Genomic DNA, 230686 nt, shown 5'->3' with positions numbered 1-230686 from the left:
TACCTTTTGATGGCGACGCTGTACCGAACAATCGCGCTCGTAAAGATGAATGATATTTCGTTGATGGTCTCCAAGAATCTGCACTTCAATATGCTTCGGATTTTGAACAAACTTCTCTACATACACTTCACTGTTGCCAAAAGCCGCTTTTGCTTCTGACTTTGCCCGCTCATAGGCTTCTCTCACTTCTTCAACGCTATGGACAATCCGCATACCACGCCCGCCACCGCCAAGCGCTGCTTTAATTATAATCGGAAAGCCGTGCTCTCTTCCAAAAGCTACTACCTCTTCAAGATCGGAGACAGGACCGTCTGTACCCGGGATCACAGGTATATCTGCCCGTTGAGCTTGAACTCTCGCTTTTACTTTATCACCAAACATATCTAAATGCTGGGATTTAGGGCCGATAAAAATAATTCCTTCTTCCTCGCAACGTCTAGCAAATTCTATATTTTCTGACAAAAAACCATAGCCTGGATGAATCGCATCCACTTCTGCCTGCTTGGCAATCTCGATAATATTTTCAATATCAAGATAGGCGTCAATCGGCTTTTTGCCTTTGCCGACAAGATAAGCCTCATCCGCTTTGTAACGATGGTAAGAACCTGAGTCTTCTTTTGAGTAAATAGCTACTGTACGAATGTGAAGTTCTGTACAAGCACGAAATACGCGAATAGCGATTTCTCCCCTGTTTGCCACCAGCACTTTACTGATTTTTCTCATTTTCCATCTCTCCCCTGTTGTGCGAGTAAAAATATATATAAAAAGGCTCATTTAACTGAACCTTTTTATCACATTATAAAGACCAAAACTACCCCTTATAAACCTGCTCATACTTGGCAAACATTGAAATATTAACAAGAATGCCAAGTGATCCAGCCAGCAAAATAAGCGAGGAACCTCCATAGCTAATAAAAGGCAGAGGTACGCCGGTAATTGGAATTAACCCCGTTACCCCACCGAGATTAATCAATGATTGAATGGCAATCATACTGGATATACCTACCGCCATCATAGAACCAAATGGATCGCGGCACTTAATTGATATATAAATTCCTTTTAATACAATAAAGCTAAGGCCCCCAATAACAACTATTACACCTAACACTCCTAATTCCTCAGCTATAACAGCCATAATGAAATCTGTATGCGGCTCAGGCAAATAACCAAGTTTTTGAATACTTTGGCCAAGCCCTGTACCAGTTACCCCGCCAGAACCAATAGCCAAATAAGAATTAACTAGATGGTAGCCATCTCCCTCTTGGTGTTCAAAGGGATCAAGATATCCAGTGATGCGGCTCATCTTTTCCTTTGTAAAGATTTGATCTTTTTTAAAAAGAATGAGCGGTGAGAGGATGAGTGCTGCCATCATACCAAGCACGATAAGTTTCCATATACTCTTAAACTTCATCCCTGAAGAGATAATAATCGTACAACCGATCATAAATATGATGAACGCTGTACCAAAATCCGGCTCACTGGCGATGAGCATGCATAAAAAGACTAACAAAATGACTGGTGGTGTAACCCCTTTGTTGAATGAGTTAATATATTTTTGTTTTTTAGCATAAATAGCTGACATATAAATGATGATAACAAGCTTGGCAAACTCAGAAGGCTGAAGTGAAAATCCTCCAAGACGGATCCAGCTTCTTGCATTGTTTGAGATTGTACCAAAAAAACCCAATATTCCTAGAAGCCCGACAATCCCCGCTATCATAAAGAATAAAAATTTACTGTTTTTATAAGCCTTATACGGAAAGAGAGCCGCTACCAAGAAGAAAAAAGAGGCAATGATAATATGAATCTTTTGCTTATTATAAAAGTAGTCGCTTGCCACTTCATAGCGCTGCACTGCTGTTACTGAACTGGCGCTATAAACCATCATCAGCCCAAACAAACAGAGAAGAAAAAACGCGACTATGAGTGAGTAATCATATGATCTAATTATTTTTTTCCACATATTAATCTTCCTATCTCTTAAATCTTGGAGCACGCTGGAATTGCATCCTTTTATGTAAAAAAACTCAAACATCGATATAAGGTGTTTGAGTTTTTTGCCGTTTATTTTCGAGTAGATGCTTCATGGAGAGCTGACAGTTCCCGTTCAAGTGAATCAATCAGTTCTTTCCCATCTTTCTCATCAACCAGACCTAAACGAATCGCAAAATCTATTTCACGGGATAAGCCAAACATCTGGGTATCCAGCACCTCTTCATAAAGAGGACACTGGGGCATCGTTAAGTTGTCCATTTGAACTTTTATGAGCCGCAAGATCTTTCCCGCATCTGCTTCTAATAGAGAGTAGGCCTTTTCCCTGTGATTGACTTTTAATTCAGATGCCACATCGAACTCCCCCTGTTCAGCACAATAATTGACTGTATCTTATAAAATTCTATCGTTAATTCGACTAATTTGCAAGGAATTTTGAATTTATCCCTGACAAGAAAGAATTCTAGCGTTATAATTTATTTAGAACGCTAATTTAAATAAGGGGGACCCCCTGTGAATACAATCATGAGCATTAAAGGCAAAGTTAAATTTCCAATCACTTTGGATTCAGGCGTATGGATCTTTGATGACCGGCGTATCGACTTGAATACATATTTCGACACTGAAGAAGACAGTCAGGCTCTTAAAGATGAAGAGTACACAAAGAATGTATCCAAGTTCTGGGATAAAGAAATCAGAGAGGGAGCTGTATTTCCGCCGACGATTAAATCCGAAAGAAAATATGAAAAGGAAAAGGTATTAACAGGCACATTTGCTATACCTTTCGAACCATTTTTAAAAAATGCCGAGCCCGAGCCGGGAGCCGAGTCTCTTATCATCGAAACAGATGATGAAGAAATCACCCTGCCGCTGGAACGAGCAGAGGAAATCATTCTGGCTTTCTCTAAAGAGGGCAAGCCGCTCCGCGAAGATGGTCCTGTCCATGTCCTTTTTAAGGATGGGTCAAATCGGGACAATCCTATTAGGAAAGTGACTGCCTTTCGGATCTCCTAACCTAAAGTATGGGTATACCAGAAAAGCCAGGCACCCTTCAGCATGCTGAAGGGTGCCTGGCTTTTTGTACGGCTAAAGAATATCAGCTGCCAGTTGTGCCAGACCTGACCGTTCCCCTTTCATTAATTTAATATGGCCTGAAACTGCCTGGTCTTTAAATTTTTCAATTACATATGTTAATCCATTGTTATATTCGTCTAAATAAGGGTGATCTATTTGAGCAGTATCACCCATTAAAACGATTTTGCTTCGTTCTCCGACCCTGGTTAATATTGTTTTCACTTCATGCTTCGTTAAATTTTGTGCCTCATCAATAATAATGTATTGCTCAGGGATGCTTCTCCCGCGTATATAAGTTAAAGCCTCCACTTCCACTGAATGGAGTCCTGCTAAAATTTGATCAATTTCTCCTGGTTTTTTCGTATTAAACAAATACTCCAGATTATCATAAATAGGCTGAACCCACGGACGCAGTTTTTCCTGCTTTTCACCAGGAAGGTAACCGAGATCTTTCCCGACAGGAACAATCGGCCGAGCGACAAGTAATTTTTTAAAAAGCTGTAAATCTTCCGTCTGTAGAAGTCCTGCCGCAAGGGCGATGAGTGTCTTTCCGGTTCCCGCTTTTCCTGCCATAGTAACCAATGGAACATCAGGCCTCATTAACAGTTCAATCGCCATCATTTGCTGGACGTTGCGCGGTTTAATTCCCCAGATGATATCTTCATCATGCACAAGTTTTTTTAGCATTCTTCCCTGGGCATCTACTATGCCAACAGCGGACGCTGAACTGCCAAGTGCATCTTTTAGTATAAGAAATTGATTAGGATAAAAAGGGTGATGGGCAATTTCAGAGAGAGGCAGCTCGCCCTTTTTATAGAACAAATCAAGCAACTCTTTGGGCACATATATTTCTAAAAAACCTTTATATATATCACTCATCTCGATGACACGGTCACTCAAGAAGTCCTCTGCTTGTAAACCAATTGCGTCTGCTTTTACCCTTACGAGCGTGTCTTTACTCACTAAAATTACAGATCGGCCGCCTTTTTTCTCTTCCTCTTCTATTGATAAGTTCTTTGCTACTGCCAGAATACGGTTATCATTTGTCTTCTCAACAAATACTTCTTGAAGCTTTTGAAAAGAGCGATGATTCAATTCAATTCTTAGGCTTCCGCCATTTTCTAATTCAATCCGTTCATGCAGCTTGCCGATCTCTCGCATTTTATCAATGAGCTTTGATACAAGTCTGGCGTTCCTTCCTATTTCATCCATATACCTTTTTTTGGAGTCTAATTCTTCTAATACCACTGCCGGGATGACAACTTCATTTTCTTCAAAGGCGAAAATAGCATGTGGGTCCTGTAACAAGACATTGGTATCCAGCACATAAATTTTACTCAACGATACGCCTCCTGCTTTGTTCATCTTTTTTTATTATATGAGAATAGATGGCACCAGGTTCAACGATAAGGCAAAGGCTGATAAAAATATATGTCTGTATGAATAAGAATAGAAGAGAATCACAAAATATAAAGAGCTGTCTTATTCATTAATTAAAGAGGTGACAAAATGAAATGGATTCTTCCCTTTCTGACAATTGCTCTTCTTTTCGGATGTACCGCCCAAAAAGATGCAGGGCTAAATATGGAGGAACAGGCAACTGATGAAACACGTTATAAAGCACAGGTCAATAATAGTGAAGCAAATAACAACGATCGTATTTCTATGGGTGAAGCGTCACGCCGATTGGCAGCAACCGCACGCACTATGCCAGGAGTAAATGACGCAACCGCGGTAGCTTGGGGACGATATGCCATTGTTGGAATTGACGTGGACGCTAATTTGGATCGCTCAGAAGTTGGTTCGATTAAATACACAGTTGCTGAAGGTCTGAAAAACCAGCCTTATGGGGCCGAGTCGGTTGTTGTCGCTGACCCTGACTTATATGCACGTTTAAAAGAAATCGGTCAAGATATCGAAGATGGCCGGCCTCTGCAAGGTCTTGCCAACGAGTTAGCTGACATTGCCGGACGAGCTATGCCTGAAGTGCCTGGAAATTTAGTAGATGATAGGGCCGACCAATCAACGGAACAACCGAAGAAAAAATTATCCCCTTCTGAGTCCCGTGAGTTAGAAAAGCAGCAGGAGGAACAATCGAATCACCACAAATAAAGAGTAGGCTATTTGATTTGCGCCTCTTACTTTTTTGTTATCTAATCTTGGAGCCCTAACACTCGCTGGCTTTCCTATCACTTTTTTAAAAAGAGCTGATTTATAAATCAGCTCTTTTTTGTAATGCCTCCAGCACCTGGTTATCTAACTTCTTTGCCGCTTGTTCGTCGTATGTTTTTTCATGTCTTGGTTCCGAGATAACTTTTGATCCATAAAACATTACATCCCGGATTTCCGATACGGAAATTTCAATTATCGCTGTTTGAACAGGTATGCCTGCTGCTTTTTCGGTAAGGATTTTTCCTGTTCCTGATATAGCATAGGCCGATTCATTTGCTAATAAATGAATCGCAACAGCAGGATGATGCTTAAGGTTTCTCACCATACGTGAGTGGCTGTGCACTGCAATGCGCAAAGTATGTTCATCTAATGCACGAATCCAGGAAATGGCGTGAACAGCTGGATGACCGGATTCCTCGTCAATAGTAGCAATAGTAACGAGCCGGTCTTCCTGCAACGCTTCAAATAAGGCCGGTATTAAATAAGTTTCTACTCGATTAGCCACATTCATCCCCTCCCTTTCTCTTTATTATACATGACCCGGTTCTCCCTGCCGAATTTATATCTCTCCTTTTCCGCCCCTGAAGAGACGCTCGGATGCCACTCATGATATAATGAACAAAAAAAGCTGGAGGTAGCTGAAGTGAGAGTTAAATGTATTTTATGCGAAAAAATTGAAACAATTGATGATCAGCTCCCCGTTGCCAAACGGTTAAGAAACCGGCCCATTCATACGTATATGTGTATTGAATGTAACGAACGGATCGCTGAGAGGACAAAAGCACGGATCGCTACCGGCAAGTTTCATATTTATCGTTCAGGCAAGGAGCAGGAAATTTTATAAGCAGGTTTTTCAGTCGCGACAAATAAAAAAAGGACCGCATCAGCTGGTCCTTTTAATTTTGGTTCTCTTCCTTATGCATCTTGAGTCTGAACTTATAGATACCGAGCACAAGGGCGGCAACAATTAGACTCTCTACAACAGGCAGCTGGTAAGACAGGATGAGCAACAGCAGCGACCCGATAATGAGCGATACATACACAACAATATTTTTTGCCAAGGATAATTTCTTAGCAAAACCGAGGTTATAGACAAGAACACAAAGCAATATAATAGCTAGCCAGTAAATTCTTACCGCCCAATAGGTTCCTCCAACCCCTTTAATCAAGGCTCCTAGCAGCGGGCTGACGTGTTCTAATCCTTCCACTCCCTATCTCTCCCTTACAAGTTAAATTTCTTCGTATTTTTTCTTTTTCTCTGCCCGCTCCCGTTCATTTTTATCCAGAATTTTTTTACGCAAACGAATAGATTGTGGCGTTAACTCGCAATATTCATCATCGTTTAAATACTCAAGTGCTTCTTCAAGCGACATAATGCGAGGCTTTTTCATTGTAGTTGTTTGATCTTTTGTGGCAGATCGCACGTTGGTTGCTTGTTTCACTTTTGTAATGTTTACAGTTAAGTCGTTTTCGCGCGTATGTTCGCCAACAATCATTCCGCCATAAATTTCTGTTCCAGGTTCTACGAAGATCGTTCCACGGTCTTCAACTTGCATAATTCCATACTGAGAAGCTTTTCCGGTTTCCATGGAGACAAGTACACCTTGACGGCGTCCGCCTACACGTCCCGGCTGCATTGGCTGATAACTGTCAAATGTATGGTTGATAATTCCATAACCGCGGGTCATTGTTAAAAATTCTGTAGTGTAGCCAATTAATCCACGGGCAGGAACCATGAAGATTAAACGAACTTGGCCATTTCCATTATTAATCATATCAAGCATTTCACCTTTGCGCGAGCCTAATGATTCAATAACAGCACCAGTATATTCTTCAGGCACATCAATTTGAACTCGTTCAACCGGCTCACAACGTACCCCGTCAACCTCTTTCACAATAACCTGTGGCTTAGAAACTTGAATTTCAAAGCCTTCCCGGCGCATGTTTTCCAACAAAATCGATAAATGCAGTTCTCCGCGTCCGGAAACGATCCAGGCGTCAGGTGAATCCGTGTCTTCCACCCGAAGACTTACATCTGTCTCCAATTGAGCTTCAAGTCGTTCTTGAATTTTCCGCGCAGTAACAAACTTTCCTTCACGGCCGGCAAACGGACTATTATTTACTAGGAAGGTCATTTGCAGCGTCGGCTCATCGATATGAAGGATAGGAAGAGCTTCCTGGTAATCAACCGGACATACTGTTTCACCCACATTAATATCTTCCATTCCTGAAACAGCAATTAAGTCACCAGCATTGGCTTCTTGAATTTCAATTCGCTTAAGCCCCATGAAGCCAAATAGCTTGGTTACACGAAATTGCTTGACTGTTCCGTCGGTTTTCATTAACGCTACTTGTTCGCCAACTTTAATCGTTCCTCGGAATACTCTTCCAATTCCAATACGGCCAACATAGTCATTATAATCGAGCAGAGCCACTTGAAATTGAAGCGGTTCACTGCTGTTGTCAATCGGTGCAGGAATGTGCTCAATAATAGCTTCGAATAAAGACTCCATATTTTCGTCTTGCTTATCCGGAGACGTGCTGGCTGTTCCATTAATACCCGAAGCATAAATAACCGGAAACTCAAGCTGTTCGTCGTTGGCATCAAGTTCAATAAACAGCTCAAGCACTTCATCAACTACTTCTTCTGGACGAGCAAAATCACGGTCAATTTTGTTCACTACAACAATCGGACGCAGATTTTGTTCAAGTGCTTTTTTCAACACAAAACGCGTTTGCGGCATGCACCCTTCATAAGCATCCACAACGAGCAAAACACCATCCACCATTTTCATAATACGCTCTACTTCGCCACCAAAATCGGCATGCCCAGGCGTATCTAATATATTAATTTTTGTATCTTTATATTGTATAGCTGTATTTTTTGCAAGGATTGTGATTCCGCGTTCTCTCTCAATATCACCTGAATCCATCGCGCGTTCCTCTACGTGCTCATTGCTTCTAAAACTACCCGATTGTTTAAGAAGCTGATCAACAAGAGTCGTTTTCCCATGGTCAACGTGGGCGATGATCGCAATATTTCTTAAATCATTTCTTGTATTCAAATTAGTTCCTCCTGACTAATAAAAAACCTTCAAATCATAAAAGTCGCTTTTGTAACTGGATTATTATATCACAAGTTGTATTAAAATCCTAATTGATATTAAAGGTTTCTCTCCCTCAAAAAATCTTGTACAATAAAGAAAAAGGAGGCTCCTGTTGTGAAAGAGATTAAATGGATTTTTGTATTCTTTGCCGTTGCTGCTGCAGCCTGCATGATCGGCATGGGAATTGCTATAGGAGAACAAAGTATACTAGGTCTGGCTTTATGCATAGTAGCTCTTGTTGCAGTTATGGGATTTGGCTTCTCCACAAAAGCAAAAATGAGAAGAGCCGGAAAACTATAGCCTTAATTAACTGGATGTCTATCATCCTCCTCATATATTCTATAAATCAAAAAGGATGCAGTCTCAGCTGCATCCTTTTTGATTCTCATTTTTTTAATAAAAACTCGTTTAGTATTCGTCCATGAAGTATCGGAGCTCCCGCAAAAACACTGTTTGTTCCCATCATATTCAACTTGTCTCCAGATAAATTCGTTACTATGCCCCCAACTTCTTCCACCAAGATTTTCCCGGCAGCGAAGTCCCAAGGAGATAACCTCATGGATAAATAACTATCTAGCCTCCCTGATGCAACATAAGCAAGCTCTAACGCAGCGGATCCATAGGAACGTGCTCCCCTCACCGTTGTCGCTAGCTCCACAAGCTTCTTTTCGTCAAAATACCTGTTCTTTACGAGCCAGGTAGCATTAACAGCGATAAGCGCTTTCTCGAGCGGCACCTCTTTTAGAGAAGGCAACCTTACTCCATTCATGTAAGCTCCATTTCCACGTTCCGCATAATACAACTCATCATGAGCCACATCATAAATATAGCCTAAACGCCCAATGCCGTCTTCATAGATGCCAATTGAAATGGCGAAATGACGCTGCTGATGCACAAAATTCATCGTTCCATCGATCGGATCAATCATCCAGACAATCCCTTGCAGGGAAGCAAGCTGATCCCCCTGCCCTTCCTCCCCTAGGATAGAATGGCCAGGATAGGCCTTGCGAATGTTGGAAATAAAAAACTGTTCTGTCTCTTCATCGATGTTTGTTACTAGATCGTTCGGATTCGATTTTGTGTGAATGCTTAAAGAATGTTTAAAAGATTCACGTATAGAAGCGCCTGCTTCCATAATCCACGTCTTTACCTGCTGATCCACTTCCGTCCAATTTACCATAACTATTCCTCCACCGTGGAAAATTATGTAACGTGCCTCTACCTACATAGAATTATAGTATATCTCTTTACTTTTGCAAAACAAAAACGGCCCCGCACAATATTTATAGCGAGTCCGTTCTTTATTTATCGTTATCAATTATCATTTCACCCATAAAACTACTTTTCATTACGCTTCCATTTTCAGCATTTGTTCACGAAGAATGTTCAGCTTCTCCTTTGATTTCTCCATTTGATCGTCATTCTTTGCTTTCATCGCCTCGTAAAGTACAGCCAGCTCATAGTCCAGCTCCAAGCGAATAACTGCTAATTTCTCCTTTGATTGCGTGTATGTTTGCATCCCATTCATTACTTGTTTCATTTGTAAGCACTCCTTTTATTTTTCTGTTATTTATACTTCAGTAAGTCCTTTCCCTCAACTAATAGGTCACTTTGCTTTATTTGTTTCTATTGCATAGTATTTCTATTTGCTTATTTTTTATGATAAAATATCTTCAACAAGCATTAGGAGGATATTTTATGAATTTCACTGGTTTTACTCAGGCCGATTTTGATGTTTTCCAAATCGCTGGCTTAGATGAAAGAATGACAGCCTTGAAAGCATTGATTCGGCCTAAACTAGAATTTTTAGGCGATCAGTTCTCCGGAGAACTAAGTGTCCTGGTGGGAAATGAGATGTTTCCACATGTCGCTAAGCATGCCCGTAGAACAGTAAATCCGCCAAATGATACATGGGTTGCATTTGCTGACAATAAACGCGGGTACAAGAAACACCCTCACTTTCAAATTGGATTGTGGCAATCACATTTATTTATTTGGTATGCTGTGATAGACGAGTCTCCGAATAAAGCAGATATCGGTGCTCTTCTTGAGGAGAAAATATCCTATTTGCGAAAACACATCCCCGGTGAATTTCTCTGGTCCGACGATCACAGAAAACCGGAAGCGACCAAGATGAAAGATTTGTCTGATGAGCAATTACTCCATTTGTTCCAGCGCCTCCAATCCATCAAGAAATCGGAAATTCTTTGTGGTGTCCACTTGCCAAGGGAAAAAGCCATTCAGTTGACCGGCCCCGAGTTAGTGGCTTTTATTCATGATGTATTTGTAAAATTAATACCCCTATATAAATTGTCTTAAACAAAAAAGGCCCTTCTAAAATACATTTTCAGAAGGGCCTTTTTTGCTACATATTCTTTAGATAAAATGTGTTTCTATCTCATTTTTATTTTTTGATCTGCAGAGGCAGACTTCACTTGCTGGATGGTGCGGTAAGAGGAATATCCACTTATTTCTTCAAATTCATTGCACAGCCGCTTTTCCTCTGACTTGCTCGGCACAATCTCTTTAAACCGACGGTAGACAGTCATCAGCTCTTCTCTATTAATTCCCGTTTCATACGCGCGCTCAATTGCTTCAAAAAATTTAATCACGTCAATCACTTCCTCTGTGGACCAATCTGGTGAAAATGGATATGAATATTCCATCGACGGCTCCCTCCTCGTTATTCTTTTTACTTCTTATTGCATATTCCCCCGGTCGCTAGGCAAAGCTTTATGAACATGCTATAATTTCTTGTGCTTTTAAAGCTCTTGCACAATTAGATACGTTATAATAAATGAGGTGAAAAGTAAATTGTCACAATTTGATACACCATTGTTCACCGGCTTAAAGGCTCATGCAGCAAAAAACCCGGTGCAGTTTCATATTCCAGGCCATAAGAAAGGCAGTGGAATGGACCCTGAATTTCGCCAATTTATTGGAGAGAATGCTCTTTCTATCGATTTGATTAATATATTACCCCTTGACGATCTTCATCATCCTCAAGGCATGATCCAGCAGGCTCAGGACTTGGCGGCAAAGGCATTTGGAGCGGATCATACGTTTTTCTCCGTCCAAGGTACAAGCGGAGCCATTATGACGATGGTGATGACCGTTTGCGGACCTGGAGATAAAATTATTGTCCCCCGAAACGTTCATAAATCTGTCATGACAGCTATTGTCTTTTCTGGCGCTGTACCAATTTTTATCCACCCGGAAGTTGACCCGGATCTCGGAATTTCCCACGGCATTACAACGGATGCAGTTCTCCGGGCATTAACCGAACACCCCGATGCTAAGGGATTGCTTGTGATCAATCCAACCTACTTTGGTATTTCTGGCGATTTAAAACAAATTGTTGAAATAGCTCATTCATTTAATGTACCTGTTCTTGTTGATGAGGCACATGGGGTTCATATTCATTTCCACGACGAACTGCCAATGTCTGCTATGCAAGCGGGAGCAGATATGGCAGCAACAAGCGTGCATAAGCTTGGCGGCTCTTTAACACAAAGCTCTGTTTTAAATGTAAAAGAAGGGCTTATCCCAACGAAGCGTGTTCAAACCATCTTAAGCATGTTAACAACAACTTCCACTTCTTACTTGCTGCTTGCTTCTCTTGATGCTGCACGGAGGCGTCTTGCCACTGAAGGAGAAAAATTGATTGATGAAGCTCTTTCACTTGCCCACTCGATTCGTGAGCAAATCAATGAAATCCCTAACTTATACTGTGTAGGGGCTGAAATACTCGGATCAAAAGCAACTTATGATTTTGACCCGACCAAATTGATCATTTATGTAAAACAACTAGGTATTACAGGACACGAAGCAGAGAATTGGCTAAGAGAGAATTATAACATTGAAGTAGAGCTTTCAGATCTATATAACATTCTTTGTATTGTGACACCGGGAGATACGGAAAAAGAAGCAAACCTTTTGCTTCGCGCTCTTACTCACATGGCTGATGTATTTGAAGGAACCGAAGAAAAGATGCGCACAAAAGTCCTTCTTCCTGATATTCCATTACTGGCATTATCGCCCAGGGATGCCTTTTATGCCGAAACTGAAGTAGTGCCGTTTGAGGAGTCAGCCGGCCGGATTATCGCTGAATTTGTGATGGTCTATCCGCCTGGAATCCCGATTTTTATTCCTGGGGAAATTATTACAGAAGAAAACCTCACGTACATTCAGAAAAACCAGGAGGCAGGTCTACCAGTCCAGGGACCCGAAGATTCTGAATTAAAGACATTAAGAGTCATCAAAGAGCGAAAAGCGATTATTTAATAATAGATGAAAAAACACCGAAAGCAGCTGCTTTCGGTGTTTTTTCATCTATTAAATGGGTCTGTCCGTCAATTAGTCCTCCAGCTCAGTTTCTTCATCACAACCGCAGTAAGAATAAGCAACAGAAACTTTTTCGTCTTCAAAATATTCTATTGTGCTCATACACGCTTTGCAAATAATTGTGCCCATGTTACACATCCCCTTCAAATATTTTGTATGCGCTTTTATAATTTAAATAAATAATAATATAACACATTTCATTTTTCAAGCCTAAATTGTATGGCACATTTGCCTTTTATATACTTTTATTAAACAGGCATAGCGTCACTGGGAATGGCAGGACGTTTATTCAAAAAAAACTTTGCTATTTATACATAATTAGCTCTCCCCTATAAAAATCAGCGCAGAAAAAATGGCAGACATATTAAAATAAAGCCTAAATACATTAGGTAATAGTATAAGTAAGAAGGAAATGGGGAAGGAGGGAGAGCATGATACAGTTATCAGGAATGCCATTTTACCAAAACACCATGTGGCCGGCTGATCGGATTGAAAGCATTATTTTTCAACGAATGAACGATGCTCCGGACGTTTATTCTTATCAATCTATTAGCGAGTTATTATTTGAAATCCGTTTACGAGAAAACATCATAGCTAGCGCACGAAAGATGAATGACGGCGATTCACAATTTGAGCCCTTTGAAAAATCTCGGTGCAATCCTCAGTACTGGTATTTGACAGCAGTCGGGGGTTTTCAGTTAAAGCGCGGCGCACTGCCCTCCGAAGCTATTCGGGACATTTATCGGAATAGTTCACTCTATGCATTTGAATGCGCTACAGCCAAGATGATTATCTATTATCATGCCGTTTTACATAGCATCGGAGACTATTCTTTTAACCGTTTCTTCCAAAACATTTATTTATACAGCTGGCATGCTAATCCTGCTCTTGGAATAGAAACAGTGAAGACAAACTATTTCCTGCCCGGAGATGTTGTGTATTTTAATAATCCTGACTTTGATCCAAACACCTCCTGGTGGAGAGGAGAAAATGCTGTCGTTCTTGAGGATGGCACATGCTTTGGACACGGCTTAGGGATAGAAACTCCCTCGCAAATCATTCATGCCCTAAACAAAAGAAGAAAACCAGGAAGCAGTCAATCCGCCTACCTCAAACAATCAGCTACAAGACCCTCTTTTAAACAGTTAGAAAAATTATCACTTCTGCCACGCGGCTATAATACTCATCCAAAACAGCTCATCATCTTTCACAATAAAAGCTCTATTTCAATGGAACGATATCTACTCTATTTAAATAAGGCCTATCAGCAAACGGCCCATATATATCCATTTATGTAATGGGGATAAATAAAGCTGTAACTGGTGAGCCACTGTCCGGCTGAAAATCTATTTTTTCCGCAGGCTAATCTGTTTCTGCGCAGAAACAGATTAGCCTGCGGAAGTCCGGGCAATAAAAGTCGAAAATGGCCCCCCGCCGCCATTTACTCTTGATTTTGCTCTGTTGCAATCATTTTAGGATCAATGATCTCATAGCCCTTTTCCTGCAGGCCCGTAACCATTACACTTAATGCTTCTTTGGTCCATTGCCTATCATGCATCAGGATATTTGCTCCGTTCGTTAACATTGGTGTATTCACCATCACATCTGATAAGCTTTCTTTGGTCATGTATTCCTTTTCCCAATCGTAGCCATATGTCCAATTCATAATACTCATCTTTTCTTTTCGGATTAGCTGTCTCGAAAAATCTGTGTTACTGCCAAATGGAGCGCGGAAAAAGACAGGGCGTTTGCCAATAGTTTTTTCAACCATTTCATTCACTTTTAAAATCTCCTCTTTCTGTTCTTCCTCTGACAAACTTTTTAAATCTTTATGAGAATAAGTATGATTGCCGATCATAAACCCCATTTGATCTATTTCCTTCAGCATTTTTTTATTTTCCTCGTTCTCCAAAAACTGTCCATTTACAAAAAAGATAGCAGAAACGTTTTCGCTTTTAAGTATTTTAGCCATTTCCAATGCGTATTTGTCTGGTGCATCGTCAATAGTAAGCAGCACAACTTTAGGATTGGCTGAGCCGATAGGTTCGATTGTCCAATTGTTCTGGTTGACCCGATAAAGTGGTGCCTCTTGTTTGGCTTTCATTTCCCTTTCATCTTTCTGCTTCTCGGCCGGTTGGCCCATCACTTTCTTTTCTACAAGTGGTGCCTCCTTCTGCTCTTTATCACTCTGTCCGCTGCATCCAGACAAAACTAAAAGAAGTATTAAAATGGTTAACTTTCTCATCTTTTCCCTTCTTTCCATTTGTTTCTTTCAGTGTAACAAAGTTTAAAAAGAAGCAGAAAAGATATGAAGCAGCTGATCAATAGTAAGTTTGCCTGTCCAATAACAAAGCAAAGTAGTAACCGTCATAAAAAACCCTTTTCGCTGGGAATGCAATATTTTTTGGGCGGCTGACATGCAAATATAGAAAAAAACAATGAACAACAGTCCTTGAAATGTTTTTGAATCTCCATTGGATAGCCAGGAAGCCAACGTATAAAAGCTCCAAATCATTAAATGGAAAATAAATATAATATAGTAATTCATAGTCCCTCCGCCTATCTCTTATTGTTTCCTAATACAGTTTATGGCTGCAGGGACAAATTCTTAACTAAATAGACATAAAAAATAGAACTGCCCACAGGCAGTTCTATTTTTTATCTTTATTTTACAATATGGATAGGTGTGCCAAGAGCAACCTCAGCTGCCTCCATAGAAATTTCCCCTAAAGTTGGGTGTGCATGAATTGTCATAGCGATATCTTCTGCTGTCATGCCTGCTTCAATAGCAAGTCCTAATTCAGCGATCATATCAGATGCGCCAGACCCAGCAATTTGAGCACCGACAATTAATCCGTCTTCCTTGCGTGTAACAAGCTTCACGAATCCGTCTGTGCTGTTAAGCGCCAATGCACGGCCGTTAGCTGCAAATGGGAACTTAGCTGCAATCACTTCTATTCCCTCTTCTTTCGCTTCTGCTTCTGTGTAGCCAACAGTCGCCAATTCAGGCTCAGTGAAGCACACAGCTGGAATAGCCATATAATCAATTTCAGAAGGCTCGCCTGAAATAGCTTCCGCTGCAACTTTTCCTTCATAAGAAGCTTTATGAGCTAATGGAGGACCTTGTACAATATCCCCGATCGCATAAATATTGGATACGCTTGTACGGCACTGCTTGTCAATTTCGATTAAACCGCGATCTGTGATTTTAACACCAGCTTGTTCAAGACCAAGTTCATCTGTGTTTGGCTTGCGGCCAACTGTAACCAGTACATAATCAGCTTCTACTTTTTCTTCTTTTCCGCCAACTTCGTAAGTAACGGTTACACCGTTTTCTGTTTCTTCGGCTGACTTAGCCATTGCTTTTGTAACAATCGTTACGCCTTTTTTCTTCAGGTTGCGTTTAACGAGAGCAGACATTTGCTTTTCAAAGCCGTTTAAGATCTCGTTAGCTCCTTCAAGAATAGTTATTTCCGTGCCGAGGTTTGCATAAGCTGTAGAAAGCTCAGCACCAATATATCCACCGCCGACAACAACCATCTTAGCCGGTACTTCTTTCAGTGCCAAAGCACCTGTTGAATTAATAACACGCTCAGAAAATTTGAAATTAGGGATCTCAATTGGATGAGAACCAGTTGCTACAATTGCATTTTTAAACTTATATGTTTGGGCAGAATTTTCATCCATTACACGGAGTGTATTCGCATCAACAAAATAAGCTTCCCCACGGACAATTTCTACTTTGTTGCCTTTTAAAAGTCCTTCTACTCCGCCAGTCAGTTTTTTAACGACACTGGCTTTCCATTCTTGAACTTTTTCAAAGTTAACTGTAACATTTTCAGCTACAATTCCCATGTCATCTGAATGTTTAGCCTGCTCAAAACGATGAGCTGCTGTGAGTAACGCTTTAGAAGGGATACAGCCGACGTTTAAGCAGACGCCGCCCAGTTCTCCTTTTTCAACGATGGTCACTTTCTGTCCAAGCTGTGCAGCACGAATAGCTGCCACGTATCCACCAGGGCCTGCTCCGACGACTATCGTATCAGTTTCGATTGCGAAATCTCCTACTACCATTGTATTACGCCTCCATTAATAAAAGTTCTGGATCATTTAATAAACGCTTGATATGATTAAGCGCATTTTGAGCTGTTGCGCCATCAATCATTCGGTGGTCAAAGCTCAATGATAATGCTAACACAGGTGCGGCTATAATTTCACCATTTTTTACGATCGGTTTTTCTGCAATTCGACCAATGCCTAAAATAGCTACTTCCGGATGGTTAATGACCGGCGTAAACCACTGCCCGCCAGCAGAGCCGATATTCGTAATTGTGCAGCTTGCGCCTTTCATTTCTGCTGGAGAGAGCTTTCCATCGCGTGCTTTATTTGCCAGCTCATTAATCTCATTTGAGATAGTAAACATTGATTTTCGATCCGCATTTTTTACAACTGGTACAAGAAGGCCTTTATCCGTATCAGCAGCAATACCAATATTGTAATAATGCTTATGAACGATTTCGTCTGTGCTATCATCAAGCGATGTGTTTAAAGCCGGGTACTCACGAAGTGCACTTGTTAAGGCTTTTACCACGTAAGGAAGGAAAGTCAGCTTAATGCCTTTTTCTTCAGCGATCGCTTTGAATTTCTTGCGGTGAGCCCAAAGCTTGGTCACCTCTACTTCATCCATTAATGTAACATGTGGTGCTGTATGTTTAGAATTCACCATCGCCTTGGCGATCGCTTTGCGAATACCACTCATTTTCTCACGTGTTTCTGGGAATTCACCTTCAGGAATAACAGGTGCAGCTGCGCTTTCCTGCTTATTCGTTTGCTGTTCTACATCTACCGCTTCCTGCTTAGCTGCCGGTTCTTCTGCAGATTTCTGGTCACCAGCAACAAAGCTATCGATATCTGCCTTCAATACGCGGCCATTTTTACCAGAGCCAGCTACTTGACGAATATCTACGCCATTGTCACGTGCATATTTACGAACAGACGGCATCGCTACGATACGGCGGTTCGGATCTACTTCTGCTGCAGCTGGCTGTGCTCCCGCTCCAGTAGCCTCTTCTTCTTTTTGCACAGGCACTTCTTCCTTCTTTACATCCTGGCCTGCTTCAGCTGTCGATTGCACTTGAGCTTCGGTCTTTTCTTCTCCGTCTCCGTGCCCTTTAAACTGCAAATCTTCATAGCCTGGAGCATCAATTCTGACAAGAACGTCCCCAACAACCGCTACTGTTCCTTCACTGACTAAAACCTCTTCTACTGTTCCTGTAACAGGAGAAGGAATTTCAACGACGGCTTTATCATTTTGCACTTCACAGAGGATGTCATCCTCTTCAATTTTGTCGCCCGCTTTTACGAACCATTTTACAATTTCGCCTTCGTGAATACCTTCACCGATATCAGGTAATCTAAATTCAAATGCCAAAGTCTTCACCCTCCTAATTAAGTTAATCCTCTCAACAATCGTTACATTAGGAGAGATCTCAGACCTGCCTCAAAGAGACCTGAGATCATCTGCCCTGTGCGATACCGATTATTAAAAATCAAGTACTTTCTTCGCTGTTTCAATAACGTCCTTAAAGTTTGGAAGCCAGACTGGCTCTGCTTGTGAAAATGGATAAACTGTGTCCGGAGCAGCTACACGTAGCACTGGTGCATCCAAGCTTAAAATAGCGCGCTCATTGATCTCCGCTACCACATTAGCTGCAATTCCTGCTTGTTTTTGAGCTTCCTGAACAACGATGGCACGTCCTGTTTTCTCAACAGAGGCTACAATCGTATCAATATCCAATGGTTGAATAGTGCGAAGATCAATCACCTCTACAGAATGTCCTTCTTTTTCCAGCTCTTCCGCCGCTTTGATTGATTCATGAACCATTGCTCCATAAGTAATGATCGAAAGGTCTGTTCCTTCACGTTTCACTTCCGCTTTTCCAAGAGGAATCGTATACTCTTCTTCCGGCACTTCTTGGCGGAAAGAACGATATAATTTCATGTGCTCAAGGAAAATAACCGGATCGTTGTCACGGATCGCAGAAATCAAGAGTCCTTTTGCATCGTAAGGTGAGGACGGAATTACAACTTTTAAACCTGGTTGTTGAGCAACAAGTCCTTCTAAGCTGTCCGCATGAAGCTCTGGTGTATACACGCCACCACCAAACGGAGAACGGATCGTAACTGGAGCAGAATAGCTGCCGCCTGAACGGTAACGAAGGCGGGCTAACTGACCGCTGATAGAATCCATTACTTCATAGACAAAACCAAAAAATTGGATTTCAGGTACTGGACGGAATCCTTCAAGAGCAAGTCCAACAGCAAGACCGCCGATCCCTGATTCAGCAAGCGGTGTATCAAATACACGATCTTCACCAAATTCTTTTTGAAGGCCTTCCGTTGCTCGGAAAACTCCTCCATTTACTCCAACGTCTTCCCCAAAGACCAACACATTTTCGTCGTTCTTTAGTTCTGTGCGCAGAGCGTCCGTAATAGCTTGGATCATTGTCATTTGCGCCATGGCTTACTTCGACTCCTTCTCTTTATAAATTTCATATTGTTCTTTTAAGTTTGCAGGCATTTCTTCGTACATATGAGCCATTAAGTCTGTTACTTTTTGTTTTGGTGTTTCATCCGCTTTTTTAATGGCTGCTTTAATTTCCTCTTTTGCCCGTTCAATTACAGCCGTTTCTTTTTCTTCATTCCACAGGCCTTTACCTTCCAGGTATTTACGGAAGCGAACAAGTGGATCTTTCTTCTCCCATTCAGTATCCATATCATTCGTACGATAGCGTGTTGGATCGTCCCCTGCCATCGTATGAGGACCGTAACGATAACAAATCGTTTCAATTAAAGTTGGTCCCTCTCCGTTTAAAGCTCGCTCCCGGGCTTCATGAGTAACAGCATAAACAGCTAACGGATCCATTCCGTCTACTTGCACGCTTGGAAGGCCTGCTGCAATCCCTTTTTGCGCGATTGTTTTGGCCGCTGTTTGTTTTTCACGTGGAGTTGAGATGGCAAACTGGTTATTTTGGACAATAAAAATCGCAGGAGCATTAAACGCACCAGCAAAGTTAATGCCTTCATAGAAGTCACCTTGTGAAGAGCCGCCATCTCCTGTATATGTAACCGCTACCGCTTTTTTGCCTCGTTTTTTCAAACCAAGTGCCACACCGGCATTTTGGATGTATTGAGCTCCGATAATGATTTGTGGAGCAAGTACATTAAGACCTTCAGGCATTTGATTTCCGTGGTAATGTCCGCGGGAGAACAAGAAGGCTTGATATAAAGGAAGGCCGTGCCAAACGATTTGCGGAACATCACGATATCCTGGTAAAATCCAGTCCTCTTTCTCTAAAGCGAAGTGAGAAGCAATTTGTGATGCTTCTTGTCCAGCAGTCGGTGCATAGAATCCAAGGCGCCCTTGACGGTTCAATGAAATAGAACGTTGATCAAGAATCCGCGTGTAGACCATACGCGTCATTAATTCTTCCAACTGCTCATCAGTTAATTTAGGCATCGCCTCTTCATTAACAATTTTCCCTTCTTCATTTAAAACCTGGACCATTTCAAATTGGTCTTCAATCATTTCAAGTGTCTTTTTTGCATCGAATTGTGCCTTCTTTTTAGCACTCATGAAAGCCACCTATCCTTTCTTTTTTATTGTGCATAGTTTTCTTGTTCAACAAGCCATCCTTCAATCTTCTGTATCGCACAAATGTTTCAGATGGGGTGATTTATGGTCAGCTCTGTACTAGTAGAAATCCAATGTACACTAGTACAACAACTTGTTTACAGACATAAGTCTATAATAACATTTAACTGAAAGTCAAACAAAATTACCTTTTTCAAAAGGAAGTTGTTGTTTTCCCCTAATCCCCCCTACCAAAACTGTATTACTGCACCAAATCATCTGTACTATAAAAAAACCCTTTTCTCCAAACTGTTATAGATTAGTTTTTACGGGATATCTTTTCCTTCGTTTATACATGTATATCCTTTCCCTTTGAAAAAGAAAAAAAACCGGGAAATTTACGTATCCCGGCTTGTTTCAATAATTGGATGGAAGTAGTAGCGGGCAGTATTCCCTTCCTTCTCCCCTCTCATTCTGTCACAGTTATTTACTCTCTATAGACTTCTCTAGTGCAGTTTTTTGTTTATTAAATGTACGAGTTAGTTTGTTAAACCGCTCATTGGACATTTTTAACTTATCATTTTCTTTATTAATTTTGTCAAGCTGTTCCTCCACATCTGATAATGTGGTTGTTTCTTTCCCGAGTATATAATAGAGCTTCTTGTCTAATCGCAAAACTTCATTATACCGTTTCGCTACATCCTGGTGCGCTTTATACCTTTCATTCATCGTTTTAATTAATCCGTCTAGCTCCCCTCTCACTTGTTTGTCTTCCAGTCTTTTCTTTAATTCATCCAATTTAGAAAATTCATCCGCTGCTTTTTTCATCGCTTCCTGTTCAGCAAAAACTTTTTCTTTACGGTCATTTAAATTCTTTTCTGCCTTTTCCTGCAGAGCTGACCACCGCTTTTTCTCTTTCCCGCTGCTAGTCATCATTTTTTTGTAAATGCTCATTTCTTTCTTCTCTAGCTCTTTTAATGGCTGCTGCTGCTTAACAAACTCTTCTTCTGCCTCTGCTGTTTTTTTTAAAACAGCAGAAATCTGTTTCTCGGTTGATCCCCCGCAGCCTGTTAACAAAATAATGGCTAGTCCATAGGAAATCATGCGCTGTTTTTTCATTTCAGCCTCCCCCATTCGATCACGTTCACACTTTTCTTCATATGTATCCAGAGCGCTCTTGCTGTTTTCCTTACATATCCTTTTTTTCTTCTGCCGAAACATCCAGCTGTTTCGTTAACAATCTGCTGTTTTTTTGATAAACTATTCCCTAAAGATCGCCCCACAGAAAGAAGGTACACATTATGATTACAATGAAAGACATTGTTCGGGAAGGACATCCAGTATTAAGAGAAAAAGCGGCTGATATAGCGTTGCCGCCAAGCGAGGAAGATAAAGAAATAGCTAAAAGCCTATTGGAGTACGTTCAAAACAGCCAAGATCCGGAAACAGCAAAAAAATTCGGTCTTCGGCCTGGTGTTGGGCTTGCTGCTCCACAAATTGGTCTATCCAAACGCATGATTGCTATTCAAGTAAACGATGATCATGGAGAATTAATTAGCCATGCTTTAATCAATCCAAAAATTGTGAGCCACTCTGTAGAAAAGGCTTACCTAGTTTCCGGAGAAGGTTGTTTATCAGTAGATCGAGATGTGCCCGGATATGTGCACAGATATGCACGGGTAACAGTAAAAGCTGTTGATCTCGATGGAAAAGAAATAAAATTACGCTTAAAAGGAATGCCTGCTATTGTGGTCCAGCATGAAATTGATCATTTAAACGGTGTCATGTTCTACGATCATATCGATCCAAACAATCCTTTTTCCGTTATTGAAGGATCGACTCCCATTGAACGCTAATAACCAAGCGGGTTGCCCCCGCTTAACAGCAAAAAACTAAGCCGTCCTCTTTAAAGGAACGGACCGTATAAGTACCATAAAAAATAGTCAGTCCGGCCTGAATTTTTTCAGGCCGGACTGACTATTTAACAATAAAGCTCCTCTTCAAAACCGCCGCTTTCCTGTCTGCTATATAAGCTCTAATTTTTTTAGAGCAAGATAAATGCCGTCTTCTGCTACATCGCTTGTCACCATGTCAGCAATTTCTTTTACAGGCGGAAGCGCATTCCCCATAGCTACCCCTGTGCCAACAAGCTTCAGCATTTCAATGTCATTTAATCCGTCACCAAAAGCATAGACATCCTCTATCTTAAAGTTTAACCGTTCCATCATTTTTTTGATCCCTTCAGCCTTCGATCCTCCTGCCGGCAGGATATCAAGAGAATGAGGATGCCAGCGAATGAAAGTAAATTCCGGGAACTGCTCCCGGTAACTCTCCTCCTCTTCTTTCCCACAGAAAATTAGCGTTTGATATAGGTCGCTGCCTTTATAAAAATCAGAATGGATTTCTGGATAAGGAAATTTTAAGCTAGCGAGGCTTTCCTCCACATACGCATCATGGGAGCGACTGGCCTTCATCATTTTTTCATTCATATAAACGAGTGAATGCCCCCGCTCACTCGCATACTTATTTAGCCTGTCCAGTGAGTCAGTCGCCAGAGGATTAACATAAATCACCTCATCTTCAAACACTACATATTGGCCGTTAAAGCTGACAAATGAATGAATATCAAGCTCTTTCCGCAAATCGGCGAACATAAACGGCGCCCGTCCTGTGGCGATCGCTGTGTACACGCCTTTATCTCTTAGTAATTGTAACGCTTCTTTTGTTTTTGCCGGCAACTGTTTATTATGATCCAGCAAGGTTCCATCTATATCAAAAAATACTAATTTCGTCACACAAACAGCCCCTTTTCCTTTTCACATCTTTTCCCTCTCAAAGCTACCTTAACTCCCTGTTAAAGTCAACGAACCATGCCCTTTGGCGTTTTTTACCACGCCTAATTAGACATAGCTTTATCCATACTAACTAACAGGTGACGGGCAGTATCTTTCCATTTTTCTTTTTATTTAAATCAACTTATGTTAAAATAACCCTAAGGAGTGATCCACTATGTTAAAGAAGCTAAAGAAGAAGCTTGCCAAACAGTGGAGAGACATGCTCAGAAGAAAATCAATCGCATAATAAAGAATGGTGTAGCCCTTCCTTTATGAAGGGCTGTCTTTGTGTATAAATACAAAAATTTCATCTATTTCTATTTAAACAAAAGCAAAAATATGAAAAACATGAAAAAAATTAAACATTCTTTATAATAAAGAAAAGCGAAAAGCGGACTGATTGCCAAAGGCAGTCATGATAACACGAGAGGAGCTGTCCCTGAAGCTTTTCAGGTGTGCAGTTTTGATATATTAATCGGACAAGGAGAGAAACAAATGATCTTTAAAGTGTACTATCAAGAAAACAGAAATGAAGTGACTATACGTGAAAATACAAAATCCCTCTATACAGAAGCGGCTTCGGAACGGGAAGTACGTCAGTCACTAAAAAACCGCCCTTATAATATTGAATACATCCAAGCGATTGAAGGACCATACTTAGCTTATGAACAACAATCGCCAAATTACCGATTGGAGAAGCTTTAATTTATGAAAGCCGTTAAAAATGATCAAACAGCTGTTTTTGCCCTTGGCGGTTTGGGTGAAATCGGAAAAAACACCTATGCGGTACAATTTCAAGATGAGATTATCTTGATTGATGCTGGAATTAAATTCCCGGAAGATGAGTTACTGGGTATTGATTACGTCATTCCCGATTACACATATTTAGAGAAAAATGCCGATAAAATTAAAGGGTTGTTTATTACCCACGGACACGAAGACCATATCGGCGGCATTCCCTATTTGCTTCGCCAAGTAAATGTACCGATCTATGGCGGCAAGCTAGCCCTTGGCTTAATCAAAAACAAGCTGGAAGAACATGGATTGCTGCGCCAAACGAGAATGCATGAAATCCATGAAGATGATGTGATTAAGTTCAGAAAAACGTCTGTGACTTTCTTCCGTACAACTCACAGTATTCCGGATTCCTATGGTATTGTAGTCAAGACTCCTCCAGGTAACATTGTACACACAGGTGATTTTAAGTTTGATTTTACACCAGTCGGTGAACCGGCTAACTTAACTAAAATGGCTGAGATCGGCAAAGAAGGTGTGCTTTGCCTCTTATCCGACAGTACAAATAGTGAAGTTCCAAATTTCACCATGTCTGAACGCCGGGTCGGCGAAAGCATTCAGGACATTTTCAGAAAAGTAGAGGGACGCATTATTTTTGCTACATTTGCTTCCAATATCCACCGTCTACAGCAGGTCGTAGAGGCAGCTGTAGAAAACGGCCGAAAAGTAGCTGTATTTGGCAGAAGCATGGAAGCAGCAATTAACATCGGCCAGGACTTAGGCTATATTCGTTGTCCAAAAGACACTTTTGTCGATAATCAGCAGCTTAACCGCCTGCCGGCTGATAAGGTAACGATCCTCTGTACCGGCAGCCAGGGAGAGCCAATGGCTGCTCTATCCAGAATCGCTAACGGCACCCATCGCCAAATTCAAATTCAGCCAGGCGATACAGTTGTTTTTTCCTCGTCACCTATTCCTGGCAACACGATCAGCGTGAATCGGACCATCAATGCTCTCTTCCGTGCAGGAGCGGAAGTTATTCACGGTTCATTAAGCAATATTCACACATCTGGTCACGGCAGCCAAGAAGAGCAGAAACTGATGCTGCGCCTGATTAAACCTAAATTCTTTATGCCGATTCATGGGGAGTACCGGATGCAAAAAATGCATGCTCAGCTAGCTGTTGACTGCGGGGTTCCTGAAGATCATTGCTTTATCATGGATAACGGGGAAGTCCTTGCCCTTAGCAAAGATTCTGCCCAGCTTGCTGGAAAAATCCCTTCAGGCTCTGTTTATATTGATGGAAGTGGAATTGGGGACATTGGCAATATCGTGTTGCGCGACCGCCGCATCCTCTCTGAAGAAGGGCTCGTTATTGTCGTGGTTAGTATCAATATGGAAACGTACAAGGTGGAAGCAGGCCCCGACATTATTTCGCGCGGATTCGTCTATATGCGCGAATCAGGTGATTTGATTTATGAAGCACAAAGCATGTTAAACAAACACATTCACCGCATGCTCAACCAGAAAACCACTCAATGGTCTGAGATCAAAAATGAAATTATCGATACGCTCGCTCCTTTCCTCTATGAGAAAACAAAACGGCGTCCGATGATACTTCCAATTATCATGGAAGTATAATGAAATAAAGCCCGCTTATAGGACTGGCTCCAAACGAATGCGCCGGAGCCAGTCCTTTTACTTTTTCTTATCAAACAAAAAGATGCAGCCAATAGCTGCATCTTTTTGTTTGATTTACTCTTTTATGTTTTTATGTTTGTAGTGGTTACGCGTTCATTACTTTCTGCTCAAAACGATTAATATCGGAATCAGCGCCAATGACAATCAGGATGTCCCCTTCCGCTATCTTCTCGTCAGCCTGGGGGGAAACGAGGATTTCTCTCCCTCTTTTAATAGCCACAATGTTGATGCCATATCTCGCTCGGATATCTAAATCAATCAATGAATTTCCTGACAAGACCTTATTTGCCACGATCTCCATGATGGAATGCTCATCAGATAATTCCAAGTAATCAAGCACATTATTAGAAATCATATTATGGGCGATTCTCCGGCCCATGTCCCTCTCCGGATGAACAACATGATCCGCTCCGATTTTTCTGAGCACTTTTTCATGATAGTCATTTTGCGCTTTTGCTGTCACTTTCTTGACGCCAATTTCCTTTAACATTAACGTCGTTAAAATGCTCGACTGAATGTCATCACCAATCGCTACAATAACATGATCAAAATTGCGAATGCCAAGACTTTTCAACACCGACTCATCCGTTGTATCCGCTACAACAGCGTGTGAGGCAATAGCAGCAAATTCATTGACGCGGTCCTCGTCAACATCGATCGCCATCACTTCCATTCCTTGTTCTGAAAGCGCCCGACAAATGCTGCCGCCAAAGCGACCAAGGCCTATTACCACAAACTCTTTTTTCACATGAATTCCCCCACTAGTTCATCGAAGTTTCATTACCTGATCATTCTATCACAGAAGATAGAGCGATACGATAGTGTACTTATTGTTTTTTCCCCTTTACATACTCCGCATCGAATAGGAATAGCTTCATTAACAAATAGAGAGAGGGAATTAACAGCAGCAGCCCTAGCACAAAAACAATAACCAGCGCAACAGCCATTGTTTCATTCGTTACACTTTCATGCAGGACAACGTGCGGATACAAAATATATGGTAAATGGGATGCTCCATAACCAAAGAAAGCAAAGAAGAATTGCAGCATAACTAAAATAAACGCCGCGCCGAAATTTCTCCTTATATAGATCAGACAAGAGGCAATGATAAAGCAGAGCAGCGATAACGCAAACATCCACCAGTACTCACTCACTGCCTTATGAAAATGTTCAGGGTTATGTTCCCGCAGCGAAACAAACACAAGGAAGCTGGCCACAATTGTCGGCGGGCTCCACAGCAAGGCAAATTTACGCAAGATCGTCCGTGCCCCTCTATCGTCTGCCCGGTCTGCATAATAAGTTAAAAAGGCAGCACTAATGAATAAAACAGAAACGATAGACAAGACTACTACACTCCAGGAATAGGGACTTGCAAACAATTCTTTTGCCAAAAAAGTAACCTTATCCCCTTCTACTTTTAAAAAGCCCCCTTCAGAAATGGTTAAAGCCGTTGAGAGTGAGGCAGGAATTAACAGCCCTGTCGCTCCGTATAAGAATAAATAAGCTGTACTGCTCCTGGAGCCATAATTATTGAATGCATAAAACGATCCACGGATTGCTAACAAAATAATCGCTATGCTGCCGGGGATCAGCAAGGCTGTTCCAAAATAATAAGCCGTGCTTGGGAAAAAACCTACGATCCCGACAAAGAAAAAGACAAAAAAGACATTCGTTACCTCCCATACGGGCGATAAGTATCTGGAAATTAAATCATTAATCAAGTGGTCTTTTTTCGTTATTTTTCCATAATAAGCGAAAAAGCCGGCACCGAAGTCGATGGACGCAACGATCAAATAACCGTATAAAAATGTCCATAGAACAGTAATACCAAGAAGTTCTAAATTCATGGCTCTCATCCTCCTCTAACTGATCAAAGGTTTGGGAAACGCTGTTCCAACTCGGCTTCTGCCGGTGTATGTTTAAACATACGAATTAACACAAAGACACAAATAACTCCGAGCACCAAATAAAGAAGAGCAAATAGGATAAACGTGAGCCCCACCCCATCGCCTGTCGTTGCAGCTTCTGACACCTTCATATATCCGTTTAATATCCATGGCTGGCGCCCTACCTCCGCGTAAATCCAGCCAAATTCAATTGCCAGCATAGAGAGTGGTCCACCGGCTGTAACCAACCATAACAGCGGTTTATTCAGTTCATTAAACCGTTTAATTCTATCCATCAAAATATATACGCCAGAAACCCCCAGGACAAAAAAGCCGATTGAAACCATAAGGTCAAACATATAGTGCACCCATAACGGCGGACGTTCATCTTCTGGAAACTCATTCAACCCGATTACTTTCGTGTCAAATGAGCTGCCGGCTAAAAAGCTTAAAAACCCCGGAAGGCGAATCTCATTCTTTATTTCGTTGTTTTCATCGAGTGTGCCAAACAAAATAAGATCGGCGCCTCTCTCTGTCTCAAAGTGCCATTCTGCAGCCGCCAGTTTCTCAGGTTGCTCTTCAGCTAAGAATTTCGCCGATACATCTCCAGCAAGCGCTGTAAGTATAGAAAAGATAAATGTACAAATAAGTGTTAAACGTAAAGCCTTTCTCTCATACTGTCCTCTTTTTCCTTTAATAATCGCAACAGCCGCGATAGCTGCCAGCACAGCAGCAGCCGTCATATAAGAAGTCGTTAATACGTGGAAGACCTTGGAAGGAGTAGCCGGGTTTAACATGGCAGCAATCGGATCAATATTAACGGCTTTTCCATCCTTAAGTTCAAATCCCTGAGGTGTGTTCATAAATGCATTAACGGTGGTAATAAACAAAGCTGAAGCGGAAGATCCAATCATAACTGGAATGGTTAATACCCAATGTGTCATTCTGTTTTTGAATCGATCCCATGTGTATAAGTAAATCCCTAAGAAGATAGCTTCAAAGAAAAAGGCAAATGTCTCCATAAATAAAGGCAGCGCAATCACTTGCCCGGCTACCTCCATAAAACTCGGCCAAAGAAGCGACAATTGTAATCCAATCGCTGTTCCTGTTACAACACCAACAGCCACTGTAATGGTAAATCCCCGAGCCCAACGTCTTGCCAACAGTAGATAATAGGGGTCATTTCTTTTAATTCCAATAAATTCGGCAATAGCAATCATTACAGGAACCCCTACGCCAATTGTGGCAAAAATAATATGAAATGCTAATGTCATTGAGGTCAGCATCCGGCTGAGCATGACACTATCCAGTTCCATAAAGAGACCTCCTTATTTTTACACTATTGAATTTATTTTACCTCTTCTTTTCATTCTAAACACCGGACACAAGAAAATGAAGGAATCTTACCGAAGATTTTGTGATTTTTTTCACAAATTTATATAAATAAAAACCAGCTCATCAGCTGGTTCGTTTTTTATTGTGCATTTTTCTCTGTTTCATCTAATACGCGATTCACACGCTTTTCCAGCATTTTCATGCCGCTTCCTCCGGCTTGGAAATGGCGGAGATTGCCGTCTTTATCAAACACATAATAAGCAGGAACATATTGGTTTTCAAATGCTTCTGTTAATTTATGCTCACTGTCTACAAAAATCGGCTGTGTAATTCCATGCTCTGCTGCTACAGATTTAATTTCTTCAAGATTAAGATCATCTTCAGAGCGGGGCATATGTACAGCCACGACATTCAGTTTGTCGCTGTATTCATCGCGGAATTCATTTACTTTTGGCATTGCTTCTTTACATAGATGACAACTGATAGACCAAAAGTGGATAAGTGTTGGTTTTTCACCAACCAATTCATCTTTTGTCACTTCGCCATTCAACCAAGCAGTTGCACCGTTTAATTCCGGCATTGGTTCTCTTAATTTCATTTAAATATCCTCCCTCTTATTTCTAAAAAAGACCTAACGAATAAGTTAGGCCTTTTTGTTTGTTACGCTCAGTTATTTCTCTGTAAAAGATCTTACAGAGTTTTTTGACCTGGCTTCCAGTTTGCAGGGCAGAGTCCGCCTGTTTGAAGCGCTTGAAGCACACGAAGAGTTTCATCTACATCGCGGCCGATGTTATTGTGGTTTACTACTTGGTATTGAAGTTCGCCTTCTGGATTGATGATGAATAATCCGCGAAGTGCTACGCCTTCTTCTTCAATTAATACGCCATATTCACGGGATACTGTGTGGTTTGTATCAGCAGCGAGTGGATATTTCAGATCGCCAAGACCATTGTCCTTACGGTCTGTATTAATCCATGCTAAGTGAGTATGAATTGTATCAGTAGAAACACCAATTACCTCTGCATCCAAATCTTCGAACTCATCATAGCGGTCAGATACAGCAGTGATTTCTGTTGGACATACGAAAGTAAAGTCCATTGGGTAGAAGAATAATACTGTCCACTTGTCATTTTTCATGTTTTCTTCAAGACTTACTTTTCCAAACTCCTTATTAGCCAATACTGCGTCCATTTCGAAACGTGGAGCTTGTTTTCCTACCATGCGTTCTGCCATTTCTAAAATCCCTCCAAAATAGAATTCAATTATAAATGAGAAAGTAAAAGATTATTCTCAATTACTTTCCTTATCACAGTTATTATAATAGATGCAAATATCGGCGTCAACAACTGTTTATAATAATTTTAAAAAAGAAATTAATATAAAAAAATTCTGCAGGCTTTCTAAAAAAACACCCTCTATTGTTGTTCCCTGTCACCCTTTTTTTAACCCTATCATTTATATCCAGTGTATCATGTTCTTTCCTTACAACCAAACAATAACCCCTCTACAGCTATCCTGGAGGCCTTATCGACAAGAGTAGGGAGAATGGAGTGGCTGTTAAGTAAGCGTTTTAAAATAATTCGTAAGCGCATCAATTCCAACTGTAATCGCTTTTTCATTCGGATTCAGCTTTGCGTGATGAAGTCCGTGTTCAGAGCCTACCCCAAGCCAAAACATTAATCCCGGAATCTCTTTCAGCATATAGCCGAAATCCTCGCCTGTCATCGCCTCTGTGCAAATAACGAGTTCAATGTCCTTCTGGCGTTCCATGAAGGAAATAAAACGTTCGGAGACATGAGAGTCATTATTTACTTGATAATAGTTACTGCCATAATCGATGGTAGCTGTGCATTCAAAGCCCATTTCGATCCCCTTTACAAGAGCTTCGATCCGTTTTTTTACTTTGAGCATTGACTCCGCGGACAAAGTGCGAATTGTTCCTTCGATGCGTGCGGTTTCCGCAATCACGTTTTGAACGGTTCCGCCAGTCAGCTTTCCGACTGTAACTACTGCACTGTCGAGTGGATTCACATTCCTCGACACAACCGTTTGCAGCTGGGTAATTAAATGGGCCGCTGCAACGACCATATCCTTTGTCTCATGTGGAAACGCCGCATGTCCTCCTTTTCCAGTTAAATCGATAAATAACTCAGAAGTGTTTGCGAATAATAAGCCCTCTTTCGTCGCGATTGTCCCTGCCGGGTATTCAGGAGCAATATGCAAGGCATATATTTCATCTGGCATCCACGCTTTCATCTCTTCACTTTTTATCATCGGCTCTGCTCCTCCGGGTCCTTCTTCAGCCGGCTGGAACACAAACAGCAGATCAGGGTCAATTTCATTATGAACAAAATAAGTAAGTACCCCTAAAGCAATGCTCATATGCACATCATGACCGCAAGCATGCATCATCCCCGGATGTAAGGAGCGAAATGAGAGGCCTGTCTGCTCTTCAATCGGCAGGCCATCCATATCCGCCCGGTAACCAATTATCCGGTGGCTCGTTTTGCCTTTGATTTTAACAAGGATGCCAGTTTTCCATGTCTTAACTTCTAATCGCTCTTGTGGAAGGGAGTTCAGATACTGAAGGATATAGCTTTGTGTCTTATACTCATTAAACCCTAACTCAGGAATTTGATGGAGGTCTCTTCGGATACTTATAAACGGGCTGTTTCCCACTTTCTTCACTCACTTTCTTTAATAAAGAAGCACGGGCTGCAGCCCGTGCTTCTCTTGAATTTCTCCTACATGCTGCTTACAGTTTGCGTAATTCCTGCATGATTTCTGTTTTTGACTTTGTTTTATCGTCAATTTGTTTAATGACTTTTGCCGGTGCCCCGACTGCCACTGAAAATGGCGGAATATCTTCTGTAACGATTGCTCCTGCCGCAACAACAGATCCTTGTCCGATTCTTACACCTTCTAATACTACTGCATTTGCACCGATTAACACATCGTCTTCCAGAACAACCGGTTGTGCAGAAGGCGGCTCAATAACTCCCGCCAGCACTGCCCCAGCGCCTACATGACAGTTTTTTCCAACAGTAGCACGTCCGCCAAGCACCGCATTCATATCAATCATCGTACCTTCACCAATAACTGAGCCGATGTTAATAGAAGCGCCCATCATAATTACGACATTGTCACCAATTTCTACTTGATCGCGAATGATTGCTCCCGGCTCAATACGCGCTTTAATCCCTTTTAAATCGAGCAAAGGAATCGCTGAGTTGCGGCGGTCATTCTCTACTACATACTCTTCGATTTTGCCTTCATTTTGTTGAATGGCTTCAGAAATTTCTGACCACTCACCGAATACTACACCTGAACGGCCTTCGATAAATGTTTTGGAAGAAGAACCAAAGTTAATGCCTTCGAGTTCACCTTTTACATATACTTTTACTGGCGTTGATTTTGTGCTATTGCTGATAAAAGAAATAATTTCATGTGCATCCATCATTTTCATGCTATGTATTCCTCCTACTAATCATATGTACTGCGAAAAATTTTAAAATTTTGCTTCGCATTTCTTCTTAATTTATCAGAGTAAAGAACATTTCACAAGAATATTTTTACACGCTGCCCCTTCATTTGCACTCTTCCACGATCTCAATAAACGCTTGTACCTGCTTCAATTCAAAAGCCGCATCATACCCGAGAAGCCATGTGTCTCGGCGAAGAGGCCGCTGTTCTTCATCAAGCAAAGGCAGTTTATATACATCTCCTTCAGCTTCATCCAACGTAATTGCCGGTAAAATCGCATAGCCAATTCCATTAAACGCCATCTGCTTGCACGTTTCTATCTGGTCAACAATGATCGATTGCTTCGGCGCCATTTGAAACTGACGATGCCACCATTCTTGAATTTCTTGGTAATAGGTGGAATCGCTTTTAAATTGAATAAAAGGCTTATCCGAGGTTAATATCTCCTCTACATTACGGATTTCTTTATCTACTAAGAACAGGCTATCCTCAAATAGATGAATTTTTCGCCCTTTCCACTCGGGCGTTCCTCTGATAATGCCAATATGTACTTCCCCTTCATAAAGAGCTTTGGAGATTTCACTGCTCCAGCCTGTCATTAAAGAAATTTTGGCATGGGGATATTTTTTTACGAAGCGTTTTAATACCTTTGGCAGCCACTTTTGACCAACAATGGACGCACAGGCAATCTTTAATGTACCGTGGACTTCCGATTCTAATGCGTGAATATTTTCAAGCACTTTCTCCCTTTTTTCTACGACTTCTGCAGCAAATTGAACAATGATTTCTCCAGCCGGTGTTAGAGACAAACCTTTCGTCGAGCGATTAAAAATTTTCACTCCCCACTCTTTTTCAATCGTTTGCAGCCGCTGGGACAGCGCCGGCTGTGAAACAAAAAGCCGTTGCGCTGCCTTTCTCATATTCATTTCCTCTGCTAAAACCTTTAATAATTGAAATTCCGAAAATAGCATATTGTCTCCCTCCGAACAACGAACGAATCATTCACCCTTTTTTAACAATAATAGGAAGAGAAAAGAAAATACAGCAAAGATACATACCACTACATAAACAGCATGCAACGAACCCGCCAATCCTTCCTGAAGCATGTGGAACATTTTATCTGAAAGCTGGCTTTCCTTGCCGCCCAGCAGTTCATTAATAGAATCAACGGAAAGGGACCTCATCTCTTCATCCGGCTGATTGTGCAAGAATGATTGCAGCCGACTGTTTAAAACACCACCGAGCAAGGCAGCCCCTACAGTATTTCCTAAGTTCCTCATAAACATATTGGCAGCAGTGGCTGCCCCACGCTGATCCCACTCTACGGAGTTTTGAATGGACACAATGAAAGCAGTTGATGTAAGTCCCATCCCTACCCCAACAAAGAAGGAAGAAACAGCCGCCCACCAAGGGCCGCTTTCGGCATTCATGAAGATAAACAAGACGCTGCCTAAAATAAGGGACAAGCCACCAATAATTGTTGTTTGGCGATAACCGATAGTCAAAAGCATCTTCCCTGAGAGCGTTGAAGCAATCGGCCACCCAATAGACATCGCCGTCAACGTAAAGCCAGCTACTGTGGCACTCTCCCCCATAACTCCCTGCACATAGGTAGGCAGAAAACTAGAAATGCCGATAAGCATCACACCGGTCGTTAAGGAGACAATATTAGCGATTAATATTGAACGGACCTTCCATAGGCTGAAAGGCATCATCGGGGAGGAAGCTCGTCTTTCCACCCAAATAAATAGGATAAAAGCTAGCGCTGAGATAGAAAACAATAGAACGCTCTTTCCTGAAACCCAAGGAAACTTGGAGCCGCCTTCTACTAATAAAAACATGAGGCTAGAAATTGAAATTAAAAATACGAAAGTACCAGCGTAATCAATTTCCGGCTTTTTCTTTTCCATGTTTTCATGTAAAAATAGCCATAAACCGGCAATCGCCAATACACCTAACGGTAGGTTAATCCAAAATACAAAGCGCCAGCTGATAAATTCCACGAGCAGCCCGCCAAGTGCAGGACCGGTCACTGCCGAAATTCCCCATACACTAGAAAGATAGCCTTGCACCTTCGCACGCTCTTCTTTCGTATAAATGTCGCCAACAATCGTTGTGGCAATTGGCATGACAGCCCCGGCTCCAATTCCTTGAACAAGACGAAAGAAAATAAGCTGTCCCATTGAATCGGCCAAGCCGCATAAAAAAGAGCCTATAAGAAAAATTAAAATACCGATAATCAGTACCGGCTTGCGCCCAAAAATATCAGACAGCTTCCCGTAAATAAGCACGGTAGCTGCGTTCATCAATAAATAGGAAGAAAACACCCAGCTATAGAGAGAAAAACCACCCAAATCCGCCACGATATCAGGCATAGCCGTAGAGACGATTGTCGCCTCAATCGCTCCCATGAACATAGCGAGTATAACTGCCGCTAACACCAAGGGCCGCTTTGTCAATTTTCTTTCTTTACGTAGTACATTATCCAACTTCCCTATCCTCCTTACAGACCTACAAAAAAACCGGGCCTTCACGAGAAAAAGCAGAGAAGCTTTCGCATTTCTCATGCTTCTCTGCCTGAAGGGAATCCGGTCAGAAATAAAGTTTTATTTATTTAAGCTGATCCACATGGTAATTCAGCTGCTTGAGAATCACTCTTCTGGTCAATATGCCTTGAAATTCCCCTTCCTCATTGGTTACACATAAAAAAGGGTGATTGATTAATAGTCCAAGCGCTTTTCGAAAATGATCATGAATAGTAAGCCATGGCTTATCTGTCGCCATCACTTCCTCCACTCTCATATGTTCCAGCTTCTCAAACTCAATTCTCTCCAACCCGAGGATCGCTTCGGTAATCATCGGTGAGCTAATTAGCCCTTGAAGCCTATATTTAGCATCTAGTACTGGAATAGCTGTATATCCGCTTTTTGTTAAGATCAACAAAGCATGCTCTAAATTATTCCCAGGTTGTACATGGGCAACTTTTTCGGCAGGAATAATATAATCCATAATGTTCGTATGAAGGACATCTTTACTTTCAAAAGAAATCATCTGATTACTACCCCTTTACACTTTTCTGAGAGATGTCTTTTTTATGGTCATGCTGATGGCACTCCCATTCGTTCAAGGCGCTTTCTTTAATTATAGCAAATTCTCCCCATACATTTCCATGATTGCCAAAAGCCCCGCTTAAATGTAAGCAGGGCTAGAGTATGACTATTACTGCTGTTTTTCTTCCTGGAGAAGTTCAAAAATTTCAATAGCAGTCATGTCAATGTCATCAAAAGGATACTTATTGCCCTTTCCGTCTTTATCATATACTTCCAGTTCAAATGTATCTTTTCCCGGGAAAAACTTAACCTGGCAAAGCGTCTTGCCGTTTACCTCGAACAAACGCTGTTGCACCTCTCCGTTTTCTCCGCCCTCTTGCAATGATTTTAATCTTTGAATAATGCCTGTTAATTGTGACATAAAATTGATCGGCCCCTTTCACCTTGTACTATTCGATATTTATTTTGGTTTTGACTGTCCCGTATCTGTTTGATATAAAATAAATAGGCAAAAGAAATATACCATACATCTATTTTATATCCAACTATTTTATTTTTAATATTGTATTCAAAAGAAACAAAGGAGAAACTGAATGAAGCCCATTATTTTATATACCCAGCCTGACTGTCCGCCATGTCAAATAATCAAACTATTTCTAAAGGATCGCGGAGTGGGCTATGAGGAGAAAAATATTTCTGAGGACCACCCGGCAAGGCAGGAGTGGGAAATTAGATGGAATGCTTCCTCCACCCCTACGGTAGTCGTTCACGACGAAGCAGTGACTGGCTTTGACCTTGAAAAGTTAACGAATTTGTTAGAAAAGCACGGAATGTAAGGACACTTCATAAAGGATGGCAGTGATAATTCTCTGTTTCATCCTTTTTTCTTGCAGTTATTTCACTGACAATCAAGGAATATAGTAAAGTGATAAACAGGGACAAACCAATCATGTAAAATAGCACTGTCTCCCTGTATGAAAGAACAAGCAATGAGCGAACAAAAGAACGGACATTGTTCAACCGCCTAATGCAAATTAATTTATTAAATCTCTTTTTTTCACTACTATAAAGAGGTCGAACTTCAGTTGAAAGAGTGAAACTATATGGCAAAAAAAATTTCTCGCCGGTCATTTTTAAAACAATCTCTTGCATTCTTACTCTCTCTATTCGGACTGGCAGGAGGCGGCTATTCCTATGCTAGATTTATTGAACCGAAACGTCTGCAAATCATTGAATTAGATATTTCCCACGAATTAATTCCACGAGCTTTTCATAATAAACGGATTGTACAATTCAGTGATACTCACCTAGGCTTCCAATATACGTTGCAACAATTAGAGGAGCACATCCAAACCATTCATTCACTCGACCCAGACTTTATCTTCTTTACTGGTGACCTGTTGGATAGACCGGATGACTATCAATCATCAAAGACAAAGGAAGTCATCTCTATTTTGCGCAAACTAAAAGCCCCTTTAGGCAAATTTGCTGTTTACGGGAATCATGATCATGGCGGATATGGAACTGATTTGTATAAGTCAATTATGGAGAAATCAGGATTTACACTTTTAAGAAATAACTCGGTGGAATTAAGACACCTTAATGAAACGATTTATCTACTTGGCATAGACGATGCTTCGCTGGGACAACCGAGCTTTAGTCAAACTACAAAGAAAGTCAAAAAAGACCAGTATCTTATTCTGCTTTCCCATGCACCAGACCTTGCCGATGAGGCGGCAGATGCCGGCATCCATTTGCAATTGAGCGGCCATTCCCACGGCGGGCAAATCCAACTGCCCTGGTATGGAGCGTTGTACACTCCTCCCTATGCGGAAATTTATAAAGAAGGACTATACAAGATAAAAGGTAATCCCCCCCTAACTCTCTATGTGAATCGCGGCTTAGGTACAACAAGGCTTCCTTTCCGTTTCTTATCTATTCCGGAGATTACCGTATTTACGTTAAAGTCTATAAGGTAACGGAGAAAGCTATTTCTACCGCTTTCTCCTCTTTTATATAACAAAATTAAAATTATTCAGATACTTTTCAATCAACTAAAAAAAGGTTATAATGGGTTAAAATTAGTCTGAAAGGAGTCTTTTCATTGAGTACTCATAGAGAATCTCCTGCCCATTCTCCATCTACTTCAAACCTCGCTAAAGCAATCTTTACTGTCAACCGGCATGCTAAGACAGCTATAAACCCTAAATATTTATATTTATTAAAGAAAAAAGCACTTTTGAAGATGATACAGGAAGGACGGGCGGAGAAAGCCGGCCTTCACTTTTCCAATAATCCCAAAAATAGTCAGCAGCAGTCCGATGTCCTTGTCGTATGCGGCGACTATACGTTTCACATTCCGCCTTGCAAAGAAGACTTTGCGACTCTTCCTCATTTCGGTAGTTTGGATAAGAAAAAGCGGAACCCGAAAACTTATATGAATTTAACAGAGGCAAAAAAACTCTTACAATTATATACCGGCTTTATAGAAAAAAATGAGCCCTCTGTTCCCCGCAAAAAACAATACCATAAACCGGTATTTAAACCGCTCGGTCAATCTTACTAGCATCGGGTCTAAGCTTCTCCATTCAGAGTTTTCAACTAACTCTTTCTTTTTTGGGAAACCCTGAATGGATGAGAATAGCCTCTATCCTAAAAGATGCCTGTGATTCCCCATTAGAAAAGCATGCTGCCAAAGAACTTTATATAGTGAATATAACAAAAAACACCGGGCGTGATAACCCTGGTGTTTTTTATGTTATATGTTTAGAGAACGAGTCGATCAATATGCTTGATGAGTTCTGCGATTTCTGGTTTGCTTACTTGGGCATCAGCCCCTACTTCGTCTCCTTTGTGGCGCAAGTCTTCAGTAATTAACGAAGAAAAAATCACAATTGGAAGATCTTTCAGCTGGGTATGTTCCTTTACCCGTTTAGTTAAATGGTGACCATCCATTTGCGGCATTTCGATGTCTGTAATTAAAAGCTGTGTCCCTTTTCCGGCAGCTACTTCATCTGCCTGACTCTCCAAGTATGACAAAGCTAGCTTGCCATTTTCAAAAAATTCTACAGCATCATATCCCGCTTCAGCAAGTGTATCACTGATCAGTTTTCTTAATAGCGGAGAATCTTCTGCTACAACCAGTCTTTTGCCCGAACGCTCCCTTTTATCAAGTTGCTTGATTTGCCCAACATGAATACCAGATTGCGGGTTAATGTCTACAATGACTTTCTCGAAGTCGAGCAGTAAGACCATTTCACCATTTATTTTAATAACGCCGATTACTTGGTTGCCGCCTCCCTGGTACATGTCAGATGGCTTTTCAATGTCTTCCCACGAGATTCGGTGAATTCGGGTGACATTCTGAACATGAAAAACGACTTTTTGCTTGTTAAATTCAGTAACAATATACTTATCCGTCTGCCCTGATTCCTGACCAGATAATCCCAAAACTTTTGCCATGTTTACTAGCGGCAGCACTTCCCCGCGCAGCTGGATAATTCCTTCAATATGCTCATGGGCATGTGGAATAAAAGTGACAGCTACCGGCTGAATAATCTCCTTTACCTTAATAACATTGATTCCATATTTATTGCCATGCACTTCAAATTCAACGATTTCCAGTTCGTTTGTTCCACTTTTTAATAGAATTCCATTTTCGCTATTCATTCATTTATCCCCTTATATTTCAATTTATCTTATCATTAATAATGTCGGTTTCTTTCGGGGAATATTTAGACAGATCCTATAGAACAATCACAAATCCTTATTTAAATCGCTTCTTTTTCTTTTATGCAACTGAAGCCATCCTGCTTTTACAAATGTAAAAAACATAGATACGGCAATTACACCCATAACGGCAAGAACAATAAAATACCCGTAAGAAGTGTGTAATTCAGGCATATGATCAAAATTCATGCCATAAATCCCCGCGATAAATGTTAAAGGCATAAAAATCGTTGTGATGACCGTCAATGTCATCATAATGTTATTCATTTTATCCGAGTTTACGGACAAATAGCTGTCACGAACGTCTGAAGAAAATTCGCGGTATGACTCCAGCATCTCCACCAATTTCATTAAATGATCATGAATATCACCAAAATAGATGTGCCGATCCTCTATATATTCGAGCCGGGTTGAGTTCAGCAGCCGATAAAGAAGGTCTCTCATTGGGATAATGGTCCGTCTCAGTTTTGACATATCATGTCGGATATCAAATAATTGGTCAATTAAATTATTCCCTGGATTGGTATCCAGCTCTTCATCTATGCTGTTTAAGGCATCCTCCACATGATAAATCAGCGGAAAGTACTCATCCACGAATCGGTCAATCAATCTATGCAAAATAGCGACTGGTCCCTGATGCAGTCTCTCATTTTCCAACAGGCTTTTCCACACTTCATTTATTTCGGCTATAGGCTGCAAATGAACAGTTACCATCATTTCTTTATTCATGAACACGCCAGTTTCTTTTCCCTCAAGCGTTTGCTGATCAAGAGCATGGATAAGAAAAAAAGCGTAATCCTTATAAAAGTCTAATTTAGGCCGGCCACTTTGATTGTCAAGGCAATCCTCTACCGCCAGAGGGTGAAAACGAAAAAAACGTTTTAGCACTTTTGCTTCCTCTTCATCTGGATTGAAGAAATCTACCCAATACCAAACTGTATCTTGCGCTTTCACCTCTTCTAGAGAGGAATCAAAGACAAGTTGACCGTCTGTTTTTAAGATACAAATTTTAATCATATTTTTCTCCATTGTTTTCTTCATTTTCACTGGTGTCTGTCTCGTTCAATGCTACAATATATTATATCCATACAGAAAGGCGGAAACCTCATTGGAACACCTTATTAATAAACAAGTAAAAAACATTCAGATTTCTGGAATCCGCAAGTTCTTTAATCTGGTCGGCGGTGTTGATGACATGGTCTCTCTTACAATTGGCCAGCCTGACTTCCTTACGCCAGAACACGTAAAAGTAGCGGGCAAAGAAGCAATCGCTGATAACTTTACAACCTACACTCATAATGCTGGCCTCCTTGAATTGCGAAAAGCGGCAGCCGATTATGTACATAGTAAATACCATTTATCGTATTCTCCCGAATCAGAAGTCATTGTGACCGTTGGAGCTAGCCAAGCAATCGATATTACCCTGCGCACGCTGTTGTCACCGGGTGATGAAGTAATTTTACCAGGTCCCGTTTACCCTGGCTATGAACCAATTATCCAGATGTGCCAAGCAACTGTACGCACAGTTGATACACGGGCAAGTGGATTTAAATTAACTGCAGGGTTGATAAAAGGAGCCCTAACAGATAAAACAAAAGCAGTGATTTTGCCCTATCCGTCTAATCCAACCGGTGTGAGTTTAACAGAAGCGGAATTAAAAGAGATCGCTGACCTTTTAAGAGGAAAAGATATTTTTGTTATCGCAGATGAAATATATAGCGAATTAACATTTGACGCTTCCCATGTGTCTATTGCTTCTTTTTTAAGAGAGCAAACCATCGTATTAAATGGGCTGTCTAAGTCACATGCAATGACAGGCTGGCGGATCGGCTTCTTATTTGCGCCTGAAGAGATCGCCAAGCATATGTTGAAAGTCCACCAATACAATGTATCCTGTGCTTCCTCTGTCTCACAAATGGCTGCGTTAGAAGCTGTGACAACTGGCATCAATGATGCTCTACCGATGCAAGCTGAGTATAAAAAGCGGCGGGATTATGTATTCGATAGGCTTTCCAATATGGGGTTGGACATTGTAAAGCCAGACGGGGCTTTTTATTTCTTTATTGCTATTCCTGATTGGGTGCAAGATTCTTCTTTCGACTTTTGTTACAAACTGGCAATGGAACAAAAAGTAGCTGTTGTTCCTGGCAGCGCCTTTTCCGAGTTCGGTGAAGGGTATTTCCGGCTTTCTTTTGCTTGCTCAATGGAAGAATTACGTAAAGGACTTGATCGCATCGAGGCATTTTTAAACAAAACAAAAAATTAAAAGCGCTTGGAGCCGGCCGGTCAAGCCGCCTCCGAGCACTTTTTTCACCTATCCCCAATATTTAAACAGTGCTTGTGTTCCGCTGGCTTCCTCCCCTCTTGAAGCCAGCTCTTCATACATCTTTTTAGCCAGCGATAGGCCCGGCAGCTCCAATCCCATTTTTTCTGATTCTTCGATCGCTATTCTCATATCCTTTATGAAGTGCTTTACATAAAAACCCGGTGCAAAGTCTCCCCGGATCATTCGCGGGGCCAGATTAGATAAAGACCAACTGCCTGCTGCCCCTGTAGAAATGCTCTTTAACACGCTATCCAAATCAAGTCCAGCCTTTTGTGCATAGAGGAGCGCTTCGCAAACACCAATCATATTTGTTGCAATAGCTATCTGATTGCTCATCTTTGTATGTTGCCCTGCTCCCGCTTCTCCTTGATAGATGATATTACTCCCGAGCGTTTGAAGGAGCGGCAACACTTTTTCAAATGCAGCTTTGTCCCCACCGACCATGATAGCAAGCGTTCCATTTCTTGCACCTGTATCTCCGCCCGAAACTGGTGCATCCAGAGCATCTATTCCTTTTGCTTTTGCTTGTTCATAGATTTTTCGAGCAAGGCTAGGCTGCGAAGTGGTCATGTCGATCACCACCTGGCCTTTCCTTCCTCCTGCCAGGATCCCCTCTGCTCCTAAATATACTTCCTCTACATCATGAGGCTCGCCGACAATCGTAAATACTGCATCTGTTTGACCGGACACTTCAGCTGGCGTTTGGCACCATACAGCCCCTTTAGTGAGCAATTCCTCCGCCTTCTCTTTTGTACGCGTATAAAGAAATAATTGGTGTCCTGCCTCTTGCAAATGGCGCGCCATGCTTTTTCCCATTACTCCTGTACCGATAAACCCAATTTTCATTGTCTGCATCATTTTCCCACCTTTATATTAAAAAACCAGCACCTACCTAATGTTAGGCAGGTAACTTTTACTAACGAATAATTATTTCAAACATATATGTTCTACGGATATACAACAAAAAAAGACCTGCCATTCAGCAGGTCCCAAGAAAAGGGGGTTGTGAGTGAGAATCTCCAATTGATCATGCTTGGTTATATACTTCCCACTATCCTGCCGAATTAAACCATAAAAAGAAATTTTTTTGTTGTTAAATGGATCGAATCATGCCGCCATCCACCAAGAAACTGCTGCCTGTCATGTAGGTGTTCGCATCAGAGGCTAAGAAAGCGACTACATTAGCAAACTCTTCCGGTTTTCCATACCGGCCAAGCGGTATTCTTTTCTTTATCTGCTCACCCAATTGCTCAACGGAAATTCCTTGCTTCTCAGCATTAATCTCATCTAGATATTTCAGACGATCTGTAGCAATGCGTCCTGGTGCCACTGTATTAACTAAAATTCCATAAGGAGCCAGCTCTTCTGCCAGCGTTTTAGAAAGGCCTACAATTCCTGTACGAAATGTGTTCGATAAAACCAATCCGGAAATCGGCTCTTTAATTGAAGAAGAAGCAATATTAATAATCTTGCCTCCTTGTTTTTTCAAGTAAGGCAACGCTTCTCGTATTGTCCGTATGTACGATAATAAATTCAACTCAAATGCCTGTTGCCATTGCTCATCTGTCATGTCGACAAATGATCCGGCTGGTGGTCCCCCTGCATTATTAACTAAAATATGAATCGTCCCAAATTTCTCAATCGTTTTGTTTACTAATGACTTAATTTCCTCTGGTTTTGTAATATCGCAAACACTATAATCAACCTGGCTCACATTCTCTCTCTGCAGCTGCCGTTTTACCTCTTCCAATTTACCGCCGTTTCTGCTGGCAAGCATAACATTTGCCCCTTCTTCCGCCAATTTTGTAGCAATGGCTTTCCCAAGCCCCTGGCTTGAGGCAAGAACTAATGCTGTTTTTCCTTGAAAAGATCCATCCATCTTAACAGCCTCCCTTCTTCTCTCTATTATTATAGTATATTTCGAATTTTCCTTCATTTGTTGTCTCCTAAGATAATCAGAAAAAGTGTAAATGAATCATGGGGGCAGTACGTTGTGCACTTATAAAAATGTAAAATGATCTACTTTCTCTAAGAAGATTCATGCACGTAAAAAAGGGGGTGTGAACAATAAAAAAATCCGGACAGTAATTTGTCCGGATTAAAATGGGGGGAAAAATGAGAATGAAAAGGCTTGAGTAAATCCTATCATGTACTGTTACTTATTATTACCCGTCTTCTTCGGTTTAAACATTTTTTTGATATTTTTATTTAATGAAAAGCGATTCATCAGCTTCTTGGCTCTTTCATATAATAATATATAACAGAACCCCCCGTTGTGCCACTCCCCTAAAGTGTTTAAAATCTTCTCTTTTTACCAGCTCTCGTTGAAAAATCAGAAAGTGCTCGTTGCTTACGTGACACTCATTAATTTCACCGTTTTTCAATTGATCCATCAGGTTTTTTGCATCAGTGGCCGTCATATTTTCCCTTCTTTCTGAATTTTTCATCTTATTGGGCAAAATACTTTACTCTTTTACAAAAATAAGGCAAACTGTAAAGTAATTCTTTTTACCATTTATTATAATGCAAAAATGATTGACATCTTTTCCTGTTAGGCCTTACTTTCAAAAGCTTAATATAAATACAACCGAGAAACAACAAGGAAAGCTTTTTAATTTAATCTGTGAAGGAGAGATAAAAATGACGAAAGCAGAAGTGGGGAATGTGATTAAATTTAAAAATGGGTTACAAGGAATTGTTGAAAAAGTAAATGAAAACTCAGTGATCGTTGATCTAACGATTATGGAGAACTTCAGAGAATTAGAAATGGAAGAAAAGACAGTGGTCAACCATAAAAACTATACAATTATCCAATCTTCTGTAAACGCTTAAAAAGCAGCCGTATATAAGTATACGGCTGCTTTTTTAAGCATCCTGCATTTTTCTTACACATTGTCAATCTTCTAGGCCCTGATTGTACAGCTATTCTCTTTTGGGCTCCATCCGCCCCTATCAATCTTCCTCTTTTCTTCATTTCAAGGGATTTTCATTCTATTTTTTACATCCTTTTGTTAAAATAAGTGCTGTATGAAAAGAAAGGAGTTCAGAAAGATGGCACTTATTAAGGATTGGCGGCTACTTTTGAGTATCATTCTTGCGCATGTGCTGCTCTACATGACATTCTCAGATCGTGATATATTTTGGTATTTATATACAGCTGCAAATCTTTTCTTCATTAGCTTTGCCATTATTAGCGAAAAGATAGATGATAAGCAAAAGACACGCAGTTATTTAAAATATGGTGTTTTATCCGGACTGCTGTTATATGCTCTCTTCTTTGTGGGGCATCTCCTTCTGCCGGTCCTTCCTTTTTCATGGGAAAAACAAGTAGCCAGTATGTACAAGTGGTACTCTCCCCAGTTCTCCTGGCATTATATTGTATTAATACTAGTTTTTATTCCCGGTGAAGAGCTGTTTTGGCGCGGATTTATTCAAAAACGCCTTTCAGTCTATTTCAATGATTTGACAGCAATCATTGCCGCTTCCATGCTGTATGCTTCCATTTTCCTCTACTCAGATAAATTCATTTGGGTTCTGGCAGCCTTTGTTGCTGGCTTGTTCTGGGGGTCTTTGTATGTGTGGAAACGCAGCATTCCAATGCTTATCATCTCTCATCTTGTGTTTGATGTGCTATTAATTGTGCTGTTTCCGCTTTTATAATAAATAGCCACATCAGCAGGCAATAAAGAAAACAGCTGCTTTCTGTGATAAAACGGACTGTAACAGTCCGTTTTATTTCTTCCAGAGCAATACAAGAAAAACTAAACTGATGAACCCAAATAATGGATATAAAAACCCAAGCAATGCACCATATGAAATTTGACTAAGCAAAAAGCCAGCAGAAAATATGATAACTAATAGAATAGCCGGCGGCCATGAAAGATGGACCTGTAACTGCTGTTTCAATCCATACACATTTCCGATTACAGATGTAAAAATTTCTCCGTAAATAAGAAAGGCATAAACAAAATGAAACGCTGGAATGAGCCATTCAACAATCTGTGCCATAGGTATCTCATAATTGGCAACGTTGACTAATTGAATTAAGCTCACATGGCTTGCGAGCATTAAGCAAGTTAATATTGCCCCTCCAAGAAACGCTCCTCTTTTGATCGTCTGCCTGTCCTTTATCTCAAAAGCTAGCGGCACAAGAACAGCTTGAGCCAAGGCTAAATTAAATGCAGCGTAGCTGAATGGAGAAGTCCACAGCTTCCACGAGTGATCGGCTGTTCCCTCCTTAAAAATGATTTGCCAGAAGTCCGGCTGCTCTACAGCTTTTCCAGCCGCATATATATGAAAAATTACCATAAGCGGGACAACGAATACATTGACAGCAAGCAATCCTGATATTCCCTTTTTCATAATCAAAAAACCGGCGGCTATGCTTAACAGGATGCCTATATTAGCCGGGATTTCGAATCTTTCCTCAAATAATGCTCCTGTTCCTGAAAGCATAACCCCTGTGACTCCAATCAGCATAAAGAATTGAACAAAAGTAGCCACTAATCCAAGCTTCTCACCAAAAAGATAAGCATTAAACTCTTCAAAGGACTTTGCCTGCACATCAATGGCTGCCAGCATAATTTTGGCTCCCAGAAAGATAAACAGACCACCGCTCACCATGATTCCAAGCAGTCCATAAAAACCAAATTGAGAAAAAAACTGAACGATCTCTTTTCCAGTCGCAAACCCCGCTCCAATGATGGTCCCTATGTAAACTGCCGCTATTTGGCAGGCTCCAATCCACGACTTCAAAAGCATCCCCCACTTTAAACGTGTTAGTTCACCTTATGCTTGTCTTCAGCTTTCAAGAAGAAAAAAATATTTTTTAACAAAATAGTTGAAAGTCAAAAAAGGTCAGAGTATAATAAAGTCATAAGGTCAAAGTTAGTCAAAGTCAAAAACTACTTCACTTATAAAAATAATAAACGGAAAGGAATGAAGTGCATGTTGTGTCAAAATTGTCATCAACATCAAGCTAATGTTCAATTCCGTATGAATATTAACGGAAAAACAAAACAACTTTATTTATGCTCAAACTGTTATCAAAAAAATAAACAACAAATGGGAGATGGTGCGATGAACTTTCAACAATTTGGAGGATTTCCCTTTGACGATTTAATGAAAGGTTTCGGTTTTTCTCAGATGAATGGTCAAGCAGCCCCTTCACCAAAAATGCCGACACAACAAACGGGTGGCAATGGCGGAAACGGCTTTCTGGACCAGTTTGGACGTAACCTAACAAACATGGCCAAGAGCGGTTTAATTGATCCAGTGATCGGTCGCGATAAAGAAATCAGCCGTATTATTGAAGTATTGAACCGCCGCAATAAAAATAACCCTGTATTGATCGGTGAACCAGGTACAGGGAAAACAGCCATTGCGGAAGGCCTAGCCGTCAAAATTGCAGAGGGCGATGTACCAGCTAAATTAAAAGAAAAAGAAGTGTACTTGCTAGATGTAGCTTCTCTTGTGGCTAACACAGGGATTCGCGGACAATTTGAAGAAAGAATGAAGCAATTAATTGCGGAGTTGCAGCAACGTAAAAATGTTTTGTTATTTATTGACGAGATCCACTTAATCGTCGGTGCCGGCTCTGCTGAAGGCTCGATGGATGCCGGCAATATTTTGAAACCCGCTCTTGCTCGCGGCGAATTGCAATTGATCGGCGCAACTACTCTGAAGGAGTATCGTCAAATTGAAAAAGACGCTGCGTTAGAACGCCGCTTCCAGCCAGTTCAAGTAAGTGAACCAACAGTAGAAGCAACGATCCAAATCTTGACTGGCTTGCAAAAACGCTATGAGGACTTCCATGAAGTCACCTTTGCAAAAGAAGCGCTGGAAGCTTGCGCAAAATTGTCCCATCGATATATTCAAGACCGCTTCTTGCCTGACAAAGCAATTGATTTGCTCGATGAGGCTGGCTCAAAACTGAATTTAACGATTGATACTCAAGATAAAGAATCAATCAATGAACGCCTTGCTCAAATTGGAAGAGAAAAAGAAGCGGCCTTACAACATGAAGACTACGAAAAGGCAGCAAAGCTGCGTGATGAAGAAACAAAATTAGAAGAAAAGCTGCAAGGCGCGGAAGAAACAGTTGAACGTCCAGTCGTAACAGTTGAACATATTCAACAATTAATTGAAGAAAAAACAGGTATCCCTGTCGGCAAGCTTCAAGAGGACGAACAACAAGCTATGAAACACTTAGAGAAAAACTTAGCAAAAAAAGTCATTGGACAAGCAGAAGCTGTTCAGAAAGTAGCCAAAGCGATCCGCCGCAGCCGTGCCGGCTTGAAATCACAAAACCGTCCCATCGGTTCCTTCTTATTCGTCGGTCCGACTGGTGTGGGGAAAACAGAACTAACAAAATCGCTCGCTGAAGAATTGTTTGGCTCTAAAGAGGCCATGGTCCGTCTTGATATGAGTGAATTTATGGAAAAACACAGCGTATCTAAATTAATTGGTTCCCCTCCAGGATATGTTGGCCATGAAGAAGCAGGACAGCTGACAGAGAAAGTGCGGCGCAATCCGTACAGCATCATCTTGTTGGATGAAATTGAAAAAGCTCATCCCGATGTACAACATATGTTCCTGCAAATCCTCGAAGACGGCCGGCTTACTGACAGCCAAGGACGTACAGTCAGCTTTAAAGACACGGTTATCATCATGACAAGCAATGCTGGAACAGCGCAAAAAACTATTACTGTCGGTTTTGAGAAAAATAATGCAGTAAAAGAAAGCTCTATTTTAGATTCACTTGGCAGCTTCTTTAAACCAGAATTTTTGAACCGTTTCGATAATATCATCGAATTTAAATCACTTGAAAAAGCCGATTTACGTCAAATTGTTAATTTGATGCTCGCTGAATTGAACGCTACTTTGGAGGAACAGTCTATTACACTCGAAGTCACAGAAGAGGTCAAAGAACGGCTAGGTGAATTAGGCTACCATCCAGAATTCGGAGCCCGCCCGCTTCGCCGTGTGATTCAAGAACAGCTTGAGGACGGAATTGCCGACTTTATCCTTGACCATCCAGAAACAAAACAATTAAAAGCTGTATTAAAAGACAATGATATTCATATCATCGCTGCTTAAAACTCAAAAAGCGTCTGAAGCTCCTTCAGACGCTTTTTTTATATTTATTTGTGATTAGCTATTAACTGTTCCCCTGCTTGGTGAAGCCACTTTTCAATCGGTTCAATGACTCTTTCAATACAGCCTTCTTCAAACGGAGAGATTAAGCCAGCTAGTTTGACTATCTCTGTGAAAGACAAGCTGCCTCCAACCCGGCAAATTTCCACGTAATCCTCCCACGCTTCCTTGCGGTCTTCTCTCATCCGCTTCCAAAATTGGAGAGCACACACTTGAGCAAGAGTATAATCAATATAATAAAACGGTACTTCATAAATGTGCCCCTGGCGCTGCCAGAAGCCCCCTTTCTCTAAATATGAAATGCCATCGTAGTCACGGTGTGGCAAGTATGCTTCCTCAATCTCTTTCCACACGGCTTTTCTCTCTTCAGGAGTCAAATCTGGCTCTTCGTATACTCGATGTTGAAATTCATCCACGGCTGCTCCATAAGGAAGAAACAAAATAGCTTCGCTTAAGTGAGCATATTGATACTTATCTGTGTCCTCCTTAAAAAACAATTCCATCCACGGCCAAGTGAAAAACTCCATGCTCATTGAGTGAATTTCACACGCTTCATAAGTTGGCCATAAATATTCTGGAACGGTAAAGTCCCGGCTCGAATAGACTTGAAAGGCATGCCCCGCTTCATGCGTCAATACATCAATATCCCCCGAAGTTCCATTAAAGTTAGAGAAAATAAATGGAGAGCTGTATCCGGGAATATATGTGCAATATCCTCCGCCTGCTTTTCCCTTTTTTGCTGTAAGATCCATCAACTCATGATCAAGCATAAACTGGAAAAATTCGTCCGTTTCCTGAGAAAGTTCCTGATACATCTTACGGCCATTTTCTACAATCCACTCTGCTGACCCCTTCGGCTTGGCATTTCCCGTCGTGAATTGATAGCCCTCATCGTAAAACTTTAATTCCTTTAAACCAATTCGGTCTGTTTGAGCCTTTCTTAGCCTTGTAGCAAGCGGAACAATATATTTCTTGATTTGCTCGCGGTAGCCTTTTACCATCTTTGCATCATAATCCACTCGATTTAAACGAAAATAGCCAAGCTCTACAAAATTTTGAAAGCCCAGCTTGCGGGCAATTTCTGTACGGATTTTTACTAATTCATCATAGATGGCATCAAATTGGGCTTCATGACGAGCAAAAAAATCAAAGCGAGCTTTTGTCGCCTCTTTTCGTACAGAACGATCCGCAGCTTCTGTAAAAGGTTCGATTTGAGCAAGAGTGAATGTTTTTCCCTGAAAATCAATTTGAGCAGAAGCAACAAGCTGTGTATATTGCGAAGACAGCTTGTTCTCCTTTTCAAGCAGCGGCAATACCTCTTGTGAAAAAGTTTTCACTTGTGCTTCAGCTAAGAGAAAAAGCTGTCTGCCAAAAATGTTCTCAAGTTCATCTCGAAAAGAGGAAGCCAAAAGGGCTTCATTTATCCGCGAGGAAATCCCTTCCATCCTTGGAGAGATTTCGTCCATATACTCTTGTTCCTGCTTGTAAAATGAATCATTCGTATCAATTGTATGTCTGATATGGCAAAGATCCATCATTGTGCTGAGATGGCTGCGGATCTCATTCATTTTATGTAAGGCATCTACTTGCTCTTCCACATCCTTTGCTTCCTTAAACTGTTCAAGACTTTGATCAATCTCTTTTTCCGCTCGTTCAATATCAGGACGTTCATACGTGTATTCACTAAATTTCATACTTGTTGCCTCCTTTTATTCTTTGCTCTTCTATATTTAATAAACGACTCTCCAATTGTGATTAGCCTCTGCTTTAATTGTTCCATGGCTTTTTATATAATTAGCGAGCAATTCTGCCATATCGTCTTGGATTTCTTTAATTACTTTTTTCCCTTTGAACATAAAGTAGTCACCACCCCCGCCTGCACGATAATTATTCATCACTACCCGGTAGAGACGGTCTGCCTCAACAGGTTCCCCATGGTAGGTCAATTTCTCAATTCGGCTGCCTGGGGCCTGATGGACATTAATCGTATAATTAATTCCTTCCCACATATCATAATTATAATGCTGCGGCTTAGGGTAAGAAAATTTCGAGCTCACCCCGGCTCTTCCGTCTGGCAGTATAGTAAAGTAAGAAGCAGAACGCTCCAACGCCCTCTTCATCTCCTCACCAGTAACCTCGATAACAGCTAATGAGTTAGGGTAAATATAGTTTGAGACAATGTCCCTCATTGTAGCCTTGGATGGAAGACCCTTGGCTTCATTATGGAAGAGCGCCGTACAAGAAATATCCGTCTGTGCCGCCTCCATCTGTACTCGATTAACCAGCTCAATAAGCGGATGTTCCTTCAATCTTGCTTGAAAAGGATCATCAATCTGCATGTCCCCCTCTATTGTGCCGATCACCTCATCGAGCCATTGCTGTGTTTGCTTTTCTTCTTCTTGGGCTAATTCAAGGATCGCTCGGTCAGCTTCAAAGCCCTTGGCTTCTATAATCTCAATCGAAACGTTCCCCAGTTCTATTTTTTCTTGCGATACATGAAACTCAGCGGTTACTTGGCCAATAGCTGTTCCGCTAAACCCAGGCTGAACGACAGCCACGCCATTTACGAACTCAGCAGCTATCCGATGTTGATGCCCGGTGAGCAGCACATCAATCCCCTCTACTTCTGTGCAAATACGATAAGCCTGATTTTCTCCCTTTTCTTTCATTTCAATTCTTTCTTTCTTCGAAAGATCTACTTCAAAGCCGCCATGATAAGAAACAATCATCATGTCCGGCTTTTCTACTTCTCGAATATAACGAACCCATTTATCGGCAGCAGCGACTGCATCGGTAAAAATCAATTCAGAAATATGTTCAGGCTTTTCCCAGTTAGGAATATATCCTGTTGTAATGCCAAGTACAGCAGCCTTGATGCCGCCAGCAAAGCTTTTTATAATATAAGGCTGTCCGAAATAAGGCTGATGTGTTTTTTTATGTAAAGTATTTGCACTTAAAAAGGGAAAACTGGCGTCTTGTGAAGCTTTATCTAAAATTTCCAATCCGTAATTAAATTCGTGGTTGCCTAATACCGCTGCGTCATATTGGAGAGCATTCATCGCCTTAATCATTGGATGAATACCGCGGCGCAATGAACGAAAATAAAAGCTAGCTAGTGGTGTTCCCTGAAGAAAATCTCCATTGTCTATTAAAAGCACAGCATCGCTTTCTTTCCGTACTTTTTTTATAGCAGTGGAGAGCCGCGCCAGACCGTGAGCAGCTGGCTCATTCGTTCCGTAATGAATGGGAAAAATCGCTCCGTGTACATCACTTGTCTCAAGGATCTTCAGCTGAATCTTTTTCATTCTTCTCCCCCTACAACCGTTATTTATTCTTTTATTCAACTTACACGTTTTTCTTCCATTTTAAAAGAGTCGCCTGATGAAAATTTTTCCTTCATGTAAAGAAGAGAAAATAATAATAGTTTGCTATAATGAAACAGCAATGACTTTCTTAAAAGGACGAAACCGAATGAATAAACGTGAACGATCGATATATTTCTTTATTGTGGTGCTCCCAGCGATTCTATCTATCATTGGCTGTTATCACTTTCTCGCTGAACGTGCTGTTGAACAGCAGCGGGAAAAACTAGAGTGGGCGGCCACCCTTCATCGGAATCAGCTGGACCAATTCATTAACGAAACAAAAGTCAGCATGGATATTCTCGCCGTCAGTACCGAAGAGGAAGTTCAAACTTTAGGTAAAAAAATACAAGCATCAGATAAAGTGCAAACCATATTAAAAAGAATGGTTGGAAAGGACCCGCGTTACGGAGGCATTTATATACTGGATTTTGAAGGTAATCTGCTCATCGGAACAAACGATTTACTAAAACAATACAACCTCAGAAACAAACCATACATCAAAGAAGCACTATTAACGAAAGACACAGCTGTTTCCGATGAAGCGGAAACATTGTCTAATAATCAGCCTGTGATTGCTATTGCCACACCAGTAATGAAAGATGAACATGTAGAGGCGATTCTCGTGTCTCATATCCGGCTCGATTATTTGAAAAATATTATAAGAATGCTAACACCCGAGTATTCCGTTTCTATCGAGAACGCAAAGCAAATACCTATTTTTGCTGTTAACGAAAGACTGAATTCCGAAGAGATCGAACAGACCGTCGAGTACCCTCTCGCCCAACTGCCTTGGAATTTAATAGTCAAGATTAATAAATCTGATGAAAATCATCTGCTTCCTCTTACTCTACTATTTGGTGTAGCCATTATTGTCCTTCTTCACATCATCTTTTTACTTGTAAAGTATATGATGTTAAAAAGACAAACAAAGTTTGAGAGAATGCAGCAGGAAGCACAAAAACTGGAGTTGATTGGAACGTTAGCCGCGAGTACAGCTCATGAAATACGCAATCCACTAACTGGAATTAAAGGGCTCGTCCAGCTGTTAAATGAAAAATACAACCATCCAGAAGATGAATTTTACTTTGATGTAATTAATAAAGAAATTGGACGCATCAACCAGATTGTCAGTGAATTTTTGATTTTAGGTAAGCCAACTGCCCAAAAAATCCAAACCGTTGATATGAGAGAAATTATTTTTGACCTAAACCCGCTAATTCGTTCCGAAGCTAATTTGTATTGTATTGAGTATGAATTAACGCTTCCCGAGCAAGAACTTTGGGTACGAGTGAACACCGATCAGATGAAGCAAGTCCTCCTGAATCTTACAAAAAATGCCTTTGAAGCGATGGAAGAGGGAGGAAAATTGAGCTTAAATGTCTTAAAAGGAGAAGAAAATTGTTACATTACTATTGCCGATACAGGGCCTGGTATTACAAAAGAAGATTTGGAATTAATTTTCAAACCATTTTTCACTTCAAAGGAGAATGGGACGGGACTTGGCCTTGTCGTTTGTAAGAGAATTATTGAATCATTTGACGGCGTCATTGAAGTAGAAAGCGAATTTGGTTTTGGTACTGTTGTAAACATTATTCTTCCTCTTCAATCTCCTTATCTTGCTGAATAAATGCTTTTTAATAAGAGACCATTGCAAGCTATACTTGCAATGGTCTCTTATTATTTATGTAATTTTTATGTTTATGTTCTCTCGAAACAGGTTATATAGCATAGGGATACCGCCTTCAGAAAAACAACTTAAGAGAAATAAAGGAGAAAGAGACATGACTAAGATAGGATGGAATGAAGCGGCATTGGAATGGCACAGTGATTTTTTGAAAATTTATGACCCGTCTATTCACACATATAGAAAAATTCGTTCTCTTGATGAAGCAAAACAATTGATTAAACAATCCTCAGAGCCTTTTATTCGTACAGCTGCTGCGATTTATGCCTTGTCTATGGCAGCAGTACGCGCAACCTATACAGAAACGCAGATTTTCATTGCAAAGCTTGAGAGAGAGTCTCGTCGATTAAAGAAAATGCTTTCCTATTCTCCATTTTCCAGAGAATTGCTTGATCATTTATTGGAAGCAGGAAAGAAATCTCAATCAATTAATGGGATAAAAACGGATATTTACCATGAAGCAATCCGCTTATCTATCAAAATTGAAGATTATTTTAATATAGGAGAAAGCTTAAAACGCCGGGCTTGATAGCCGGCGTTTTTTTAAAAGATTTATCACTTTTTCGTTTTATTCATTTGCCTTTTCCCATAGAGATGTCTATATTTGGCTGCCTGCTTCCTTTTTGCATCATGGCGATTTAAACAGTTTTCCTGTATAATGCTATGTTGTATTTAAAATGATGTGGCAGCCGATGGTTACATAATACTTTTAATTAGGTGGAATTTATGTCTAAAAGAGATTATTATTTTGATAACGCAAAATTTATTTTAATTGTTTTTGTCGTGTTCGGTCATTTTATTCGCTCGTATATCGGTGATAATCCTGTCATCTTCGCTTTGTATACAACCATCTACTTGTTTCATATGCCAGGGTTTATTTTAGTATCAGGTTTTTTTGCTAAAAGCTTTTACAAAAAGGGCTACGTGAAAAAAACGGCCCAGAAAATTCTATTGCCCTTTTTTATTTTCCAAATTATCTATTCCTTTTTTTATTTTTACTTATACGAGGATAAAGCGCTCCATCTCGACTTGCTCGTACCTCATTGGTCATTATGGTTCTTATTGAGCTTGTTCTTTTGGAACCTATTGCTCGTCATTTCGGTTAAATGGCTAAAAATAAAGCCCGCGGTTCTGATTACTGCCTCCTTCGTTGTTGGTATTGCTATCGGCTGCATTGACGGCCAGCTGGACGTGTTAAGCTTTGCCCGTACGTTTATTTTCTTCCCGTTCTTTTTAATCGGGTATTATTTGAAAAAGGAACATTTCAACCTTCTCGCTCATAAATCTGTTCGTGCTGTTTTATTTCTCGGAGCGCTTGCCGTCTTCTATATGGCTCTTCAATTCCCAGATTTTGACCAGAGATGGCTGCTTGGTTCTTTCTCCTTTGCAGATTTAGGTAGTTCCAATGCAACTGGAATGCTCTACCGGATCGGTATTTATGTGTTAAGCTTTATCATGATCGCTGCTTTTTTCACTTTTGTGCCAAAAAAGAAATTCTTTTTTACCGACTGGGGTAGAAATACACTGTATGTTTACTTATTGCACGGCTTTGTAATCAAAACCTTCCGTGAAAGTGAAGTGAAAGAATCAGCTGAATCCATCGTCCTGCTGTTAATCGCTTCTTTGTTTTTAACTATGCTGCTCTCTTCATCAGTAGTGACAACTGTGGCGCAACCATTTATAGAAACAAGATGGTCCAAGCTAAAAAAAGTATTTTCTAATCGATATGAGGAAAGTAATATATCAGAAAAGCTATAAGGAGAATTTTATTAATGAACGTCGTTCTCAGCACATTAAACGCGAAATATATTCATACGAATTTGGCCATCCGCTATTTAAAAGCTTTCGCAGAACCAGACTATCAGGTGGAGCTGGCTGAATACACAATCAAGGATCCTGCCATTAACATTGTCACAGATCTGTATAAGCGCCAACCCGACATATTAGGGTTCAGCTGCTATATTTGGAACATAGAAGAAACACTCACTGTCGTTAAAATGATCAAAAAGGTGCTTCCTGAAACAACGATTATTCTTGGAGGACCAGAAGTTACTTATGATGTGCCCTATTGGCTTGAGCGGATTCCTGAAGCCGACTTTATCGTCATTGGTGAAGGGGAAGAAACGTTCAAACAGCTGCTCAGTGAAATAGACGGGAAGCAAAATTGGAGTGGTGTCAGCGGAATCGGTTACCTGGAAAATGGACAACCGAAGATTAATCCACAACGAAATAAGTTAGATTTACGTGACTTGCCTTCGCCCTTTCGGTTTGAAGAAGACAAATCACAACTATCCAAGCGAATTACGTATATAGAAACAAGCCGCGGCTGTCCGTTCCGCTGCCAGTTCTGCCTTTCTTCCATTGAAGTGGGCGTCCGTTATTTTAACCGTGAGGCTATTAAAGAGGACATTCGCTATTTAATGGCCAATGGAGCAAAAACCATCAAGTTTGTCGATCGAACATTTAACATTAGCCGCAGCTATGCGATGGAAATGTTTCAGTTTCTTATTGACGAACATGTTCCCGGAACCGTTTTTCAATTTGAAATTACCGCTGACATTATGCGGCCCGAAGTAATTGAATTCCTTAACGAAAACGCACCTAAAGGATTGTTCCGGTTTGAGATTGGGGTACAGTCAACGAATGACACAACCAATGAGCTTGTCATGCGCAAGCAAAATTGGTCCAAGCTCGTTCGCACGGTCACGATGGTGAAAGAAGGCGGAAAGATTGATCAGCATCTTGATTTGATTGCCGGTTTGCCTGAAGAAGACTATCGCTCTTTCCGTAAAACATTTAATGATGTCTTTGCACTCCGGCCAGAAGAACTGCAGCTTGGCTTTCTGAAGATGCTGCGAGGCACTGGCCTGCGTATACGGGCAGCTGAACATGATTATGTTTATATGGAACATGCACCATATGAGATTTTAGGTAATAATCTCTTATCTTTTTCAGATATTGTAAAAATTAAGCAGGTTGAAGATGTGCTTGAAAAGTACTGGAATGATCACCGCATGAATGAAACAATTGAATATCTCGTGACCCATTTCTTTGATACACCATTTGACTTTTTTCAGTCTTTTGGGGCTTATTGGGAAGAACAAAGCTGGGGCAGAATTGGCCATCAGTTAGAGGACTTGTTCAAACGTCTGCAAAAGTTTTTGCTTGCTGTCCATCCAGAGCGTTATCTAGAAATTGAAAGCATGATGAAATACGATTATTTAATGAACCAGCGGTACAAACCTAGAAAGCCTTGGTGGGAACCTGCACTAAAAAAACAGGAACGTTCTTTTCTTTATCAAAAAATCTTACAAAATCCTCTCCTCCTCGGCCCTGAATTTGCCAAGCTCGGTCTGACAGAGAGAGACATATATAAACATACGATGATTGAACCATTAACGATGTCCTTCGTAGACGGCAGCTGGTTGAAGCGTCCTAATTATCTTGTGGCTTATTTTGAACCGACAACTGGCCAGCCAACCATTTTCTTCATGGAAAACGAAGCAGCAACAAAGGCCATCTAATAATAACTTTCTTTCATGCCATCAGGCTGATTTCCTCTTGTCAGGAAAATCAGCCTGATTTTTTCGTAATTAGGAGGAGCCAACAATTTTTTCCCCACGTGGCTCGATACTGTATTGATCAGGCTCGACTGTAATGCCAATCTGATCAAACTTCAAATCCTGCGCAAGCTGATATGTCAATATTCCGGCTCCACTTTCATCCGGTTTAAATACGCCAGCACTTTCCCTCTTGCCGTTATTTAGCAGCCATACTTGGTAAACTTCTGACCCGGCCAACTGCGGCAAATGGTTCACTTGCACAACCAGGCTCCTTGTCTTTCCCTGCTGCAATATAACAGCAGAGCCACCGGTGTTTAGATGTTCAACTCCAAGCTCCGCAGCCTGGAGAGAGAATGTAGATACTACTCTCGCAGGCTGTTCATTGTTTTGGCTGCTTTGAGCCATTTCATTGCGCAAATGACTATTGGCAAATACTAAAACAATGACAAGCCCTGTTAATAGAAGAACGGTTATACTAGCTGCGGGCGGGAACTGTTTAAAAAGTGCATTTGTCCATTCATTTATATAAGCCCTCCCTGCTTTCTTTTCATTTTCTTCTTTCTCATCAAAAATAAAGTCCATCACTTCTGATTTTAACGTTTCCGGTACCTCTTGTTCCTCTATGTCTAAATATAAGGAATGCCAGACATCGGTCATTTGCTCATACTCCTTTAAACAGTCAGGGCAGCGCTGCAAATGCTCTTTGAACCTTCTCTTTTTCCTTTTATCCAGATCATTGGCAATAAATGAAAGCAGGTAGTCACATTCCCTGTCCATCTACAAATCCTCCACTTCTAGATACTTTTTTAATTGTTTTAAAGACTGATGCAACCTGCTCTTCACCGTCCCGACTGGTTCATTCTCCATTTGAGCGATTTCTGTTAAGGAAAAACCTTTCCAATAAAATAAATCAATTAATCTTTGTTGTGCCGCATTTAGCTTGTTTTTCGCAGCTGATACCGCGTTGGAAGTTAATCTTTGTTCTATTTCATCCACAGGATTAGTCCATTTCATAAAAGTATGCTCATAAATTTGCTCATTATTTTTAATATGTAGACTATCTTTTCGAATGTAATCCACACACACATTCCGTGTAATCGTCAAAAGCCAACTAGTAAATTTTCCTTTCGTAGAATTATAGCTGCTCTTTGTCGTCCATAGCTTGAGAAAAACCAGCTGAACCATTTCCTTAGTCGAGTCTGCATTCCCATTTGAAAATTTAAACGCGAAGCTGTAAATCAATTTTGCATAACGGTCATACAGCTCCTCCAGGGCAGGCCGGTGTTTGTTCATCACCAGCCTCATTAACTCCTCGTCGCTTTTCCCCTTCAATTAATCCCACCCTCCTTACAGTAGCCAACTATTCCCGGTTCATTAAGTTCCCTATACAATAAAGAACCGCCGCTCCTGCGGCCGTTCTATGAATCTATCTTTCCCTACTGAAAATTAATATTTTTATTTACAATATACCAAACGCCCTTTACTCCCTGTCCCTTTCTATCTCCTTCCTGTTTGTCTCCAGCAAAGTAATAAAGCGGATAACCTTTATATGTTACTTGCTCTTGCCCGTCATCCTCTCTTGTTATAGACCCAAAATCTTCTTTCTTGTATCCTGTTGGCACTTCAAACTCCTTTTCTGTAAATGGCGGCCATTTTTTTAAGCATTCATCTCTGCAATTGCTTGTCCCCTCTTTATCCTTTTTAAAATAATAAAGAGTGATCCCTTTAGAATCAGCGAGATATTCACCAACCGATTGATCTTCAAGTAGCCTTAACTCTGGTGCTTCCTTTACCGGGGCATCTTTGACCGCTGCTGATTCACTCGGGTTTTCTGCTTTTCCACATGCTGACAAAACGACTAAGGCTGAAAATATACATAGGAGCCATCGTTTTTTATTCATTCTTTCCCCTCTCCTTTCATTGCTTATTTCCATCCCCATTTTTGAAATACTTGATGGGACTCTTCAGTCTTTAAATAGTTAATAAACAATCGGGCTTCTTTCCTGTTATCTGTTCTCTTAGCCATGCTAATTGGTGTCCCTCTGTACAGCTTATCTTGCTCGGGAAGTTGTATTAGATCGGTGGCATCTTTCAGCCGATAATGCCACGATTCATAAGTAATCCATGCATCGTACTTAGAGTTCTTTTTCCATAATTCAATCGCTTCCGCACTTGTTTTAACGGATATCCTGATGTTTTTTCTGATACCTGGAATTAATCCTTTTCTCCCCGCTAAGTCTTCCCAAAGCCCAAATTGGCCTGCTCCATTTACATCAATGATTTGAATGCCTTTTTTCGTTAAGTCGTCCAGCGACTGAATATTCTTAGGATTACCTTTTCTAACCAAAATTCCTGCCGGACGTGTGTAAAGCTCTGTCCTTGTTTTTTCGTCAATTATATTAGGGTAGCTCAGCATAAAATTAGTGAGCATATACTCTGAACCGCCATAAATGATATCCGCATCTTCCTTGGCTTGATCGATCCATTTTTCTTCCGGCCCGCTCGTTACTTCTACTTTTATTCCCGTTTCTTTCGCAAATCGAGTGGCAAGTTCATCGATTGGACCAAAGGGGCCACCCGGTCCATAGACTTTTACGCTGTTTTCTTTGTTCATGGCCTCTCCTTTTTTAAGTACAGCTGAGGGAATGATCCCAAATAAAGCAAGCAACATAACTAACAATCCTGTTAACCACACACCTTTTTTCATTTTTGCCCTCCTCCTTATCGCTTTGCTCCTTTACATTAAATAACGATTAAAAACAAAGAACGGTTTTTATTCATTGCTTATTTCAAAAAATGCAGCTATTTCTATAGTCCGATAAATAGATTCTTTTTATTGCATAGATCGTCAGAAACAGCTGTATTAGTATGAAAAACTTCTTAACCAGACTCTTCAAAACTCATTGATATTTATTAAAAATTGGATATTACTAAGCCTAAGAAACTGTTTTTCACAAGGGCATCCGTGTTACTGCACAATTCTTTTAAATTTTATCCAGGCAGGGTTAATCCCCCTTATTAATATAAGAGCCAGAATTCCTGTAATAAACTTACAGGGGCTTCAAAAACAGTAGTCTTAGACTTGCTCTTTTCCAAGAGATTCTTCATTGGTACGATAGGATGCTGAAAATAGACAGCGAACTAGCACACGAAACTCAGGATAAACTCTTTCTTTCAGTGCAGCTATTATGTAATGATTTTTAAGCTTTTTATTATACTTTTCTCCTCTTTATTTTGTATAGTAAAATTATGAAGGGCATCCAATAAAAGGAGGTGAATGGCAACTGCGTGTAGAAAAACATTTACGATATCTATACTCTTATATCTTCTCTGAGCGGATGCAACCTTTTGCCTGACCCAGCCATTTTAATTTAGGCACTGCAAGTCACAAAAGCAGCAGAAGCTAATGAAAGCTCTTTTCCATTCTCCCCCTTCTTGTCTTCTGAGGCGGTTATTGTGACGCCGATAGAGCTTGTAGGGAGCCAAGCAATCTAAACAATTGTCTTTAAGAGAGGTGGAATGGATAAGCTCTTCGTTGTTTATAAAACAATGCCCCCTCTTCTCTATTTGTTCATATGTAAAAAAGAAGGAACAGGGAGAAAAGATAGGAAAAGAGGGTAATAGATACAATATCAGCTGGATGACAGCTGCTGAAACGTGCAAGAGGGAGGCCGGCAGGCTGGAAGATCAGAGAACTATCAAGGACTCTCTTTTTTAAAAAAGGAATAGTGTTTGCTATCGGCGTGTATCCAGAAAAAATTGAAAACCTATAGAAGCAGGCTCTCTTTTTATGAAACTCGCCTAGAAAGAGAGAACAGTAGCAATGAATGGCAAAGCGGAACGGGGCTTATCCAGTCTAATGCAGGCAGCTGCTCCTTAACAAACTAGCTGGACCATTCATGTGAAGCTACAATTACTTTAATGATGACAATGGAGGAATGTAAAATGAAAAAGAAAATAGTTGGTTTCGGATTAGCAACAATGATGGTATGTTCTGCGGGTACTTCAGTATTCGCTTCATCTCCTGCTGCACCTTCACAACAAACGGCTCAAAAACTCACACCCCAGCAACAAGTTAAAAATATTACCGATTATGCTCTTAAGCTGAAAGGTGTGCCTTTTAAAGCGGGGGGAACGACAATTAAAGGTTTCGATTCTTCCGGATATGTTCAACATGTCTACGGAAAATATGGGGTGAAATTACCACGCAACTCAGCAGAAATCTATAAAAAAGGAAATCCAGTTGCTAAAGATCAGCTTAAAAAAGGCGATTTGGTTTTCTATAACACAACGGGAAAGAAAGGCAACACAATTAGCTTTGTAGCCATTTATTTAGATAAGGGTCAAATGATCGGTGTTTCCACTAAAAACGGAGTATCTATTATCGATATGAACAACAGCTATTGGAAAACAAAATATGTAGGTGCCAAGAGAATCATTAAATAACCTCTCTATTATTCGATGATTTTCATTATTTCTGAACTCACATAACTAAAGCGCAGCCGATGGCTGCGCTTTAGTTTGTAGATAGAATTTATCTTCAACTATCATTCATTTAAGTGTTGACGTCATGATTTATTGCTCGGATGTGTTAACTGGTCCTTTTTTTCTGGCAAAGATATAACCTCCGAGAGCAAGAGCCACAAGAACAATCCAGAATGTTAATTTCCATGGAGTAGATTCAGGGAAATGCTCATCAAGAATATGCACTTTCGGATGGGATAAGGTAAAGACTGCTAACTTTACACCGACCCAGCCTACAATCATAAAGGCTGCTGTCTCTAATGTTGGATAATTTTGCAGCAACTTAACAAACCACGTAGCAGCAAAACGCATAATAACTACACCAATTAATCCACCAAGGAACATAACAATGAACTGTCCGGCATCAATTCCGCCAATATGGAACCATCCAGTCGGCTGCAGAGTAACGGCTAAAGCTACAGCTGCCAGCATGGAATCAATAGCAAAAGCGATATCTGCTATTTCTACCTTTAATACTGTCACCCAGAAAGAAGAGCCTTTTGATTCTTTCACTTCATGCTCTTCCTCCTCACCCTTTCCTTTGTTCTTCCATGTTTTATACAAGTGGTTAAAAGAGATGAAAAACAGGTAAAGGGCACCGATGGCCTGTACTTGCCACACTTTCACTAGAAACGTAATGAGAAATAAAGCGATAAAGCGGAAAATAAAAGCTCCGACCAACCCATAGAATAAAGCCTTCTTTTGCTTCTCTTTTGGCAAGTGCTTAACCATAACCGCCATAACCACGGCATTATCAGCGGCAAGAATCCCCTCAAGCGCCACTAGTACGAGTAGTACCCAGCCGTACTCCAATAACATTGCTGCATCCATTGATAAAATCTCCTCCTGTAATCCTTTAGTATTTTTCTCCAATTCCTTCAAATTTAAACAACAAAAAAGACCTTTGCCTTTAATAGGCAAAGGTCTTGCTGGACATGCTTCTACTCATGTCAACAAAGCCGATGGATACCATCCATGAATTGACGACTTTGTTTTAGGTAAGATACCTAACGCTACTCCCCTTTGACTTGCGTCACTGAAGATTCTGTTGTTTGTATCTTCAGTATAAATCTTCCTAGGCAGCTTGTAAACATTTTTTTTATTTTAATTGTCTTTTTTTATTTCATTGCCTTTTTTCTTATTTAGGTTTCTGGTTTCTTTGTCAAAGAAACTATAGACAACAGGAATAACGAATAGAGTTAACAATGTACTCGACAATAGGCCGCCGATCACAGTAATTCCCATCGGCTGGTTAATCTCCGTACCCCCTCCAAGCCCTGCTGCCAGCGGAACAAGGCCAAGGATGGTTGTTAAAGCCGTCATTAGAATTGGACGTGCCCGATCTTTCGCCGACTCTATAATCGCCTCATAACTGTTGAGCCCGCTTCTCTTTCTTTGGATAATGTAATCCACAATCACGATGGCATTATTAACGACAATGCCGGCGAGAATAAGTATGCCAATTACGGCCGGTATACTTATTGGTGTTCTCGTCATTACCAGGGCAAGAGCGACGCCAACGACCATAAGCGGTACAGTAAACATGATAACAAATGGATACTTAAATGATTCATACTGTGCAGCCATGACAATGTAAATTAGGACAATGGCCAATACAAGCGCAAGAATCATATCATTAATAGAGCTTTCCAATAAATCCCGATCGCCACCAAATGTGATCGTTGTGTCCTCAGGTAGATCAAGTCCAGCTATCTTTTCATCTACCTTTTCAGAAACAGCTCCCAAGTTCGTACCGGCTGTATACTTCGTTGTAAACTGTACAGCCTCCTGTTGGTTAATGCGCTGAATCACTACCGGCCCTTGCTGCACTTTAATATCTGCCAATGTCTCCAATGGGTAAAAGTTGCCTGCCGGAGTCTTTATGAGCAATTTTTTTAGCTTATCTACATTTTTCGTTACTTGTTCATTATAGCGGACAACTACCGTTTGGACGGCAGAGTTTTTATTGATAATTTGTGTAGCAGTGACCCCTCTCGTTGCATCATTAACAATGGAAGCAATTTGCGCCGGAGCCAGCCCTGCTGCCAGTGCCTGATCTCGCTTGATCTTTATTTGTATTTCTTTTACAGTTTCTTCTCTATTCATTGATACTTCTGTAATGTCATTGATGCTGGCAACGGCTTTCTCTACTTTCTTAACTGTGTGATCAAGCCGTTCCGGATTCATATCACGTACGTTAAACGTTAATGTTTGCGGGCTGGAGCCTGATGCCGACTGCATCTCGAATGTGACTTCCGCCGTCCGGTTAACAAGACGGGCAGCCTTCTCGACATCCGGTTTCACGTCATCAACAAACGCAAAAACAGAGCGTTCTCTTTTTTCAAGCGGCTTTAATTTTACATATAGCTCAGCCTTATTGGAAGAACCGGTGCCTCTAAAGGAATCTTCCTGAGTTGAGCCTACAAGGCTAACATAGACGTCTACATCCTTCTCTTTTCCTAATTCTTTTTCTATCGCTTCAACAACTTTATTTGTCTCTTGTAAAGAAGTTCCCTGCTCCACTTCCATTCGAATGTTAAAAAAGCCCTCATCGGTTGCCGGGAGAAATTGGGAGCCAACCGTTGTCAGCCCCCATCCACCGACAACAAGCATAACAAGCGATATCAGAATGACGAGCAGCCGATGGCGCAATGACCAGCGAATGGCCGACTCATACCGCTCGGCAATCTTTGATTCTTTTTTTATGTTTTTCTGGGACTCGGGAAGCTTCAGCCACCGGCTGGCCATCATCGGAATAACGGTCAAGGCGACGATGAGGGAGGCTGCCAGGCTAAAAGAAATGGTCAAGGCAAATTCTTTAAAGATTTGACCGAGAATTCCCGAAATGAAAACAACCGGTAGAAAGACAGCTACTGTTGTTAATGTGGAAGCCGTAATGGCTGCTCCTACTTCCTTCGCTCCGTCGCGGGCCGCCTGCCGAGAATCTTTCCCCATCGATAAGTGACGGTAAATATTCTCAATGACCACAATGGCATTATCAACAAGCATGCCGATCCCCAAGGCGAGTGCTCCAAGAGTCATAATATTCAAATTAAAGTCGGCGAAATACATAAGTACAAATGTAACGATCACCGAATAAGGAATGGCTACTCCAATAATAAGAGGGCTCTTCACATTCCTTAAAAAAGCAAACAAAACAAGCATGGCTAACACTCCGCCCAAAAGAAGCGAACTGCCGATGTTTCCAATAGCTAGACGAACGTAATCCCCCTGGTCAAACAAAATATCCGCTTTAATGCTTTCGTAGCGCTTTTCTCCCATCAATTGATCAAGCTTCTCTTGGAATTGTTTAGATACTTCTGCTGTGTTGGCATCAGCTTGCTGCAAGACGCTTAACAGAACAGCAGGATGCTTATTGGCTCTCGTAAAGCTGCCTGTTTCTTTTTTCTTTGATTGGACAGCAGCCACATCACCAATCGTAATCTCTTCTCCACTAAGTGGATTAACTGTCACTACTAGATTTTTCACTTCTTCCATATCTGTCAGTTGGCTGACAATTCTCGTGGTCAGCGACATGCCCTCTGATTCAACAGGACTGCCCGGAAGAGAAATATTATTCGCTTGAATTAATTGCACAATATCAGACTGTGCTAAATGGTATTGTTTCAGCTTTGTCTCATCCAATTGAATGACAATCTCCTCATCAAGCGTGCCGGAAACGTTTACACTAGCGATCCCCTCGACTGTCATTAAATCTTTCTCCAACTGATCAGCCAGCTCTTGCAACTCTTTTTCATTTCCAACAGACTGCAGAGATAATTGAATAATAGGAAATTGAGAAGGGTCAAACTTCATAAATTGAGGCTTGCTTACATCTTTCGGAAGAGGCGTCCGATCAATTCGCTGGAGAACATCCGATTGAACATCATCAATGTTTGTGCTCCAGGAAAATTCCATGAGAATTAAATTAGAGCCTTCTCTCGTTGTCGATGTAATGTTCTTGATCCCTGGAAGGGTCGATAAGCTCCCTTCCAGCGGTTTTGTTACTTTTTCAACAACCTCTACCGGGCTTGCCCCTTCATAAGAGGTGACAACAACGGCAATCGGAGGATTAATATCAGGAATCAATTTCAATGGTATTTTTAATAAAGAAACTACGCCGAGAATGATTATTAAAAACATAACTACGGTCGTAAAAACAGGTCTCTTGATAGAAAAGTTGCTGATTCTCAAAATAAATCTCCTTTCGGCTAGTTTTCACTTTTAAATGATTTGTCCTTTTAACTATAATGCACTGCTATATACTGTTCAACTTTAATGGCAGATTCATACAACTAAAGAAAAATCTATAAAAAAGAAGAACGCACTGTGCGCTCTTCTTTTTTATGCGACTACTTTTTTGTTAATGTCCACCCAGTCATCCCATACAAAATAGTAAGCACTGGACTCAATAGACAGAAAAAAGCAAATGGTGCATAATCGATAGTCGCCACGCCAAGCATCTTCGTTATAAATACACCACATACGCCCCAAGGAACAAGTGGATTAATAACTGTGCCGGCATCTTCTAATGTTCTCGATAAATTTTTTCGCGCCAATCCGACTTTCTCGAATTGATGTTTAAAAGCTTCTCCTGTTAGTAGAATCGATAAATATTGCTCACCAATAATAAAGTTAATGCCGATCGCAGAAAAAGCGGCGGCTGCCACTGTGCTGCCCACTTTTCGTAAATACTGCTCAATGGCTTCAAATAAGCGAGGCACGATGCCAAGCGAAAATAAAAGTCCACCCAACCCCAAAGAGAGCAAGACAAGGGAAACAGTAAACATCATGCTGTCAAGTCCCCCTCTTGTCAGCAAAGCATCCACATCCGCATTTCCTGTCTTTGACACAAAGCCAGAAAATAGGATGGCCCATACTTCAGGAAAAGATTTCCCAGAATGGAAAAAAGATAGCAGTACGCCGAATACGGAGCTGAGGGCAAGTGTAACAATTGGCGACACCTTCTTCACCGATAAGACGAAAAGCAGCAAGAGCGGCAGCCATGCATACCAATGAATGAGGTCCATTTTTTCTAATGCCACCTTAATGGCCTCTACTTTCGGAAATTGTGTCTGTTCCACTTGCGGTGAAATAACACCGAATAAAACAAGTGTGATAAAAAAAGCGGGAACGGTTGTCCAGCACATATTACGTATGTGCGTAAACAAGTCCACACCGACAATGGATGCTGCCAGGTTCGTCGTATCTGAAAGCGGGGACATTTTGTCTCCAAAGAAAGCGCCGGATACAATAGCTCCAGCTGTAATGGCGGCTGAAGCATCCACAGCCTGGCTTACCCCTAGAAAAGCAACACCAATCGTAGCAACAGTGGTTAACGAACTTCCAATGCCTAGTCCGACGATCGCTGTCACAATAAAAACAATGCTATAAAAAAGTGCGGGGTAACAAGGTCGAAAGCTGTATAGATCATTGTAGGAATTGTACCTGACAACATCCAACTGCTAATTAGCACACCAATAAGAAAGAAAATAAAAACAGCACCCATTCCGCTTTTTGCCCCGTCAATCATCCCCTCTTCCATTGCTCTTAACGGGATTTTTTTAAAAGCACCATACGTAAGCAACACAAAAATAGCAAGCAGAATAGGAATATGCGGCACAGATTCAAGTTTGATGATCGAGAAGCTGATCAATGCTACGATCATTATCGTTAAAATAAGTGCAGCCGACAAAGAAGGCTTTGCCTTTGATTCAATTCTAAACATTATGTCCACCTCAAATGTTGTCCCTAACTTTTTTGCTTGAACGCTTTTATGCGTTGAAGTAACTCTATTCATTATTAACGACGATGATTTTACTGTCAATCGTTTTTTTAAAATAATAACTTTTTAAAAAATAGTCTGTCCTAAGGACAGACTATTTTTTATACAACTATTGCAATTAACGTGTTTCTTCTTCCAGTGGATGATAAAGCTTAATTTGTTCATTTTTATCCTGAAACCAGCGGAGCGCAAATTCATTCTCAAATAAAAAGACGAGCTTTCCTTGTCGGTCTTTCACGAGTAAGCTTCGTGAACTGGACAGGCTTTCTTTCACTGCCTCTTCATTTTCCACCCAGCGGGCAATTTTAGATCCCATCGGCTCCATGATCACCTCGGAATTGTATTCACCTTTCATCCGATGTTCAAACACTTCAAACTGCAGCTGGCCGACCGCACCGAGAATATAGTTTTCGGTATGCAGTGTTTTATAGAGCTGAATAGCTCCTTCCTGAACAAGCTGTTCAATGCCTTTATGGAAGCTTTTTTGCTTCATTACATTTTTAGCGCTCACTTTGACAAATAGCTCAGGAGCAAACTGCGGCAGCTTTTCGTATTGGAAGAGTGGCTTTCCACCCACTAGTGTGTCGCCAATCTGATAGTTCCCTGTATCGTACAAACCAATAATGTCCCCGCTAACCGCTTCGTTCACGGTACTGCGGTCATCTGCTAGAAACTGTGTTGACTGTGACACTTTTGATGTCTTGCCTGTTCTTGTCAGCGTAACACTCATCCCCCGCTCAAATTTCCCTGAACAGATACGGAAGAAAGCAATTCGATCACGATGGGCCGGGTTCATATTAGCCTGGATTTTAAAGATAAATCCAGAAAACTGTTCGCCGGCAGGATCAATTTCCCCTTGGTCGGACTGACGCGGCTGAGGAGGAGGAGCAAATTGCAAGTATGTTTCTAAAAACGTCTGAACACCGAAATTAGTTAAGGCACTGCCGAAAAAGACAGGTGTCAGTTCTCCTTCTGCGATTCTTTCTTTAGAAAATTCATTGCCCGCTTCTTCCAACAGCATGACTTCTTCAAGCATTTGATCATATAAAGCAGATTTTTTAATTTCATGGTCCACTGCTAATTCTCCCTCGTCATTGAGAGGAAGAAAACGGTCTTCTTCTTTCTCCGTACGAAATTGTTCGATCCGTTCGTTGAAGCGGTCGTAAATACCGAAAAACTCTTTTCCCATGCCGATTGGCCAGTTCATCGGATAGGATTCAATACCGAGCACCTCTTCAAGCTCTGCCAGCAGTTCAAGTGGCGGTTTCGATTGACGGTCTAATTTATTAATAAACGTAAAAATTGGGATGCCCCTCATTTTACATACTTTAAATAGTTTCTTTGTCTGTGCTTCAATCCCTTTAGCCGCATCAATAATCATGACGGCACTATCCACCGCCATAAGCGTACGATACGTATCTTCACTGAAATCCTCATGTCCCGGTGTATCAAGAATGTTCACATGACAATCTTGGTAATGGAATTGCATAACGGAAGAGGTAACGGAAATTCCCCGTTGCTTTTCGATTTCCATCCAGTCTGATGTAGCAAACTTTCCAGTTTTCTTTCCTTTTACTGTCCCGGCATCGCGGATTGCGCCTCCAAACAGCAGCAGTTTCTCAGTCAATGTCGTTTTCCCCGCATCTGGATGGGAAATAATTGCAAATGTTCTCCTGGAGAGAACTTCTTCTTTTAATGAAGCCATATGGTAGCCAATCCTTTCAAAAATAAAATCCGTTCGCCTGTTGTTCACTTTCTACAAGAAATTAATATAACGGAAAAAGTATTTTACGTCCATTACATTTCGCATGTCCATTGATAAATGCGCTGGGCTATTTCCAAAGCCGCCTGTTCATCCAAAGACGTGCGATTCAAAGAAGCTGTAAGTCGCTCTACCAATTGCTCTCCTGACTCTTCATAAGTAAAAGAATTCGACCATTCAATAGAAGGAACAGCGATAACAAATGTTTCCTCTTTTTTATTCTCATAAATAAATACTTTTATTTCTTCACCGTTTGAATAGCTTTTTCTGATTTTCACGTTGAACCACCCTTATTTAAGACTATATACATATACTTAGACATTTTATCCATTTAATGAGTTACCCTCTTGCTGTCTATCTAATCATTCCATTATAAACTATACACTTGCAAGGCTAACAAGAAAAGATGAAGAGAGAAAAAGTATACATGATCTTTGGAGAGTTCTCGACTTTGTTGCTATTCTTCTCTTCTTCTTCTTTTAGAAGGAATGAAAACCTTCAATGGTCATGGTGTTCATCTGAGCAATCAGTCCTTTATAGACAGCTTTTGATACCGCCTTTTTTCCCTCCAAAAGCATTTACGGTATATGGTATACTCGGTTGTACGACAAAATGAAAAGATTCAGGTGGTTTTATGCATATTTTCCGACTTCCCGGCAGCCGTATTATAAAAACAGGGACGGCTGTTTTTATCACAGCTATTATTTGTGAAGCCCTTAACTGGCCTCCCGTTTTTGCTGTCATCACCGCGATTGTTACAATTGAACCGACAGTCGCTGCTTCCATTCAAAAAGGACTTATTCGTTTTCCTGCTTCTATCATTGGAGCAGCTTACGCTATGCTGTTTACCTATTTATTTGGGCACAGCGCACTGACATTTACACTGGCAGCCGTGTTGACTATCTTTACTTGCTCAAAACTTAAACTTGATGCCGGTCTGCTCGTTGCTACCTTATCGGCCATAGCGATGATTGAAGTAACAGAGGCCCACTTTGCACAGGCTTTCTTTACACGTCTTGGCACCACAAGCATTGGCCTGATTGTTTCGACACTGGTGAATTTATTTATTATGCCTCCTGATTATTCAGCCGAGATTTCAAAGAAGCTACATGTACTTCATACGAAAACGTCACGGTTATTAATCGATACAGTTGATGCTCTTTTAGAAGAGAAACATGCAGATAGCTTTAAGTTCATTTATCAGTCAGACCAACATTTATTTGAGAAAACTGAAACACTTTGTCATTTTCAACGAGAAGAATGGCGCTATCACCGTTCTACACAAGAAGAGCGCCGAAAAGTTCACTTTCACGTAAAAAAACTAGAGACACTGCGGCAAATTCATTTTCATCTTGGAAATTTACTCACTCTTGATCCTGAGCCTCTCTTCTGGAATTACACGCAAAAAGAACGTATTCGTCAGTCTGTATTGATACTAGCCTCTTTTATTGAAGATCCATCTAAAAAACAGTTAGAGCGCCCATTACATGAGTGTATGCAGCCTATTATAGAAGAGTTCTGGTATGCTAAAGCGGAAGCAGGTGCAGAATCTGAAGAAATGAACAGACTTTTTTCCATTGAAATCTCTCTTCTTTATGAATTGCTTGCTATTTTTGAATTAGCAGAAGAATTGGAGTCACACTCTATCTTCCTGCAAAAGCAATCGTCCCCTCCTTTGTATGATTATAGGAAATAAGCTTGTTGCTTTTTCCCACTTTGTGAAATTATAAACCAATTTTGGAAACTTTTTTTCTTTTTTAGTTGACTTTTTATGTTTTATATGAACGAATCCGGGAATAAATAAAGCAAGCACGGAACATAAAAAAAGTAAGGAGGAAACAAAATGGGCTTTATAATGTTTTTAATCGTTGGAGGAATCATCGGCTGGTTAGCCGGACTTATTTTAGGCAAGGACATTCCAGGTGGCATTATTGGTAACATCATTGCTGGTATCATCGGCGCTTGGATTGGTGGTGCACTTCTTGGAGATTGGGGTCCTGACATCGGCGGTATGGCGATAATCCCAGCTTTAATTGGTGCGATCATTCTTGTATTCGTTGTAAGCTTTATTATGAAGAGCATGAGTCGTGGCCGTGCTTAATTCTAATAAAAAACGGAAAGCTAACGCTTTCCGTTTTTTATTTTACAAAGAAATAGGTAATTTCACAACTTGCAAGGCTTCTTCAAAGTCACTGATTAAATCCTCCACAGATTCCAGGCCGACCGACAACCTTAACAGTCCGTCTGTAATCCCTCTCTTATACCGTTCCTCCCTCGGCATAGCGGCATGAGACATTTTTGCCGGATAAGACAAGATTGACTCTACTGCTCCGAGGCTGACAGCAAACACGGGAATCTTCACCTGATTAACGAACTTACGCACAGCCTCTTCATCTTTTAATTCAAAGGAGAGCACAGCTCCCGGACCGGTTGACTGGTAAGAATGAACGACGTGTCCCTCATGATCAGATAATCCTGGATAATAAACTTTTTCTACAAGCTCATGTTTTTGTAAAAACTCAGCTAATTTTTGTGCGGATTTAGAAGACTGTTCAAGCCGGACATGAAGAGTTTTCAAGCCTCTCAGCACAAGCCAGGCATCTTGCACACCAAGAACGGCTCCAAATGAATTCTGCAAAGCATACAAGCGATCACCCAGTTCTTTGTCTTTTGTTACAGCCAGGCCGGCTAGTACATCGCTATGTCCCGATAAAAACTTAGTAGCGCTGTGCAGAACAAGATCTACACCAAGATCAAGCGGACGCTGCAAAGCTGGTGTAAGAAATGTGTTATCCACAAATGTCAGGCAATTATTTGCTTTAGCCAATTTAACAATTCCCTTTATATCCGTTACTTTCAGCAATGGATTGGACGGCGTTTCCATATAAATTAATTTCGTATTCTCTTTTATGTTTGAGGCCACTTCATGCAGATTCGTCATGTCCACAAATGTATGTTCAATACCGAAACGGTTCAAGACACTTGTGACCATGCGATACGTGCCGCCGTATACATCTTCTGTAATTAATATATGGTCTCCTTTAGAAAGCAAAAGAAAGGCCGTAGAAATGGCTGCCATGCCTGATGAAAAGGCAAAGCCCCGCGTGCCGCCCTCAAGTTCAGCAATGGCAGTTTCTAACGCTTCTCGCGTCGGATTCCCAGAACGGCTGTAATCATAACTGCCAAATTGATCAAAGTCCTTTTGATGGAATGTAGAAGCATGCTGAATCGGTACACTGACCGCTCCGGTTCCTTCATCGAATTTATGGCTGTTATGCAATAGTTTTGTTTGGAAAGAATAATTATCACTCATATTTTTCACCCCTTCATGTTCTTGAAAGCTTGTGTCAAGTCAGCAATTAAGTCGTCTGCATGTTCAATTCCTACTGAAAAGCGGAGCAGGCGGTTACAAACACCGTTTTGAATGCGAACCTCTTCAGGCACATCCATATGTGTCTGCGTTGCCGGATAAGTAATGAAACTCTCGACTCCCCCAAGGCTTTCAGCGAATGTAATAAGCTTCAGATTTCTTAAGAAGTCGTCCACCCATTTTGCTGATTCTAACCGAAAAGAGAGCATTCCCCCCGTCCCGGATATAAAACATCAGTGACCTCTGGGCAACATCGCAGAAATTCTGAAATTTGCTTTGCATTTTGCTCATGTTGTTTCATACGCAGGCTCAGCGTTTTCATCCCCCGTACTAACAGCCAGGAATCCAGCGGGGCTAAAACAGCTCCGGCAGCATTTTGCATCTCTCCCACTGAAAGCGCCAGCTTCTCTCCTTTTACTGCGATCAAGCCGGCCAGCACATCGTTATGGCCTCCTAAATACTTCGTTGCACTATGAATGACAATATCAGCTCCCTGAGTTAGCGGACGCTGCAACAGCGGCGTGTAAAACGTATTGTCAACGATCAACAACAAGTCATGTTCTTTTGCCAATGCTGCCACTAGTTCAATATCTACTTCCTGCATAAGCGGATTAGTCGGTGTCTCCAAAAAGATCACTTTTGTTTTTTCTGTTATTTTCTTTTTCGCTTCGCTGATATCCTGAAAACTGTCATATACAAAAGATAAGCCGAATTTTTTCCATCCTTTCTCAAATAACCTATATGTGCCTCCATATAGATCAGCAGAGACGAGCCACTCATCCCCAGGTTCAGCCAATGCAAGAAGTGTCTGGATGGCCGCCATGCCTGAGGCAAAAGCAAAGCCTGCATCCCCGCCTTCCAAATCAGCAATCGCTTGTTCAACAATTTGTCGTGTTGGATTTCCTGTGCGTGTATAATCATAGCCGGTTGAACGGCCAATTCCCTCATGGCGATAAGCAGTTGAAAAATAGACAGGTGCATTCACTGTTCCCGTTGCTGTTTCGCTGCGATTCCCAATTTGTGCTAGCAATGTATCAATGTGTGTATGTGACATGTTCTTCTCTCCTTTATGTATGCGCGAAAAATAAAAAAGCCTTCTTAAGAAGAAGGCTTTTGATTATCTTCCTCTCATCTTCCGGGATGAAACCCGCTGGAGTTAGCACCTTGACTTTACGTAGCCGGTTGCTGAAGCATCATCGGGCCAGTCCCTCCGCTTCTCTTGATAAGAACCTATGAAATTTTAACTTTTTTTAAATGTACAGTAAAAAGATAGAAATGACAAGAGTTTTTTCAATATTTTATTTTTTGGCAAATTGATTATCAATCAAAGCAGTGAAATCAGGCTGTTTTTTTAGGAATTTCAAGTCATATGAAGAGTCAGCAAATTCCTGCACAACTTTTTCATTTACGTCAGCTGTGTACGTAATTCTTTTCCATGCACTATCAACCACATCTTTTGCCAATTCTTGTTTTGTATCTTTTTTAATCGCTGCAATCGTTAACTTTTTCGCTTCTTCTGGATTATTGTTAATAAAATCAATCGCTTTTTTATGAGCATCTACAATATCTTGCACAAGTTCAGGATCTTCTTTTATTAATTTACCGCTCGTGGCGAGTACGGAGTTAGGCAATGTCGTACCGAAGGCAATTTCATCACTATCCACAATAATCTTGGCTCCCTCTTCTTTAACAAGCAAGGAACCCCATGGTTCAGGAACAGCAGCAAGATCTACTTTGCCTGATTCAAACAGACCTGCATATTGGGCTGGCTTGCCTGTTGTATGCTTCATGCTACCACCAATCCGGTTTGATTCAAGACCGAAATCTTTAACGAATGTTTCCATTTGGACGTCATGTGTACAGCCAACACCTGGAGTAATAAATGTTTTGCCTGCAAAATCTTTAACAGAATTAATTCCGCTGCCTTTCCGGGCAACGATCACTGTGCCACCTGAAGAACTGCCGGCGACAATTTTCACGTCCGCTCCATTAGTAAAGTTGTTCATTACCGGTCCAGGCCCGACAAGCCCTGCCTGAACGTCTCCTGTTTTCAGGGCAACCATAAATGCCCCGCCATCCGGGAAGGATTTATATTCAACATCTACATCCTTACCAAGCGCTTCCTCGTAATACCCCTTTTCCCGGGCGATCATTGCCGGCACGTGGTCAAGGTTGGGAAAGTATCCAATGACGACTTTCTTTTTCTCTCCAGATTTTCCTTCTTCCGCTGAGTTGCAGCCGGCCAGTACACCCGCCAGCAAAAGCAGAATGAAGCCAAAATAACCAAGCTTCTTTTTCATATTCTCTCCCTCACTAACTAAGAATGTTAATTTGTTTCAAGCCCCCAGCGCCGCATAACATTTTTCTCTACTCTTTGGAAAAACGCATAATCTACGATGCTTCCGATAATACCAATCAAAATCATGACAGCAATAACCAGGCTCATGTCTCCAAAATCAGAAGCATATTTTAGTGTGTATCCTAATCCTGGTCCTGTGCTCAAAATTTCAGCAGCCATTAGAGCGCGCCATGCAAACGCCCATGCTAGCCGAACCCCTGTAACCGCATAAGGGATGGCCGCTGGAAAAATAACTCTTATGAATAAATCGATTCCTCTTGAGCCCATTGTTTGTGCAGCCCGAATATAGAGCGGAGCCACACTTTTGATTCCCATTCGCATATTAATTGTCATAACGAGCGTTCCGCCAAGAACAACAATGAAAATAACGGATTTTTCATTCAATCCAAACCACATAATAGCAAGCGGCAGCCAGACAATACTCGGTACGCTTTGAAGAGCTAAAATAAGTGAACCGAGTGTTTCATCAGCAGTTTTTGATTTGGCAAGCAAAATACCGATGCCCACTCCCAGTACTAAAGAAATAAGCAGGCCGACGAACAAGCGCTCAAAGCTGGCAACTAAGTCAAAAATCAAAGTTTTATCTTCAAAGCCGCGGACAAGTGCCTGCCAAACATCCGTCGGCTTCGGCATTACATCCGGTGTCCAGCCGCCAGCTCGCACAATTCCTTCCCAGGCAATAAACAATACAATAAAAAAAACAAGCTGTTTAATGACTCGCTGCATAGGCCAGTTCCTCTTTTACTACTTTATCGATTTCATTTTTCAACAACAGGCTAATTTGCTTTTCAAGCTGGATAACTTCTTTCTGATCAAATTTCCGTGGCCTTGGTATATCCACTGGAATGTCAGCAATGATCGTCCCCGGCTGTGTTCCCATAACAATAATGCGGTCAGATAGCTTAATAGATTCAGAGATGCTATGGGTAACAAATAGAATTGTTTTTTGTGTTTCTGTCCAAATCTTTTCAAGCTCTGCATGCATGCGTGCCCTTGTCTGTTCATCCAATGCACCAAACGGCTCATCCATAAGCAATACTTTTGGATTCATGGCAAGTGCCCGGGCAATCGCTACCCGCTGCTGCATTCCTCCCGACAGTTCATGTGGATAATGACCAGCATAATGGGAAAGTTGGACCATTTGCAAAAACTGGCGAGCTGTTTCTTTCGCTTCTTTTTTATTCATTTCTTTTTTAAGAGGGAACATGACATTTTCCTCAACATTCAGCCAAGGAAATAAAGCTGCCTGCTGGAACACCATGCCTCTGTCTTTTCCAGGTTTTTTGATTGTTTTTCCCTCGAGCTTAATTTCACCGGATGAAGCTTCACTTAATCCTGCGACCATAGATAATAATGTTGATTTTCCGCAGCCGGAAGGCCCAAGTATCGAAACAAATTCACCCTCATTTATTACAGCGCTCACATCAACTAATACATCATTTGTAACTTTATTATTCGTAAACTGTTTATTGACATGATCTATGTGTAAAAACATGTAATCACCATCTTTTTTATTAATCATATTTATCTAATCGGATTTATTTGTATTATATACTTTATGCTTGGAAAGTCAATTGTTTACTAAAAATTTTTTCTTTTAGTTAATTAAATTTTCTGATTCTTCTGTTGATTATCTTTTTAGGATGTTATAGAATTAAAAACATTACTTCGTAGCGTAACTGTAGCATGAGCGTGATTAATTAAGGAGAAGAGGAGATTATGAAAAACTTAAAACAAGAAGCACTGGAAATTCACCGAAGCCACCAAGGAAAGCTAGAAACAAAGGCTAAATTAAATGTTAAAAATTTAAAAGATTTAAGCCTGGTTTACTCTCCTGGAGTCGCCGAGCCTTGTCTCGCCATTCAAGCAAACAGCGAAAAGATTTATGATTATACAATGAAAGCGAATACTGTAGCTGTCATTTCTGACGGCACTTCCGTATTAGGGCTTGGAGATATTGGAGCAGACGCCTCTTTGCCGGTTATGGAAGGCAAAGCGATTCTGCTGAAAAACTTTGCCGGTGTGGATGCTTTTCCTCTCTGCCTTGATACGAAAGATCCCGAAGAAGTCATTAAAACTGTTAAGTTACTCACTTCATCTTTTGGAGGAATTAATCTGGAAGATATAAAAGCACCCCACTGCTTTTTTATCGAACAGCGCTTAAAGGCAGAACTGGACATTCCTGTTTTTCACGATGACCAGCATGGTACAGCGATCGTCACACTGGCTGGTTTGATTAACGCCCTTAAACTTGTGAATAAGACTTTCGATGAAATAAAAATTGTTATTAATGGGGCAGGTGCAGCTGGCATCGCCATTGCAAAGCTTCTAAATAATTTCGGTGTAAAAGAAATCATCATGTGCGATACAAAAGGAGCTATTTATCAAGGCCGCCCATGCGGAATGAATCCGATCAAAGAGGATGTCGCCTCCTTTACAAATGCCAAAAAGGCAGAAGGACCGTTAGAAGAGATCGTGAAAAATAGTGATGTTTTTATCGGTGTCTCTGCTCCTGGGGTATTAACACCTGAAATGGTTCGTACGATGGAAAGAGATCCAATTGTTTTTGCGATGGCTAATCCTAATCCAGAAATTACTCCTGCTGAAGCAAAAGCAGCCGGTGTAGCGGTGATCGGTACAGGCCGATCAGATTTCCCTAACCAGGTAAACAACGTTCTTGCTTTTCCAGGGATTTTCAGAGGGGCGCTTGATACGAGAGCCTCAGACATCAATGAAGAGATGAAAGCAGCTGCTGCCTACGCTATTGCTTCTCTTGTTTCCGAACAAGAACTGTCAGCAGATTATATTATTCCTTCTCCTTTTGATGCACGTGTCGCTCCTGAAGTGGCTGCCGCTGTGGCACAAGCTGCCATCAGTTCAGGTATTGCCCGTAAACATATTGATATTGATTCCTTACGCACTAAAACGTACCAGCTTTCGGCGATTCAAGTAGAGCCGGCCGAAGTTGTTTTTTAACTCTATACGCTCAACCCGGCAAAACATTCGTGAGCCACTATATAGGCAGAAGCTGAAAAGAAGAAATGGTATTTGTCTAAGAAAGTGCATAAAAAAGAGAAGCACCGAGGTGCTTCTCTTTTTTGTTATTTCCTTATACTGATAACAGCCCATAATACGGTCATTCTTTTACTTGTCACGATGTTTTTTATTGAAAGTGTGGCTCATCTAACTGCTGCTTAATGGTTGAACGCTTACATTTCAGTGTTTCTGAATCTTCCCTAATGAAAGATTTTAGGTCCACAGTATGATGGGCTGTTCTTTCCCCTGCAACGGTAAGGCCTTTCCTCTTTAGATCCCCTCTTATTATAAGGCTCTCCATGAATATATCAACTATCATTAACATTGCCTTATGAAAATCTATACCATTTATTAATTTTCTTCTGTCCCCTCCACTGTTTACAGTACACCCAAAAACCGAACTCACTTTTTTACTGCGTTCTTTCGGTTCTTCCTTTTATAATGGCTTACTTATTACCTCTATCAACAAGCCTCTTTATTTCGCCTCAGGCCCAAACTTTCCTTCCTGAAAATCTTGAAGAGCCTGACGAATTTCCTCACGGGAATTCATCACAAACGGCCCATAGGATACGATAGGATCTCCTTGCGCCTGGCCAGAATAAATGAGCACTTTTGTGCGTTCTGCTGACTCCATACGGAAGGACGAACCTTTTGTTAAAGTAGCAGCATATCCTTGCTCAAGAATGACGCTGGTTTCACCAAATGCTGCCCGTCCGGCAAGAACGTATATAAAGGCAGTGTCATCGATCGGCAATTCGTGAATGTATGTCTCCTTTGCCGGAAGCAAAATTTCAGCCATCGAAAAAGGAACGAGCGGCTTCATCGGTCCTCCTTCACCGGCAAACACACGCACCATTGCAGAACCTACTTTTTTTACGGGAACATCCTCTGCGTAAATGTCCTGGTAAAAAGGAGTGGAGTTTTTCAGCTTAGCCGGTAAGTTGAGCCATAGCTGAAGGGAGTGAACAATGTCATCATCTACTGCTTCTTCAGCATGCCGAGCTCCAGCGCCTGCGTTCATATATTGTACATCACCTGGCCCAAGAATGCCTCTTCCACCTTTATTATCTATATGTTCAAGTCGGCCATCCATTACATATGTCACAGTTTGAAAGCCTTTATGGGGATGGTCAGCAAACGTTCCTCGTTTAAACCAATCTTCGGCCAGCATGATAAACGGATCTAATTCATGCATTTTCTCCGGCGGCAGAACAAAAGCCTGCTGAATATGAGGAAATCCTCTCTCATTAAACTTTACCTTCCATGAGTCAAGTATGCTGCGCATGATACATTCCCTTCCTTTGCTTTATTTTAATATAGAAAGTTACTCACGCTAGACATTTAGCTTTTTAAATATTGAGCAATCAGATCGTCCAGTTCTTCCCTGTCATCAATTGCCCGGACCACAGCTTCTATAATAGCAATGCGAGGCTCTGTGCTACTTATTTCATTCTGCAAAAAAGTCAGAAGCTCACTTTGATTAGGACTGGCTTCTTTTTGCAAAGAGCTGATTTCTTGCATAATGGCACTTTTCTTCTTTTCCTTGGATAACGTAGATTCAGGAAACCATTTTTCAAGAAATCGCGCCCCAAGGAGAATATCTTTATTTCTTTGCACATCTTCTACCGCCGTATCCATTCGGCGCAGCCCATAAGCAATGATTCTTTTCAGATCTATCGTTTCTTTTTCCGTAACCATTGATAAATGAATGAATTGTTGAATAGTCCCCAAAAAAACAAGCGTAAGATCCAAAGAGTACGGCTTTGCCTGCTCGCCATAAAGCTCAATAATACGGCCTTGCATCCACTTCAATTCTTCTAAGTAATGCTGCTTGACAAGCTGTTTGAGTTCTTCTTCTTCAGAGGCAAATACCCCTTGAAACAAGGCAAACAAATTATTTCTTTTATTAACCTCCATCGTCATAGCCAGCTGATCACTGAACCCTTCACGATCAGCTACTGGCCGACCGGCAAGCACGGCTGTTCTCTGCTTTTTTATTTCTGACTTAATGTTCTCGAAAATATTAATTAATAATTCACTTTTAGAAGAAAAATAATTGTAAAAAGTTCCCTTAGATATATGGCTTTCATCTAAAATATCTTGAATGGAAGTAGCGGCAAACCCTTTTTCTACAAAAAGAGAGTGCGCTGCCATCATAACCTGGCGTTTACGATTGTTCATTTCATCACCTGAATGTTATTGTTTATACTGCCTGTACAAGTTAATCGTAGCTCATATTGTTATAAGAATCAAACTTATGAACAAAACGATATTTTTTTATTGATTTTTTTATACCATCGGTATATGATTAAAAATTGTTAGAACTAGAGTTCAAAAACTATACACCTTGTATGGGAGGAATTTATATGAATACACAAGGAGCTGTAGAAAAGCCGCCTTATGGCATGATTGCGATTTTATTTATCGGGGCCTTTGTTTCTATTTTAAATGAAACTCTTTTAAATGTAGCTCTTCCATCTATCATGAAGGAATTCGATGCATCTGCATCAGCTGTACAATGGCTGACAACCGGTTATATGCTAATTAACGGTGTGTTAATTCCCGCCAGTGCTTTTTTTATTCAGAAGTTTACAAATAGAAAACTGTTTATTTTGGCCATGAGCCTGTTTACAGCCGGAACATTGCTCGCCGCTTTCTCTCCGTCGCTCAGCATACTTCTTGCTGCCCGAATGATCCAAGCAGCTGGCTCTGCTATCATGATGCCGCTTTTAATGAATGTGATGCTTTTTAGTTTTCCGGTCGAGCGCCGCGGCGCTGCAATGGGACTGTTTGGCCTCGTCATGATTACCGCGCCGGCCATCGGACCTACATTATCCGGTTGGCTTATTGAGCATTATTCATGGCGCACATTATTTGATGTCGTTCTTCCGATCGCAGCCATTACACTTTTGCTTGCTATCTTTAAATTGAAAAACATTACACCGCAGCGTGATATCAAACTTGATATTCTTTCACTCATTTTATCAAGCATCGGTTTTGGCGGCCTGCTGTACGGTTTCAGCTCTGCAGGAGAAAAAGGCTGGGACTCCGTATATGTATATATCCCGATTGCTGTGGGCTTCATTAGCCTATTGTTATTTATTATCCGCCAGCTTCGCTTGGATGAACCGCTTTTAGAATTTCGAATCTATCGCTATCCGATGTTCGCACTTTCTTCGGCTATATCGGTGGTCTTAGCTATGGCCATGTTTTCTGCTATGTTGTTAATGCCTATCTATGTGCAATCTTTACGTGGCATTTCTCCGCTTCATTCGGGACTATTAATGTTGCCTGGGGCACTTGTTATGGGTGTTATGTCACCGATTACCGGCAAGCTGTTTGACAAATTCGGCGCCCGTATTCTGTCTGTTATTGGTTTGATCGTTACGATTTATACAACACACTTGTTCAGTGACTTAACACTCGAAACATCTTATGGCTATTTAATGATGCTATATACATTGCGCATGTTCGGAATGTCCATGGTTATGATGCCTGTCATGACAAACGGCTTAAACCAGCTGCCTCAAAGCATGAATCCGCACGGTACAGCGATGAACAATACGCTTCAACAGGTTTCAGGTGCGGTTGGCTCTGCTTTTCTCGTCACTTTGATGCAAAATCGCACAGAATCGGAAGCAGAAAAATTGGCTGATGCCGCAGCGAAAAATTTAACTGCCGGTGCCCAGCCTGACCCTGCTCAAATGGCTGAGATGAAGACACATATTATGAATGAAGCCATGCTTAACGGCATTAATTTCTCTTTTTCAGTATCTGTTTATATTGCCCTCATTGCTCTCATTCTCTCTTTCTTTATAAAACGTGTTAAACCGGCAAAAGAGCTTGGCGCAGCAGATCGCTGATTTGAAATATAGCTGTTTAATAAAAAAGCAAACAGGGCATCTGGAAATCTAAGTTTCCGGATGCCCTGTTTTTAACTTATTGGCCCTTATAACCAAGCCGTTTTGAGATGGCTTGTCCTGCTTGAATCATCCGGCTACTTAACGAGCGCATTCTTTCATCGGTCATTCGCAACGTCGGGCCAGAGATGCTTACCGCTGCCGCTACACTGCCTGTATGATCAAATACAGGAGCAGCTATGCAGCGAATCCCTATCTCATTTTCCTCAAGGTCCAGCGCATAGCCGTTCTCTTTCACTTTAGACAGCTCTTCTAGAAAAGCGTCCTTCTCCACAATGGTAGAAGGTGTATGGGCTGGCAGGCCCTTTCTTTCCATAATAGCGAGCACATCTGCCGCAGATAAATGAGAAAGAATGGCTTTGCCGACTGACGTGCAATGAACAGGCGCTCGTTTTCCGACCTTTGAATGCATGCGCAACGTTTCGTTGCCATCAAGCTTTTCAATATATACTACTTCTCCTTGGTCATAAACAACAAGATGAACGACTTCATTTGTTTCATACTCAAGTTCTTTCAGTACAGGCTGCGCTTCAGTCCGGACGTCAAGAGAGTCGAGCAATTTGGAGCTAATATCAAGAAACATATAACCGATCCGGTATTTTCCTGTGGTCTCATTCTGTTCAATATAACCGTACTGACTCAACGTAGCCAATATACGAAACACTGAACTTTTGTTGATATCCATTTGTCTGGAAATCTCTGTTACACCGAGCCCTTGTCTGGAATCGCCTACAAGTTTGATAATATCAAGCGCCCGTGCAACTGACTTCACCATATTATCCCTTTCCAATTGACAGGCCCCTTTCAATGAAAATAAATAATTTTATTTATCGCCGAAGAGGCTAGCCTCCAATCGGCCAGCCTCTTTGTATTATCTCTTATTAGAAAAAAATAATAAACCCTACAGACTTTATTGAGTAACACTGTATTTCTCTTTTGCCTCAAGACGCCGTTTATGCAGAATGGGCTCTGTGTATCCATTCGGCTGTTCACATCCTTTAAATACAAGTTCACATGCAGCCTGGAATGCCACCGACTCTTCGTAATCCGGTGCCATTGGACGATATTCCTCATCTCCTGCATTCTGTTCATCCACTACTTTTGCCATCCGCTTCATCGTTTCCATCACCTGCTCTTCCGTACAGATGCCATGGCGCAGCCAATTAGCAATGTGCTGGCTGGAAATGCGAAGGGTCGCCCGATCTTCCATTAGGCCAACATTGCTAATATCTGGCACTTTTGAACAGCCAACGCCTTGCTCTACCCAGCGGACAACATAGCCGAGGATGCCTTGTGCATTGTTATCCATCTCCCGCTGAATCTCTTCCTTACTCCAGCTTGCCTTCTTTTCGAGCGGGATTTGCAAAATCTCGTCTGTGTACTCTTGTTTATTTTGTTTCACTTCATTTTGTACCTGCTGGACATTTACCTGGTGATAATGAAGAGCATGAAGAACAGCAGCAGTCGGTGATGGCACCCATGCCGTATTAGCTCCCGCTTTGACATGGCCAATTTTCTGCTCCAGCATAGCTGCCATCATATCCGGCATTGCCCACATTCCTTTACCTATTTGAGCATGCCCCTGCAAACCTGTTTCCAGTCCGGCAGCAACATTTGACTTTTCATAAGCCGTCAGCCAGACAGAGGATTTTATATCCCCTTTGCGAATAACAGGTCCTGCTTCCATAGACGTGTGTATCTCGTCTCCAGTTCTGTCAAGGAAGCCTGTGTTAATGAAAGCAATCCGCTCTTTAGAGGCCCGAATGCAGTTTTTCAGATTAAGAGACGTCCGGCGTTCTTCGTCCATTACACCAATTTTTAATGTATTTCGTTGTAAGCCCAATAAATTCTCGATCCGGTCGAACAATTCACAAGCAAACGCTACTTCCTCCGATCCATGCATTTTTGGCTTGACTATATAAATCGACCCTTGGCGCGAATTGGCAAGCTTTGAACCGCCAGAAATCGAATGCTTAGCAATAGCACTTGTAACGACCCCGTCCAAAATGCCTTCAAATACCTCCTCTCCATTTTCATCCAGAACGGCATTGATGGTCATTAGATGACCGACGTTGCGAACGAACATCAAGGAGCGGCCAGGCAATTTTAACGTACTTCCGTCCAATGCTGTATAGCAGCGGTCCTCATTCATCCGGCGGGTGATGGTTTTTCCGTTTTTCTTGAATGAAGCACTCAAATTCCCTTTGATTAATCCAAGCCAATTGCGGTAAACAAGCACTTTATCTTCCGCATCCACAGCAGTCACCGAATCTTCACAATCCATAATGGTTGAAAGCGCAGCCTCCATTAGTACGTCTTTCACTCCCGCTGCATCCGTTCTTCCAATTGGATCATTTTTGTCGATTTGGATTTCCAAATGGATACCGTTATTTTTCAGAAGGACAGCAGAAGGAGCTCCCGCTTCTCCACAAAAGCCTTGCAGCTGTTCTTTGTGTTTTAACCTCGTTTGTCCGCCGCTCTCTAGTGTAACGATTAATTCTCCACCTTCAATGGCGTATTTTACACTCTCTTTGTGGGAACCTTTTTCAAGCGGCACCGCCTGATCAAGAAAATCCCGTGCAAAAGCGATCACTCTTTCTCCCCGTATAGGATTGTAACCCCCGGTTTTCTCAGCGCCGTCTGTCTCGGGAATAGCGTCTGTTCCATAGAGCGCATCGTATAAGCTTCCCCATCGGGCATTAGCCGCGTTGATTGCATAGCGGGCGTTATTCACCGGTACAACGAGCTGAGGACCAGCCTGCAAGGCAATTTCTTCATCCACATTTTCTGTCGATACTTCAAAATCTTCTCCCTCCGGCTCTATGTAACCAATTTCTTGTAAAAAGGATTTGTATTGATTAAAATCAAATAAATTTTCCCTGTGCCATTTATCAATTTTTTCCTGAAGTTCATCGCGTTTTTTTAACAGTTGACGATTTTTGGGTGTTAATTCAGCGACAATGGCGCTAAATCCGTCCCAGAATTGCTCCTTTTCTATGTCTGTTCCCGGCAATACCTCATTATTAATAAACTGAAGCAATTGCTGATCAACTTGTAAAGTCCCTGCTTTTACATAATTCATTTTCATCCCGCCCTTTGTTTCTTATTACGCAACAGCGTTTCTTAAATATCTAAAAAAAGATTAACACAAAAGTCTGAAAATTACAATTAGTTATTTTGAAAATCAGAATCGGGTGAGTAATCATGCTTGATGATAAGACACTAAAAAGCCATCGTTTTTATTAACGATGGCTTCCAACCATAAAATCTTATCGTACTGCTAAAATACCCGCTAGAAGGCTCTATTAAACAACAAATCATAAACCGACTGGTTGGTTTTAAACGAAAACAATCTCCTTCGTCATTCTAAATTCTCTTGGAGTAGCTCCAACAAACTTCTTAAAAGTTGAACTAAAATAATTAGGGGTATTAAAGCCGGTTAAATCAGCAATCTCTTCTATTGTATAATTGGTTTGCCTCAGCATTCGCACTCCATTTCTTAGTCTCACGAAGGTAACGTACTCTGAAAAAGTATTACCTGTTTCTTTTTTAAATAGCCGAATAAAGTGGGAATAGCTCAAATTGACATGCTTCGCTACATCTCTTGCCGTCATCTCTTCTCCAAAACGATTATGAATGAATTGTGTGCTTTTTTTGATATCCTCCTCTGTAGATATCTCTTCGTAATAGCGGAGGGAAACTTCGCGAAAGGGCGGCAGGCTTCTCGCAAGTTCTGCTTCTTTAAAGGAATGATGGAGAAGATGAGGATCATTATATAGAGAACCGACCCCTATATAGATTTGAATTCGGTGCTGTATCAGCAGATTCTTTATAATCTTCTCAAATATTATCCTTCCTTCATCCCAGTCCTTCAAAGAACAAACACTTTCCGGCTGTCGAAACAAAACAAGCATAGATTTACGAAAAGGAATGAAATACAGGCGAGAGACTCTGCCTGCGAACGCTTTGTTAAAATACGAGCAAATCAGCTGAGCTGAGAGGTTTTCATCAGCGGGAGTACAATCTAGATGAGAAAACCCCTCAACATAACAAACGGCATTTGGGAAAGTATTCTCTTTAAAAACGGACAGAGCATCTATCATTATGTTTTCCTGTTGAATGTTTTGGTGCAAGAGTTGTCTTAGCACGTAATTTTCCAGCGATTCGTTCTTCTCTCCATCGTACGCAGGAATCACTTTCTTTCCTTCCAACTGAAAAAACACAGCCGGCTTTTTTTTCAACAGCCTTAACACATCATCTATGCTGCGGATAAAAGCAGATTTTTTCATAGGATGCAGGAGGAGAGAATGAACTTGCAGCTTGAGGGCTAATGGTGAGGTATGATAGTAGTTTCGATCTAAAAGTACTATGTAAAAACAGTTTTGGCGCTTCATTAAACGGGATACTTTCAACCAATCGCTTAATTCACTTATTTGGCAAACTTTGATATGGGCTTCTTCATCATTACAGAATGGGCTCTGAATAAAAAATTGCTGTTCGTATTTTTCGTCAATCCACTTTTTTAACAAGGCATAAGATGTTGGTTTAACATTCTTCAGACAAACCGTGTATTTCATTCGCTACCTCCTTTCCTCCCATATTTTAACATCCGCATTTAGCTAAAACAAGCAATTTTTTATAATATTCAGACATTATTTTGTAAGGGCTTACACTTCCTCGCTTAGTATACTAGTGGTAAGGAGGGATGGCTCTTGAAAAAAGAATATGAGATGACAGACCGTTCAATGGGAACCATTGATGTAGACAACCTTCAGCCGCTTGATAAAGAAACTCGACACATCATGAAATCTGAACTTCAAACAGGAATAGGACTTTCAACGGCTTACTATGCTTTTATTTTTTTATACCGGTCATTAACTGGTATGCAGAGGATTTCGCCTTCAGCAAATTTTGGGGCGGCATGTCTGTTACATGGTTTCTGACTACTATCGTTGGAATGGTGATGGCCTTTGTGATCGCTTATGTTCATACAAAACGCTATGAAAAAAGACTGGCCCGCTATGATACATCTTCAGAATTACAGAAGGAAAAGGCAGATAATAAAGGAGGAAATAGCGCATGATGGAAGCACTATTGGAACCAAAGTATTTTTTCACCTTCCTCTTAATGGGTACGATTGTCTACATTACTTATTTATCGAAGAAAAATTCTAATGCCAGCGAATTCTTCGTCGGTGGGCGTTCGTTCGGCTGGTTTACAAATGGTTCAGCTATAGCAGGGGACTATTTGAGTGCAGCCACCTTCCTCGGGCTCGCCGGTTTGACCTTCTCCATTGGTTATGACGGGGCTTTTTATACGTTCAGCTTTTCCATTGGTTTAACGTTGCTCGCTATTTTTGTTGCAGGTCCGCTTAGACGTTTCGGTGCTTACACGGTAGCAGATTTTGTGGCTTACCGTTTTCACAGCAAACGTGCCCGGTTGGTAGCTGTGCTCGTCGTTCTGTCTATTTCTGGCTTTTATGCTGCTCCTCAGCTGCTCGGTGCAGCACAGATTTTAAGCATGTTCTTTGGCACTTCCTATGAATTCGGCATTATTTTCACATGTGCTGTAATGATCCTGTATGTCGGGGTCGGCGGTATGAAAGGAACTACTTTAAATCAGGCTCTTGAGCTTTGGATCCGCCTCGGTGCCTTCATTTTAATGGTCGGTGCAGCTATTTATGGCGGTTTGCATTATGATAAAATTCTTTCTGCTATTACAAACTTCAGCGGCTCAGTAGCCAATACGGCTGCTTTCACTGAAGATGGAAAAGAGGTGGTGGCTAACGGAGAAGCATGGGCAACTTCTGGAGTATTAACACCTAATTTTCTGCATACCGTCTCCTTAATTGTCGGCCTGTCACTTGGAACCATCGGACTTCCTCACATTTTATTACGCTTTTATACAAATCCTAGTGCAAAAGCAGCACGTAAATCGGCTTTAATGGCTATTGGAATTGCCAGTGTCTTTTTTTTATTCGCTGTCTACTTGGGGGTTGTCGGCCGAGCCCTTTTCCTCGAAGGAAATTTAAATGCTGAAGTAATGAAAAACCTTGTCACCGGTGGAGACAATATGGTCGTTCCTTCCATTGCAGAAGTGCTCGGGGGCAAATGGCTGCTCGGCCTTGTAATTGCAGGAGCATTTGCGGCTATTTTTTCTAATCTTTCCGGATTATTTATTGCTAGCTCTGGCGCTTTAGCCCATGATCTATACGCTTCCTTCTCTAAGAAAGAACTGTCACAGAAACAGCGCGTAACAGCTGGAAAAATCGCTATTTTAATTCTTGGCGTTTTATATGGGGTGCTTGGCCTATTAGTAAAGGAAGCCTCTATTGGCCACCTTGTTGCTCTCGCTTTCACAGTAGCAGCTAGCACTTTTACACCGATTTTTTTGTTTGGAATCTGGTGGAGGGGCATGACAGAAAAGGGAGCGATTGCTGGTCTCCTTGTTGGATTGGCTGTTTCCATGATTATGATCTTCTGCTCCCCTATTCTTCCTGAGGCTTTACAATTTAAGGTACCAGGGATTATCACAGTGCCGATTGGCTTCCTAACAGTATACGTCGTTTCAAAATTCGATCGGAAAGTTCCTGCCGATGTGAATGCCTTTATGAAAAAAGTCCACTCAAAGGAAAGTGAAGTCGCTTAAATTGGAAAACACAAAGGACTGTCCATCCCTGCATCTATCTTACTGTTTTCTGGACAGTCCTGTTATTGTTTACTCTTTTCCAATCTCTCTGCCCGTAGCACCAGGCGCCATGTCTGTGTTTCCTTGGCCATTGGCATCTTCATCATTGATTGTCGGCCTTTTCTTTGTGCTACCGACATATACAGATTTGTGTTTTGCTTGCTGCTTTCTAAATGATTCAAAATCCCAGTTCATCGTTATTCCCTCTCCTCTCTTTCTTCTACGTAAGGATCATGTTCAAATGCTGGCAAGTCACCAAAGGTCGTCATGATTCCTTCCTCATCTAAATCTTCCTCATATTTTTCATGTTGCTCATTGGGATAAATGATAATATCCCTTCCGTTAATATCTACACCGACGAAGTTTTCATAATCCTCTACGTAGCCAACATTTTCATCCGATTCGATATACATATCATTGTAATGATCAGGCGGATCGATGAAATCGGACGGAGATTCAGATGTCCCCCATCTGGCCACGTCCTGCCACGCATCCTCTGCATCAAAAACAACCGATTCATCCGCACTATCATCGAAGTCAAACTTACCAAATGGTGGCATAAGCACTCCTTCTTCTACTGGACGGTCATGGGATATGATTTTATTCTGTGAATGATCAATACAGTAAGCCGTGGCAGGGAGTGCTTCAAGACGCTCTAGCGGAATCTCTTCTCCGCAAATCTCACATTTGCCGTATTCGCCACGTTCTATTGCCTCAAGGGCTCTTACCACATTTTTCAATTGGTTTTCTTCATGTTCATTAAGCGCTATATCTTTTTCTCTTTCAAATAATTCCGTTCCTTCATCAGCCGGATGATTATCATAAGAAGACAGCTCGCCCGTTGATTCATGAGAATGAGCTCTTTCCAATCCAAAATGTTCATTTCCCTCAAAGCGCTCTTCCAGCTCTTGCTTTTCTTTTTCCAACTGAAGACGCAGTTTAGATAATTGTTCTGCTGTTAGCATATCGCACCCCCTTCTTTAAAATGTCGACTCATTATGTAGTATGAGTAAAAACAAATAACTTAATCAAAAAGCTGAAGAGAGCGTAAAGGAGAAGCAGCGTTTGAACAATAAAAATAAGGAAATAATAAAGTAAAACACCATTCAATGAAAGGAGAGCTTAATTTGAATGAAGCCTTCCTGCATTTAAAACACCGGCCGCTCCCTCTGCCTCCTTCCCATTGGGTGATGACGCAAACGTGGTCCAACGTATTATTTATGCACTGGCCTATTCATCCAGTCACTATGAAAAACCTGCTCCCTCCTTTTCTTCAGGTTGACTTATATGGAGGCATGGCATGGCTGGGTATCGTTCCATTCCAAGTATCCAGCATGCGTTTTCATGGATTGCCCCCCATTCCGTTGCTGCGTTCTTTTTTGCAACTAAATGTTCGCACATATGTCATGCACAAAGGCGTTCCAGGAGTTTATTTTTTTAATTTGGACGTAAATCATTTGCCTTCTGTTATTGGGGCCCGTCTTTTTTATTCACTGCCTTTTCGCCAATCAAACATGGCAGCCGTTGTAAATAACAGCTGCCATTTTCAAAGTTCTTATTCTGTTGGACAAAACCGGGAAGAGCTTGATGTTTTTACAAGCCTGTGTCTCCCTCTTATTCAGCAGAGAAAGAAACATTTGATTATTGGGCATCGGAGCGCTACTGCCTCTTTACAGAAAGGAGAAATAAGCTGTATCGGGGGATATTCACCATACAAGATGGGCCTTGCAAAAAGCAGAAGTAACAATTTTTCGTAATACGATGGCCTCTTTCCTTACACATCATTATTTTCAGCAGCAGCCTATTCTTCATTTTTCCAAAGAGAAAAAGGCATTTTTTTGGCCTTTGCAAAAGATGTAAGGATAAAAGAAAACATGTACTTGCTCGCCACTTCTTTATGAAAGATTGTAAGCGGAAGGGAGAAGCACACGTGCGGTGGTCCCATCTCCTTCCCTGCTTGTAAAATGAATGGTGCCTTCATGATTTTCAATAATTTTGTAACACATCATTAGCCCCAGCCCTGTTCCTTTTTCTTTGTTTGAATAAAAGGGTTCACCTAAACGTTCTAGACGCTCGATCGGCATGCCAGCCCCTTCATCTCTCACTTCAATCGCTACTTGGCTGTCACTCGTTATGCTGGTAGTTAAATAGATATTTCCTCCTGAAGGCATGGCATCAATGGCATTTTTTATTAAATTTATAATGACTTGTTTGATCTGTTTAGGCTCGCACTGTACAAAAGGAAGATTCTTATCAAAATCCTGATGAATATCCACACTGTATAAAAGCGCTTCCGGTTTCATGAAGACTACAACCTCACTCAGTACTTCATTAATATTACTGAGCTTCATCTGTACATCCTGATGAGGCTTTGCCAGTATTAAAAATTCATTCATAATAAATTCAATTCTTTCTAACTCGGACAAAATAATATCTGTATACTTATTATTCGTTTCTTGAGCGAGCAGCTGCATAAATCCTTTTACAGATGTAAGCGGATTCCTAACCTCATGGGCAATGCCTGCCGCCAGTTGGCCGACCGCGCTTAACTTATCCCACTTCCGGATCATCTGTTCTCTTTTCTTTAATTCGGTAATATCCCTGCTAATGTTAATCCAGCGGTTAATAGTTCCATACTCATCCGCAATCGGTGTCACTTTTGTCGTCATCCACCCTGGCTCTCCTGATTTGTTCTTTAGTACCCGATATTCAAGCTCCTTTGTCCCGTTCGTCGGTTTACAAAAAAATTCAACGACATTTGGCAGGTCTTCCGGGTGACAATTTTCCAATATGATCTCCGGCTTTTCGTACAACGTCTCTATATTAATATTAAAGAACTTTTCGTAGGAAGGACTAATATAGAGAAACTTATTTAACTTCAAATCAAAAAGGCTGATCATTTCAGTAATATTCTCTGTAATATCTAAAAGCAATCTTTCTCGCTCAGCAATGACTTTATTTTGCAGTTCAACAAGCCGCCTTGTTTCATAATACTCAGTTAAGTCTTTCGTTAAAATTAAGCAGAGAAACACACGGCCAGTCCGTTCATAAATAGGAGATATAGTGGCAGACACCGGAAAAGTAGTTCCGTCTCTTTTTTTCTGACTGTTTGAAAGGTAACAGGCTTTTTACTTTTACGCACTTCCTCAATTTTCTCGTGCCATTCATGCCAATGGTCTTTGGGTATAACTGGAGAAGGGCGTCCGATGATCTCCTTTTTTTTCCAGCCATATAGCTGTTCGAATGCTTCATTTATCAAAAGAACTCGCCCGTATAGATCAATGATATATCCCGGGTCCTCTGTATGATTGGCCAGAAAGTACAGCCAGCTGCCCTCATTCTCTTCTTCAATAGGTTCAGCGATCACTCGTATCCATCCTTCCTCTGTTTTCTCCGCTTCTTGCCAAAATAAATGTCCATACCTCCCATTTTTATAAGAATAACGGCTCGTGAAAGGAGTAAATGAAGTGCTTTTCTCTAAAAATAAAAGCCGACTAGCTGCCTCCTCTCGATCTTCTTCATGAATGAAATGGAAAAAGGACTGATTCGTTCTGTCTGAAAGAGAAAGAGCCATCAGCCTTTGAAAAGCTTGATTAGCGTACTTGATATTCCCTTGTTCATCTAGTAAGAGCAATATATTTCTTGCCTTCTCTGCGAACCATTTTACTGTTTTATTCGCAGCAGCCTGTTCTGTACACATTTCATCCATCACCGCTCCCTTTTTCCTTTATTATGTAGGAGTTACTATTCGATATCAGCAAAAATTATTCGACAAAATTATACATAATCCTTTAATTTTTCATATGAAAAATGCTTTGAATAAGAAAATTAATTTTCTTATTCAAAGCAGGAGTGTCGTTTATCTACTTTCTTGAAATAGCTCTTCTTAATTGCTCTGCTGCCTCTTTCGGCGATGGCGCTTGGCTAATGGCCGTGATCACTGATACTCCATTCGCTCCATTTGCTACTACTTCAGCTGCATTGCCTGCATGAATGCCGCCAATCCCTACGATGGGTATAGATATGCCCGCAGCCCTTATTTCTTCAATTAGACTGGTTCCTTGAACCGGTTTTGTATCAGTTTTAGTAGAGGTAGGAAATATTGGACCAACCCCTAAATAATCTGCCCCATCCTCAATGGCTTTTTCAACTTCCTCCATTGTATGGACTGAAATTCCAATAATCTTTTCGGGCATTATTTTACGGACAACTGAAAGAGATTCATCCTCCTGGCCGATATGTATGCCATCGGCCTCTAGTTGAACAGCCAGCTCGACATCATCGTTCACGATAAAGGGTACAGAATGATGACGGCAAACCTTCTGAAGTTCAGCTGCCAATTCAAGTTTTTTCTCACCAATCAAGGCATTAGAGCCTTTTTCACGAAACTGAAAAAAAGTAATGCCCCCGGCAATGGCCTCTCTCAGGGTCCTTATCGGATCTATCAAACAATTAGCGCTGCCCATAATAAAATAAACTTGAAGAAATTCTTTTATGCGCTCTTCACTAATAGGCCGCATCGGTAGGCACCCCTTTTCTTTTAAATGCCCAATGGTTGGTTGGGCCATGTCCTTTTCCAATTTTCAAATCCATCTCAATGGCCGCTTGTACGTAGTTGACAGCCACATCAACTGCCTTTTTTATCGCTTGTCCCCGAGCAAGCTCTGCAGTCATAGCTGCAGCAAATGTACAGCCCGTCCCATGCGTGTTTTTAGTTAAAATGCGATTATTTGTGAAGTAAAAAAAGTCTTTGCCGTCATACAGAAGATCTATTAGTTTCTCGTCGTCTTCTGCATGTCCTCCTTTAATGACTACATGTCTGGCTCCTAACTTATGCAGCTTCTCGGCAGCCCGCTTGCGATCATCAAGAGATCGAATCATCATGTTTGTCAGCACCTCTGCTTCTGGAATATTGGGAGTCACAACCATAGCAAGCGGGATCAAATACTCTTTCATTGCTCTGATGGCGTCTGTCTGCAATAGAGAAGCCCCTCCTTTAGCAATCATGACCGGATCAACGACAACCTGTTTCCAGCCAAATCTCTCAATCCCGCGAGCTACTGTTTGAATAATCTCGTCGCTGAATAGCATTCCGGTCTTCAGAGCATCCGTTCCCATGTCCTCACCGATTGCTTCAATTTGTGCCTCTACTGCTTTCGGGGTCATTGGGTAAACACCATGCACACCGAGTGTATTTTGTGCCGTGACCGCGGTCAGTGCAGACATGCCGTATACGCCAAGTTCCTGGAAGGTTTTTAAGTCGGCTTGAATCCCTGCGCCCCCTCCGCTGTCAGAACCGGCGATCGTCAGTGCTTTGCTCACTTCCATTTTCTCCACCTCCATTAGTTAAAAGGGTTTCTATTTTGGCAAAGGCTTCAATATTCTTTTCTTCGACCTTAGCCAGCTGGTTTAAAAATTCTATTTGAAAACTTCCGGGCCCTTCCTCACCGCGAATCTTCATAGCCGCTTCTGCTGCTACTCCATATACTGCGACGGCACTAGCTGCCGCAATTCCTATATTTTTCTCCACGGCACAGAATGCACCGATCACCGCACTTAACAAACAGCCAGTGCCAGTCACTTTCGTAAGCATCGGATGGCCATTACGGACAACGAAAAGCGAATTCTGGCCGGCGATAATATCTGCCTCCCCTGTAATAACCGTGGTCATTTGCCATTTCGCCGCTGCCTCTTTAGCAAGCTCTATCAGGTTCCCCTGGTTTTTCCCAGCGTCTACCCCCTTAATCGCCCATTTCTTCCCGATCACATTTGCAACTTCCGCCGCGTTCCCTCTTAACACATCGACCTTTACCTCATTGATAATTCGAGAAGCAGCTGCTGTCCGGTAAGCCGTTGCCCCTGCTCCCACGGGATCGAAGATAACCGGCACTCCTGCCTCATTGGCTGCTTTTCCTGCTATGATCATAGATGCTACTTTTTCTTCATCTAATGTACCAATATTTATCACGAGCGCCCCGGCGATCCTTGCCATATCTGCCGCTTCTTCTTTTGCGTGCGCCATGACAGGAGAAGCCCCGAGAGCGAGCAATCCATTGGCTGTAAAATTTGTAACAACTACATTCGTAATATTGTGTACAAGCGGGCTTTGCGCTCTTACTTGTGCAAGTGTTTGACTGACGACTCGATGATTCATTTTTTCGCTCCCTCCGAAATTACTAGTAAAAATCAAACTAAAAAGCACGGAACCGGCGCCCGTGCTCTTTTGATCTCCACACTTCCCTGCGCTGGCATTATCCAACAGGTTCACACGGTCTGCAGCGGCATAGCTGTACTCTCAGCCGGCATCCGCCAGCTCCCGGTTTCCAATATTCTTTTCATGGCATTTATTCTTTAGCTTATTTAATAGCTTTTACTTTCTTATCGATCTCTGTGCTGATAATACCGTGACAGCTCCATAATCAGGGCTCCCATTCTTTCCAACTCCGGCACAATCATACGGGTAACGCCTTCTTCTGCCAGCGCTTCAGCCGTTACTTGTCCGACCGCGCCAGCTAATGGCCCAGAGGCAAAGGCAGCAAGCAGTTCTTCTACCTTGCCTTTTTGCTTGGCATGTTCAAACAGCGAACGCACTTGAATCGCCGTTGTAAAACAAATGGCCTCTATTTCTTTGTTTAAGATTTCATTCAGTGTTTTCTCTACTACTTCCTCATCAGGTGCGTGATGACGGTAAGGCAATAAGTACTGAACGTGTGCCTCTTTCTCATGTAAAAACTTCGTCAATGACGGTGCTTTTTCACCGTGCAGTTGAACAGCAACACGTTTCTTTATGAAATCTTCTTTTTCGAGTGCCCGAATCAATCCGGCTGTAGTCCCGTCATCATCTACTGCAACAGGGCTTATGTCTATTTTCTTTAAAGCGGCTACCGTTTTATAGCCTCTAGTAGCTACCTTTGCCTGTTGCACCACCTGCAAAAATTCGTTCCTTATTCCCAACTGATCAGCAGCATTTACTAACGCTTCCGTGCCGATACCTGTCGTGAAAATAATCCAATCCGCCGGCTGGCTGATCAGTTCTTTAATTTCAGGTCCAACTGCTTCCTCTGCTAAAAATACCGTTCCCTGTAAGGGGCGGACGAGAGGCAGACCGCCTTGCTTTTCAATGATCATACTCATTTCTTCTGTTTTCCTTGAGCCCGCAATGACAATTCTTTTTCCTTCCAGTCCTTTTCCCACGCCTGCTTCCCCTTTCAAACTTGCCTTTTCTTCATCCTAACACAAAAAACCAACTAAATCGCTAGACTTTTTATGTTTTAGCAAGTTTGATCACTCAGCAATGTTTATAAACAGCTCTTCTAATTTAGGCTCTTTTTTAATCAAGCCCGTTTTCTTCATCCATTCGGCTGTTTCTATCCACGGCTCTTTCGTTTGGCTTCCAAAGCCTTTCTCTGACTTCATTTTTGGAAGAAGAATCTTAAGACTTTCTTTTTCCACCTCCTCTATAAGCGGAAAATTAGCCTCATCCTGCTTGCTTAATAAAATTTGCAAGGCTTCATCAGGGTGCTGTTCGGTATAATTAAATCCTTTTTCTGCCGCCCGCCAAAAGGCTTTGATGACATCTTGCTGTTTCTCCCACGTTTCGTCACTCGTAACTGCCACCAGCTCATAGAAATTAGGTACGCCATACTTTGTTGGGTCCAAATTATTTGTTTCATATCCTTCATGCTTTAACAGCGGCACTTCGTGGTTAATATAGGCTCCGACCACTGCATCGGCTTTTTTCGTCACAACAGCCGAGTTTAGTTCAAAACCAACATCAATCATTTTTACTTTTTCCGGATTCCCTTTATCTTTTTCCACCATTGTGCCAACGATCGCTTCATTTAGAGGAATACCAGTAAATCCGACTGTTTTTCCCTCTAAATCCTTCGGAGCCTTGATTGGGCTGTCCTTTAAAAACATCACTCGATTTAATGGGGATCGGACGATAGCACCGATAGATTTTACGTTCACTCCCTGTTCTGTCCGCGCCATAATAACGTCGGGTTGATAAGAAATACCAAGTGTTACTTTTCCAGTAGCAGCTAGATTGATGGGATCAGTCGGGCTGGCTGGAAACTGAATATCCACGTCAACTCCTTCCTCTTTAAAGTAGCCTTTTTCTTCCGCTACGTATAAGAAACTGTGAACGGCGTTGGGATACCAGTCAAGCATAATTGTCACTTTTTCTTTCTGTTTCTCTCCGGCTCCTGCCGCTATTTTCTTTTCACTTGCATCGTTAGAACTGCAGCCGGCAAGCACTATCACAAACAATGCCAGTAACCATTTTCTCATTATGACTTCCTCCATTTTAATGATTTTTGCTCAATGAATTTTACAATGACAAATAGAACAATGCCGATCGCCGACAGCAATACAATCGGAGCAAAAACAGCCGCCCCATCAAATTGAGTCATCATTCGTCGGCTGAAATAACCGAGACCAGCCTGTGCTCCAAGCCATTCTCCGATAGCAGCTCCAATCACGCTTAATGTAACAGCTACCTTCAGTCCTGAATAAAAATGAGGCAAGGCGGAAGGAACAACTAGCTTGGTAAATATCTCTTTCTTCCCTGCCCCCATTGTCATCATTAGCTCTTTCAACTCTTTACTGGCTGATTGCAGCCCATCATATGTATTCACCGTGATAGGAAAAAATGTGATTAAAACAGTCACAACTACTTTGCTCCAAATTGAGTAACCGAACCAAAGAACAAAAATGGGGGCCAGAGCAATAATCGGGATCATTTGTGAAGAAATGATCAGCGGGTAAATCACTTTTTCAGCGGCTGGGCTCACACTCATCCAAACGGCCATTCCGGCGCCTAGTAAAATGGAGATAGTTAAGCCAATTAAAATAATGACTAGCGTAATTGGCAAGTGTTCAATGAACAGCGGTTCTCTTAATTCCCACAGCTTACTGAGAATGCCGGTCGGAGGCGGGAGAATAAATAGCATATTGACCATTCGTGCCGCGATTTCCCAAGCCAGGAAAAATGCTAAAATTGTCAAAGCAGCTGGCCATGTGCCCCTGTTGCTTTTCATAGAATCACCTTCCCTCTCAGCTCCTCCAGCAAATAGTCCTTCCATTCAATCATGGCTGGCTTGTTCAAATCTTTTAAGCTTCTTGGCCGGTCAATCGGAACAGCCACTTCCTGAAACGCCCGAACCGGTCTTTCTTGAAAAATAAAAATGCGATCCGACAGAAAAAGCGCTTCACTGACGTCGTGAGTAATCAATACAATGGTTGCTTTTCGTTTTTCCCACTGTGCCATGAGCCACTCCTGCATAGCCAGCCTTGTAATCGCATCCAGGGCACTGAAAGGTTCATCAAGCAAAAGAATGTTCGATCCGCTCAATGATGTCCGCAAGAAAGAAACGCGCTGTCTCATTCCTCCAGATAGCTCATGAGGGTACCGCCCCTCTGTTCCTTCTAAACCAAATTCTTTCAGCAAAAGATGAACTTGCCTGCGTGCTTCTTCTTTCCGGATTCCTCTCAATTCAAGAGGAAGGGCGGCATTTTCGATAATTGTCCGCCACGGCATGAGCAGATCTTGCTGAGGCATGTAACCGACCTTTCCAAGACGTGATTCCTGCTCTTCCCCATTGATTAAAATCCGTCCCTCATCCTGATTTTCAAGCCCGGTAATTAACCGGAATAGTGTACTTTTCCCTGATCCGCTTGCTCCGATAATAGAAATGAATTCGCCCTCATAAACCTCCGCATTTATCCTCTGCAAAATAGGAACAACATGCCTGTTTTTTTGTCTTTATAGGAAAAGGTAACATGTTGAAATTCAAGAACTTTTTTATTCTTCTCCCGGCCACATTTGCTCATGAAACGCCATCTCCCAGAACATATACTCATAACGGGTTGTATTTAAGAAAATTTCTTCCAGTCTCGCAAGCTCTCTTTCACTCTTTCCGGCAGTATGCTCATCTAAAAGCTCAATACACCATGTGGCGAGTTCACCAAACTCTTTAGATGAATACATTTTGATCCAGTCACCATATAACTCATGCTCGCTGGCTCCTGGAATTTCATTTAGCTCTTTGCCGATCTCCCAATAGCTCCACGCACATGGAAGAAGAGCGGCAATCAACTCGGCAAGCGTGCCATTCTGACTGACATGAAGCATGTAATGCGTATAAGCAAGCGTAATTGGAGACGGCTTGGCCTGTTCAAGCTCTTCCTCGGAAATGCCAAAACGGGCTGCATACTGGCGGTGAAGTGCCATTTCAAAATTAAGTGTTTCATTCAGCAATGAAGCGAATTTCCCCATCGTTTCTACATCTGTTGCTTTCACTGCTCCAAGGGCAAATACCTTAGAATAATCAATTAAATATAAATAATCCTGAACCATATAAAAACGGAACTTCCGCTGATCGAGCGTGCCGTCCCCAATTCCTCTCACGAAAGGATGATGATGATTTTTTCTCCAGATCGGCTGAAGTTTTTCATGAAGCCTTTCACTGAACTTTATATTCGTGCTACTCACTTTCATATGTGATTCCTCCTCTAAAGATCATCTATACATATTTCTGTTGTGCCTATAGCTGTTCACAACCCAGAGTATTCATCTTACCTATCCATGCTTCGGTGTGTGACACCACGTGTAGATAAACGACAAAATCACTTTCGTGTAATCGACAAGCTGTTCAATCGACAGCTGCTCATTGATCGAATGAGCATTCATTAAATCACCCGGTCCATAGATAACGGTAGGAATACCGGCATCAGCAAGCCATCCCCCATCTGTAACAGTTGGGGAAATATCAATCATCGGAGCCTTACCAAGCACATCTGAGTGAGACTGGGTGAGAATTTGTACAGCAGCATGACTCCCATCTACTTCAAAAGAAGGAAACACTTCTCCCCTTTCTTCAATCATTGATGTGCCACCCCACTTAAATGAAGGAGGGTTATGCCTCATCCATACATCTCCGTTTGCTACATGACGAATATGATCTTCCACCTCCTTAGCTACCTGTTCATAGGTTTCATTGGGATAATAGTGAACAGTAATCCAAAGCCGGCATTCGTCGGCAATAAAAGCGGCGTGTCTCCCGCCTTCAATAACAGCGGGATTAATTGTATTTGTCCCCGGCAAAAATCCTGGATAGCTTTTAGTTACCGCCCAGTGGCGCTCCAATTCCTGCAGCCCTTCAATGATTTTCATCATTTTTTCTATAGCACTGGCTCCAAACAACTTTCCGCCGGCATGTACCATATTTCTCCGAGTCGCATCGTGATACGTTTGGTTGCTTTTTAAAGTAATCCAGCCTGTAATCACGCCTCCCTGCCCTTGTATATGTAGATCACTCGTATCAACAACTACCGCAAAGTCCGCTTTATAGCCCCGTTTGCAGCACTCCAGCGTACCAGCTTCACCTACCTCTTCACCGATAACCGATTGAAAAAGCACGTCCCCCGGAAGCGTCATTCCTGCATCATGGAGCAGCTGCAAAGCGAATAAAGCACCAGCAAGCCCTCCTTTCATGTCAGCGGCCCCGCGTCCAATCACTGATCCCTCCTTGACAACAGCCTGAAATGGATCGGCTTCCCACCCCTCATCTTCATGTATTTCTGCCACGTCTATATGTCCATTAATAATTAAACTTTGGTACTTCTCAGCATCTGTCCCTGGCCATCTTCCAACAACATTCGGGTCATTTGGGTGCACGTCCCATCTATCTACCGAAAAATCTAAGCCTTTTAAAAAATCAGCTATAAACGACTGGGCTTCTGCAGTATTCCGTGCCGGAGGAGCAGGCGTTTCGAAAGAGATCAGCTTCTTCAATAAATGAACGATCTCTTCCTGACGGCGCTCCACTTGTTCCAGGAGTATATCTAGCTTTTTTTCCATAGCCATCCCCTCTCTATTGACATGTAGACTAATATTATTACCTACACGTAAAAAACCGCTCCTCATCAAGGGAAGCGGCTGTATAATTTTTTATCTTGCTGCAGGATTAGAAAGACTGCAGTTCAATATCAGGATACGACCTCTTCCCTCCGCTGGCATTATCCAGTTCAGGTAATAAGGGTTGAGGCCATTTACCTCTCTCAGCTTTTGCAAGCACCCCCAAGGACCAACTATTCAATTAGATTCTGCTGTTAGCTTGATCGTAATCACCAGTAATTTTCAATAAAATTTATGCTATTTAAATAGATAGTATTGATCATTTATTTTTCCCAATAGCCGTATATTAATAGAAGAGGCTAAAGACAAAGACTCCTCTGTACACATCAGGCTAATTGGAAAAAATTATCTTGCAAGGACCGTCACCTCATACGGAACGAAGTGGCCATCGGGTCATGAGTTCTACAGTGAAACAGATAACGAAGAAAGCAAGCATTTGTTAATGGCTGAGAAGTCTTACTTTTTAGGAAGGAGTGACACCGGGTTGTATTATTCTTATCCGTTTCAAAATCTTTACATGGCCCCGTTTGCAGGCACTTATCCTCACCATCGAGCCCTTCAACCAGTGGCCTCATGTCATCCTCCGTCCTTAAGGCCTTATCCTGAAGTGAATCCTGCTTTATTTAAACAATCCGCTCAATCAATCAAGCAGCTGCTGAATGAAACAAATTTGCTGTTAAATAAATTAACAGATAGCAGCGACTTTGCTCTTCGATTAATGACTGCTGCCCAGGCTGCCAATCGGCAAGAAGTGGAACGGCTGGTGCGATCAGCTGGTATATCAAGAAAAACAAATATTTCATTTAACCCTGATTCCTTCCGAATTGAGCTCAGAACCACTGCGGCAAACTTAGAATGCTGCAAGTTGGCTATTGCCCTTCGGTGGCGTTAAGGCTCTAACCGATATTTCCATGCGTTCAATTTAACTAGTCGCCTTACGAGCAAGAGACCGATAATTGATCCTGACAAGCTGCTGACGAGAAAAGCTGGCAAGAAGAAAAAAGCACCAGCCGCTGTTCCCATCAATATCTTTGCATAGGGAACGGCAAATAAAGGAGCAATGATTCCTGACCCAGTCATTTCTCCGATAGAAGCGGCCCATGTTCGGCTTGTTTTTTGATAAATATAGCCGGCGAGAAATGCACCAATCATGCCTCCCGGAAATGCTAGAAGTGAACCGGTTCCCATTAAATTTCTTAATAAACCAGTAACAAAGGCGATCATTACCGCCGGCCCCGGGCCAAGCAGCACACCGGCAATGACATTTACCGCATGCTGGACAGGGTAAGCCTTCGCCACACCGGCGGGAAACCAGACTAGCGAAGAGCCGAAGGTGGCAATCGCAGTAAATAAAGCCATATAAGCCATTTTTTGTACTCGATTCATTCGCATTCCCCCATACGAAAAAGCCGCATCCTCATCTGGATACGGCTGCAGTAAGTAAAATAGTGATAAATAATCTACTTTCCTACGCTGGTATCAACCAGATCAGGTTCAAAGAGTTGAAAAGCCATGTGCTTTTCTCTCAGCCTCTAACAGGCACCTCTAGTAGCTTCTTAATATTAACTTCTCCTTCATTATAGATGGAAATGATGAAAATGGAAAGAGGCGTCAGTAAGATTCTCTTTTTATTTTGAAAACTTTTCCGGATAAAGGCCTTCTGCTAATATTTTCAGTGCTAATGGTGCACGTATGCCTTCCGCACCAGCCGACAAAGGCATAGTTATAATTCGGTTATTTTCGATAGCCTCTACATCAGCCAATTCTTTTTTGAGAGCAGAAATTTTTTCTTTTGCTCTGCCGTTTGATCCCCGTAATCCATAATGACAATAACATCTGGATTGCGCTCGATTACCGCTTCCCAGCTCACACTCGTCCACCCCTTATTCACATCCTGGAAAATGTTTTTTGCCCCCGCCTTTTCAATCAATTTTGTTAAATAGGTATTGGCAGCAGTAAGCGGTTTGTCTTCTCCGCTGTCATAGACAAATACTTTTAATGGCAGACTAACAGTCCCAATTTGCTGAACTGTTTCGTCTATTTCTTTTTTCATTGAACTAACAAGATTTTCCGCTCGCTTTTCGATGTGAAAAATCTTTCCGATATTTTTAATGTCGGTATATACATCTTCCAATGTCGGGGATGTTTTGCTAGAAGACTGCTGAACATAAACAGGAATACCTGCGGCCTCCAGCTCTTCCGGGGTGCCGAGAGTCTTTTCTGTGAAGGCACTTTTCCACCCGGCATAAGCAAAATCAGGTTCAGCAGCAAAAAACACTTCTTTGGACGGGTACTGTGCCGCCAATACTGGCACTTTTTTATACGCCTCCTCCAATTCGGGAAGAATGCGATCATCCAGATAAGCTGTTCCTACCATAGAGTCTTCAAGCCCAAGCGCAAGCATGATTTCAGTTGCATGCTGATTCAATGCTACCGCTCTCTTTGGTGCAGCTGCCGTTCCCCATTCATCTGTTATCTTCTCCGCCGTTTTGCTGGCCGAACTCGAACTCTCATGATTGAAACTCGCAAAGATCCATAGTGCAGCTATGCAAATAACTCCAGTTAAAATCCATATATTTTTTTTAATCATTTTGTTTCCCCCTTTTCACACATGAGCCAAAAATGTAATATGCGGTTTGTTTGTCCGCGGATGTATCTGGATCTCTCCATCTACTCCAAACACTTCTTTCAGCATGTCCTTGCTTAAAACCGCTGAGGGTGTTCCAGAACAAATCATGCGTCCCCCGTTCATAACGTATATATAGTCGCAATAGAACGCGGCCAGATTTAAATCATGCAGAGCAGCCAAAACAGTAATCGGCAGCTTTTTGACAAGGTCGAGCAGTTGCAGCTGATGTCTGATGTCTAAATGGTTGGTTGGCTCATCAAGAATAACCATGCCCGCCTTCTGAGCAAGTGCTCTCGCAATAAACACCCGCTGTTTTTCTCCCCCAGATAACTGCTGAAAGCTACTTTGGCCATACTCGACCATGTCTACATAAGCTAAAGATTCGTGAATAATCTGTCGGTCCTCTTCTGTTTCATGTTGAAAAATTTTTTTATAAGGGTGACGGCCCATTGCTACGATTTCTTCAACGGTAAAATCAAATGGCACAGCAGCCTCTTGACTTACGACAGCCAGTTGTTTTGCCGCTTGCTTTGCCGGCATTTCATGCAGCCCTTTGTCATTAAGCCATACCTTTCCGCTATCTGGTGTTAAAATCCGAGAAGCGTTCTTCAATAAAGTGGATTTCCCACTTCCATTAGGACCAATAACGCCAATGAACTGTTTATCAGCCGCTTGTAGTGAAATATCGTCAATGATAAACTTGCCGTTTGCTGAATAACTAACATTCTCAACGAGTAGTTTCATCGGCCGCCTCCCCCAAACGAATAGGAGCTGTGCCGCAAGAGCCAAATAAAAAATGGCCCTCCACAAAAAGCGGTAACTACACCAATCGGCAGCTCCTCTGGCGCAAGCAGCAAGCGGGCTGCTGTATCTGACCAAATCACAACGAGCATGCCAAGCAGTGCACTAACTGGAATCACACGCTTATGGTCGGAACCGAGCAATAGCCGGGCTAGATGAGGCACCATTAATCCTACAAAGCCAATAGAACCACTCACTGCCACTACTGCACCGGTAATTAAAGAAGCAACAACAATAAGGATCTTTCGAAAAACATCTGTATTTACTCCAAGTGTTCCTGCCGCTTCTTCCCCCATTAACAAAGCATTCAACGATGAAGAGGCAGATAATAAAAAGAGGACACTGCCAGCAATTATTAGCGTCGGAATCGCTAAGTGTTCCCACTTGGCTCCAGCAAGGCTGCCCATCATCCAAAACATGACTTCTCGAATCCCCGATTCTTTCGGTGCTAATGTCACAATAAAATTGGTTACAGCGGACAGCGTCATCGAAACAGCTACACCGGCCAGCAATAGGCGTGTCGTGAGAATCTTTCCGCCTTCCTGGGCGATTATGTACACGGCTCCCATTGCTATCATGGCACCGGTAAAAGCGCCGGTAGTTAAGGCATATTGCCCAAAGACAGGCAGAGCGCCAAATAAAATAACGAGCGTGGCTACTACTGAAGCACCTGAAGATACGCCTAAGATATAAGGATCGGCAAGTGAATTTCGTACCAATGCCTGAATGACAACTCCTGCTACTGCAAGACCCGCTCCTGTTACAGTTCCGAGCAATACACGCGGCACCCGAATGTTCCAAATTATGTGTTCCTGAGCCTTATTCCAGTCTGCCTCTATGTAATTGTCCACCCAAGGTGCATGTGAAAGGATGATCTTCCATGCTGTAACAGCTGGCATATTAACCGGCCCTAGAGTAATAGACCATGTAATAGAAAATAAAAGGAAGACAGCAAGTCCCATGAGTAAATACAAATAACCCTGCTTGTTCGCGCGGAAAACAGCTGAGAAAACAAAGGATGACCCTCTTTTTTTCTTATCCATCCTGCAAACGCTAGCTTCAATGTTCCATCTCCTCTCTTTTTTATCAGCACAGAAAGAAAGCCCTGTTCTTATCGCTAAGAACAGGGCTTGGGTGTGTGAAAACAGCACAAAAAAGCAACAGAGACTGCTTTGTCTTCGGCCACCTTTCCTTTCCGCGAAGGCATCATAGGGGATCAAACCTGGGTAGGTCTCCTGGCTTACGGATCTGCGCGCTTTTTTCGTCTTCCCTGATTTCTCAAGTGACATCAATGAAAAAAGAACTTTCCGATTACAGTGGCGGGACCGCTCGGGATTTGCACCCGATTCCCTGTTACCCTTTGCTGTCTGTTGCAAAGGCACCCGGTTCTCTTATATAAAGTTTTTCATTGCTTACCAGTGTAATATAGTTTCCATGAATAGGCAATGCCTTTTCAATGCCCCCTCGCTTTTCTCATGCGTCTCTCTACTTCATTCCAACAAACAATGTTCCACCAATTATCAATATACTCCGCACGCTTATTTTTATATTTCAAGTAGTAAGCATGTTCCCAAACATCAAGTACAAGTAAAGGAACTACATCCCATTGGCTTAAGTTTTGATGTTTTTCAGCTTGCAATATTTCTAATCGCTGAGCTTGCGGCGACCATACGAGAATGGCCCATCCCCCTCCCTCTACTTTCTCGGCGGCTTTGGAGAAGTGTCTCTTAAACCCATCGAGGCTGCCAAACGACCGGGAAATCTCTCGGTTTAATTCACTTGAAGGCTTTCCCCCTCCGTTTGGGCACATGATTCTCCAAAAGATCGAATGTAAATAATGCCCGGCACCATTGAAAGCAAGCTCTCTCTCCCAATGCTTGACGAGCTCAAAGTCATTATTTTTTCGTGCCTTTTGCAGCTCCAGCTCTGCTTTATTCAAACCTTCTACATAGCTTTGATGATGCCGGTCATGATGAAGCCTCATTGTTTCTTCATCAATATAAGGCTCTAAAGCATTGTACGCATAGGGGAGAGGGGGAAGTTTGTGGCGGCCAATAGGAACCTGTTCAGCTCTTTCCCGCTCTTCTTCCTTCTCTTTTTCGTTTTTTTCAGCAAACAGCCCTTCATGAAGCTGGCGCCACTCCTGATCTAATCCCAAAATCTCACTTTGGATTAAATGAATCTCTTCTTCTTTCATATTGGATAAACGATTATCCATCTTCTCCACCTGGTTTTTCCACTTTTCCACCTGATTAAGGTCAATTAATTCATGCTGCAAAGCACATAAAGCCTCACACCATTTTTTAGCTTCCTTTAAATAACTGCGGTATATCTCCATCTGCCCTCCTCCTTTCAGCTCGTAATTTCAACATATGCATTGTTTTTATATGCGTTCTTCTTCCATACTCTTCCCTCTGCCTAACAAAGCAAATGAAGAGGACCGTTATCAAAAAAGAAAGAGGGGCTATGCAATCCCTTGGCAAAACAAAAAGCTGCCCACCAGTTGGTGTTCACTTAACTGGTGGATAGCTTTCTTATTAGCTTGATATCTTCATTTCATTCTTAAATGGTTGCTTAAATCTAAGCCAGGCGAAAATAACACCGATAATTAAGATCAAACCGAGGTAGCCAACAATTGGATACAAGGTGCCTACTAATTTAACAAATCCGACGAAGCTTGCCAGAAAAGCGGCCAATGTAGAAATAACTACTGCCGGAGTAAAAGACTTACGATGGGCCGGTACGATTCGCGCAGCAAAAGCATATATCATTCCGACAGACGTATTATAAATCATTGCTAACAATACAAATGACATGAAATAACCTGTGATTGGCGAAATACCATTGGCAATGTGAACAATCGGCATAGCGGCCTGCTGACTGGCCCCGAAATCTAAAAGCATTGTCAAATTAATTAATAAGATCAATAAGCCAAGGCCAATGCCTCCAAAAATACCTCCAAGCCCAGCCGTTCTCTCATTTTTTTCAGCTCCTCCCATCAATGTCAAAATAGCTGCTCCAGCCGCAATGTTGTACGATACATATAAGATGGCCCCTATCAGCCAATGAGAGGCTGCCGTATTTTCTGTTTGGCTGATTTGAAAAATATCCGAAACATTCCCTTCATAACGGAAAACAGAGTAAATAAAAACGATAAAAATCATGATAAATAGGAAGGGAGTCATCAAACTAATCGCCGAAATAACTTTTTGAAAATTGAAACATAGAGTGACAGCAGTTAATACTGTCATTATGAGACTTCCATACAAAGGAGCGATACCAAATTGCTGTTCGAAAATCGATCCGCTGCCGGCAATCATTACTGCCGCTACGCCAAATAAGAAAAAGGTGATAAGGGCATCAACAAACATCCCTATCCATTTCCCGCAAATTAAATAAATAACATTTTTATGAGAATCGGTTTTAAGACGAGAGCCGATTTGCAGCAATTGCATGCCTAAAAAAGCAAATAGAAGAGTAGCCACACATGTTCCTGCTATGCTAATCCATCCAAAGCTCGTAAAAAATTGCAATATTTCCTGTCCGGAAGCAAATCCTGCCCCTACAATGACTCCGATGTATGCGCCTGCAATTTGAAAAGCTTTTTTCATTCTTCTCCCTCTTCCGTTTGAATATTCTGAATTTATTAGGTGTGGACAAGAAAACCTGTTGATGCCAGGTTTTCTTAAATGTCATACTCGCCAAATTACAGTGAATAGGCTTTTTCTTTCAATGTAAATTGCTTCACCGCTTCGAGATCAATATCATAGCCGATTCCTGGCTTGTTCGGAACTTGAATAACCCCATCGTGCACTGTCACTTCTGGTGTGATAATATCCTTCTCCCAATAACGGGAAGAAGCAGCTGTATCACCCGGGAGTGTAAAATTACTTAAGGTAGTTAATGCCACATTATGCGCTCGTCCTACACCCGCTTCAATCATTCCTCCGCACCAAACAGGAATATTGTTCTCCTTGCATAAATCATGAATCCGTTTAGATTCCGTCAATCCACCGACACGGCCAATTTTAATATTGATAATTTTACAGCTGCCGAGCTGCAAAGCTTTTCTGGCATCTTCATAGGAATGAATGCTTTCATCCAGACAAATCGGTGTTTTTAATTCTTTTTGAATAACCGCATGGTCAATGATATCATCCGATGCAAGCGGCTGTTCAATCATTGTTAAATTGAATTCGTCTAGCTTCTTCAATTCTGGCAGGTCCTCGAGACGATAAGCTGAATTGGCATCAGCCATAAGTTGGATATCTGGGAAAGAGCGACGGATCTCTCTGATGACATCAACATCCCAGCCCGGCTTAATTTTCACTTTGATTCGTTTATAGCCCTCTTCAACATGCTCTTTAATAATAGCTAAAAGATCATCCACCGTATCTTGAATACCGATGCTAATCCCCACATCAATCGTTGTATTGTCTCCTCCTAGAGCCTCATAAAGCGGGATTCCTTCCCGTTTAGCGTGCAAATCCCACACCGCTCCTTCAATGGCCGATTTCGCCATGTTATTTTTTCTGATCGGCTCAAATATCTCTGAAATTTCATCGGGATGAGATATTTCTTTGCCTTTTAATAAAGGAATCAAGAAATCTTCTATCATGTGCCAGTTTGTTTTTAGCGTTTCTTCATTATACGAAGGAGAGGCAAAAGCAACAGATTCTCCCCAGCCGGATACTCCCTCTTCATCTTTTACCTCTACGAGAATAAATTCTTTGTTTTCGATGGTTCCGAAGCTAGTAGTAAAAGGAAATTTCATTTCCATCTGTAAATGACGTAAAATAATTTCTGTTAATTTCATTTTTCCTCTTCCTTTCCTGCAAATTGAATATTCTTTATGAATAGATAATAGTTCACCGGTTCTTGCGGACGTTGAATGAGTTTTACAGCTGTATATCCGTTAGCGAATAGCTGCAGAAAAACTTTCCGTGTATTCATTCTCCAATCCAAAGCTAAATCAAATGATTGGCTTTTAATCTCTTGAAATTTTCGAGGAATCGGGACGAGCAATGCCTCTTCTCTTTCTAAATAATCAGGATGATGGAGGGACATTTTCGGCCATCCTTCTGTTGTTCTTTCATATTGTGCGAAAACTTTTGCCTTTTCTTCTGTAAAAGTAAAGGAGGTGTTCACGTAATCACTTTGAATCCACCAATCCACCTTCAATCGATCCGTTGGAAGACCGGCATTTAATCCATCCTCCATTTTACCGTAACAATTCACTTCATATGTGGAACAAACAGCTTTAAGCTTCGTTAAATTTAAATAAGCGTTTACGCTTTCGAGCGGATCGAACGTCCATGTTACCTGCTCATATCCAAGACGAGAAGCCTCTTGTTTTTGGGCGTTTTTCAACGCTTCACCGATTCCTTGCTTTTGATGATCAGGATGGATGCCAAGCATATGCGAACATAAGTAAGAAGAGCCATTTGAAAAACCAGCAAAGCTGTAACTAAAGCCAATTAATCGTTCTTCTTGAAAAGCACCTACTAACAAACCGCCATTTTTATGGGCGGTGAGCGTTTGATGGATCGGAATCGGCTCCATATTCCACGTGTCTCTTTCCAGCTGCTGCATTTTTTCAAAGTCTGTTCGGTCATTAAATAACCGAATATGGTAATCTTGCACGTTTCCTCACCCTTTCATCCGTTCAAACGTTTGTATAATTGTTTCAGCCAATATCTCAATTCCTGGATAAAGAGCGTCTATCTGAAAAGTCATTTCAGGATGATGCAGACCCGGGCTTAAATCACAGCCTAATCCGAGCATCGCTGCCTTTACTTCCGGCCGCTTCACTGTGTAAAAATGAAAATCCTCTCCTCCAGTTGTCACGATAGGCGGGACGACATTTTTTTCCCCCAGCACTCTGCTGATTGCATTCTCCATTATATTAGAGGCTTCTTCTGAAACGATAGCCGCTGCCGTTTCGGCTTTTGTTTCTAAATGAATAGACGCTCCGTGAACGACTTCTATTCCTTTGCATGCCTGAACAATTTTCTCTGTCAGTGCTGCCATCACTTCGTTAGTCTGTGCGCGAACATCAATTGAAAAGGTCGCTTTTCCTGGAATAATATTACTCGATTCACCGCCGCTTTGAAATTTCGTCATTTTCACTGAATAAGGAATAGACGGATCCATATGGATTTGCTGCATGGCTTGAATGAGCGAGGAACCGATCTCAATGGCATTCTTTCCGAGATGTGGCCTGGCACCATGAGCATCTTCTCCAATAATTTCCCCAGCAATAAACTTGGCTGCTCCATGCCGAATTCCCGGAGAAGCCTGTCCAAAGGATAACTCTTGAATGGGCCGCAGATGAACACCGTAAAGAAAATCCAAGCCATCAATAAGTCCCTTCTCTATCATTTTTAAGGCTCCGGTTCCTTTTTCCTCAGCTGGTTGAAAGATAACGACTAATCGTCCAGGAAAGTAATAATTTATTTTTTTCAGTAATAATAAGGCACCAACAGCCATTGTCATGTGGGCATCATGGCCACACGAATGATTGGCTTGAAATCGGCCGTTGACTTCCTGCCAGAGAGCATCAATATCACAGCGTAGTCCAACTGCCGGTTTCCCTTGGCCCATTTCTACAATGAGACCTGGACAGTCATCAAACGTTCTTACCGCGAACCCTTCATTTGCTAAATAATTGGTTAAAAAAGCGGTTGTGTTGACTTCCTGCCAGCTAATTTCCGGATGAGAATGCAAATAATCATATAATTGCCGTATAGCTGGTTTTAGTTGTTCAAGCTGCTTTTTCATAAAAAACTTCCTTTCTACCGATACAAAACAATGAATATTCAGTTTTTTCTATTTTGAGTAATTAATGATCGATCAATAATAAAATAGATGATCGGCATTTACCTGTTCATATTTTCGCTGCCGCTCCCTTACTTCCTCTGGGTATTGAACATACAAGCTTGCCATTATGGCATTAAGCAAGGAAAACAGCGGAGGAAAAACATCCAGAGTCGATCGCTCCTGGCTTCCTACAGCAAAAGTCAGGTCGCTGAATTCAGTGATCGGTGCTAGTCCAGAATCGGTCAAGCTTATAACAAACGCTCCCCGTTCCTTTGCCTTCTCTGCTATTTGAACCGTCTCCTTCACATATCTATGAAAAGTGATGGCAATAAAAACCGAATGTTCATCCATACTTTGTAGGACAGTTACGAGGTCATCAATCCCAGGCTGCACTAACTTCACCTCATCCCGTACAAGGCCCAATGTAAAAGCAAGCCATTGAGCGGGAGCAAAGGAGGTTCTCATTCCTGTCAAAAAAAGCTTGCCTGCTTCCATTATCCTGCTAACAGCCAGCTGAACGTCTTCTTCCTTAATAGTATCAATAGCTCTTTGGATGTTCTCCGCATCCTTTTCCATCACTTGAGCGAAGAAATGAGGCTCCTGAGCCATTTCCATCTTGGAAGAATAATAGCGGTTTAAGCTGCTTTTATGCTGAATAAGGTATTCGCGAATAATGGATTGCAGATGAGCATAGCCCTGTAACTCGAGCGAATAACAAAAACGAATAACTGTTGTTTCGCTGACAGCAATTTGTTTGCCCACTTCACTCGCAGACAATAAAGCAATTTTTTCAGGAAAATCAAGAACGTATTTCCCTACCTTTTGCTGACCTTTTGACAAGGAAGCATATCTTTCTTTTACTTTAGCTAATATTTCCATGTCCACTTCTCCCTAAATTGAAGCGTAAACAACATTTTTGTTTTTGGTGAAGCTTATGCTTCATAATAGAATATAAATTATCACAATTTTTGTTTATTAACAAGGGATTTTTTTCAGATAATTTCGTAAAAACACACTTCCTAAAAAAACGAAGAATATTTTTAAACAATCAGGGAAAAGAGAAAGCAATGAACTTCGCTAGAAAGGAGAGAAAATATGCAGTCAAAGTGGGTAAAACTAGCAGCTGGACCCTTCCTTGCTGTCATGCTTCTGGGAGCATGCAGCGGCAATGAATCAGAAGAAGAAAAACCAGTAATGGAGGAGCCGACGGATAAAGTTGAGGAAGATGAAGATAATCAAGGTGGTTCCACTGAAAAAAATGCCGAAAATGATGGCAATCCTGAGGAAGATGAAAGAGAAGAAGATCCAGGTATTGATAAGGAAGATACAAAAATGGATGGAAATTAACAGAACAGCTCTGCACCGTATTTTACTAAAATACGGTGCAGAGCTTTTTTAGTACAGGCTCTGTTATACTTGCGTGTTGATTTTCACTGCAGGCGGACGCTTTCCGCGGGCAGTCTGTGACCCTCCTCGTCGCGTGCGCGCTTGCGGGCTCTCACCAGGACGCTCTTTTCCCGCTGGAGTCGCTGCCTTCCGTTGCAATCAACGATGGAAAAAACAACATTCATCTGTAACAGAGCCTTAGTATAAAAAAGGGAAGAAAAGAAAAACTAGCCTAGAGGTCAACTAATATACGGAAATAAAGGTGGTCCTATGTACAAAGCCGATTCCATTACTCCTTTTCAACTTATTTTACTGGCGATGACGGCGATCGGTTTAAAGAACCATGTATTTGCTATTTCCCCTTTAGTTCAAACAGCAGGCCGCGATGCATGGATTGCTGTAGTGATTACAATGGTCCTTGCTTTTATTTGGATCCCACTTTTTTATACATACAAAAAAGAACGGATAAGCAGCCTTTATTTAAATGGCTAGGAACAAAAATCGGCAATAAAGCGACTGTAGTCCTTGCCATTATCTTTATCGGTTACTTGGTTTTAATGGCAGCTGTTACTGCGCGGGAAACGATTACATGGGCAAACATTATGTTTTTGCCTGAAACACCCGCTTTTTTCTCATTGTGCTATGTAGCTTCGTTTGCTGGGTAATGGCCACAACCAATTTAAGAACATTAAATATCCTCAATATATTTCTATTGTTTTTCATTGTCATTTTTGGCTTCTTTGTCGCCATTGCAAATATTCAACATAAAAATTACTCTTTATTGCTGCCGATATTGGAACATGGCTATGATCCGATAATGAAAAGCCTCATTTTCCAAGCATCAGGGCTTGCTGAAATTTTTATCTTTTTGCTGCTGCAGCACAAAATAAATGCCCCGCTCCGTTTTCGTCACTATGCAGCCATTATCATTATTTTAACCGTGCTTACGACCGGGCCACTCATCGGGGCGATCATAGAATTCGGTCCGGTCGAGGCGGCTAAACAGCGCTTTCCAGCCTATGAAGAATGGGGACTTGTGTCGCTTGGTACATTTATTGAACACGTCGATTTTTATCTATCTATCAATGGATGTCCGGTTCATTTATCCGAATATCACTTATTTTTATTTTAATGAAAGAAATTCTTCCTCTAGAATCAGAAAAAAAGAAAAATATAACGCTCCTATTCATCGCTCTTGCTGTGACAGGGCTGGTTCTAATCCCGATAACTGATTTCACCTTTTCCAAATGGCTCATTTTTATTGCTTTGCCGGCCAGTTTCTGGTTTTTCTCCGCGTTTACTGTTTTGTTCGTCTTACTCGCCATTTTTTTCGGAAGTAAAAAACGGGGGTCTACAAATGAAAACAAAGAAAATTCGACTGAAAAACGTTGAAGAATTAGTGAAACAGAAAAAGAAGGAGCGAACGCCGTCAGCTCAACACTCTTCGCTTACGGTAAGCTCTTTAAAAGATTTGTTCCAAAAAAATAAAGACGTTCAATTTACAGAATTAGCTTTTAATGACGATCCCATTACGCTTGTCTATTGCAGCGGATTAGTCCATGCTGATCTTCTTAAATCAACGATCCCAAAAAGGCTAGAAAAATTTTTTGCAGTCCATAACGGGGCAACAAAAGAGAACATTCACTCGTTGCATGTCCCTTCCCTGCAAATAGTAACGGAAAAAGAAAAAGCGGCAGAGGATATTTTTTCCGGCATGCTTCTCATTGTTTTTCCTGCCGACAAGCTGGTTGTTTCCGTAGATATTGCTGATCGGCCGCAGCGAAAACCCGAAGAAACAAATACAGAAGTCAGCATTAAAGGTCCGCGGGATAATTTCATTGAGGATATTACAATCAATCACGCATTGATCAGAAAGAGGCTAAGAACGGTTTCATTGGCAAGCGAGTCGTTTGAAGTCGGAAGAAGATCAAAGACAAAAGTTTTAGTTTTGTATATGGACGATATATCCGATAAGGCGACTTTAGAACAAATTAGACAGCAGATAGAGAAGATCGACATTGATGCATTAGTAAGCGGCACACAGCTGGGAGAATTAATGAATGATGACCCTTACGCCTTTTTCCCACGCCACTCTTATACTGGAAGACCAGATTTTGCTGTTCAATCCTTATTGCAAGGCCGGTTTATCATCTTAATTGATGGTGTAGCCTACGCATATATTACTCCTGTCAATTTATTCTTTTTGCTGAAAAGCGCAGAAGATATGGAATATCCCTATGCCTTTAATTCATTTGAACGCTTACTAAGAGTGGCAGGCATATCAATCGCAACCTTTCTTCCCGGCTTCTGGGTGGCGCTCACTTCCTTCCATCAAAACCAACTTCCTTTAACCCTGCTGGCAACAGTGGTGGAATCTCGAAGCGGCGTTCCCTTTCCAACGGCGTTGGAAGCCATTTTAATGATGCTGTTATTTGAGCTGTTCCGGGAAGCTGGCTTAAGAATGCCGCTTGCCATCGGACAAACACTGAGCGTTGTTGGCGGCCTAATTATTGGGGATGCAGCCATTCGCGCCGGCTTAACGAGCCCCTCTATGCTTGTCGTTATCGCCGGTTCCTTTGTGGCCATGACTACGCTTGTTAATCAGTCATTTATCGGGGTTATCTCGCTTCTTCGCTTTTTCGTTATTATTCTCGTGGCGCTATTTGGTTTTTTCGGTTTCTTTGCTGCAATCTTCCTCATTGGTATTTATGCAGCACGAATTCGCACCTTTGGTGTCCCTTATTTAGAGCTCGCGACCCGCTTAAGCTGGAAGAATATTCTTAAAGCGATGATGCGTTTGCCTGCACAAAAAGACGATAAGCGAGCAAGCATGCTTGATCCCATCGATGCTACTAAAAAGGATGGGCGGCGATGAAGAAAAAAATGAGACGATTTTCGTACACCGGATTGTCGGCCCTGCTCCTTCTTTTGCTAACAGGATGCTGGGATTCCTATGAGCCTGATCGCATGGTTTATGCCCATGCCATAGGGATTGATTATAAAGATGGCTATTATACCATTTACTTGCAGCTTCTTAATTTAGGGATGCTCGCTAAACAAGAGTCCGGGTCAGGCAGTGATGAAACAAAAGTAGAGGTTGGAAAGGCATCCGGCAAAACAATAGATCAAGCGATATTTAATTTGTATGAATCTTCCCAGCGCCGTGTTTTCTGGGGACATTTAGCCGCCATTATTTTCACAGAAGAAGCCCTGCGAGCGCAAGCCGTAAGTCATGCAGTGGACTTATTTGACAGGTATCGTGAAACCCGGTATCGGATGTGGATGTACGCAACGAGAGAGCCGCTTGACAAATTATTAACCACAGTGCCTGTCATGCAGCTCTCTACGGCTCTTTCCAGGCTGGTTGATCCATACGCCTCCTACGATCAACGTTCCATATTAAAACCGGTAGATATGAGGGAACTGCTCATATTTTTAAATGAACCTCCACATGAAGCGATCATTCCATTAGTCGGCACAAACGAAAATAACTGGCGAACAGATAGCGGGAAGCGAAAATCTATTCAGTTAGAAGGAACCGCTATCGTCACAGCAAATTCCTTAAAAAAAGTTTTGCCACTGGAAAAATCAGCAGGGCTAAAGTGGGTCAATAAAGATTTGAATCGAGAAGACTTACGAATAAGAAAAGGAAAATATAAGCATACGAGCATTTTAATTAATCACTTGGATGTGCATATAAAGCCTATTGTCAGGAAGGAAGGTATTCGCTTCACACTAAAAGTGAAAGCGAAGGGAGACCTCAGGGAATTAGATCAGCTTGCAAACCTTGCAGAGCTGGAACGCGAGGCAGCAAAAGTGATGGCACTGGAGATAAGGAACACCTTCAAGACAGGACTGGAGGCTGATGCAGACGTACTGCGCTTATCGGAAGTTTTATACAGAAAAAATGTGCAAGCATGGAAAAGAGTGCAGCAGCAAGGCTCGATTCCATTAACAGAACAATCGCTTGAAAGCATACATGTCGAAGTTAAGATTGTCGAAGGAGAAAAACAGCGTAAGTATCCTACTTTAAAATAAAGATTAGTGAAAAAGCTGTCGTAAAACCGACTATTTAGTCGGCTTCATGACAGCTTCTTTCCTCATGACGATTGTATGGATGACTCTTGTCTTTCGATCATTTCTTTAATGATAACGCCACGCTTTGCCATTTCCTCCATGTACTTGCCACCAGGAACAATTTGCTCTGGAGGATAGACACCCGGTTTATTAATCGTTCCATTTCCAATCATTTGAGCAACAACGGAAATCGTATTGGCCGTTGCTCTCGCCATGGCGGTTACATTGTTAACAGTATCCTTGTATGTGATCATTTCATACGTACAGCTGGTCTTATGGTCTCCTTTTATCCCTTTTGTTTCAACTCTTAACAATACCACATCTTCTTTATCTCTCAAATTTACAATTGGATCGAGAGCTTTCAATAACACATCACGTGGTTTGATTTGCGTACCATTCACATTTACGGCGTAATCTGAACGTGTCAAATTCAAATCAACAAGTAATTTGAATTTTTCTGCATGCCCTGGATAACGTATCGTTTTATATTCCAGACAGTCAAGGGTCGGATAGGAATAGGAAAGCGTCGACGTTCCCCCTGCAGTATGAAATGCTTCTAAAGGACCGAACTTATCAAAATAAACGGTTTCCACTTCTGACAAAGAAGGAATTTCTTGTTTCTTCCCATTCCTAATGATAAAAGAAGCATCCGTATAATGATCAAATACCCCCTCCATTGAAAATACGTGATTATATTCAATGGGTGGTTCCGGCCGCAGCGGAATGCCTCCTACATACAGCTTGATCGATTCAGTCTTGTCAAGTTTACTCACACCGTACCCTGATAAAATGTTAATCATTCCTGGAGCCACACCAAGATCAGGAATAAGTGTAATACCAGCTGTCTTCGCTTCTTCTGACATTTCCAACACCCGTTCCGTTGCCTGGCCAATGTGACCACCTAAATCAACTGAGTGCACACCGGCTGCAATGGCTGCCTCTGCTACAGATACGTTAAACGAATAGAAAAGCGCGTTAATAACAACATCATGCTTTTTCATTAAATGAATAAGCTGGCTTTTATTAGAGGCATCCACGAAAGCTTCAGTTAACTTTGAAGATTGTAGGATCTCACATGTCTGCTTTGCTTTTTGGATATCGTAATCAGCCAGCGTAACTTCGGCCACCTCTTTACAATGCACCAAGTCTCTCGCGGCTTCTTTGCCCATTAGTCCGGATCCTAATACTAAGACGCGCATGTTTGGTTCCTCCTCATTTTTACTTTTTACACCACAGTATATGAGTTAGAATCCATTTCTTGCCCTGGAACATTATAAACAAGACAATTATTCAGCCCTGTATGAATTCGCTGCCGGACCCTCTGCTATTACTTTTCTTATTTTTCTCTTTCTTAAAATAAAGACAAATAAGGATCATTCAATCATTGTAGTCACAATTCCAAGAAGCGTGCTCTCTATTCGTCGAAGAACAATATGAACCAACGCTGACAATGATGGCAGCTCGCCTGGTTGAAGAAAGAATAGTTGTATCAGCTCTTGGCGAACAGTGATCTCCGAGTACGTCAGCCATCCTTGCCGCTCACTTAATAGCCATACCCATCGCGTAATTACCACCATGATCATTACAAATGTCGATGGAAGGAAAGAAATCTTCCCTTTGCTTATCGCTATGCCACCTGTCCCATCCGCTTATAGCACACACTCTTTCTTAGTATCTTACTGAAAAATGCTGAATCCTTATACAATGTTGTAAATATACATAATTGGCCTGATAAAAAGAGCATGTCACCCATTAAGGTTTCACATGCTCTTCTTTCATCCCTTCTTTTTATTCCATTCATTTGTTTGACTGTGCGTTTTTAGTACTCCCTGTTACCTCACAGCCTTCCTCTGTGCAAACCGTTCCCTTTTCAATGACTTCGGATGATTGTTGCGGCCTAAGCTTTTCTTCAAGCTCTTCTTCCCATGCCTTCTGCAAAACAGATGCAAACACTTCAACCGGCTGTGCACCGGAAACTGCATATTTGCTATTAAACACAAAAAATGGGACACCCTGCACACCAAGTGTGCGTGCTTCTTCTTCATCAGCTCTTACTTCCTCGGTTAAACAATTTCCCTTCAGGAACAAAGTCACTTCTTCTCGGTTCAACCCCACTTCACTGGCAATTTCCGCTAATACATTGCCATCACTTATAGGCAATGAATCAGTAAAATAAGCCTTCAATAGTCTCTCTGTTATCTCTGCTCCCTTGCCTCTTTCTGCAGCAAATTTAGCTAGGCGATGGGCATCCAGCGTATTCACCGGCTTCATATTTTCAAAATTAAATAGCAAACCGGCTGCTTTTGCTTGTTCACCAATACTAACATTAGCCGCCTTTGCCTGCTCAATACTCATTCCATATTTTTCAGCAAGTATTTCATGAATGACTTTGGAAGGTTCTTTCGGTGCATGGGGGGTAAGCTCATAACTTTTAAACCGGACGTTTACCCGTTCCCTGTATGGAAACTTATCTAATGCTTCTTCCAAGCGACGCTTACCGATATAACAAAATGGACAAACAAAATCTGACCATATAACAATCTCCATCTTTTTACTCCTCTTTTTTTAAATTTTCACTTCTTTATCATAACCGACAGAGTTCGCAACAAAAAGTGGGGGTGTTTGACTATTTTCCCATTTTAAGAAAGTTCCTCTTGGCAAGGTAAAAGCAATCCATTATTATAGTTATTTTAGACATCAAAAACAAGGCATTTTACTATAAAAAGAAGGAACTATTTTTATGAAAGTATCTTTCAAACATTTAATTTTATTTGTTACTCTTGCCTCTGTATTGTTTACTCTTTCTGTCAGTCTGTATTCAGGTTATCTGCTCGAAAGAGAAACGCTCGTGAAGAATGCTTTGGAAACTAATCGCGTGTACGCTGAAAAGCTGGCGCGAACAACAGAGGATTATTTAAAATCCACCTTGCAAGTTTTACAGAATAGTGCTCAAACGGTTGCCCCTTCCATGAAGGGAAATGAGGAAGCCCTTTTAAATGAAGTCAATCGTCTGAAAAGCCAGTCAGATATGTTCAATTCTGTTGCCGTAGTGGATCAAACCGGTAAGATTTTAGCTGTCTCGCCAGAACACCTTAAACTGAAAGACAAATTATTCAGCGCGTCGGGCGCTGTGCAGGCGCTAAAAGAAAAGAAACCACTCATTTCCAAGCCATTTATCTCAATTACCGGGCGTTTAATTATTATGATTTCTTATCCTATTTTTAGTGAAAGTGAAGAGTATCTTGGTTTCGTGGGCGGGACAATTTATTTAAAAGAAAGAAGCATTCTCAATCAATTGCTTGGTGAACACTTTTATCATGATGGCTCCTATGTTTACGTGGTGGACGGCGATGGCCGGGTTATTTATCATCAGTCTCCGGACCGGATCAACGACATGGTCTCTAAAAACCCTGTCGTTCAAAAATTAATGAACGGACAAAGCGGGGCTCAGCGGGTGACTAATACACAAGGAAAAGATATGATAGCCGGCTATGCAGCCATCCCTGTGGCTGAGTGGGGAGTGGTATCACAACGCCCTTCTTCTGCTGTTCTATCTCCTTCAAATAAGATGATACAACGGATGCTTCTCACATCTCTACCGCCTATTCTTATTTCTCTGGTTATTATTTGGTGGATCCTAATCAAGATAACTCGTCCTTTACAGCAGCTTGCTTACCTGGCAGAAAATTGTTCGGACAGCCGCCAACCACAAGATATCAAAAAAATTCACGCTTGGTATTATGAAGCGATTCAGTTAAAAAAGGCATTATTGAGTGGTTTCCACGTTCTTCATGAAAGAGTCAGTGACTTCCAACAGCAGTCATCGACGGATCCGTTAACCGGATTATATAATCGCAGAGCTATGAATGAACATCTTGTCCAATTGGCTGCAAATAAAACTCCTTTTTCTATTATTCTTTTAGACATTGACCATTTTAAAGTCGTCAATGATGTATACGGTCATATGGTTGGCGATGAAGCGCTTGTCTTTCTTGCCGATTTCATCAAAAGAACAGTTCGCGAAGAAGATATTTGCTGCCGCTATGGAGGAGAAGAGTTTTTAATTATTCTGCCAAATGCGGATCTTAAATTAGCTAAGCACATAGCGGAAAAATTGCGAAGCTCTTTAGCAGAAACAAACAGCCCTACCGGCAAGCCCCTTACTCTCTCTGCAGGAGTAGCCCTCTTTCCGGACGATGCGGTTGTCCCTAATGAACTGATCCATTTAGCTGATCAATGCCTCTATGAAGCCAAGCAAGCCGGAAGAAATAAAGTCATCGCTTCACATGGTAAACGTTAACTGTCACAAAAGAAGCAACGCTGGTCTATATTGTTTCATCCTTCATTATCCGGGTATACACAAAGCAACGATTTATTTAGGAGGTGCTTGTATGCCACACACAGGAGAAACACCCGGAAAAGGTGAGTATAAATGCGAAAAATGCGGACAGGTCCTGACGCTCGACGAGGATAAAGACCGCCTTCCTCCTTGTCCGGAATGCCATGACACCGAATTTGAAGCTGTGTAATCGGTAAAGCCTCACTCCTTATTTTTTAGCGGGTGAGGCTTTATCTTTGTCAAGCTGTCCTTTTACTTTTCTTATGCTGCCGTTCTCTTCCCGTCCTCAACCTCTCCTCGTTTCTTAAAGCCTGGTCATATTCAGGAAGACTGAGCCATTTCTGCTGCTTCTTTGAGCTGGTCAAGTGCTTTCTGTAAATCTTCCCAAATGTCTTGCTTCGCTTCCAAACCAACAGACAGGCGGATGAGCTGGTCAGAAATCCCCATTTCCCTTCTCGTTTGTTCCGGGATACCCGAATGTGTCATAGTTGCTGGATGCTGAATCAATGTTTCTGCGTCTCCTAGACTTACTGCAATTTTAATAAATGACAGATGATTAAGTAACTGCTGAGCCTGTTGTTTGCTGCCGTTAATTTCAAAGGAAATTAACCCTCCGCCCTTTCTCATCTGTTTTTGCATAATGTGATAGTCTCCGCCTGCTTGATCACCTGGATAAAATACTTTTTTCACGATAGGATGTTCTTTTAACTGTTCGACAATATACTCCGCATTCTCACAGTGACGATCCATGCGAACCGGAAGCGTTTTCATTCCTCGCAATAACAACCAGGCATCGAAAGGTGAAATCACTCCCCCTACGTCTTTCAATGTCGTTCTGGCAATCGTTTGGATCAACTCTTTTTTTCCGGCTGCAAGCCCAGCAATGACATCCCCATGCCCACCAATATATTTTGTGGCACTATGCAGAACAATGTCACACCCTGCTTGTAAAGGCTGCTGCAGATACGGAGAGGAAAAGGTATTATCGACCACTACCGGAATGCCATACTTTTTGGCAACCTTTGAAACGAGCTCTAGGTCAATTAATTTCATGGTTGGGTTAATGGGGGTTTCTACGTAAATACAAGCCGTTTCTTCACGAATCAGCTGCTCCATTTGTTCTTCCGTTTCCATCCCGCAAAAGTCATGAGTGATTTGATATTTTTCCTTCATCAACTCAAGAAAACCGAATGTACATCCATAAACGCCCTGTGAGCATAAGATGTGATCGCCGCTCTTAGTCAAAGCCATTAGTACAGCAGATACTGCTGCCATTCCCGAACCAAAGGCAAGCCCTGCTTCCGCTTCTTCAAGTTCTGCTATTCTTTCCTCCAAAGCCCTTACTGTGGGATTGCCAAGTCTGGAATAAATAAATCCCTCTTCTTCTCCCGCAAAGCGCTGCTCCCCCTGTTCGGCGCTGTCAAATGTAAAAGTAGAGGTTTGAAAAATAGGGGGAGTGAGACTGCCTAAATGTTCTTTGGCATCATAGCCTGCATGGATGATCGCTGTTTCCATATTTTTAAACTTTTCTGCCATCTTATTACGCTCCCTTAATTAATCATACGTTTCTATCATCTCTTTCTCTTCCATTTTATAATAAAATGAGAATTTTGACAGTGTTTTCCACTTAGTAAAAATGACAACTAGTTAATTTAACAGAAAAAGCAGCACTGTATAAGTGCTGCTTCTAATTTTTCGGAACTCTTCGTTTGCTCCATTTCTTCACTAAACAGGCTACCAAGGCCCTGTCATTATTTAAACAGTTCTATGATTCATCGCTTTTACTTTTTCTCGTACTTCAGCAATATTTTTCATTTTATTATCCCAACAAGCTTGGCTTAAATCGACAGGATATTCTTCAGGGTTAAGGGATCGTTTATGCTCTTTCCATAACAATTGGAGATTTTCTCTGGCGAACTCCCGTATTTCTTGGACATCCGGCTGAACGTAAACTAATTGGCCCTTTTGAAAAATGCATTCATGTAGTTCCCGAGCTTCAAAATTAGTAACAAATTTACTGATAAATGTATGCACCGGATGAAACATTTTTAAATGGTCTTCCTCTGATGGATTTTCATACTCCATAGCTAAATAATCGCCTTCTGACTTGCCGTTTTGCTTATTGATAATTCGATACAGGCGTTTTAAGCCAGGCGTCGTTACCTTTTCAGGATTGCCTGAAATCTTAATTGTGTCCTCCATTACGCCTTCCTCGTTTTCGATGGATACCAGCTTATATACGGCCCCTAAAGCTGCTTGATCAAACGCAGTAATTAGTTTTGTACCGACTCCCCAGCTGTCAATTTTTGCGCCTTGTGCTTTTAAATTCATAATCGTATACTCATCTAAATCATTTGAGGCAATAATTTTTGTATCGTAAAAACCAGCATCATCCAGCATCTTTCTCGCTTTTTTAGACAAATAAGCTAAATCCCCGCTATCCAGTCGAATGCCGGCAAAATTAATTTGGTCCCCCAGTTCTTGCGCTACCTTAATTGCCGTCGGAACCCCTGATCTAAGCGTGTCATAAGTATCAACTAGAAAAACACAGTCTTTATGACGCTCTGCATATTTATGAAAAGCTGTATATTCATCTTTATATGTCTGAACGAGTGAATGCGCGTGCGTACCGGAAACAGGAATGCCGAATAGCTTGCCAGCTCTTACGTTACTAGTTCCGTCGAATCCACCAATGTAAGCCGCTCTCGTTCCCCAAATAGCAGCGTCTAGTTCATGAGCTCTCCGGCTTCCAAATTCCATCGCTAATTCCTCGCCAACCACTTGTTTAATACGGGAAGCTTTCGTGGCGATTAACGTTTGATAGTTAACAATATTCAATAAAGCCGTTTCGATAATTTGCGCTTCTGCGAGTGGAGCTTCCAATCTTAAGATCGGCTCGTTGCCAAAAACCATCTCTCCTTCACGCATCGCTTTTAATGTGCCCGTAAAAGTCATTTCTTTTAAGTAGGCAAGAAAGTCTTCTGCATACCCCAACTCATCCCGCAAGTAGGCAATGTCACTTTCCGAAAAGCTAAAGTTCTTCAAATACTCTATAATTCTTTCCAAACCTGCAAAAATGGCATATCCATTACCAAAAGGAAGCTTTCTAAAGTATAATTCAAACACGGCTTTTTTATTGTGAATGCCATCATGCCAATAGGTTTCTGCCATATTAATTTGATACAAATCTGTATGCAAGGCCATGCTGTCATCTTCAAAATGTTTGTTCATGTCTGCTCGTTCCCTCCACAATTAAATCACATTTGCCGCTAAACAATCTTGAAAATGACGCAATGCCCATTCGTGGCCCGTCTGATTGAAGCTTGCAACTGCATTTTGGTGAACAACAATAGAATAACCTTTATTGTAGGCATCAACTGCTGTATGCAACACACAAATATCTGTACATACACCTACTAAGTGAATCTCAGTAATCCCTCGTTCCCGGAGTTTAATATCCAAGTCGGTTCCTGCAAAAGCCGAATAGCGGGTTTTGTCCATATAATAAAGCTGCTCCGTATTCTTATTTTCCTGATAGACAGCTTCCAGTCGTCCATATAGCTCTCGCCCTTCTGTTCCTTCGATGTTGTGGGGCGGAAACAGTTTCGTTTCTGGATGATAGGGGTCATCCTTTTTATGTACATCAATTGCCAGCACAACAAAATCTTCATTTGCCAAAAATTGTTCTGTCAGCGAGACAATTGCCTCTTCAATATCCATCCCCGGCTGGCCAACTGGCAGTGCTCCGTTCACAAAATCAATCGTATAATCCACATTGATTAGTGCTTTTTTGCCCATCCTTCCTCATTCCTCCTTATGTGATATTTTTCACTTATAAATGCTCTTAATTGGATTATATTCATTAAAACGATAAAGTGTAGTTTTAAATTTAGAATTTCTCTGTGTCGTTTTTGGACTGCCATCTTCGTTCAGCACTTTCTCGATAAATGGAAACTTGGGTGCTTTTCGCCAAAAAAATGGTTCTGATTTAACTACTTCTTCGACGAGATCTCCCGATACACATAGAATGATGTGCCGAAGCTCAGATAAGGTAAATTCCGCTGGAAGAAATTCTTTCGCCAATGTCGTTTGCAACATCTCTAATTGAATTTTCTCCAAGGCGTCTTTAATAATGAGTTTATGGTCAAAAGCAAGCGGTAAATTAAGCGCTTCTTGGACATTAAATAACTGGACGTCCATCGCATCATCACCGGCTTTTCTCCCCTCTAGCAAATATTCCGGAACGGCAGCATAATAAGCATTAGAAATCATCCAACCCCTCGGATCACGACCTTCCTTGTCATACACGGCATAATGTTTCAAATAGATGCCGTTCAGACCTGTTTCTTCTTCCAGTTCTCGCATCGCTGCGTCAAGGGCTGTTTCATTCGGCGCTACGAAACCTCCAGGCAGCGCCCACTTTCCGCCTTCAATATTAGGCCGTCCTTCACTATTTTGCAAAGCTCTCTTAATAAGGAGAAGATGAAGGGAACCGGAAAATTCTGCTTTCTCATCTTGTTTAATCGTAAAAATAACAATATCGCTCGTATAACCATCTGGAGTACGATACTGTCTACTATCATACTCCTTTAGCGCCTCTCTGTGGGAGATAAATTTGTCCACTTTCTTTTTTCACCTCAATAATTACTTTCAATTTATTAATGATTAACCAATCGTTAATCAAAATATACACGAAATACGCAGCTAATACAAGATTTCTTATAAAAAGACAAAAAAAATGAGGCTCTTATGCCCCTGATACTGTCTGTAATTTATGCTCCTTTTTTAACCCTTGGCCGTTGGCTAATAGCTTTTAATATTGACATCTTATCTTGAGCGGTTAACATTCTCCAACTTTTTACTTTGATTTTCATGTTGAATCCCACCTTTATATGATGTTGAAATATTTTATAATCCATTATTCATGTGATGACTGTTTGCTCCTCTTATTCTATAATTACCGTTTTTCAGTAAAAATAAAACAAAATTCGTTCCTCAAAAAATGACTAAAATCCGCAAAAAATTTATTTTTCAAAAAAATAGGTTTATTAAGAAACAGGACGGGTAAATAAAAACCACAAGGCGGAACTACCGAAAGAAGGGACTGGTAAACATGCGTTTACAAGCGACTTCACAGGATGAATTGCACAGCCTTGGCGGAAAATTTGCTTTGCTGACGAAAGGCACACTCGTCAGGAACCGATATATTTAGGTTCCACCGGTAAGCGTTCAATCAGTAAGTGTAGTTTTTTGCAAAAGTGCAAGTGGAATGCAGGTTAATGGGAATCCACCGAAGAGAATAGTAAACGGTTGTTTACAAATACCTTCACCGGATGAACAAACTGCATCGGTAAATGTAAGTTGATCTGGCGATGAGTCTTCTCGTCGGGATGAACAAATTTTAAAGACTGTTCAACGGATAAAATTTTCCGCGTGCAACTCCCTGTCACAGGGACGAGAAAAGCATGCTCCGAATGGAGTGTGCTTTTTTCGTTTTGTTAAAGCTGTCAGGTCGAGCGGATAATTACTTTGTTATGTGAACAAATCTTTCCCCTTGTCCCTCTTTAAGGATCACTTGTTTATCATACTCTGTCTTTCTTATGCCTTTTATCATTAATGTTTATCACTTAAAAATTAATAAGGTTTCTAGCAATGGCCCAATCAATAGTGAGGATGCCCGTTATCACCTCCACATAGCCAATCTAAAATTCCGAGGTTCTACTTCATCCTTTAAATGATTGTTCTCCTACTAAATCCACTAGAGAAAATATATTGATCGATCCTAATGTAAATGATATGGCTGATAGCGCAAACCTAGCTAATATTATTTCCTTTCAAGTATAATAGCCTGGATTTATTTATTTTTTAAGAGACGAAGCCTGTCGATAATAAGAGAGCGCGGATCGACAAAAAAGCGAATTTTTGTCAATATTTTGATGGTACTATCCGTCATGTTCTTTTCTGTTCCTCTTTCCTTCTCTTTTCATATAATAATTAGTAGACTGTCAGAAGAGAAAAATCAATGCCCTTTATGGTCAACATTTTTAATATGAAAACAAATAGAGTAACATCAAGTGGAAATATTGATGTCAGTGGTATTGTTCATAACAGCCACACAGTGAATACTAAATTTGTTGGCGGCAATATTTCACTAGGTGATTTTTCACCTTCTTCTTCCTGTATGAGCAATGGAGTGCTCGATAGCGACCTAAGCGATCAAGACCAAATTGCTAATCGATCTATGCCAGTGGCTAATCAATTTTAACCAAAAGAAAGGAGCGCTATTATGTTTCCTTTTCAATCCCCCTTTCCTGCAATGAATGAATGGCAAAAATGGCTCAATCATTTAAATGAGAAAGACGTTGAAAAGTATGTGCAAAACGTTTTATCATCTTCTTTACCGTCATCATGGCAAACGAATGAAAAAAGGCAGGACTTTAGAAAAGATGAGGATAACTATTCGTATCGCTCTTCTTCAAGTGCAGAAGCACCTTCACTTCGGGAGGCTGTCTTTGAAACTCATGAGGCGGTCTATGTGAAGATCTCTATTCCTGATCCTTCTATTTTTGATCATTTAAAAATTTTCCATACATCTAATCAGACAATTTTGGAGGGCTTGCCTGCACCCCATAACAAAAAAGTAATTATCCTCCCAGCTATCGTAAAGAAAAAAGGTGCAGCCGCTAATTACAAGGACGGGATTTTACAAATTATGCTTCCTAAAGAAGTTGACTTTCAATATACAGAGATAGATGTCCGTCATTTGGATTAATTCGATCTACTGTTCCTCTATAAGAAACAAGAAGGAGGAATGCTTTGAACTTTGAAAAGTTTACACAGTAGATGGAGTTTGCCCATAATGATCCAGCTGGATATTTTTATCATTATGTTATGTTTTCATCTCATCTGAAGAAAAAGAATAAATAGGGAGCCTGTTCATCCTAAACGAAAACATTTCTGCCAGAGCCCACAAACCGCGCTTTTCTTAAGTTATTTCGTCAAGGATAAAAGAGTTAAATGACAAGCTACATATCGGCGCTGTATATCCTTCCCACTTAGACAATAAAGAGCCTAAAAAAACCATAAAAGTAGTGAACATTCGGAGACAACAAGAGAGGAAGATCATGTGGACAAATAATTTGGCAGCTTCACCATTGGCTTCGAGAAGAAATACTGTTTTATTTACATGAAAAAGGGTAATTTAATGAGGAAGAGAGTACACTTTAATTGCCGATTAGGCGGTTTAGCATTGATTATTAATAGGTAAGGAGCTTACACTTATGTCCCTCACACCCGAGCAGCGCGTTGAATTACACGGCTTTAACAACTTAACAAAAACACTAAGCTTTAATATGTATGATATTTGCTATACGACTACCCAGGAAGAACGGGATGCTTACATTGAATATATCGATGAGCAATATAATGCGGAACGCTTGACAAATATTTTAAAAACAGTAGCTAATATGATTGGGGCTCATGTTCTCAATATTGCCAAACAGGATTATGTCCCGCAGGGAGCGAGCGTCACTTTACTTGTTTCTGAAGGACCAGTCGTTGAAGTGCCGGCTGAATCCCTGGATGAATCCCCCGGCCCGCTGCCCGATTCGGTTGCAATGCATCTTGATAAAAGCCATATTACTGTTCACACTTATCCTGAGTTTCATCCATATGAAGGGATTAGCACGTTCCGTGCAGATATTGATGTGTCCACCTGTGGAGAAATCTCACCGCTTAAAGCGCTCAATTATTTGATTCATTCCTTTGATACCGATATCATGACTATTGATTATCGGGTACGCGGATTTACACGTGATAAAAATGGTCACAAGCTATTCATTGACCATGATATCAATTCCATTCAAAATTACATTCCAGAGGAAGTCAAACAGCAATACGATATGATCGATGTCAATGTCTATCAGCAAAACATTTTTCATACAAAATGCAAACTAAGAGATTTTGACTTAGACAACTATTTGTTTGGCCACTCACCTGACGAACTTTCCCCTCAGCAAGTGCAGGAAATTACGGAGAAATTAAAGATTGAGATGGATGAAATCTTTTACGGACAAAATATCCGGCAGCCAAACAATCCATAAATAAGCAGCCGCTCTTCTTAACAAAGCGGCTGCTTATTAGTTATTTAATCATTTTTTCCTACTCATGATACAAGCGAAAAATAACCTGCCCTTTAATCACTTCTTTTTGATTTTGATTAACAGCTACCGTATCAAAAAATCGCCTACTTTCAGACTTTTTCGTTACCTTTGCTCGCAATGTCAAGATATCGTCCAGCCTCACCATTTCTTTGAATCGAATAGAATACTCCTGAATAAATCCTTCCTCATAATAAGGGGTAAATATCTTTGACAGATTTCCCATTGTCCACATGCCGTGAGCGATAATGCCCGGCAGACCTGCTTTCTCTGCCTCTTTGTCGATAGTATGAATCGGATTAAAATCTCCTGAAGCACCGGAATATTGGATGAGGTCCATCCTTGTGACAGGTGAAAGCTGCACATCTGCCAGCAGTTCACCTACTGAGTAATCAGTTAATCTTTTCAAGGAAGCATCCCCTTTCTGACCGCCTCATTAAGAATAATAATTTGTTTAGCGGTAAAAAGAAGATTCCCCACAGCATCTTCTCCATATTTAGTTAAAAATAAAAAGCCCAACCTTTCATTATTTCCTGCTTTTTCTACATAGTTTTTCACTTCCATCCAACAATACACCGTTTCTCCAACAAGAAGCGGCCGTTCATAGCAAAAGGTTTGTTCTCCATGAATAAGTCCCTTATCCGGCAAATGAAAATCAGCAATGGTCCCATAATTAAATGTAGCAGGAAAGGTGGGAGGCGCCAGGTTTTCTTTGTATCTTGACTGTTTTCCCACTTCTTCATTTGTATAGAGAGGATGAGGGTCGTTAATTGCTTCGGCAAACTTCCTGACTGCCCCTCTTTCCACATCGTTTTTTACTTTTCCCGATTTCTTGCCAATACTGTGACGCAGCACGGCTCCACCTCCTGTCAATTTTCAGGACCGCCCGCTACATAAAGAACTTGTCCATTAATAAAGGAGGAACGCTCGTCAGCCAAAAAGGCGACTGCCTGAGCAATGTCTTCTGGCCTTCCAATCCTCCCAACGGGAATTTCATTGGCCTTTGCTTTCGCTAATTCCGCAAATGGGACACCAATTCTTTCAGCTGTTGCTTTTGTCATATCTGTTTCAATAAATCCTGGAGCTACAGCATTCACTGTAACGCCGAATGGGCCAAGCTCAATAGCTAATGTTTTGGTTAAACCCTGGATTCCAGCTTTAGCTGTTGCATAGTTTGCCTGTCCACGGTTGCCAAGAGCAGATGTTGAGGAAATGTTGATGACCCTTCCATATTGTTGCTTTACCATGTACTTTTGGGCGGCACGGCATGCGTAGAAAGCTCCTTTTAAATGGACATCCATAACGGTCAGCCAATCATCATCTGTCATTTTAAATAATAAATTATCCCGAAGGACCCCTGCATTATTAACTAGAATATCAATGGCGCCAAATGCCCCATAAACTTCCTTCATTGCCTGCTCTATTTGCTCCTGCTCTGTCACGCTCGCTATTTTTGTATAAATGGGAAATCCTTTTTCTGCAAGCTCTTTTTCCGTTTCTATGACGGCCTGTTCATTCACATCAATAATAGCTACGTTGGCACCTTCCTCTGCAAATCGCTTAACGATTTCTTTACCAATTCCCCGGCTTCCGCCTGTTACAAAGGCTGTTCTTCCTTTAAACCTTCCCGTCATTCCCTCTCCCCCTTATCTAGACTTGCAGGCTGAATCAACTTAAATGTTCCCGTTCCCTTAGCTATCAGCTTTCCTTCCCTATCGTTCATGGTTCCTTCAACGAATGCCATTTTGTGTCCTTTGGAAATGACCTCCGCTTCAGCGAAAATCTCTCCGCCCGTTACTGGAGCAACAAAATGGACCATTGAACTCGTGGTCACACACCGCGTCTTCGTTACCGAACGTAAATGCATGCTTTGGATAAAGTCAAGAATAGAGGCATATACACCGCCGTGCAAAGTATGGTTCGTATTCAGCAAATAGTCTTTCATACTCAGCTTAATTTGGACATTCCCTTCTTCAAATCGCACAATTTCTAAGCCTAAATGGTGAAGAAAGGGACATTCTTCAAATTCCTTCAAAATGTCTTCAAGCAGCAAACCATATCCTCCTTTCAATCAATCTGATTACATGAAAACTTTAAATCTCCTCTCTCTATAATAATTGGCTTGCTCTTACCCTTTTCCTCCTTATCTCATCTGATTTTTCTAGAAGCTAAAAACAAGGAGTAAAAAAGAGCATTCTGTATGCACAGAATGCTCTTTTTTACTCATAGTACTTTACTTAAAAATGCTTTTGTACGCTCATGCTGTGGATTAGAAAACAATTCCACCGGTTCATTCTCTTCAATGATATAGCCGTTATCCATAAAAATGACTCGATCGCCGACTTCTCTTGCAAATCCCATTTCGTGTGTAACTACAATCATCGTCATTCCGTCTTTGGCCAGCTGCTTCATTACTTCAAGCACTTCACCGACCATTTCAGGGTCAAGGGCAGAGGTTGGTTCATCAAATAACATGACCTTCGGCTCCATTGCCAACGCACGGGCAATCGCCACCCGCTGCTTTTGGCCGCCGGATAGAGAATCGGGATAAGCATTGGCTTTGTCTGCAAGCCCCACCTTTTTCAGAAGAGCGATTGCTTTTTCTTCAGCCTCCTTCTTCTTCATTCCTCTTACGTTGATTGGAGCCAGTGTTATGTTTTCAAGAATGGTTTTATGAGGAAATAAGTTAAAGTGCTGGAACACCATGCCGACATCTTTGCGAATTTCATTAATATTTGTTTTCTTATCAGTTAAATCTTTTCCAGTTACATATACATGACCGCCAGTAACCGACTCAAGTAAATTCAAGCAGCGGATAAATGTTGATTTTCCGGAACCGGACGGACCGATAACCACCACTACTTCCTGCGGCTTCACTTCGAGGGAGATATCTTTCAATACTTCATTGTCACCAAATGACTTTTTAAGGCTTTTGACGGAGATCATTGTGTATTCATTCTCCTTTCAATATAGTTCATTAAATAGGTCAGCGACAAAGTTAATATAAGGTAAATGACTGCAACCGTGATATATGGCTCCCACACCCTAATGTATTGTCCTTGGGCTGCACGCCCCCAATACATTAACTCTGGGGCAGCAATAATTGCTGCCAGCGATGAATCCTTTAATAATACAATAAATTCATTGCCAAGCGGCGGGATCATCCGTTTGACAGCCTGTGGCAAGATAACGAGCTTCATCGCTTGGACATGACTCATGCCGAGCGACCGAGCAGCTTCCATTTGTCCCTTATCAATAGACTGAATGCCTGCGCGGAAGATTTCTGCAATGTAAGCAGACGCATTCAGCGAAAGGGCAATAATGGCAGAAACGATCGGATTAGACGGAGACATGAACAGCGGCACGACCCCAAAGTGAATCAATAAGATTTGTACGAGTAACGGAGTCCCCCGAAAAAAGTTCACATACCAGACGAACGGAAATTTCACCAGTTTGTTTGTCGACATCTTCCCTAACCCGATAAGCAAACCAAGAATGAGGCCGATTAAAATTCCAGCGAATGATAGTCCTAAAGTTAACAGTGTGCCTTTAATGAAATATGGCATATAATCCACGATAATATCTGTGCGGAAATTCATTTTACTTCCCCCTTTCTGAGACAAAAACGACTGTCCTTAGGCCCAAGCCTACAGCGGACAGCCGCAATTCATTCCTTATTGTTTCGCTGCTTCTTTTAAGGAATCTACGTTTGGCTCTTTACCAAACCATTTTTTATAAATCTCAGCATATTTCCCATTGTCGTATATCTCATTCAGGGCTTTGTCAAAGTCTTTTTTGTATTCGCTGCCTTTAGGGAAGACGATACCGTAATATTCTGGCTTAAATTTCTTTTCATCTCCAACTGTTTCAACACCGCTGTCCGGATTGTTTTTCACATATTCCAGCGCGACTGCAATATCTGTAACAGCTGTTTCAACATCGCCGCTTTGCAAAGCCTGGAACATGAGCGCTGCTGTTTCATATTTAGAGATCGAAGAAGAATTCTTTCCAACTACTGCTTCGGCAGCAAATTGTCCAGTCGTTCCATTTTGAACACCAATTTTCTTTCCTTTTAAATCATCAGCATTTTTAATAGAGGTGCCTTTTTTGAAAGCAATCATGCTTGTTGACTCAAAATAAGGAACAGAGAAATCATAGGATTTCTTACGCTCATCATTAATCGTCACACCCGCCATACCAATATCAAGCTGTTTGCTTTGAAGGCCGGCAAACATGGCATCCCAACCAGTGTTTTCAATATTCACTTCATAACCGGCTTCCTCAGCCGCAGCATTTAAAAGGTCTACATCAAAGCCGCTTACCTTCCCTTTATCCATAAATTCAAATGGGGCAAAAGTTGCTTCTGTTCCCACTTGTAATACTTTTTTGTCTTCTGATTTTTCTTTTCCTGCAGAATCTTCCTGTCCCCCGCTACAGGCAGATAGTAAAAGTGCACATCCAGCTGCTACAGACAAAAGAGACTTTTTAATTGAAATATTCATGTTGCTGACCCCCTAAATATTTTTCTTTTTCTGTTTTTTGATAAACCAAGAATAATAATTTGCTCTGTTCTTGTTCTTGTTATCTAGTAAAATAATAGCGTTTACAACGACAATTTTCAATCTATTTTTACATTTTAACTCTTTCTGATAATTATATTAACACAATTTCTTTTATTTTCATGCAAATTATTTAAATAATAATAATATAGAAAATCTATTCTATATGCTCTATTCTCGAAAAATTTAATGGAAATAAATCTATACATGCATAATAATTCACCATTTATAATATTCTATATATTTTAAATTTTCACTCCCGATAAAATGAGCGGCAGTCAAATGGAAAATAGGATTAGCACAAATAGAAACAACAGAGAAAAACCTCCAAACTAAAAAGGAGGTTGCCGGAAAGGGCAACCTCCTTTTTAGTTAACTTTCTTTTCTCATAAAAAATGGGTTCTTACAAACTGTTCTACCTCTTCGGCTGTATCCATTTGCAGCACTTCTTCCACTCTCTCACTAATGGATGCTTTTGATAAGCGAGAGATAATGCTTCTAGCTGGTAAAATAGATGACGCACTCATACTGAACTCATCAAGGCCGAGACCAAGCAAAATTGGGATAGCCGCTTCTGTGCCTGCCATTTCTCCGCACATGCCTACCCATTTTCCTTCTTTATGCGCAGCATCAATTACCATTTTAATCAAACGAAGGATAGCTGGATTATATGGCTGATATAGGTAAGCTACCCGTTCATTCATTCTATCTGCAGCCAAAGTATATTGAATTAAGTCATTGGTGCCTATGGAGAAGAAGTCAACTTCCTTCGCAAAAATATCTGCCATTACAGCAGATGAAGGAATCTCTACCATCATTCCGACTTCGATGTTATCAGAAACAGTGATTCCTTCTTGTTGCAGCTTTTCTTTCTCCTCTAACAAAACTGCCTTCGCCTGCCGAAATTCTTGAAGCGTGGCAATCATCGGAAACATGATTTTTAAATAGCCATAGGCGCTGGCACGAAGAAGTGCACGCAATTGTGTACGGAACATGTCCTGCATCTCTAGACACAAGCGAATAGCCCGAAAGCCTAAAAACGGATTCATTTCTTTCGGCAAATCTAAATACGGCAATTTTTTGTCCCCGCCAATATCAAGAGTCCGGACAACAACCGATTTTCCCTCCATGCGTTCAAGGACTTTTTTGTAAGCTGTAAACTGTTCTTCTTCCGTTGGCAACTGGTCACGTCCCATATAGAGAAATTCAGTACGGTAGAGGCCAATCCCTTCTCCCCCATTTTGAAGAACACCGGCTACATCCTCAGGTGTGCCAATATTAGCAGCCAACTCCACTCGACAGCCATCTGAGGAAGCTGTTGGCACATTTACAAGCTCAGCAAGCTCTGCTTTATATGCTTCATATGCCGCCTTTTTCTCTTCATACTCTTTAATAACAGTCAACTCTGGATCAATAATTACCTTTCCCTCTTGACCGTCAATAATCAGCATCATGCCATTTTCAATATCATTCAGCGCTGTTTTTGTACCGACAACGGCTGGAATTTCGAGGGAACGTGCCATAATCGCTGAATGGGAAGTGCGCCCACCAATATTAGTTGTAAAGCCCTTGACAAACTGTCTGTTTAATTGAGCCGTATCTGACGGTGTCAAGTCCTCTGCTACAATAATGACTTCTTCAGAAATTAAACTCGGATTCGGTATCTCTACTCCAAGCAAATGCCCGATAACCCGCTTTGTTACATCACGAATATCTGCCGCGCGCTCTCTCATATATTCATTGTCCATGGATTCAAACATGGAAACGAACATATCCGATACTTCTTTCATGGCAAATTCAGCATTAATACCTTCTTGGTTTATTTTATCCTTTACTGGATTAAGCAGTTCAGGATCATTTAAAACAAGTGTATGCGCTTCAAAAATAGCAGCCTTATCTTCGCCGAGCGTTCCTGCCGCGTGTTCTTTAATTTTTTGCAGTTCACCTATTGATTTCTCAATTGCACGATCAAAACGTTGAACTTCTGATCCTTTGTCAAGTACTTCCTTCTTTTCTGCGACCAGATCAGGTTCTTCCAAACGAAAAGCCTTTGCAATCGCAATTCCTGCAGAGGCTCCGATTCCTGTTAACCATTGATTCATTTAGCTAATCCTTCTTTTTCCAATACTTCTGTGATTGTTTGCATAGCTTCTGCTTCATCCGCACCAGATGTAGTTATTTTCACTTCAGCACCAGAAGGGATACCGAGAGACATAATACCGAGAATAGACTTTAAATTTACACTTTTTCCATTATATTCAAGACTGACATCCGCCGAGAATTTGCTCACAGCCTGTACCAAAATACTTGCCGGACGTGCATGAATTCCTGCTTCATCTATAATTGTAAATGTTTTTTCCATTATCTCATCAATCTCCTTTACACAGTTAATGTAAATTAAATCATACCATTTTTTTTATTTTGTCAAAACAATTAGCACTCGCATAAAAAATTTTCTAATTTTATAAATACTTTATATATGCACTCCCCCTGAGGCACAGACTCATACCGGATAACAGTAAAATCATCCAATACGAGCATCCTTCATCCTCCTTATAAAGCATCGCTTGTCAATCATCGCCTTCTTTCCCGGTGATTCAGGGGTACATTTATTTTTTTATTGTGCCACGCACTTAGAGTTCTTCCACTAGTATGATCAAATCTGGCTTTACAAGTCCTATAAAAACAAACCTGGCGTATATTGGGCAGCTTTTTACTCATTAACGATTATTTGTTCTATTTTCTCACACTGATTGGGTGAAGCTCCCCGTCCATTTACTTCTTCTTACTTAAAATGCAACTTCAACTGGCGAATAATATAAATAGACAGCAAAGCAAAGGCTGCTACTAATCCTTCAATAATCCAAATGCTTGTAATCGTACCTACCTGGTAAAGTGCAACGAAGAAATCAATGAAAAGGTGAAGGCCGATGGCATATAATACATACTTAAACTTGCCGCTCCGTACTCCAAGCAGTACCATCACCGAAAACATAATCTGCATAACAATGGCTCCTGCCCGCTCTATACCAGCCAGCAAATACGATCCAAAATTGGTTTCGATTATCTGCATTTTCAACTGGCTTATCTGCTGTGAAGGCAGTACACTAAGATTAGTTTCAAATGTGCCATTATTAATCATGATTGCATATACAAGTGCATTAACTGCTCCGACGGCACCAATTAGCACTGCTTCTATTCCTCCATGGCCGATGCCAAGGGACACGCCATCGCCAAATTCACGGCTGCGTTTTAACACCAATAAAAAAACAAAATAGCGTCCTAGTTCCTCAAACAATGCAGCTGCAAGTCCTCCATACAAAGCATAGGCAAAAGGATTATCCGTCATTTTCAAGGAAGGGCCCGAAGGATCAATCATCGTCGCATGCAGTCCTCCTTCGAGTATTTGTGCAAATATGATAAATACTCCTACTCCCGCCCAAAACACTCTCCAAGAAAATTTTCCTTTTATCCGCCAATAAATAAGTAGAGCTGTCGGCAGTAAGATCGAAATGAGTAACTGAAAAATCATTCCCGCAAATGCATAGGATCCAACCATATATATCACTCCTTATTATTATCATTATTAATAATGATAATAAAATAATCTGATATACAGATCAATCCTCTTTTAGAAAATTATTCATCATCCTGTAAGAAAAAAGCGAACATATGCTATTGATACACGATGAAACTCTTTGCAATTAAGAAGGCGGTTCTATAGGAACCGCCTTCTTAATTGCAGTGATCTCCTTTACATGGATAATCAGAAAAGTCAATTTGAATCGTTGTATGTTCAATATGAAAGTCATCATGTAGTTTCTTTTGGATTTCCTTGAGCAGCGGCTGTCCTTCTATATCTGGACTAGTGACTACGTGACAGCTTAATGCAGGAAAGTCAGAAGTGATCGCCCATACGTGCAAATCATGAACATCATCGATCCCAGGCAAACTAAGCAGGGCCTCCCTCACTTGCAAAACATTAATGTTTTCCGGTGCCCCTTCCATTAAAATGTGGAAAGAATCCTTTGTGACCCGGATGCCGCTTATAATAATCAATATAGCAACAATAACACTCGCAATTGGATCAGCCAAATTCCAGCCAAAAAACATAATCATTAAAGCAGCGGCTATCGCTCCTACCGAACCGAGCAGATCTCCAAGAACGTGTAAAAAAGCACTGCGAACATTTAAGTTTTCGTCTTTGTCTCCTCTCATTAGAATATAAGCCGCTCCAATATTCACTAACAGACCAATGACCGAAACAATCAGCATGCCAATGCTCATTATTTCTGGAGGAGTCATAATCCTCTTGTACGCCTCAATAAAAATATAAACCGAAATAGCAAGCAAGGTGAGGCCGTTAATAAAAGCAGCCAGGATTTCAAACCGCTTGTAGCCAAATGTCTTCGATAGCGTGGCTTCTTTTTCACCAAATTTTAAAGCCAAATAACTGAGGCCCAAGGCTGCCGCGTCGCTCAGCATGTGCCCCGCATCCGACAGCAATGCCAAGCTGTTTGTCAAAATTCCTCCCACCACTTCTACGACCATGTACGTCGCGATTAACATAAATGATAGTTTTAACGCTTGTTTGTTATTTGTTGAGTGATGGTGATGTCCGTGCCCATGGCTATGGCCATGATTGTGACCGTGACTGTGTGAGTGTCCCATTACATACGCTCCTTTATATGAATATATGATCATATACTTATATTATTTCAGACATACCTCTTTTGTTCAAGCTTTTTGTTAAAATATTCAAAAATTATTACAAGAACAGGTTATTTATTGTTTTAAAAAAGTATAGTACCCCTCCCCTTTTTGGATAAACAGGATTTAACATTCTTTTTGCGGGAAGAATAAACACTAAAAAGGAGGTTGGTCTGTTTGAAGGACGAAGATAAACAAATATCAGAAGGATTAAATCAAATTTTTGAGATTATTAATGCTAAAGGTGATGAAGGAGAGCTAAAGAGAATTGTCGGTAACGGCCATGAAGACAGCTTTGTATGCAGCGATGAGCTGTTTCATAAGGATTTAAGAGCCATTGTTGACGATACTATGCGTGAGAACGAATAGGCGAAAGGCCGGACACTTCAAGAGGTGTCTGGCCTTTCTGTTAGGTAATATAAAAGCTGGATCCATCCATGATTGTTATATCCGGCTCACCTCTGACCGCTTCTATTAACGTAAACAAAGCGTCATCTTTTCTCTTTGCTTCAATCATTATATCTATTTGAGAAATGCTTCCTTTTACTTTCCGCAAAAATTCAAGTAATTCCGTCTTGTTAATAAAATCCGCGTGGGCTTTGAAGTCTTTCTCTGATCTCGGGCTAGAAATATGCATCTTCAGTGGAAGCTTGGCACTTGTCCAGGTGCTAACAACTCGCTTCCAATCCTCTTCCCAGGTTTCTCCTTCTTCATGGTTCGCCCGATGATGATGGTAATCAAAAACAAAAGGAATGCCTATTTTTTCACAAAGATATAACGCATCCTTTACGGTAAAAGTAGTATCATCATTCTCCAGCATAATCATCTTTTGCAAAGACGGAGGGATGAGTGCCCAATTATGGATAAATTGTTCAAGTGCTTTTTCTTTATCTTTATATCCTCCGCCAACATGAAGAACACAGCGATGTTCAGGATCGATTCCCATTCCTTCTAATAACTTTTTATGCATAATAAGCGTTTTTAAAGCCATTTGAAAAGCTTCCGTATTCTGTGTGTTCAAGACGACGAAATGTTCGGGATGAAAGTCAATCCGCATAGTCGGATGTTCATCTAAATAATCACGAATAGCTGCTAGATTTTCTTTTAAAGGCTTTATAAAATTCCAATCCGGCAAATCCGGATGATTAGCGAGCGGGATTAATTTGGAGCTAAGTCGAAAAAAGTGGATATCATTTGCCGCATTGTGCCTCAGAAGCCGCAAGCAGTTCATTATATTCGAAGCCGCAATTCTTTCGAGCTTTCTAATAGCCGCTTCCCTGTCCTTTATCTTGATAAATTGTGTATGAGTCATCGTTTGAGAAGGAGAGCTGTTTTTTACATTCATGCTCATCGCTGCATAACCAAGACGGATTAATGTCATCTTTTACACCCCTTATTCAATAGTTTTACCCTACTTTTTCGTAAACTGAGCTGCAATGAGTGTTTTTATACTTCAATTTTCTCTCTTTGGGTAACATACTAAATACAGTGAGGTGAAGGTAATGTACAAATTGTTAACACACAATGATTTAGACGGCGTCGGCTGTGGCATTCTAGCCAAGCTTGCCTTCGGAAAGGAGGTACAGGTCCGCTACAATTCCGTATCGGGTCTTGACTATGAAGTAGCATGGTTTTTAGAACATCAGGATAAGAAAACTTCTTTACTTATTACTGATTTATCTGTTAATGATGAAAACAAAGAAAAACTGAATGAATTTTATCTGGCCGGCGGGAAAGTGCAGTTGATTGACCATCATAAAACGGCTCTTCACTTTAACGAGCATGAATGGGGACACGTTGTCGTTGAAGATAAAGAAGGAAAACTAACTTCTGCTACTTCATTGCTTTATGAGTATTTGCTGGAACAGGAGCTAATGGAGCCCTCTAGTGCAATTGCTGAGTTCGTAGAGCTCGTCAGGCAGTATGATACATGGGAATGGGAAAAAAATGATAACCAGGAAGCACGCAGACTGAATGCTCTTTTCTTTTTAGTATCAATAGAGGAGTTTGAAGAAAGAATGATGAGCCGGCTTCGTTATCATGATCATTTCTTTTTCGATGAATTAGAAGAAAAAATATTAGATATGGAAGATGACAAAATCGCCCGTTACATCCGCCGGAAAAGACGGGAACTTGTGCAAGCTAAAGTTGGAGAGCATCTGGCAGGAGTCGTTTATGCGGAATCATACCATTCCGAGCTCGGGAATGAGCTCGGGAAGGACAACCCCCACCTTGATTATATTGCGATCTTAAATATCGGCGGAAAGCGGCTCGGCTTTCGCACAATCCATGATCATATCGATGTCTCAGAAATAGCCGCCCACTATGGGGGCGGCGGTCATGCGAAAGCAGCCGGTGCTTCTATGACAGAGGAAGCCTACAGACAGTTCGTCACGGAAACGTTTCACTTGATGCCGCTGCGGGAAGATGCCAGAAGAAACCGCTACAATGTAAAAGAGTCGTCATTCGGTTCCCTTTATGAAAGCCGGTCTGGAGAGACTTTTCTTTTATATGAGGCGGCTGAAAATAAATGGACGATTAATCGCGAAGGCACCATTTTACCAGAAGCTTTTCCGGACTTTCAAGCAGGGGAAAACTTCTTAAAGAGAACCTTTGAGGCTTCGCTTGCCAGAGATGATGTTTTTGTCCATTATCTGCAGAAGCTGGTGAATAAAGAAAAGTAACCTTAAACGGCGAAAATTTGTGAAATTATCAAAGGAACAGTAGCTTTTCTTGGCATTTATGGTACGCTTTATAGAGGAATAGGAGCGATTGCAAATGATAAAAATTGAAGTACCTCAACCAGATCTGACCATTATAAAAAAGAATTCTGAAGGAGACACGAGCGAAGCGGCAATAGCCAGAGAGTATGGCTTTATTGACTATCACAAAATCGCCCGTGATAAAGGGGGCATCTATATGTACTATGATGCTCGCGACGAGTTAATGTTCGTTGGGAAAGCAAGAAAATTAAGGATGCGCATCCGTAAAAGCTTTGAAGACACAGCTTCTCCGATTAAACTGCATAGAGATGACGTCTATAAAATTGAAGTCTGCTATGTGAATGATCCAATGGAACGGGAAATTTATGAAACGTATATTATTAATCAGTTTCAATCGAAATATAATATCGAGAAAGTATTTTTCAAATAATACTCTCACAAAAAAGACAGCCAGAGGAAGACTCCTCTGGCTGTTTCTTTTATCCCAATTACTCCCACAAACCTTCTCTATTTGGGCAGAATTGGTACTTTTGATTTTACATTTTGTAATAAGCGGCCTAACGATCAGCAGAAAAGCTCTCTATTAATAGCCAGCAGGGATAATCCCAGTGTCTGTCTGATAACCAGCAAGCGGATACGCTGGAATGCCTTCCCAGCGGTTAGGGTTCGCGTTATTTACCTTTCCAGAAGCAATTCCTTCAAGAAGCGCTTTTAACCCTAAATAATTTTGCTTGGTTAAATAACCATTTGATTTTTGTCCAAGGCCACCCTCCCTTGTATTCCCTTTTGTCTCAAAGAAAATCGCTGGATTGCTATGCCTTGTCGGATTAAGATTGTTATAGTTCAAGCCGAGCATCATAGCCGAAACTACTCCGCCCTTGATATCAATTTCGTACCTCTGATCGCCGCTTCCCACTTGATAGCGATCAATGTGTGTATATCCATAGTCTTTTAGCGCATCATAGACATATACTTGCATTTGACGGGTAACCTCATTGTAATTTTTCACACTAGGCAGTGTTGGACCGTTTGGAGCAAGCGATACACCAAGCGACATCGAAGTTGACTCGTTTGTACCGTATACCGTCTTAAAGCCTTGATGATGCAGATCGACCGCATAATCAGGCTTTACATCCGCCCAATACTTATAAAATGCTAACGATTCTTTTGCTTTAAATCCATTCTCTGACCAATCACGGTTTAAATCGATCGTTAATGGCTTGCCCTCTCCGCTTAGCTTTGGCTCCCCCTTTTCATACAGCGTTGTTGTCCGCGTATTCATGATGCTGCCGTCCGGGTTGTACATTGGAATGGCATAAATGGTTACATTGTTCAGGATTTCTTTTACATCCTTTGCCCCGCTGCTGCCAAATGTTTTTAGCAAGTCCAAAACAGCCCGTGTTGTCAGCTTTTCATCTCCATGAATTTGGGCCTGTATCCAAACCTTAATTGGGCCTGTCCCAACTTTTGCCGCATAAAAGCTTCGATTCTGTTCACTTTTTCCATACTTATCTAAAGTAAGTACTTCTACCTTTCCTTTGCTGGTCTGCTCAATGTCCTTCAACACCTTAATCATATCCTCATATGTAACAAGGCTGTTCAAATTCATTTCTCCGTTAGTAGAAGGTCCACCAGGCACTGTTTCTGCTGCCGTTGCAGCAGATGAAAACCCTGTGGAAAATAGCAAAGAAATCCCTAAAAAAATACCACAAATTTCCTCAAAACATCCCCCCCATCACTTTTATAATACGTCCCCATTATACTTAATTAAATATTCTGATAAATCAGTCGAATAGACGATTTACCCTTGACTTTCCACTTTAAAATATAGGAATAAAGTCTGGAAAAGGCAGTTTTCGACAGTTTTTACTCACTAAAAGCCTTCACTTGGCGAATATTGCCGAGAAATCACTTTCTCCTTTTCTTGCCTTCTTTAGCAGTGTCTGTTATGTTTAAAGAGAATTATTTTTGTTCGAAGAAAAAGGAAAGTTAAGTACTTTTCGTCTAATGAATTTGAGCAAGGATAGTACCATTGATGTGCTTTTCGCACAAGAGGAGGATACAAAATGGAACACGGTAAAGTAAAATGGTTCAATGCAGAAAAAGGATTTGGATTCATCGAGCGCGAAGGCGGAGACGATGTATTTGTTCACTTCTCAGCGATCCAAGGTGAAGGCTACAAATCTTTAGACGAAGGTCAAGCAGTTACTTTCGAAACAGAACAAGGCCAACGCGGCTTACAAGCGTCTAACGTTCAAAAAGCATAATTATTGCCTAGATGCTCATTTAACTAAATAGAACAGTAAAATTCTGCTCTAAACAAACAAGCAACTCACCTTCAATCTTCTATTTGAAAGTGCAGTTGCTTTTTTGATGTTCATATGAAAAGGTGATCTTTTGTTTTTATTTATTTTAACAGTCCATATCGTTACGGGCTTTATTTGTTTATTTACAGGGCTATTTGCTGGCTTTTCTAACAAGAAAAAAGGGAAGCATACGATCTCCGGTGAAATTTATTTTTGGTCCTATGCACTTTTTTTTCTTTCAGCTCTCATTATGGCCATTACTCATTGGGAAGAGAGTGCCTACCTCTTCTATATCGCCCTCTTCTCCTTTTCATTTGCTTTAATTGGTTATTTTTCTGTGAAGAAAAAGAAAAGAAATTGGCTAAACCGGCATATCGCTGGAATGCTCGGCTCCTATATTGGAATAGTTACAGCCACACTTGTTGTTAACAGCCCGCACATTCCTTTTTTAAATGACATTCCCATACTCGCTATTTGGCTGTTGCCAACGATGATTGGCACCCATTATTATTAAAATTGGAAATAAGTATACGCCAAATCGAAAAAAGATAGCGAGCTAACTAACAGCATAATAAAGGCCTTCCCAAATCCACAAAAGATTGGGAAGGCCTTTATGTTTATCATTGAGTGCTTATAACCCCACAAGCTATGCGGGTGCCTGCATCACCAGCTGGTTGAGATTCGCCATCATCTGCCTTTTCGTGAACAACAAGAGCTGATCCGTCTTCATCTATTAAAGAATGATCTTCTCCACTGTTAAGTGTTACCTCTTTTGCAATCATTTCTGCTTTTACTGTTCCATCTTTCTCTACATTAAGATTTGGCAAGTCGCCGGCATGTGGTCCCTTTTCGTGATTCATTCCATGGCTGGCATTCGTTGGGTTAAAATGACCACCTGCTGATTCAAAGTCCGGTTTTTCACATTTTCCGGTTTCATGAATGTGAAATCCATGCTCACCTGGTGGCAAATTCGAAGCCTCCACCTTAATGGATACCCCTTCATTCGTTTGTTTCAGTTCAGCTATCCCTACTTTTTTCCCCTCGCTATTTTTTAAATCAATCACCTGGGAGTCATTATCTTCTCCATCATCAGAAATGGGCTCATCCGGAGATGTAGGGGCCTGTTTTTCAGTAGAGGTTTCTTCACTTGGCTGTTCTTCTGTGGCTGTGGAATTGTTTTCAGATGTCGTTTCGCCATTTTTTTGTTTGTCTGCTGCCTTATCCTCTCCACCGCCGCATGCACTGACAATTAGCATGACCGCTAAGATGGAGAAGAAAAAGAATATTTTTTTCATACTCATCCTCCCTTTCTAGAAATTATGTACACATACACTCACTTTACACAGGTAAGAACTTCTTTAAACCTCTTTACTCCATTTTCATTCATTCGACCTAAGTCTTCAATTTTTTATAAATGATTAATTTTGAAAAAATAAGGTAAAGTAAAATGAGGTGATCATATATGAAACAAATACAAGATCTGGGCGAGATCATGAGCCTCGTTCGGTCTCAACAAGAAAAAGAAAAAATCTTCATTTCTCAGCAGGAAAAGAATCTTTCCGATATGTCACTTGGAGATGAAGACACGGGAGGAGCAGCTATTGAAATCGAGGTAAAAATATTAATGCCTGAAGAAGCTGTCTATTTTGACAAGGTGTATACTCACTCTATTGAATATGAGGAGGCCGTATCACAAATCAAAGAATTTGAACAATTGTCCGCTCTGCAGAAAATCAGTCCCGAGGATATGGAAAAGAAGTACAACACCCCATCATAGAACCAAATACAAAAGGAGCGCTCTTTAACAAGAGACGCTCCTGTACGGCTGGTAATTATTTACGTTTGCCACTATTTACTATCCAGCCGTTCTATTTCTCATTCAATATCTTCATTTAAAAATAAAATATTTCTCTTCAACCCGAAGCAGCTCTTCATGATATTTTTAGCCAGCAGCAATCAATCTCTTAAACAAACAAATTAGCAATGAGCAGGGACACCAGAGCAGTTAACCATGCTAATGTTGTCGGAACAGACCAAACGAGTATTTGCTCTTTTACATTTTTAATGCCAAGCATCCGGTTAACCACCCAAAATAAACTATCATTAAAGTAAGAGAAAATCATCGCACCAAGTGCAGCTGCCTGAGCTGCGAGCGCCATATTGATATCCAGATTCGCCACAATAGGCGCGGAAATGGAGGCTGCTGTGATCATCGCTACTGTTCCGCTTCCTTGAACAAGACGGACAAGTGTCGCAATGAAAAATGGAATTAAAATAGCTGGTAATGGCAAAGAAGCAATTTGCTGGGCAATATAATCTCCGGCTCCACTTTCACGAAGCACTTGCCCTAACGCACCACCGGCTCCTGTCACAAGTAAAATAATACCGGCTGTGACCATTCCTTCCTCCATGCGTTCAAGTGCCTCCTCACGCTTCATATGTCCTGCCAATGCATAAATCGCTGCCACCAATGACAGTCCTACAGCAATGATTGGCTGACCTAGGAATAACAAATAGTCAATCCATCCTCCCTTGATCTCCATCGCACTTAATGTTGTATTAATAAAAATTAAAACAATCGGCAATAAAATAGGCAGGAATGAACGAAATAAAGAAGGTAACTCTTTGCTTCTTTCAGCTGATAATTCCAAAAACTCCTGATAGGCCTGTGGAGCATCTGGACGGACAAAATCTGCCCCTTCTTCAGCAGGAAGCTGGTAAATTTTCTTGCCAATCCACTTGGCATAAGTGACACCAACAATAATGATTGGAACGGCAAACACTAACCCCCAAGCAATCATTAAGCCAATATCCACTCCGAAAATACCCGCTACACCCAGTGGTCCTGGCGTAGGTGGCACAGCATGATGCGTAGCAGCCAGCCCGATGGCCAATGCGACTCCAAGTGTGACAACAGACTTTCCTGTTTTGCGGGAAAGCGCCTTAACTAATGGATTTAAAATAACAAATGCTGAATCGACAAAGATAGGAATAGACACAATATATCCGGCAATGGCCATCGCCCATTCTTCTTTTTTCTTTCCGACAAGTTTAATTAAACTGTAGGCGAGTCTCTCTGCTGCACCCGATACTTCCAAAATCCGGCCGATCATTACGCCAAAACCAATAACAATCCCAATCGATCCTAACGTACTTCCAAACCCTGCAGAGATTGTTTCCGCTACTTTAACCGGGTCCATCCCACCAATAATTCCAGTTAAAGAAGCTCCGATAATCAAAGCTAAAAATGCATGAATTTTTGTTTTTAACACAAGTATGATCAATGCGGCTACACCAATAATCAATCCGACGATCATTTGCGTTTCTGGTGTCATCCTCTGCAACCCCTTTCAATATAGGTAAAAAGAAAGGGAGAATCCCCTCTCTTTTGGTTCTCTCTATTAAAGCGACTCGCGTGTGAATTTTGGTGCGTACTGTGCTGCCAATTTAATGCATTCTTCCATACTGACACTGGAAGCAATATTTTTCCAAGCGATATCAAATGCCGTTCCATGATCAACTGATGTACGCAAGAAAGGCAAGCCGTTTGTAATAGAAATCGTACGATGAAAATCTGTCATTTTAGCAGCGATATGTCCCTGATCGTGATACAAGGATAGAACGGCATCATATTTGCCATTTAACGCCTGGAAGAAAACAGAATCTGCCGGCACTGGTCCGTAAGCGTTAATTCCGTCTCTTTTGGCCGCTTCGATTCCCGGTCCAATTTCTTTTACTTCTTCATCACCAAACAAGCCGCCTTCTCCGCTATGTGGATTTAATCCAGCCACTGCGATCGAGCGATTCTCAATTCCAAGACGCTGCAACGCTTGATCACATCGGATTAAATAGTCATGAACGCGTTCTTTTGTCATCTGAGTAATCGCCTCTTTTAAAGACACATGACGGGTTAAGAAAAAGATACGCAGACTGCGCACTTCAAACATCGTTAACGGATCTTTGGAATTCGTCAGGGATTCTAGCATTTCCGTATGACCGATAAATGGTACATTCGCAGCTTTCAACGATTCTTTATTAATCGGTGTAGTAGCAAGAGCGGCTACTTCCCCATCCATCGCCAGCTGAACGGATTTTTTAATATATTCAAAAGCTGCTTGTCCACATTGAGCCTGGACCTTCCCAGGTTGAAGAGCCTTTGCATCAATGTTTGCCAAATTCAATACATCAATTGTGCCGAATTCATATTTCCCCTCTGCTGGCGAAGACACTTCATTTACTTTCAAATTAGTTTCTGTTACTACAATCGCTTCGCGTATGGTTGCTGCATCACCAACAACGAGGGGACGGCACATAGAATAGATTTCCTCTTTGGCTAATGATTTTACGGTAATTTCCGGTCCAATCCCGGCTGCATCTCCCATAGGGATAGCGATAATTGCACGTTCTATTGTCATATTAAACACGTCCTTCATGATTTTTTGTTCTTAGATAATTGACACACTGATAAATCGATTGTTTGTCGCCGACCATTCCGCCTTTTGTCACAACCGGAATGCCGTTAAGGGCCCCACCAATAAATTTTCCATAAGCAGCGAGCGGCAGTACTTCATCCTCCAGTTGAATGGCCTCCGCTTTGCTCACTGCACAAAGAGCAGCCGTTACATCGCCTCCACTTGAAAAAGTGCCATTAATGGCCGCGCCCCGCTCTTTAAACACTCCATAGGTAATTTTAGCCAACCCGTCCGTGATTCTTTTAGCCAATGTTTCCTCTGTTGTTCCTTCTTCTTTTGCTATTTCTGAAAGCGGCAACACTATGGACGCGGGTGACTGTGTTGTAATAATTAAAATTTCTTCCTCTTTTAGCTTTTCTAACGCTTCCTTTGTCGCCCGCTGCACTTCTTCTTCCCATGAATCTGTTAAAGATGCGAGATTCGCCGCATTAACATACACAGGATGCGAGTTGGTTTTATCGATTAAATAGCGAATCTGCCGTCCTGTTAACGGAGTCACGCTTCCTACTGTGACAATCCATTTATTCAGATGTATGCTTTGTCTTGATTTGACACGGCCGTAGGCAGCTGATAATGGACCAGGGTCTACGGGGATGATCGCATACTCATCAATAGCGGCCATCGATTCTGCAATATGGTCAATCTCTTCATTCGTTACTGCATCCACGACAATAATTCGTTTGTTTGCAGCCATTAACGCCTTCATTGCAGGTAAAATGGCTTCCGCTCCTTTTAAAACCGTCCCTAGCCCAATATGGCCGACTTCATAGCGGCTTTGCTCCTTTATAACATCTGGGACATAAGAGCTTGCAATCGGGTTCATCGGATCTTTTGCTACATCTGTTGCTTGAACAGGCATCCCTTCTACAAGCAAATATCCGCCGGAGGTGACACGTCCTGAATCCGGATAGGAAGCCACTACAACAGCAATACTGCCAGGGCCAATCGCATCTAACAGAGCGTCTGTTTCTGCACCTAAGTTTCCGCGAACCGTGCTATCAATCCGCTTGGCTACTACATCCGCTCCCCACTCTTTTAACTGTCGATAAGCCTTTTGAACACGATACTTAGCAGTGTCTGGCTTTATATAGCGACTATCTGTATCTATACTAATAGCAGTAAAGTTTCCTGAAGTGGGGACTCCTCCTCCGAAAACAACAGCGGCACTTACAAAGCCAGCTTTCGCAAGCCGAACACCAGTCGCATTCGCACCCGTTAAATCATCTGCAATAATTCCTATTTTCATCCTGCCCACCTACTTTGCTATTACTATATCTACGTATTCCTCATAGGATTTTCGAATTTCTTCGGATATATATCTGTCTGTAATAACGGTCGTGACAAAGTCTAAATCGCATACTTTTGAAAATGCCTTCTGATGGAATTTAGAAGAATCCGCCACAAGCACAACTTTTTCTGCAGTTTTTATCATCTCTTGCTTAACAGCCGCTTTTTCGAGTGTGGGGGCTGTAATACCGAATGCTGAATGAATCGCATGGGCTCCCATAAAAAAGAGATCAACATGCATATTTCTTAATGTATTTTCTGCAAGAGAGCCGAACAGGGCACCGACATCATTTTGGAGCCGGCCGCCGATTATAATTACTTCCAAATGGCTATCCATTAACTCAGCAGCAATTTGTATATCGTTTGTTATTACGGTGGCTGGCACATTGTTTTTCAACAGCCGGGCAATTTCCAGTGTAGTGGTTCCTGAATCAAGCAAAACGGTCATATTTGGCTTAACAAGAGAGACAGCTTCTAACGCAATTTGCTTTTTTTCTTCAACGGCCGATCCTGCTTTGGAAGCAAAAGATTGTTCATTAATTAAAGCCTGTGGAAGAACGGCTCCTCCATGTGTGCGGATTAATTTTTTTTGCTTTTCTAATAGATCGAGATCTCGACGAATCGTCATTGGAGAGACAGATAAAGCTTCTGAAAGCTCTGTAATCTCGACCTTTCCGTAAATGTGTAACTGTTCAAGAATGCTCTTTTTTCGCTCATAAGACGACATTGCCAAGCACCGCCTTCATATCAAATAATCTTTTGTTACTTTCAAACATAATTATGTTACTTTAAAACAAAATAGTCAAGTCATATTGTTCGTTTTGAACATACAATGGTTCTAAAAAGAAAAATTGTTAGACTATGACTGTTCTAGTATGCTGATTTTTTTTATAGTTTCATTCATGATAACCATTGAACGTTTTATGCGACTTAAAAGAGGATAAAATAGAAGTAATGAATTTATATTTTAAGAAATAGAGGAGGACAAAAAATGAACCCGATTATTTTATTTGATGGTGAATGTAATTTTTGTGATTCAAGTGTCCAGTTCATTATAAAGAATGACCCTAAAGGCATCTTTCACTTTGCCTCTTTGCAAAGTGACACCGGGCGATCGTTATTGAAAAAACACCGCGTGCCATCTGATATTGATAGTATGATTTTGATTGAAGGAGACAAAGTTTATTACAAATCAGCCGCTGCCCTTCGTATTTGCAAACATTTAAAGGGAGCATGGAAACTGTTATATGCGCTGATTATCGTGCCTCGTCCAATCCGAAATATAGCTTATGACTTTATCGCCAAAAACCGTTATAAATGGTTTGGCAAAAAAGAAAGCTGCATGCTTCCGTCACCGAGTGTGCGGGCTCGCTTTATATAAAAAAAGGAAAAGCGTTTTTCGCTTTTCCTTTTTTTATATAAAGTTAGAAACTCTCCAAAATTGATCGGCCATCGTTGTCGACATCCATTCTAAGCCTTTGCTCTCTGCTTGATGAAGAGGCTGCCAATAAGGATGACTGCTATTCTTAATGTATATTTCATGATGAGGAGATTGGTCATGTATCCCGCTAATATCAAAAAAACCATTGCTGAACAGCAAAGCCCGTACTTTATAATCAATTGCTGGGGAAGTAACCAATGGATTTCCGACTGAGTGAGTAAGATGAACAATGACTTTTTCGCTTGTTGTGTTTACAGTTTCTATCTTAATACCGTCCTCTGAAGCTGTTTCTTCTTTTTTCAGCCTTCTCATCCACCCATAAGCTTTTGTTTTGCCAACATCTCTTGATAAATGAACTTGAGGACTTTGTCCATTATAGTTGACTCGAATGTCCGCTCTTGTTCGATAATCTTGAGAATCAGGGTCAAATCCGCGGTTATCTCCTTTAAAATAACGAAGCGGGGAAAAGAAGTTGGGGTTTTTCAACCATTTATTCTCTAAAAACGTTGTGTAACGAACCATCCATTCTGTCTCTTCAGACAGCTGTTCTACTGGCTTTAATACATTTTCAATTGTGCCAATTCGTTTAGTTAGATTAAATCTTTCCAGGACTGCTTCCTTTTCCGATGCTCCCTTTTTGAAAAAGCCGATAATCCCTGCTATGGCGAATTTTTCCTCACTCATCTTCTTTTCTGACAACACTAGGGGACGGGCCGCTTGAATAGAATACGTATAATCCTTGTTGGCTTGAACATGATTATCAATAAAACGACAATCCTTTACCTTCGCTATTCTTTCTCCGTTCCGGTAAACTGAATACTCTTCAATCCCTTCAATCGGCTCCCATTCCATACTAACAAGCGAGTCTGTTACAATAGTTGTAACGATTAAATCTTGTAAGACATTGACAGAGCTCTTATCTTTTGCCGCAGTAGCGGTCTGTATTTTTATTATCTTCGAAGGACGGTTTCCTGCCCTTTTCTTTTCGATTGTATATGAATATGGCTGACCTGGAAGAAGTCCTGTATCCGTCACTTCTGTATCTGATCCTGAATAAACGAGCTCCCCCTCCCTGTACAGGTTATAGGGCGCCAATTCTCCTTTCCAATGAAAGGTAATTTCATTTTCCTTCTGTTCAATGGATTTGATCATCAGACTATTGATGCGAGCCAACCGCTGTTGACGTCGAGTTTTTAAAGACAAGAAGGCTCCTCCAGCCAAACATAATAAAGCTATAGAATAACGATAAAACACTCTTTCCACCCCATTTTTTAGCATTCCACTGCTGCACTGGATACTACCTTTTGTTATACCCCAAATAGCTTTTCCCCACACCTTCCACGAAATCGTTGACATCACATTCAATCGTCCTCGTTGTGTATAGCAGCTACTGCTAAAACAGCATGGAATTTGTATTTGCATAGTTGGCGATTAGGCATAGTGACAAGTAATGGCCTAATATTTTCATCATGCCAGCAGTAAGACAGCTTGGCTTTTCATTTATTTTGCTGTTCCCCCTCTGCTGAATATAAGCGGGACGATGATTGTCAGAAATATAGAGATAATCCTGCTCATTCAGCAATCAATTTGTTGTGTACGCCTTTCACCACACCTAATATATAAGCTTGTTCTTGCCAATAAAAAAAGACCGCCTTCTTTGGCAGCCATTAATGGGACGCATGATGGATTCCACCGTGCTTATTTAACAGTTTAGCTGTATCAGAAATTCTTTCTACCATTGAATGGAACTCTTGCGTACTAGCCGATTGTTCTTCTGTTTGGGCGGCAATTTCATGGATAGATTCATTAATTTTTAAAATTTCTTTCTGAGTTAATTCCAACTGCTTTTGTATATCTTCAGCCGCCGAATTACTGTTAGCGGCCATTTTACGTATTTCATCAGCCACAACTGAAAATCCTCTTCCATACTCTCCAGAACGAGCAGCTTCAATTGATGCATTTAACCCTAAAATATTTGACCTGGAGGAAATCTCCTTTACTTGCTGAATAATTCTTTCCACACTCTTCATATTATTTTTCATCGTTTCTGATTGCTGAGACAATTCCTGGAGTTTATCTGCCGAAGAATTAGTGATGGAAGCTATTTCTTCTGAAAACGTTGTCATTTGGCTAATAACCGCGCTGAGTTTTTCCGCTCCTTTGCGAAGATCCTCCATCTTTTGATTTGAAACGACTGCCGCAAAGGCGCCAATCACTTGTCCATCTTGCTTGATTGGTGTACAAGTTGATACGTAAGGAATGCCAAGCATGTCTGCAGGTATTTCTTCACGAATTTTTTCACCTGTCTGCAACACTTTATAAGTAGCAGATTTTTTATATTTGGACATGCTCTCGCCGACTTTTAACTTTAAATCAATTTCCTTTCCTGGAAGATAGCCAATGATTGTTTCCCTGTCACTTAAGATCAAGCAAGTATCCTCTGGATAAGTCTGTTGAATAGTTGATAAATGCTCCACTATTTCTCTTAATGGATGTAACATTATTCTCCCCCCTCATTAACTATCTCAATATTAACACTACTCTGTTAACAAATCTATGTAATTTGTTGCGAATAAATAGACCTATCTTCATCATAAAAAAACCTGCGTCTTTAGAGGATAATGGGCAATTGGGCACTTGAACTGTAATGGATTCTCTGTGATTCCCCTACCTCTATGTGCGCATGTTTACATCGAATCTGGAATAAGACGTCGTTAAAGTCTTTCTGTCATGGCCACACTCATTCTGCTGCCAAACATTCATTTGCTTAAACCACTTCGTTTGGAATCGCCCTCCCGCCGTTATAGCGGGAGAGCAAATGTTAACGCTTCGTATTGCTATGTTTAGCTCTATCTTCGAGCTCTGACTTTGGGCTCGTATCTCCTTTTCCTCCTCCGGCATATCCTTGAGGATTTACACCGCTGAAAGCTTTATTGCCCCGATTTCTATTTTTGCTCATATTAACACCCCCTGTATTTACTATTTGCTTAAAACACCAGCTGTAGTATGGAAAAATGTCACATGCAAACTTCTCGTCCTTTCAATCTTTGGCTTTAATAATCAGAAATAAAAAAGGCAAAACTAAAGGCAACGGCAAGCTTTTATTACTTGTCGCAAGGAGAGGATCTGCATGGCAACAAGACAATCTGTCGATGAATGTTTGGAGCAATGTCAAGGGGCAATTAATTATGCTGAAGAACAATATAAGCAGGCAGCTCGGCAAGAGCATAATAATGATGGAAACTTTTCTCAGTCTCAATTGATGTTGGAGGATGCTTACAATCAATTGGATAAATTGTTACTTAGTGCAAACGAGCAGCAAAGAGAACAGCTTCACCGAATGAGACTGCAGCTTCAGCAAATGCAAAACAGCATGATTTTATTGGATCATTAACAAATAGCTGACCCATTTGCATGATGGGTCAGCTCTTGAGGTGATAACCCTATGAACGTGAATCAGATGGTGAATCAGGCAAAGGAAACACTCGGACGGACTACCGCCTATATAAAAGAAAAAACGTTTGAATTAACAGGCATACCTTCTGCCTCTGTTACAGAACTGGCAGCCTTCATTCCCACCCATCATGATACAAAGAAAGTGACTAAAACTTTTTTAGGGAAAACCTTCACGTTCTACGACCTTGAAACAATGGGCATCCATTATTATTTGGAGATGAAAGGGCCACAGATTTTACAATTAGACGCCCGGACAACCGACCGGAGCATTGTCGCTTATCGTTCCTATAAGGACCAGCATAAATCAAACATTCCTATCCGATTTCCTTAATAACTGTTCTTTTATAAAAAGCCATCATTCCTCTTAAGAAGGATGATGGCTTTTTCACAAATCACTATAAACTGCTTACTTCCTTTTCTGCTTTTCTTTTTTCTTCCGGAATGGCCAGATTTAGAAGAACAGTTGCCAGTGCACCAACTGTAATACCAGAAGATAAAATATAGTTAGCCCAGTCAGGAACACTATTGAGTACTTCTTTCGGTAAAATGGTAACAGCAATGGTTAATAAAATTGGAAGGCCAATCACGATCATATTGCGGTCATCAATGATGATGGGTTGAATAACTTTCATGCCATTCGTAACGATAGCTACACAAACGATGCCAAAGATCCCATTGATTACAGGCTCAGGGATACACGTAATCGCTGTGGACAATTTAGGAATAAGACCAAGAAAGACAAGAATCAGTCCACTTGCCATGATGACCATCCGGCTTGCCACACCGGTAATAGCTAGGAGGCCCGCATTTGATGAATAACCCGTCATCGGCGTGCTGCCAAATAGAGACCCGATCAAACAGCCAAGCCCTTCTCCAACAGAAGCTTGATTCAAGCGTTTTTCGTCCAGTTCTTTTCCAGTAACAGTAGAGACAACGAACCAAGTACCTGTTGTTTCCATTAAAATAATGAAATAGACAAACACCATTGTAATAATAGCACCGGCATCAAATATCGGCTTTCCAAACGGAAATAAGGTCGGCAGGGCAAACCAGCTCGCTTCTTTTACTGGGGAAAAATCAACTGTGCCAAAAAAGCTGGCTGTGATTGTACCGGCGACAATGGCAATAATAACAGAGACCAAGCGTAAAAACGTGCTGAAACCGTTCTTTTTACGGCCAAGCAGCATACAAATAACGAGCACGATCGCCGAAACAGCTGCGATCAAAATATTGTCCCCGATGTTTCCTTCTGAGATAAACACATTATTAAGCCCGACAGGCATTAAAGCGATACCTACAATAATGATAACCGTACCACCGACAAGTGGTGGAATAATCCTTCTAACTGCTTTAGCAAACCACTTTAACGGATACCCAAGAATAGCAATAATGATGGCACCAGGAATGAGGCTCCCTGCAATTGCGCCAAGACCGAGCTTACCGCCAATTGCAGCGATCGCACCAATCGGCACATAAGACGGCCCTTGTACGACTGGAAGCTTGATTCCTGCACCTGTTTGAATTAATGTAGCTAGTCCTGTGGCCAAGAAGCACATTTGGATAAAGAAAGATGTATTCTCTGTACTTAACGCAAGTAGGCCTGCAATGACAATTGGGGCAATATATAAATCCATAGCCAGCACATGCTGTAATCCAAGGACAAATGCTTTACCGGGGCTAACTTTATCATCTACTCCGATAATAATGTTGTTTCCTGACTTGTTTTCCACTGCAACCCTTCCTTTTATTCGTTTTTTATTTATTTTCAAGTGGATTATATAAAAAAAATTCTTTTTGTATATAAAAAACGAACATTTTTTCGAAATAATATAATTTAATTCGTATTTTTGTTGACCTACTACTCTCCTATTATTAAAATAAAGGCATGATATTGATTCGGAGGGATAAGAGATATGTTGCAAGACGATGTATTACGGCAGGATTGGCTAGTAGCTTGTCGTTCAGAAGATGTAAAAGAAAAGCCTGTTCAAGTCATTCTTATGGGAGAACGTTTGGCTATTTTCAGAAACCATAACGGCGTGCACGCTTTTAAAGATTTGTGTATCCACAGAGGGGCTGCTTTATCACTCGGAGAAGTCAAGAATGACTGTCTCGTCTGTCCTTATCATGCTTGGGAATATAATGATCAAGGCGATTGCGTGAAGATCCCGCAGCTGCCGGAAGGAAGAGCTATCCCTAAAAAAGCGAAAGCGGTCTCCTACGCTTGTGTGGAGAAATACGGCTTCATTTGGGTCAACTTAGCGAACAACCAACCAGAATTTTTTCGATATGAGGAAATGGAAGGCACAGACTTTCACAATGTCATTTGGGGACCGCAAGAAGTGCAAGCAAAGCCACCGCGCATCATTGAGAATTTTCTTGATGTCGGCCATCTTGCTGTTGTTCATCAAGGGTACTTAGGGGCAGAAACGCATCGGGAGATCGGGGACTATTCCGTCCATTGGGAAGGCAGCCGGATATTCTCTGACGAAATTGCTATTTTCCAGCCTGACCCAGACGGATCTGGCATACCGAAATATGTTTACTACACGTATGAAATCATTCGTCCATTAACGGTAAAATTCACGAAGAAAGACCGTGAAAATGATACATTAATGACGATTCTCTTAACAGTCCGCCCTGTTGATGAAATAACTTCCATCGCTTACGGTATTCTTTCTTTCAATTACGATACCGGACTAACAGACCAGCAGCTGGTCGAATTCCAGGATGAAATTTTCTCTCAGGACAAACCGATCGTCGAAAACCAAAAACCAGAGGAGCTGCCGCTTGACTTGCAAGTTGAGCTTTCATTGATCTCTGACCGCGTGAGCATCGCTTACAGACAATATTTGAAGAAGCTCGGTGTCACCCTAGGGATATCTTAATAGCCAACAAAAAATCGGGCAATTTGCCCGATTTTTGTTATCCATTAACTGATAACCTCTTTTGATTGTTCACTTAACATAGCTATAAAACTCAGCCGGAATTGGACCGAAACAACGGCGATGATAAAGCATTGGATCTTTAGTTTTATCAAGATGGATATTGGTCACATTCCCAATCAATATCGTGTGATCTCCTGCTTCAACAGCTTGAGATGTTTCACATTCAAAGACACCAAACGCCCCTTCAATGATTGGCAGTCCATTTTCAGACATCTCCCATTTACACTGACCGAAGCGATCTACTCCTTTTGTGGCAAAGGTTTTACATAGTTCTTGCTGTTCACCAGCGAGAACGTGGATAGCAAACTTTCCTCCTTCTGTAAATGCTTTAATTGTTGACACTCCATGGTCAATAGACCAAAGCACCATCAAGGGGTCAAGCGAGACGGACGCAAATGAATTCACGGTTAAGCCAACCGGTGTTCCATCCTCAGTAACTCCAGTTACAATCGTTACTCCCGTCGGATAGTTTCCCATCACTTCTTTAAATAAATTCTGCTTTTCTGCTTTGTCCATTTATTCTCGCTCCTTTTATATTGTTACATGAAATTTGTTTATCTTTATTTCTATAATTCTTGCTTATCAAATTACTGCGCAACTGTACGCTCCACTTTCTTGGAAAGACGTAAAAACTGGAATAAACAAAATTTTAAATATTCAATCAAATAGGATTATTAAAAGATAAAGAGGAAACGCTCTACTATATCTTTTCGGTGATTTGCTCCTTATTTTCTCGCTTCCAAACTGTCTTTATACCGCTGATGCGCCACCTTTAACGCTACGATTACCGCCTGCTGGGACGGCGCCAGAAAATCTTCCGTGATCTCTTCGATCAGCGGTTTAAGATCTTTGCTAAAGTCATAACCAACAATCATTCTCTTAAAGTAATCCTGAGCAAGGTTCGTTAAGAAGGTAAATTCGGCATTGAGGACAATATGACTTTCTTTATGAATTTCAAGCACGATTCCCGCGTATTTATAATTTTCATACATGCTTGTATTTTGCGGTGCTTTTGCATAAGCGGTAATCAGTACACTTGTCATTCTCATACAACTACATCCTTTCAAGATCCCATGTCTATGTGGCATTCACCATGTAAGGGAATTATTTTTTCCCTTATAAGTTTATACCATATACACTTCTCTTGAATAATGTTTTACTTTTTCTTTATCGATTGTCATCCCAAACCCTGGCCCGTTCGGCACTTTTACTTCAAAGTTTTCATATTCAATTTCGTTAACCGTCACATTATCTTTAAATAGCAGCGGACCAAATAGTTCTGTGCCAAACGTCATTTCTGAAATAGTGGAATAGAGCTGCGCGCAAATGGCCGTTCCGAGCGAGGATTCGATCATCGTTCCGCCATATAACGGTATTCCAGACGCTTCCGCAATAGCGGCCACCTTTTTCACCGCTGTTAAACCGCCGGCTTTGGCAACTTTCAAAGCAAATACGTTCGCTGCCCTGCACTTAGCCATTTGATATGCTTCTTGAATCGTGCCAACCGATTCATCGGCCATAATCGGCACTTTGAAACGAGCCGAAAGCTTCGCCATGCCTTCATTGTTCCAACGGACGAGTGGCTGTTCGATGAGGTCCACGCCGCCATCTTCCAGTGCTTCAATACAATACAAAGAGGTCACTTCATCCCACGCCTGGTTCACATCAACCCGGACACTACCGGACTCCCCAATCGCTTCTTTGATCTTAATCACATGAGCCACATTCGTTTTTGGATCCCCCTTTCCAATTTTTAATTTAAAAATATTATGCTTTCTTTCTGCCAGACAACGCTGCGCCTCTTCAATGTCTCTTGCTGTATCACCACTGGCCAGTGTCCAGGCGACAGGTAATGAAGCGTGGCATTGCCCGCCAAATAATTCGTAGGCAGGAATGTTTCTTGTTTTAGCAGTTAAATCAACCATTGCTGCTTCAATGAGCGCCTTTGCATAGTAATTTCCTTTCACATACGTACCGATTTTATAAGACAATGCCTCAAAGTTTCCCGCACTCTCCCCAATAATGAGCGGCTTAATATATTTTTCAATGTTAAACTTAATGGCTTCCGGACTTTCCTCCGAATAAGACGTGCCACCAATCGTCGCTACTTCCGCCCATCCTTCTATGCCATCCTCACTCTTCATACACGCCAATACAATGGTTTGTGTGACAATCGTATGCATCGCTAAATGATGAGGACGAATGGTCGGCAGGTCAACTACGTATATATTTAGCGAATGAATCTTCATTATCATCAATCCTCTGCTCTATAAATTCTGCTTCTGTTTTTTCTCGTACCATCTCTATTGTCGCTCCCGGCATTAACTCGATTAACTTTAGTTTGCCGTCAGCTACTTCAAAAACAGCCAGCTCGGTAATGATCATATCTATACTTCTTGTTGAAGTAATTGGGAACGTACACGCCTTTAACAGTTTGCTTTTTCCGTCTTTTGTTGTATGTGTCGTTGTGACAATTACTTTCTTTGCTCCTACAAGTAAATCCATCGCGCCGCCTACTCCCATAATGTTCTTCCCCGGCACAGCCCAGTTAGCAATAATACCTTTTTGATCCACTTGCAATACACCAAGGATGGCGACATCAACATGACCCCGCGAATCATAGCAAAAGAATCTGCACTGTTGAAAAATGAGGCACCGATCGTTTCACCAACTGGCAATTTACCTGCATTCACCCGGTTCGGATCGATCTCATCTTCTTCTACATCCGTTACACCAAGCAGGCCGTTCTCCGTATGAAAATAAACATCTTTATCATCAATATACTTGGCTACTAATGTTGGAATTCCGATCCCCAGATTAACAATACAAGGACCTGTTAATTCTCTGGCGGCTCGTTCAGCGATCACTTCCTGAATAGTATGTTTTTCAGCCACAACTGACCACCCCGGCTTTCGTCAATATTTTCTGTGCCTTCACGATTCCATCGACGAATAAATGAGGCGTTACAATTTCTTCCGGTGACAGTTCGCCTGGTTCAACAATTTCATCTACTTCGGCGATAACGATATCGGCTGCTGTGGCCATTAACGGATTGAAATTACGAGCTGTCTTGTAGTAAACAAGATTTCCAAGCGTGTCTGCTTTATGTGCTCTGATTAATGCCACATCTGCCCGAATGGCCGGTTCAAAAATATACTTCACTCCGTTAATCTCCCGTTCTTCCTTTCCTTTAGCTAATTCGGTTCCAACACCAGTTTTCGTATAGTACCCGCCAATTCCTGCTCCGCCCGCTCGCATGGACTCGGATAACGTCCCCTGTGGCAACAGCTGCAACTCTATTTCTCCTTTTTGATAATAGTCGCCCACTTCCCGGTTGCTTGTAAAATAAGAGCCGATCGCTTTCCTGATTTTGTTTTGTCTAAGGAGAATCCCCAACCCCCGGCCGACTTCCCCTAAGTTGTTGCTAATGATCGTCAAATTGGATACGTCTCTTTCAGCCAGTCCGTCAATTAATGTTAGAGGCGCTCCGATTAAACCAAATCCGCCGACCATAAGCGTGTGGCCAGACTGTACACAAGACAAAGCTTGCTTGATGTCCTCATGGATTTTCGCCATGCTTTTCACCACCTCTTCCCCTTTATTTTTCAATTAATGAATCACTGGCTTCAAACCAGGCCGGAATGCCTGCTGTTAATAAACAAATCAATCCAACATCGGCTAATTCCGCTTCGGAAGCTCCCTGTTTTCTGGCCGCTTCCATCCACTCCCCTGCTTCCTTTCCTTTTAGTTCGGTAATATAAATACCTGATATTAAAAGATGCTTCATTCTCCGGGAAACTACTGCATCGCTTACTATTTTTTCTTTTAACTGCTCTTCTTCTCCCGAACGAATCAAGGCCAACACTTCTTCCGCGAACTGTGTGTCTTCATCCTCCATTAATTGAATCATCCGATTCAGCAGTTCTTCCGCTGTTTGTGCATTGTTTTCGAAATCAGGAACCTCTTTTCCTTTTAATGACAAGGCATACTCTAACGATTTGGTAGCTGTTTTTAATGCTTTCTCTCCGTTATATAAATAGGAAACCAACAAGTATTCTACTAATTCCGGTATAGTCGCTCCGCCATCTAACGCTCCTTTCGTGTGGTAGACCATACTCCGCTCATACAGCCGTGCTGCATTCATGCCGACTAGCAGAATATCTTTTTCTTTTCTTGTTAGGGCGCTATCATTCATAATGCCGCCGCGCAAACTTGTGTAATGCTCAAGCGCTTCAGGGCTATAATCATGCATTTTTTGTACCCAGCCTGGCACTTTATCGTATACTTCTTTGAAATATGCTAATCCTTTGCTCATTTTCAACATCCTATTCCATTAAATTGTGAAGGTAAGATCGATTGAAAGCTTTACACCATTGCCACAAAAAAATGGCTGCCTTAAACATTGCTATCTCATGAGATAACAGTTGTTTAAGACAGCCATTTGTTCATTAGGTAGTATTAAAAAGGGTAATTTTTAATAGCTAATGAATAGGCAATCGCTCATTTAATTCATATTTATATTTTACACTAAATTCTAAATATTACAACTAATTTCATGAATATTCTGCAAAAATTCTTTTACTATCTGATTGATTTCTTCTCTGTTTTCAAATACCATCGTGTAATGATTGCTGTCTGAAATCACTGTCTTCATATTCTTTGTATATTTTTTTGTTTCATCGTAATCTGCCTCGTAAAACAGAGGAGGAAATGGTCCGATTTCCCCTTTGGCATATACCAATAAAACTGGGCATTGAATCGCTTCACATACCTCTTTAGGAGAATAGGAATAAAAACTTTCAAAGTCAGTTAAAATTTTTGCTTCGCACGATTTATGTCCCCAATGGCCCTCCGCTTCCCGAATTTCGTACCGGACCGCCTCTTCTAATACCGGGGACCACTCTACACCTAAACGCTCATAAATTCCTTTTGTTTCTTGCACATACCTTTCCGCTGACTCATACTGCTTACTTAACCTTCCAAGTGACGGCTTCACAATATCGCGCTGATGATCAGACATTAAAGCGGCGCCATCTAACAAAATAATCCCTTTCACAGAATTTAATTTGCTGGCCACAATAGTCGAGATAAAAGCACCCATCGAATGGCCGATTAAAATGGGATTTTCAATTTTAAGCTCCTTTATTAAATCTATAATATCTTCTGCATGCTTGAAGATCGAAGGCTCCTCATCCATCTCTGAACTATTGCCTCTCCCTCTTAAATCAAGTGCAATAAACCGGTAATCTCCTTTTAACGACTCAGCGTAATAATGCATATTTTTGTGCGTGCCTGTTAAGCCGTGAATCGCAATGATCGTCCCTTTTTTTCCAGGGTAGTCAGCCAATTGGAACCTGCGGTTATTAATCTCTTTCATATACATCTTCATGATTTTCACTCCTTATAATAAAAATTGGCTGCCTTAAATAGTGCTATCGAATTTTGACAGCAGTTATTTAAGACAGCCAGTTCTTTCACTAGTTTCAATTAAAAAAGGGCATCTTTTAATCGCTAATGAATAGGCAGTTTCTTATTTGTTAATTTATTCTATCATATAGCGCTCAACGTTTCGAGTATAACTTAAATCGTCTATAGAGTATCAGATACTTAGCAAACACTTTTCTGGCTCTCTTTTATTCTTTTTTATAAGGTTTTTTCGTCAGCTTTGCGCTATTCAATAAATAAGAAGAACGGATTTACTCCCTCAAAAAATGGTTGAATTTTTTAGAAATAGCTTTTTTGTGAGCAAAGAAAGAGAAGAGGCAGTTATCTCCCCTTCCCTCTTCAGTAACTTCTTTCTCATTCCGTCCGCATAACGAAGTCCAGTGAAGCTTCTTTATGATCACCTTTGTCTACAAGCTTCGTTAATAAAGAAGAACGGACGCCGTTGGCCACATCTGTATCGAGCCACTCATCACCCTCAAAGAATACTTGCGTAATCAATGTTTCATGGCCCTCTTTTTCAAATTTCATGTGAATATGAGCTGGACGGTAGGAATGATAACCAGCCGCTCTTACAAATTCTCCGGTTGGCCCGTTCGTTGGAATTTGATAAGGAACCGGTACGATGGAGTGTACTTCAAACTGGCCATTATCATCTGTATAGAAATGTCCTCTTAAATTGTAGTGGGGAGCATCAGAATCAAAGTTAGAATAATAGCCGTCCGCATCATCCTGCCACCATTCTACTCTCGTATTAGATAAAATCGTTCCATTTACGGAGCGGACACTGCCACGGAATACAAGCTTATCCCCTTTTTCATCCGGTCTTTGCGGGACGGCGAAAGGTTTCTCTTTCAGTAATGGAGTTCCTTCTACAAAATAAGGACCAAGAAGCGACGGCTCTGTTCCAGGAAGGCCCTTATATTTTGCTTCTAATACGTATGTTTCTACGAATACATCTAAAAACAGAGGAATTTCCCCGCTCGTGCCTAAACGGTTTGCCCACTTCACAAAGTTTGTATATTCTTCATGATTGATTTGCTGCTCATCCAAAAAATTCTTCATATGCTTAACGAAGCTCTCATAGATTTCCACCACTCGTTTACTTTGGGCAACAGATTCTATCATTTTAATTCCTCCCTATTTCAATTTATTTTTTATAAGACTCTTTCGCTCAAGAATCACTATATTTAAGCGCCGGCAAACAAATCTCTTCCGAGAAGCTCATTTGCCAGTTTTTCTTCCTGCTCATCAAGTAAGTTTCTTATTCGTGTAGAAGAAACCGGTTGTCCGTTTGCACACTTAACCAGCGGATGAATAAATGTATGAAAACGGGCAGCCAATTCTTTCGTTGTTCCTTGTTTGCCTTTTCCAAATTGAAAATTTGGCCCTATCCATACCTCTTGTGGAGACAAGGCTTCCAATTCTTTTAGAAAGTCTTCAGCACTTCTTGCTACGTAATCTTCATCAAATCTTGCAATAATGGCATAATCGATACCAAGCTTTTTTAAAAATCCGACTTTTTCCTCCACAGTCGTTAAAATCATTTGATTTTGAAAATAGGGTCTAGGAGGAGGATCAAACGTATAGACTACCGCAGGAACATTTAACTGGCGTGCCCGATTGACCGTCTTCTTGATAAGCGACTGGTGTCCAATATGAATGCCGTCAAAAGCGCCGATCGTCACGACAGATTGCTTCAGCTTTAAATTATGGTTTTTGATTACTTCCATAGAAGTTCCCTCCATGTCCTATGATTGATGCAGCGTCTCCTTAACGGCCTGTTCACTTCTCCTCCAATAGAGCTTTTTTTGAAAACAGCCAGTGAAACTCTTCCGGACTCTCTTACTGGTCACTTTGAAAAATAGCTGACATCGTCGGGGTTTATCCATGTGTCATTTTTCCAGCCGTCTAAGTCGTAATCATTCATACACGCTTCAACGAATTTCTCCATCCTCTCTGCCTCTCCGCTGCTAGTAGCGACAACGAGGTTTTCAAGGCGGATATTTTCGTGATTTCCAGAATAATTTCTTTCATACAATTCGTGTCTGCCGCCGTATTCTGTTCCTACTACGTCCCAAAGCAATTTAATGAGCTTGATCTTATTTAAGGCATCTACATCATTGGAGCCTCTGTACAGCTTATCGATGATAGAACGAAGCTCAGGATTTTTAAAGTCGCGTACGCTGGAAGGTTGAACGATTAAGCTGCCTGCCACGACGTTTTCAATAATCTCTTTAATTTTCGGCCAGCCTTCTGACATAAAGACCCGATAGGCGAGCCCATAATTTAAGTTTGGCAGCACCGTGCCATTCTTTCCTTCATTTGGATTCATCGCCATGGCGTCACTTAAAGCCCAGAACATATTTTTCCAAGCAATAACCTCTCCGACATTCGCCTGCACACCGCGGAATTGGTCGGTTCCATTCACCTTAACCGCTTTGATCAATAAGCCGGCGATAAAGTCTAGCTTTACTGCTAGTCTTGTAAGGCCATGGAAAGTAAAACGATGTAAGAATCCGCTCTCTGCAAAGAAGTTATTAATCTTCTCCACATCTTTATAAATTAAAATATTCTCCCAAGGGATTAAGGCATTCTCAAACACCAGCACGGCATCATTTTCATCAAAGCGGCTGCTCAACGGATAATCAAATGGGCTGCCCATAACAGCCGCGTTCATTTCGTACGAAGTCCGGCACACTAGTTTGACACCTGGCGTATCCATCGAAGCTACAAAGCAAAGGGCCATGTTCTCATCCTTAATAGGAGCTGCCCCGTAATGAGCCACAAAGTTATAGTTGGTTAGAGCGGAGCCGGTGGCGACCATCTTGGCACCGCTAACGACGACCCCTTCCTCTGTTTCTCCCACTGCTTTAATAAAAATATCTTGCACCGCTTCTAATGGTTTGTTACGGTCCACTGGTGGATTAATAATCGCATGGTTGAAAAATAAGTTCTTTTCCTGTGCTTCCTTGTACCACCTTCTTGCGTTATCTGCATAAGGAGCATAATAATCAGGATCAGCACCAAGCGTTGCCAAAAAAGACGCTTTGTAATCCGGAGACCTTCCCATTTGTCCATAAGAGAGCTTTGCCCATTCAGCAATGGCATTGCGGGAAGCTAAGAGATCCTCTGCTGTTTTATCAAATTGGAAAAATTTTTGAGTGTATCCACCGTTGCCGGTATCCGTTTCGGCCGTTAAAACATTTTTTGTTTTTTCATTATGCAAGGCATCATAAAGCCGGGCGATTGAACGGGCCGAGTTACGAAAAGCGGGGTGAGTGGTGACATCTTCTACTTTCTCGCCATAAATCCATATTTCACGCCCATCTTTTAGACTTTCCAAATATTCTTTTCCTGTTAAAGGCCGGTTGGTAGTTGCCGTTTGTTGTGCATTCATTATTATTCCTCCTTATTTTGCCTCCTTGTTATAAAGCGCTTTCATGGTGTAAATATATTATCCCGAATAATTAGAATAGTTTGAACTGTAAAAAAACGTGGTATATCTCTAGTTTTGTTTCATATTTTGTGGTTTCGCTTTTAAATGAGAGTAAAGCATAAATTTTGTCTTATTCTTGATCCAATGAAAGCACATAAAAGCCGCCGACCGGCTCCAAAAGGAACGGACAGGCGGCCTTCTCTATTTATATTTTTAACGCAGCAAAAGGGGAATCTCCCTCAATGATTCTCAAGGCAAAATACACTTGGACAGCCAATTGACAATTAAAACGACCAATGCCAGTCTTTAAGTCAGATCGGCAAAGCGATTCGATCTTGTCTATCCGATAACGCAATCCTGCAATTGATAAATGTAAGTCATCTGCTGTTTGCTGGAGATTGCCATTATGCTCTAAATAAGATTTTAATGTAATCACTAAATTCCCCTGATTTAATTCATCGTACTCAATGATATCTCCGATCGTCCTCTTGCAAAATTCGATCAGCTCTTGTTGATTACTGCCTTTAAAAAACATAATAACCGGCTCTAATTCTTCAAAGCAGGAGATTCTGCTATCAGTCGGATAGGCGGCCTCGATAAAATCACAAATATGGCAGGCATCTTCATAGCTTCTTGGTAAGTCTTTTAGATGATTTACCTTACGCCCGGCCCCTATGTATATCCTTATAGGCTTGAATTCTTTTTGAATAGCGGATTGCAGCTTGATTGAAAACCTTTCGATTTCCGAGTAGTCTTCTTCTGACAATATAAAAGTGATATATTGATCCTTTAAAAACACATCCGTGTCTGGATACAACAAACAAATATAATGAAGAATTTCTTTTCGTTTTAAATCGGTATCGACTTTCAGTGTAAGAATGCGGCTTGAATTTTTGGGGTTAAAATTGAAAATATGTGTGTACCTTTGAAGAGTATGTTCGTCGTAATTATTATTTAATATTTCTTGAAAAAAATCTTCCTTTTTGCTCCAAAGCGCTTGTGTCAACTTGCGCTGATGAAACATTTGTATCGAGAAAACGGTAAGCGCCCGTTCAGTAATCATTCGTTCTTTTTGACATAGCTCTTTGTCGCCAATAACGACCAGACTTCCGAGATTTTCATTGTGAGCCCGAATGGAAAACGCATCAATCTGCTTTTGTCCTTCCTTATAAACGCCTTTATTCTCTCGCCAGTTTTGATAGGTCTTTTCATCAGCTAAGCAGACAAATGCACACTCTAGCTTCTCAAAGTAATAATCAATCACTATGCTTTTTTGCAAAGTATTGGCAAGAAATCGAATCGTATCTGTTATACTCTTATCTTCGAGCAGCATATCTGTTAATTGCTTTTGAATTTGTTCTGATCGGGTGATATTTTCGTTTAACTGCTGCACTTCTTTGTAAGCATGATCTAGTTCAGACAACAGCGATTCCGCCTTATAATAGCGCAAGTCCTGTTGATGGCGCTCATCCTTTTCATCAACGGTTTTTGCAACAAAGCGGCAATGTGCGTCCTCTTTCCCCCGGCACTCTTCCTCAATAACTAATACTTCCTTGCCAAACGTTTTAGTTAAATAACCGCTTGCATAACCAATCAATGTCCAGCAGACTGGGTCCTCGCTGCAGCCATAGTGATCAATATGCTCCACAGCTTCAAAAGAATTTTTCCAGAATCCCGTAAAATAAAGAACTTCCTCTGTTAGTTCAATTACATCCTGCTCGACGGTGGCGATCCCTTCTAAGGTGTGCAAATAAGGTCCTGCCAGTATAAGCTCTTGCTTTGAGTCCCAATCAAACATTTTTTCAATGGTTTCTCCGTCTCGATATCCCCATGCCCACCCGTACCTCATTAAAAATCCCTTTGCCCGCTCCATGCCTAACGTATTAACTAAATCTCTGCGCAGAATTCCTAATGCTTCTACAGGCACGAGAGCCATTCTTCTGTCGCTAAATTTAATTTCTCCAGTACGGGGATTTACATCAATTAAGTTCTCAAATAGCAGCTGATACGACTTCATTTCTCCCCACCCTTTGCTGAACAAAATATTTGCGCTTATAAATGCTTGTATCACAAATATTAGCAATATTCTTTCTATTTATAAACCACAAAAAAGTATAGCTCCAAGCTACTTTCATATACTTTTTTACAGTTGATAAAAACTTATTAAGCCTCCTGTCTTTGACTTGCCTGTTTGATTTCTACTGCCCTTTTCTTTTGAGCCCAATAATAAACCAAAAGTCCGAGCAAAATGTAGATAGAACTGCCTGCATATAAAATACCAATATCAAGCTTTTCTGTAAATATCCCAGCAGCGAATGAACCGCCGCCAATACCAATATCAAAAATAGATAGGAAAGTAGCGGTTGCTACGGATCGCCGATGTGGTTCAACCTCTTGAACAGCAATGGTCTGGAAGCTTGGAAAAAGCGTACCCCAGCCCATACCAATAAGTCCTGCTGCAACAAAAAATAAAATAGCTTCTTTTGCCATTCCGAGACAAAACATTCCTGATGCGAATAAGAGAATCGATGGAAAAACAATAACATTTTTTCCATGCGCATCAAACCATCTGCCCGTAAAAGGTCTGCTTATCATTAAAACAGTGGCATACACAGCAAAAAAATAACCCGCTTCTCTCGCTAGTCCCCGCTCATCAGCGAATACCGGCATGAAAGATAGAACGGAAGAATAAGCGAAAGAAAAAAAGGCTCCTGTAATGGCAATCGGAATCGTCGTTTTTTCGAAGGCAAAAAATTTTTTTGAGCCTGGCAATGGTGTAACTTGCTGTTCTTTAGGCAGTCGTACTGTACAGCCTAAAAGAAAGGCAGACAAAGAAAAAAATGCCGACACAAAAAACAAACTATGAATACTAAACCCATCCAATATCCTTAAACCGATGAAAGGCCCTATCACCATCGCTAAATTGGATGACATAATAAAATAACCGATCCCTTCCCCCTTCCGAGAATCAGGTACAATATCAGCGACAATAGCAATGGTGACCGTAGTGGCAATCCCAAATCCAAGTCCATGGATAAATCGAATAAAGAGCAAAGGTATAATGGAAGAAAAAAAACTATAAGCAATCGAAGAACAAACGAAAATCAACAATGAAATAAGGAAGATAGCCTGCTTTCCATGTTGTTCAATCCAGCGGCTGGTAAACGGCCTTACGACGATAGCGGCTCCCAGTAAAACCGTTGTAAACAGTCCGGCTGTTGCCCCTGATACATTATAGTGTTGGATGGCGGCTGAGGGGAGCGTAACGAGCAAAGCATAATAAGCTAAAAATAAAAAAAGTTGGCGAGTGATAGAAATAAAAAATCTTTTGTCCACAGTGCATTTCTCCCCATATCTCCATCCCTTTCAAAAAATTAGTGATTCTATTATCTAGGAAGAAAAAGAAGGAAGAGCTTCTCTTCCTTCTTTTCCCTTCCTTATTCAGTTCGCATAACAAAATCTAACGAAGCTTCTTTATATTCTCCTTTATCTATCAGCTTAGTAAGCAAAGAAGAACGAACCCCTTTAGCTACATCTGTTTCGAGCCACTCATCCCCTTCAAAGAATACTTGCGTAATCAGAGCTTCATGACCTTCTTTCTCGAATTTTAAATGCAGGTGGGCTGGCCGATAAGCGTGATAGCCGGCAGCCCTTACAAATTCTCCTGTTGGACCGTTTGTTGGGATTTGATAAGGAACCGGTACGATCGAATGCACTTCAAAATGACCATTTTCATCTGTATAGAAATGACCTCGTAAATTAAAATCAGGCGCATCGGAGTCAAAATTAGAATAGAATCCGTCCGCATCATCCTGCCACCATTCTACTCTTGTATTAGGCAGCGGCTGGCCATTCACAGAGCTGACATTTCCACGAAATACTAGTTTTTCCCCTTTTTCATCTGGTCTTTGCGGGACAACAAAAGGCTGTTCCGTTAACAACTGCGTTCCTTCTACAAAATATGGACCAAGAAGAGAAGGCTCTGTTCCTGGAAGAGTTTTATATTTTGATTCAAGTACATGTGTTTCAACGAACACATCTAGAAACAAAGGAATTTCACCGCTTGTACCTAGACGATTTGCCCAATTTACGAAGTTTGTATATTCTTCATGATTGATTTGCTGTTCATCCAGAAAGTTCTTCATATGCTTAACAAAGCTTTCATAGATTTCCACAACACGCTTATTCTTAGCAACAGACTCGATCATTTGAATTCCTCCTCTAGTGAATCTCTTATTTTAATTTATTGATTTATATCAACCAGGCTAAAAGCACAATCCCTGCATTAAAAAAGATAAATCCCTTTCAGATTGCTTCTTCATACTTCAGTGGATTTCCGTGAAAAGGGACATCTGCTACTTTTATTGACTCTGTTGGACATCCTTCGTATGCTTCTTCCAGATCATCGATCAATTCTTCAGGCACGTCCATCGTTCCTTCATTTTGATCAAGAATTACATAGGAAATTCCTTCATCGTCATAATCAAAAATTTCAGGGGCGGCCGCTCCACAGGCCCCACAGGCGATACACGTCTCTTGATCGACGATGGTATACTTCGCCATTAGTCTCCCCTCCTTTACTCTAAAGTGCCGTATTAAACGAGCCATCATGTTAACGCTTTCAACATTGTCTTAAACTTTACTTATGATTTCATTCTAAATTCTCAAAATAGTTTTCGCAATATACTAACAGGTTTGATAATTCAGACAATTTAGTATGAAACAGTTGGATTTTCTGTCTGGTTCGATACATCGCCGGATGCTTTAGTGTAAAGATGCAGCAGACGAAATTTCCCTCTCATGTTCTTCCTGTGCTTCCTCCGCTCCAGCATAGCTTTTAAGTAGAAGTGAGGCGATGAACGTAACGATGGCAGCGAAAACAATATAACCGCTAACAGCATAAGCAGTGCCGAATTCATGTAAAAGGAATGTACAAATAAGCGGTGCTACCCCTCCGGCGATAATTGATCCAAATTGGGAGCCTAGTGACAATCCGCTATAGCGTAATCTAGCAGGAAAGCTTTGGGCAACTAACGCTCCTTGAGGCCCAACTTGCATACTATGAGGAATCATGGATAAAGCAGTAGCTAAGAAAATGACCATAGGAACACCTGTATTAATCAGTCCAATATACGGGAATGCCCAAAGGAAAGTAACCGCTACGCCGATTAAATACATCTTCTTAATCCCAAACCGATCAGCCAGGTAACCGAATAAAGGAATACAAAAAACCATTACACAGCTTGCTGCTGTGTTAGCGTTCACTAAAAACTGCTTATCGACCGCAAATGTTTCGATTCCATAATTGATCATCAATACAGTATAGACATAAAAAGGGCCGTTTTCAGACAGCCGGACTAAAGCAGCTAAAATGATCTCCTTTGGATGTTGTTTGATTACATCTACTACAGGCATACGAGATACTTTTTGTTTTTCTTGTACATTTCGGAAAGAAGGAGTTTCGGGTATTTTTGCTCTAATAATCAACCCCATGACAAGCAGAACGACGCTAAAGAGAAAAGGTATGCGCCACCCCCACGTATAAAAACCGTCACCCGATATATACATGATCAATGAAATAACGAGAGAAGATAATAAAAGGCCCGCGGACACTCCCATTTGCGGCCAACTGGCCATTAAAGCCTGCCTCTTCTTTTGTCCCCATTCCATCGAAAGCAAAACTGCTCCTCCCCATTCTCCTCCTACTCCGATTCCTTGAATTAAACGTAACAGAACGAGCAAGGTAGGTGCCCACATGCCGATGCTGTGATAAGTAGGCAAAAGTCCCATAGCCAAACTGCTGAACCCCATTAAAAACATCGTCAGCACGAGTGCATTTTTACGTCCGACCCGATCGCCGAAATGACCAAAAATTGCGGCACCAACCGGACGAGCAAAAAAGCCGATCGCAAATGCTCCAAAAGACTGCAAGGTTGCTAGATAAGGATCGGCATCAGGGAAAAACACCTTTGGAAAAATCAATGCCGAAGCCGTAGCATATAAGAAAAAGTCATACCATTCAATAACGGACCCGAATGTCGCAGCAACAGCAGCACGTCTTCCCATTTTCTTATTCGTCTCGCTTTTCATAGAATTACTCACCTCTCAAAAATTATAGTGTTCTGAATTGAACCACTGACGAATGTTCGCTAGCATATCTCCCATATTTTAGTGTTTTTTTATTCCCTCCCCCCTAACCGTAAGAGAAGCTTCTTTAGGGGAAGCAATGAATCCTAGATGCTGCAGCAAATCAATAAATTTTCGCAAAGTCTCTATTTGATATTCATCGACATTCTGATCATCAAATGAATAAAATCCTCGCTGTGCTTTCATCCCAATATCTCCTGTTTCCATTTTGTTCTCAATTATTTTCGGTGGCGCAAATCTGTCTTGCTTCAATGAATTTCTTAAATAATGACTCGCATGGAAAAGGGTATCAGCACCGCCCCAATCAATGAATTCTAATAGCCCAAGCACGGCAAATCTCAAGCCGAAGCCAATCCGGGAAGCTTTATCAATGTCTCCAATGGAAGCGACGCCCTCCTCTGCAAGACGGGCAGCTTCATTCATGGCCAACGCTTGAATTCTTGGAACAATAAAGCCTGGAGAAGGAGCACACATAACAGGCACTTTTCCCACGCCTTCAAGAAGCTGGAACATCGCTTGCAACGCTTCTTCACTCGTTTCATCGCCTGGACTTACTTCAACCAGCGGAATTAAGTAGGCGGGATTGAGCCAATGTGTATTCATAAATCGGCCTCTCTCAGCAACAAACCCCGCTAAATGATTTACCGAAAAAGAAGAGGTTGTTGAAGCGATAAGCATATTCTCTGGAAAGAGAGGGCATAAACGAGCAAAGACTTTTTCTTTCACCTCCAATATTTCAGGCACTGCCTCAAAGAGCACATCAGCCCCCTGCAAGATATCCATTTGATCTTGTATAGAACCAATCGAAATCTGATCTAATAAAGAAGAAACAGATTCCTTTGGGAACACATTTGCTGCTGCTAGAAGGTGAAGCTGGCTCTCCATTTCAGTAAATGCCGCTAATTTTAATTGCTGGAATTCATTCTCTCCTCTTTCTTTAACATCGATAAGATCCACCCGATACCCTTGATAAGCAAAAGTTAAGGCAATCCCCCTTCCCATTCGTCCAGCTCCGGCAATGGCAATGATTCCCCTAGTTGACTTCATATTGAACCCTTCCTTTTCGCAACAGCTCTTGTACTTTGTCTTTCGTTTTATTGGCAAGTCCTAAGCTTTCAATTGTTCTTCCAGTCTCTCGCAGATTTTCTCCGATTACACTTGAAGCAATGGCCAAAAGCCCAGCCGCTGTTGGAACAGGGATATTCAGCCAATCACCAAGCGACACAAGAAAAGCAAGACCACAAGCAACGTCCTCTCTCATATAGCGATGGGTCTTTAACTCGAGCGGTTCGAACCAATCTTCTCCATCTACAAGCTTTTCATGGGCACCGTTTCCATACATCCATTCTTCACCGTCTGAATTATAATGATCGTCGAGTGGAAAATGAGGCGCTTTGTATCCTAGCGCTTCACGAATTTTAATTCTTTCGGCATCGAGGGCCTTATGAACATTTCGAATCGCTGGCTGTGTGCCTTCATCATGTATATCCCACTTGTCAAAATGCTCAATGGGACCGGCGTTCATTAATATTAAGGGTGGGTGAATAATAGGACCGGCATTCATCAGCGCCCCATCAAGTGCATCCTCGATAGGCTCCACCGCTGGATAAGCTTCTTGTAATATTTTAAAGGCTTTGCTGGATTGATCACTTGGAAATACACCGGTTGGAAGCCGTGTTGCCCGGCCGGAAACGGATACTGTTCGTTCATCATACTTTCTTGCCAGATAAGGCAGCGTGCCTGTTTCTGCAAATAGAACATTTACTTTGCAGCCTGCTTCTATTAGAGTTTTTGACATGACATAGCTGCCGAATGTTCCAGGTGGCAGGAAAATCACTTGCCCCTCTTCAAGAACGGGAGCAAGCTGCTTGGCGAGCGACTGCTGGGTAGTAGCCGGCAAAGGAATGACAATAAGCTTTGCCCCTTCAATAGCTGACTTTAATTCGGGTGTAGCCAATTTTAATGAAACATCTCGTATTCCTTTTGCATCCTTTAACTGAATAGATTGTGTATTTAATACTTCTTGGAATGCCTGCTTGTCTCGTCTCCATAACCGAACCTCATGTCCTTGCTCTGTTAAATCGACCGCGGCTGCATAGGCGCCATTTCCACCGCCAAGTACGGCAATCTTCATCTCATTCTCCTCCTCATTTTCTTTTTTGAAAAGTTAACTATCTTCCAATGAGGCTTATCCCTTATTAGCTGCTCGCTTCTATAGAAAAATAATGCGTATTTCCTCTCAATGCCTTCACCCATTGTTCCGATTTTTCATAGCAATCTCCTATTTGGAGAACTTTTTGATCAGAAAAAGGTTTCCCAATTAACTGAAGGCCAACAGGAAGATTCGCTTCTATGAACCCACAGGCAACAGATAAAGCAGGAAAACCTAATATATTGGCAAGCGGCGTTTTTCCAAGTGTGAACATATTGCTGATTGCCTGCTCCGGAACCATCGTGCCGATTTCAAAAGGAGGCTTTACGTTTGTTGGGCCGACAAGCGCGTCTATTCCTTGCATTTGTTCCACTGTTTTTCTGGCAAATTGCTTCCTTATCCGCTGAGCATTAATGTAGGCAGTTGCAGAAATATCACGGCCGAATTGGAAGCGGTATTTTAAGTCCTCTCCATAAAGATCTCCGTATTTTTTAGCAGCGGCTCATGGAAAGAGACCACTTCTGATTGGGCAATCACTTTTAGTGCCTCAAGAGCCCGCTCTATTCCCGGCAGTTCAATCGGAACAATTTCTGCTCCCAGCGCTCTTAGCTGTTCGAAAGCCTGGTCTATCACCCTTCTGATGCTCTCATCTATTCCCGCAAACATATAAGCTTCATGAAAACCGAGTTTGATTCCTTGTAGATCTGGCAATGAGTGACGGAACAGCACTTCTTGATCTTTTTTAACAGAGGAAGAATCTTTTGGATCGTATCCTTGCATTGCCTCAAGCATAATGACAGCGTCTTTTACAGTTCTCGTCATCGGCCCAATATGGTCGAGTGACCAGCTAAATGGAAAACATCCTTCTCGGCTGACAAGGCCATATGTTGGTTTGAATCCAACCGTCCCGCACATAGCTGCCGGCAATCGAATCGACCCCGCTGTATCTGTTCCGACTGCTGCAAATGCCATCCCTGTTGCTGTTGCTACGGCCGATCCTCCGCTTGATCCTCCTGGTATCCTTGTAAGGTCCCAAGGGTTTTTTGCACTCCCATAATGGGGGTTTTCCGTTGTCGCTCCCATGGCAAACTCATGCAAATTTGCTTTTCCGACAATCACTGCTCCTGCTTCTTTTAACTTTTGCACAGCGAAAGCATCTTCACTAGGAATCCACTGTTCAAATATTTTTGATCCCCCTGTTGTTCTAACTCCTTTTGTTTGCAGCAAGTCTTTCACAGCAATTGGAACACCATGTAACGGACCTCGCCAATTTCCTTTTTGTATCTCTTTTTCCGCTTCCTTTGCTTGCACAAGAGCTTCTTCTTTCGTTATGGTGATAAAAGCGGAGAGCCCTGGTTCATGAAGATCAATTCTTTCAAGCGTTAGCTTCGTTAACTCTACTGGCGAAATTTTTTTATTCCTCACTAATTCCCCAACGGTTTCAATTGTGTCAAAAAGAATATCACTCATTCTTCATGCTCCTTTAACTCTTCCAACAAAAAAGCAAAAGCAGGCTCTTCCCCTACTAATTTCAGTTCTTCTTCCTCGAGGATGTCTTGTAAAAATTCCATTAACGTCACTTGCTTTTCCTCCTTTTTTATTGGCTTTGTTATACTTGTTTGTTGATTTTCACTGCAGGCGGACGCTTTCCGCGGTCGGTCCGGTCCGTGAGCCTCCTCGTCGCATGCACTCCTATGGGGTCTCACCAGGACACGCTTTTCCCGCTGGAGTCGCCGCCTTCCGTTACAATCAACGATTAAAAAACAACATTTACCTTTAACAGAGCTTTTTATTAAAAACAGAAATAGATCCTGTCCCGCGAATGGAGAGTTGCCAGGTCAATCAAACAAAAAATAAGATGATTTGAGGAAAAAGAATCAGTAATCCAATAAACAGAATATACGTAACCAAAAAATAAGAAGCTCCTTTGAATACGGTCGTAACAGGAGTCTGAGGGGTTAACCCCTGCACGACAAAGACATTGACACCAACTGGTGGAGTAATGGCTCCCATACTCGTTACAACACAAAGTATGACGGCAAACCAAACCGGATCATATCCGAGTGCAACGACTGTTGGATAGAAAATAGGAATAGAAATAATTAAAAAGCCAAGTGCATCCATGATGGAACCGCCGATGACATAAATAAGCAAAATCGCAAGCAACACAACAATCGGCGGAACAGGAAGCTGATTAACCCATTCAGCCACAGTAAATGGCAGCCTTGTAATCGTTAAAAACCGGCCAAATACCATGGCTCCAACTACTAACATCAACACCATGGCAGAAGACTTAAGAGTACCAGACATTGCTGTTTGAAATTTTCTCCATGTTATTTTTTTCATGACGATAGACAAAACAATCGCTCCGAATGCACCAAATGCACCAGATTCAGTGGGAGTAAACCAGCCTTTGTACAGACCGCCGATTACGAATACGAACAGAAGAGCAATTGGGATAACATCCCTGAGCGAAGCCATTCTTTCCTTCATAGTAGAACGCTCACCAGCAGGCCCATATTCCGGATTTCTTCGACAGATAAACACGACTGTCATGATCAAGAGAATTGTAAGAAAGAGTCCCGGCACGATGCTTGCCACAAATAATTCCTTAACGGACTGTTCCATTTGCAGTGCCAAGACGATCAAGACCGTGCTGGGGGGAATAATAATGCCAAGCGTACCTCCTGTTGCAATACTCCCTGTACTAAGTGCCTTATCATACTTATACTTATCAAGTTCTGGAAGGGACATGGTCGCCATGGTGGCAGCCGTTGCTGAATTGGAACCGCAAATGGAAGCAAAACCAGCACTAGCTAGAATAGTCGTGCTCGCCATTCCCCCTTCAAATGACCAATCCATTTATAGGCTGCCTGAAAAAGTTTTTCGGTAATACCTGTTCGAAAAACCACTTCACCCATTAAAATATAAAGCGGCACAACACTTAATGAATAACTGGAAAATTGATTCCATAAATCAGCGCTTAATACGTTGTAAGCAGCTTGTGGAGAAGCAACGAGCAAGATGCCCACAAACCCTACGATGAACATGGCAAAGCTGATCGGCATTCGCAGAAACATAAAGACGAACAAGACAATAATCCCTATGAGGGCCAATAGATTAGGGTCCATTATGCCACCTCCCTCCAAATCAAAATAGTTTCTTTCAAGATTGCCATTACTAAACTGAAAAACCCCACAGAACAAAGAATGACAAGCGGATAAAAAGCCACCTGTATCGTTTCAGAGACAACGCCGCTGTTCATTAGATCCAGCCCGTATGAAACAATCTGCCAAGCGGCTATTAAGAAAAAGCCCATACTGAGCACATTCATAAACGAATGAATAATTTTTTGGCTCCTATTTGGCAACTTATTAACGAGGAGATCAATATACACATGGCCTCTATGCAGTTGGGCATATCCAAGCGAAAATACGGCCGTGATCGCACCAAGCCAACTAACGAGTTCTACCGTACCTGCAATTGGATCAGAATAAAGCCGCTTAACGGCATTAAACACTACTAATAACATCATGCAAACGAGAGCAAGACCGGCCAGAATGGCCAAGCCTTGGTTTAAACGGTCTATCATTTTAAAAAACACATTCGATTCACTTTCAAGGTTCGCTGTCTCCTCCAAATCGATCGGCTGAGATTTTTCTTCCTCCAACGAAATCGTCTGTTTATTTTCCATCTGTTCACCTCCTTGTACATAAATGATTATTTGCTTTCTTCGTTATGCTTCTTAATTAATTCTTCCATCTTGCTAAAATATTCATTAGCCGGCTGACCTTCTTTTTCGGTTTTCCTGACATATTTGATTTGCATATCTTTTAATTGTTTATCCCATGCCGCTTTCTCACTGGCAGACAACTGAACAATTTTGTGGTCGTGATTTTCTTTACTCCACTTGAGAGATTCTTGTACATGATGATCCAAATACTCGCCAGTAAAATCGGTCATTTCTCGATTTAATTCATCAATAACTTGCTGTACATCCTTTGGAAGACTATCCCATTTGTCTTTATTCATCACCGCAATAAAGGTGTTTAAGGCAAGCGGATAGTCAGTTGTATAGCCTACCATTTCAGCTAACTTAGAATCTTTTAAAATTTCTCTTGAAGAAACATAGCCGTCAACAATCCCTGTTTGCAATGCCTCGGGCACTTCCGCCTGTGACATGCCGACAGGCGCTGCTCCTAGTTTTTCCATAATTGGTGTTAAGGCGCCGGCAATGCGAAGTTGTTTTCCTTTGAGGTCTTTTAATGAGGAAATCGGTTTTTTACTTTGAATGTAAGCTGGCTCAGTGGCAAATGTCGTAATAATTTTAAAATCCTTTAAAGCCTCGGGTGGATACTGTTCAACCAAATCGGCTACTACTTTGCTTGCCACTGTGGCATTTTTATAACCGGAAGGCATATCAGAAATAGCTAAAAGAGGAAAGCGGCCAGGCTCATAAGAAGTGGAAGTTAAGCCAATGTCAGCTGTACCGCTGGCCACTCCATCGTACATATTATTGGCCTCTAGTAAAGATCCTCCATGAAATAGTTCTACTTTTACTTTTCCATTCGTTCGCTCTTCTAATTGTTTTTTCCACTCCTCCATTTGCACAGCTGGAAACGTGTTAGCAGGTGCGAAAAAAGCATATGTTAGTTTAATAGGGCCTTTTCCGTCGGAAGCTCCAGTTTTTTCATTGGAATTGCAGGCTGAAAGTAAAAGTATTAAAAATATTGCGAAAATAAAAGAAAGAACTTTCTTCATTTCCTCACTCCTTATTTAGAAAACCGAAGAGAAGATCGTTGTTTTTCTCTTCGGTTTTTTGTTTATTTATTATCTTTCTAATAAGAAAAACGGCCGACCGATGGAAGCTTCCAGACGAAAATAACGGTCAAGACCTGCTGCACGAAAAGAATGCGTCATATCTGTCACCGTTTGCAAATCAGGGATATCGTATAAAAAGCAAGCGTGCCAGTGGACAGGTCCTGCATGCCCGGCTGTTAAAATATCTCTATCAAATGTTCCTAACAGCTTTGATCCATTTTGTTTCCAGCTTTCTAAAATCTCATTAAGCTGTGGCAAAATCTCTTTTTCTTTCTGCTCTTGATTGGTATCAAACCAGCCTGTCGATTCAAATGTCATAAATACCCGTAACGGTGTTGGAATTTGTGGTGCTCCATGTTTAATCTCTCCCACTGTATTAACCCCCTTTATTTGTTTAACGCATAAGCAAACCGCCATTGATATCGAATGTAGAACCAGTAACATAACCAGCTGCATCTGAAGCAAGATAAGAAACCATATCCGCTACCTCCTCTGATTTCCCAAATCGCTTAACAGGAATTCCTGCTTTCATTTTTTCTAGAACATCTGAATCCATTTTATCCATCTCTGGTGTTTCAATGGCTGCGGGCGCTACCGTATTGACCGTAATTCCTTGATCTGCCAACGATCTGGCAAATACTTTTGTTAACACAAGCTGACCTGCTTTGGATGCGCAATAATGCGCTCCAGAAGTCAGAGGGCCTGCCTGGCCGCCAAAAGATGAAATATTAATAATGCGCCCCTTTTGCTGTTTTTTCATTGTTTCCAATACAGCTTGAGAATAGAAAAACGTACCGCCGAGATTAACGGATAAGATAAGGTTCCATTCTTCTTCTGTAATGCCTTCAATCGCTGTTTCTTTGCGGACACCTGCATTATTTACTAAAATATCAATCCGGCCCCATGACTCCACAATCATTTTGACACTGTTCTTAACCGCTTGAACGTCTGCCACATCGACTGTTAAAAACATAGAATGGGAAGAATCATAGTCTGTTAGAAAAGAAGAGGAGCGTACTTCATTTAATAACTGTTCATTCACATCCACAAAAACGACTTTCTTTTCTTCCGAAAGAAATTTTTTCGCAATCGCCAGACCTAATCCTTGTCCAGCACCTGTAACAATAGCTACTGAGCTTTCCACTATTTGGTCCCTCCTTCCATCAGGTTAATACTTTCTTTATGACTTTCATCGTATTGCCTCCAGCTGCCTTGGCAATGTCCTTCTTTGAATAATGATTTTTTACGAGCCAGCCGATCATATTTTTCATCGCTTCCGACGGATTTTCTAATCCTTCTACATAGGAGGACTCTGTGAATTCTTCTCCGCTATGCGAAGCAGAAATGCCCAGCATGTTATCAAATGCATGCTGTAAGGCCACATGATCACCAAAGAATGTATCCGGCCCCATTCCAACATGATTGATGCCTACTAAATCAGCAATGTATTCAAAATGCTCCATGACAGAATGAATCGTGTGAGAAGGCGAGCTTTTCGTTAATGTCGTATTCGGCGCCGCGCATATTCCGATGACGCCGCCCTTTTCTGCACAGGCTTTCAATACATCGTCTGGTTTCATTCGAGGGGTATGCCATAAAGCACGGGCTCCCGCATGTGTCATTAAAACAGGGTCATCGCTTGTTTCGATGACATCCAGGCTCGTCTGATCTCCACAATGGGAAATATCAATTAACATACCAATCTGATTCATTCGCTTGATGACCCGGCGGCCAAAGTTAGTTAATCCGCCATCATGCTTCTCGACGAGTCCCGAACCGAGAGTATTGGCCTCGTTGTATGTAATGCCCATGCATCGAATGCCGAATCCATATAAAATATCCACCCGATCCACTTCATTTTCCAAAATGCTGGCCGCCTCTAAAGACGGCAGGAGTGCTACTTGCTTTTTTCTTTTAGCTTTTGTGAGATCGTTATAGGTGCTGGCGATATAAACAGTCTGTTGCTTTTGGATATCAGCATACCGAATGCCAAGCAAGTAAATAACATCCTGCCACTTCAGGCCATTTTTGGATGTAATAGTAGAAATGCCATCCATGAAATTTTCAAATATCACATCCACTCCCGACTTAGAAATTCCTTCATAATGAAAGGAGGTGTGCAAATCACTGCAATATGGGAGAATGTCTTTATACTGTCTTGGTACGATAAAACCGTGATCGCGCATCGAAACAATCGGATGTTTAGTGAAAATATCCTGTACCTTTTCTTCTTCCTCCACTGTGAGCTCTAAAGAGAAGAGCGGAACTCGATCGATCTCATCCGCCAAATCATACAGTTTATAGTCTTTGTTCGCTTCTAAATAACGGAATGATGTATAACCAGCAAATCTTTTCTCATTCATTGTGATTCACTGTTTCGCCGCCGCTTTTATGTTAAATTGCTCTTTCATCGGAAAAGCTTCCTGCCACGTCTTTTGGTTATCATCATATAGTCCATCGCTATATAGCGTTTTTAATGATGGATTATCCAATTGCATCGGTTTTTGGCCTTGTTGGAAGGCTTTTACCTGCTGAAGCAATAGCCTGCGCATATGAATAATTGGCAGGTCACTCGTTCCAAGATGTTCAATCGAGCGGTCAACAATGGGACCCATCGTTTCCGTAGCAGCATGATCTTGGTTGGCAATCCCGCGAATGCCAGTGAAATTGCCTGTTTTTTGCAGGCCGCGATCTTGACCATACTCATTTTCCATATTTATTTTTTTCCTAAACTCTTCATCTAATTGCAAGCCGCGGCGATCATGCTGCGCTTGAACATCAATGGCTCGGTCATGGGAAAATTGAACGTCCCAGGACCAAGTGCTGTAATCATCCCGGGGGATAAAGGCATGCCACATGCCATCTTCCCCACCGAATCTTGGCGGGTATGTATAGAATGGAAAAATATAATGGATTTCCATAAAAGCATTCTCTTCTTCTGTACCGATTCCAACGGCAATACAGCGTTTACCGTAATTTGCGTCTTCTACGGCCTGCTTAACCGGAGGATTTTTCACGAGAGGATGATCGGGATCGATCCCTAAATCACTGCTTAAAATACCTTCCTCTACTGTTTGCTTATTATGGGCTTTATGCAGGAACGCGGCATGGACAAAATCCAAGTCATTTTCCATTACTTGGGCATAGTTGCATTCCTGCCAAACCCGTTCGACTAACTTATTTTCATTTGGAAGACTCATCCAATAAAATTCTGGAAATGGCGGCTGATCTTCTTGCGGTCCCATGTACGTCCAGATAATGCCGCTTACCTCTTCCACTGGATAGCTTTTTAGTTTGATAGATTGTCTGAACTTCCCATCCTTCGCTTCAGAAGGAATTTCTGTACAATCTCCATTTGTATCGAATTTCCATCCGTGATACATACAGCGAATACCACAGCCATCATTAATGCCAAAATATAAAGACGTGCCGCGATGCGGGCATCTTTCATCAATCAAACCTACTTTTCCTTCGGTGTCACGAAAAGCAACTAAATCTTCCCCTAACAATTTAACGCGTTGCGGCTTCCCATCCTTTTCTAATTCATCAGATCGTACAGCCGGAATCCAATATCTGCGAAACATTTCTCCCATCGGCGTACCTGGCCCTGTTTGAGTTAATAATTGGTTATCCTCTTTACTTAACATTTTTCTCCCCCTGCTGTTCGTTAATAATGGTTTTTAATACAATTGAGAACTCTGATGGCCATATCATCAACTACATATGGATCTTTCCAAGCATTAATAGAATCTGAAGAGCTAGTTGAATTTCAAACCGGCAGCTGGAATCTGCTAAGCTCAAATTGAGCAACTCCTCAATCTTTTGCAGCCGATACCTCATTCCACTAATGGAAATGGACATTTTTCTGGCTGTTTTATGTAAATTAAATTCATTTTGCGAATAATAAAACAGCGTAACAACAAGCTCTGAGTTTTTCTTTTGATCGTAATCCAAAATGGAATACAGTTTTTCCACAGCAAATGCTTCCAGTTCTTCTGGAGCCCTTGCACTTAAAAATAAAGTTAAATGCCCTAATTCACTCGCTAGGATTACCTTCGAACTGGAATATCTTACTTTAGCCAGCTCTACTGCTTTTTTCGCTTCTTCTATTTTTTTATGAAATTCTGAAACGTGGGTCGTTTCCTCGCTGATTCCAATATAGATTTGCTGATGTGTACCTCCAATCTTTTGAAGCAGCCTTTCCCCCAGTTTCTTAATGGTTATCCCTTCTCCATCAATATATTTTTTTGAAACAATCGCCTGTACGGTATTTAATTTGGGGAGCATCAAAGCATGGCTTCCATTTCTATTTAGTTCATGATTAAAAATATCTGTTAGTTTGTTGTATATTTTAAAATATTCTGAATTCAGCGAGGTCTTTTTTGTTTTATTCTCACTTTCTATTTCCATGTGAATAATATAATGGGGTTGCGTAATGTCATAGCCAAGCAAAGAAAGACGGGCATGTATTTCCTGAGGTTTTACTTCTTTATTATTGAGCAGCTGCTCTAATAAATCTCCTTTTAAGCGCTGCTCCGTTTCAACCGCTACTCGCTCATTTTGAATATATAAAGCAGCAGTAGTCGCTGTACGCTCAAGTAAATCTGTGTAGAAATCGTCGTTTTTCTGATTTAAAGCGATGGTAATATAGCCATAAATGTTATTTTTCATAATAATAGCTGTTGTTAGAAGCCTAAATGTTTTGTTCTTCAGTTCTCTCTCAATGACAGAGTGGTTTCTAAGCTCATCCTTAGCCTTCTTCTCCAGATTTTTCACCGTCATATATTGATCGAGTCCGGGGCTTACACTATATTGAGCAATGGATTCAAAGTCTTTGTTTTCAATCAGCACTTGGCAGCGAAGACTCTTTCCTAATATTTCAGCAAAAGCAGGCAGTCCTTTTTCTTGGAGCATCGCTTGTGTCAGGCTGCGGCTTAACGAATAGCCAATCTCTAATCTTTCTTTTTGCTGTTCCACTCTTCGATACATTTGATCGAGTTCAGCTGACATATCTTCATCTTGATAGTAAAGGAGATCTTCTTCGATTTCCTTCCCCCATTCTTCTACTGTTTTACCCACATAGCTGCAGTGGTCATCACCTTTTCCTTTACACTTTACTTCTTTAAAAATAATCTGCTTTTCCATGCATTCACTGGTGTATCCGCTGGCATAACCGACTAAATAGTAACAAACTGGTTCAATATGTTCCGAAAAATAGGCAAGATGCTGCTTGGCTTCATAGGAATCATTCCAGTATCCTGAAACATCAAATGTACCTTTTTTCATATCAACACGGAAGGTATCCGGATAAGAAAAGGCCCGCCCCGTTAACTGGTGCATTTTAGACCCGGCAATCAGCCATTCCAAAGCATCTTGCCACTGAATAGCCTCCTTCAATATTCTTGCTTCGTGAGCCCCACAATGATAACCGTATCTAAGCAAAAATCTTTTGGCCCTTTGGATGCCCAATGCATTAATTAAATCTCTGCGAAGCAATGCAATGGCATCTGCACTAGTAAGTGTTAGCTGTAATTCTTTCATTCTCATGCCAGGTCTTTCTGAGATGCTTATAAAGTGGTCTAAACTCAAATCGCTTGCTTTCATGGCCACAATATCACCCTCATTATTTTGTTTTTACTTATTTTAAACATTGATTTACAAAATAATAAAGGCTCTTCTTCACTCCGCCTTTTCCGAATTGAACATACATTTTTTTGGAATCCACCTTATTGACGGTATGAAAATGTTGCAAAAACTGCACCATAGTTTGCCGCCTCTGTAAAATGTTCGTCAATCCATAATCAAAAAACCAGCGGTCAATAACATTGAACACCCCCCGATTAATGGCATAATGCTCGCCACACCAGTCGACGAATTTTTTGTCAGGCAAATGAATAATCTGTTCAACTCGACACCCGGATGCCCGTTTTTGCAAATCGGCTACGTGCATAGGCAATATCCTCCTTTACTTGAGTAATTAAATCTTCCACAGAAGGAAACTTTTGCTCTTCCCTAATAAAGAAGGCAATTTCTGCCTCAATCATTTCACCGTATATTTGTTTATTAAAATCAAAAATGTGAATCTCTATTGAAGTGGGAAACTGGTCATGAAACGTAATCTTATTTCCGATATTCATGATGCCTGCATATCGTTCATTTCTAAGCCGTATAATGACGCCATATACCCCATTTAGTAATTTACAATGACAAAGAACATTGGCCGTTGGAAAACCAAGATGTTTTGCTTTTCCTTCTCCCTGAATGATTTTTCCTGTTATTAATTGGTTCACGCTTTGTCACTCCGTTCTTTTTGTTCAGGCTGCCTCAACACTTCCCTCTTCTTGAAGCAGCCTTCTATTTTGTTAGTAACGAACGAGTGCTTCTTCTTTATTTTCTTGAAAATGAGGCATAATTTGCTGGCTGAATAAATCTTGTGTACGGATTGTTTTCCAATGCTCCATTCCCGCATACGTACAGAGCAGGGCAATTTCCGATAAATCAGGGCAAGCTTCAATGACTTTCTTAACTTTTGGTTGAATTTCATCTGGAGATCCAACCCATACATACTCGTCATCAATTAATTTTTGATATGGAATATCCGCTAATGATTCTAAGGCGCCGCTAGCATAGAAGCCAAAGTCCTTTTTGATCATTTCTTCTTTAGGAGGAAGCTCTTTTGCCGGTGACACATTTCCTTTCATGAACTGTAAAATATATGGTTCTGCTTCTTTCCTGGCTCTCTCGCCGCCGTCATCGAGATATAACGCTTGAACGTAAACGATGTCTGGCGTATTTCCGTGCTCCTTGCATGACTTGCGATAAATATCAAGCTGGCCTAATACGTGCTCTAACGGCAGCATTGGGGTGATCAGTACCCCCCAGCCTTTTTTCCCGGCAAGCTCATAATTATGGTTGCTCGCTCCGCCTGTAAAAATTCTTGGTTTCTTCGTTGGGCGCGGAACTACTCTCACATTCTCTACGTCATAATACTTTCCGTGATAAGAGAATACTTCTTCTTCCAATGCTTTTTCGATAATTTCAAGCGATTCAACAAAGCGGCCTCTTGATTCTTCTAGCGGGATAGAGGCTTTAGGGAACACCCAAGCATGACCGCGGCCTACTGCAAATTCAAATCTTCCCCCTGTTAAAATATCTGTTACAGCGGCCTGGCCGGCAAACACCATCGGGTTATGCAATGGAAGTACATGTGAACAAGTTCTAAAACGAATATTGCTTGTATGCTGTGCCGCTGCTGAGTAAAGAGCCATCGGGTTCGCCGAAATCGAGAATTCTTCAAACCAATGATGTTCAAGTGTATTAAAGGTACTAAATCCCCGTTTGTCTGCATGCTCAATTTGTTCTAATATTTCTCTGTATACTTGCGCATGTGGCTTCTTATATTGTTCAGGGTTTTGCATCTCTACATAAATACCAAAATTCATTTTCTTCAGCCTCCAATAATTTAGTGAGAATTTACTGATTCATTTAAATGAATGAGAACGTTTTCAATATAATTGTTGAAATGTTCTGAATTACTTTCCGTATTCAAATAATAAAAAAATAAACGATTGCAAACAACAGCCTAATAAGTTTGAATATTCTAATTTTTTAACCCTTATCATGCTAATTCATATAAAAAACCACCTATTCAATCCTATTAGGAAAGAATAGATGGTTTGTCTGTAGTAAAAGCAACGCCCTACTCTATTAAATATTTATTACGCGATAGCAGCAGCAAATCTTACTGCACTTCTCTTCTAAATTCAACCCATTGTGTGCCTTCACGAGTTTCCATGCGGAAGCCCTTCCACCCTTGCTTAAGCAGCTCTTGCTGCCCAGCCGTGTCGTCCATTCGTCGTGTTGTGAATGTCCACTCTTTTTCGGCGCTGTCTTTCTTCAGTTCCTTTACAAAAACATAACGAAGCCGGCTGCCATACTTTTCTTTTAACGCAGCAATTTCCATTCCTTGAGCGAATTTGTCTTTTAAGCTCGGAATATTAAATGGCGCTACTGTACAGCAAACGTACTTGTACTTTGGCTCAAGTAGATCTAGCTCTTGCATGATGCAGGCAGCTAAAAGCTTTTGCAAGCCATTTCCGCGATAATCGGGGTGCACATTCGAGATTTCCTGATAAATTACACCTGGCAGCTCTTCTTCTGTCAATCCAATATCCCATCCGAGATGCTCCTCATCTATTGGCGGCACCAGTAACGCTCGGAAAGCAATCAATTTTTTGTTTGTAAACGCCCCAATCATCAAGCCCTTTCCCTCAAGGATATACTGAAATTCCTCATAGGAAAGCGGCTGCAATATCTCTTTGTTTTCCAAAGCTTCAATGACCGATTGCTGTAATTCTAAAATAGGCTCTATATGCTCCATAGATAGCCGCAAAACATTAAATGATTGATTGTTCGTACCTAATCTTCCCTCATGAATGACCCTCACTAAAATTCTCCCTTCTGTTAACAGACTGTCGCTTCAAAAACAGTTAGCTCCATTAATGTTTTTTCATCTACTTCGACACCAAGCCCCGGCTGTTCCGTTAATCTAATAAACGGAACATCATAATGAAGGTCCCCTACATCCTTAGAAAACTTTAAAGGACCTGTTAACTCAACACTTGTAATTACTTTTTTTGAAAAAGCAACATGGAATCCAGCGGCAGAACCGACAGACGATTCAACCATCGAACCAACTTGGCACTCAAGCCCGGCCATTTCGGCTTGATGGGCTAATTTTACCGCAGGATAAATGCCGCCGCACTTCATTAATTTAATATTTACTTTATCAGCTGCCTGTTTTTCAATGATCTCTCGCATTTCCCGGGGGCCTTTTAATCCTTCATCAATCATTAAAGGAATATCCGTCTTTGATCTGATAAATGCCATGCCATTGATATCATCCGCTAAAATTGGCTGCTCCAGCCAATCAAGATTTACTTCTTGAAGGGCACGCAGCGCCGTTAGTGTCATCGCGCTGTTTGTCCATCCTTGATTGACGTCTACCCGAATCGCAATATCCTCTCCTACTCTTGCTCGTACAGCTTTTATTCGTTCGACGTCCTTTTTGACGTCGTTTCCGACTTTCATTTTAAATGATCGATAACCTTGATCGGCCCTAGTGGCTGCTTCTTCTGCCATATAGTCAGGCTCGGCAATGCTTAATACGTGTGTGATTGGGAATTCATCGTGATAACGGCCGCCAATAAGCTGATAGACAGGCTGTTTTAGCTTTTTGCCGAGAATATCAAAACAAGCTATATCGATAGCCGCTTTTGCAGCTGGTGCTCCATAAACGGCCTTGTTCATAATATCGTGTATTTTTTCAATCTCCAGTGGGTTTTTTCCTAATACGGCAGGAGCTAGAGTATTTTTAAGCGTATAAAAAGCTCCCTCCCACGTTTCGCCTGTTACGTGTTCATCCGCTACAGTTTCTCCGTATCCTGTAATTCCTTCATCTGTTTCTACCTTCACAATAATAGATGGCATATAATCATAAGTATGATAGCTTACGATAAATGGAGTATGTAAAGGGAAATGTGTAGCGTATAAATGGATGGCTGTAATCTTCATCAAGTTTTCTTCCTTTCAGTTTACAATTGTTTTTTTTATTTGATATAGTTATCGTTAAATAGACGCTAAATAATAAAAATTTTTTATTCATATAGGAGCTGGAATTATGACCATTAAAATTGCTGTAATCGGTTCAGCTGATTTTATCCGTACTATTTCTTCTATAGCCCCCAAGTCGGAGAAGTTGAGATTGAGCCATATGTATATGATCGGCCAGAAGAAGCCACCGAGCTGGTCAAACGAGTAAAACCTTGCGATGTTTTATTTTTTTCAGGAGCTTTACCTTATTATTTTTCAAAGGAAGTTCACGAGTCAATGCCGATTCCCTCTCTCTATTTAGAACAGGATGAAACGGCTATTGCCATTTCTCTTCTTTCTCTTATCTCTCATAAACAGATTTCCATGGAGCGGATTTCCATTGATTTAACTGAATCTTCATTTATTAAAAACATCCTTGCTGATATCGGCTTTCGCAATGGCCCTCTTCATGTGATTGATTATGCGGATAAACTGCCCAATAAATTTGATATCAATGATATTGTCCATTTTCATTATTCCCGCTTTCAAGCTGGAAAAATAGAACTGGCGTTAACAAGTATTCATGCTGTGTATGACAGGCTCCAACAGCTAGGTGTTCCCGCCCAAAGAATGATCGATCCCGTTAAATCATTGATACATGGCTTACAAGATGCCAAAGCTCGAGCAGAATTAACCAAAAGCCAATCCGCTACAGTTGCAGCCGGCTATATTTCCTTAGAGAAAACAGAAGATGTTCAGGAAGAGCATTTAGAAGCGTTTGCGCATAAAATGAATGCTTCTATTCAACAATCAGCAGAAGCTGCTTTTTTGCTATATAGTACTCGCGGCGATGTTGAAATCATCATGAACAGCGACGATTTCTATGAATTCCTTCTCAAGTGGCAGAGCCCTGTAACAGTAGGCTTTGGATACGGATTGACAGCTGCCGAGGCCAGTCAACATGCAAAAATTGCAAACAGTTTTGCGGCCCATCATGAACATGAAAGCTGCGGATACATTCTAACAGAAGATAAAGAACTTCTCGGACCTTTTCCAAAAGAAAAGAAAACACAACGGTTAAAAAACGATCATCCGTCATTGCTTCAAATAGCAAAAGAAACAAAGCTGAGTCCTGCAAATATATCGAAGGTTATTCAATTTGGCAAATCCCGTCCATCTCTTCACTTTACAGCTGCCGATCTATCAGATTATTTGCAAGTCACCCGCCGGTCAACGGAGCGAATCTTAAAAAAACTCGTCGATCATGGCTTTGTTAAAGTTGTTGGTGAAGAAATGACTTACCAACAAGGACGGCCTCGCTCTATTTATGAACTGAATATCCCTATCTATTAATTGAGGGAAAGAAAAAGTTCACATAAAGGAACTTTTTCTTTCCTTTATTCTATTGATTTAATGTCGTTTCCTCTTGCTGTGCTAAGGCTAATTTCTCTTCATCTGTCAGCTTGACAATAGAGAATCCAGTTAACGCATAAATGATAGAAAGAATTGGCACCACGAAATTCAGTATCGCGTACGGCGCATAATCAAATGTATGAACACCAAGCGTTGCGAGTATGAACACTCCGCACGTATTCCATGGAATGAACACGGAAGTTAGCGTTCCTCCATCTTCAAGAGCACGCGAAAGATTTTTCGAATGAAGCCCTTTCTCTTGATAAGCTTTTGCATACATTCTTGAAGGGATAACAATAGAAATATATTGTTCGGAACAAGAAGCGTTTGTCGCAAAACAAGAAACCACCGTTGATGCCACAAGCGTTTTTCCTGTTCTTGCCAGCTTTAAAATTTGTTTGACAATGGCTTCAAGCATTCCTGTATACTCTAGAACTCCTCCAAAAGTCATAGCCACAATCGTCATGGAAACGGTATACATCATTGAATCTAAACCGCCGCGGTTAAATAAGTTATCAACCATCTCGTTTCCGGTATCAATAACAAAGCCGCTTTGCAGGGCAGCAATCGCCCCTGTAAAAGAGCCTCCTTGAATAAAGACTTGAGAGCCAAAACCGAGGATAATTCCGATAATAAGTGCAGGAATCGCAGGCACCTTTTTGGCTACCAACACAATAACGAGTAATGGAATAAGCATTAAAAATGGTGAGATGACAAAGCTATCTTGAAGCACCGTCATTGTTTGTTGAATGTCAGCTGTATCCATTCCGCTTTTACCAAAATCTTTTCCTAAAAACGCGTATACAGCTAACGTGATAATTAATCCCGGGAGCGTCGTATAGAACATATGGCGAATATGAACAAATAAATCCGTATTCGTTAAGCCCGCAGCCAAGTTCGTTGTATCTGAAAGCGGTGACATTTTGTCTCCGAAATAAGCACCAGAGATAACAGCCCCTGCAATCATCGGTGCCGGAATTCCCATGCTTAGGCCGATCCCCATGCCTGCTACGCCAATTGTCCCCATTGTAGACCAAGAGCTTCCGATCGCTAAAGAAACGACGGCACAAATGATCGTAATGGATACTAAAAATAATGACGGTGTAATGATTTTCAATCCATAATAAATCATCGTCGCTACAATGCCTCCACCGATCCAAGCCCCGATTGTCAAACCAACAAGCATAATAATAACGACAGCCGGAAGCGCAAGGCGTATCCCTTTATACATGGCTTCTTCAATTTCGTCCCACTTAAAACCTGAACGCCAGGCAACAAGTGCGGCTGTCGTCGTACCGACAATCAATGGAATGTGCGGTCCCTGATCTAAAGCTATTACTGCTATCGCCATGACAGTAATCATAACAGCCAGCGGAATAATGGCTACCCAAAAAGACATCTCTTTTTTCATTATCTTACCCCAATCCTTCTTTTTTTCGAAAACTTTCAATTGTCGCATAATAGACGTTAATAGGGTAATAATAACTGGTCAATGGCTGTACGTCAATTCGATTTTTTATTTTTTCACAAAAACTTTTGTTCTGCTAAGCCCTCTTAAGTGCTTCTGCCAAAATTTGCGCACCTGTATATAATACAGAGCGGTTAAATGTCATATGGGGATGGTGCAATCCTGGTACTAAATCCGCTCCCACACCGATCATCGTCGCTTTCACTTCCGGATGCTTAATCGTATAAAAATGGAAATCATCACTTCCAGAAGTAACGACTGGTGGGGCAACAGCCTGGTCTCCTGCTACATAACGAATAGCTTCCTCCGCAACAGATGCCGCTTCCTCTGATACTTCTGCTCCCGGAGTATAGTCAATCCAATTCGCTTCTATCTCCACACCATAGAGCGTTTTTAATCCTTCCAACCCTTCTGTCAAGCGTTCCTGAAGAACTCGCAATGTGTCATTTTTCTGAGCGCGTACATCAACAGAAAACTCAACCGTCCCCGGAATAATATTGACACTTTCTCCCCCGGCTACAATTTTTGTCAATTTAGCCGAATAGGTTTCGAATGGTGACAGGTAAATGGACTTGATCAATTGATGAAAGGCAACAATCACATCAATGGCATTTTTTCCTTGGTGAGGACGTGCTCCATGGGCATCTACTCCAATAATTTTTCCTTCCAGGAAAATGCCGGCTCCATGATAAATAGCAGGGGCAAATTGTCCAAATGAAAGCTCCTCTGCCGGACGTACATGCACACCAAAAAGATGTGTCACTTCTTCCATTGCCCCGCGTTCAATCATAGCGACCGAACCATTGCCTTTTTCCTCAGCCGGCTGAAAAATAAAGCGTATTCTCTTATTGAGTGGTTCATTTCGCAATTGAAGAAGGGCACCTAATACCATCGACATATGAGCATCATGCCCACACGAATGATTGGCTTGGAACACCCCATCCACTTCCTGCCATAATGCATCAATATCAGCACGGACGGCCACTGTTTGATCCCCTTCTCCAATTTCTGCAATGACCCCTGTTACATCAGAGAAGCGCCGGTAAGACACACCTAATTCATTTAAAATCTCCGTGATTTTTTGTGTAGTGCCCTCTTCTTGCCAACTCACTTCAGGGTGCTGATGAAAATAATCAAACCACTCTGCAATTTGCTCTTTAACTTGCAATTTCATAGACTTCTCTCCTTTTCAACTACGTATAGTACTTTAAAAATCAGTACTTTATCAGTCTGTATTGTATAGATATTTCGCTACCTTTTCAGCTTATTTAAATATTATGACCTTTTCAAGTCCATACTTTTGTTTGATGGACGAACCTTTCTAAAAAATGAGAACTTACATCATTTCATTTAAATCATTGAATAGAGAAAGGAAGACCTTTTTTGTAAGTTAGATTCATCGTAAATATCTCAAAGAAAAAAGCTTCCTAAATCCATCCGAGAAATTTATATTTAATTAGTTTAAAGGAGGGGTTAAATAAACAAATAAAAAATATATGAAGCAGAAAGAACACTCCCCGAGCAAAGAAGCATCAGGATGCTCTCTCGTTTGAGGAGCGTTAAGCAACAATAAAGGTGCTTAAAAAATAGTAAAGTTGTTTAAAAAACCCCAGTCATGCTATTCAGCAATCGGGCCATTTAGTGTTATATTCGATTGTTTCAAGTATGGGCATCGCTGTTTGTATCATCTCTTCGTTATCTAGAAGTAAAGTGGATGCGACTTAATTTATTTGAAGAGGCGATTCTAAGCTTTCCACTCGATAAGCTGCATAAAATGCATAAGTACTTTGCCACGATTTTTAACAAAAAATGTTCCGAACTGTTGATAGATTTCACCTTCAACCTTTTATATATTTAAACGTATGAGGAGATGAAAGACATGATTGGTATGAATATTCGTATTTTGCGTAAAAAGCATAAACTAAGTCAAGAACAATTAGCTGAGAAGTTAAACGTATCACGACAGACCATAGCAAAGTGGGAAAACGAAGAAGCCGTACCCGATATTTATAAGTGCAAGATACTTGCTGATATTTTTCAAGTAACCATGGATCAATTATCTCGTAATATGAGTGAGGAAGAGGTAAATCAGCTCGGGCCCAAAGGAAAGCAGTTCTTTGGTGTGGTGAAGGTAGGAGAACGGGGACAGATTGTGATTCCCAAACAAGCACGAGAAATGTATCAAATTCATGCTGGTGATAAGCTGATCGTTTTGGGAGAAGATGCGACAAAAGGAATGGCTATATTAAAAAGTGAGAGTTTCCTGGAATTTGCGGAGATGATCCGAAAAGCTGAACTGACGGAAGATGAGTCAGAATGAGCAAAATCGTATTTTTCTCGATACCCGCGCATGGTCATACTAATCCGACCATTCCAGTGGTAACCGAGCTAGTAAACAGGGGCCATCAAGTTTGGTACTACTCCTTTTCAGAATTTCAGGAAAAAATAGAGAGTGCGGGTGCCACGTACATTGCTTGTGATAAATTCTTGCCTCAATTATCACAAAAAGAATTGGCTCGTAAGGCTGGTAAAGATTTTGCGGCACTGATTGAAATGGTTGCTGATACGACCATTGCTTTGGATGAAAAGGTATGCAAAGAATTAAAGGCTATTCATCCAGATTGCATCGTATTCGACTCTTTATGTCTTTGGGGCAAACTATTTGCCCAAAAATTAGGAATCCCATATATTTGTTCGACTACTTCTTTTTCTTTTAATCAGCATACAACAAAACTGATGAAGCCGAGTTTCCTGGAGTTATGGAGAATGGTCGTGGGCATGCCGCGAATTAACAAAAAAATTCACTTACTAAAAAATCATAGTTATGAAGTAGAGAATTTTGTGTCGATTGTTCAAAACGATAATGAAACGGACACCATTGTTTATACGTCAAAAGAATTCCAGCCGATGGCTCATACCTTTTCTGAGCGATATGCTTTTGTTGGGCCATCCGTTAGGCAGTCTTCGCCGGTGCAGAGCGCTAAAAAAGATAAAAAGGTCGTCTATATTTCCCTCGGAACTGTACTTAATCAAAATTATGATTTTTACCAAAACTGTATCAAAGCATTTGCAAAGACGAACTATGATATTGTGATGTCAGTTGGTGAAAAAACTGAGATTTCTTCTCTTGGTAACATACCAGAAAATTTCACAGTAAAAAACTCCGTAGACCAGATATCGATATTACAGACGGCAGACGTATTTATTACCCATTGTGGTATGAACAGTGTAAATGAAAGTCTGTATTTCGGAGTTCCAATGGTTTTATTCCCGCAACATAGCGAACAAAAATTAGTGGCCGACCGAGTTGCCGAACTGGGTGCAGGATTGAAACTGAAGAGGACGAAGCCAAACTATTTAGCAACAGCAGTAGCTGAGGTGCTGACAAATTGGACATATAAGGGAAATGCACAGAAACTGTCAGAATCCTTTCGAAATGCCGGCGGTGCTGTAGAAGCAGCTAATGTGATTCTGACTAAAATTGGGGAGAAATCTTAATGGTTTTGTGGTTTTTTATGAAAATGCGCTTTATACTGGAACCAAACTTTAACAATCGGGCGTAACAATGGAATAATATTTAGATTTAAATGACTGTATTGTTATATTTTTAAGTAAAGTGAAGGATCTTATATTAGAAATGAAACAACTATATTTTATCCCCGTCCTAAATTTAGAACGGGGTTATGCTTGTTTGAGGTTTTAAAATAACTAAACTTATTGTCACCTTATAACTCGAAGGCTATAATCAATGCTTCACCAGACCATGCCGTTTCCAGCGGCATGGCTACTCCTTTGTCCAACGGATCATTTAGTCTTTTGCTAATATTTATTTTTTCTTTGCTGGCATTAACTAGATTGCATCTTCATCCTGCAGTTGTCATTATTCTTTCCGGTCTAGCCGGAGTGGCCCTGTACACCTAACAGCAGTATGGGCTCCCCCTCGCTAGCCATTCATCTGCATCTTACACCAGCACTTAACTGATGAGCTATAGTAGGCCCGTCCTCTATCGCTTTAATGGTTTATTCAACTAAATAAAAAGCTATTTCGCTAGCCTGTGCTCTTTCACTGTAAATGCTTCAGGATACCCGTAACTGCCATGCTCACTTAAATCCAGACCTACGAGCTCTTCTTCTTCCGTCACTCGTAGTCCATTCATCATTTTTTTCAGGACCACTAAAACAGCGAATGAAACAGAAAATGCATAGGCTCCTGATACAGCGATTCCCATTGCTTGTACAGCAAGCTGCGTTAGCCCGCCACCGTAGAGGAGACCGGGTTGACCAACAGTTGCTAGCTCTGGAGTGGCAAACAAACCGGTTGATAACGTTCCCCACACACCAGCAACTCCGTGGACTGAAAGAGCAAAGATCGGATCATCCACTTTTATTTTCTCAAAAAATCTTACACTATAAAATACTAGGATTCCAGCTACCAAACCGATAGCAAGCGCTGCCCACGTTTCGACAAAAGCACATGAAGCTGTGATGGCAACAAGTCCGGCAAGCGCGCCATTCAACATTGTTGGGACATTAGGTTTTCCACACACAATCCACGAAATGACTAAGGCACTAAATGCTCCTGCAGCCGCAGCTACGTTCGTATTCAGAGCGACAAATCCGAAAAAACCATCTTCCACTCCTAGTGTGCTTCCCGCATTAAAACCAAACCAGCCAACCCATAAGATGAGCACGCCCAAAGCAGTGAACACTTGATTATGCCCAGATAAGTTGTTAGCCGTCCCGTCTTTATTATATTTACCAATTCTCGGTTTTAATAGAATAGTAGCTGCAAGAGCAGCCATCGCTCCCGTCAAATGAACAACTGTTGAGCCGGCAAAATCTTGCTTTCCGTGCGCAGCCAGCCAGCCGCTCCCCATATCCAGTGAGCTACAACAGGGTAAATCACCGCTGAAAAAATAAGAGCAAAAGCCAGATAAACGGAAAGCTTAGCCCGCTCGGCAAATCCACCGAAAGCAATCGTCAGAGCGATCCCTGCAAATGCCAGCTGAAACATAAAAAATACGGCAGTGGAATAGCTTGTCGCCTCTACTTCATAACCGGAATAAAAAAAGTCAGACATCCCAATAAAAAAGTTGGCATCCTCCCCGAAAATAAAACCGTATCCTGCCGCCCAAAACACAATTGAAGCAATTCCAAACGTAAAAATCGTCTTTCCAGCGATGTGTCCCGCATTCTTCATTCGTGTTGATCCAGCCTCCAGCAAAATAAAACCGCCTTGCATTAAAATAACTAAAATGGTCCCTAGCATGATCCATACACTATTTAACCAATACAAATCATCCATTCACATTCCTCCTTTATTTCAGGTCAGCTCACCACTGCGGTAGTGCATGGGCACAGTGGGAACTGACCCTGTTTTTTAGTTATCAATAATATTAATGTTGTAATGTTCGAGCCATTCATTGATTTGAATAAGATGGGCAATGAGCTGCGGCCCTGTCATAAGCTGGCCAAACCAGGGCACTTTGAAGGAGGAACCATTTGAGTGAATAATGTCTGCCACTTTTGTTTTTGAGAGCAGTTCAAGAATAGGAGATGATGGAGTATCGATGATGTTCGTTAACTGTTTCTTTACCCGTGCTGTGTATTCTGGATGATAGGTTTTTGGGTAAGGGCTCTTTTTCCTGTAAAGCACATCATGAGGCAGCACTCCTTCTAAAGCGCGACGTAGAATTCCTTTTTCCCGCCCGTTCAGCATTTTCATGTTCCATGGAATGTTCCAGGCATACTCCACAAGCCGATGATCAGCGAACGGAACTCGCACCTCTAAACTCGCCCCCATGCTCATGCGGTCTTTACGCTCCAGCAGCGTTGTCATAAACCATGTCATATTCAAATAAAACATTTCCCGGCGGCGTGCTTCCAATGAGCTTTCTCCATCTAACTGAGGTGTTTCCCGAACAGTCTCTTCGTACCGGTCTCTTACATACTTTGTGAGATCCAGTCGCTGCTGCCAATGCGGAAGAAGCAATTGCTGCCTTTCATCTTGTGATTTCATCCACGGGAATCCTTTATCATTCAGCAACTCTTCTCGATAAAACCATGGGTACCCCCCAAAAATTTCATCTGCACACTCACCGGATAAAGCAACCGTAAAGCGCGGTTTAATCTGTTCGCAAAACCATAACAAGGAAGAGTCAACATCCGCCATTCCTGGCAAATCTCTCACTTTTACAGCATCCATTAAATAGTCAGCCAGCTGATCGTTTTGAATGACAGCCGCATGGTGGACCGCTCCTAAGTTCTGCTGCATCTTTTTAATCCACGGTCTGTCTTCATCAGGCTGGAAAGTGCTTGATTGGAAGTAATGATGATTATGAACATAATCAATCGAGTACGTGTGGAGTGCCCCATCGCCCTTTTCTTTAAAAAAGTCGGCCGCAAACTGGCTGATTGCACTCGAATCGACTCCACCAGATAAAAACGTGCAAACCGGTACATCAGCTGTCAATTGCCGTTCAACAGCGTCTTTTACAAGGAATCGAACTTGTTCCACTGTTTCTTCTAATGATTGATCGTGTTTTTTACTCATTACATTCCAATATCGCCAGATCTTCAATCCTCTCCGGGAATAAGTAAGCGCATGGGCTGGCCTTAGCTCATTGATTCCGCGAAAAACCCCCTGACCTGGAGTGTGGGACGGTCCTAACCCAAACACCTCTTGAAGGCCTTCTCTGCCTACCTCACTTTTCACTTCCGGATGGGCTAGAATCGCTTTCAATTCAGAACCGAATAAAAATGATCCATTCCCTTCCTTGTAGAAAAGCGGCTTCACTCCGAGACGATCTCTTGCAATAAAAAGCTGCTCTTTTTCTTCATCCCAAACAGCAAAAGCAAAAATTCCATTTAAATAATTTATACATTCCTCTCCCCACTCTATATAAGCCGTCAGCAGCACTTCCGTGTCGGAATGAGAGCGAAAAACATGACCTGTCTTCACTAACTCTTTACGAAGGTCTTCTGTATTATAAAGCTCTCCATTGTAAACGATTGTATAGTTTTTCTTATTTACCTCTTTTGCCATCGGCTGGCTTCCGCCAGCAGGATCTACAACAATAAGCCGAGTGTGACCGAAAGACACATGACGGTCGCTCCACACGTTCGAAGCATCTGGCCCGCGTCTCGCCAATGTATGTGCCATCTTTTCCACGATGAATGCCTGAGTTGTCAAATCCTGATGCCAATGAATCCATCCTGTTATCCCACACACTCGTGATCACTCTCTTCTATGAAGTTTTTCGGGGACAATCCCCACTTTTAATATTGTGTGATATACTGTTCGCGCTCCCATGGGTGCACTTGCGTACGGAACAAATCCCATTCAATTACTTTCGCTTCAATGAAATGCTCACACAAGTGAGGACCTAAAGCTTTGGTCATTATCTCATCCCCTTGAAAATTTTTAATTGCCTGGGCAAGAGTAGCCGGCAAATCAACAATATTGTTGTCTTCCCGCTCTTTTTTGGACATTCCATAAATATTTTGATCGACAGCTTCCGGTGGTGTTAATTGATTTTTAATACCATCCAATCCGGCTGCAAGCTGGACGGCCATTGCCAAATATGGATTAGCCGCAGGATCCACACTGCGCACCTCTACCCGTGTACTCATTCCTCGGGAAGCAGGAATGCGAATCAAGGGACTTCTATTTCTAGCTGACCAAGCTACATAACAAGGAGCTTCGTATCCAGGAACTAATCTTTTATATGAATTAACTGTCGGATTGGTGATAGCAGTGAAGTTTGGAGCGTGCTTCAAAACCCCAGCCACAAATTGTCTGGCAGTATCACTCAGCTCCAAATCTCCATTTTTATCGTAAAAAGCATTTTCCCCATCCCTGAATAAAGACAAGTTGCAGTGCATCCCAGAGCCGTTCACACCGAACAGTGGCTTCGGCATAAACGTCGCATGCAGACCGTGCTTACGGGCAATCGTTTTGACAACCAATTTGAATGTTTGTATATCATCACAAGCTTTCACAGCATCGGTATACTTAAAGTCAATTTCATGCTGGCCAGGTGCGACTTCATGATGGGAAGCTTCGATCTCAAATCCCATTTCTTCCAGCTCAAGCACAATATCACGTCGGCAGTTTTCGCCTAAATCTGTAGGAGCAAGATCAAAGTAGCCGCCACTGTCATTTAATTCAAGTGTTGGTTCTCCTCTTTCGTTCAACTTAAACAGAAAGAATTCTGGTTCAGGTCCAACATTAAAATTGGTGAACCCTAATTCTTTCATTTCATTTAGTATCCTCTTTAAATTGCTGCGGGGATCTCCCTCAAAGGGCGTGCCATCCGGATGATAAATGTCGCAAATAAATCTGGCAACTTTCCCTTTTTCGGCCGTCCAAGGAAAAATAACGAATGTATCTATATCTGGATACAAATACATATCTGACTCTTCAATTCGGACGAATCCTTCAATAGAGGAACCATCAAACATCATTTTATTGCTCAACGCTTTCTCTAGCTGCGATGAAGGAATCTCCACATTTTTAATCGTACCCAAAATATCTGTAAACTGCAGACGGATAAATTTCACATTCTCTTCCTGAACTAATCTAAAAATCTCTTCTTTGCTAAACTGCGCCATATTCTTCTCTCCCTCACGTTGCATTTTATTTATAGTTGTGCTGCCTTTTCCATCAGATAGCGATCACATTCCCAGGCTGCACTGCGCCCTTCTTGGATAGCCCAAACAACTAAACTTTGTCCTCTGCGTACATCCCCAGCGGCGAATACTCCCTTCACATTCGTCGAGTATCTTCCTGCCGGTGTTTGCACTGTGCTGCGCTTATCTTGTGTCAATTGAAAGGCCTGAATAACGTCTTCTTCCGGTCCACTAAAACCAACGGCAATGAATACAAGTTGCGCTGGCCATACCTTCTCACTTCCTGGTACTTCCCGAAGAATAAGCTGACCCTTTCCATCGGTTACTTTTTTCACCTGAACTGTATGGAGCTCTTTGACGCGTCCTTGTTTATCCCCGATAAGCTTTTTAGTAAGAATCGAATACTCTCGCGGGTCTTTTCCCAGTTGAGTATTCGATTCTGCATAGGCATAATCAAGGGAAAATATATGAGGGTACTCCGGCCACGGATTGCCCGCTGACCGTGTTGCTGGTGGCTGCGGATGCTTGCCGAATTGAACCACGCTTTTACAGCGCTGACGCAAAGCGGTTGCCACACAATCTGCTCCAGTATCTCCCCCTCCAATAACAATGACGTCCTTTCCTGTCGCTGAAATAGCCTTTTCCTTTAAAGAGCGCTCATTCAGCAGTTTCTTCGTTGCATTCGTTAAATAATCCATTGCAAAATGAATCCCAGCCAGCCCCCTGCCTTCTATCGACAAATCACGGTGTTTTTGAGCACCGGTGCACAGAACAATAGCATGATATTGTTCTTGCAGCTGTTTAACGCTCATATCTTTTCCTACTTCCTTATTCGTAACAAACTGAATCCCTTCCGCCTCCAGCAGTCGCACTCTGCGGTCTACCACTTCCTTTTCAAGCTTCATATTTGGAATGCCGTACGTAAGCAGGCCGCCAACCCGGTCAGAACGCTCAAAAACAGTAACAGAATGCCCTTTTTTATTTAACTCATCAGCACAGGCAAGCCCCGCGGGACCGGAACCGATCACTGCAATTGTTTTTCCTGTTCGAAATCTTGGCGGCTTCGGAATGATCCACCCTTCTTTAAAGCCTTTATCAACAATCGCTTTTTCAATGCTTTTGATCGCTACGGCCGAATCACTAATGGCCGCTGTGCAAGAACCCTCGCATGGAGCGGGGCATACTCGCCCAGTAAATTCCGGAAAATTATTCGTCTTTACCAAACGATTCAGCGCTTCTTGCCAACGCCCTTGGTATACAAGATCATTCCATTCCGGGATTAAATTGTATAGAGGACAGCCAATTGTTGAATGAGACCATTGGACCCCCGTATGGCAAAAGGGAGTGCCGCAGTCCATACAGCGAGCCCCTTGTTTTTGCAATGTTCCCTCTGGCAGCGATTGTTGATATTCTTTCCAATCGCTTAGCCGAGCGCCTGGATCCCGTTCGCCCGGCACTTCACGTTTATACTCTATAAATCCTGCCGCCTTTCCCATATCATAGCTCCTTTCCGTGGGCTCAGTCCTCCAGATGCTAACGCGTCAGCGCAACAGGCGATTCCCCATCTTCGATCATTCGCTTATATTCTTTCGGAATGACTTTCACCCATCTTGTTAAATGTTTCTCCCAATTTTGCAGAATACGCCAGGCACTTGAACTATTGGTATAATGATAGTGGTTCAAAATAAGCTGCTTTACTTCTTCTTGTTCTTCATTCACTTGCAGCGATTCAAGATAAACAAGTTCCTGATTGCAGTTTTTCAAGAAAGTGGCTCGTTGTTTTACATAGACGTAAGCCGTTCCTCCCGACATCCCTGCTGCAAAATTTTTGCCGACAGATCCAAGTATGACGATCCGCCCTCCGGTCATGTACTCACATCCGTGATCGCCTATCCCTTCAACGACTGCACTCACACCGCTGTTTCTCACCCCGAAACGCTCGCCCGCCAAGCCGCCGATATAAGCTTCTCCTGCTGTTCCTCCATAAAAAGCAACATTGCCAATAATCGTATTTTGTTCAGGAACAAAAATTGATTTTTCAGATGTTTTTACAATGATTTTTCCGCCTGACAATCCTTTGCCAACATAATCATTCGCTTCCCCCACCAGCGTCATCGTGGCGCCATTCGGCAGGAAGGCCCCAAAACTTTGGCCAGCTGATCCAGTAAATTTCAGCTGTATCGTATCTGCGGGAAGCCCTTCTTTTCCGTATCGCTCTGTTATTTCACTGCCTAACATTGTCCCCACTGTCCGGTCAACATTTTGAATGGAGAAACTGGCTTTGACTGGCCTCTGCTGTTCAAGAGCTGGCTGACAAACTCGTAACATCTCCCTGTAATCAAGCGACTGCTCAAGACGATGATTTTGTGTACGGCAATTGTGCATAGCAACAACTTTTGCAGAAGAAGGGGTATAGAGAAGCGCTGATAGATCAAGATCTTTCGCTTTCCAATGAGTGTTGGCCCTTTCACTTTTTATTAATACATCTGTCCGGCCGACCATTTCGTTAATCGTTCGGAACCCCAGCTCTGCCATGATTTCCCGGACATCTTGCGCAATGAAACGCATGAAGTTTTCAACATGTTCTGGCTTCCCAAGAAACTGCTCACGCAGGGCAGGATTTTGCGTCGCAATTCCAACTGGGCAGGTATTCAAATGGCAGGCACGAACAAGTACACAGCCAAGAACGACGAGAGGAGCGGTTGCAAAGCCATATTCTTCAGCACCAAGCAATGTGGCCATTACGACATCTCGGCCAGTCATTAACTTGCCGTCCGCCTCTACTACCACCCGATCGCGAAGATCGTTCAACAGCAAAGTTTGATGCGTTTCTGCCAATCCAATTTCCCACGGTATGCCCGCATGTTTAATACTCGTGCGTGGCGCCGCTCCCGTTCCGCCTTCCGAACCGCTAATCAGGATCGCATCCGCTAATCCCTTTGCCACCCCAGCAGCGATCGTTCCCACACCTGCTTTGGCTACAAGCTTCACGCTGACCCTCGCATAAGGATTTGCGCTTTTTAAGTCATGAATGAGTTGGGCAAGATCTTCAATCGAATAAATATCATGATGGGGAGGGGGAGAAATTAGCCCCACTCCAGGTGTAGAGCCGCGCACCTCCGCAATCCACGGATACACTTTACTTCCCGGCAGCTGTCCACCTTCTCCTGGTTTGGCTCCTTGGGCCATCTTGATTTGAATTTCATCCGCATTCATCAAATAATGGCTCGTTACACCAAACCGGCCGGATGCAACCTGTTTAATTGCGCTGCGACGCAAATCACCGTTTTCATCAGGAACAAACCGGCGGGCATGTTCGCCACCTTCTCCACTATTGCTTTTTCCGCCAATCCGATTCATCGCAATAGCCAGCGTTTCATGCGCCTCTTCACTTAATGAACCATAGGACATCGCGCCTGTTTTAAAACGGCGGCAAATCGCCTCAACGGACTCTACTTCATCAATTGGGATAGGGGAGGTTTTTTTGAATTGGAGCAATCCGCGAAGAAAAACAAGCTGCTCTTCATTCGCCTTCTCTGCATACTTTTTGTACAACTCATAGTCGTTCGCCCGACAAGCTCGCTGCAGCAGATGAATCGTCGTCGGACGAAAGGCATGAGCCTCACCACCATGGCGCCATTGAAAATCACTCCCGGATTCAAGCGTTTCACTTTGCTCTCTGCAAAATGCTTTTTCATGACGCATGAGTGTTTCTGCGGCAATCGTTTCTATTTTGATTCCCCCAAGCCGGGCGGCTGTACCTGTAAAATAGTGCTCAATAACAGACTTGTGAACACCGATAGCTTCAAAAATCTGGGCTCCCCGATAACTCTGTATCGTCGAAATCCCCATCTTCGACAGCACTTTTACAATCCCACTTGTAGCTGCTTGAATATAGTTCTCAACAGCCTCAGTGCAGCTAATCTGTTGAATCTCGCCCTGCTTTACCATTTCTTTAATAGAGGCATAAGCGAGATATGGATTAACCACATCTGCCCCGTAGCCAATCAGCAGGCACAACTGATGGACATCACGCGCTTCACCGGTTTCAGCTATAATACTGACCTTTGCGCGCGTCCCCCGGCGCACTAAGTGCTGGTGCAGCCCGCTAACCGCCAGCAAAGCCGGAATCGGTGCTAGATTTTTACTAACAGGCTGATCGGATAAAATAACAAGTGTTATTCCTTTTTCAATTTCCTGGTCTATAGAATGAAATAGTGTGTGTAATGCCTTTTGTAATGTTCCTGTTCCTCCTTCTGCTTCAAATAACATCGGGAAAGTTTTGGCCTGAAAGGACTTCATCTTGTTATCACGCAGCTTTGCCAATTCCTCATTTGAACAAATAGGTGTTTTTAGGCGGATATGACGGCAACTTTTCGATTGCGCTTCAAGCAAGCTTCCCTCCGCTCCAAGAAAGGTCATTGTAGAAGTAACAAACTCTTCACGGATCGCATCGATAGGGGGATTCGTCACTTGAGCGAACAGTTGTTTAAAATAGTTATATAAAAGCTGGGGGGCGTTTGAGAGTACGGCTAAAGGAGTGTCATTGCCCATGGAGGCAATCGCCTCTTTCTTTTCAACTGCCATTGGAATTAAGTGTTTGACCAGTTCTTCATACGTATATCCAAAGACCTGTTGCAGTTGTAAGAGGTCAGCTGTAGACAGAACGGGCTGCTTGCGAGGGGCCGGTAGCTGTTCTATGTTGAGACATTCCTTATTAAGCCATTCACGATAAGGACCACTCGCCGAAACTTGTCGTTTTACTTCCTCGTCCTCTATAATCCGCCCCTCTGCTAAATCAACAAGCAACATACTCCCCGGGCTCAGTCTTTCTTTTCTGCTAATCTTCTCCTCTTCTATTTCAATCACACCGGCCTCCGAAGAAAAGATGATCATATTATCTTTTGTTATATAGTAGCGGGCTGGACGCAGACCATTACGGTCCAGCATCGCTCCAATCTGAAGCCCATTTGTGAAAGCAAAGGCGGCCGGGCCATCCCACGGCTCCATTAAATGGCTGTGATATTCGTAAAAAGCTCTTAATGCGTCATCCATGGACTCATCTTTTTCCCACGGCTGCGGAACCATCATCATGGCAGCATGCGCGAGGGAACGGCCGAATAAGGTTAAAAATTCCAGGCAATTATCAAAGGCAGACGAATCGCTCCCATCTTCATCAATAATCGGTAAAACTTTGCTTATATCTGTGCCAAACGGGTCTGCTGTCAGGAGCTGTTCACGCGCTCTCATCCAATTTACATTGCCTGTTAACGTGTTAATTTCACCATTATGAATCAAGTAGCGGTTGGGATGGGCTCTTTCCCAGCTCGGGAACGTGTTTGTGCTAAAGCGGGAGTGGACAAGTGCAAATGCTGATTGAAAAATAGGATTCTGTAAGTCCAAGTAAAAGGCAAGAAGCTGATCCGGCGTCAGCATGCCTTTATAAACAATTGTCCGGGCAGACAGACTGGAAAAGTAAAAAGTTTCGTCACAGGGCATTTCTTTCTCCCTAACAGCTTTTTCTGCTCTTCTGCGAATTACATACAGCTTGCGTTCAAAGTCCTGCTCATTCATTTCGCTGTCTGATTTTTTTATAAAAACTTGTCGAATGGCGGGCTGGCTTCTCTTTGCTTTTTCTCCAAGCGCAGTGCCATCAGCAGGTACCGTGCGCCAGCCAAGCACCTCCTGCCCTTCTTCTGCAACGATGTCATTCAACATGTTTTCATATTTTCTCTTTTTTTCAGACTCTCTTGGCAAAAAGAGCATTCCAACACCATATTCTCCTTTATTCGGTATGCTCAGTTGTGAACAAGCTAGTTGAAAAAATTCATGTGGAAGCTGGACCATGATCCCTGCTCCATCTCCTGTAAGTGGATCACTTCCCTGGCCGCCACGGTGCTCTAGGCGGCAAAGCATCGATAAACCTTGTTTAACAATACTATGGGAAGCCGTTCCTTCAACATGGGCAACAAACCCGATGCCGCATGCGTCATGTTCAAAGTCTGGGTTATAAAGTCCTTGTTTTGGTGGGAGCACGATCCATTTCACCCTTTCCGCTAGTTAATATTTTATTTTCTTTTCTGTTGGATTATTTCAAACTGCTTTAAAAAATATTTTGTCTCTTCTTGATAATTATTGTATGTGCTAACGATCAATCCAAACAATATATTGTTTGGATATAATTAATCTATTTTTGAGAATGATTAATAGAAACCCTTCTTTTAAAAAGCTCTCAAAAATTTTGTGATCCTAGATAGAAGCCTTAATTGTGCCACATTCACCTCAAACCTTGACAAGCACGCAGGCCTGATACACATTCATTAAAATTTTTAAACAAACAGAAGTTTGTTTCCTGATAATCTATCAGAAAAACGGGAATATAGATAAAAAACAAGAAGGAGTTTTCAAATGAAAAAAAATAAACTCATTCAGAAAGCGAAAGATACATTCAGTCAGGCGGCAGATTACGTAAAAGAAAAAGCAATAGAGTTAGCTAACCCGCCCGCTACTTCTATTGCCAAACTGGAAGAGTATATTTCCACACATCCTGAGACGAAAATAACTACCAAAACATGGCTAGGAACCACATTTAGCTTTTATAGGTTAGAGGACAAACAGGCCTCCTATTATATGGAGAAGAGAGATTCCTACCTCCTGCAGCTGGATGTTACTAATCGGAACGGTGAACTTCTCGCCTATCGCTCGTACAAAAATCGTCCTGATCTGCATACATCTATTCCTTCTATTTCTCAAATAATTCACTTTAAAAACAATAAAAAAGCAGGCTCATTTGCACAATGAGCCTGCTTTTTTAATTCACATGGACTTGGGACTGTTCAATTGTGTGCTCCAACAGGAAAAAATCTTTAACGAGCTGAAACTTGCATTTCAGTCATTGGAAAATATAAATATACTACGCCGATAGCGGAGAATAAGCAGCATTCTTTTTGCAGCAATACCCTTTCACTTCAAAGCCATATTTTTTCAGCTGTCGAATGCTTAAATTACGGAGCACTTTATCCGATACAATAACGATTACTGCTTTTTTAGAAATCTCCCTGTGCTGCCGCGCTAAATAAGGCAAAGGAATATGAACAGCTGACGAAACCGGGTTTCGATTGGCTTCGTGAAAATCGCGAACATCAACCAATAAGACATTCTCGTTTTTAGTACACTCATTCACCTCTTCTGTTCCGGCAACCGGTACGTAACGCTTATATAGTACAGGCAGCATCAGCAACATGATCACGCCTAGAAAAATAACCATAGTTCCCTCCAGCTCAGTTGATACGTATATTTTAAGGGAATGTTAATAGCCGTTCAACACACCACATACCCCCATATGTATGTTAAGACAAATGAAATAGTTCGTCAAGAGCTTTGCCGTTCTTCTATTTGGCAGCTCATAATAGCGATATAAAATAGACACCAAGCATTAAAACGAGGATGCTGACAGCAACAGTGACAATAGCAATCATTATGGCTGATGAGCGAAAAGAGGCCGCGTTAATTTCTTTCCGTTTAATAAAATAGCTAAATGCCCCCGTAAACAAGATAGCCAGGCCGACAGTTATCGAAAAGATCATCATAAGCAAAGATATTTCATCAGTTACTTTGCTCACCTTCGCTTCATAATTAAAGTGCAGTGTTACCGCCAAAAAACCAATGCCTACCACAGCAATGCCTGTGCGTAGCCAGGCAAGAAAAGTCCGTTCATTAGCTAAGTGCTGCTGAATGTATTTAGACTCATCCATTTTTTGTCTTGTCATTATGATCTCCTTACGATTAAATTTCTTTCACTGCCTTGCCTCCTCTTTCTCTAATTCCATTTTACCTTTATGAAATTAACTTGCAAACTCTCTGCCTGCTCGTTTTTCTATAGAAAAGATCATAAAAAAAACCTGCTCTAGCAACAATTAAGAGCAGGCAAAGCTTGTAAGCGGGGATATAAAAAACAAGTAAAACAATAAATGATCCCTTTCCTTAGCTAGTGAAGATCACGGCAGGGAATTGAGCTTGACTAACCAAGGACTCTATTTATTTTTAAACTTTTAAGCCGATTTTTTATGCTGCTGCACTTTCTGATTGCTTAAGGATCGTTCCTGCCGAAACGATTTAATTAAGGCATAGGACATAAATAAAAGGACAATACCTAAAGGCAGAGCACTGACAATGATAGCAGCTTGCATTCCAGCTAGCCCGCCTGATGCAAGTAAAACCGACGCAATGGCCGCCAGAACTACTCCCCAGCTAAGCGTGACAAAGAATGGCGGATTTAAACTGCCGTTCGTCGTTTGCATACCAAGAACAAACGTGGCAGAATCGGCCGACGTGACAAAAAAGGTTAGAATGAGAACCACTGAGACAGCTGATAGCATTCCTCCGAGAGGCATGTGATTATATACAAAGAACAAAGAAGTTTCAATGCTTTGAGCAGCTACATTCGCTCCTTCTACAAAATCAAAGTAAATGCCTGTTCCTCCAAAAACAGCAAACCATAGCGAGCAGACAACTGTCGGGACAATCAAGACAGCCATAATAAACTCACGGACAGTGCGCCCTTTAGAAACACGTGCGATAAATGTTCCTACAAAGGGTGTCCATGAAATCCACCAGGCCCAATAAAAGATCGTCCAATCTTTAATCCATTGATTGCTTTCCTGATCAAACGGGGTAAACCGCAGCCCCATGCTCGGAAGATTTTGCAAGTAGCTACCAAATGTAGTAGAGAACAATTCTAATAAATATTGAGTTGGCCCAAGAAAGAGAAAAGAAACAAATAAAATAACAGCCAGTGCCATATTCGTATTACTTAAATATTTAATCCCTTTTGAAACACCTGTTCCAGCAGAAATAATAAATAGGATGGTTGTGAAAGCGATAATAACGAGTTGAATATTAAAGCTGATAGGCATACCGAATAAATAGTGGAACCCGCTATTTATCTGGGAAGCGCCAAGCCCTAGTGACGCAGCAACACCAAATACAGTCGCAAATACAGCAATAATATCAACCGCATGTCCAATCGGCCCTTTCGCTTTATTGCCAATGAGCGGATACAAGGTGGCACTCATTAAGCCAGGCATGTTTTTACGGAATTTATAATAAGCTAAGGCAAGCGCTACGACTGCATAAATAGCCCAAGCATGAAATCCCCAGTGCAGATACGTATGTTCCAAGCTTATTTTTGCGGATTCAATCGATTGAGATGTTCCATATGGAGGAGAGGCATAATGAGAAATCGGCTCAGAAACTCCGTAGAATAACAGCCCAATTCCCATTCCTGCACTAAATAACATCGCAAACCAAGTAGGTGTACTGAACTCGGGCTTATCATCGGGTTGCCCAAGCTTAATGTTTCCGAAGCGGCTAAAAGCAAGGCATAAAGCAAAAATTAAGAAAAAAGTGGCTGAAAACTGATAAAACCAGCCGAAGCGGTCTAATAGAAAGCTCTCCGCTGAAGTCATGACAGTCATTAAATGATCCGGTGCTGCTACACCCCATGTGACGAATAATAGACTAATCCCTATGGAAATCCAAAAAATAGATGTTGTTTTTTTCACGATCTTCCCCCTTATATTTCCTAAATAAAAAACGAATCACACAACCTAGTCCCCGCTCACCTATATAAGTGTAAACATACTTCGTTTACTTTTTCAAACCCGCAGAGAGAAATGATTTGGCCAAAACCCTTATTAAATCGTTGAGAATCAGGCAGAGGCCTTCTCTATTTTCTCTAATAAGCTTCTAAGCTTCCTTATAAAAAGCAAGCAAAAAAGCTTTCCTAAAGCGGCCTATTGGCTCACTTTTGGAAAAGCTCCCTGTTAAATCTATACACTGTTTATTCGATACCAACTGCTGTTTTAACATATGCAGCAATAACACCAACGGACAGCTGCAGGTTGTTTGTTAATAAACTGTTCTTTATATAGGACAGCTTATCCCCTTCCACTGCATAGGACTGGATATTTAAAATGTTGTCAATATAAAGAATCCCTTTGTGGGTAATCATCGGTTTCGTAATTTTATCTCCACCGTTTTCTACCGGAGCAGAAGGAATGGCATCTGTTCCATTTAGCAGTCCTTCTCTCGTCAATTGCTCCATTATGGATGGATATGAGGGCATCCCCTCTGTCATAATTTTGTGCAGTTCCGATATATCATTTGGATCATTTCCTAAATAATATTGAACATAATAAGCGAGGGTGACTTGTTCTCTTTCTGTTAATGTTTCCATTTTCATTTCCTCCTTTATCCTTTTATTATTCGACAAAAAGAGAAAGATTCCTGCAAGAACCCCCGGTACCTTTTTCGCTATATTTCATAGGACGAAAGAAAGAGAGAAATTTTCCCGCCCCTTAATCACCTATATAATTTCCGCTCTTATTCATCCACCTGTCGTACGTTGCTCTTTTGGCACAACTGCTGTCTCCAATGCGGCTTGCTTGTGCAGCCGTACGGATAAAATAAAACTTAAGAGCAGCAATCCACTGCAAAGCATAAAGGAAGAGGGAATTCCACCAACATGGTCAACCATCCATCCGCCAAGGCCTGGACCAAGCAGCTGGCCAAATGCAAAATATACCGTTACATAGCCAAGGGCAACAGGTGCATAAGATGGATGGATTTGCTCCGTTGACAACGCTTGAATAAGCGACAGCATGCCAACAACTGTCGTTCCCCAAAGAATCTGGCTGATGATAAATCCGCCGTAAACAGGTAAAACAATGGGAACAGCCATTGAAACGGCGCCGATCAAAAGAGTGATAAGCAAAGACTTTTTCCTGCCAATCCTATCTGAAATCGCTCCCCACAGCGGCCCGCTAAAAATAGAAAGCAAGCCCCCGACAGCCATGATCTGGCCAGCTGTATAATCATTAATGTGTGATTCTAGCATAAAGCTAAATAAAAAACTTTGCGGGATTAAATATGCAAAGCCTATCAATCCGTAAATAAAGGCCACTAGTAAGACTCTCTTATGCAAATATACTTCCCGGAAAAGCGATTCCTCTGCCTGTAAATTCTTAGGAGCAGAAATCGGCGGATCACGCAGAACCATATGAGCCGCAAGAGCGGAAAGCAGAGAGAGAAGTCCATACAGCCCCCATAGATATCTCCAGCCATTCATCGAAAACCAGGCAGTAAAAAGCGGGATCAGTGCACTGGAAATCAATGTGCCTAATCCCAGACCGCTGACGAGAAAGCCAATCATCATGCCTCTCTGCTTCGGAAACCACCCTACGACAATATTCACGAGAGGCGTATATGTAAAAGCAGTGCCGATCCCCAGGCTAATCATTCCCGCCATACAGGAAAAGAAGTCCCGTACAAAGGACAAATATAATAAACCGGCGGCGACAAGCAGTATCCCCATCACTACTAACCGCTTTGATCCCCACTTTGCAGCCATAATGCCAGCAAAGAGCACCAATCCCAAATATCCTACCGAAGTAGCCGTACCAAGTATTCCTGCCTGTTCATATGTAAGCGATAAATCTTCTTTCATAAAAGGCATCAAAATCCCATAAGACATTCGGCCAAAGCCCAGCGTGCTAATAGTTACCGCTACACATGTGAAGGCATATTTCCAAATCTGCCGCTCCTGCTCCATACGCTCCCTCCTTCATTATTGCTATTTCCTGGGCATGTCCAGCTATAAAAAGGTTAATTATGAAGATCTACTAGCGCTTGCTGCAAATCAGCTTTTGTCTGGATAGTTTTAAAATCAACCCCTAGAGAGGCTAATGTATGAGCAGTTTCTGGCTGGATACCGGTGATGATTACTTTCACTCCAAGAAGCTTTAAGGCGCTAACAATTTTAAAAATTTGATCAGCTACCATTGTATCGACGGTCAAGACACCGGATAAGTCTAATACCAGATGGGAAAGCTGCAATTTTTTCGCTGAAATGAGAGCTGTCTCCATTAATAGCTGAGCGCGCTCCGTATCCACGTTTCCAATCAACGGCAGAACCGCAATCTCTTTAGTGACAGGGACCACTGGTGCAGATACCTCTATAAATGCCCTTTTCGCTTCGTCAAGCATCCGCTCATGAAATTTGACAAAGGTTAAACTAACATAGTAAACCGCTTCATCTAAAAGCGTATCAATAATGGCACCGGCTTCAAAAACCGTATTGATGGCCATCTGGTGTTTTTCCACTTCTTCTCTCACTGCTTTCCAGATAAACGTCCGATAAAATTTAGTATCTCTCAATGCTTCATCAAGCGGTATACCCATTTGAAAAATGATTTCCCCTATTTCTTTGCCCCAATTAGCCATTCTTTGTTGAAGCGATGCTTCATCAAAAGAATTAAGAAGAGCTTCACCAAACAACTGGATAAACTCAGCCCGCATTCTTAAAATTTCAGCTTCTACAAACGCCAACTGTTCTCTTTCAATTTCACTTATCCCCGCAAGCCTTTCATTATGTATTTCCTCGGCAAGTGCCTTTGTTCTTTCGATGACGGTCTTTCCGAGAAATTGAATCTCACTTTCCATATTTCTCCCTCCTGAAACTGTTAACCTTTTATATGTTATATATATTTACCTCGGTAAATTTTAGTAATATAAATTTTGAGGGTCATACTCCATTAGTGTAACACGAAATTTTCTAAATTATCAAAAAACAAATTATTTTTCTAAACGAGAAAAAGCTGTGTTGGACTATCCAACACAGCTTCTCCTTATTATTGCACCGCACGTAAGCACTCTTTGAGAGTTTGAGCGATAAAAGTAAAATCTTCTTCAGTGATGCTTAATGGCGGAGCAAGCTGCAATATGTTATTGTAACCGGCTACAGTGTCGCCGTTTTTACCGATGATTAATTTTTTCTCCTTGCAGAGCCCGATCACTTTATTTGCCAGATCAGAGTCTGCTGGTTTTTTCGTTTGTTTATCTGCCACTAATTCAATACCGATGAGAAGCCCTTTTCCCCGTACATCTCCGACAAATGGCAAATCCTTAATTTCTTCTAACTCTTTAAGCATCCGCTCTCCAAGTACTTGCGAACGTTCAATTAATTTCTCTTTTTCATAGATTTCCATATTCTTTAGCGCCAGCGCACAAGCTGCCGGATTGCCGCCAAATGTGTTAACGTGACGGAGACGATCGTACTGGCCGCTGCCACAATAAGCCTCATAGATCTCTCTTTTTACCGCTGTGGCAGATAACGGCAAATACGCGCTTGTAATTCCTTTGGCCATCGTGATAATATCGGGCTTTACGTCATAATGCATAAAACCAAATGGCTTCCCTGTCCGACCGAAACCGCAGATCACTTCATCGCAAATAAGCAGGGCACCATGCTTTTCGCAAATTTCTTTTACCTTTTTCATGTAGTTTTGCGGCGGAATGAGGCAGCCTCCTCCGGTGATGATCGGCTCCATAATCATAGCTGCCACGGTTTGGCCTAACTCCCATGTCATCACTCGGTCCACTTCTTCTGCACTCTCGAGCGTCTGCTCATCATCAGGGCGGCGATACATATCCGGCGGGTTCACATGGATAAATCCGGGAGCAAGCGGCTCGTACTTATATTTTCTTTCTGCCTGGCCTGTCGCTGCAAGGGCTCCCATTGAGTTGCCATGGTAAGCACGGTAGCGAGAAATAAACTTATACCGACCGTGCTCTCCTTTTTGCTGATGATATTGGCGGGCAATTTTAAAAGCTGTTTCATTCGCTTCAGAACCGCTGTTGGAGAAAAAGATGACATACTCTCCACCAAGCCATTCATTTAGCTTTTCAGCTAATTTAATAGCAGGAATATGACTTTGGGCCATTGGAAAATAAGGCATTTCCAGCAATTGCTCGTAAGCAGCTTCTGCTAGTTCTTTCCTCCCATAACCAGTATTTACACACCATAGTCCAGATAAACCATCCAAGTATTTATTGCCGTCTATGTCTGTCACCCAGGCTCCTTCCGCTTTCTGTACGATCAGATTCGCGGGGGCAGGAGCTGATCCTCTCATTGCGTGCCAGACAAAGCGCTCATCCTTTTTTTGTAAATCCTGTTCTTTGTGTGTTACCTGCATGCCTCTTCCCCTCCTTTTTTATTCACTCGACTTTGTTTTTTCACTGCAGGCGGACGCTTTCCGCGATCCGTCCTTGAGCCTTCCTGTCGCTTGCACTTCTGCGGAGTCTCGCTAGGACTCGCTCTTCCCGCTCGAGTCGCCGCCTTCCGTTGCGATCAACCATTGAAAAAACAACATTCACTTCAACAGAGCCATTCACTTAATAACGGGCGGTCATCATCTTTTTACGTGTATAAAACTCCACTCCATCTTTCCCATTCGCATGAAGGTCTCCATAGAAGGAATTTTTATAGCCGGAGAACGGAAAGAAAGCCATTGGAGCTGGCACACCTAAATTAATACCGAGCATGCCCGCGTCGATTTCTTCACGAAATTCCCGGATCGCTTTTGCACTATCTGTATACAGACAGGCTCCATTCGCAAACTCGGATTCATTTGTGATGGCAATTGCTTCTTGAAGGCTCTCGGCGCGAACGATAGAAAGCACTGGAGCGAAAATTTCATCCTGCCAAATTTTCATGTCTGTTTTTACGTGATCAAAAATCGTCGGACCAATGAAATACCCCTTTTCATTCTCTCCTTCTTTTCTGCCGTCGCGAACAAGCACAGCTCCTTCTTCTTCACCGCTGTCAATATAGCCAATTGTCCGCTCCTTATGCGCTTCGCGGATCACCGGTCCAAGAAACACATCTTTGTCCATGCCGTTGCCCATTTTAATTTCATCAGCTTTTTGTTTCAGAAGGCTGACAAGCTTGTCGGCACTGTCACCAACTGCTACAACAACAGAAGCGGCCATGCACCGTTCACCAGCTGATCCGAAGGCAGCACTCGTAATGTTAGCGGCCGCATTCTCTAAATCAGCATCTGGCAAAACAATGGAATGATTTTTCGCTCCTGCCAACGCCTGCACTCTCTTACCATTGGCAGCTGCCGTTTTATAAATATATTCAGCTACCGGCTGAGAACCAACAAAGGAAATCGCCTTGACATCTTTATGTTCTAGTATTCCATTGACAACATCATGCGCCCCATGAACAATATTTAATACCCCATCAGGGAGACCTGCTTGTTTGAACAGCTCAGCTAGACGATTGGCCAAAAGCGGTGTCCGCTCCGACGGCTTTAAGACGAACGTATTCCCACAGGCAATAGCAAGCGGAAACATCCAGCACGGCACCATCATCGGAAAGTTAAACGGCGTAATACCGCCGACTACACCGATCGGATAGCGGTACATCCCTGATTCGATTCCCGCAGCGATATCCGGCAGCTGGCTGCCCATCATCAGTGTCGGCGCTCCAGCAGCAAACTCTACACATTCAATGCCACGTTGAACTTCCCCATACGCTTCTGTGTAGCTTTTTCCGTTCTCAAGCGTCACAATTTCGGCTAGCTCTTGCCAATGCTCAACTAACAACTGCTGATAGCGGAACAAAATACGGGCACGCTGAGGTACCGCTACTTTCTTCCATGATTGAAAAGTTTCTTTAGCGGCTGCCACTGCTTGATCGACATCTTCCTTAGTCGAGACTTTAAGTTTTGCAATCACTTCTCCCGTTGCTGGATTGGGCACTTCTTCTACTTTTTGACTCGATGACTCTATCCATTGTCCATTAATAAAATTTTTTACCGTCTTAACATCTTTCATAACTACCATCGCAAGCCCTCCTGAATTTTTTAAACTATGTGAGTAGCTTCATTATAGAGTCATTAGGGAACGCTTTCATTAGACAAAAAGTAAATTATTTAGAATATTCTTTCTACATTTTGACTGGTTGTCAGTTTCTTTCTTACAATTTGTCTCTGCTCAAGCTTCTTGATTGACTGTTTCAAGATATTCATAGGCAGCAACAGCAAACTCAATCGCCTGGCGTTTTGGCGGTTCCATAAAGTCCTCTCCGAGCAGCTCATATAACTTTTCCAGCCGGTGATAAAGTGTTTGTCTAACAATATACAGCCGTTCTGCTGTTTCTTTTTTCGAGCCGTTGCACTCCAGGTAGATTTTTAGCGTGTTCATCAATTTGGCTTGCTGAAAGCTTTCGTACGCAAGAACCGGCCTGAGATAATCCGCCACAAATTCATGAAGCATTCCCTGTTCTTGGACTGCATAAATCAATCTATATATATGTAAATCTTCATAAAAATAACCAGGTATTCTATGAGAAATTTTTTCCTTTATAGCAGCTGCTATTTTTGCTTTTTCATAGCTGCGTTTTACCTGCGTCAATTTATCAACGATCGTTCCGGCACTGATTTTCACGGGTACAGATGAGTAGTTTATAATATAATCTGATTTTTTGATATGATCGATGCCCATCTGTATTCGTTGTTTACATGTATCTTCTTTTCTTTTATCGAGCAGGATAAAAATTACTTCGTTTTTAGAGACTGTCGATAGCAGAAAGAAACCTTGCTCTTGAAAAATAGACTGCAGCAGCATCTTTAAATACGTCATGCTCGAACTTTCCGTATCAAGCTTATTTGCCTGAAGCAAAAAGACCACTGCTCTTTTCGGTTTTAATCCCGGCTCAATCTCTTTCAAAAACCGATTAACCTGCTCTTCAGTGTGCTCTCCGTTCAACCATTTCTGAATCCAGTCAGCTTCCTTTGCCTTCCTGCGCTCCTCGGTCCATAACTCGCGCAAAATAACTTGGGCAAGAGCGGTAGCTGTACGATCTAGAATAAGTGTTTCAAACTCGGTCATTTCTTCTTTTTCAGAAACGATGATCAATTCTGCGAAGCTTTGGCTCCATATATGAATAGGCTGGCGTGCATGGTGATAGCCTGTGCCTAATTTATTTCGGCTCACTGCTTCAAAAAGCTCGCGCTCCTCTCTTTTTGTCTTATTAGACACAATCTCCGGTTTCCCTTCTCTTGGAAGATAAATGACAGGCAGTCGAATTTGTTTATGCATTAGCCTAAGCACTTTCTCTCTTGGCTCTGTTTCCAGCAGCACTTCATTTATTCGGCGAGAATAGTCTTCTAAATCTGCAATCATTTGATATTGCTTCTTTACAATAAGTGTATGGACACTCTCTGTAATATCGACGAACCGCACCTCTTCCTGAAAGACAACAATGGGAAAGTCATGACGGTCTGCAAGCTCGAGAATTTCTTCAGGAATTTCATCCATATATTTCCCCAATTCTATGCAAAGCCCTGCTGCCCGGCAATCAATTAGCTGCTGTACGAGCAGCATCAGCGTTTCTTTCCCTGCCTTCCACCCTACGCCTGTAGAAAGAATCAATTCATCCCCATTAAGAAGGTTGCTGACATCGGAAACTTCCATGACGTGAACCCATTTCACTGCCCGATGCCGGCCATTTCTTCCAGCTACCATATTTGCCTGTCGAAAATGGTCCAGCTCCAAAATCTCTTGGACTGATAATTTAATCTCATTCTTCACTTCGCCACCTCGCACTCCCAAAAATTGATTCTATTTTTATCCAGTTTAATATCAAATCTAGCAACATTCAATTATATGGAAGAAGATTCACACAGCCCAAAAAACCTGAAAAAGATTTTTTCAGGTTTTGAGACTCGTATACAAAATAGTTTTTACCAGAACATTTTAGTAGTTACACTTAACGATTCATTACAATGTAAACTGTCTTACCAAACCATTCAATTCACCGGCGATAGTGGCTAATGTGTCCGCCTGGCTCTTTACATGTTCCATTGAGCTATTGACCTGTTGAGCTGCAGCCGATGTTTCCTCAATGCCGGCAGCCGACTCCTCAGATATAGCGGCGCCATTCTCAATGATCAATTGAATATCAGCTGTTTCTCCATGTATTTGCTTTAAATTGGATGAAATAGTGCTGATTTTTTGCACGAGAGCTGAAATGGCTTCTGTTATATCCTCAAATGTCATACCCGTCATTTGGACTTGGCCTGCTCCCGCCTCTACCTTTTCAAAGCTCGCTTGCAAGGATTCCACAACTTCTTTGGAGCCTTGCTGGATTCCATCAACCGTATGCGTAATACCGCTAATAGAATCCGTAACTTGTTCTGAAAGCTTGCGGACTTCACTAGCGACTACAGAAAAGCCCTTTCCATCTTCTCCCGCTCTTGCCGCTTCAATTGCTGCATTGAGTGCCAGGAGATTGGTCTGTTCTGCAATATCCTGAATAACTTTTACCATTACCGAAACATGCTTCGCCTGTCCGTCTAAGTCTTTCACTTTAAGCACCGATTCTTTAACAATCTCGCGGATTGTATGCATATCCTGCACAGAAGCATCCATTAATGACTTTCCTTCACCTGTTAAAGCTAGCACCTGCTCAGTTGTCTCAGTCATTTCTTCTCCATTATGGTAAGCAGCCTGGATGCTTTTTGAAAACTTCTCCATCTTTTCGGCAAGCCCTGTAGATGAATGCACCTGTGTTTCTGCTCCGCTGGATAGCTCTTGCATAGTAGCTGCAATTTGGCTGCTTCCTTCACTAACCTCATTAGAAATGTTCTGCAAAATGCTGCTCTGATTTGTAACGATGTGCGTAGTATCAGAAATGCGTGACACCATCTCTTTAAAATTATTTTGCATGGCAACAATAGAGCGCATTAATAGCCCAATTTCATCTTTTCTCTTTTTCCCTTCAAATGTTACATCTAGCCTGCCTCGAGCAAATTCATCCATAAAATAAGCAGCCTGTTTAATAGGCTTGGAAATAGAACGACTGAAAAGAAACGCAACCGTGATTAAACATAACAATGTAATTCCACCAATAATTAACGTTAGAAAAATCATTCGTTGATCCGCTTGAGCGATGACAGATATATTCTGAGACATCTCCATCATACCAATGACTTCCGTTTTTGTAGGATCAAATATCGGTATGTACGTTTGCAAGGACTCTCCTTCCTTTGCGGAAGCTTTCTTTCCCGAGAGCACTTTATTCATAATTTTTGGTTCATCAAATTGCCCGCCAATGTTATCTTTGACAGATGAAACAACAATTTCACCAGACGAATTATATAAATTAAGCTCAACACCTTGAGCCGTCTCTGTTAATTGCTTCAAAAAGCTCCCATCAATCCCCATCTGAATTGTTCCTACAATCTTATTATCTACTTTAAGAGGGGCGAATGCTCGAACGGCCAGGCCGCTGCTGCCAAATTCAAATCCCGATACTTCTTTCCCATTTAAGGCATTCTGGACAGCGGGAAGACCACTTTTATCATCTCCATATTTTTCGGGACTATGGCCTCTTAAAAAGACGGTGCCATCCTTGTTTCCAAATTCAAGTACACTAATGTGATGTTCTTTTTCCAGGCGCTCAAAGACCGGCAACACTTTTGCCGAGAGGATTTCGCGGTTATTCGTCTGAAAAGCACTGATTAGCTCTTTATCCTCGCTGTATCTCTTTGTCAGATCCAACAGTTCAGTCGAAGTAAGCTCCAGGCTACGCACTACCGACTGTTCCATCGACTGCTGGCTTTGTTGAATAAGCGTCGAAAAAGTTTGAGTCGAATGATAAAGTAAAATAGCACTTAAAAGCAATAATGGAATAATAGAAACTGCCAATAAAATAATAAATAACTTAGTGCTTAACATCCTCAGCTTAGACAAGTCTTTTTCCTCCTTGTTCCCCTCAAGGAACAATTTACTAGTATGATAAACCGAAAATATTATAACTTAAGATCTAGAATATTCATATGTATAGGTCTTTTTATTTACAAAAACTTAATAATCCACGTATTGCTTTGACCAACCAAAAAAGAGCTGTAAAAAAACAGCTCCCTGACAAGTAATAAACGATCTTTCATCGTTATCTCTTTCTTAAAACAGCCGATAAACGTTTTCACATTCTTCACCCGTTGGTTGGTAGAAACAATGAAGCTTGAAACGGGCAACTAGCGGTTGATCATACCACGTTGGCGGGCAATCTCCTTCCGGCCTGAAATACCATAAAGCATATTTAGAAGGCCAGATTCTTTCTCCAGCTATAGCCCGTCGTGCTAACCTTCGCTCACTTTCTCGTGGCCTTTGGTAAAAATATCCTTTTTGTACCGCTTCAAATGCATGTGGTTGGTACACCATTTGTGGAATCGTGCGCAATCCTTTAAAATCAGAACAGTTCGCCCTGATTCTGTTGATTCCAACGTTTCCAACCATCAGCATTCCCTGTTCACCCTCTCCTTCCGCTTCCGCCCGCAGAAGCCTCGCTAGCAAATCAACATCCGATGATCTATGTTTTACGACTGCCATCTCTTCACCTCCGGCAACTCTTTCTTTGTATTATATTCTTCATTGCTCAAATGATGAAAATCAGGCGGTAAATAATGCTTTTCCAGATAAAGCTTCTTGATTTCAATGGTACCGGCCAATAAAATAACAATATGTTAGAAAATAAAGAATAATCGGTCACACTAAGTGTAAGGAGCGAAACGATGAGCTATCCGGAATTTTCAAACCAAGAAAATATAATGATAAAGCCACTTGGCGATACAGCTATGACCGTTCAGTTTGGAGCTGATATTACACCTGACTTGCATCAAAAGGTAAAAGCGCTCTCTTCTAAATTGAACAATCATTCATTCCCAGGGTTTATTGAATATATTCCTGCTTTTGCAAGTGTCACCATTTTCTACGATCCTCTTGTCGTTTACCAAGCTTTTGGCGGCTCTCCTTCTCAAGCTGTTTATTCTATTCTTGCAGATATGGTGTCGCATTTGCAGAAAGAAGATGCTCCAACACAGCAGATTAGGGAAATTCCCGTTTGCTACGGTGGTACACTTGGACCTGACTTGCAATATGTAGCAGATTATCATCAGTTATCTGTGGACGAAGTAATTAGTATTCATTCTAGTGTAGAATATTTAGTTTATATGATTGGCTTTGCTCCGGGCTTTCCATACTTGGGCGGTCTTTCAAAAAAAATCGCCACTCCCCGGCGCTCTTCTCCCCGTGTGTCCATTCCTGCCGGTTCAGTCGGTATAGCTGGAAGCCAAACAGGCGTGTATCCGCTTGAAACCCCCGGGGGCTGGCAGCTAATCGGCCGGACTTTCCTTCCGCTTTTCACGCCGAATAGCGAACCGCCTACCTTTCTTCAAGCAGGAGATATAGTAAAGTTCATCCCTATTTCTGAGAAGGAATACATGTTAAGGAGGCGATTTTATGAGCTTGAAAGTGATTAAAGGCGGCCTGCTCGCCAGCCTCCAAGATCTGGGAAGATTCGGCTTTCAAAAGCACGGCGTTGTCGTTGGCGGAGCAATGGATCCCCTTTCCCTCCGTCTATCTAATCTATTAGTCAGCAACCAAGAAGGCGACGCTGCTATTGAAATAACGATGACGGGAACTTCACTGCAATTTGAAAAAGAAGCACTAATAGCTATTACTGGAGGAAACTTATCTCCTCAAATAAACGGAAAGACAGTACCAATGTGGCGGCCGGTTATGGTTAAAGAAGGAGCGCTACTCGAGTTTAAATCTTGTCAGTCCGGCTGTCGAGCCTATCTAGCTATTGCCGGAGGCTTCCGTATTTCAAAAGTTATGAACAGCAAAAGCACCTATCTGCGCGGAGCTATCGGTGGATATAAAGGGCGCGCACTCCGAGCGGGTGACCGACTTATATTTGAACATTCTCTTGCCTGCCCTCCGCTTTCTAACCATACGGATACTTTTCCATTTGCAGCAGCTGGTTGGCGGATTGCTGCAGCTCCCTTCACAAATGGAGATCACGTCGCTATCGTGAGGGTAATGAAAGGACCGGAGTTTGATCAATTTTCAGACAACAGCCGAAAGCAGTTTTTTAACAAGGAATTTGTCGTTACACCACAGTCTGATCGGATGGGGTATCGATTGGCCGGCCCGACTCTCGCACTTGATGAACCGTTTGACATGCTTTCAGAATCAGTCACAAACGGAACGATTCAAGTGCCCGAAAATGGTCAGCCCATTATGCTGCTCGCGGATAGACAAACAACAGGTGGCTATCCACGTATTGCTCAAATAGCTTCTATCGATTTGCCGGTTGTTGCTCAACTAATCCCCGGCAAAAGGCTTCGCTTCCAAGAGATCACATTAAAGGAAGCCGAACAGTTATACATCAAACGAGAAAATGAGATTCGTCAGCTACAGATAGGACTAGCATTAAAATTGCATAGAGGAGAAGACAAATGAAAATTGATTTAAATTGTGATATAGGAGAAAGTTTTGGGATCTATTCTCTCGGCCGGGATGAAGATATTATGCCTTATATCTCTTCAGCAAACATTGCATGTGGTGCTCATGCTGGTGACCCGGAAGTGATGAAACGCACAGTCGGCCTTGCTATTAAGCATGGTGTTTCTATTGGCGCTCACCCAGGGTATCCCGATTTAGCAGGCTTCGGAAGGCGAGAAATGTCGTTGACGCCAGAAGAAATTTATTCACTCGTTGTCTACCAAATTGGCGCGCTAGCTGCCTTTGCGAAAGTAGAAGGGGGGCCCTCCATCACGTAAAGCCTCACGGAGCGCTCTACAACCAGGCGGCAATGAGCAAAGAGATTTCCCGGGCAATCGCCACGGCAGTGGCCGATGTCGATCCTTCCCTTGTTTTGTACGGCCTTGCGGGAAGTGAATTAATTGCAGCCGGAAAAGCAGTCGGCTTAACGACGGCTAATGAGGTCTTTGCCGATCGCACATATGCACCAAACGGTACTTTAACACCACGTCGTCTGCCAAATGCACTTCTGACAGATGCGGAAGCCGCTGCTGACCAAGTTATTCGGATTGTAAAGCATAATGCCGTTCAGACAACAGATGGCACTGATATTCAATTGGAGGCAGATACCATTTGCATTCATGGTGATAGTGAGCAGGCAGTCGCCTTTGCCCGTTTTATTCACCGAAGGTTGCAAGCGGTTGGCATTAACATTGCCACTGTCTAACAGCTTTATCCAGATGACTTTTCATTTAAAAAGCCACTAAATGATCCCTATCTTGCGACATTTAGTGGCTTTTTATATTCACGTTTGATCGTTCGATTGTTATGTATGAATTCCTTCTCTTCATCATACTGATTACTATGAGGCAGCAAGGAGTTGATGTAATTTGTCCTTCATCGGCTTTGAGTTAATATCCTTGAGATCGTTATCCATATTGCCCAATGACACTTTTCATACGTCTATTTTATGGAATGAAAAAAAAATTTCCTCTTCCATTGGGAAAGACCGCTATCATGAACAGGGACTTATCCTGCCCAATAAACCCTTTGCGGCAACTGGCAGGATCCATCACTTCCCTACAAAAACCAGCATGCCTTTTCAGTCTTGGCAAACCTCCCCCTGTCTGCTTATCCAGTGTCCTGCTGATCGTCCATTCTCTCTTCATCTTGAAGTCTTCTTATCAAATAAACGGTTGATGGGAGTGCTTGAACAAAGCATTAGCTTGTGCTTCTTACGAAAAGACGACCATTCTATCGAACGAATCCCTATCTATTTAGATCCCCAATCTGTCAAAAAAAAGCAACCATGCAACCTTTTGATCGACCTCTCTTTTCTCACTAATAAACACTGGTAATTAAGCAGCATGGAATTAAGAAGGTGCAAAGCAGAAAGAAATTCATGCACCTTCACTCTTTTCTATAATACAACTCTTCTTCGCCTGTTTCTTAAGTTAATATGGGAGTCAAGAAATAAACAATTAGAAAAGCAGTTACGATTCGCATCGCAATTCCTAAAACAGCAGCCCCCAATGCTTCCTTTTCACTTAAGTCGGAATGAGTCCCCCATATAACTGGAACTTGTCCCAATACGGTAGCTAAAGGCAGCCCGGAAGAAGCCAAAATAAACGAGCCAATGACAAGGCGAGGATCGATGGAAGCAGCAGTTTCAGATAGCTGGGCCATAGCAAGTGTCGGGGTAGCCAGAATAGAAAGAATGCCTGTTTCAGGATGAATGCTTAAAGCTAGCAAGACTGTCGATAGCCCTGATTCAACAGATGACCAAATACCAGCATATTCTAAAACCCCAATCATAGCAAAAACAACAGCGACAGCCGGAATGATCAGAAGGAAAACGAGTTCCGCTCCTTCACGAGCAGCATTGAATACTGTCGGCAAAGCGCCGGTATTAGGAGTAAACTTGGGTAAGCTCTCAAGTTGAACAGCTTTCGTATCACGGTAGAGAGTCTTAGAGAGGATGAAAGGCACGATAATGACCGGCATAAATACAGCTAACACTACTACTGCAAAAGCATTTGCTCCAACGGCAGTTAAAGCCATCATTCCTAACATAAATGTAGAAAACGATTGCTGGGATTGCACCATTGTGGCCACAGCAATTTTTTGTTCATCCTTTGTCGCTCCGGATCTAACCAAGATTGGACCAGCGATCTTCCCGGCTGCATTAATATCACCTAAAATATTGTAAATGCTCGGAATAACAACGGCTGAGTTGATTTTTAACAGCTTAGTAATTGGCACAAAGACTCGAATCAATGCATCGGTAAACCCCAGTCTTTCTAACGTCCTCCCTATGATTACGCTGACGATAATAGTAACGCCGACAGTCCCTGTTAAAAACACATTGACAACAACTGAAAATACTTGATCAACGATAGAATTAAACAGACCCGATAAGGTGCTTGGAGACACTAGCATGACTAGCAGTGAAGCAACGATTAAGGCTAAGCCTATAAATTCAATTCTTGACCATTTTCTCCTGTCAGGAGTGGGAATGACTGTTTCAGCATCTAAAGCGATAACATCTTCAGCTACTTTTTTTACTTCACTCACATCTTCATCTCCTTATCTTACTAAGATAATTGCACCGATTTTTTATTTACAAGATACTTGCCGGCCATTTGTTTTGCGTATTGTTTCATTGGCAGAGTGCCCATTTCATGCAAGGCAGTACTCGTTACTCGCTCCCGAAAAACGACTATTTCTACATCCGGCAGCAGTTGATCTAAGGCATAAGCTAACGGCAGGCCATTTTCAAGTATTTCTAATACGTGGCAATTCCCAATGATAAAATTCAGTCCGAGTTCCTTTGCCATCTCAATCAGTACGTGGCCATCATAAACCCGGCTGATGGAAGCGAGAATTGTATCTGCTTCAGGGTGTTCTTTTGCTGCTTGCCGCAAATGTTCAGGAGAAAACCCTGTGTGGGGAAAAATATGCAAAATATTGTTTACCGACGTATGTTCATCCCCCAATATAATCCTTCCTCGCGTAACGACACTCGTTTCAGTCAATGAGGGAGTATCGCGTACTTCTTTTTCTGTGAATAAAAGATCCTCTTCATGCTGCAAACCCATAAAATTATCTAGTCGATTTAGCATATCACCGAGTGTCTGTACTTCAGGAAAAGCCTTTCCTACAAATAAGACGTTTCCATGAATGCCCCCATAATTGATTTCGGTCCGATAAACTTCATGTCCATGCAGAAAAGAGATGCCTGGATGGAGCCCGTGAAAAGCTTCGTGCAATTCGAATGCAGCCACATTGTAGAGATCCAAATAATTTTTTAATGTAACCCCACCTGAGTTGGCCGCTTCTGCTATGGGATGATGAGCAACAATCGCATCTACTCCAGTAGCTCCAGCCAGTTCAATGCTTCCTTCTGTCATTGTCATGGTTACAGCAACCTTTTTTACTTCTCTTTCTAAATCACCGTAGACAAGGCCTGGTGTCTCAATTACTTCTTTCCCTGGGAGATTAGAAGATTTCATGACAACAAAAGGATGCTCTCCCCTCGTAATGTCTGATAATGACTTTACTACTCTCCCTCCAGTCATCTCATCCAAAGCATGCAATACGTCTTTTACTGTTTTCATTCCATTGCCCCCTCTAGTTTTTATAACAAAAAAACCGCCAATACAAATCATGCAGACCTAAATCTACATGAATGTACTGACGGTTTTTATGCGCTCTTAAGAGTTCACTTTACCAGTCATCCTATTAAACTGTTTATTTTGACATGTAAAAACTGACATCTTGGTCAAGGATAATTACTGTAGCTGAAAGTTCAGTGAAAGGATCATAATCTTTTAAAATGGAAAGTACCTTCATTCCGTACTTTTCTTCAATGATTTTTTTCAGGTGCTCCTTGTAAGCATCAATGATAGCCATATCTGTCATCCGGGTAATCGAGCGATTGGTCTCGTCCAAAAATTTAAGAGTTGGAATTCTCTTATGATAGGCGAGAATCAATACTTTATCCCCCATAATATCAACCTTTTGACGTTTAACTCCAATGTCAAACATCCGAAGATTAATATTGTTATAGTCTTTGATGAGCTCCTGCTTAAAGGGACCAGCCGTCCAGATCATCTAACTACTCATCCCTTCTTTTTTCGAAATAATCTGAATTATTCGATGTTTTTAATTTAGCACAGTTACACAACAATGTAAACCCTTTCATAGAAATTATTCAAATTCTACTATCATCTCTACTTCTACAGGCGCTCCTCCAGGCAATGAGGACATTCCAACGGCTATACGCGCATGCTGATTTTCTTCTCCGAAAATATCGTTTAGCAAGTCAGAGGCTGCATTAATCACTAGGGGATGATCTTTAAATTGGCTGTCTGCCGCCACATATCCATTTACTTTAAGTACTTTTGTCACTCTATTCAAGTTCCCGAGAATTTCCTTTAAGGAAGCTAGTAAATTCACTACGCATATCCTTGCCCCATCCTGCGCCTCCTCCATGCTGATGCCTGACGTACCGACCACCCCAACATATTTTTGACGGCCATCTACCTTTGGGGTTTGTCCTGACAATATAACCGTATTTCCTGAAATTACACCAGGAATAAATGGGTGTGGATTAGATGGCGCATCAGGCAGTTGAATATTTAATTCTTGCAATCTTTTTTCAATGTTACTTTTTACTCCTTTGTTCATCATGACAATTCCGCCCTCCTGCTTTCATTACTCGAACTTGTTTGGATCCCCGTCGAACGATGCATCAGAAATCCGAATAGACTCCGTTGGACAGCCATCAAATGCATCTTCAAGCCCTTCGGTTAAATTATCTGGTATGGGAGTTGTTCCTTGATTATCGTCTAACAAGACGTAGGAGATTCCTTCTTCATCATAATCAAAAATTTCTGGTGCTTCTGCCCCACAAGATCCGCATGCAATACAAGTTTCTCTATCCACAATTGTATATTTGGCCACCCTTAATCTCCTTCCCTTTATCTATTTTCCTATCGGGACTGCTTCAGGCAGCCCTATGGATGTGCTGTGAAGCGGCTGCACTCTTGCCTGTGGATCCATATAAGCCTTTGCATTATTAACTGCCGTCGGAGCCTCACCAAAACCTACTGCTATCAGCTTTACTTTGCCAGGGTATGTGCATATATCTCCTGCTGCATAAATCCCCGGAATATTTGTTTCCATTTTGGAATTCACAACGATACTCCCCTTTTGAATATCAAGCCCCCAGTTCTTTATTTCTCCCAGACTTGATATAAAGCCAAAGTTTACGATTAAATCATCTAATTCTATTAGTCTTTCTTCAGATGTTTGGTTATTAGCAACAATAATTTTTTCCAATTTTCCCTTTCCTCTTAACTCTTTAATCTGATAAGGAGTTAAAATATTGACACTCGATTGTTTCAATTGATTGACGCTATGTTCATGAGCACGAAACTTATCTCGCCGATGAATAAGAGTTACTTCTCTGGCAATCGGTTCAATCATTAATGCCCAGTCTACAGCCGAGTCTCCTCCGCCATTAATGACAACCTTCTTATCAGCAAACTGATGAAGATCGTTAATAAAATAATGAAGATTTTTCGATTCATATAAACCAGCTGATTCATGCGGCAAGCGTCTCGGTTCAAAAGCTCCTGCTCCGCCTGTAATAATAATTGTTTTTGAGAAGTGGATGGCTTTATCCGTTGTAATTTTAAAGCCATCCACTTGTTTTTCAACATGTAGCGCACACTCTTCAAGTGCAACAGCCGGATTGAATAAGAGAGCTTGCTCCTTTAAAGCATCAATAAGCTCTTGAGCACGAATTTTCGGAAATCCTGCTACATCATAAATAAATTTCTCGGGATAGAGTGCGGCTAATTGTCCGCCTAATTGAGGCATGCTGTCAATGATTTTAACGGAAGACTGGCGCATTCCTCCATAGAAAGCAGTAAAAAGTCCAGCAGGCCCTCCACCAATTACCGTGATATCATATAATTTGTTCTGGTGATCGTTCACCGAAAGATCCTCCTATAATAATGATTTGAATGACTGTTTACTTCTTATTAGTGTTTATACTTTAAAAAAACTTTTCGAATGAACGTTCATCGCTGCCTAATTAGTATGTTGACTCTGTTCTACTTAATTGTTGATTTTCCCTGCAGCAATCCATCATCCTCTGTGTCACGTGCGCTCCTATAGGGGCAATGGCCGCCTTTCGCTCCAATGATCTGTTAAAAAACGTTTATCTTTAACAGGGACATTATTTTAAACAGATTGTTTTGGCTCACTTTTTGTTAAGTAATAGAGTGTTTGCTTGCGTTTATAGCTAAGAGGCTCATGTGCATAATAGATTTTGGCCACTGCGCGATCATTGCAAAGAGAACATTTAATTTGATAAGGAGTTTTACTGATATGAGGTGCTTCTAATAATGTTAACGCTTCTTTCATATGACTATTGCAGACCCACATGCTGTCACCTCTTATAAATTGATTTTGTCAGGGATTCTCAAGAAGTAATTGGATAAAAGCATTTATTTAGTCGTGGATACTTCTTTTTTCAGTTTATCTGGTTTTCTCTTTTTCACTTGTTGAGTGACTTCCTCATCCCAGGAAACAGCAATATCACCTGTAGTCACAAATGTCTGGCAGCCTAATCGATAGCCTTTTTCCAGCCACTCTTCTCCTAATTTTCTTCTTTCCTGTATTTTTACGTTATCGAGAAATTCGGCCCCTTCTTCTGTCTTAAATACACAGGTACCACAAATTCCGCCGCCGCAGCGATTTGGCAATTCCCCATCATAGCGGAGAGACATTCTTAAAATATTAGAGTGTTCCGGAACTTCCAATGTTTTTTGGCTATTAATAAAATGAATGTTAGGCATTTTTTCTTCCTCCTCTTTTGTTTGGTATACAATATACCATATTACGAATTTTCTAACAATATAAAAATGTCAGAATTTTTACGTATAAACTGTCTATACACTATTAGTTTTTCGTTCTTTTTTCTTTCACTTGTTGAATATAGCTGATATATGCTTTTTTAGAGTTTTCAATGTGTATTCTCATTAAGTATTCAGCCATTTCTATTTCTTTATTGCGTAGAGCCTTCATAATATCAAGATGTTCTTTTAAGGACTCCTTTCTTCTTCCGGGCGTTTCATACCCCATATTTGCTGACATATGAATATAATCTGTTAAACCCGATAAGATCTCGAATAATTTTGGACTCTTGGCTGCCTTATTAAGAAGATGATTCATCTGGATGTGTTCACTATTAAAATCTTCTTCCCCTTGTTCTTCTAGCTTTAATAACTGTTGGATTTTTTCGTCTAATTCTTTTTGTGTCTCTTCATCCATCCTCTGTGCGGCTAATTTTGCTGCAAGCACTTCTAATGAAGAAAGAATGGTAAATACTTCAATAACCTCTTCTTCAGAAATCTCTGAAACGACAACACCTTTTCTTGGCACTGTTTGAACAAACCCTTGAGATTCGAGACGAAATAGAGCCTCACGGATCGGTGTACGGCTAATGGCTAACTTTGCAGCAAGCTCTCTTTCAATTAGACGGTCCCCTGCTTTATATTTCCCTTCAAGAATCCGTTCTTTTAAATATAAATAGGCATACTCCCGTATGGATAAAAAACTTTCCTCTTTCCAATTCATCTCCATATAATCACCCGCTTTTTATTTCAAGCTTCCTTACTCTCCATCATGATAAAAAAAATCCCCCGTAAAAAAGAGCACAAACGATGACTAATGACGGATGGACCTTTAGTTTTCCAAGTGTCAAATAACTGGCTAACGTCAATAATAAAAGGTGGAATACCCCGCTATCTTCAAAAGCCGTTAAAAAAAATTGATAAGCCATCACTGCGAGTAATACAGCAATAATTGGCTGAACTGATTTTGTCATCAACTTAACCTTAGGGGAATCTTTAAATAAGTTTATAAACTTAAATAAAATAATAACGGCAATAGCAGAAGGAAGGATTGTCGCCGCTAGTGCTATCACGGCACCAAGAACACCCCCTAAATCATACCCGATAAAGCCTGCCAGTTTCGTTGCGATGGGGCCTGGCAGCGCATTGGCAATCGCTAACACATCGGCAAAGTCTGATAATGACATCCAGTCGTAATTTTCAACCACTTCATTTTGAATCAACGGAATGGTTGATGGCCCGCCTCCGTAGCCAAGCAAATTAGCAATGAAGAATGCCCAAAAAATATCCCAATAGATCATAAGCTTTTTTCCTTTCTTTGCATGTTGTTTTCATTTGCACGAGCTGCTTCCTTTTCCTTGTAGGAGGCAATGAAGAAAGCGGTAGCGAGGAAAACAGCGATTAAGATACCGGGATGCAGGCCAAGCGGTTCTACAAATATGAGGGAAGCGATAGAAAATATAAGCATTCTTGATAGCCCTAGCCCCTTGCGTCCATTTTCAAAAAAACGATAGGCCATTTCTGCAAGCATAAATCCAATCACTGGAGTCACGCCTTGAACCATCCCGCTCACTATTGGCGACTGTCGAAAAGTATACAGTGCTCCCAATAAGAAAATCATCGCCACAATAGATGGCACAATATGCGTAAGAATCGCCACAGTTGCTCCTAAATTTCCTTTTACTTTAAACCCGATATAGGCTGCCATTTTCGTAGCGATCGGTCCAGGTAACGTGTTAGCAAGCGCTAGTATTTCTCCAAACTCCTCTTCTGTCACCCACTTGTACTTTTCTACTGCTTCGTACTCAATTAGCGGAATAGTAGAAGGACCGCCTCC

At 41.5% G+C, this 230686-nt stretch carries 221 protein-coding genes, 10 pseudogenes and 5 riboswitches (2 of these 236 running past the window's edge); of the genes and pseudogenes, 58 read left to right on the top strand and 173 right to left on the bottom strand.

Annotation, left to right across the window (positions count from 1 at the left end; genetic code table 11):
• From pyc to CJ483_RS20130, 3 genes are all read right to left on the bottom strand, one after another.
• Nucleotides 1–723, bottom strand: the beginning of a protein-coding gene (gene pyc / locus CJ483_RS20140; protein ID WP_120037028.1) for a pyruvate carboxylase. It extends 2715 nt beyond the left edge of the window; 723 of the gene's 3438 nt are visible here — the first part of the coding sequence; its start codon is at nt 721–723; the stop codon falls past the left edge of the window.
• Nucleotides 724–811: 88 nt separating this feature from the next.
• Nucleotides 812–1963 (bottom strand): FtsW/RodA/SpoVE family cell cycle protein, encoded by a 1152-nt coding sequence (locus CJ483_RS20135; protein WP_120037026.1) that lies wholly within the window; start codon nt 1961–1963, stop codon nt 812–814.
• A 101-nt stretch (nt 1964–2064) separates the two neighbouring features.
• Complete coding sequence (locus CJ483_RS20130; protein ID WP_049661321.1) at nt 2065–2346, bottom strand: Fpa/YlaN family protein; 282 nt, start codon at nt 2344–2346, stop codon at nt 2065–2067.
• Between the two features lie 159 nt (nt 2347–2505).
• Between CJ483_RS20130 and CJ483_RS20125 the strand changes: the two genes are divergently transcribed.
• A complete protein-coding gene (locus CJ483_RS20125; RefSeq protein WP_120037024.1) occupies nt 2506–3006 on the top strand; it encodes a molybdopterin-binding protein in 501 nt (166 codons plus the stop codon).
• Nucleotides 3007–3078: 72 nt separating this feature from the next.
• Here the strand turns inward: CJ483_RS20125 and CJ483_RS20120 are convergent, their stop codons facing one another.
• Entirely contained in the window at nt 3079–4407 is a 1329-nt protein-coding gene (locus CJ483_RS20120; RefSeq protein ID WP_120037022.1) for a PhoH family protein, read from the bottom strand.
• Between the two features lie 168 nt (nt 4408–4575).
• Between CJ483_RS20120 and CJ483_RS20115 the strand changes: the two genes are divergently transcribed.
• Entirely contained in the window at nt 4576–5178 is a 603-nt protein-coding gene (locus CJ483_RS20115; protein ID WP_120037020.1) for a YhcN/YlaJ family sporulation lipoprotein, read from the top strand.
• Nucleotides 5179–5278: 100 nt separating this feature from the next.
• Here the strand turns inward: CJ483_RS20115 and CJ483_RS20110 are convergent, their stop codons facing one another.
• A complete protein-coding gene (locus CJ483_RS20110; protein ID WP_120037018.1) occupies nt 5279–5743 on the bottom strand; it encodes a pyridoxamine 5'-phosphate oxidase family protein in 465 nt (154 codons plus the stop codon).
• A gap of 138 nt (nt 5744–5881) precedes the next feature.
• Between CJ483_RS20110 and CJ483_RS20105 the strand changes: the two genes are divergently transcribed.
• A complete protein-coding gene (locus tag CJ483_RS20105) occupies nt 5882–6082 on the top strand; it encodes a YlaI family protein (protein ID WP_120037016.1) in 201 nt (66 codons plus the stop codon).
• Between the two features lie 52 nt (nt 6083–6134).
• Here CJ483_RS20105 and CJ483_RS20100 read toward each other — a convergent pair whose 3' ends face one another.
• Nucleotides 6135–6446, bottom strand: a complete 312-nt coding sequence (locus CJ483_RS20100) for a YlaH-like family protein (protein ID WP_120037015.1) — start codon at nt 6444–6446, stop codon at nt 6135–6137.
• Between the two features lie 21 nt (nt 6447–6467).
• A complete protein-coding gene (typA, locus tag CJ483_RS20095) occupies nt 6468–8303 on the bottom strand; it encodes a translational GTPase TypA (RefSeq protein ID WP_120037013.1) in 1836 nt (611 codons plus the stop codon).
• Between the two features lie 156 nt (nt 8304–8459).
• On the opposite strand from typA, the gene CJ483_RS20090 reads away from it, so the two are divergent.
• The gene (locus tag CJ483_RS20090) at nt 8460–8645 is read left to right on the top strand and encodes a YlaF family protein (RefSeq protein ID WP_120037011.1); all 186 of its coding nucleotides are present in this window, start codon (nt 8460–8462) and stop codon (nt 8643–8645) included.
• 85 nt (nt 8646–8730) lie between these two features.
• Here the strand turns inward: CJ483_RS20090 and CJ483_RS20085 are convergent, their stop codons facing one another.
• Nucleotides 8731–9525, bottom strand: coding sequence for an inositol monophosphatase family protein (locus CJ483_RS20085; protein ID WP_120037009.1), 795 nt, complete (start codon nt 9523–9525; stop codon nt 8731–8733).
• A gap of 168 nt (nt 9526–9693) precedes the next feature.
• Nucleotides 9694–9885, bottom strand: coding sequence for a hypothetical protein (locus CJ483_RS20080; RefSeq protein ID WP_120037007.1), 192 nt, complete (start codon nt 9883–9885; stop codon nt 9694–9696).
• A gap of 158 nt (nt 9886–10043) precedes the next feature.
• Here CJ483_RS20080 and CJ483_RS20075 point away from each other — a divergent pair, with 158 nt between their 5' ends.
• On the top strand, nt 10044–10664 hold the full coding sequence (locus tag CJ483_RS20075; RefSeq protein ID WP_120037005.1) for a YktB family protein: 621 nt from the start codon (nt 10044–10046) through the stop codon (nt 10662–10664).
• A 74-nt stretch (nt 10665–10738) separates the two neighbouring features.
• On the opposite strand, the gene CJ483_RS20070 is transcribed toward CJ483_RS20075, so the two are convergent.
• Complete coding sequence (locus CJ483_RS20070; RefSeq protein WP_120037003.1) at nt 10739–11011, bottom strand: UPF0223 family protein; 273 nt, start codon at nt 11009–11011, stop codon at nt 10739–10741.
• Between the two features lie 148 nt (nt 11012–11159).
• Here CJ483_RS20070 and CJ483_RS20065 point away from each other — a divergent pair, with 148 nt between their 5' ends.
• Entirely contained in the window at nt 11160–12629 is a 1470-nt protein-coding gene (locus CJ483_RS20065; RefSeq protein WP_120037001.1) for an aminotransferase class I/II-fold pyridoxal phosphate-dependent enzyme, read from the top strand.
• A 72-nt stretch (nt 12630–12701) separates the two neighbouring features.
• Here the strand turns inward: CJ483_RS20065 and CJ483_RS20060 are convergent, their stop codons facing one another.
• Nucleotides 12702–12818: a GapA-binding peptide SR1P gene (locus tag CJ483_RS20060; RefSeq protein ID WP_120036999.1), complete on the bottom strand. Its 117-nt coding sequence runs from the start codon at nt 12816–12818 to the stop codon at nt 12702–12704.
• Nucleotides 12819–13120: 302 nt separating this feature from the next.
• On the opposite strand from CJ483_RS20060, the gene CJ483_RS20055 reads away from it, so the two are divergent.
• Complete coding sequence (locus CJ483_RS20055; protein ID WP_120036997.1) at nt 13121–13987, top strand: protein-glutamine gamma-glutamyltransferase; 867 nt, start codon at nt 13121–13123, stop codon at nt 13985–13987.
• Nucleotides 13988–14130: 143 nt separating this feature from the next.
• Here the strand turns inward: CJ483_RS20055 and CJ483_RS20050 are convergent, their stop codons facing one another.
• The 7 genes from CJ483_RS20050 to CJ483_RS20020 all read right to left on the bottom strand — a co-directional run bounded on the left by CJ483_RS20050 (nt 14131) and on the right by CJ483_RS20020 (nt 21441).
• A complete protein-coding gene (locus tag CJ483_RS20050) occupies nt 14131–14934 on the bottom strand; it encodes a polysaccharide deacetylase family protein (protein ID WP_120036995.1) in 804 nt (267 codons plus the stop codon).
• Between the two features lie 42 nt (nt 14935–14976).
• Nucleotides 14977–15237: a hypothetical protein gene (locus CJ483_RS20045; protein ID WP_120036993.1), complete on the bottom strand. Its 261-nt coding sequence runs from the start codon at nt 15235–15237 to the stop codon at nt 14977–14979.
• 116 nt (nt 15238–15353) lie between these two features.
• Nucleotides 15354–16763: a dihydrolipoyl dehydrogenase gene (gene lpdA / locus CJ483_RS20040; protein WP_120036991.1), complete on the bottom strand. Its 1410-nt coding sequence runs from the start codon at nt 16761–16763 to the stop codon at nt 15354–15356.
• Nucleotides 16764–16767: 4 nt separating this feature from the next.
• Nucleotides 16768–18120 carry a dihydrolipoamide acetyltransferase family protein gene (locus CJ483_RS20035; RefSeq protein WP_120036989.1) on the bottom strand — a complete coding sequence of 451 codons (1353 nt, stop codon included), beginning with the start codon at nt 18118–18120 and terminating at the stop codon, nt 16768–16770.
• Between the two features lie 111 nt (nt 18121–18231).
• Nucleotides 18232–19209 carry an alpha-ketoacid dehydrogenase subunit beta gene (locus CJ483_RS20030; RefSeq protein ID WP_120036988.1) on the bottom strand — a complete coding sequence of 326 codons (978 nt, stop codon included), beginning with the start codon at nt 19207–19209 and terminating at the stop codon, nt 18232–18234.
• Nucleotides 19210–19212: 3 nt separating this feature from the next.
• The gene (gene pdhA / locus CJ483_RS20025) at nt 19213–20325 is read right to left on the bottom strand and encodes a pyruvate dehydrogenase (acetyl-transferring) E1 component subunit alpha (protein ID WP_120036986.1); all 1113 of its coding nucleotides are present in this window, start codon (nt 20323–20325) and stop codon (nt 19213–19215) included.
• 480 nt (nt 20326–20805) lie between these two features.
• Nucleotides 20806–21441: a YkyA family protein gene (locus CJ483_RS20020; protein WP_182917117.1), complete on the bottom strand. Its 636-nt coding sequence runs from the start codon at nt 21439–21441 to the stop codon at nt 20806–20808.
• A 182-nt stretch (nt 21442–21623) separates the two neighbouring features.
• On the opposite strand from CJ483_RS20020, the gene def reads away from it, so the two are divergent.
• Complete coding sequence (def, locus tag CJ483_RS20015; protein WP_120036983.1) at nt 21624–22178, top strand: peptide deformylase; 555 nt, start codon at nt 21624–21626, stop codon at nt 22176–22178.
• A 168-nt stretch (nt 22179–22346) separates the two neighbouring features.
• Here the strand turns inward: def and CJ483_RS20010 are convergent, their stop codons facing one another.
• Nucleotides 22347–23117, bottom strand: a complete 771-nt coding sequence (locus CJ483_RS20010; protein ID WP_120036981.1) for a Cof-type HAD-IIB family hydrolase — start codon at nt 23115–23117, stop codon at nt 22347–22349.
• A 534-nt stretch (nt 23118–23651) separates the two neighbouring features.
• On the opposite strand from CJ483_RS20010, the gene CJ483_RS20005 reads away from it, so the two are divergent.
• Together CJ483_RS20005 and rnjA are read left to right on the top strand one after the other, a co-directional pair.
• Nucleotides 23652–23861, top strand: a complete 210-nt coding sequence (locus CJ483_RS20005) for a DNA-dependent RNA polymerase subunit epsilon (protein WP_120036979.1) — start codon at nt 23652–23654, stop codon at nt 23859–23861.
• 3 nt (nt 23862–23864) lie between these two features.
• Nucleotides 23865–25532, top strand: coding sequence for a ribonuclease J1 (gene rnjA, locus CJ483_RS20000; RefSeq protein ID WP_120036977.1), 1668 nt, complete (start codon nt 23865–23867; stop codon nt 25530–25532).
• Nucleotides 25533–25677: 145 nt separating this feature from the next.
• Here the strand turns inward: rnjA and CJ483_RS19995 are convergent, their stop codons facing one another.
• From CJ483_RS19995 to CJ483_RS19945, 11 genes are all read right to left on the bottom strand, one after another.
• The gene (locus CJ483_RS19995; RefSeq protein ID WP_120036975.1) at nt 25678–26340 is read right to left on the bottom strand and encodes a potassium channel family protein; all 663 of its coding nucleotides are present in this window, start codon (nt 26338–26340) and stop codon (nt 25678–25680) included.
• 79 nt (nt 26341–26419) lie between these two features.
• Nucleotides 26420–27439 (bottom strand): cytochrome d ubiquinol oxidase subunit II, encoded by a 1020-nt coding sequence (locus tag CJ483_RS19990; protein WP_120036973.1) that lies wholly within the window; start codon nt 27437–27439, stop codon nt 26420–26422.
• Between the two features lie 23 nt (nt 27440–27462).
• Nucleotides 27463–28794 (bottom strand): cytochrome ubiquinol oxidase subunit I, encoded by a 1332-nt coding sequence (locus tag CJ483_RS19985; RefSeq protein WP_120036971.1) that lies wholly within the window; start codon nt 28792–28794, stop codon nt 27463–27465.
• A gap of 158 nt (nt 28795–28952) precedes the next feature.
• Nucleotides 28953–29411 carry a TlpA family protein disulfide reductase gene (locus CJ483_RS19980; RefSeq protein ID WP_120036969.1) on the bottom strand — a complete coding sequence of 153 codons (459 nt, stop codon included), beginning with the start codon at nt 29409–29411 and terminating at the stop codon, nt 28953–28955.
• Between the two features lie 92 nt (nt 29412–29503).
• On the bottom strand, nt 29504–30046 hold the full coding sequence (ahpA, locus tag CJ483_RS19975) for a biofilm-specific peroxidase AhpA (RefSeq protein ID WP_120036967.1): 543 nt from the start codon (nt 30044–30046) through the stop codon (nt 29504–29506).
• Nucleotides 30047–30370: 324 nt separating this feature from the next.
• Nucleotides 30371–31492, bottom strand: coding sequence for an N-acetyldiaminopimelate deacetylase (locus tag CJ483_RS19970; RefSeq protein ID WP_120036965.1), 1122 nt, complete (start codon nt 31490–31492; stop codon nt 30371–30373).
• Nucleotides 31493–31568: 76 nt separating this feature from the next.
• The gene (gene dapD, locus CJ483_RS19965; protein WP_120036963.1) at nt 31569–32279 is read right to left on the bottom strand and encodes a 2,3,4,5-tetrahydropyridine-2,6-dicarboxylate N-acetyltransferase; all 711 of its coding nucleotides are present in this window, start codon (nt 32277–32279) and stop codon (nt 31569–31571) included.
• Nucleotides 32280–32400: 121 nt separating this feature from the next.
• The gene (locus CJ483_RS19960) at nt 32401–33267 is read right to left on the bottom strand and encodes a LysR family transcriptional regulator (protein ID WP_120036961.1); all 867 of its coding nucleotides are present in this window, start codon (nt 33265–33267) and stop codon (nt 32401–32403) included.
• Nucleotides 33268–33294: 27 nt separating this feature from the next.
• Nucleotides 33295–34785 carry an MDR family MFS transporter gene (locus tag CJ483_RS19955; protein WP_259455730.1) on the bottom strand — a complete coding sequence of 497 codons (1491 nt, stop codon included), beginning with the start codon at nt 34783–34785 and terminating at the stop codon, nt 33295–33297.
• A 121-nt stretch (nt 34786–34906) separates the two neighbouring features.
• Nucleotides 34907–35347, bottom strand: a complete 441-nt coding sequence (gene cbpB, locus CJ483_RS19950; RefSeq protein ID WP_120036956.1) for a cyclic-di-AMP-binding protein CbpB — start codon at nt 35345–35347, stop codon at nt 34907–34909.
• Nucleotides 35348–35515: 168 nt separating this feature from the next.
• Nucleotides 35516–35767 carry a YkuJ family protein gene (locus CJ483_RS19945; protein WP_120036954.1) on the bottom strand — a complete coding sequence of 84 codons (252 nt, stop codon included), beginning with the start codon at nt 35765–35767 and terminating at the stop codon, nt 35516–35518.
• 172 nt (nt 35768–35939) lie between these two features.
• Between CJ483_RS19945 and CJ483_RS19940 the strand changes: the two genes are divergently transcribed.
• The 3 genes from CJ483_RS19940 (at nt 35940) to CJ483_RS19930 (ending at nt 37912) form a co-directional block, all read left to right on the top strand.
• Complete coding sequence (locus tag CJ483_RS19940; protein ID WP_120036952.1) at nt 35940–36182, top strand: glutaredoxin family protein; 243 nt, start codon at nt 35940–35942, stop codon at nt 36180–36182.
• Between the two features lie 267 nt (nt 36183–36449).
• Nucleotides 36450–37325 (top strand): metallophosphoesterase, encoded by an 876-nt coding sequence (locus CJ483_RS19935; protein WP_120036950.1) that lies wholly within the window; start codon nt 36450–36452, stop codon nt 37323–37325.
• Nucleotides 37326–37450: 125 nt separating this feature from the next.
• Nucleotides 37451–37912 carry a YkyB family protein gene (locus tag CJ483_RS19930; protein WP_120036948.1) on the top strand — a complete coding sequence of 154 codons (462 nt, stop codon included), beginning with the start codon at nt 37451–37453 and terminating at the stop codon, nt 37910–37912.
• 200 nt (nt 37913–38112) lie between these two features.
• On the opposite strand, the gene CJ483_RS19925 is transcribed toward CJ483_RS19930, so the two are convergent.
• On the bottom strand, nt 38113–39015 hold the full coding sequence (locus tag CJ483_RS19925) for a chemotaxis protein (RefSeq protein ID WP_120036945.1): 903 nt from the start codon (nt 39013–39015) through the stop codon (nt 38113–38115).
• A gap of 87 nt (nt 39016–39102) precedes the next feature.
• Nucleotides 39103–40092 carry a magnesium/cobalt transporter CorA gene (corA, locus tag CJ483_RS19920; RefSeq protein WP_120036943.1) on the bottom strand — a complete coding sequence of 330 codons (990 nt, stop codon included), beginning with the start codon at nt 40090–40092 and terminating at the stop codon, nt 39103–39105.
• A gap of 91 nt (nt 40093–40183) precedes the next feature.
• Between corA and CJ483_RS19915 the strand changes: the two genes are divergently transcribed.
• Nucleotides 40184–41341, top strand: coding sequence for an aminotransferase A (locus tag CJ483_RS19915; protein ID WP_120036941.1), 1158 nt, complete (start codon nt 40184–40186; stop codon nt 41339–41341).
• A 48-nt stretch (nt 41342–41389) separates the two neighbouring features.
• Here CJ483_RS19915 and CJ483_RS19910 read toward each other — a convergent pair whose 3' ends face one another.
• From CJ483_RS19910 to CJ483_RS25205, 3 genes and pseudogenes are all read right to left on the bottom strand, one after another.
• Nucleotides 41390–42256 carry an NAD(P)-dependent oxidoreductase gene (locus tag CJ483_RS19910; protein WP_120036939.1) on the bottom strand — a complete coding sequence of 289 codons (867 nt, stop codon included), beginning with the start codon at nt 42254–42256 and terminating at the stop codon, nt 41390–41392.
• Between the two features lie 238 nt (nt 42257–42494).
• A complete protein-coding gene (locus CJ483_RS19905) occupies nt 42495–43280 on the bottom strand; it encodes an SDR family oxidoreductase (RefSeq protein WP_120036937.1) in 786 nt (261 codons plus the stop codon).
• Between the two features lie 347 nt (nt 43281–43627).
• Nucleotides 43628–43821, bottom strand: a pseudogene (locus CJ483_RS25205) (hypothetical protein).
• 220 nt (nt 43822–44041) lie between these two features.
• Between CJ483_RS25205 and CJ483_RS19895 the strand changes: the two are divergent.
• Together CJ483_RS19895 and CJ483_RS19890 are read left to right on the top strand one after the other, a co-directional pair.
• The gene (locus CJ483_RS19895; RefSeq protein ID WP_120036935.1) at nt 44042–44233 is read left to right on the top strand and encodes a YkvS family protein; all 192 of its coding nucleotides are present in this window, start codon (nt 44042–44044) and stop codon (nt 44231–44233) included.
• A 219-nt stretch (nt 44234–44452) separates the two neighbouring features.
• Nucleotides 44453–45061 carry a CPBP family intramembrane glutamic endopeptidase gene (locus CJ483_RS19890; protein WP_120036933.1) on the top strand — a complete coding sequence of 203 codons (609 nt, stop codon included), beginning with the start codon at nt 44453–44455 and terminating at the stop codon, nt 45059–45061.
• 72 nt (nt 45062–45133) lie between these two features.
• On the opposite strand, the gene CJ483_RS19885 is transcribed toward CJ483_RS19890, so the two are convergent.
• The gene (locus CJ483_RS19885; protein WP_259455729.1) at nt 45134–46156 is read right to left on the bottom strand and encodes a YkvI family membrane protein; all 1023 of its coding nucleotides are present in this window, start codon (nt 46154–46156) and stop codon (nt 45134–45136) included.
• A gap of 192 nt (nt 46157–46348) precedes the next feature.
• On the opposite strand from CJ483_RS19885, the gene CJ483_RS19880 reads away from it, so the two are divergent.
• A complete protein-coding gene (locus CJ483_RS19880; protein WP_120036929.1) occupies nt 46349–48499 on the top strand; it encodes an ATP-dependent Clp protease ATP-binding subunit in 2151 nt (716 codons plus the stop codon).
• Nucleotides 48500–48543: 44 nt separating this feature from the next.
• Here the strand turns inward: CJ483_RS19880 and CJ483_RS19875 are convergent, their stop codons facing one another.
• Nucleotides 48544–50250, bottom strand: a complete 1707-nt coding sequence (locus tag CJ483_RS19875; protein WP_120036927.1) for a M3 family oligoendopeptidase — start codon at nt 50248–50250, stop codon at nt 48544–48546.
• 36 nt (nt 50251–50286) lie between these two features.
• Nucleotides 50287–51861: a bifunctional metallophosphatase/5'-nucleotidase gene (locus tag CJ483_RS19870; protein WP_120036925.1), complete on the bottom strand. Its 1575-nt coding sequence runs from the start codon at nt 51859–51861 to the stop codon at nt 50287–50289.
• Nucleotides 51862–52027: 166 nt separating this feature from the next.
• On the opposite strand from CJ483_RS19870, the gene CJ483_RS19865 reads away from it, so the two are divergent.
• The 4 genes from CJ483_RS19865 to CJ483_RS19850 all read left to right on the top strand — a co-directional run bounded on the left by CJ483_RS19865 (nt 52028) and on the right by CJ483_RS19850 (nt 57129).
• Nucleotides 52028–53548 (top strand): PAS domain-containing sensor histidine kinase, encoded by a 1521-nt coding sequence (locus CJ483_RS19865; RefSeq protein ID WP_182917116.1) that lies wholly within the window; start codon nt 52028–52030, stop codon nt 53546–53548.
• A 154-nt stretch (nt 53549–53702) separates the two neighbouring features.
• Nucleotides 53703–54134: a hypothetical protein gene (locus CJ483_RS19860; protein ID WP_120036921.1), complete on the top strand. Its 432-nt coding sequence runs from the start codon at nt 53703–53705 to the stop codon at nt 54132–54134.
• A 197-nt stretch (nt 54135–54331) separates the two neighbouring features.
• Nucleotides 54332–55363 (top strand): acyltransferase family protein, encoded by a 1032-nt coding sequence (locus tag CJ483_RS19855; protein WP_120036919.1) that lies wholly within the window; start codon nt 54332–54334, stop codon nt 55361–55363.
• A 14-nt stretch (nt 55364–55377) separates the two neighbouring features.
• Nucleotides 55378–57129, top strand: a complete 1752-nt coding sequence (locus CJ483_RS19850; protein WP_120036916.1) for a B12-binding domain-containing radical SAM protein — start codon at nt 55378–55380, stop codon at nt 57127–57129.
• 69 nt (nt 57130–57198) lie between these two features.
• On the opposite strand, the gene CJ483_RS19845 is transcribed toward CJ483_RS19850, so the two are convergent.
• From CJ483_RS19845 to CJ483_RS19830, 4 genes are all read right to left on the bottom strand, one after another.
• Complete coding sequence (locus CJ483_RS19845) at nt 57199–57945, bottom strand: anti-sigma factor (RefSeq protein ID WP_120036914.1); 747 nt, start codon at nt 57943–57945, stop codon at nt 57199–57201.
• On the bottom strand, nt 57946–58500 hold the full coding sequence (locus CJ483_RS19840; RefSeq protein WP_120036912.1) for an RNA polymerase sigma factor: 555 nt from the start codon (nt 58498–58500) through the stop codon (nt 57946–57948).
• A 104-nt stretch (nt 58501–58604) separates the two neighbouring features.
• On the bottom strand, nt 58605–59069 hold the full coding sequence (locus tag CJ483_RS19835) for a COG4315 family predicted lipoprotein (RefSeq protein ID WP_120036910.1): 465 nt from the start codon (nt 59067–59069) through the stop codon (nt 58605–58607).
• Nucleotides 59070–59092: 23 nt separating this feature from the next.
• Nucleotides 59093–59875 carry an extracellular solute-binding protein gene (locus CJ483_RS19830; RefSeq protein ID WP_120036908.1) on the bottom strand — a complete coding sequence of 261 codons (783 nt, stop codon included), beginning with the start codon at nt 59873–59875 and terminating at the stop codon, nt 59093–59095.
• Between the two features lie 1238 nt (nt 59876–61113).
• On the opposite strand from CJ483_RS19830, the gene CJ483_RS19820 reads away from it, so the two are divergent.
• On the top strand, nt 61114–61614 hold the full coding sequence (locus CJ483_RS19820; RefSeq protein WP_182917115.1) for a C40 family peptidase: 501 nt from the start codon (nt 61114–61116) through the stop codon (nt 61612–61614).
• Nucleotides 61615–61743: 129 nt separating this feature from the next.
• Here the strand turns inward: CJ483_RS19820 and CJ483_RS19815 are convergent, their stop codons facing one another.
• The 6 genes from CJ483_RS19815 to CJ483_RS19795 all read right to left on the bottom strand — a co-directional run bounded on the left by CJ483_RS19815 (nt 61744) and on the right by CJ483_RS19795 (nt 69517).
• A complete protein-coding gene (locus CJ483_RS19815) occupies nt 61744–62523 on the bottom strand; it encodes a TerC family protein (protein WP_120036901.1) in 780 nt (259 codons plus the stop codon).
• Nucleotides 62524–62623: 100 nt separating this feature from the next.
• Nucleotides 62624–62726, bottom strand: a riboswitch (yybP-ykoY riboswitch).
• 70 nt (nt 62727–62796) lie between these two features.
• Nucleotides 62797–65886 (bottom strand): efflux RND transporter permease subunit, encoded by a 3090-nt coding sequence (locus CJ483_RS19810; RefSeq protein ID WP_120036899.1) that lies wholly within the window; start codon nt 65884–65886, stop codon nt 62797–62799.
• 158 nt (nt 65887–66044) lie between these two features.
• Complete coding sequence (locus CJ483_RS19805; protein WP_342754394.1) at nt 66045–67067, bottom strand: Na+/H+ antiporter NhaC family protein; 1023 nt, start codon at nt 67065–67067, stop codon at nt 66045–66047.
• Nucleotides 67064–67420: a hypothetical protein gene (locus tag CJ483_RS25545; RefSeq protein ID WP_342754393.1), complete on the bottom strand. Its 357-nt coding sequence runs from the start codon at nt 67418–67420 to the stop codon at nt 67064–67066. Before CJ483_RS25545 ends, CJ483_RS19805 begins: the two co-directional genes overlap by 4 nt.
• Before the next feature lie 175 nt (nt 67421–67595).
• A complete protein-coding gene (locus CJ483_RS19800; protein WP_120036897.1) occupies nt 67596–69182 on the bottom strand; it encodes a peptide chain release factor 3 in 1587 nt (528 codons plus the stop codon).
• A gap of 92 nt (nt 69183–69274) precedes the next feature.
• The gene (locus tag CJ483_RS19795) at nt 69275–69517 is read right to left on the bottom strand and encodes a YueH family protein (protein ID WP_120036895.1); all 243 of its coding nucleotides are present in this window, start codon (nt 69515–69517) and stop codon (nt 69275–69277) included.
• A 356-nt stretch (nt 69518–69873) separates the two neighbouring features.
• On the opposite strand from CJ483_RS19795, the gene CJ483_RS19790 reads away from it, so the two are divergent.
• Together CJ483_RS19790 and CJ483_RS19785 are read left to right on the top strand one after the other, a co-directional pair.
• A complete protein-coding gene (locus CJ483_RS19790) occupies nt 69874–70935 on the top strand; it encodes an FUSC family protein (RefSeq protein WP_120036893.1) in 1062 nt (353 codons plus the stop codon).
• A gap of 147 nt (nt 70936–71082) precedes the next feature.
• Nucleotides 71083–71340 (top strand): GlsB/YeaQ/YmgE family stress response membrane protein, encoded by a 258-nt coding sequence (locus CJ483_RS19785; protein ID WP_120036891.1) that lies wholly within the window; start codon nt 71083–71085, stop codon nt 71338–71340.
• Nucleotides 71341–71382: 42 nt separating this feature from the next.
• Here the strand turns inward: CJ483_RS19785 and metC are convergent, their stop codons facing one another.
• The 5 genes and pseudogenes from metC to CJ483_RS19760 all read right to left on the bottom strand — a co-directional run bounded on the left by metC (nt 71383) and on the right by CJ483_RS19760 (nt 76463).
• A complete protein-coding gene (gene metC / locus CJ483_RS19780; RefSeq protein WP_120036889.1) occupies nt 71383–72552 on the bottom strand; it encodes a cystathionine beta-lyase in 1170 nt (389 codons plus the stop codon).
• A 5-nt stretch (nt 72553–72557) separates the two neighbouring features.
• Nucleotides 72558–73663, bottom strand: a pseudogene (locus tag CJ483_RS19775) (methionine biosynthesis PLP-dependent protein).
• 71 nt (nt 73664–73734) lie between these two features.
• Nucleotides 73735–73838, bottom strand: a riboswitch (SAM riboswitch).
• 69 nt (nt 73839–73907) lie between these two features.
• The gene (locus tag CJ483_RS19770) at nt 73908–74909 is read right to left on the bottom strand and encodes an aliphatic sulfonate ABC transporter substrate-binding protein (protein WP_120036887.1); all 1002 of its coding nucleotides are present in this window, start codon (nt 74907–74909) and stop codon (nt 73908–73910) included.
• Between the two features lie 26 nt (nt 74910–74935).
• On the bottom strand, nt 74936–75694 hold the full coding sequence (locus tag CJ483_RS19765) for an ABC transporter permease (RefSeq protein ID WP_120036885.1): 759 nt from the start codon (nt 75692–75694) through the stop codon (nt 74936–74938).
• Entirely contained in the window at nt 75678–76463 is a 786-nt protein-coding gene (locus CJ483_RS19760; protein ID WP_120036883.1) for an ABC transporter ATP-binding protein, read from the bottom strand. Before CJ483_RS19760 ends, CJ483_RS19765 begins: the two co-directional genes overlap by 17 nt.
• A gap of 224 nt (nt 76464–76687) precedes the next feature.
• On the opposite strand from CJ483_RS19760, the gene CJ483_RS19755 reads away from it, so the two are divergent.
• The gene (locus CJ483_RS19755) at nt 76688–77944 is read left to right on the top strand and encodes an NAD(P)-dependent malic enzyme (protein ID WP_120036881.1); all 1257 of its coding nucleotides are present in this window, start codon (nt 76688–76690) and stop codon (nt 77942–77944) included.
• A gap of 535 nt (nt 77945–78479) precedes the next feature.
• On the opposite strand, the gene CJ483_RS19745 is transcribed toward CJ483_RS19755, so the two are convergent.
• A complete protein-coding gene (locus CJ483_RS19745; RefSeq protein ID WP_120036878.1) occupies nt 78480–79289 on the bottom strand; it encodes a pirin family protein in 810 nt (269 codons plus the stop codon).
• A gap of 56 nt (nt 79290–79345) precedes the next feature.
• Entirely contained in the window at nt 79346–80185 is an 840-nt protein-coding gene (locus CJ483_RS19740) for a TetR/AcrR family transcriptional regulator (protein WP_120036876.1), read from the bottom strand.
• A 185-nt stretch (nt 80186–80370) separates the two neighbouring features.
• Here CJ483_RS19740 and CJ483_RS19735 point away from each other — a divergent pair, with 185 nt between their 5' ends.
• Nucleotides 80371–81867, top strand: coding sequence for a DHA2 family efflux MFS transporter permease subunit (locus CJ483_RS19735; protein WP_120036874.1), 1497 nt, complete (start codon nt 80371–80373; stop codon nt 81865–81867).
• Between the two features lie 76 nt (nt 81868–81943).
• Here the strand turns inward: CJ483_RS19735 and CJ483_RS19730 are convergent, their stop codons facing one another.
• From CJ483_RS19730 to CJ483_RS19720, 3 genes are all read right to left on the bottom strand, one after another.
• On the bottom strand, nt 81944–82714 hold the full coding sequence (locus CJ483_RS19730) for an IclR family transcriptional regulator (protein WP_120036872.1): 771 nt from the start codon (nt 82712–82714) through the stop codon (nt 81944–81946).
• A gap of 120 nt (nt 82715–82834) precedes the next feature.
• Complete coding sequence (locus CJ483_RS19725) at nt 82835–85012, bottom strand: malate synthase G (RefSeq protein WP_120036870.1); 2178 nt, start codon at nt 85010–85012, stop codon at nt 82835–82837.
• Nucleotides 85013–85262: 250 nt separating this feature from the next.
• Entirely contained in the window at nt 85263–86501 is a 1239-nt protein-coding gene (locus CJ483_RS19720; protein ID WP_120036869.1) for a helix-turn-helix domain-containing protein, read from the bottom strand.
• Between the two features lie 135 nt (nt 86502–86636).
• On the opposite strand from CJ483_RS19720, the gene CJ483_RS25200 reads away from it, so the two are divergent.
• The 3 genes from CJ483_RS25200 to CJ483_RS19710 are packed head-to-tail and all read left to right on the top strand — an operon-like array spanning nt 86637 to nt 88572.
• Nucleotides 86637–86867: a hypothetical protein gene (locus tag CJ483_RS25200; protein WP_259455728.1), complete on the top strand. Its 231-nt coding sequence runs from the start codon at nt 86637–86639 to the stop codon at nt 86865–86867.
• Nucleotides 86846–87007 (top strand): hypothetical protein, encoded by a 162-nt coding sequence (locus CJ483_RS25195; protein ID WP_259455727.1) that lies wholly within the window; start codon nt 86846–86848, stop codon nt 87005–87007. The genes CJ483_RS25200 and CJ483_RS25195 overlap by 22 nt, the downstream gene beginning before the upstream one ends.
• A complete protein-coding gene (locus CJ483_RS19710) occupies nt 87004–88572 on the top strand; it encodes a sodium/solute symporter (protein ID WP_120036867.1) in 1569 nt (522 codons plus the stop codon). Before CJ483_RS25195 ends, CJ483_RS19710 begins: the two co-directional genes overlap by 4 nt.
• 69 nt (nt 88573–88641) lie before the next feature.
• On the opposite strand, the gene CJ483_RS24670 is transcribed toward CJ483_RS19710, so the two are convergent.
• Nucleotides 88642–88806 (bottom strand): hypothetical protein, encoded by a 165-nt coding sequence (locus CJ483_RS24670; RefSeq protein ID WP_182917114.1) that lies wholly within the window; start codon nt 88804–88806, stop codon nt 88642–88644.
• Nucleotides 88807–88808: 2 nt separating this feature from the next.
• Nucleotides 88809–89576 carry a TraR/DksA C4-type zinc finger protein gene (locus CJ483_RS19705; protein WP_120036865.1) on the bottom strand — a complete coding sequence of 256 codons (768 nt, stop codon included), beginning with the start codon at nt 89574–89576 and terminating at the stop codon, nt 88809–88811.
• Between the two features lie 162 nt (nt 89577–89738).
• On the opposite strand from CJ483_RS19705, the gene CJ483_RS19700 reads away from it, so the two are divergent.
• Nucleotides 89739–90368 carry a YqjF family protein gene (locus CJ483_RS19700; protein WP_182917113.1) on the top strand — a complete coding sequence of 210 codons (630 nt, stop codon included), beginning with the start codon at nt 89739–89741 and terminating at the stop codon, nt 90366–90368.
• 138 nt (nt 90369–90506) lie between these two features.
• Here the strand turns inward: CJ483_RS19700 and CJ483_RS19695 are convergent, their stop codons facing one another.
• The 11 genes and pseudogenes from CJ483_RS19695 to CJ483_RS19645 all read right to left on the bottom strand — a co-directional run bounded on the left by CJ483_RS19695 (nt 90507) and on the right by CJ483_RS19645 (nt 100474).
• Nucleotides 90507–91685: a PAS domain-containing sensor histidine kinase gene (locus CJ483_RS19695; protein ID WP_120036861.1), complete on the bottom strand. Its 1179-nt coding sequence runs from the start codon at nt 91683–91685 to the stop codon at nt 90507–90509.
• Nucleotides 91628–92320 (bottom strand): PAS domain S-box protein, encoded by a 693-nt coding sequence (locus CJ483_RS24260; RefSeq protein WP_142927244.1) that lies wholly within the window; start codon nt 92318–92320, stop codon nt 91628–91630. The genes CJ483_RS19695 and CJ483_RS24260 overlap by 58 nt, the downstream gene beginning before the upstream one ends.
• 154 nt (nt 92321–92474) lie before the next feature.
• Entirely contained in the window at nt 92475–93131 is a 657-nt protein-coding gene (gene thiE / locus CJ483_RS19685; RefSeq protein WP_120036859.1) for a thiamine phosphate synthase, read from the bottom strand.
• The gene (thiD, locus tag CJ483_RS19680) at nt 93118–93939 is read right to left on the bottom strand and encodes a bifunctional hydroxymethylpyrimidine kinase/phosphomethylpyrimidine kinase (RefSeq protein WP_120036857.1); all 822 of its coding nucleotides are present in this window, start codon (nt 93937–93939) and stop codon (nt 93118–93120) included. Before thiD ends, thiE begins: the two co-directional genes overlap by 14 nt.
• Nucleotides 93902–94765: a hydroxyethylthiazole kinase gene (thiM, locus tag CJ483_RS19675; protein WP_120036855.1), complete on the bottom strand. Its 864-nt coding sequence runs from the start codon at nt 94763–94765 to the stop codon at nt 93902–93904. The genes thiD and thiM overlap by 38 nt, the downstream gene beginning before the upstream one ends.
• A 224-nt stretch (nt 94766–94989) precedes the next feature.
• Nucleotides 94990–95805 carry a uroporphyrinogen-III synthase gene (locus CJ483_RS19670; RefSeq protein ID WP_120036853.1) on the bottom strand — a complete coding sequence of 272 codons (816 nt, stop codon included), beginning with the start codon at nt 95803–95805 and terminating at the stop codon, nt 94990–94992.
• Between the two features lie 90 nt (nt 95806–95895).
• Complete coding sequence (locus CJ483_RS19665) at nt 95896–96903, bottom strand: ABC transporter substrate-binding protein (protein WP_120036851.1); 1008 nt, start codon at nt 96901–96903, stop codon at nt 95896–95898.
• Nucleotides 96903–97652, bottom strand: a complete 750-nt coding sequence (locus CJ483_RS19660; RefSeq protein ID WP_120036849.1) for an ABC transporter permease — start codon at nt 97650–97652, stop codon at nt 96903–96905. Before CJ483_RS19660 ends, CJ483_RS19665 begins: the two co-directional genes overlap by 1 nt.
• Nucleotides 97649–98445: pseudogene (locus CJ483_RS19655) on the bottom strand (ABC transporter ATP-binding protein). The gene CJ483_RS19660 and the pseudogene CJ483_RS19655 overlap by 4 nt, the downstream one beginning before the upstream one ends.
• A complete protein-coding gene (gene tenA, locus CJ483_RS19650; protein WP_120038165.1) occupies nt 98417–99091 on the bottom strand; it encodes a thiaminase II in 675 nt (224 codons plus the stop codon). The pseudogene CJ483_RS19655 and the gene tenA overlap by 29 nt, the downstream one beginning before the upstream one ends.
• 102 nt (nt 99092–99193) lie before the next feature.
• Nucleotides 99194–100474, bottom strand: coding sequence for an acetylornithine deacetylase (locus CJ483_RS19645; RefSeq protein ID WP_120036847.1), 1281 nt, complete (start codon nt 100472–100474; stop codon nt 99194–99196).
• A 126-nt stretch (nt 100475–100600) separates the two neighbouring features.
• Nucleotides 100601–100705, bottom strand: a riboswitch (TPP riboswitch).
• Nucleotides 100706–101015: 310 nt separating this feature from the next.
• Here CJ483_RS19645 and CJ483_RS19640 point away from each other — a divergent pair.
• Nucleotides 101016–101423 carry a YuzC family spore coat inner layer protein gene (locus tag CJ483_RS19640; RefSeq protein WP_120036845.1) on the top strand — a complete coding sequence of 136 codons (408 nt, stop codon included), beginning with the start codon at nt 101016–101018 and terminating at the stop codon, nt 101421–101423.
• Here CJ483_RS19640 and thiW read toward each other — a convergent pair.
• The 10 genes and pseudogenes from thiW to CJ483_RS19590 all read right to left on the bottom strand — a co-directional run bounded on the left by thiW (nt 101420) and on the right by CJ483_RS19590 (nt 111659).
• Entirely contained in the window at nt 101420–101917 is a 498-nt protein-coding gene (gene thiW, locus CJ483_RS19635; RefSeq protein ID WP_120036843.1) for an energy coupling factor transporter S component ThiW, read from the bottom strand. The genes CJ483_RS19640 and thiW overlap by 4 nt on opposite strands.
• Nucleotides 101918–101979: 62 nt before the next feature.
• Nucleotides 101980–102088, bottom strand: a riboswitch (TPP riboswitch).
• A 71-nt stretch (nt 102089–102159) separates the two neighbouring features.
• Nucleotides 102160–103121, bottom strand: a pseudogene (locus CJ483_RS19630) (ABC transporter substrate-binding protein).
• 15 nt (nt 103122–103136) lie between these two features.
• Entirely contained in the window at nt 103137–103904 is a 768-nt protein-coding gene (locus tag CJ483_RS19625; RefSeq protein WP_120036841.1) for an ABC transporter ATP-binding protein, read from the bottom strand.
• The gene (locus CJ483_RS19620) at nt 103901–104923 is read right to left on the bottom strand and encodes a FecCD family ABC transporter permease (RefSeq protein WP_259455823.1); all 1023 of its coding nucleotides are present in this window, start codon (nt 104921–104923) and stop codon (nt 103901–103903) included. The genes CJ483_RS19625 and CJ483_RS19620 overlap by 4 nt, the downstream gene beginning before the upstream one ends.
• A gap of 246 nt (nt 104924–105169) precedes the next feature.
• Nucleotides 105170–105362, bottom strand: a riboswitch (cobalamin riboswitch).
• A gap of 52 nt (nt 105363–105414) precedes the next feature.
• On the bottom strand, nt 105415–106299 hold the full coding sequence (locus CJ483_RS19615; protein ID WP_120036837.1) for a superoxide dismutase: 885 nt from the start codon (nt 106297–106299) through the stop codon (nt 105415–105417).
• Nucleotides 106300–106498: 199 nt separating this feature from the next.
• Nucleotides 106499–107572 (bottom strand): YkvI family membrane protein, encoded by a 1074-nt coding sequence (locus tag CJ483_RS19610; protein ID WP_120036834.1) that lies wholly within the window; start codon nt 107570–107572, stop codon nt 106499–106501.
• Between the two features lie 95 nt (nt 107573–107667).
• A complete protein-coding gene (menC, locus tag CJ483_RS19605) occupies nt 107668–108777 on the bottom strand; it encodes an o-succinylbenzoate synthase (RefSeq protein WP_120036832.1) in 1110 nt (369 codons plus the stop codon).
• The gene (locus CJ483_RS19600; RefSeq protein ID WP_259455726.1) at nt 108774–109604 is read right to left on the bottom strand and encodes a GNAT family N-acetyltransferase; all 831 of its coding nucleotides are present in this window, start codon (nt 109602–109604) and stop codon (nt 108774–108776) included. The genes menC and CJ483_RS19600 overlap by 4 nt, the downstream gene beginning before the upstream one ends.
• Nucleotides 109605–109610: 6 nt before the next feature.
• Nucleotides 109611–110741 carry a M20 peptidase aminoacylase family protein gene (locus CJ483_RS19595; RefSeq protein ID WP_120036830.1) on the bottom strand — a complete coding sequence of 377 codons (1131 nt, stop codon included), beginning with the start codon at nt 110739–110741 and terminating at the stop codon, nt 109611–109613.
• A 72-nt stretch (nt 110742–110813) separates the two neighbouring features.
• Nucleotides 110814–111659, bottom strand: a complete 846-nt coding sequence (locus CJ483_RS19590) for a MurR/RpiR family transcriptional regulator (protein WP_120036828.1) — start codon at nt 111657–111659, stop codon at nt 110814–110816.
• 216 nt (nt 111660–111875) lie between these two features.
• On the opposite strand from CJ483_RS19590, the gene CJ483_RS19585 reads away from it, so the two are divergent.
• The 5 genes from CJ483_RS19585 (at nt 111876) to CJ483_RS19570 (ending at nt 116204) form a co-directional block, all read left to right on the top strand.
• Nucleotides 111876–112127, top strand: a complete 252-nt coding sequence (locus CJ483_RS19585; protein WP_120036826.1) for a hypothetical protein — start codon at nt 111876–111878, stop codon at nt 112125–112127.
• Nucleotides 112128–112436: 309 nt separating this feature from the next.
• The gene (locus CJ483_RS25190; protein WP_259455725.1) at nt 112437–112658 is read left to right on the top strand and encodes a hypothetical protein; all 222 of its coding nucleotides are present in this window, start codon (nt 112437–112439) and stop codon (nt 112656–112658) included.
• Nucleotides 112659–112830: 172 nt separating this feature from the next.
• Nucleotides 112831–113298, top strand: a complete 468-nt coding sequence (locus tag CJ483_RS25185) for a GerAB/ArcD/ProY family transporter (protein WP_259455724.1) — start codon at nt 112831–112833, stop codon at nt 113296–113298.
• Between the two features lie 225 nt (nt 113299–113523).
• The gene (locus tag CJ483_RS19575; protein WP_120036824.1) at nt 113524–115041 is read left to right on the top strand and encodes a spore germination protein; all 1518 of its coding nucleotides are present in this window, start codon (nt 113524–113526) and stop codon (nt 115039–115041) included.
• Nucleotides 115038–116204, top strand: a complete 1167-nt coding sequence (locus CJ483_RS19570; RefSeq protein ID WP_120036822.1) for a Ger(x)C family spore germination protein — start codon at nt 115038–115040, stop codon at nt 116202–116204. Before CJ483_RS19575 ends, CJ483_RS19570 begins: the two co-directional genes overlap by 4 nt.
• A gap of 62 nt (nt 116205–116266) precedes the next feature.
• Here the strand turns inward: CJ483_RS19570 and CJ483_RS19565 are convergent, their stop codons facing one another.
• The 3 genes from CJ483_RS19565 to CJ483_RS19560 form a co-directional block, all read right to left on the bottom strand.
• Entirely contained in the window at nt 116267–117442 is a 1176-nt protein-coding gene (locus CJ483_RS19565; RefSeq protein WP_120036820.1) for a saccharopine dehydrogenase family protein, read from the bottom strand.
• Between the two features lie 174 nt (nt 117443–117616).
• The gene (locus CJ483_RS24255; protein ID WP_142927243.1) at nt 117617–117820 is read right to left on the bottom strand and encodes a hypothetical protein; all 204 of its coding nucleotides are present in this window, start codon (nt 117818–117820) and stop codon (nt 117617–117619) included.
• Between the two features lie 220 nt (nt 117821–118040).
• Nucleotides 118041–118790, bottom strand: a complete 750-nt coding sequence (locus tag CJ483_RS19560) for a DsbA family oxidoreductase (RefSeq protein ID WP_120036818.1) — start codon at nt 118788–118790, stop codon at nt 118041–118043.
• 193 nt (nt 118791–118983) lie between these two features.
• Between CJ483_RS19560 and CJ483_RS19555 the strand changes: the two genes are divergently transcribed.
• Both CJ483_RS19555 and CJ483_RS19550 read left to right on the top strand, forming a co-directional pair.
• On the top strand, nt 118984–120543 hold the full coding sequence (locus tag CJ483_RS19555; RefSeq protein ID WP_120036816.1) for a sensor domain-containing diguanylate cyclase: 1560 nt from the start codon (nt 118984–118986) through the stop codon (nt 120541–120543).
• Nucleotides 120544–120634: 91 nt separating this feature from the next.
• A complete protein-coding gene (locus tag CJ483_RS19550; protein WP_120036814.1) occupies nt 120635–120772 on the top strand; it encodes a zinc ribbon-containing protein in 138 nt (45 codons plus the stop codon).
• 131 nt (nt 120773–120903) lie between these two features.
• Here CJ483_RS19550 and megL read toward each other — a convergent pair whose 3' ends face one another.
• The 4 genes from megL to CJ483_RS19530 all read right to left on the bottom strand — a co-directional run bounded on the left by megL (nt 120904) and on the right by CJ483_RS19530 (nt 125205).
• Entirely contained in the window at nt 120904–122118 is a 1215-nt protein-coding gene (gene megL, locus CJ483_RS19545; protein ID WP_120036812.1) for a methionine gamma-lyase, read from the bottom strand.
• A 219-nt stretch (nt 122119–122337) separates the two neighbouring features.
• On the bottom strand, nt 122338–123813 hold the full coding sequence (locus tag CJ483_RS19540) for a nicotinate phosphoribosyltransferase (protein ID WP_120036810.1): 1476 nt from the start codon (nt 123811–123813) through the stop codon (nt 122338–122340).
• 21 nt (nt 123814–123834) lie between these two features.
• The gene (locus tag CJ483_RS19535; RefSeq protein ID WP_120036808.1) at nt 123835–124380 is read right to left on the bottom strand and encodes a cysteine hydrolase family protein; all 546 of its coding nucleotides are present in this window, start codon (nt 124378–124380) and stop codon (nt 123835–123837) included.
• Nucleotides 124381–124410: 30 nt separating this feature from the next.
• Entirely contained in the window at nt 124411–125205 is a 795-nt protein-coding gene (locus CJ483_RS19530; RefSeq protein WP_259455723.1) for an NUDIX domain-containing protein, read from the bottom strand.
• A gap of 1399 nt (nt 125206–126604) precedes the next feature.
• Here CJ483_RS19530 and CJ483_RS19525 point away from each other — a divergent pair.
• The 3 genes from CJ483_RS19525 (at nt 126605) to speD (ending at nt 128684) form a co-directional block, all read left to right on the top strand.
• A complete protein-coding gene (locus CJ483_RS19525) occupies nt 126605–126847 on the top strand; it encodes a spore germination protein (protein WP_120036806.1) in 243 nt (80 codons plus the stop codon).
• A gap of 21 nt (nt 126848–126868) precedes the next feature.
• Nucleotides 126869–127354, top strand: coding sequence for an Hsp20/alpha crystallin family protein (locus tag CJ483_RS19520; protein ID WP_120036804.1), 486 nt, complete (start codon nt 126869–126871; stop codon nt 127352–127354).
• A 508-nt stretch (nt 127355–127862) separates the two neighbouring features.
• On the top strand, nt 127863–128684 hold the full coding sequence (speD, locus tag CJ483_RS19515) for an adenosylmethionine decarboxylase (RefSeq protein ID WP_120036802.1): 822 nt from the start codon (nt 127863–127865) through the stop codon (nt 128682–128684).
• 58 nt (nt 128685–128742) lie between these two features.
• Here speD and CJ483_RS19510 read toward each other — a convergent pair whose 3' ends face one another.
• From CJ483_RS19510 to CJ483_RS19460, 11 genes are all read right to left on the bottom strand, one after another.
• On the bottom strand, nt 128743–129150 hold the full coding sequence (locus CJ483_RS19510; RefSeq protein ID WP_120036800.1) for a MaoC/PaaZ C-terminal domain-containing protein: 408 nt from the start codon (nt 129148–129150) through the stop codon (nt 128743–128745).
• Nucleotides 129147–129596 (bottom strand): MaoC family dehydratase N-terminal domain-containing protein, encoded by a 450-nt coding sequence (locus CJ483_RS19505; RefSeq protein WP_120036798.1) that lies wholly within the window; start codon nt 129594–129596, stop codon nt 129147–129149. Before CJ483_RS19505 ends, CJ483_RS19510 begins: the two co-directional genes overlap by 4 nt.
• A gap of 14 nt (nt 129597–129610) precedes the next feature.
• Nucleotides 129611–130375 (bottom strand): 3-oxoacyl-ACP reductase FabG, encoded by a 765-nt coding sequence (fabG, locus tag CJ483_RS19500; protein WP_120036795.1) that lies wholly within the window; start codon nt 130373–130375, stop codon nt 129611–129613.
• A complete protein-coding gene (locus CJ483_RS19495; protein WP_120036793.1) occupies nt 130372–130794 on the bottom strand; it encodes a PaaI family thioesterase in 423 nt (140 codons plus the stop codon). The genes fabG and CJ483_RS19495 overlap by 4 nt, the downstream gene beginning before the upstream one ends.
• A 170-nt stretch (nt 130795–130964) precedes the next feature.
• Nucleotides 130965–131687 carry an amino acid ABC transporter ATP-binding protein gene (locus tag CJ483_RS19490; RefSeq protein ID WP_120036791.1) on the bottom strand — a complete coding sequence of 241 codons (723 nt, stop codon included), beginning with the start codon at nt 131685–131687 and terminating at the stop codon, nt 130965–130967.
• Nucleotides 131684–132340 carry an amino acid ABC transporter permease gene (locus tag CJ483_RS19485; protein ID WP_120036789.1) on the bottom strand — a complete coding sequence of 219 codons (657 nt, stop codon included), beginning with the start codon at nt 132338–132340 and terminating at the stop codon, nt 131684–131686. Before CJ483_RS19485 ends, CJ483_RS19490 begins: the two co-directional genes overlap by 4 nt.
• A gap of 75 nt (nt 132341–132415) precedes the next feature.
• Nucleotides 132416–133243, bottom strand: coding sequence for a basic amino acid ABC transporter substrate-binding protein (locus CJ483_RS19480; protein ID WP_120036787.1), 828 nt, complete (start codon nt 133241–133243; stop codon nt 132416–132418).
• Nucleotides 133244–133686: 443 nt separating this feature from the next.
• Nucleotides 133687–135402: a phosphoenolpyruvate--protein phosphotransferase gene (ptsP, locus tag CJ483_RS19475; protein ID WP_120036785.1), complete on the bottom strand. Its 1716-nt coding sequence runs from the start codon at nt 135400–135402 to the stop codon at nt 133687–133689.
• Complete coding sequence (locus CJ483_RS19470) at nt 135399–135665, bottom strand: phosphocarrier protein HPr (RefSeq protein ID WP_120036783.1); 267 nt, start codon at nt 135663–135665, stop codon at nt 135399–135401. Before CJ483_RS19470 ends, ptsP begins: the two co-directional genes overlap by 4 nt.
• A 420-nt stretch (nt 135666–136085) precedes the next feature.
• Nucleotides 136086–136859, bottom strand: coding sequence for a YhfC family intramembrane metalloprotease (locus CJ483_RS19465; protein ID WP_120036781.1), 774 nt, complete (start codon nt 136857–136859; stop codon nt 136086–136088).
• A 176-nt stretch (nt 136860–137035) separates the two neighbouring features.
• The gene (locus CJ483_RS19460; RefSeq protein WP_120036779.1) at nt 137036–137971 is read right to left on the bottom strand and encodes a cation diffusion facilitator family transporter; all 936 of its coding nucleotides are present in this window, start codon (nt 137969–137971) and stop codon (nt 137036–137038) included.
• Between the two features lie 216 nt (nt 137972–138187).
• Here CJ483_RS19460 and CJ483_RS19455 point away from each other — a divergent pair, with 216 nt between their 5' ends.
• Entirely contained in the window at nt 138188–138379 is a 192-nt protein-coding gene (locus CJ483_RS19455; RefSeq protein WP_120036777.1) for a hypothetical protein, read from the top strand.
• A gap of 40 nt (nt 138380–138419) precedes the next feature.
• Here the strand turns inward: CJ483_RS19455 and uvsE are convergent, their stop codons facing one another.
• Nucleotides 138420–139391, bottom strand: a complete 972-nt coding sequence (gene uvsE, locus CJ483_RS19450; RefSeq protein WP_120036775.1) for a UV DNA damage repair endonuclease UvsE — start codon at nt 139389–139391, stop codon at nt 138420–138422.
• A 121-nt stretch (nt 139392–139512) separates the two neighbouring features.
• On the opposite strand from uvsE, the gene CJ483_RS19445 reads away from it, so the two are divergent.
• Together CJ483_RS19445 and CJ483_RS19440 are read left to right on the top strand one after the other, a co-directional pair.
• Nucleotides 139513–140694 (top strand): DHH family phosphoesterase, encoded by a 1182-nt coding sequence (locus CJ483_RS19445; RefSeq protein ID WP_120036773.1) that lies wholly within the window; start codon nt 139513–139515, stop codon nt 140692–140694.
• Nucleotides 140695–140788: 94 nt separating this feature from the next.
• On the top strand, nt 140789–141163 hold the full coding sequence (locus CJ483_RS19440) for a nucleotide excision repair endonuclease (protein WP_120036771.1): 375 nt from the start codon (nt 140789–140791) through the stop codon (nt 141161–141163).
• Nucleotides 141164–141316: 153 nt separating this feature from the next.
• Here the strand turns inward: CJ483_RS19440 and CJ483_RS19435 are convergent, their stop codons facing one another.
• Nucleotides 141317–142420 (bottom strand): M14 family zinc carboxypeptidase, encoded by a 1104-nt coding sequence (locus CJ483_RS19435; RefSeq protein ID WP_259455722.1) that lies wholly within the window; start codon nt 142418–142420, stop codon nt 141317–141319.
• 379 nt (nt 142421–142799) lie between these two features.
• Here CJ483_RS19435 and CJ483_RS19430 point away from each other — a divergent pair, with 379 nt between their 5' ends.
• Nucleotides 142800–143000, top strand: a complete 201-nt coding sequence (locus tag CJ483_RS19430) for a cold-shock protein (RefSeq protein WP_120036768.1) — start codon at nt 142800–142802, stop codon at nt 142998–143000.
• A gap of 130 nt (nt 143001–143130) precedes the next feature.
• Nucleotides 143131–143553 (top strand): DUF2306 domain-containing protein, encoded by a 423-nt coding sequence (locus CJ483_RS19425; RefSeq protein WP_342754381.1) that lies wholly within the window; start codon nt 143131–143133, stop codon nt 143551–143553.
• A gap of 106 nt (nt 143554–143659) precedes the next feature.
• On the opposite strand, the gene CJ483_RS19420 is transcribed toward CJ483_RS19425, so the two are convergent.
• Nucleotides 143660–144334, bottom strand: coding sequence for a superoxide dismutase family protein (locus CJ483_RS19420; RefSeq protein WP_120036766.1), 675 nt, complete (start codon nt 144332–144334; stop codon nt 143660–143662).
• Nucleotides 144335–144501: 167 nt separating this feature from the next.
• Here CJ483_RS19420 and CJ483_RS19415 point away from each other — a divergent pair, with 167 nt between their 5' ends.
• Nucleotides 144502–144816: a hypothetical protein gene (locus tag CJ483_RS19415; protein ID WP_120036764.1), complete on the top strand. Its 315-nt coding sequence runs from the start codon at nt 144502–144504 to the stop codon at nt 144814–144816.
• A 187-nt stretch (nt 144817–145003) separates the two neighbouring features.
• Here CJ483_RS19415 and CJ483_RS19410 read toward each other — a convergent pair whose 3' ends face one another.
• The 4 genes from CJ483_RS19410 to CJ483_RS19395 form a co-directional block, all read right to left on the bottom strand.
• Nucleotides 145004–146374, bottom strand: a complete 1371-nt coding sequence (locus CJ483_RS19410) for a GntP family permease (RefSeq protein ID WP_120036762.1) — start codon at nt 146372–146374, stop codon at nt 145004–145006.
• 66 nt (nt 146375–146440) lie between these two features.
• Nucleotides 146441–147454, bottom strand: coding sequence for a 4-hydroxythreonine-4-phosphate dehydrogenase PdxA (pdxA, locus tag CJ483_RS19405; protein ID WP_120036760.1), 1014 nt, complete (start codon nt 147452–147454; stop codon nt 146441–146443).
• Nucleotide 147455: 1 nt separating this feature from the next.
• Nucleotides 147456–148757 carry a four-carbon acid sugar kinase family protein gene (locus tag CJ483_RS19400; RefSeq protein WP_120036758.1) on the bottom strand — a complete coding sequence of 434 codons (1302 nt, stop codon included), beginning with the start codon at nt 148755–148757 and terminating at the stop codon, nt 147456–147458.
• 9 nt (nt 148758–148766) lie between these two features.
• On the bottom strand, nt 148767–149525 hold the full coding sequence (locus CJ483_RS19395; RefSeq protein ID WP_120036756.1) for a DeoR/GlpR family DNA-binding transcription regulator: 759 nt from the start codon (nt 149523–149525) through the stop codon (nt 148767–148769).
• Nucleotides 149526–149789: 264 nt separating this feature from the next.
• Here CJ483_RS19395 and CJ483_RS19390 point away from each other — a divergent pair, with 264 nt between their 5' ends.
• Nucleotides 149790–150179, top strand: a complete 390-nt coding sequence (locus CJ483_RS19390) for a thiol-disulfide oxidoreductase DCC family protein (protein ID WP_120036754.1) — start codon at nt 149790–149792, stop codon at nt 150177–150179.
• A gap of 33 nt (nt 150180–150212) precedes the next feature.
• Here the strand turns inward: CJ483_RS19390 and CJ483_RS19385 are convergent, their stop codons facing one another.
• The 3 genes from CJ483_RS19385 to CJ483_RS19375 form a co-directional block, all read right to left on the bottom strand.
• Nucleotides 150213–151442, bottom strand: a complete 1230-nt coding sequence (locus CJ483_RS19385) for a DUF3238 domain-containing protein (RefSeq protein WP_182917110.1) — start codon at nt 151440–151442, stop codon at nt 150213–150215.
• 464 nt (nt 151443–151906) lie between these two features.
• A complete protein-coding gene (locus CJ483_RS25855) occupies nt 151907–152281 on the bottom strand; it encodes a methyl-accepting chemotaxis protein (RefSeq protein WP_481747751.1) in 375 nt (124 codons plus the stop codon).
• A 779-nt stretch (nt 152282–153060) separates the two neighbouring features.
• Nucleotides 153061–153198 (bottom strand): small, acid-soluble spore protein L, encoded by a 138-nt coding sequence (locus tag CJ483_RS19375; protein WP_120036748.1) that lies wholly within the window; start codon nt 153196–153198, stop codon nt 153061–153063.
• A gap of 165 nt (nt 153199–153363) precedes the next feature.
• Here CJ483_RS19375 and CJ483_RS19370 point away from each other — a divergent pair, with 165 nt between their 5' ends.
• Together CJ483_RS19370 and CJ483_RS19365 are read left to right on the top strand one after the other, a co-directional pair.
• Complete coding sequence (locus tag CJ483_RS19370; RefSeq protein ID WP_340856452.1) at nt 153364–153633, top strand: YtzC family protein; 270 nt, start codon at nt 153364–153366, stop codon at nt 153631–153633.
• Nucleotides 153634–153684: 51 nt separating this feature from the next.
• On the top strand, nt 153685–154026 hold the full coding sequence (locus tag CJ483_RS19365) for a hypothetical protein (RefSeq protein ID WP_120036744.1): 342 nt from the start codon (nt 153685–153687) through the stop codon (nt 154024–154026).
• Nucleotides 154027–154090: 64 nt separating this feature from the next.
• On the opposite strand, the gene CJ483_RS19360 is transcribed toward CJ483_RS19365, so the two are convergent.
• Complete coding sequence (locus CJ483_RS19360; RefSeq protein WP_120036742.1) at nt 154091–155425, bottom strand: uracil-xanthine permease family protein; 1335 nt, start codon at nt 155423–155425, stop codon at nt 154091–154093.
• 183 nt (nt 155426–155608) lie between these two features.
• Here CJ483_RS19360 and CJ483_RS19355 point away from each other — a divergent pair, with 183 nt between their 5' ends.
• Nucleotides 155609–156583 carry an aromatic ring-hydroxylating oxygenase subunit alpha gene (locus tag CJ483_RS19355; RefSeq protein ID WP_120036740.1) on the top strand — a complete coding sequence of 325 codons (975 nt, stop codon included), beginning with the start codon at nt 155609–155611 and terminating at the stop codon, nt 156581–156583.
• Nucleotides 156584–156652: 69 nt separating this feature from the next.
• On the opposite strand, the gene CJ483_RS19350 is transcribed toward CJ483_RS19355, so the two are convergent.
• The 32 genes and pseudogenes from CJ483_RS19350 to CJ483_RS19200 form a co-directional block, all read right to left on the bottom strand.
• Nucleotides 156653–157159 (bottom strand): flavin reductase family protein, encoded by a 507-nt coding sequence (locus tag CJ483_RS19350; protein WP_120036738.1) that lies wholly within the window; start codon nt 157157–157159, stop codon nt 156653–156655.
• 209 nt (nt 157160–157368) lie between these two features.
• Complete coding sequence (locus CJ483_RS19345; RefSeq protein ID WP_120036736.1) at nt 157369–157692, bottom strand: DUF3870 domain-containing protein; 324 nt, start codon at nt 157690–157692, stop codon at nt 157369–157371.
• A 75-nt stretch (nt 157693–157767) separates the two neighbouring features.
• The gene (locus CJ483_RS19340) at nt 157768–158892 is read right to left on the bottom strand and encodes a muconate cycloisomerase family protein (RefSeq protein ID WP_120036735.1); all 1125 of its coding nucleotides are present in this window, start codon (nt 158890–158892) and stop codon (nt 157768–157770) included.
• Nucleotides 158858–159537: pseudogene (locus CJ483_RS19335) on the bottom strand (3-oxoacid CoA-transferase subunit B). Before CJ483_RS19335 ends, CJ483_RS19340 begins: the two are co-directional and overlap by 35 nt.
• Nucleotides 159530–160219, bottom strand: coding sequence for a CoA transferase subunit A (locus CJ483_RS19330; protein ID WP_120036732.1), 690 nt, complete (start codon nt 160217–160219; stop codon nt 159530–159532). The pseudogene CJ483_RS19335 and the gene CJ483_RS19330 overlap by 8 nt, the downstream one beginning before the upstream one ends.
• 22 nt (nt 160220–160241) lie before the next feature.
• Nucleotides 160242–160958 carry a carboxymuconolactone decarboxylase family protein gene (locus CJ483_RS19325; RefSeq protein ID WP_120036730.1) on the bottom strand — a complete coding sequence of 239 codons (717 nt, stop codon included), beginning with the start codon at nt 160956–160958 and terminating at the stop codon, nt 160242–160244.
• A gap of 219 nt (nt 160959–161177) precedes the next feature.
• Complete coding sequence (locus tag CJ483_RS19320) at nt 161178–162032, bottom strand: alpha/beta fold hydrolase (RefSeq protein WP_120036728.1); 855 nt, start codon at nt 162030–162032, stop codon at nt 161178–161180.
• Between the two features lie 410 nt (nt 162033–162442).
• A complete protein-coding gene (locus CJ483_RS19315) occupies nt 162443–163213 on the bottom strand; it encodes a dioxygenase family protein (protein ID WP_120036726.1) in 771 nt (256 codons plus the stop codon).
• Between the two features lie 62 nt (nt 163214–163275).
• A complete protein-coding gene (locus CJ483_RS19310) occupies nt 163276–163818 on the bottom strand; it encodes an FAD synthetase (RefSeq protein ID WP_120036724.1) in 543 nt (180 codons plus the stop codon).
• Nucleotides 163819–163937: 119 nt separating this feature from the next.
• A complete protein-coding gene (locus CJ483_RS19305; RefSeq protein ID WP_120036722.1) occupies nt 163938–165485 on the bottom strand; it encodes a 4-hydroxyphenylacetate 3-hydroxylase N-terminal domain-containing protein in 1548 nt (515 codons plus the stop codon).
• A 244-nt stretch (nt 165486–165729) separates the two neighbouring features.
• The gene (locus CJ483_RS19300; protein ID WP_120036720.1) at nt 165730–167541 is read right to left on the bottom strand and encodes a XylR N-terminal domain-containing protein; all 1812 of its coding nucleotides are present in this window, start codon (nt 167539–167541) and stop codon (nt 165730–165732) included.
• A gap of 146 nt (nt 167542–167687) precedes the next feature.
• Nucleotides 167688–168860: an MFS transporter gene (locus tag CJ483_RS19295; RefSeq protein WP_259455721.1), complete on the bottom strand. Its 1173-nt coding sequence runs from the start codon at nt 168858–168860 to the stop codon at nt 167688–167690.
• 101 nt (nt 168861–168961) lie between these two features.
• Complete coding sequence (locus CJ483_RS19290; protein ID WP_120036718.1) at nt 168962–169732, bottom strand: dioxygenase family protein; 771 nt, start codon at nt 169730–169732, stop codon at nt 168962–168964.
• A gap of 97 nt (nt 169733–169829) precedes the next feature.
• Nucleotides 169830–170087, bottom strand: a complete 258-nt coding sequence (locus CJ483_RS19285; protein ID WP_120036716.1) for a ferredoxin — start codon at nt 170085–170087, stop codon at nt 169830–169832.
• A gap of 201 nt (nt 170088–170288) precedes the next feature.
• Nucleotides 170289–171614 carry an MFS transporter gene (locus CJ483_RS19280; RefSeq protein WP_120036714.1) on the bottom strand — a complete coding sequence of 442 codons (1326 nt, stop codon included), beginning with the start codon at nt 171612–171614 and terminating at the stop codon, nt 170289–170291.
• A gap of 78 nt (nt 171615–171692) precedes the next feature.
• The gene (locus CJ483_RS19275; protein ID WP_120036712.1) at nt 171693–172718 is read right to left on the bottom strand and encodes a 3-hydroxybutyryl-CoA dehydrogenase; all 1026 of its coding nucleotides are present in this window, start codon (nt 172716–172718) and stop codon (nt 171693–171695) included.
• A complete protein-coding gene (locus CJ483_RS19270) occupies nt 172705–173805 on the bottom strand; it encodes an NAD/NADP octopine/nopaline dehydrogenase family protein (RefSeq protein ID WP_120036710.1) in 1101 nt (366 codons plus the stop codon). The genes CJ483_RS19275 and CJ483_RS19270 overlap by 14 nt, the downstream gene beginning before the upstream one ends.
• 64 nt (nt 173806–173869) lie before the next feature.
• Nucleotides 173870–174223, bottom strand: a complete 354-nt coding sequence (locus CJ483_RS25180) for an amidase family protein (RefSeq protein WP_481747750.1) — start codon at nt 174221–174223, stop codon at nt 173870–173872.
• A gap of 59 nt (nt 174224–174282) precedes the next feature.
• Entirely contained in the window at nt 174283–175293 is a 1011-nt protein-coding gene (locus CJ483_RS19265) for an amidase (protein ID WP_259455720.1), read from the bottom strand.
• A 372-nt stretch (nt 175294–175665) separates the two neighbouring features.
• Nucleotides 175666–176873: pseudogene (locus CJ483_RS19260) on the bottom strand (TRAP transporter large permease).
• An 80-nt stretch (nt 176874–176953) separates the two neighbouring features.
• The gene (locus CJ483_RS19255) at nt 176954–177517 is read right to left on the bottom strand and encodes a TRAP transporter small permease (protein WP_120036708.1); all 564 of its coding nucleotides are present in this window, start codon (nt 177515–177517) and stop codon (nt 176954–176956) included.
• 26 nt (nt 177518–177543) lie between these two features.
• On the bottom strand, nt 177544–178584 hold the full coding sequence (locus tag CJ483_RS19250; protein ID WP_120036706.1) for a TRAP transporter substrate-binding protein: 1041 nt from the start codon (nt 178582–178584) through the stop codon (nt 177544–177546).
• Between the two features lie 69 nt (nt 178585–178653).
• Nucleotides 178654–179016, bottom strand: coding sequence for a hypothetical protein (locus CJ483_RS19245; protein WP_120036704.1), 363 nt, complete (start codon nt 179014–179016; stop codon nt 178654–178656).
• A 22-nt stretch (nt 179017–179038) separates the two neighbouring features.
• A complete protein-coding gene (locus CJ483_RS19240; RefSeq protein WP_259455719.1) occupies nt 179039–179788 on the bottom strand; it encodes an SDR family NAD(P)-dependent oxidoreductase in 750 nt (249 codons plus the stop codon).
• A 19-nt stretch (nt 179789–179807) separates the two neighbouring features.
• Nucleotides 179808–181007, bottom strand: a complete 1200-nt coding sequence (locus CJ483_RS19235; protein WP_120036700.1) for a dipeptidase — start codon at nt 181005–181007, stop codon at nt 179808–179810.
• A 6-nt stretch (nt 181008–181013) separates the two neighbouring features.
• A complete protein-coding gene (locus tag CJ483_RS19230) occupies nt 181014–182291 on the bottom strand; it encodes a Rieske 2Fe-2S domain-containing protein (protein WP_120036698.1) in 1278 nt (425 codons plus the stop codon).
• 70 nt (nt 182292–182361) lie between these two features.
• Nucleotides 182362–184248, bottom strand: a complete 1887-nt coding sequence (locus CJ483_RS19225; RefSeq protein WP_259455821.1) for a XylR N-terminal domain-containing protein — start codon at nt 184246–184248, stop codon at nt 182362–182364.
• A 34-nt stretch (nt 184249–184282) separates the two neighbouring features.
• A complete protein-coding gene (locus CJ483_RS19220) occupies nt 184283–184594 on the bottom strand; it encodes a hypothetical protein (protein WP_120036694.1) in 312 nt (103 codons plus the stop codon).
• Nucleotides 184548–184934, bottom strand: coding sequence for a riboflavin kinase (locus CJ483_RS19215; RefSeq protein ID WP_120036692.1), 387 nt, complete (start codon nt 184932–184934; stop codon nt 184548–184550). Before CJ483_RS19215 ends, CJ483_RS19220 begins: the two co-directional genes overlap by 47 nt.
• Nucleotides 184935–185006: 72 nt before the next feature.
• Nucleotides 185007–186086, bottom strand: coding sequence for an LLM class flavin-dependent oxidoreductase (locus CJ483_RS19210; RefSeq protein ID WP_120036690.1), 1080 nt, complete (start codon nt 186084–186086; stop codon nt 185007–185009).
• 299 nt (nt 186087–186385) lie between these two features.
• Nucleotides 186386–187090, bottom strand: a complete 705-nt coding sequence (locus CJ483_RS19205) for an N-acetyltransferase (RefSeq protein WP_120036688.1) — start codon at nt 187088–187090, stop codon at nt 186386–186388.
• A 17-nt stretch (nt 187091–187107) separates the two neighbouring features.
• Nucleotides 187108–188217, bottom strand: a complete 1110-nt coding sequence (locus CJ483_RS19200) for a mandelate racemase/muconate lactonizing enzyme family protein (protein WP_120036686.1) — start codon at nt 188215–188217, stop codon at nt 187108–187110.
• A 106-nt stretch (nt 188218–188323) separates the two neighbouring features.
• Between CJ483_RS19200 and CJ483_RS19195 the strand changes: the two are divergent.
• Nucleotides 188324–189588: pseudogene (locus CJ483_RS19195) on the top strand (transcriptional regulator).
• Between the two features lie 49 nt (nt 189589–189637).
• On the opposite strand, the gene nhaC reads toward CJ483_RS19195, so the two are convergent.
• The gene (gene nhaC, locus CJ483_RS19190; RefSeq protein WP_120036684.1) at nt 189638–191059 is read right to left on the bottom strand and encodes a Na+/H+ antiporter NhaC; all 1422 of its coding nucleotides are present in this window, start codon (nt 191057–191059) and stop codon (nt 189638–189640) included.
• Nucleotides 191060–191192: 133 nt separating this feature from the next.
• A complete protein-coding gene (locus CJ483_RS19185) occupies nt 191193–192290 on the bottom strand; it encodes an amidohydrolase (protein ID WP_120036682.1) in 1098 nt (365 codons plus the stop codon).
• Nucleotides 192291–192995: 705 nt separating this feature from the next.
• Here CJ483_RS19185 and CJ483_RS19180 point away from each other — a divergent pair.
• Complete coding sequence (locus tag CJ483_RS19180; RefSeq protein ID WP_120036680.1) at nt 192996–193436, top strand: helix-turn-helix transcriptional regulator; 441 nt, start codon at nt 192996–192998, stop codon at nt 193434–193436.
• Entirely contained in the window at nt 193433–194614 is a 1182-nt protein-coding gene (locus CJ483_RS19175; protein WP_120036678.1) for a macrolide family glycosyltransferase, read from the top strand. Before CJ483_RS19180 ends, CJ483_RS19175 begins: the two co-directional genes overlap by 4 nt.
• A 542-nt stretch (nt 194615–195156) precedes the next feature.
• On the opposite strand, the pseudogene CJ483_RS19170 reads toward CJ483_RS19175, so the two are convergent.
• The 5 genes and pseudogenes from CJ483_RS19170 to gltB form a co-directional block, all read right to left on the bottom strand.
• Nucleotides 195157–196421, bottom strand: a pseudogene (locus tag CJ483_RS19170) (ammonium transporter).
• A 75-nt stretch (nt 196422–196496) separates the two neighbouring features.
• A complete protein-coding gene (gene asnB, locus CJ483_RS19165; protein ID WP_120036676.1) occupies nt 196497–198347 on the bottom strand; it encodes an asparagine synthase (glutamine-hydrolyzing) in 1851 nt (616 codons plus the stop codon).
• Nucleotides 198348–198394: 47 nt separating this feature from the next.
• A complete protein-coding gene (gene glnA / locus CJ483_RS19160; RefSeq protein WP_120036674.1) occupies nt 198395–199729 on the bottom strand; it encodes a type I glutamate--ammonia ligase in 1335 nt (444 codons plus the stop codon).
• Nucleotides 199730–199758: 29 nt separating this feature from the next.
• Nucleotides 199759–201243, bottom strand: a complete 1485-nt coding sequence (locus CJ483_RS19155) for a glutamate synthase subunit beta (RefSeq protein WP_120036672.1) — start codon at nt 201241–201243, stop codon at nt 199759–199761.
• Between the two features lie 37 nt (nt 201244–201280).
• Nucleotides 201281–205795, bottom strand: coding sequence for a glutamate synthase large subunit (gene gltB / locus CJ483_RS19150; RefSeq protein WP_120036670.1), 4515 nt, complete (start codon nt 205793–205795; stop codon nt 201281–201283).
• Between the two features lie 360 nt (nt 205796–206155).
• Between gltB and CJ483_RS19145 the strand changes: the two genes are divergently transcribed.
• A complete protein-coding gene (locus tag CJ483_RS19145; RefSeq protein WP_120036668.1) occupies nt 206156–206548 on the top strand; it encodes a hypothetical protein in 393 nt (130 codons plus the stop codon).
• A gap of 112 nt (nt 206549–206660) precedes the next feature.
• Here CJ483_RS19145 and CJ483_RS19140 read toward each other — a convergent pair whose 3' ends face one another.
• From CJ483_RS19140 to CJ483_RS19090, 12 genes and pseudogenes are all read right to left on the bottom strand, one after another.
• Nucleotides 206661–207014 carry a rhodanese-like domain-containing protein gene (locus CJ483_RS19140; RefSeq protein WP_120036666.1) on the bottom strand — a complete coding sequence of 118 codons (354 nt, stop codon included), beginning with the start codon at nt 207012–207014 and terminating at the stop codon, nt 206661–206663.
• A 136-nt stretch (nt 207015–207150) separates the two neighbouring features.
• Nucleotides 207151–207516 carry a YidH family protein gene (locus CJ483_RS19135; RefSeq protein ID WP_120036664.1) on the bottom strand — a complete coding sequence of 122 codons (366 nt, stop codon included), beginning with the start codon at nt 207514–207516 and terminating at the stop codon, nt 207151–207153.
• Between the two features lie 282 nt (nt 207517–207798).
• Nucleotides 207799–209310 (bottom strand): glycine betaine uptake BCCT transporter, encoded by a 1512-nt coding sequence (locus CJ483_RS19130; protein ID WP_120036662.1) that lies wholly within the window; start codon nt 209308–209310, stop codon nt 207799–207801.
• Between the two features lie 278 nt (nt 209311–209588).
• Nucleotides 209589–209984 carry a hypothetical protein gene (locus CJ483_RS19125; RefSeq protein ID WP_120036660.1) on the bottom strand — a complete coding sequence of 132 codons (396 nt, stop codon included), beginning with the start codon at nt 209982–209984 and terminating at the stop codon, nt 209589–209591.
• 150 nt (nt 209985–210134) lie between these two features.
• Nucleotides 210135–211358 carry a YbfB/YjiJ family MFS transporter gene (locus CJ483_RS19120; protein ID WP_120036658.1) on the bottom strand — a complete coding sequence of 408 codons (1224 nt, stop codon included), beginning with the start codon at nt 211356–211358 and terminating at the stop codon, nt 210135–210137.
• A 53-nt stretch (nt 211359–211411) separates the two neighbouring features.
• On the bottom strand, nt 211412–212248 hold the full coding sequence (locus tag CJ483_RS19115; protein WP_120036657.1) for an STAS domain-containing protein: 837 nt from the start codon (nt 212246–212248) through the stop codon (nt 211412–211414).
• 188 nt (nt 212249–212436) lie between these two features.
• A complete protein-coding gene (locus tag CJ483_RS19110) occupies nt 212437–213780 on the bottom strand; it encodes an aspartate aminotransferase family protein (RefSeq protein ID WP_120036655.1) in 1344 nt (447 codons plus the stop codon).
• Between the two features lie 199 nt (nt 213781–213979).
• Entirely contained in the window at nt 213980–215437 is a 1458-nt protein-coding gene (locus CJ483_RS19105) for a CoA-acylating methylmalonate-semialdehyde dehydrogenase (protein ID WP_120036653.1), read from the bottom strand.
• A 150-nt stretch (nt 215438–215587) separates the two neighbouring features.
• Complete coding sequence (locus CJ483_RS19100; protein WP_120036651.1) at nt 215588–217186, bottom strand: PucR family transcriptional regulator; 1599 nt, start codon at nt 217184–217186, stop codon at nt 215588–215590.
• 189 nt (nt 217187–217375) lie between these two features.
• Nucleotides 217376–218194, bottom strand: coding sequence for a methyl-accepting chemotaxis protein (locus tag CJ483_RS25850; protein WP_481747749.1), 819 nt, complete (start codon nt 218192–218194; stop codon nt 217376–217378).
• A gap of 126 nt (nt 218195–218320) precedes the next feature.
• Nucleotides 218321–219205, bottom strand: a pseudogene (locus tag CJ483_RS25845) (cache domain-containing protein); the annotation flags it as partial.
• Nucleotides 219206–219559: 354 nt separating this feature from the next.
• On the bottom strand, nt 219560–219988 hold the full coding sequence (locus tag CJ483_RS19090) for a cell wall hydrolase (RefSeq protein ID WP_120036648.1): 429 nt from the start codon (nt 219986–219988) through the stop codon (nt 219560–219562).
• 182 nt (nt 219989–220170) lie between these two features.
• Here CJ483_RS19090 and pxpB point away from each other — a divergent pair, with 182 nt between their 5' ends.
• From pxpB to CJ483_RS19075, 3 genes and pseudogenes are all read left to right on the top strand, one after another.
• A complete protein-coding gene (gene pxpB / locus CJ483_RS19085; protein WP_120036645.1) occupies nt 220171–220917 on the top strand; it encodes a 5-oxoprolinase subunit PxpB in 747 nt (248 codons plus the stop codon).
• Complete coding sequence (locus tag CJ483_RS19080; RefSeq protein ID WP_120036643.1) at nt 220898–221902, top strand: 5-oxoprolinase subunit C family protein; 1005 nt, start codon at nt 220898–220900, stop codon at nt 221900–221902. Before pxpB ends, CJ483_RS19080 begins: the two co-directional genes overlap by 20 nt.
• A pseudogene (locus CJ483_RS19075) lies at nt 221899–222650 on the top strand (LamB/YcsF family protein). Before CJ483_RS19080 ends, CJ483_RS19075 begins: the two are co-directional and overlap by 4 nt.
• A 241-nt stretch (nt 222651–222891) precedes the next feature.
• On the opposite strand, the gene CJ483_RS19070 reads toward CJ483_RS19075, so the two are convergent.
• The 12 genes from CJ483_RS19070 to CJ483_RS19015 form a co-directional block, all read right to left on the bottom strand.
• On the bottom strand, nt 222892–223092 hold the full coding sequence (locus CJ483_RS19070; protein WP_120036642.1) for a hypothetical protein: 201 nt from the start codon (nt 223090–223092) through the stop codon (nt 222892–222894).
• 280 nt (nt 223093–223372) lie between these two features.
• On the bottom strand, nt 223373–224497 hold the full coding sequence (locus CJ483_RS19065; RefSeq protein WP_120036641.1) for a hypothetical protein: 1125 nt from the start codon (nt 224495–224497) through the stop codon (nt 223373–223375).
• A 20-nt stretch (nt 224498–224517) separates the two neighbouring features.
• Nucleotides 224518–225540: a Nif3-like dinuclear metal center hexameric protein gene (locus CJ483_RS19060; RefSeq protein ID WP_120036640.1), complete on the bottom strand. Its 1023-nt coding sequence runs from the start codon at nt 225538–225540 to the stop codon at nt 224518–224520.
• 133 nt (nt 225541–225673) lie between these two features.
• A complete protein-coding gene (locus CJ483_RS19055; protein WP_120036639.1) occupies nt 225674–226036 on the bottom strand; it encodes a Na-translocating system protein MpsC family protein in 363 nt (120 codons plus the stop codon).
• A gap of 96 nt (nt 226037–226132) precedes the next feature.
• Nucleotides 226133–226615 carry a RidA family protein gene (locus tag CJ483_RS19050; RefSeq protein ID WP_259455718.1) on the bottom strand — a complete coding sequence of 161 codons (483 nt, stop codon included), beginning with the start codon at nt 226613–226615 and terminating at the stop codon, nt 226133–226135.
• Between the two features lie 24 nt (nt 226616–226639).
• The gene (locus CJ483_RS19045) at nt 226640–226888 is read right to left on the bottom strand and encodes a ferredoxin (RefSeq protein WP_120036638.1); all 249 of its coding nucleotides are present in this window, start codon (nt 226886–226888) and stop codon (nt 226640–226642) included.
• Between the two features lie 21 nt (nt 226889–226909).
• On the bottom strand, nt 226910–227926 hold the full coding sequence (locus tag CJ483_RS19040) for an NAD(P)/FAD-dependent oxidoreductase (RefSeq protein WP_120036637.1): 1017 nt from the start codon (nt 227924–227926) through the stop codon (nt 226910–226912).
• A gap of 249 nt (nt 227927–228175) precedes the next feature.
• A complete protein-coding gene (locus CJ483_RS19035; protein ID WP_120036636.1) occupies nt 228176–228379 on the bottom strand; it encodes a hypothetical protein in 204 nt (67 codons plus the stop codon).
• A gap of 62 nt (nt 228380–228441) precedes the next feature.
• Nucleotides 228442–228792 carry a 2Fe-2S iron-sulfur cluster-binding protein gene (locus CJ483_RS19030; protein ID WP_120036635.1) on the bottom strand — a complete coding sequence of 117 codons (351 nt, stop codon included), beginning with the start codon at nt 228790–228792 and terminating at the stop codon, nt 228442–228444.
• 103 nt (nt 228793–228895) lie between these two features.
• A complete protein-coding gene (locus CJ483_RS19025) occupies nt 228896–229579 on the bottom strand; it encodes a GntR family transcriptional regulator (RefSeq protein WP_120036634.1) in 684 nt (227 codons plus the stop codon).
• A gap of 40 nt (nt 229580–229619) precedes the next feature.
• Nucleotides 229620–230150, bottom strand: a complete 531-nt coding sequence (locus CJ483_RS19020) for a chromate transporter (RefSeq protein ID WP_120036633.1) — start codon at nt 230148–230150, stop codon at nt 229620–229622.
• On the bottom strand, nt 230147–230686 hold the 3' portion of the coding sequence (locus tag CJ483_RS19015) for a chromate transporter (protein ID WP_120036632.1). 57 nt of this gene lie beyond the right edge of the window; 540 of the gene's 597 nt are visible here — the last part of the coding sequence; the start codon falls outside the window, past its right edge; the stop codon is at nt 230147–230149. Before CJ483_RS19015 ends, CJ483_RS19020 begins: the two co-directional genes overlap by 4 nt.

The organism is Bacillus sp. PK3_68 (assembly GCF_003600835.1).
Classification (GTDB): domain Bacteria; phylum Bacillota; class Bacilli; order Bacillales; family Domibacillaceae; genus Pseudobacillus.
The sequence above is the reverse complement of the archived record's forward strand: the minus strand, read 5'-3'. Positions and strand labels throughout refer to the sequence as shown.

Bases quoted from the DNA above. Each gene is read 5' to 3' on its own strand.
- CJ483_RS20135 (WP_120037026.1), bottom strand. From the start codon at position 1,963: ATGTGGAAAAAAATAATTAGATCATATGATTACTCACTCATAGTCGCG.
- CJ483_RS20115 (WP_120037020.1), top strand. From the start codon at position 4,576: ATGAAATGGATTCTTCCCTTTCTGACAATTGCTCTTCTTTTCGGATGT.
- CJ483_RS20085 (WP_120037009.1), bottom strand. From the start codon at position 9,525: ATGGTAAATTGGACGGAAGTGGATCAGCAGGTAAAGACGTGGATTATG.
- CJ483_RS20080 (WP_120037007.1), bottom strand. From the start codon at position 9,885: ATGAAACAAGTAATGAATGGGATGCAAACATACACGCAATCAAAGGAG.
- CJ483_RS20075 (WP_120037005.1), top strand. From the start codon at position 10,044: ATGAATTTCACTGGTTTTACTCAGGCCGATTTTGATGTTTTCCAAATC.
- CJ483_RS20070 (WP_120037003.1), bottom strand. From the start codon at position 11,011: ATGGAATATTCATATCCATTTTCACCAGATTGGTCCACAGAGGAAGTG.
- CJ483_RS20060 (WP_120036999.1), bottom strand. From the start codon at position 12,818: ATGGGCACAATTATTTGCAAAGCGTGTATGAGCACAATAGAATATTTT.
- CJ483_RS20055 (WP_120036997.1), top strand. From the start codon at position 13,121: ATGATACAGTTATCAGGAATGCCATTTTACCAAAACACCATGTGGCCG.
- CJ483_RS20050 (WP_120036995.1), bottom strand. From the start codon at position 14,934: ATGAGAAAGTTAACCATTTTAATACTTCTTTTAGTTTTGTCTGGATGC.
- CJ483_RS20045 (WP_120036993.1), bottom strand. From the start codon at position 15,237: ATGAATTACTATATTATATTTATTTTCCATTTAATGATTTGGAGCTTT.
- lpdA (WP_120036991.1), bottom strand. From the start codon at position 16,763: ATGGTAGTAGGAGATTTCGCAATCGAAACTGATACGATAGTCGTCGGA.
- CJ483_RS20030 (WP_120036988.1), bottom strand. From the start codon at position 19,209: ATGGCGCAAATGACAATGATCCAAGCTATTACGGACGCTCTGCGCACA.
- pdhA (WP_120036986.1), bottom strand. From the start codon at position 20,325: ATGAGTGCTAAAAAGAAGGCACAATTCGATGCAAAAAAGACACTTGAA.
- CJ483_RS20020 (WP_182917117.1), bottom strand. From the start codon at position 21,441: ATGAAAAAACAGCGCATGATTTCCTATGGACTAGCCATTATTTTGTTA.
- def (WP_120036983.1), top strand. From the start codon at position 21,624: ATGATTACAATGAAAGACATTGTTCGGGAAGGACATCCAGTATTAAGA.
- CJ483_RS20005 (WP_120036979.1), top strand. From the start codon at position 23,652: ATGATCTTTAAAGTGTACTATCAAGAAAACAGAAATGAAGTGACTATA.
- rnjA (WP_120036977.1), top strand. From the start codon at position 23,865: ATGAAAGCCGTTAAAAATGATCAAACAGCTGTTTTTGCCCTTGGCGGT.
- CJ483_RS19990 (WP_120036973.1), bottom strand. From the start codon at position 27,439: ATGAATTTAGAACTTCTTGGTATTACTGTTCTATGGACATTTTTATAC.
- CJ483_RS19985 (WP_120036971.1), bottom strand. From the start codon at position 28,794: ATGGAACTGGATAGTGTCATGCTCAGCCGGATGCTGACCTCAATGACA.
- CJ483_RS19980 (WP_120036969.1), bottom strand. From the start codon at position 29,411: ATGAAATTAAGAGAACCAATGCCGGAATTAAACGGTGCAACTGCTTGG.
- ahpA (WP_120036967.1), bottom strand. From the start codon at position 30,046: ATGGCAGAACGCATGGTAGGAAAACAAGCTCCACGTTTCGAAATGGAC.
- dapD (WP_120036963.1), bottom strand. From the start codon at position 32,279: ATGAAAATGATGGATGCACATGAAATTATTTCTTTTATCAGCAATAGC.
- CJ483_RS19960 (WP_120036961.1), bottom strand. From the start codon at position 33,267: ATGCTATTTTCGGAATTTCAATTATTAAAGGTTTTAGCAGAGGAAATG.
- cbpB (WP_120036956.1), bottom strand. From the start codon at position 35,347: ATGATTTCTTTTGAAAGTAAAGATGTCCTTCATACGAACATTATGGAT.
- CJ483_RS19945 (WP_120036954.1), bottom strand. From the start codon at position 35,767: ATGTCACAATTAACAGGCATTATTCAAAGATTAAAATCATTGCAAGAG.
- CJ483_RS19940 (WP_120036952.1), top strand. From the start codon at position 35,940: ATGAAGCCCATTATTTTATATACCCAGCCTGACTGTCCGCCATGTCAA.
- CJ483_RS19935 (WP_120036950.1), top strand. From the start codon at position 36,450: ATGGCAAAAAAAATTTCTCGCCGGTCATTTTTAAAACAATCTCTTGCA.
- CJ483_RS19925 (WP_120036945.1), bottom strand. From the start codon at position 39,015: ATGAATAGCGAAAATGGAATTCTATTAAAAAGTGGAACAAACGAACTG.
- corA (WP_120036943.1), bottom strand. From the start codon at position 40,092: ATGATTAAAATTTGTATCTTAAAAACAGACGGTCAACTTGTCTTTGAT.
- CJ483_RS19910 (WP_120036939.1), bottom strand. From the start codon at position 42,256: ATGCAGACAATGAAAATTGGGTTTATCGGTACAGGAGTAATGGGAAAA.
- CJ483_RS19905 (WP_120036937.1), bottom strand. From the start codon at position 43,280: ATGGATGGATCTTTTCAAGGAAAAACAGCATTAGTTCTTGCCTCAAGC.
- CJ483_RS19895 (WP_120036935.1), top strand. From the start codon at position 44,042: ATGACGAAAGCAGAAGTGGGGAATGTGATTAAATTTAAAAATGGGTTA.
- CJ483_RS19890 (WP_120036933.1), top strand. From the start codon at position 44,453: ATGGCACTTATTAAGGATTGGCGGCTACTTTTGAGTATCATTCTTGCG.
- CJ483_RS19880 (WP_120036929.1), top strand. From the start codon at position 46,349: ATGTTGTGTCAAAATTGTCATCAACATCAAGCTAATGTTCAATTCCGT.
- CJ483_RS19875 (WP_120036927.1), bottom strand. From the start codon at position 50,250: ATGAAATTTAGTGAATACACGTATGAACGTCCTGATATTGAACGAGCG.
- CJ483_RS19870 (WP_120036925.1), bottom strand. From the start codon at position 51,861: ATGAAAAAGATTCAGCTGAAGATCCTTGAGACAAGTGATGTACACGGA.
- CJ483_RS19865 (WP_182917116.1), top strand. From the start codon at position 52,028: ATGAATAAACGTGAACGATCGATATATTTCTTTATTGTGGTGCTCCCA.
- CJ483_RS19860 (WP_120036921.1), top strand. From the start codon at position 53,703: ATGACTAAGATAGGATGGAATGAAGCGGCATTGGAATGGCACAGTGAT.
- CJ483_RS19855 (WP_120036919.1), top strand. From the start codon at position 54,332: ATGTCTAAAAGAGATTATTATTTTGATAACGCAAAATTTATTTTAATT.
- CJ483_RS19850 (WP_120036916.1), top strand. From the start codon at position 55,378: ATGAACGTCGTTCTCAGCACATTAAACGCGAAATATATTCATACGAAT.
- CJ483_RS19845 (WP_120036914.1), bottom strand. From the start codon at position 57,945: ATGGACAGGGAATGTGACTACCTGCTTTCATTTATTGCCAATGATCTG.
- CJ483_RS19835 (WP_120036910.1), bottom strand. From the start codon at position 59,069: ATGAATAAAAAACGATGGCTCCTATGTATATTTTCAGCCTTAGTCGTT.
- CJ483_RS19830 (WP_120036908.1), bottom strand. From the start codon at position 59,875: ATGAAAAAAGGTGTGTGGTTAACAGGATTGTTAGTTATGTTGCTTGCT.
- CJ483_RS19820 (WP_182917115.1), top strand. From the start codon at position 61,114: ATGAAAAAGAAAATAGTTGGTTTCGGATTAGCAACAATGATGGTATGT.
- CJ483_RS19815 (WP_120036901.1), bottom strand. From the start codon at position 62,523: ATGGATGCAGCAATGTTATTGGAGTACGGCTGGGTACTACTCGTACTA.
- CJ483_RS25545 (WP_342754393.1), bottom strand. From the start codon at position 67,420: ATGTTTAGAATTGAATCAAAGGCAAAGCCTTCTTTGTCGGCTGCACTT.
- CJ483_RS19800 (WP_120036897.1), bottom strand. From the start codon at position 69,182: ATGGCTTCATTAAAAGAAGAAGTTCTCTCCAGGAGAACATTTGCAATT.
- CJ483_RS19790 (WP_120036893.1), top strand. From the start codon at position 69,874: ATGCATATTTTCCGACTTCCCGGCAGCCGTATTATAAAAACAGGGACG.
- CJ483_RS19785 (WP_120036891.1), top strand. From the start codon at position 71,083: ATGGGCTTTATAATGTTTTTAATCGTTGGAGGAATCATCGGCTGGTTA.
- metC (WP_120036889.1), bottom strand. From the start codon at position 72,552: ATGAGTGATAATTATTCTTTCCAAACAAAACTATTGCATAACAGCCAT.
- CJ483_RS19770 (WP_120036887.1), bottom strand. From the start codon at position 74,909: ATGAAAAAGAAGCTTGGTTATTTTGGCTTCATTCTGCTTTTGCTGGCG.
- CJ483_RS19765 (WP_120036885.1), bottom strand. From the start codon at position 75,694: ATGCAGCGAGTCATTAAACAGCTTGTTTTTTTTATTGTATTGTTTATT.
- CJ483_RS19760 (WP_120036883.1), bottom strand. From the start codon at position 76,463: ATGTTTTTACACATAGATCATGTCAATAAACAGTTTACGAATAATAAA.
- CJ483_RS19755 (WP_120036881.1), top strand. From the start codon at position 76,688: ATGAAAAACTTAAAACAAGAAGCACTGGAAATTCACCGAAGCCACCAA.
- CJ483_RS19745 (WP_120036878.1), bottom strand. From the start codon at position 79,289: ATGCGCAGCATACTTGACTCATGGAAGGTAAAGTTTAATGAGAGAGGA.
- CJ483_RS19740 (WP_120036876.1), bottom strand. From the start codon at position 80,185: ATGAACAATCGTAAACGCCAGGTTATGATGGCAGCGCACTCTCTTTTT.
- CJ483_RS19735 (WP_120036874.1), top strand. From the start codon at position 80,371: ATGAATACACAAGGAGCTGTAGAAAAGCCGCCTTATGGCATGATTGCG.
- CJ483_RS19725 (WP_120036870.1), bottom strand. From the start codon at position 85,012: ATGAAAATGAATTATGTAAAAGCAGGGACTTTACAAGTTGATCAGCAA.
- CJ483_RS19720 (WP_120036869.1), bottom strand. From the start codon at position 86,501: ATGAAATACACGGTTTGTCTGAAGAATGTTAAACCAACATCTTATGCC.
- CJ483_RS25195 (WP_259455727.1), top strand. From the start codon at position 86,846: ATGTCTGTTACATGGTTTCTGACTACTATCGTTGGAATGGTGATGGCC.
- CJ483_RS19710 (WP_120036867.1), top strand. From the start codon at position 87,004: ATGATGGAAGCACTATTGGAACCAAAGTATTTTTTCACCTTCCTCTTA.
- CJ483_RS24670 (WP_182917114.1), bottom strand. From the start codon at position 88,806: ATGAACTGGGATTTTGAATCATTTAGAAAGCAGCAAGCAAAACACAAA.
- CJ483_RS19705 (WP_120036865.1), bottom strand. From the start codon at position 89,576: ATGCTAACAGCAGAACAATTATCTAAACTGCGTCTTCAGTTGGAAAAA.
- CJ483_RS24260 (WP_142927244.1), bottom strand. From the start codon at position 92,320: ATGGATGAAATGTGTACAGAACAGGCTGCTGCGAATAAAACAGTAAAA.
- thiE (WP_120036859.1), bottom strand. From the start codon at position 93,131: ATGCGGCCTATTAGTGAAGAGCGCATAAAAGAATTTCTTCAAGTTTAT.
- thiD (WP_120036857.1), bottom strand. From the start codon at position 93,939: ATGGAAGTGAGCAAAGCACTGACGATCGCCGGTTCTGACAGCGGAGGG.
- thiM (WP_120036855.1), bottom strand. From the start codon at position 94,765: ATGAATCATCGAGTCGTCAGTCAAACACTTGCACAAGTAAGAGCGCAA.
- CJ483_RS19665 (WP_120036851.1), bottom strand. From the start codon at position 96,903: ATGAGAAAATGGTTACTGGCATTGTTTGTGATAGTGCTTGCCGGCTGC.
- CJ483_RS19660 (WP_120036849.1), bottom strand. From the start codon at position 97,652: ATGAAAAGCAACAGGGGCACATGGCCAGCTGCTTTGACAATTTTAGCA.
- CJ483_RS19645 (WP_120036847.1), bottom strand. From the start codon at position 100,474: ATGGAAAAAAAGCTAGATATACTCCTGGAACAAGTGGAGCGCCGTCAG.
- thiW (WP_120036843.1), bottom strand. From the start codon at position 101,917: ATGAATCGAGTACAAAAAATGGCTTATATGGCTTTATTTACTGCGATT.
- CJ483_RS19625 (WP_120036841.1), bottom strand. From the start codon at position 103,904: ATGAAACTACTCGTTGAGAATGTTAGTTATTCAGCAAACGGCAAGTTT.
- CJ483_RS19620 (WP_259455823.1), bottom strand. From the start codon at position 104,923: ATGGGACTTGCTGTCTTCCTTTTATTTTCTATTACATGGTCTATTACT.
- CJ483_RS19615 (WP_120036837.1), bottom strand. From the start codon at position 106,299: ATGGAGATATACCGCAGTTATTTAAAGGAAGCTAAAAAATGGTGTGAG.
- CJ483_RS19610 (WP_120036834.1), bottom strand. From the start codon at position 107,572: ATGAAAAAAGCTTTTCAAATTGCAGGCGCATACATCGGAGTCATTGTA.
- menC (WP_120036832.1), bottom strand. From the start codon at position 108,777: ATGAAATTAACAGAAATTATTTTACGTCATTTACAGATGGAAATGAAA.
- CJ483_RS19595 (WP_120036830.1), bottom strand. From the start codon at position 110,741: ATGAAAAAGCAGCTTGAACAACTAAAACCAGCTATACGGCAATTATAT.
- CJ483_RS19590 (WP_120036828.1), bottom strand. From the start codon at position 111,659: ATGGAAATATTAGCTAAAGTAAAAGAAAGATATGCTTCCTTGTCAAAA.
- CJ483_RS19585 (WP_120036826.1), top strand. From the start codon at position 111,876: ATGCAGTCAAAGTGGGTAAAACTAGCAGCTGGACCCTTCCTTGCTGTC.
- CJ483_RS25190 (WP_259455725.1), top strand. From the start codon at position 112,437: ATGTACAAAGCCGATTCCATTACTCCTTTTCAACTTATTTTACTGGCG.
- CJ483_RS25185 (WP_259455724.1), top strand. From the start codon at position 112,831: ATGGCCACAACCAATTTAAGAACATTAAATATCCTCAATATATTTCTA.
- CJ483_RS19575 (WP_120036824.1), top strand. From the start codon at position 113,524: ATGAAAACAAAGAAAATTCGACTGAAAAACGTTGAAGAATTAGTGAAA.
- CJ483_RS19570 (WP_120036822.1), top strand. From the start codon at position 115,038: ATGAAGAAAAAAATGAGACGATTTTCGTACACCGGATTGTCGGCCCTG.
- CJ483_RS19565 (WP_120036820.1), bottom strand. From the start codon at position 117,442: ATGCGCGTCTTAGTATTAGGATCCGGACTAATGGGCAAAGAAGCCGCG.
- CJ483_RS24255 (WP_142927243.1), bottom strand. From the start codon at position 117,820: ATGGTGGTAATTACGCGATGGGTATGGCTATTAAGTGAGCGGCAAGGA.
- CJ483_RS19560 (WP_120036818.1), bottom strand. From the start codon at position 118,790: ATGGAGATTGTTATATGGTCAGATTTTGTTTGTCCATTTTGTTATATC.
- CJ483_RS19555 (WP_120036816.1), top strand. From the start codon at position 118,984: ATGAAAGTATCTTTCAAACATTTAATTTTATTTGTTACTCTTGCCTCT.
- CJ483_RS19550 (WP_120036814.1), top strand. From the start codon at position 120,635: ATGCCACACACAGGAGAAACACCCGGAAAAGGTGAGTATAAATGCGAA.
- megL (WP_120036812.1), bottom strand. From the start codon at position 122,118: ATGGCAGAAAAGTTTAAAAATATGGAAACAGCGATCATCCATGCAGGC.
- CJ483_RS19540 (WP_120036810.1), bottom strand. From the start codon at position 123,813: ATGAACAAACATTTTGAAGATGACAGCATGGCCTTGCATACAGATTTG.
- CJ483_RS19535 (WP_120036808.1), bottom strand. From the start codon at position 124,380: ATGGGCAAAAAAGCACTAATCAATGTGGATTATACGATTGATTTTGTG.
- CJ483_RS19525 (WP_120036806.1), top strand. From the start codon at position 126,605: ATGCCCTTTATGGTCAACATTTTTAATATGAAAACAAATAGAGTAACA.
- CJ483_RS19520 (WP_120036804.1), top strand. From the start codon at position 126,869: ATGTTTCCTTTTCAATCCCCCTTTCCTGCAATGAATGAATGGCAAAAA.
- speD (WP_120036802.1), top strand. From the start codon at position 127,863: ATGTCCCTCACACCCGAGCAGCGCGTTGAATTACACGGCTTTAACAAC.
- fabG (WP_120036795.1), bottom strand. From the start codon at position 130,375: ATGACGGGAAGGTTTAAAGGAAGAACAGCCTTTGTAACAGGCGGAAGC.
- CJ483_RS19490 (WP_120036791.1), bottom strand. From the start codon at position 131,687: ATGATCTCCGTCAAAAGCCTTAAAAAGTCATTTGGTGACAATGAAGTA.
- CJ483_RS19485 (WP_120036789.1), bottom strand. From the start codon at position 132,340: ATGAATTTCCGCACAGATATTATCGTGGATTATATGCCATATTTCATT.
- CJ483_RS19480 (WP_120036787.1), bottom strand. From the start codon at position 133,243: ATGAATATTTCAATTAAAAAGTCTCTTTTGTCTGTAGCAGCTGGATGT.
- ptsP (WP_120036785.1), bottom strand. From the start codon at position 135,402: ATGAATCAATGGTTAACAGGAATCGGAGCCTCTGCAGGAATTGCGATT.
- CJ483_RS19465 (WP_120036781.1), bottom strand. From the start codon at position 136,859: ATGGTTGGATCCTATGCATTTGCGGGAATGATTTTTCAGTTACTCATT.
- CJ483_RS19460 (WP_120036779.1), bottom strand. From the start codon at position 137,971: ATGGGACACTCACACAGTCACGGTCACAATCATGGCCATAGCCATGGG.
- uvsE (WP_120036775.1), bottom strand. From the start codon at position 139,391: ATGACATTAATCCGTCTTGGTTATGCAGCGATGAGCATGAATGTAAAA.
- CJ483_RS19445 (WP_120036773.1), top strand. From the start codon at position 139,513: ATGTACAAATTGTTAACACACAATGATTTAGACGGCGTCGGCTGTGGC.
- CJ483_RS19440 (WP_120036771.1), top strand. From the start codon at position 140,789: ATGATAAAAATTGAAGTACCTCAACCAGATCTGACCATTATAAAAAAG.
- CJ483_RS19430 (WP_120036768.1), top strand. From the start codon at position 142,800: ATGGAACACGGTAAAGTAAAATGGTTCAATGCAGAAAAAGGATTTGGA.
- CJ483_RS19420 (WP_120036766.1), bottom strand. From the start codon at position 144,334: ATGAAAAAAATATTCTTTTTCTTCTCCATCTTAGCGGTCATGCTAATT.
- CJ483_RS19415 (WP_120036764.1), top strand. From the start codon at position 144,502: ATGAAACAAATACAAGATCTGGGCGAGATCATGAGCCTCGTTCGGTCT.
- CJ483_RS19410 (WP_120036762.1), bottom strand. From the start codon at position 146,374: ATGACACCAGAAACGCAAATGATCGTCGGATTGATTATTGGTGTAGCC.
- pdxA (WP_120036760.1), bottom strand. From the start codon at position 147,454: ATGACAATAGAACGTGCAATTATCGCTATCCCTATGGGAGATGCAGCC.
- CJ483_RS19400 (WP_120036758.1), bottom strand. From the start codon at position 148,757: ATGAAAATAGGAATTATTGCAGATGATTTAACGGGTGCGAATGCGACT.
- CJ483_RS19395 (WP_120036756.1), bottom strand. From the start codon at position 149,525: ATGTCGTCTTATGAGCGAAAAAAGAGCATTCTTGAACAGTTACACATT.
- CJ483_RS19390 (WP_120036754.1), top strand. From the start codon at position 149,790: ATGAACCCGATTATTTTATTTGATGGTGAATGTAATTTTTGTGATTCA.
- CJ483_RS25855 (WP_481747751.1), bottom strand. From the start codon at position 152,281: ATGAAAAATAATATGAAGAGTGTGGAAAGAATTATTCAGCAAGTAAAG.
- CJ483_RS19375 (WP_120036748.1), bottom strand. From the start codon at position 153,198: ATGAGCAAAAATAGAAATCGGGGCAATAAAGCTTTCAGCGGTGTAAAT.
- CJ483_RS19365 (WP_120036744.1), top strand. From the start codon at position 153,685: ATGAACGTGAATCAGATGGTGAATCAGGCAAAGGAAACACTCGGACGG.
- CJ483_RS19355 (WP_120036740.1), top strand. From the start codon at position 155,609: ATGTTGCAAGACGATGTATTACGGCAGGATTGGCTAGTAGCTTGTCGT.
- CJ483_RS19350 (WP_120036738.1), bottom strand. From the start codon at position 157,159: ATGGACAAAGCAGAAAAGCAGAATTTATTTAAAGAAGTGATGGGAAAC.
- CJ483_RS19345 (WP_120036736.1), bottom strand. From the start codon at position 157,692: ATGAGAATGACAAGTGTACTGATTACCGCTTATGCAAAAGCACCGCAA.
- CJ483_RS19340 (WP_120036735.1), bottom strand. From the start codon at position 158,892: ATGAAGATTCATTCGCTAAATATATACGTAGTTGACCTGCCGACCATT.
- CJ483_RS19330 (WP_120036732.1), bottom strand. From the start codon at position 160,219: ATGGCGAAAATCCATGAGGACATCAAGCAAGCTTTGTCTTGTGTACAG.
- CJ483_RS19325 (WP_120036730.1), bottom strand. From the start codon at position 160,958: ATGAGCAAAGGATTAGCATATTTCAAAGAAGTATACGATAAAGTGCCA.
- CJ483_RS19320 (WP_120036728.1), bottom strand. From the start codon at position 162,032: ATGAAGATGTATATGAAAGAGATTAATAACCGCAGGTTCCAATTGGCT.
- CJ483_RS19315 (WP_120036726.1), bottom strand. From the start codon at position 163,213: ATGATAGAATCTGTTGCCCAAAGTAAACGAGTGGTGGAAATCTATGAG.
- CJ483_RS19310 (WP_120036724.1), bottom strand. From the start codon at position 163,818: ATGGAAGTAATCAAAAACCATAATTTAAAGCTGAAGCAATCTGTCGTG.
- CJ483_RS19305 (WP_120036722.1), bottom strand. From the start codon at position 165,485: ATGAATGCACAACAAACGGCAACTACCAACCGGCCTTTAACAGGAAAA.
- CJ483_RS19300 (WP_120036720.1), bottom strand. From the start codon at position 167,541: ATGAAGTCGTATCAGCTGCTATTTGAGAACTTAATTGATGTAAATCCC.
- CJ483_RS19290 (WP_120036718.1), bottom strand. From the start codon at position 169,732: ATGATCGAGTCTGTTGCTAAGAATAAGCGTGTTGTGGAAATCTATGAA.
- CJ483_RS19285 (WP_120036716.1), bottom strand. From the start codon at position 170,087: ATGGCGAAGTATACCATCGTCGATCAAGAGACGTGTATCGCCTGTGGG.
- CJ483_RS19280 (WP_120036714.1), bottom strand. From the start codon at position 171,614: ATGAAAAGCGAGACGAATAAGAAAATGGGAAGACGTGCTGCTGTTGCT.
- CJ483_RS19275 (WP_120036712.1), bottom strand. From the start codon at position 172,718: ATGAAGTCAACTAGGGGAATCATTGCCATTGCCGGAGCTGGACGAATG.
- CJ483_RS19270 (WP_120036710.1), bottom strand. From the start codon at position 173,805: ATGAAGATTGCCGTACTTGGCGGTGGAAATGGCGCCTATGCAGCCGCG.
- CJ483_RS19265 (WP_259455720.1), bottom strand. From the start codon at position 175,293: ATGAGTGATATTCTTTTTGACACAATTGAAACCGTTGGGGAATTAGTG.
- CJ483_RS19255 (WP_120036708.1), bottom strand. From the start codon at position 177,517: ATGGAAAATAAACAGACGATTTCGTTGGAGGAAGAAAAATCTCAGCCG.
- CJ483_RS19250 (WP_120036706.1), bottom strand. From the start codon at position 178,584: ATGAAGAAAGTTCTTTCTTTTATTTTCGCAATATTTTTAATACTTTTA.
- CJ483_RS19235 (WP_120036700.1), bottom strand. From the start codon at position 181,007: ATGAATGAGAAAAGATTTGCTGGTTATACATCATTCCGTTATTTAGAA.
- CJ483_RS19230 (WP_120036698.1), bottom strand. From the start codon at position 182,291: ATGTTAAGTAAAGAGGATAACCAATTATTAACTCAAACAGGGCCAGGT.
- CJ483_RS19225 (WP_259455821.1), bottom strand. From the start codon at position 184,248: ATGAAAGCAAGCGATTTGAGTTTAGACCACTTTATAAGCATCTCAGAA.
- CJ483_RS19220 (WP_120036694.1), bottom strand. From the start codon at position 184,594: ATGCACGTAGCCGATTTGCAAAAACGGGCATCCGGGTGTCGAGTTGAA.
- CJ483_RS19210 (WP_120036690.1), bottom strand. From the start codon at position 186,086: ATGAATTTTGGTATTTATGTAGAGATGCAAAACCCTGAACAATATAAG.
- CJ483_RS19200 (WP_120036686.1), bottom strand. From the start codon at position 188,217: ATGAAGATTACAGCCATCCATTTATACGCTACACATTTCCCTTTACAT.
- nhaC (WP_120036684.1), bottom strand. From the start codon at position 191,059: ATGAAAAAAGAGATGTCTTTTTGGGTAGCCATTATTCCGCTGGCTGTT.
- CJ483_RS19185 (WP_120036682.1), bottom strand. From the start codon at position 192,290: ATGAAATTGCAAGTTAAAGAGCAAATTGCAGAGTGGTTTGATTATTTT.
- CJ483_RS19180 (WP_120036680.1), top strand. From the start codon at position 192,996: ATGATTGGTATGAATATTCGTATTTTGCGTAAAAAGCATAAACTAAGT.
- CJ483_RS19175 (WP_120036678.1), top strand. From the start codon at position 193,433: ATGAGCAAAATCGTATTTTTCTCGATACCCGCGCATGGTCATACTAAT.
- glnA (WP_120036674.1), bottom strand. From the start codon at position 199,729: ATGGCGCAGTTTAGCAAAGAAGAGATTTTTAGATTAGTTCAGGAAGAG.
- CJ483_RS19155 (WP_120036672.1), bottom strand. From the start codon at position 201,243: ATGGGAAAGGCGGCAGGATTTATAGAGTATAAACGTGAAGTGCCGGGC.
- CJ483_RS19145 (WP_120036668.1), top strand. From the start codon at position 206,156: ATGAAAAAAAATAAACTCATTCAGAAAGCGAAAGATACATTCAGTCAG.
- CJ483_RS19140 (WP_120036666.1), bottom strand. From the start codon at position 207,014: ATGGTTATTTTTCTAGGCGTGATCATGTTGCTGATGCTGCCTGTACTA.
- CJ483_RS19135 (WP_120036664.1), bottom strand. From the start codon at position 207,516: ATGACAAGACAAAAAATGGATGAGTCTAAATACATTCAGCAGCACTTA.
- CJ483_RS19125 (WP_120036660.1), bottom strand. From the start codon at position 209,984: ATGGAAACATTAACAGAAAGAGAACAAGTCACCCTCGCTTATTATGTT.
- CJ483_RS19120 (WP_120036658.1), bottom strand. From the start codon at position 211,358: ATGGAGCAGGAGCGGCAGATTTGGAAATATGCCTTCACATGTGTAGCG.
- CJ483_RS19115 (WP_120036657.1), bottom strand. From the start codon at position 212,248: ATGGAAAGTGAGATTCAATTTCTCGGAAAGACCGTCATCGAAAGAACA.
- CJ483_RS19110 (WP_120036655.1), bottom strand. From the start codon at position 213,780: ATGCAGGTAACACACAAAGAACAGGATTTACAAAAAAAGGATGAGCGC.
- CJ483_RS19105 (WP_120036653.1), bottom strand. From the start codon at position 215,437: ATGGTAGTTATGAAAGATGTTAAGACGGTAAAAAATTTTATTAATGGA.
- CJ483_RS25850 (WP_481747749.1), bottom strand. From the start codon at position 218,194: ATGCAAGAGCTATCCAGCGGAGCAGAAACACAGGTGCATTCATCTACA.
- CJ483_RS19090 (WP_120036648.1), bottom strand. From the start codon at position 219,988: ATGGCAGTCGTAAAACATAGATCATCGGATGTTGATTTGCTAGCGAGG.
- pxpB (WP_120036645.1), top strand. From the start codon at position 220,171: ATGAGCTATCCGGAATTTTCAAACCAAGAAAATATAATGATAAAGCCA.
- CJ483_RS19080 (WP_120036643.1), top strand. From the start codon at position 220,898: ATGAGCTTGAAAGTGATTAAAGGCGGCCTGCTCGCCAGCCTCCAAGAT.
- CJ483_RS19070 (WP_120036642.1), bottom strand. From the start codon at position 223,092: ATGAAGAGAGAATGGACGATCAGCAGGACACTGGATAAGCAGACAGGG.
- CJ483_RS19060 (WP_120036640.1), bottom strand. From the start codon at position 225,540: ATGAAAACAGTAAAAGACGTATTGCATGCTTTGGATGAGATGACTGGA.
- CJ483_RS19055 (WP_120036639.1), bottom strand. From the start codon at position 226,036: ATGATCTGGACGGCTGGTCCCTTTAAGCAGGAGCTCATCAAAGACTAT.
- CJ483_RS19050 (WP_259455718.1), bottom strand. From the start codon at position 226,615: ATGATGAACAAAGGAGTAAAAAGTAACATTGAAAAAAGATTGCAAGAA.
- CJ483_RS19035 (WP_120036636.1), bottom strand. From the start codon at position 228,379: ATGTGGGTCTGCAATAGTCATATGAAAGAAGCGTTAACATTATTAGAA.
- CJ483_RS19030 (WP_120036635.1), bottom strand. From the start codon at position 228,792: ATGCCTAACATTCATTTTATTAATAGCCAAAAAACATTGGAAGTTCCG.
- CJ483_RS19025 (WP_120036634.1), bottom strand. From the start codon at position 229,579: ATGGAGATGAATTGGAAAGAGGAAAGTTTTTTATCCATACGGGAGTAT.
- CJ483_RS19020 (WP_120036633.1), bottom strand. From the start codon at position 230,150: ATGATCTATTGGGATATTTTTTGGGCATTCTTCATTGCTAATTTGCTT.